The sequence below is a fragment of the Allosediminivita pacifica genome, from assembly GCF_003054175.1.
Classification (GTDB): domain Bacteria; phylum Pseudomonadota; class Alphaproteobacteria; order Rhodobacterales; family Rhodobacteraceae; genus Allosediminivita; species Allosediminivita pacifica.
Genome location: NZ_QBKN01000006.1, coordinates 1 through 188,462, shown reverse-complemented (window position 1 = coordinate 188,462; position 188,462 = coordinate 1). Strand labels below are relative to the sequence as shown.

Annotated in this window: 179 protein-coding genes, 3 tRNA genes and 1 other RNA gene; 101 read left to right on the top strand and 82 right to left on the bottom strand. The window is 67.5% G+C overall.

Annotated elements, in window-relative coordinates; genetic code table 11:
* The coding region (locus tag C8N44_RS06750; RefSeq protein ID WP_107975415.1) for a glycoside hydrolase family 3 protein at positions 1 to 1,593 on the top strand (1,593 nt) is incomplete at its 5' end.
* 38 nt (positions 1,594 to 1,631) lie between these two features.
* On the opposite strand, the gene C8N44_RS06745 is transcribed toward C8N44_RS06750, so the two are convergent.
* The 3 genes from C8N44_RS06745 to C8N44_RS06735 all read right to left on the bottom strand — a co-directional run bounded on the left by C8N44_RS06745 (position 1,632) and on the right by C8N44_RS06735 (position 5,701).
* Positions 1,632 to 3,605 (bottom strand): hypothetical protein, encoded by a 1,974-nt coding sequence (locus tag C8N44_RS06745; RefSeq protein ID WP_107975414.1) that lies wholly within the window; start codon positions 3,603 to 3,605, stop codon positions 1,632 to 1,634.
* A 319-nt stretch (positions 3,606 to 3,924) separates the two neighbouring features.
* Positions 3,925 to 4,000, bottom strand: a tRNA-Thr gene (locus tag C8N44_RS06740).
* Between the two features lie 48 nt (positions 4,001 to 4,048).
* A complete protein-coding gene (locus C8N44_RS06735; RefSeq protein WP_107975413.1) occupies positions 4,049 to 5,701 on the bottom strand; it encodes an ABC transporter permease in 1,653 nt (550 codons plus the stop codon).
* Positions 5,702 to 5,861: 160 nt separating this feature from the next.
* On the opposite strand from C8N44_RS06735, the gene C8N44_RS06730 reads away from it, so the two are divergent.
* Positions 5,862 to 6,596, top strand: a complete 735-nt coding sequence (locus C8N44_RS06730) for a YkgJ family cysteine cluster protein (protein WP_158274015.1) — start codon at positions 5,862 to 5,864, stop codon at positions 6,594 to 6,596.
* Here the strand turns inward: C8N44_RS06730 and C8N44_RS06725 are convergent.
* On the bottom strand, positions 6,593 to 7,561 hold the full coding sequence (locus tag C8N44_RS06725) for an aldose epimerase family protein (protein ID WP_107975412.1): 969 nt from the start codon (positions 7,559 to 7,561) through the stop codon (positions 6,593 to 6,595). The two genes, C8N44_RS06730 and C8N44_RS06725, sit on opposite strands and share 4 nt — an antisense overlap.
* 142 nt (positions 7,562 to 7,703) lie before the next feature.
* Here C8N44_RS06725 and C8N44_RS06720 point away from each other — a divergent pair, with 142 nt between their 5' ends.
* From C8N44_RS06720 to xylB, 3 genes are read left to right on the top strand one after another with little or no spacing between them, the layout of a single operon-like run.
* Entirely contained in the window at positions 7,704 to 8,762 is a 1,059-nt protein-coding gene (locus C8N44_RS06720) for a LacI family DNA-binding transcriptional regulator (RefSeq protein ID WP_107975411.1), read from the top strand.
* Positions 8,763 to 8,765: 3 nt separating this feature from the next.
* The gene (xylA, locus tag C8N44_RS06715; protein WP_107975410.1) at positions 8,766 to 10,061 is read left to right on the top strand and encodes a xylose isomerase; all 1,296 of its coding nucleotides are present in this window, start codon (positions 8,766 to 8,768) and stop codon (positions 10,059 to 10,061) included.
* A 52-nt stretch (positions 10,062 to 10,113) separates the two neighbouring features.
* Positions 10,114 to 11,553 (top strand): xylulokinase, encoded by a 1,440-nt coding sequence (xylB, locus tag C8N44_RS06710; RefSeq protein ID WP_107975409.1) that lies wholly within the window; start codon positions 10,114 to 10,116, stop codon positions 11,551 to 11,553.
* 7 nt (positions 11,554 to 11,560) lie between these two features.
* Here xylB and C8N44_RS06705 read toward each other — a convergent pair whose 3' ends face one another.
* A complete protein-coding gene (locus tag C8N44_RS06705; RefSeq protein ID WP_146178811.1) occupies positions 11,561 to 12,214 on the bottom strand; it encodes a TetR/AcrR family transcriptional regulator in 654 nt (217 codons plus the stop codon).
* Positions 12,215 to 12,365: 151 nt separating this feature from the next.
* Here C8N44_RS06705 and C8N44_RS06700 point away from each other — a divergent pair, with 151 nt between their 5' ends.
* From C8N44_RS06700 to C8N44_RS06635, 14 genes are all read left to right on the top strand, one after another.
* A complete protein-coding gene (locus tag C8N44_RS06700) occupies positions 12,366 to 13,544 on the top strand; it encodes an efflux RND transporter periplasmic adaptor subunit (protein ID WP_107975407.1) in 1,179 nt (392 codons plus the stop codon).
* A gap of 3 nt (positions 13,545 to 13,547) precedes the next feature.
* On the top strand, positions 13,548 to 16,688 hold the full coding sequence (locus tag C8N44_RS06695; RefSeq protein WP_107975406.1) for an efflux RND transporter permease subunit: 3,141 nt from the start codon (positions 13,548 to 13,550) through the stop codon (positions 16,686 to 16,688).
* A 138-nt stretch (positions 16,689 to 16,826) separates the two neighbouring features.
* Positions 16,827 to 17,411, top strand: coding sequence for an ANTAR domain-containing response regulator (locus C8N44_RS06690; protein ID WP_107975405.1), 585 nt, complete (start codon positions 16,827 to 16,829; stop codon positions 17,409 to 17,411).
* Positions 17,408 to 18,583, top strand: coding sequence for an ABC transporter substrate-binding protein (locus C8N44_RS06685; RefSeq protein ID WP_107975404.1), 1,176 nt, complete (start codon positions 17,408 to 17,410; stop codon positions 18,581 to 18,583). Before C8N44_RS06690 ends, C8N44_RS06685 begins: the two co-directional genes overlap by 4 nt.
* A gap of 269 nt (positions 18,584 to 18,852) precedes the next feature.
* Entirely contained in the window at positions 18,853 to 20,220 is a 1,368-nt protein-coding gene (locus C8N44_RS06680; RefSeq protein WP_107975403.1) for a CmpA/NrtA family ABC transporter substrate-binding protein, read from the top strand.
* A gap of 134 nt (positions 20,221 to 20,354) precedes the next feature.
* The gene (locus C8N44_RS06675; protein WP_107975402.1) at positions 20,355 to 21,437 is read left to right on the top strand and encodes an ABC transporter permease; all 1,083 of its coding nucleotides are present in this window, start codon (positions 20,355 to 20,357) and stop codon (positions 21,435 to 21,437) included.
* A 5-nt stretch (positions 21,438 to 21,442) separates the two neighbouring features.
* Complete coding sequence (locus tag C8N44_RS06670; RefSeq protein ID WP_188758642.1) at positions 21,443 to 23,128, top strand: ABC transporter ATP-binding protein; 1,686 nt, start codon at positions 21,443 to 21,445, stop codon at positions 23,126 to 23,128.
* Positions 23,125 to 24,072 carry a GAF domain-containing protein gene (locus tag C8N44_RS06665; RefSeq protein ID WP_244641010.1) on the top strand — a complete coding sequence of 316 codons (948 nt, stop codon included), beginning with the start codon at positions 23,125 to 23,127 and terminating at the stop codon, positions 24,070 to 24,072. Before C8N44_RS06670 ends, C8N44_RS06665 begins: the two co-directional genes overlap by 4 nt.
* A 15-nt stretch (positions 24,073 to 24,087) precedes the next feature.
* Entirely contained in the window at positions 24,088 to 26,526 is a 2,439-nt protein-coding gene (nirB, locus tag C8N44_RS06660; RefSeq protein WP_107975399.1) for a nitrite reductase large subunit NirB, read from the top strand.
* A complete protein-coding gene (nirD, locus tag C8N44_RS06655; RefSeq protein ID WP_107975398.1) occupies positions 26,523 to 26,855 on the top strand; it encodes a nitrite reductase small subunit NirD in 333 nt (110 codons plus the stop codon). The genes nirB and nirD overlap by 4 nt, the downstream gene beginning before the upstream one ends.
* Positions 26,856 to 26,874: 19 nt before the next feature.
* Positions 26,875 to 27,717, top strand: a complete 843-nt coding sequence (locus C8N44_RS06650) for a formate/nitrite transporter family protein (protein ID WP_107975397.1) — start codon at positions 26,875 to 26,877, stop codon at positions 27,715 to 27,717.
* Positions 27,718 to 27,777: 60 nt separating this feature from the next.
* Positions 27,778 to 28,242, top strand: coding sequence for a cyanase (gene cynS, locus C8N44_RS06645; protein ID WP_244641009.1), 465 nt, complete (start codon positions 27,778 to 27,780; stop codon positions 28,240 to 28,242).
* A 22-nt stretch (positions 28,243 to 28,264) separates the two neighbouring features.
* Positions 28,265 to 30,877, top strand: a complete 2,613-nt coding sequence (locus C8N44_RS06640) for a nitrate reductase (protein ID WP_107975396.1) — start codon at positions 28,265 to 28,267, stop codon at positions 30,875 to 30,877.
* The gene (locus tag C8N44_RS06635; RefSeq protein WP_107975395.1) at positions 30,874 to 31,839 is read left to right on the top strand and encodes a glycosyl transferase family protein; all 966 of its coding nucleotides are present in this window, start codon (positions 30,874 to 30,876) and stop codon (positions 31,837 to 31,839) included. Before C8N44_RS06640 ends, C8N44_RS06635 begins: the two co-directional genes overlap by 4 nt.
* Before the next feature lie 3 nt (positions 31,840 to 31,842).
* Here the strand turns inward: C8N44_RS06635 and C8N44_RS06630 are convergent, their stop codons facing one another.
* Positions 31,843 to 32,643, bottom strand: coding sequence for a glycosyl transferase (locus C8N44_RS06630; protein ID WP_107975394.1), 801 nt, complete (start codon positions 32,641 to 32,643; stop codon positions 31,843 to 31,845).
* A 124-nt stretch (positions 32,644 to 32,767) separates the two neighbouring features.
* On the opposite strand from C8N44_RS06630, the gene C8N44_RS06625 reads away from it, so the two are divergent.
* A complete protein-coding gene (locus tag C8N44_RS06625) occupies positions 32,768 to 33,901 on the top strand; it encodes a glycosyltransferase (protein WP_107975393.1) in 1,134 nt (377 codons plus the stop codon).
* Positions 33,902 to 33,905: 4 nt separating this feature from the next.
* Here C8N44_RS06625 and C8N44_RS06620 read toward each other — a convergent pair whose 3' ends face one another.
* The 6 genes from C8N44_RS06620 to C8N44_RS06595 form a co-directional block, all read right to left on the bottom strand.
* Positions 33,906 to 35,069 carry a M20 aminoacylase family protein gene (locus tag C8N44_RS06620; protein WP_107975392.1) on the bottom strand — a complete coding sequence of 388 codons (1,164 nt, stop codon included), beginning with the start codon at positions 35,067 to 35,069 and terminating at the stop codon, positions 33,906 to 33,908.
* A 70-nt stretch (positions 35,070 to 35,139) separates the two neighbouring features.
* A complete protein-coding gene (locus C8N44_RS06615; RefSeq protein ID WP_107975391.1) occupies positions 35,140 to 36,483 on the bottom strand; it encodes an NAD(P)/FAD-dependent oxidoreductase in 1,344 nt (447 codons plus the stop codon).
* 72 nt (positions 36,484 to 36,555) lie between these two features.
* Positions 36,556 to 37,722: an acetylornithine deacetylase gene (gene argE, locus C8N44_RS06610; protein WP_107975390.1), complete on the bottom strand. Its 1,167-nt coding sequence runs from the start codon at positions 37,720 to 37,722 to the stop codon at positions 36,556 to 36,558.
* Between the two features lie 63 nt (positions 37,723 to 37,785).
* Complete coding sequence (budC, locus tag C8N44_RS06605) at positions 37,786 to 38,547, bottom strand: meso-2,3-butanediol dehydrogenase (RefSeq protein ID WP_107975389.1); 762 nt, start codon at positions 38,545 to 38,547, stop codon at positions 37,786 to 37,788.
* Positions 38,548 to 38,606: 59 nt separating this feature from the next.
* The gene (locus tag C8N44_RS06600; RefSeq protein ID WP_107975388.1) at positions 38,607 to 39,527 is read right to left on the bottom strand and encodes an endonuclease/exonuclease/phosphatase family protein; all 921 of its coding nucleotides are present in this window, start codon (positions 39,525 to 39,527) and stop codon (positions 38,607 to 38,609) included.
* Positions 39,528 to 39,551: 24 nt separating this feature from the next.
* A complete protein-coding gene (locus C8N44_RS06595) occupies positions 39,552 to 41,372 on the bottom strand; it encodes an ABC transporter ATP-binding protein (protein WP_107975387.1) in 1,821 nt (606 codons plus the stop codon).
* A gap of 258 nt (positions 41,373 to 41,630) precedes the next feature.
* On the opposite strand from C8N44_RS06595, the gene C8N44_RS06590 reads away from it, so the two are divergent.
* The 5 genes from C8N44_RS06590 (at position 41,631) to C8N44_RS06570 (ending at position 47,215) form a co-directional block, all read left to right on the top strand.
* Complete coding sequence (locus C8N44_RS06590; protein WP_107975386.1) at positions 41,631 to 43,334, top strand: peptide ABC transporter substrate-binding protein; 1,704 nt, start codon at positions 41,631 to 41,633, stop codon at positions 43,332 to 43,334.
* 113 nt (positions 43,335 to 43,447) lie between these two features.
* Positions 43,448 to 44,485, top strand: a complete 1,038-nt coding sequence (locus C8N44_RS06585; protein ID WP_107975385.1) for an ABC transporter permease — start codon at positions 43,448 to 43,450, stop codon at positions 44,483 to 44,485.
* Entirely contained in the window at positions 44,478 to 45,458 is a 981-nt protein-coding gene (locus C8N44_RS06580) for an ABC transporter permease (protein ID WP_107975384.1), read from the top strand. The genes C8N44_RS06585 and C8N44_RS06580 overlap by 8 nt, the downstream gene beginning before the upstream one ends.
* Before the next feature lie 5 nt (positions 45,459 to 45,463).
* The gene (locus C8N44_RS06575; protein ID WP_107975383.1) at positions 45,464 to 45,982 is read left to right on the top strand and encodes a DUF1697 domain-containing protein; all 519 of its coding nucleotides are present in this window, start codon (positions 45,464 to 45,466) and stop codon (positions 45,980 to 45,982) included.
* Positions 45,983 to 46,174: 192 nt separating this feature from the next.
* Positions 46,175 to 47,215 carry a YeeE/YedE thiosulfate transporter family protein gene (locus C8N44_RS06570; protein WP_107975382.1) on the top strand — a complete coding sequence of 347 codons (1,041 nt, stop codon included), beginning with the start codon at positions 46,175 to 46,177 and terminating at the stop codon, positions 47,213 to 47,215.
* Between the two features lies 1 nt (position 47,216).
* On the opposite strand, the gene C8N44_RS06565 is transcribed toward C8N44_RS06570, so the two are convergent.
* Together C8N44_RS06565 and C8N44_RS06560 are read right to left on the bottom strand one after the other, a co-directional pair.
* The gene (locus C8N44_RS06565; RefSeq protein ID WP_107975381.1) at positions 47,217 to 48,515 is read right to left on the bottom strand and encodes a DUF3422 family protein; all 1,299 of its coding nucleotides are present in this window, start codon (positions 48,513 to 48,515) and stop codon (positions 47,217 to 47,219) included.
* A gap of 113 nt (positions 48,516 to 48,628) precedes the next feature.
* A complete protein-coding gene (locus C8N44_RS06560) occupies positions 48,629 to 49,030 on the bottom strand; it encodes a DUF6314 family protein (RefSeq protein ID WP_107975380.1) in 402 nt (133 codons plus the stop codon).
* An 84-nt stretch (positions 49,031 to 49,114) separates the two neighbouring features.
* Here C8N44_RS06560 and purB point away from each other — a divergent pair, with 84 nt between their 5' ends.
* The 4 genes from purB to C8N44_RS06545 all read left to right on the top strand — a co-directional run bounded on the left by purB (position 49,115) and on the right by C8N44_RS06545 (position 52,969).
* Positions 49,115 to 50,422, top strand: coding sequence for an adenylosuccinate lyase (purB, locus tag C8N44_RS06555; protein WP_107975379.1), 1,308 nt, complete (start codon positions 49,115 to 49,117; stop codon positions 50,420 to 50,422).
* Positions 50,423 to 50,557: 135 nt separating this feature from the next.
* Positions 50,558 to 50,716 (top strand): hypothetical protein, encoded by a 159-nt coding sequence (locus tag C8N44_RS23330; protein WP_158274014.1) that lies wholly within the window; start codon positions 50,558 to 50,560, stop codon positions 50,714 to 50,716.
* 181 nt (positions 50,717 to 50,897) lie between these two features.
* Entirely contained in the window at positions 50,898 to 51,956 is a 1,059-nt protein-coding gene (locus tag C8N44_RS06550; RefSeq protein WP_107975378.1) for a flagellar motor switch protein FliG, read from the top strand.
* A gap of 74 nt (positions 51,957 to 52,030) precedes the next feature.
* The gene (locus C8N44_RS06545; protein ID WP_244641008.1) at positions 52,031 to 52,969 is read left to right on the top strand and encodes a lysophospholipid acyltransferase family protein; all 939 of its coding nucleotides are present in this window, start codon (positions 52,031 to 52,033) and stop codon (positions 52,967 to 52,969) included.
* Here C8N44_RS06545 and C8N44_RS06540 read toward each other — a convergent pair.
* The gene (locus C8N44_RS06540; protein WP_107975377.1) at positions 52,921 to 53,634 is read right to left on the bottom strand and encodes a DUF1223 domain-containing protein; all 714 of its coding nucleotides are present in this window, start codon (positions 53,632 to 53,634) and stop codon (positions 52,921 to 52,923) included. The genes C8N44_RS06545 and C8N44_RS06540 overlap by 49 nt on opposite strands.
* Positions 53,635 to 53,844: 210 nt before the next feature.
* Here C8N44_RS06540 and acnA point away from each other — a divergent pair, with 210 nt between their 5' ends.
* On the top strand, positions 53,845 to 56,634 hold the full coding sequence (gene acnA, locus C8N44_RS06535; protein WP_107975376.1) for an aconitate hydratase AcnA: 2,790 nt from the start codon (positions 53,845 to 53,847) through the stop codon (positions 56,632 to 56,634).
* Between the two features lie 148 nt (positions 56,635 to 56,782).
* Positions 56,783 to 56,923, top strand: coding sequence for a hypothetical protein (locus C8N44_RS23325; RefSeq protein ID WP_158274013.1), 141 nt, complete (start codon positions 56,783 to 56,785; stop codon positions 56,921 to 56,923).
* Positions 56,924 to 57,084: 161 nt separating this feature from the next.
* On the opposite strand, the gene mraY is transcribed toward C8N44_RS23325, so the two are convergent.
* From mraY to mraZ, 7 genes are read right to left on the bottom strand one after another with little or no spacing between them, the layout of a single operon-like run.
* Complete coding sequence (gene mraY, locus C8N44_RS06530) at positions 57,085 to 58,167, bottom strand: phospho-N-acetylmuramoyl-pentapeptide-transferase (RefSeq protein ID WP_107975375.1); 1,083 nt, start codon at positions 58,165 to 58,167, stop codon at positions 57,085 to 57,087.
* Positions 58,168 to 58,174: 7 nt separating this feature from the next.
* The gene (locus C8N44_RS06525) at positions 58,175 to 59,608 is read right to left on the bottom strand and encodes a UDP-N-acetylmuramoyl-tripeptide--D-alanyl-D-alanine ligase (RefSeq protein ID WP_107975374.1); all 1,434 of its coding nucleotides are present in this window, start codon (positions 59,606 to 59,608) and stop codon (positions 58,175 to 58,177) included.
* Entirely contained in the window at positions 59,605 to 61,113 is a 1,509-nt protein-coding gene (locus C8N44_RS06520; RefSeq protein ID WP_107975373.1) for a UDP-N-acetylmuramoyl-L-alanyl-D-glutamate--2,6-diaminopimelate ligase, read from the bottom strand. Before C8N44_RS06520 ends, C8N44_RS06525 begins: the two co-directional genes overlap by 4 nt.
* Before the next feature lie 57 nt (positions 61,114 to 61,170).
* Positions 61,171 to 62,961 (bottom strand): peptidoglycan D,D-transpeptidase FtsI family protein, encoded by a 1,791-nt coding sequence (locus C8N44_RS06515; protein WP_107975372.1) that lies wholly within the window; start codon positions 62,959 to 62,961, stop codon positions 61,171 to 61,173.
* Entirely contained in the window at positions 62,958 to 63,305 is a 348-nt protein-coding gene (gene ftsL, locus C8N44_RS06510; protein ID WP_107975371.1) for a cell division protein FtsL, read from the bottom strand. Before ftsL ends, C8N44_RS06515 begins: the two co-directional genes overlap by 4 nt.
* Before the next feature lie 2 nt (positions 63,306 to 63,307).
* Positions 63,308 to 64,291 carry a 16S rRNA (cytosine(1402)-N(4))-methyltransferase RsmH gene (gene rsmH / locus C8N44_RS06505; protein ID WP_107975370.1) on the bottom strand — a complete coding sequence of 328 codons (984 nt, stop codon included), beginning with the start codon at positions 64,289 to 64,291 and terminating at the stop codon, positions 63,308 to 63,310.
* Positions 64,292 to 64,798, bottom strand: coding sequence for a division/cell wall cluster transcriptional repressor MraZ (gene mraZ, locus C8N44_RS06500; RefSeq protein WP_244641007.1), 507 nt, complete (start codon positions 64,796 to 64,798; stop codon positions 64,292 to 64,294).
* A 724-nt stretch (positions 64,799 to 65,522) separates the two neighbouring features.
* Here mraZ and C8N44_RS06495 point away from each other — a divergent pair.
* The 3 genes from C8N44_RS06495 to C8N44_RS06485 are packed head-to-tail and all read left to right on the top strand — an operon-like array spanning position 65,523 to position 68,072.
* A complete protein-coding gene (locus C8N44_RS06495) occupies positions 65,523 to 66,323 on the top strand; it encodes a TatD family hydrolase (protein WP_107975368.1) in 801 nt (266 codons plus the stop codon).
* Positions 66,320 to 67,120 (top strand): MBL fold metallo-hydrolase, encoded by an 801-nt coding sequence (locus C8N44_RS06490; RefSeq protein ID WP_107975422.1) that lies wholly within the window; start codon positions 66,320 to 66,322, stop codon positions 67,118 to 67,120. The genes C8N44_RS06495 and C8N44_RS06490 overlap by 4 nt, the downstream gene beginning before the upstream one ends.
* A 22-nt stretch (positions 67,121 to 67,142) precedes the next feature.
* Positions 67,143 to 68,072, top strand: a complete 930-nt coding sequence (locus tag C8N44_RS06485) for an AEC family transporter (protein ID WP_107975367.1) — start codon at positions 67,143 to 67,145, stop codon at positions 68,070 to 68,072.
* A gap of 16 nt (positions 68,073 to 68,088) precedes the next feature.
* On the opposite strand, the gene C8N44_RS06480 is transcribed toward C8N44_RS06485, so the two are convergent.
* On the bottom strand, positions 68,089 to 68,778 hold the full coding sequence (locus C8N44_RS06480; protein ID WP_107975366.1) for a thiamine diphosphokinase: 690 nt from the start codon (positions 68,776 to 68,778) through the stop codon (positions 68,089 to 68,091).
* A gap of 138 nt (positions 68,779 to 68,916) precedes the next feature.
* On the opposite strand from C8N44_RS06480, the gene C8N44_RS06475 reads away from it, so the two are divergent.
* On the top strand, positions 68,917 to 70,710 hold the full coding sequence (locus tag C8N44_RS06475) for a hypothetical protein (protein WP_107975365.1): 1,794 nt from the start codon (positions 68,917 to 68,919) through the stop codon (positions 70,708 to 70,710).
* A 52-nt stretch (positions 70,711 to 70,762) separates the two neighbouring features.
* On the opposite strand, the gene C8N44_RS06470 is transcribed toward C8N44_RS06475, so the two are convergent.
* Both C8N44_RS06470 and C8N44_RS06465 read right to left on the bottom strand, forming a co-directional pair.
* Positions 70,763 to 70,981 carry a DUF2842 domain-containing protein gene (locus C8N44_RS06470; RefSeq protein ID WP_107975364.1) on the bottom strand — a complete coding sequence of 73 codons (219 nt, stop codon included), beginning with the start codon at positions 70,979 to 70,981 and terminating at the stop codon, positions 70,763 to 70,765.
* A 7-nt stretch (positions 70,982 to 70,988) separates the two neighbouring features.
* A complete protein-coding gene (locus C8N44_RS06465) occupies positions 70,989 to 72,284 on the bottom strand; it encodes an adenylosuccinate synthase (protein ID WP_107975363.1) in 1,296 nt (431 codons plus the stop codon).
* Between the two features lie 226 nt (positions 72,285 to 72,510).
* Here C8N44_RS06465 and secG point away from each other — a divergent pair, with 226 nt between their 5' ends.
* From secG to C8N44_RS06410, 11 genes are all read left to right on the top strand, one after another.
* Positions 72,511 to 72,906 carry a preprotein translocase subunit SecG gene (gene secG / locus C8N44_RS06460; protein ID WP_107975362.1) on the top strand — a complete coding sequence of 132 codons (396 nt, stop codon included), beginning with the start codon at positions 72,511 to 72,513 and terminating at the stop codon, positions 72,904 to 72,906.
* A gap of 160 nt (positions 72,907 to 73,066) precedes the next feature.
* On the top strand, positions 73,067 to 74,710 hold the full coding sequence (locus tag C8N44_RS06455; protein ID WP_107975361.1) for a CTP synthase: 1,644 nt from the start codon (positions 73,067 to 73,069) through the stop codon (positions 74,708 to 74,710).
* Between the two features lie 49 nt (positions 74,711 to 74,759).
* Positions 74,760 to 75,068 carry a divalent-cation tolerance protein CutA gene (cutA, locus tag C8N44_RS06450; protein ID WP_107975360.1) on the top strand — a complete coding sequence of 103 codons (309 nt, stop codon included), beginning with the start codon at positions 74,760 to 74,762 and terminating at the stop codon, positions 75,066 to 75,068.
* Between the two features lie 37 nt (positions 75,069 to 75,105).
* Positions 75,106 to 75,888 carry a 23S rRNA (adenine(2030)-N(6))-methyltransferase RlmJ gene (locus tag C8N44_RS06445; protein WP_107975359.1) on the top strand — a complete coding sequence of 261 codons (783 nt, stop codon included), beginning with the start codon at positions 75,106 to 75,108 and terminating at the stop codon, positions 75,886 to 75,888.
* Between the two features lie 4 nt (positions 75,889 to 75,892).
* A complete protein-coding gene (locus C8N44_RS06440) occupies positions 75,893 to 76,315 on the top strand; it encodes a tellurite resistance TerB family protein (protein ID WP_107975358.1) in 423 nt (140 codons plus the stop codon).
* A gap of 31 nt (positions 76,316 to 76,346) precedes the next feature.
* The gene (locus C8N44_RS06435; protein WP_107975357.1) at positions 76,347 to 76,781 is read left to right on the top strand and encodes a tellurite resistance TerB family protein; all 435 of its coding nucleotides are present in this window, start codon (positions 76,347 to 76,349) and stop codon (positions 76,779 to 76,781) included.
* The gene (locus C8N44_RS06430; protein WP_107975356.1) at positions 76,778 to 77,515 is read left to right on the top strand and encodes a phosphate/phosphite/phosphonate ABC transporter substrate-binding protein; all 738 of its coding nucleotides are present in this window, start codon (positions 76,778 to 76,780) and stop codon (positions 77,513 to 77,515) included. The genes C8N44_RS06435 and C8N44_RS06430 overlap by 4 nt, the downstream gene beginning before the upstream one ends.
* An 81-nt stretch (positions 77,516 to 77,596) precedes the next feature.
* Entirely contained in the window at positions 77,597 to 78,373 is a 777-nt protein-coding gene (locus C8N44_RS06425; RefSeq protein ID WP_107975355.1) for an ABC transporter ATP-binding protein, read from the top strand.
* Between the two features lie 140 nt (positions 78,374 to 78,513).
* Positions 78,514 to 79,239, top strand: coding sequence for a transporter substrate-binding domain-containing protein (locus C8N44_RS06420; RefSeq protein ID WP_107975354.1), 726 nt, complete (start codon positions 78,514 to 78,516; stop codon positions 79,237 to 79,239).
* 73 nt (positions 79,240 to 79,312) lie between these two features.
* A complete protein-coding gene (locus C8N44_RS06415; RefSeq protein ID WP_107975353.1) occupies positions 79,313 to 80,194 on the top strand; it encodes an ABC transporter permease in 882 nt (293 codons plus the stop codon).
* Between the two features lie 100 nt (positions 80,195 to 80,294).
* Positions 80,295 to 81,101: an ABC transporter permease gene (locus C8N44_RS06410; RefSeq protein WP_107975352.1), complete on the top strand. Its 807-nt coding sequence runs from the start codon at positions 80,295 to 80,297 to the stop codon at positions 81,099 to 81,101.
* 4 nt (positions 81,102 to 81,105) lie between these two features.
* On the opposite strand, the gene C8N44_RS06405 is transcribed toward C8N44_RS06410, so the two are convergent.
* A complete protein-coding gene (locus C8N44_RS06405; RefSeq protein ID WP_107975351.1) occupies positions 81,106 to 82,368 on the bottom strand; it encodes a SulP family inorganic anion transporter in 1,263 nt (420 codons plus the stop codon).
* A gap of 125 nt (positions 82,369 to 82,493) precedes the next feature.
* Here C8N44_RS06405 and C8N44_RS06400 point away from each other — a divergent pair, with 125 nt between their 5' ends.
* The 5 genes from C8N44_RS06400 (at position 82,494) to C8N44_RS06380 (ending at position 88,719) form a co-directional block, all read left to right on the top strand.
* A complete protein-coding gene (locus tag C8N44_RS06400) occupies positions 82,494 to 83,840 on the top strand; it encodes a glutamine synthetase family protein (RefSeq protein ID WP_107975350.1) in 1,347 nt (448 codons plus the stop codon).
* A 76-nt stretch (positions 83,841 to 83,916) separates the two neighbouring features.
* Positions 83,917 to 84,603 (top strand): type 1 glutamine amidotransferase, encoded by a 687-nt coding sequence (locus C8N44_RS06395; RefSeq protein ID WP_107975349.1) that lies wholly within the window; start codon positions 83,917 to 83,919, stop codon positions 84,601 to 84,603.
* Entirely contained in the window at positions 84,600 to 85,961 is a 1,362-nt protein-coding gene (locus tag C8N44_RS06390; RefSeq protein ID WP_107975348.1) for a glutamine synthetase family protein, read from the top strand. The genes C8N44_RS06395 and C8N44_RS06390 overlap by 4 nt, the downstream gene beginning before the upstream one ends.
* A 149-nt stretch (positions 85,962 to 86,110) precedes the next feature.
* Positions 86,111 to 87,412 carry an NAD(P)/FAD-dependent oxidoreductase gene (locus tag C8N44_RS06385; RefSeq protein ID WP_107975347.1) on the top strand — a complete coding sequence of 434 codons (1,302 nt, stop codon included), beginning with the start codon at positions 86,111 to 86,113 and terminating at the stop codon, positions 87,410 to 87,412.
* 122 nt (positions 87,413 to 87,534) lie between these two features.
* Positions 87,535 to 88,719, top strand: coding sequence for a DegT/DnrJ/EryC1/StrS family aminotransferase (locus C8N44_RS06380; protein ID WP_107975346.1), 1,185 nt, complete (start codon positions 87,535 to 87,537; stop codon positions 88,717 to 88,719).
* A gap of 94 nt (positions 88,720 to 88,813) precedes the next feature.
* Here the strand turns inward: C8N44_RS06380 and phaR are convergent, their stop codons facing one another.
* The 8 genes from phaR to C8N44_RS06340 form a co-directional block, all read right to left on the bottom strand.
* A complete protein-coding gene (phaR, locus tag C8N44_RS06375) occupies positions 88,814 to 89,368 on the bottom strand; it encodes a polyhydroxyalkanoate synthesis repressor PhaR (RefSeq protein ID WP_107975345.1) in 555 nt (184 codons plus the stop codon).
* A gap of 98 nt (positions 89,369 to 89,466) precedes the next feature.
* A complete protein-coding gene (locus C8N44_RS06370; protein WP_107975344.1) occupies positions 89,467 to 89,760 on the bottom strand; it encodes a sll1863 family stress response protein in 294 nt (97 codons plus the stop codon).
* Between the two features lie 29 nt (positions 89,761 to 89,789).
* The gene (locus tag C8N44_RS06365) at positions 89,790 to 90,755 is read right to left on the bottom strand and encodes a Gfo/Idh/MocA family protein (protein WP_107975343.1); all 966 of its coding nucleotides are present in this window, start codon (positions 90,753 to 90,755) and stop codon (positions 89,790 to 89,792) included.
* Between the two features lie 109 nt (positions 90,756 to 90,864).
* Positions 90,865 to 91,530 (bottom strand): N-acetylmuramoyl-L-alanine amidase, encoded by a 666-nt coding sequence (locus C8N44_RS06360; RefSeq protein WP_280514073.1) that lies wholly within the window; start codon positions 91,528 to 91,530, stop codon positions 90,865 to 90,867.
* Between the two features lie 2 nt (positions 91,531 to 91,532).
* Positions 91,533 to 92,219, bottom strand: coding sequence for an excalibur calcium-binding domain-containing protein (locus C8N44_RS06355; protein ID WP_107975342.1), 687 nt, complete (start codon positions 92,217 to 92,219; stop codon positions 91,533 to 91,535).
* Positions 92,220 to 92,252: 33 nt separating this feature from the next.
* Positions 92,253 to 93,737: an Asp-tRNA(Asn)/Glu-tRNA(Gln) amidotransferase subunit GatA gene (gene gatA / locus C8N44_RS06350; RefSeq protein WP_107975341.1), complete on the bottom strand. Its 1,485-nt coding sequence runs from the start codon at positions 93,735 to 93,737 to the stop codon at positions 92,253 to 92,255.
* Positions 93,734 to 94,021 (bottom strand): Asp-tRNA(Asn)/Glu-tRNA(Gln) amidotransferase subunit GatC, encoded by a 288-nt coding sequence (gene gatC / locus C8N44_RS06345; RefSeq protein ID WP_107975340.1) that lies wholly within the window; start codon positions 94,019 to 94,021, stop codon positions 93,734 to 93,736. The genes gatA and gatC overlap by 4 nt, the downstream gene beginning before the upstream one ends.
* Positions 94,022 to 94,052: 31 nt before the next feature.
* Positions 94,053 to 94,703 (bottom strand): ceramidase domain-containing protein, encoded by a 651-nt coding sequence (locus C8N44_RS06340; RefSeq protein WP_107975339.1) that lies wholly within the window; start codon positions 94,701 to 94,703, stop codon positions 94,053 to 94,055.
* Positions 94,704 to 94,829: 126 nt separating this feature from the next.
* On the opposite strand from C8N44_RS06340, the gene C8N44_RS06335 reads away from it, so the two are divergent.
* Positions 94,830 to 95,522 carry a metal-dependent hydrolase gene (locus tag C8N44_RS06335; RefSeq protein WP_107975338.1) on the top strand — a complete coding sequence of 231 codons (693 nt, stop codon included), beginning with the start codon at positions 94,830 to 94,832 and terminating at the stop codon, positions 95,520 to 95,522.
* Positions 95,523 to 95,629: 107 nt separating this feature from the next.
* Positions 95,630 to 96,790, top strand: coding sequence for a beta propeller repeat protein (locus C8N44_RS06330; RefSeq protein ID WP_107975337.1), 1,161 nt, complete (start codon positions 95,630 to 95,632; stop codon positions 96,788 to 96,790).
* 136 nt (positions 96,791 to 96,926) lie between these two features.
* Here C8N44_RS06330 and C8N44_RS06325 read toward each other — a convergent pair whose 3' ends face one another.
* The 3 genes from C8N44_RS06325 to C8N44_RS23320 all read right to left on the bottom strand — a co-directional run bounded on the left by C8N44_RS06325 (position 96,927) and on the right by C8N44_RS23320 (position 98,455).
* Positions 96,927 to 97,304, bottom strand: coding sequence for a carboxymuconolactone decarboxylase family protein (locus C8N44_RS06325; protein ID WP_107975336.1), 378 nt, complete (start codon positions 97,302 to 97,304; stop codon positions 96,927 to 96,929).
* Positions 97,301 to 97,657 (bottom strand): MerR family transcriptional regulator, encoded by a 357-nt coding sequence (locus C8N44_RS06320; RefSeq protein ID WP_107975335.1) that lies wholly within the window; start codon positions 97,655 to 97,657, stop codon positions 97,301 to 97,303. Before C8N44_RS06320 ends, C8N44_RS06325 begins: the two co-directional genes overlap by 4 nt.
* Positions 97,658 to 97,759: 102 nt before the next feature.
* Positions 97,760 to 98,455 (bottom strand): SIMPL domain-containing protein, encoded by a 696-nt coding sequence (locus C8N44_RS23320; protein ID WP_158274012.1) that lies wholly within the window; start codon positions 98,453 to 98,455, stop codon positions 97,760 to 97,762.
* A gap of 238 nt (positions 98,456 to 98,693) precedes the next feature.
* On the opposite strand from C8N44_RS23320, the gene C8N44_RS06310 reads away from it, so the two are divergent.
* Complete coding sequence (locus tag C8N44_RS06310) at positions 98,694 to 101,246, top strand: hypothetical protein (RefSeq protein WP_158274011.1); 2,553 nt, start codon at positions 98,694 to 98,696, stop codon at positions 101,244 to 101,246.
* 189 nt (positions 101,247 to 101,435) lie between these two features.
* On the top strand, positions 101,436 to 102,431 hold the full coding sequence (locus tag C8N44_RS06305) for an AI-2E family transporter (protein WP_170121067.1): 996 nt from the start codon (positions 101,436 to 101,438) through the stop codon (positions 102,429 to 102,431).
* Between the two features lie 380 nt (positions 102,432 to 102,811).
* Here C8N44_RS06305 and C8N44_RS06300 read toward each other — a convergent pair whose 3' ends face one another.
* On the bottom strand, positions 102,812 to 105,190 hold the full coding sequence (locus C8N44_RS06300; protein WP_107975332.1) for an ATP-dependent helicase: 2,379 nt from the start codon (positions 105,188 to 105,190) through the stop codon (positions 102,812 to 102,814).
* Between the two features lie 178 nt (positions 105,191 to 105,368).
* Between C8N44_RS06300 and C8N44_RS06295 the strand changes: the two genes are divergently transcribed.
* From C8N44_RS06295 to C8N44_RS06275, 5 genes are all read left to right on the top strand, one after another.
* Positions 105,369 to 106,511 (top strand): alpha-hydroxy acid oxidase, encoded by a 1,143-nt coding sequence (locus C8N44_RS06295; RefSeq protein WP_107975331.1) that lies wholly within the window; start codon positions 105,369 to 105,371, stop codon positions 106,509 to 106,511.
* A 283-nt stretch (positions 106,512 to 106,794) separates the two neighbouring features.
* Positions 106,795 to 110,244: a pyruvate carboxylase gene (locus C8N44_RS06290; protein WP_107975330.1), complete on the top strand. Its 3,450-nt coding sequence runs from the start codon at positions 106,795 to 106,797 to the stop codon at positions 110,242 to 110,244.
* A 426-nt stretch (positions 110,245 to 110,670) separates the two neighbouring features.
* Positions 110,671 to 111,567, top strand: a complete 897-nt coding sequence (locus C8N44_RS06285; protein ID WP_158274010.1) for a helix-turn-helix transcriptional regulator — start codon at positions 110,671 to 110,673, stop codon at positions 111,565 to 111,567.
* A gap of 109 nt (positions 111,568 to 111,676) precedes the next feature.
* Positions 111,677 to 111,751 (top strand) — tRNA-Gly (locus C8N44_RS06280).
* A 23-nt stretch (positions 111,752 to 111,774) separates the two neighbouring features.
* Positions 111,775 to 111,849 (top strand) — tRNA-Gly (locus tag C8N44_RS06275).
* Between the two features lie 36 nt (positions 111,850 to 111,885).
* Here the strand turns inward: C8N44_RS06275 and C8N44_RS06270 are convergent.
* Entirely contained in the window at positions 111,886 to 112,791 is a 906-nt protein-coding gene (locus C8N44_RS06270; RefSeq protein WP_107975328.1) for a LysR substrate-binding domain-containing protein, read from the bottom strand.
* A 91-nt stretch (positions 112,792 to 112,882) separates the two neighbouring features.
* On the opposite strand from C8N44_RS06270, the gene C8N44_RS06265 reads away from it, so the two are divergent.
* The gene (locus C8N44_RS06265; RefSeq protein ID WP_107975327.1) at positions 112,883 to 113,068 is read left to right on the top strand and encodes a hypothetical protein; all 186 of its coding nucleotides are present in this window, start codon (positions 112,883 to 112,885) and stop codon (positions 113,066 to 113,068) included.
* A 7-nt stretch (positions 113,069 to 113,075) separates the two neighbouring features.
* On the opposite strand, the gene C8N44_RS06260 is transcribed toward C8N44_RS06265, so the two are convergent.
* Positions 113,076 to 113,408: a hypothetical protein gene (locus tag C8N44_RS06260; RefSeq protein WP_158274009.1), complete on the bottom strand. Its 333-nt coding sequence runs from the start codon at positions 113,406 to 113,408 to the stop codon at positions 113,076 to 113,078.
* Between the two features lie 8 nt (positions 113,409 to 113,416).
* A complete protein-coding gene (locus tag C8N44_RS06255) occupies positions 113,417 to 113,656 on the bottom strand; it encodes an Lrp/AsnC ligand binding domain-containing protein (protein WP_107975325.1) in 240 nt (79 codons plus the stop codon).
* A 126-nt stretch (positions 113,657 to 113,782) separates the two neighbouring features.
* Between C8N44_RS06255 and hisB the strand changes: the two genes are divergently transcribed.
* From hisB to C8N44_RS06240, 3 genes are all read left to right on the top strand, one after another.
* Positions 113,783 to 114,370: an imidazoleglycerol-phosphate dehydratase HisB gene (hisB, locus tag C8N44_RS06250; RefSeq protein ID WP_107975324.1), complete on the top strand. Its 588-nt coding sequence runs from the start codon at positions 113,783 to 113,785 to the stop codon at positions 114,368 to 114,370.
* A 77-nt stretch (positions 114,371 to 114,447) separates the two neighbouring features.
* The gene (gene hisH, locus C8N44_RS06245) at positions 114,448 to 115,083 is read left to right on the top strand and encodes an imidazole glycerol phosphate synthase subunit HisH (RefSeq protein ID WP_107975323.1); all 636 of its coding nucleotides are present in this window, start codon (positions 114,448 to 114,450) and stop codon (positions 115,081 to 115,083) included.
* Positions 115,080 to 115,433 carry a cupin domain-containing protein gene (locus C8N44_RS06240; protein ID WP_107975322.1) on the top strand — a complete coding sequence of 118 codons (354 nt, stop codon included), beginning with the start codon at positions 115,080 to 115,082 and terminating at the stop codon, positions 115,431 to 115,433. Before hisH ends, C8N44_RS06240 begins: the two co-directional genes overlap by 4 nt.
* Positions 115,434 to 115,448: 15 nt before the next feature.
* Here C8N44_RS06240 and C8N44_RS06235 read toward each other — a convergent pair whose 3' ends face one another.
* The 3 genes from C8N44_RS06235 to C8N44_RS06225 form a co-directional block, all read right to left on the bottom strand.
* Positions 115,449 to 116,285, bottom strand: a complete 837-nt coding sequence (locus C8N44_RS06235; RefSeq protein WP_107975321.1) for an alpha/beta fold hydrolase — start codon at positions 116,283 to 116,285, stop codon at positions 115,449 to 115,451.
* Positions 116,286 to 116,349: 64 nt separating this feature from the next.
* On the bottom strand, positions 116,350 to 116,742 hold the full coding sequence (locus C8N44_RS06230) for a DUF2147 domain-containing protein (protein WP_107975320.1): 393 nt from the start codon (positions 116,740 to 116,742) through the stop codon (positions 116,350 to 116,352).
* 107 nt (positions 116,743 to 116,849) lie between these two features.
* On the bottom strand, positions 116,850 to 117,236 hold the full coding sequence (locus C8N44_RS06225; RefSeq protein ID WP_107975319.1) for a DUF2147 domain-containing protein: 387 nt from the start codon (positions 117,234 to 117,236) through the stop codon (positions 116,850 to 116,852).
* Positions 117,237 to 117,390: 154 nt separating this feature from the next.
* Here C8N44_RS06225 and hisA point away from each other — a divergent pair, with 154 nt between their 5' ends.
* The 5 genes from hisA (at position 117,391) to C8N44_RS06200 (ending at position 120,964) form a co-directional block, all read left to right on the top strand.
* Positions 117,391 to 118,113 carry a 1-(5-phosphoribosyl)-5-[(5-phosphoribosylamino)methylideneamino]imidazole-4-carboxamide isomerase gene (hisA, locus tag C8N44_RS06220; protein WP_107975318.1) on the top strand — a complete coding sequence of 241 codons (723 nt, stop codon included), beginning with the start codon at positions 117,391 to 117,393 and terminating at the stop codon, positions 118,111 to 118,113.
* A 4-nt stretch (positions 118,114 to 118,117) separates the two neighbouring features.
* Positions 118,118 to 118,405 (top strand): hypothetical protein, encoded by a 288-nt coding sequence (locus C8N44_RS06215; RefSeq protein ID WP_107975317.1) that lies wholly within the window; start codon positions 118,118 to 118,120, stop codon positions 118,403 to 118,405.
* A 47-nt stretch (positions 118,406 to 118,452) separates the two neighbouring features.
* Positions 118,453 to 119,217: an imidazole glycerol phosphate synthase subunit HisF gene (gene hisF / locus C8N44_RS06210; protein ID WP_107975316.1), complete on the top strand. Its 765-nt coding sequence runs from the start codon at positions 118,453 to 118,455 to the stop codon at positions 119,215 to 119,217.
* Positions 119,214 to 119,525, top strand: coding sequence for a phosphoribosyl-ATP diphosphatase (locus C8N44_RS06205; RefSeq protein ID WP_107975315.1), 312 nt, complete (start codon positions 119,214 to 119,216; stop codon positions 119,523 to 119,525). Before hisF ends, C8N44_RS06205 begins: the two co-directional genes overlap by 4 nt.
* 77 nt (positions 119,526 to 119,602) lie before the next feature.
* Positions 119,603 to 120,964, top strand: a complete 1,362-nt coding sequence (locus C8N44_RS06200) for a GntP family permease (RefSeq protein ID WP_107975314.1) — start codon at positions 119,603 to 119,605, stop codon at positions 120,962 to 120,964.
* 4 nt (positions 120,965 to 120,968) lie between these two features.
* Here C8N44_RS06200 and C8N44_RS06195 read toward each other — a convergent pair whose 3' ends face one another.
* Together C8N44_RS06195 and C8N44_RS06190 are read right to left on the bottom strand one after the other, a co-directional pair.
* Positions 120,969 to 121,391, bottom strand: coding sequence for a CoA-binding protein (locus C8N44_RS06195; RefSeq protein WP_107975313.1), 423 nt, complete (start codon positions 121,389 to 121,391; stop codon positions 120,969 to 120,971).
* Between the two features lie 156 nt (positions 121,392 to 121,547).
* Positions 121,548 to 122,612, bottom strand: a complete 1,065-nt coding sequence (locus C8N44_RS06190) for a DUF2235 domain-containing protein (RefSeq protein WP_107975312.1) — start codon at positions 122,610 to 122,612, stop codon at positions 121,548 to 121,550.
* A gap of 234 nt (positions 122,613 to 122,846) precedes the next feature.
* On the opposite strand from C8N44_RS06190, the gene C8N44_RS06185 reads away from it, so the two are divergent.
* The gene (locus C8N44_RS06185; protein WP_107975311.1) at positions 122,847 to 123,065 is read left to right on the top strand and encodes a tautomerase family protein; all 219 of its coding nucleotides are present in this window, start codon (positions 122,847 to 122,849) and stop codon (positions 123,063 to 123,065) included.
* A gap of 78 nt (positions 123,066 to 123,143) precedes the next feature.
* On the opposite strand, the gene C8N44_RS06180 is transcribed toward C8N44_RS06185, so the two are convergent.
* Together C8N44_RS06180 and C8N44_RS06175 are read right to left on the bottom strand one after the other, a co-directional pair.
* Positions 123,144 to 125,444, bottom strand: coding sequence for a xanthine dehydrogenase family protein molybdopterin-binding subunit (locus C8N44_RS06180; RefSeq protein ID WP_107975310.1), 2,301 nt, complete (start codon positions 125,442 to 125,444; stop codon positions 123,144 to 123,146).
* 48 nt (positions 125,445 to 125,492) lie between these two features.
* Positions 125,493 to 126,626: a type III PLP-dependent enzyme gene (locus C8N44_RS06175; RefSeq protein WP_107975309.1), complete on the bottom strand. Its 1,134-nt coding sequence runs from the start codon at positions 126,624 to 126,626 to the stop codon at positions 125,493 to 125,495.
* 85 nt (positions 126,627 to 126,711) lie between these two features.
* Between C8N44_RS06175 and C8N44_RS06170 the strand changes: the two genes are divergently transcribed.
* Positions 126,712 to 127,170, top strand: a complete 459-nt coding sequence (locus C8N44_RS06170; protein ID WP_107975419.1) for an Lrp/AsnC family transcriptional regulator — start codon at positions 126,712 to 126,714, stop codon at positions 127,168 to 127,170.
* A 15-nt stretch (positions 127,171 to 127,185) separates the two neighbouring features.
* Here C8N44_RS06170 and C8N44_RS06165 read toward each other — a convergent pair whose 3' ends face one another.
* Positions 127,186 to 128,178 carry a Gfo/Idh/MocA family protein gene (locus C8N44_RS06165; RefSeq protein WP_107975308.1) on the bottom strand — a complete coding sequence of 331 codons (993 nt, stop codon included), beginning with the start codon at positions 128,176 to 128,178 and terminating at the stop codon, positions 127,186 to 127,188.
* Positions 128,179 to 128,520: 342 nt separating this feature from the next.
* On the opposite strand from C8N44_RS06165, the gene C8N44_RS06160 reads away from it, so the two are divergent.
* The 5 genes from C8N44_RS06160 to C8N44_RS06140 all read left to right on the top strand — a co-directional run bounded on the left by C8N44_RS06160 (position 128,521) and on the right by C8N44_RS06140 (position 133,379).
* Positions 128,521 to 129,501 carry a C4-dicarboxylate TRAP transporter substrate-binding protein gene (locus tag C8N44_RS06160; protein WP_107975307.1) on the top strand — a complete coding sequence of 327 codons (981 nt, stop codon included), beginning with the start codon at positions 128,521 to 128,523 and terminating at the stop codon, positions 129,499 to 129,501.
* A 60-nt stretch (positions 129,502 to 129,561) separates the two neighbouring features.
* Positions 129,562 to 130,095: a TRAP transporter small permease gene (locus C8N44_RS06155; protein ID WP_107975306.1), complete on the top strand. Its 534-nt coding sequence runs from the start codon at positions 129,562 to 129,564 to the stop codon at positions 130,093 to 130,095.
* On the top strand, positions 130,086 to 131,366 hold the full coding sequence (locus C8N44_RS06150; protein ID WP_107975305.1) for a TRAP transporter large permease: 1,281 nt from the start codon (positions 130,086 to 130,088) through the stop codon (positions 131,364 to 131,366). The genes C8N44_RS06155 and C8N44_RS06150 overlap by 10 nt, the downstream gene beginning before the upstream one ends.
* 13 nt (positions 131,367 to 131,379) lie before the next feature.
* Positions 131,380 to 132,585, top strand: coding sequence for a mannonate dehydratase (gene uxuA, locus C8N44_RS06145; RefSeq protein ID WP_107975304.1), 1,206 nt, complete (start codon positions 131,380 to 131,382; stop codon positions 132,583 to 132,585).
* 110 nt (positions 132,586 to 132,695) lie between these two features.
* A complete protein-coding gene (locus C8N44_RS06140; RefSeq protein WP_107975303.1) occupies positions 132,696 to 133,379 on the top strand; it encodes a GntR family transcriptional regulator in 684 nt (227 codons plus the stop codon).
* Positions 133,380 to 133,404: 25 nt separating this feature from the next.
* Here C8N44_RS06140 and C8N44_RS06135 read toward each other — a convergent pair whose 3' ends face one another.
* From C8N44_RS06135 to C8N44_RS06120, 4 genes are all read right to left on the bottom strand, one after another.
* The gene (locus C8N44_RS06135) at positions 133,405 to 133,767 is read right to left on the bottom strand and encodes a response regulator (RefSeq protein ID WP_107975302.1); all 363 of its coding nucleotides are present in this window, start codon (positions 133,765 to 133,767) and stop codon (positions 133,405 to 133,407) included.
* Positions 133,760 to 135,247 carry a sensor histidine kinase gene (locus C8N44_RS06130; RefSeq protein WP_107975301.1) on the bottom strand — a complete coding sequence of 496 codons (1,488 nt, stop codon included), beginning with the start codon at positions 135,245 to 135,247 and terminating at the stop codon, positions 133,760 to 133,762. Before C8N44_RS06130 ends, C8N44_RS06135 begins: the two co-directional genes overlap by 8 nt.
* Positions 135,248 to 135,529: 282 nt before the next feature.
* On the bottom strand, positions 135,530 to 136,132 hold the full coding sequence (locus tag C8N44_RS06125) for an inner membrane-spanning protein YciB (protein ID WP_107975300.1): 603 nt from the start codon (positions 136,130 to 136,132) through the stop codon (positions 135,530 to 135,532).
* Between the two features lie 44 nt (positions 136,133 to 136,176).
* Complete coding sequence (locus C8N44_RS06120) at positions 136,177 to 137,079, bottom strand: DMT family transporter (protein WP_107975299.1); 903 nt, start codon at positions 137,077 to 137,079, stop codon at positions 136,177 to 136,179.
* Positions 137,080 to 137,150: 71 nt separating this feature from the next.
* On the opposite strand from C8N44_RS06120, the gene C8N44_RS06115 reads away from it, so the two are divergent.
* Positions 137,151 to 137,633 carry an MgtC/SapB family protein gene (locus tag C8N44_RS06115; protein WP_107975298.1) on the top strand — a complete coding sequence of 161 codons (483 nt, stop codon included), beginning with the start codon at positions 137,151 to 137,153 and terminating at the stop codon, positions 137,631 to 137,633.
* A 5-nt stretch (positions 137,634 to 137,638) separates the two neighbouring features.
* Here the strand turns inward: C8N44_RS06115 and ftsY are convergent, their stop codons facing one another.
* Positions 137,639 to 138,916, bottom strand: coding sequence for a signal recognition particle-docking protein FtsY (gene ftsY / locus C8N44_RS06110; protein WP_107975297.1), 1,278 nt, complete (start codon positions 138,914 to 138,916; stop codon positions 137,639 to 137,641).
* Positions 138,917 to 139,144: 228 nt separating this feature from the next.
* Between ftsY and C8N44_RS06105 the strand changes: the two genes are divergently transcribed.
* A complete protein-coding gene (locus C8N44_RS06105; protein ID WP_107975296.1) occupies positions 139,145 to 139,546 on the top strand; it encodes a hypothetical protein in 402 nt (133 codons plus the stop codon).
* Positions 139,547 to 139,746: 200 nt separating this feature from the next.
* Here the strand turns inward: C8N44_RS06105 and xseA are convergent, their stop codons facing one another.
* Positions 139,747 to 141,297 (bottom strand): exodeoxyribonuclease VII large subunit, encoded by a 1,551-nt coding sequence (gene xseA / locus C8N44_RS06100; protein WP_107975295.1) that lies wholly within the window; start codon positions 141,295 to 141,297, stop codon positions 139,747 to 139,749.
* Between the two features lie 147 nt (positions 141,298 to 141,444).
* Here xseA and purD point away from each other — a divergent pair, with 147 nt between their 5' ends.
* Entirely contained in the window at positions 141,445 to 142,716 is a 1,272-nt protein-coding gene (gene purD / locus C8N44_RS06095) for a phosphoribosylamine--glycine ligase (RefSeq protein ID WP_107975294.1), read from the top strand.
* A 72-nt stretch (positions 142,717 to 142,788) separates the two neighbouring features.
* On the opposite strand, the gene C8N44_RS06090 is transcribed toward purD, so the two are convergent.
* The gene (locus C8N44_RS06090) at positions 142,789 to 143,352 is read right to left on the bottom strand and encodes a 5-formyltetrahydrofolate cyclo-ligase (RefSeq protein ID WP_107975293.1); all 564 of its coding nucleotides are present in this window, start codon (positions 143,350 to 143,352) and stop codon (positions 142,789 to 142,791) included.
* A complete protein-coding gene (gene mgtE, locus C8N44_RS06085) occupies positions 143,349 to 144,737 on the bottom strand; it encodes a magnesium transporter (protein ID WP_107975292.1) in 1,389 nt (462 codons plus the stop codon). Before mgtE ends, C8N44_RS06090 begins: the two co-directional genes overlap by 4 nt.
* 136 nt (positions 144,738 to 144,873) lie before the next feature.
* Here mgtE and guaD point away from each other — a divergent pair, with 136 nt between their 5' ends.
* A complete protein-coding gene (gene guaD / locus C8N44_RS06080; protein WP_107975291.1) occupies positions 144,874 to 146,190 on the top strand; it encodes a guanine deaminase in 1,317 nt (438 codons plus the stop codon).
* On the opposite strand, the gene C8N44_RS06075 is transcribed toward guaD, so the two are convergent.
* The 4 genes from C8N44_RS06075 to C8N44_RS06060 form a co-directional block, all read right to left on the bottom strand.
* Positions 146,154 to 146,561, bottom strand: a complete 408-nt coding sequence (locus C8N44_RS06075; protein ID WP_107975290.1) for a CAP domain-containing protein — start codon at positions 146,559 to 146,561, stop codon at positions 146,154 to 146,156. The genes guaD and C8N44_RS06075 overlap by 37 nt on opposite strands.
* Complete coding sequence (locus tag C8N44_RS06070; RefSeq protein WP_107975289.1) at positions 146,558 to 147,916, bottom strand: 8-oxoguanine deaminase; 1,359 nt, start codon at positions 147,914 to 147,916, stop codon at positions 146,558 to 146,560. Before C8N44_RS06070 ends, C8N44_RS06075 begins: the two co-directional genes overlap by 4 nt.
* 71 nt (positions 147,917 to 147,987) lie before the next feature.
* Positions 147,988 to 148,791: a histidinol-phosphatase gene (gene hisN / locus C8N44_RS06065; RefSeq protein ID WP_107975288.1), complete on the bottom strand. Its 804-nt coding sequence runs from the start codon at positions 148,789 to 148,791 to the stop codon at positions 147,988 to 147,990.
* A gap of 49 nt (positions 148,792 to 148,840) precedes the next feature.
* On the bottom strand, positions 148,841 to 149,224 hold the full coding sequence (locus C8N44_RS06060; RefSeq protein ID WP_107975287.1) for a helix-turn-helix domain-containing protein: 384 nt from the start codon (positions 149,222 to 149,224) through the stop codon (positions 148,841 to 148,843).
* Between the two features lie 291 nt (positions 149,225 to 149,515).
* On the opposite strand from C8N44_RS06060, the gene C8N44_RS06055 reads away from it, so the two are divergent.
* A complete protein-coding gene (locus C8N44_RS06055) occupies positions 149,516 to 150,481 on the top strand; it encodes an NADPH:quinone oxidoreductase family protein (RefSeq protein WP_107975286.1) in 966 nt (321 codons plus the stop codon).
* 3 nt (positions 150,482 to 150,484) lie between these two features.
* Here the strand turns inward: C8N44_RS06055 and C8N44_RS06050 are convergent, their stop codons facing one another.
* Entirely contained in the window at positions 150,485 to 151,363 is an 879-nt protein-coding gene (locus C8N44_RS06050) for a LysR family transcriptional regulator (protein WP_107975285.1), read from the bottom strand.
* A 125-nt stretch (positions 151,364 to 151,488) separates the two neighbouring features.
* On the opposite strand from C8N44_RS06050, the gene C8N44_RS06045 reads away from it, so the two are divergent.
* Positions 151,489 to 151,698: a DUF1127 domain-containing protein gene (locus C8N44_RS06045; RefSeq protein ID WP_107975284.1), complete on the top strand. Its 210-nt coding sequence runs from the start codon at positions 151,489 to 151,491 to the stop codon at positions 151,696 to 151,698.
* 119 nt (positions 151,699 to 151,817) lie between these two features.
* Positions 151,818 to 152,600, top strand: coding sequence for a Bax inhibitor-1/YccA family protein (locus C8N44_RS06040; protein WP_107975283.1), 783 nt, complete (start codon positions 151,818 to 151,820; stop codon positions 152,598 to 152,600).
* A 179-nt stretch (positions 152,601 to 152,779) separates the two neighbouring features.
* Here the strand turns inward: C8N44_RS06040 and C8N44_RS06035 are convergent, their stop codons facing one another.
* The 4 genes from C8N44_RS06035 to C8N44_RS06020 form a co-directional block, all read right to left on the bottom strand.
* Entirely contained in the window at positions 152,780 to 153,283 is a 504-nt protein-coding gene (locus C8N44_RS06035) for a GNAT family N-acetyltransferase (RefSeq protein ID WP_146178809.1), read from the bottom strand.
* 128 nt (positions 153,284 to 153,411) lie between these two features.
* Positions 153,412 to 153,579 (bottom strand): 50S ribosomal protein L33, encoded by a 168-nt coding sequence (gene rpmG / locus C8N44_RS06030; protein ID WP_005856346.1) that lies wholly within the window; start codon positions 153,577 to 153,579, stop codon positions 153,412 to 153,414.
* A gap of 131 nt (positions 153,580 to 153,710) precedes the next feature.
* Positions 153,711 to 154,085, bottom strand: an RNA gene (gene rnpB, locus C8N44_RS06025) — RNase P RNA component class A.
* A gap of 48 nt (positions 154,086 to 154,133) precedes the next feature.
* Positions 154,134 to 154,844 (bottom strand): alpha/beta fold hydrolase, encoded by a 711-nt coding sequence (locus C8N44_RS06020; RefSeq protein ID WP_107975281.1) that lies wholly within the window; start codon positions 154,842 to 154,844, stop codon positions 154,134 to 154,136.
* 232 nt (positions 154,845 to 155,076) lie between these two features.
* On the opposite strand from C8N44_RS06020, the gene C8N44_RS06015 reads away from it, so the two are divergent.
* Positions 155,077 to 156,258: an MFS transporter gene (locus tag C8N44_RS06015; protein ID WP_107975280.1), complete on the top strand. Its 1,182-nt coding sequence runs from the start codon at positions 155,077 to 155,079 to the stop codon at positions 156,256 to 156,258.
* Here the strand turns inward: C8N44_RS06015 and C8N44_RS06010 are convergent.
* The 5 genes from C8N44_RS06010 to C8N44_RS05990 all read right to left on the bottom strand — a co-directional run bounded on the left by C8N44_RS06010 (position 156,255) and on the right by C8N44_RS05990 (position 160,656).
* On the bottom strand, positions 156,255 to 157,220 hold the full coding sequence (locus tag C8N44_RS06010) for an alpha/beta hydrolase (protein ID WP_107975279.1): 966 nt from the start codon (positions 157,218 to 157,220) through the stop codon (positions 156,255 to 156,257). The genes C8N44_RS06015 and C8N44_RS06010 overlap by 4 nt on opposite strands.
* Complete coding sequence (locus C8N44_RS06005) at positions 157,217 to 157,807, bottom strand: histidine phosphatase family protein (RefSeq protein ID WP_107975278.1); 591 nt, start codon at positions 157,805 to 157,807, stop codon at positions 157,217 to 157,219. Before C8N44_RS06005 ends, C8N44_RS06010 begins: the two co-directional genes overlap by 4 nt.
* Complete coding sequence (locus C8N44_RS06000; RefSeq protein WP_107975277.1) at positions 157,804 to 158,541, bottom strand: alpha/beta hydrolase; 738 nt, start codon at positions 158,539 to 158,541, stop codon at positions 157,804 to 157,806. Before C8N44_RS06000 ends, C8N44_RS06005 begins: the two co-directional genes overlap by 4 nt.
* Before the next feature lie 125 nt (positions 158,542 to 158,666).
* Positions 158,667 to 159,335, bottom strand: coding sequence for a DNA-3-methyladenine glycosylase I (locus C8N44_RS05995; RefSeq protein WP_107975418.1), 669 nt, complete (start codon positions 159,333 to 159,335; stop codon positions 158,667 to 158,669).
* Between the two features lie 58 nt (positions 159,336 to 159,393).
* Positions 159,394 to 160,656, bottom strand: coding sequence for an MFS transporter (locus tag C8N44_RS05990; protein WP_107975276.1), 1,263 nt, complete (start codon positions 160,654 to 160,656; stop codon positions 159,394 to 159,396).
* Positions 160,657 to 160,818: 162 nt separating this feature from the next.
* On the opposite strand from C8N44_RS05990, the gene thrS reads away from it, so the two are divergent.
* The 5 genes from thrS (at position 160,819) to C8N44_RS05965 (ending at position 165,637) form a co-directional block, all read left to right on the top strand.
* Positions 160,819 to 162,765, top strand: coding sequence for a threonine--tRNA ligase (thrS, locus tag C8N44_RS05985; protein ID WP_107975275.1), 1,947 nt, complete (start codon positions 160,819 to 160,821; stop codon positions 162,763 to 162,765).
* Positions 162,766 to 163,017: 252 nt separating this feature from the next.
* Entirely contained in the window at positions 163,018 to 163,338 is a 321-nt protein-coding gene (locus tag C8N44_RS05980; protein WP_107975274.1) for a BufA1 family periplasmic bufferin-type metallophore, read from the top strand.
* A 57-nt stretch (positions 163,339 to 163,395) separates the two neighbouring features.
* Complete coding sequence (bufB, locus tag C8N44_RS05975) at positions 163,396 to 164,244, top strand: MNIO family bufferin maturase (protein ID WP_107975273.1); 849 nt, start codon at positions 163,396 to 163,398, stop codon at positions 164,242 to 164,244.
* Positions 164,241 to 165,074: an HvfC/BufC N-terminal domain-containing protein gene (locus tag C8N44_RS05970; RefSeq protein WP_245412989.1), complete on the top strand. Its 834-nt coding sequence runs from the start codon at positions 164,241 to 164,243 to the stop codon at positions 165,072 to 165,074. The genes bufB and C8N44_RS05970 overlap by 4 nt, the downstream gene beginning before the upstream one ends.
* Complete coding sequence (locus C8N44_RS05965) at positions 165,071 to 165,637, top strand: DoxX family protein (RefSeq protein WP_107975272.1); 567 nt, start codon at positions 165,071 to 165,073, stop codon at positions 165,635 to 165,637. Before C8N44_RS05970 ends, C8N44_RS05965 begins: the two co-directional genes overlap by 4 nt.
* Here the strand turns inward: C8N44_RS05965 and C8N44_RS05960 are convergent.
* Complete coding sequence (locus tag C8N44_RS05960) at positions 165,619 to 165,930, bottom strand: arsenate reductase family protein (RefSeq protein ID WP_107975271.1); 312 nt, start codon at positions 165,928 to 165,930, stop codon at positions 165,619 to 165,621. The genes C8N44_RS05965 and C8N44_RS05960 overlap by 19 nt on opposite strands.
* 208 nt (positions 165,931 to 166,138) lie before the next feature.
* Here C8N44_RS05960 and C8N44_RS05955 point away from each other — a divergent pair, with 208 nt between their 5' ends.
* Positions 166,139 to 166,345 (top strand): cold-shock protein, encoded by a 207-nt coding sequence (locus C8N44_RS05955; protein ID WP_107975270.1) that lies wholly within the window; start codon positions 166,139 to 166,141, stop codon positions 166,343 to 166,345.
* 52 nt (positions 166,346 to 166,397) lie between these two features.
* Here the strand turns inward: C8N44_RS05955 and C8N44_RS05950 are convergent, their stop codons facing one another.
* The gene (locus C8N44_RS05950) at positions 166,398 to 167,303 is read right to left on the bottom strand and encodes a LysR family transcriptional regulator (protein ID WP_107975269.1); all 906 of its coding nucleotides are present in this window, start codon (positions 167,301 to 167,303) and stop codon (positions 166,398 to 166,400) included.
* Between the two features lie 90 nt (positions 167,304 to 167,393).
* Between C8N44_RS05950 and metF the strand changes: the two genes are divergently transcribed.
* Positions 167,394 to 168,260, top strand: coding sequence for a methylenetetrahydrofolate reductase [NAD(P)H] (gene metF, locus C8N44_RS05945; protein WP_107975268.1), 867 nt, complete (start codon positions 167,394 to 167,396; stop codon positions 168,258 to 168,260).
* 88 nt (positions 168,261 to 168,348) lie between these two features.
* Complete coding sequence (locus C8N44_RS05940; protein ID WP_107975267.1) at positions 168,349 to 169,326, top strand: type I glyceraldehyde-3-phosphate dehydrogenase; 978 nt, start codon at positions 168,349 to 168,351, stop codon at positions 169,324 to 169,326.
* 62 nt (positions 169,327 to 169,388) lie between these two features.
* On the opposite strand, the gene C8N44_RS05935 is transcribed toward C8N44_RS05940, so the two are convergent.
* Both C8N44_RS05935 and C8N44_RS23790 read right to left on the bottom strand, forming a co-directional pair.
* The gene (locus C8N44_RS05935) at positions 169,389 to 170,051 is read right to left on the bottom strand and encodes an SDR family NAD(P)-dependent oxidoreductase (protein ID WP_244641004.1); all 663 of its coding nucleotides are present in this window, start codon (positions 170,049 to 170,051) and stop codon (positions 169,389 to 169,391) included.
* The gene (locus tag C8N44_RS23790; RefSeq protein WP_244641003.1) at positions 170,042 to 170,152 is read right to left on the bottom strand and encodes an SDR family NAD(P)-dependent oxidoreductase; all 111 of its coding nucleotides are present in this window, start codon (positions 170,150 to 170,152) and stop codon (positions 170,042 to 170,044) included. The genes C8N44_RS05935 and C8N44_RS23790 overlap by 10 nt, the downstream gene beginning before the upstream one ends.
* 198 nt (positions 170,153 to 170,350) lie before the next feature.
* Between C8N44_RS23790 and C8N44_RS05930 the strand changes: the two genes are divergently transcribed.
* Positions 170,351 to 171,793 (top strand): alkaline phosphatase D family protein, encoded by a 1,443-nt coding sequence (locus C8N44_RS05930; protein WP_107975266.1) that lies wholly within the window; start codon positions 170,351 to 170,353, stop codon positions 171,791 to 171,793.
* Between the two features lie 10 nt (positions 171,794 to 171,803).
* Here the strand turns inward: C8N44_RS05930 and ychF are convergent, their stop codons facing one another.
* The 4 genes from ychF to C8N44_RS05910 all read right to left on the bottom strand — a co-directional run bounded on the left by ychF (position 171,804) and on the right by C8N44_RS05910 (position 175,953).
* Positions 171,804 to 172,901 (bottom strand): redox-regulated ATPase YchF, encoded by a 1,098-nt coding sequence (gene ychF / locus C8N44_RS05925; protein WP_107975265.1) that lies wholly within the window; start codon positions 172,899 to 172,901, stop codon positions 171,804 to 171,806.
* A gap of 71 nt (positions 172,902 to 172,972) precedes the next feature.
* Positions 172,973 to 174,343 carry an MATE family efflux transporter gene (locus tag C8N44_RS05920; RefSeq protein WP_244641002.1) on the bottom strand — a complete coding sequence of 457 codons (1,371 nt, stop codon included), beginning with the start codon at positions 174,341 to 174,343 and terminating at the stop codon, positions 172,973 to 172,975.
* Positions 174,344 to 174,385: 42 nt separating this feature from the next.
* Positions 174,386 to 175,339, bottom strand: coding sequence for a nickel/cobalt transporter (locus tag C8N44_RS05915; RefSeq protein ID WP_107975264.1), 954 nt, complete (start codon positions 175,337 to 175,339; stop codon positions 174,386 to 174,388).
* Complete coding sequence (locus C8N44_RS05910) at positions 175,321 to 175,953, bottom strand: DUF1007 family protein (protein ID WP_107975263.1); 633 nt, start codon at positions 175,951 to 175,953, stop codon at positions 175,321 to 175,323. Before C8N44_RS05910 ends, C8N44_RS05915 begins: the two co-directional genes overlap by 19 nt.
* Before the next feature lie 110 nt (positions 175,954 to 176,063).
* Here C8N44_RS05910 and C8N44_RS05905 point away from each other — a divergent pair, with 110 nt between their 5' ends.
* The gene (locus C8N44_RS05905; RefSeq protein ID WP_107975262.1) at positions 176,064 to 176,714 is read left to right on the top strand and encodes a TIGR02453 family protein; all 651 of its coding nucleotides are present in this window, start codon (positions 176,064 to 176,066) and stop codon (positions 176,712 to 176,714) included.
* Here C8N44_RS05905 and C8N44_RS05900 read toward each other — a convergent pair.
* Positions 176,711 to 177,601, bottom strand: coding sequence for an NAD-dependent epimerase/dehydratase family protein (locus C8N44_RS05900; RefSeq protein ID WP_107975261.1), 891 nt, complete (start codon positions 177,599 to 177,601; stop codon positions 176,711 to 176,713). The two genes, C8N44_RS05905 and C8N44_RS05900, sit on opposite strands and share 4 nt — an antisense overlap.
* A gap of 143 nt (positions 177,602 to 177,744) precedes the next feature.
* Between C8N44_RS05900 and trpA the strand changes: the two genes are divergently transcribed.
* The 4 genes from trpA (at position 177,745) to C8N44_RS05880 (ending at position 182,021) form a co-directional block, all read left to right on the top strand.
* Positions 177,745 to 178,536 (top strand): tryptophan synthase subunit alpha, encoded by a 792-nt coding sequence (gene trpA, locus C8N44_RS05895; protein WP_107975260.1) that lies wholly within the window; start codon positions 177,745 to 177,747, stop codon positions 178,534 to 178,536.
* Positions 178,537 to 178,795: 259 nt separating this feature from the next.
* Entirely contained in the window at positions 178,796 to 179,410 is a 615-nt protein-coding gene (locus C8N44_RS05890) for an OmpW/AlkL family protein (RefSeq protein WP_107975259.1), read from the top strand.
* A gap of 1,275 nt (positions 179,411 to 180,685) precedes the next feature.
* Complete coding sequence (locus C8N44_RS05885; protein WP_107975258.1) at positions 180,686 to 181,342, top strand: DUF2971 domain-containing protein; 657 nt, start codon at positions 180,686 to 180,688, stop codon at positions 181,340 to 181,342.
* Positions 181,343 to 181,532: 190 nt separating this feature from the next.
* Positions 181,533 to 182,021: a DUF3291 domain-containing protein gene (locus C8N44_RS05880; RefSeq protein ID WP_107975257.1), complete on the top strand. Its 489-nt coding sequence runs from the start codon at positions 181,533 to 181,535 to the stop codon at positions 182,019 to 182,021.
* 140 nt (positions 182,022 to 182,161) lie between these two features.
* On the opposite strand, the gene C8N44_RS05875 is transcribed toward C8N44_RS05880, so the two are convergent.
* On the bottom strand, positions 182,162 to 183,328 hold the full coding sequence (locus tag C8N44_RS05875; RefSeq protein WP_107975256.1) for an alpha-hydroxy acid oxidase: 1,167 nt from the start codon (positions 183,326 to 183,328) through the stop codon (positions 182,162 to 182,164).
* A 225-nt stretch (positions 183,329 to 183,553) separates the two neighbouring features.
* Between C8N44_RS05875 and C8N44_RS05870 the strand changes: the two genes are divergently transcribed.
* The 3 genes from C8N44_RS05870 to C8N44_RS05860 all read left to right on the top strand — a co-directional run bounded on the left by C8N44_RS05870 (position 183,554) and on the right by C8N44_RS05860 (position 187,490).
* On the top strand, positions 183,554 to 184,321 hold the full coding sequence (locus tag C8N44_RS05870; RefSeq protein WP_107975255.1) for a ZIP family metal transporter: 768 nt from the start codon (positions 183,554 to 183,556) through the stop codon (positions 184,319 to 184,321).
* Positions 184,322 to 184,587: 266 nt separating this feature from the next.
* Positions 184,588 to 185,862, top strand: coding sequence for a DEAD/DEAH box helicase (locus C8N44_RS05865; protein ID WP_107975254.1), 1,275 nt, complete (start codon positions 184,588 to 184,590; stop codon positions 185,860 to 185,862).
* A gap of 440 nt (positions 185,863 to 186,302) precedes the next feature.
* Positions 186,303 to 187,490: an MFS transporter gene (locus C8N44_RS05860; protein ID WP_107975253.1), complete on the top strand. Its 1,188-nt coding sequence runs from the start codon at positions 186,303 to 186,305 to the stop codon at positions 187,488 to 187,490.
* 72 nt (positions 187,491 to 187,562) lie between these two features.
* Here C8N44_RS05860 and C8N44_RS05855 read toward each other — a convergent pair whose 3' ends face one another.
* Positions 187,563 to 188,141 carry a VPLPA-CTERM sorting domain-containing protein gene (locus C8N44_RS05855; protein ID WP_107975252.1) on the bottom strand — a complete coding sequence of 193 codons (579 nt, stop codon included), beginning with the start codon at positions 188,139 to 188,141 and terminating at the stop codon, positions 187,563 to 187,565.
* Positions 188,142 to 188,462 lie beyond the last annotated feature (321 nt).

The following is a 188,462-nucleotide window of genomic DNA, read 5'->3' as shown; positions in this document are numbered from 1 at the left end:
GTGAAGCGTACCTGGGAGGCGCTCGACGACGCAGAACGCGTAGGGCAGCTTTTCAACCTGCGCTCGGTCGGCTTCGACACCGAGGAGATCGCGCGCGTGCGCGGGCTGGCCCCGGGCGGCATCACCCGCTTCTTCGACGGCAGCGGCGCCGAGGAGGAGCGCGCCCGCATCGCCGAGCTGCAGCAGACGGCCAAGGTGCCGATGCTGGTGAGCGCGGACCTCGAGGGGTCGCGGATGAGCCTGCCTTTCGGCACGCAGGTGCCGAACCCGCTGGCGCTGGCGGCCATCGACGATGTGGCAGCGACCGAGGAGGTCGCGCGCATCATGGCCCGCGAGGCGCGCGCGGTGGGGGTGAACTGGTCCTTCACGCCGGTCCTCGACATCAACGCGGCCTGGCGCAGCTCCATCGTGGCGACGCGCAGCTACGGGTCGGACGTGGACAGGATCGCCCGCCACGCCTTGCCCCAGATCCGCGTATTCCAGGAGGAAGGCATCGCCGCCACGGCCAAGCACTGGCCCGGCGAGGGGCACGACGACCGCGACCAGCATCTTGTCACCACGATCAACCCGCTGACGCTGGAAGAGTGGGACGAGAGTCACGGCAGGCTCTACCGCGAGGCGATCGATGCGGGCGTGATGAGCGTGATGACCGCGCATATCGCCTTTCCCGACTACGCCCGCCGCATCGGCAAGGGCGAAGGCGCCGACGCCTTCCTGCCCGGTTCGGTGAGCGAGGCGCTGAACACCGACCTGCTGCGCGAGCGGCTGGGGTTCAACGGCATCGTGGTGTCGGACGCGAGCCGCATGGCGGGGCTTTCGGCGGTGCTGCCGCAGCACGAGAGCAAGGTTCAGATCATTGCCACGGGCGGCGACATGATCCTGTTCTCGCTCGACCCGGTGGGCGAGATGGAGGCCGTGCTGGCAGCCGTACGCGAGGGGCGCATCACGCCCGAGAGGTTCTTCGACGCGGTGACGCGGGTGCTGGGGCTGAAGGCCTGGCTGGGGCTGCACCGGGGCGATCCCCTGCCCGCCTTTCCCGATCCCGCGCCCAACAAGGCCCGGATGGAGGCGCTGCTGCGCCGCGCGCCGGTGCTGGAAAAGGACATCCACGGCGACCTGCCGCTCGACCCCGAAAAGCACCGCCGCGTGCTGATGTTCACCACCGACATCGCCGACCCGATGCTGAAGCGGCGGCACAAGCTGGCACTGCCGAACCTGCTGCGCGCCGAGGGGTTCGAGGTGACGGTGCACGAGCCCGGCGACAAGATCGAGGCCAAGGGATTCGACGTGGCGATCTACGCGCTGGCCGAGGAGACGCTGCTCACGCGGGGGCGGATCTTCCTCGACTGGGCGGCGATCGGCGGCGGGCTCGATGCCACGATGCGCAGGCTCTGGCACGAGATCCCGGTGGTCATGGTGTCCTTCGGCTTCCCCTACTACCTTTACGATGCGCCGCGGGTGCCCACCTACATCAACGCCTTCGCGACGATGGAGCCGATGCAGGAAGCCGTTGTCGACCTGCTGATGGGGCGCGCGACCTTCGAGGGCACGGCGCCGGTCGACGCCTTCGTGTCGCCCGACGCGCATTACTGAGCGTCCCGGCGGCCGGCCGCCGGGACTGTCACACGACTTCAGGTCGCGTCGGCGCCCGCCTTCCAGGGGTGCGCATTCGCCACCCCGGCGGGGCCGGTGATCGAGACGTGGGGCGTGCCGCCTGGCAGCGTCCCGTCGGGCGTCGCGCTCTTCCAGGCCTCGACAACATCGAAGGTTCCCACAAGCATGTTGCCCGCGTCCTCGCCCAGAAGCGCGAGGTTGCGGACCGACTGGAATCCGGTGCCCGGCCCGAAACTGGCCGAGAAGACCTGCGCCCCGTCGATCCAGGCGCGCAGGGTGCCTGCCGCATGATCGATACAGAGCACCAGATCGAAGGCCACGCCGTCCTGCACGGTCCCCGCGGGCGCGTACTGTGCCTGCACGAGATAGCTGCCGTCCGTGTTCCTCGCATAGAACCGCAGGGCGCCGTTGTTGGTCAGGACCTGCACCTGGAGCACCTGCCCCGTGATCTCGGCCAGGTCCACAGCGGTGCCGGAGGCGGCGAAGTCGACGCTGCCCTTCACGCGGATTGTCACCGCAGCGGGCGTGCCGAGCGCGACGGGGTCTATGAAGTAGGGCCCTGCGGTGCTGGTGGTGAAGGTCGGCGCGCCGGCGATGGTGCTGGCGAGGACCTCCTCCGCAGGCAGCGGTCGGACCGGGACGCCGCTGAGACCGTAAAGCCCGAGATCGACGATCGGGTAGTCGCGCCAGGCCGCGTTCTGCGCGTCGGCATCATGGGCGATCCACCCGGTGGCGCCGCCCTCGCCGAAGGTGAGGGTCGTGGCACTCGAGAAGCTGCCGGCCTTCGGGTAGAGGCGCACCCGCCCGTCGGGCTGGATCTCGGCCCGGGTGGCGGGGGCCCCGTCGATCTGGAAACCCAGCACGTCGGTCCAGTGGGGATAGCCATCGCCGAGCGGCGGGTCGCCGCGTTCCCGGCGCAGGGTCGTGATCGGCCCGGTCGAGGACCAGACGTCGACATGGGCGCCCGAGGGCTCCCACTCTGCCCCGTCGATCACCGGCAGCTGCCAGGCGGCGAGGCCCGCGCCGCGCAGGATGGCGTGGGCGATCTGCGTGACGCGCAGGTTGTAGCCCTCCTCGGTCCAGCCGGAAGGATGGGACTGGTCGCTCCACGTCCCGGTGCCGCCATCCTGACCGTTGGCGTAGCCCTGGATCTGGATCTGCGGGCCCGCGAAATAGCCGGCGAGCCCGGTGCCGGTCACGGCGGCGCGCCAGCTTTGGGTGCTGCGCTGCTTGTTGAGCAGTCCGGTGTTCGTCCCGCCCGCCGCGTTCAGCGTGGCCGAGGCGAGGTCTTCGAGCGGTACGAAGGCATGGGCCCCGCCCGGCGCGATCCAGAGCGGCATGTCGGTGCCGTAGAGGTCCCGCAGCGTGCGCGAGACCTGGATACCGTTGACGTCGAGCGGCGCCGCCTCGCTGTAGCTGAGAGGGCTGCCGTCGAGGGCCCGCCCCAGCAGGAAGGCGCACATGTTCTGGCCGTAGTTGTCCGCCCAGGTCCCCGGAGCGGCGAACCAGCTGTGCCAGCCGTAGCCCACGGGAACGCCGTCCGCGGTGGCCGCGGCGTGAAGCGCCCAGTCATCCTGCCAGCGCCGCTTGGTGCCCGAGGCGACAAATCCATCATCCATGATCTCCTGCGGGGCGGAGCCGCTGAGGGTCATCATGAGGATGTGGATGTCGCGCCCCGGCATGGCCTGCACGAAGGTGTTGGCCATGCGGATCATCGGCGGGGTCACGGCGTCGGTCGCCGCCGAGGTGGCGTCGAGCAGGACGCTGCGGACACCGGCCGCCCCCGGTTCGGCCGGATCGTGGCTGTGCGACCAGAAGGTCACGCGGCCCTCGGCCAGGAGCGGCTCCTTCGGGATGGTGTGGAAATACGAGGAAAGGATGCGGTCGTCCTCGGACTGCCCCCAGATCGCGACCTTGAAGGGCGCGGGACCCGGCACGCCCTGACCGGCGCCTGCCGCGCCGCTGCCGAGTGTAAGGCCGACGCCGATCATGTCCGTCCCCGCGTGTATGCCTGCATCATGGTTCTGATCCCCCTTCAGAGGTGCTGAGCTGTCATGCGCGCCGCCTGAGGCGCGTTGCCGGAAGCCGGGGAGGTGTGACGGGGAATGACGCTGCGCAGCCCGCGGCCACGCCCGAGGGCGGCGGCGCGCTATGGCATCCTTGGGTCCCCGTCGGCGCCTGCGGTCGGCCTCCGCACGGGGCTCATGCTCCGCGGCGGCTGCTTCGAGCCGGTTAAGCCACCGTGCGCAGCAGGGCTTGCGTCCCTGACTGGGGCAGATCGCAGGATGGTGGGATCAGATGTCTCTGAAATGGTGCCCCCACACGGACTCGAACCGCGGACCTACTGATTACAAATCAGTTGCTCTACCAGCTGAGCTATAGGGGCATCGGGGCGAAGCTTTAGGACAAGCCCGCCCCCGGGTGCAAGAAGAAATCACCGGTTCGCGCGGGCGAGCAACCCGACGGCAAGGAGGCTGACGCCGATCACCAGCACCGCCGCCGGGGCGGCGTCGCCGAGGTTCTCGAGGCTGGCCTGCTCGTGGACCCGCGTGGCGAGCGTCTCGTAGTTGAAGGGCCGCAGGAGCAGCGTGGCCGGCAGCTCCTTCACGCAGTCGACGAAGACGAGCAGCAGGGCGGAGGCGACCGAGGCGCGCATGAGCGGATAGTAGATCGCGCCCAGAACCTCGCCCTGGTTGCGCCCAAGCGAGCGCGCGGCGAGCGCGAGGTTGGGCGAGACGCGGCCCATGGCGGCATCGGCGGCCCCCTGCGCGATGGCGAAGAAGCGCACGCAGTAGGCGAGCACCAGGGCGAAGGCGGTGCCGGTCATCACCAGGCCCGGATCCCAGCCGGTGGCCGCCCAGATCGCGTCGGCGACGGTATTGTCGATGGCCGCGAGCGGGATAAGGATGCCCACGCCGAGCACCGCGCCCGGCGCGGCGTAGCCGATGGTCGTCACCGGGAGCAGCAGCCGCGGGAGGCGCCGTCCCGAAAGCCGCACGCCGTAGACCAGGAAGACCCCGGCGGCGACGGTCACGATGGCAGCGATGCTGCCCACGGTGAGCGTGTTGAGCCCCGCCTGCCAGAGCGCGCCGTCCGCCCAGACCTCGCTGTTGCGCAGCGCGTGCGACAGGATCACCGAGGCCGGCAGCACGAAGCCCAGCGCGAAGGGAAAGGCGCAGGCGGCAAAGGCCAGCCAGCGCAGGGGGCCCTGCATCTCCTTGCGGGGGACGGGGCGATGCCTGCGCGAGAGGTCGAAGAAGCGCATCTTTCGGCGCGAGCCCTTTTCCAGAAGGACGAGGAAGATCACGAGGAAGAGCACCACGGCCGCGATCTGCGCCGCGCCCCCTGCGTTGTTGCCGTCGAGCCAGGTGGAGAAGATCCCGGTAGTGAGCGTCTGGACGGCGAAATAGTCGACCGTGCCGAAATCGTTGACCGCCTCCATCATCACGATGGCGGTGCCCGCGGCGATGGCCGGGCGTGCCAGCGGCAGACCCACGCGCCAGAACCGCGCGAAGGCGCCCGAGCCGAGCGACTGGGCCACTTCCTCGGCCGAGCCGGACTGTTCGCGGAAGGCGGCACGGGCCAGCAGGTAGACGTAGGGATAGAGCGCGGCCGCGAGCACGATGATCGCCGCCCCCATGGAGCGGATCTCGGGGAACCAGTAATCGCGTGAGGTCTGCCAGCCGAAGAGATTGCGCAGGCCGGTCTGGACGGGCCCCGCGTATTCGAGGAAGTCGACCAGCGCGTAGGCGCCGACATAGGCAGGAATGGCCAGCGGCAGGAGCAGCAGCCATTCCAGCGCGCGCCGTGCGGGAAAGTCGTAGCGGCTGACCAGCCAGGCCGCGCCAGTGCCTGTGCAGGCCGCGATCAGCCCCACCCCGCCCATCAGCATGGCGGTATTGCGCAGGTAACGCGGGAGTGTCGTCGAGATGAGGTGCGGCCAGATGTTCTCGGACGGAAAGAGCGCGATCCAGAGGACCGACAGGATCGGCCCCAGCACCACGGCCGCGATCAACAGGGCGCCGACGGACCAGCGGCTTGGAAGGTAGCTGCGCATGGGGGCTCTGGCCTCTTCACCAAGGGACATGGCGCCGCGTCTCCGTCTTGCTGTTTTTCTTCCCGCCTCGGGCCTTATAGTGTGGAAAGGCACGGAGATTAAAGGCGAGCGCGATGCAGGTCAGCCCGAATATCGCAGGCAAATGCGGGGCCTCCGGTCCCGGGAGCCTCCGACCCTTGGAGGTATCGGATTGAGTGCAAAGGCACCCCGCAGCATTTCGGCGCTTTCGGCGCGGCTGAAGAGTGCGCGCCTCAAGGGCCCGACGACGCAAGCCACCGAACGGGCGCGCCGGATGCTGGGGGTCTACCTGGAAAGCGCCGAGGCGCACGGCGTGCCGTTCCGCGACCTTGTCGGGCAGCTTGCCTCGGGCACCGCGGCGCTGCGGATCGCGGGGGCGGAACTGGAACAGCAGGCCGCCGATCCCGCGGGGCCGATGGCCGAGGCCGATTGCAGCATGGGCTGCGCCTTCTGCTGCATCCTGTCGGACGACGGCGGCACGGTGACCGAGGCCGAGGCGCGGCAGGTCCATGCGGCCTTGGCGCCCGTGGCGGGCAGTCCCGACGGACGCGACTGGCATCCCCGCGCCTGCGCCGCCCTCGACCCCGAGACGCGTCTCTGCCGGATCTACGAGGCGCGGCCCCTGTTGTGCCGCACGTACCTGTCCCGCGATGTCGAGGCCTGCAAGGAGATCGCCGAGGGCACGCCCGCCGCCGGGGCCGGTGTGCTGGGGGCACAGGGCGTGATGCTGAGCGCGCAGGCACTGGCGCGGGCCATGCTCAAGGGCCTGACCAGCGTACCGAGCTACGCGCTTGCCGTGGTCACCGCCGGTGCAGCGGACGGCGAGGACATTGAGACCACGCTGGCCCGGGCGCGGCAGAAGCCGCGCGGGCTCGAGGACGAGCGGGCGCGGCTTTCGGGGTTCTAGCGGCTGAAGGCGTAGACGACCTCGTGGCGGTAGGTTTCTCCCGGCCAGAGGATGCAGTCAGGAAAGCCCGGCTGGTTCGGCGCGTCGGGCCATTCCTGCGTTTCCAGCGCAATGCCGGCATTCGGTACCCAGGCGCTGCCGTCAGGCGCCGTGGCACCGGGGATGCTTGATGCGTCGTAGACCTGAAGGCCGGGTGCGTTGGTGCGGACGGTGAGGGTCAGCCCGCCATCGGGCGCGCGCAGTTCGGCCACGTCGCGCAGCCCCTCGCCGCGGCGGTTCAGGCAGAAGTTGTGGTCGTAGCCATGGTGCCCGATGACACGCGACGCGCGGAAGTCGAAGGGCGTGCCCTCGACGGGCTCCTCGCCGGTCGGGATCAGGTCCTCGTCGACCGGCAGGTAGTCATCGGCGTAGATCCTGAACTGCGCATCGCGGACATCGCCCTCGTGGACGCGGAAGTAGCTGTGGTGGGCGAAGCTGCAGGGCGTCGCGCGGTCGGTCTTGGCCTCGGTCACGATGGAGAGCGCGCCATCCGAGAGGGCATAGCGGACGCTGACATCGAGCGTGCCGGGAAAGCCGCCCTGCCCGTCCGGCAGCGTCAGTGCGAAGGTGACCGCGTCGGCGCTGCGCTCCGCGATCTCCCAGAGCTGGGCATGGGTGCCGGTAGACCCGGAGTGCAACGTGTGGCGGCCGTCCTGGTTGGCTTCGGTCTCGAACGTCTCGCCCTCGATCTCGAAGGAGGCGCCGCCGATCCGGTTGGCAAAGCGCCCGACGGTGGCTCCGAAATAGGCCATGTCGCCGAGATAGGGTTCGATCCCTCCGGCACCGAGCACGAGTTGGAACGGCACACCGTCGACACGGAGATCGTGCAGGCGCGCCCCGTAGGGCAACAGGGTGGCGGTAAGCCCGTCCTTCGTGATCGTCACGGGTTCGACGGCACGCCCGTCGGGAAGTTTCTCGAGTTTCATGCGCCCCTCCTTCGGCTTCCCTCGGGATATAGCCTGCAGGTCGCGCGTCAAGCGAGGGGCGGTCCCGCGGCCCCTGTCGGGAGAAAATGATTGACGTCTATCATGATTCAACGTCTAGTGGCGCCGGGAGGATTTCACCGTCATGCGGGCACCGACGCTCACGGATGTGGCACGCCATGCAGGCGTCAGCTACGCGACCGCGGATCGCGTGGTGAATGCGCGTGGCGGCGTGGCCGAGAAATCGGCGGAACGGGTGCGTCGGGCGATCGCGGAGCTCGGCTACGTGCGCAACGTGGCGGCCGCGAACCTTTCGCAGGGCCGGACCTATCGTTTCGCCGCCATCGTGCCGAAAGGCCAGGATACCATCTTCTCCAAGATGCAGGGCCTGCTCGAACGGGAACGCGAGAAGCTGGCCCTCGACCGCGTCGAGTTGCTGATCGAACAGGTCGAGGCCTTCGATCCCCGACAGCTTGCCGACTGCCTTGCACGGCTGGACCGCGACGGAATCGACGCGGTGTCCCTGGTGGGGACAAACCATCCGGCCGTCATCGAGGCGATGACGCTGCTGCGGGCCCGCGGTGCGACCATCGTCACGCTGGTTTCGGACATGCCGGAAGAGGCGCGCGATGCCTATGTCGGCATAGATAACGCCGTCGCCGGCCGCACCGTCGCGCGGCTCATCGGCATGGCGCATGGCGGCCAGCCCGGGCGGGTGCTGCCGATCGTCGGGGCGATGACGGCGCGCGATCATGCGGAGCGGCTTGCGGGGCTGCGCGAGGTGCTGACCGAGACCTTTCCGGACATCCGGCTGCTTCACCAGATCGAGGGCCGCGACCGGCCGGAGCTGGTTGCTGCCCGCGTGGGCGCCGCGCTGGAAGCCGAAAAGGGGATCACGGCGATCTACAGCCTCGGCGCCGGCAATCCCGGTCTGATCGAGATCCTGCGCGAGAGGTCAGCCCCCGCCCCCCGGCCCGTGGTCGTCGTCCACGAGCTGCTCGAGCATTCGCGGGCTGCGCTCGAGGAGGGGCTAATCGACGTGGTGATCGACCAGCGCCCCGAGGACGAGATCCAACGCGCCCTCGAGATCATGCGGCGCGGCGCCGACAGGCTGCCGCCCGATCCCGTCGCGCCGCTGGGCGCGGCCATCTACGTCAAGGAAAACCTGCCGCCCGAAATGGGCGCAAAAACGGGAGACGACTGACCCATGTCGCAATTCTTCGGGGACATGACCCCGCTCACCTTCAATCCGGACGCTGACGGCCCCGCCTTCCGGCACTACAACCCCGAGGAAGTCGTGCTCGGCAAGAAGATGAAGGACCACCTGCGCTTTGCGGTGGCCTACTGGCACAGCTTCGCGTGGCCCGGTGGCGACCCGTTCGGCGGCCAGACCTTTGACCGGCCCTGGTTCGGCGAGACCATGGAGGGCGCGCGGCTCAAGGCCGAGGTGGCCTTCGAGATGTTCCAGATCCTGGGCGCGCCCTACTTCTGCTTCCACGACGCGGACATCCGGCCCGAGGGCGCGGATTTCGCCGAGAGCCGCCGCAACTTCGAGGAGATCATCGACATCTTCGGCGAGAAGATGTCGCAGACCGGCGTGGGGCTGCTCTGGGGGACGGCGAACCTGTTCTCGCACCGCCGCTTCATGTCGGGCGCGGCGACCAACCCCGATCCGGACGTCTTTGCCTGGTCGGCGGCAACGGTGAAGACTTGCCTCGACGCGACCCACAAGCTGGGGGGCGAGAACTACGTGCTCTGGGGTGGCCGCGAGGGCTACGAGACGCTGCTCAACACCGACATGGGCGCCGAGCTCGACCACATGGGGCGCTTCCTGAGCATGGTCGTCGACTACAAGCACAAGATCGGCTTCAAGGGCACGATCCTGATCGAGCCGAAGCCGCAGGAGCCGACCAAGCACCAGTACGACTACGACGTGGCGACGGTCTACAGCAACCTTCAGCGCTTCGGGCTGGAGAAGGAAGTGAAGCTGAACATCGAGCAGGGTCACGCGATCCTGGCCGGGCACAGCTTCGAGCACGAGCTGGCGCTGGCGCGCGAGCTGGGCGTGCTGGGCTCCATCGACATGAACCGCAACGACTACCAATCGGGCTGGGACACCGACCAGTTCCCGAACAACGTGCCCGAGGTGGCGCTGGCCTACTACGAGATCCTCAAGGCGGGCGGCTTCGAGACCGGCGGGACCAACTTCGATTCCAAGCTGCGCCGCCAGTCGCTCGACCCGTCGGACCTGATCGAGGCGCACGCGGGTGCGATGGATGTCTGCGCCCGGGGCCTCAAGGCCGCGGCCAAGATGCTCGAGGACGACGCGCTCGAGGCGGAACGCCGCGCGCGCTACGCTGGCTGGGAGACGCCCGAGGCGCAGGCCATGCTCGGCAGCGACCTGGAGAGCATCACTGAACGGGTGCTGGCCGAGGGCATCAATCCCGAGCCGCGCTCGGGCCGGCAGGAAAAACTCGAAAACATCGTCAATCGTTACGTGTAAGACCTGTGCCGGGCGGCTAACGTCGCCCGGCACGAGGTGAGGGAGGATTTCCATGTATATCGGGCTCGACATCGGCACGTCCGGCGTAAAGGCATTGCTCGTCGGCGAAGACTTTGCCCCCGTTGGACAGGCACACGCGGCGCTGACGGTCTCGCGACCACATCACGGCTGGTCCGAGCAGGATCCGGAAAGCTGGATCACCGCCTGCGAAGCGGCGATGGACGAACTGGCCAAGGCGCACCCCGACGCGATGGCGCGGCTTTCGGGCATCGGCCTTTCAGGCCAGATGCACGGCGCCACTCTGCTCGATGCCGACGACCGCCCGCTGCGGCCCGCGATCCTGTGGAACGACGGACGCAGCGGCACGGAATGCGCCGAGCTTGAAGAGATGGCCGATTTCCGGGGCATCGGCGGCAACATCGTCATGGCGGGCTTTACCGCCCCCAAGTTGCGCTGGGTCGAGAAACACGAACCCGAGATCTTCGCAAAGGTCGCCAAGGTCCTGCTGCCGAAGGATTTCGTGCGGCTCTGGCTGACCGGGGACTACGCATCGGACATGTCGGACGCGGCGGGCACGCTGTGGCTCGACGTGAAGGCCCGCAAGTGGTCACCGGAGCTTCTGGCCGCCACGAACCTGACCGAGGCGCAGATGCCGCGGCTGGTCGAGGGCTCGGAAAGCTCGGGCACACTGCGGCCAGCCCTGGCCGAACGCTGGGGTACACCCGAGGCCGCAGTTGCCGGCGGCGGCGGCGACAACGCGGCGACCGCCTGCGGCATGGGCATCACCGCGCCGGGGACCGGGTTCCTGTCGCTGGGCACCTCGGGCGTGCTGTTTGCCGCCACCGATCGCTTCGCGCCCAACACCGAAGAGGCCGTGCACGCCTTCTGCCACGCGGTGCCTGGGGTCTGGCACCAGATGGGGGTGATCCTTTCGGCAGTGGACAGCCTGACCTGGCTGGGCGAGATCACCGGCCGCAGCGGGCCCGAACTGACTGGACTGCTGCCCTCGAAGCTGGGCGGTCCCTCGGGCGCGCTGTTTCTGCCCTACCTTTCGGGCGAGCGGACCCCGCACAATGCGCCTGATGCCAGCGGCTCGCTGCTGAACCTGCGCCGCGACCAGGGGCTTCCTGATCTGGTGCATGCGGTGCTGGACGGGGTAGCCTTTGCCTTTGGCGACTGCGTGCGGGCGCTTGAGGCAGCAGGCACGAATATCGATGCGGCCTATGCGGTGGGCGGGGGGGCCCAGTCGCGGCAATGGCTGGAAATCATGGCGGCAGTCACCGGGCTGCGGCTTCTGATCCCTGCCGCGGGCGACTTCGGCGCGGCCTTCGGGGCGGCGCGTCTTGGGGCCATGGCAGCAGGTGCCGGAGACGCCGAAACCGTCCTGACGCCCCCGCCGGTGCAGAAAGAGATCGCACCGGATCCGGAGCTGCGGGACGCCTATCGTTCTGCCTACGAGCGGTTCCGCGCGGCCTATCCTCCAAAGGGCTGATGCTCGATTAGTGCGGGGCTTCTTCGACGGCCCCGATACCTTGCAGGAATACTGCGAGGCCGAAATCGAAGCGGCGGCGCAGTTCCGCCGCGCTCGGGAAGCTTTCGATCCCCACGAGAGGTTCGAGGATCGAGGGCCGCACCATCGTTTCGAGCAGGAGAGCGGCTTCGCGGGTATTCTCGATCTTGACCTCGCCGCGTTCCACGGCGCGGTCGAGTTCGGCCTGCACCAGTTCGCGGTTGGTTTCGAGGTGCTGCTGAATCCGGCCGTAGACACAATCCACCGGTTGCGGCGGTTTGACGATCACTTGGCGTAACAGGGCCAGCGGCAGGCCGCCGCGTTCGTCCTCGCTCGGGGCGAGAAGGCGGACCAAGCGGGTCCGGAGCGGGTACTCCTTCTCTCGATCGCTCAGCGGACGCACGAAATCCGCGCGGACCCATTGCATGTACTCGTGCACAAGCTGGTCGCGGTCGGAAAACAAGCCGTAAAGCGTCCGTTTGGACATCTTAGCCTCGGCGGCGATGGCCACCATGGTGATCCCGTCCAGGCCGTCGCGGGAATAGATCCCCTCCAGCGCGTGGAAGACGCGTTCGCGCCGCGCTTCGGGTGACATGACGCGAGGACGACCGCGAGGACGCTTGGGCTTCTCGACCTTGTTCACCGACTGCTCACCTTTCTGTTTTCCGGCCTCTGCAATGCAGCAACGGGCTTGCGTCTGCAGAAACCGGCATTTATGGAACCATAACGTTTCCTAAACAACCCCGCTCGCCTTCGCAAGCGCGAGCGCGGCCGCACCAGAGGAAAAACATCTGATGACCTTCGTTTTCCGTGCCGCGCTTGTCGCGGCACTTGCCTGCGCGGCCGGGCCGAATGCCCTGAGTGCACAAGAGTCCGCACCGCCTCCAACCGTGACCGTGGTCACTTTGCAGCCGCAGGATGTAACCCTGACGAGTACCCTGCCGGGCCGCGTGCACGCCTCGGCCGAAGCCGAGGTGCGCCCGCAGGTCAACGGTATCATCACCGAGCGGTTGTTCGAGGAAGGTGCCGAAGTGAGCACCGGCGATGTGCTCTACCGTATCGACCCCGACAGCTATGACGCTGCACTTGCCAGCGCCGAAGCCTCGGTCGCGCAGGCAGAGGCACAGCTGCGTGCCGCAGAGCGCGATTCCGAGCGGCTGCAGACGCTGAGCGAGCGCGGGGTTTCCTCGTCGGCGAACGCCGATGACGCCCTCGCCGCACGCGATGCCGCCGCAGCGGCACTCGAAGTGGCGCGCGCGTCGCGGCGTACCGCCGAGATCGAGCTTGCCCGGACCGAGATCACCGCACGCCTGAGCGGACGCATCGGCTTTTCCGACGTGGATGCGGGGGCGCTCGTGACGGCCAGCCAGTCCACCCCGCTTTCCGTGATCCGCACGCTCGACCCCGTGCATGTCGATGTGACCCAGTCCGCCGCCGACCTGCTGGCGTGGCGCCAGCGCGGCGGCTCCGAGAACGTGACCACCCCGAACGATCTCGAAGTGCGGCTCACGCTGGCGGACGGATCCTCCTACGATCACACCGGCCGGCTGAGCGCCGCCGAGCCCCATGTGGACGAGCAGACCGGCGTGGTGGTTCTTCGGATGACCTTCCCCAACCCCGAGCACCTTCTGCTTCCGGGCATGTACGTTCAGGTCGAGATGCCAACCGGCAACATCGGTAACGTTTTCCTTGCCCCACAGGAGGGCGTCACCCGCGACCGCCGCGGTAACCCGATGGCGCTCGTCGTCAACGGAGAAGGTGTGGTCGAGGAGCGTCAGCTGACGGTTCTTCAGGACATGAACGACGACTGGGTCGTGAGCGAAGGTCTCGAACCCGGCGATCAGCTGATCGTGGCAGGCATCCAGAAGGTCCAGCCGGGCGCCACGGTGAACGTCGAGGAGCGCGAACCGCAGGAGTCCGCTGAGGCCTCCGCTACAGACAGCGAAACCGACATCGCGTCGGCCGGAGAATAAACCATGGCGCGTTTCTTCATCGACCGACCGGTCTTCGCCTGGGTGATCTCGATCCTCATCATGGGGATCGGGGCGCTTTCGATCATATCGCTGCCGGTGGCGCAGTATCCCCAGATCGCCCCGCCCACCGTAACGGTGAACGCGAGCTACCCCGGCGCCTCGGCGCAGACCGTGGCCAACACGGTCACGCAGGTTCTCGAACAACAGATGACCGGGCTGGACGGCCTCCGATACTTCTCGTCGACCTCATCTTCGGCGGGCAGCGCGAGCATCACGCTGACCTTCGAGACCGGCACGGACCCCGACATCGCGCAGGTGCAGGTCCAGAACAAGGTAAGCCAGGCCACCGCCCTGCTGCCCGATTCCGTGCAGCGTCAGGGCGTGACCGTGCAGAAATCCTCTTCTGGCTTTCTCATGGTGGTCGCGCTCATCTCCGAAAACGGGGAAATGGACCAGGCCGACCTCGCCGATTACCTCGATACCAACCTGACCGACCAGATCAGCCGGATCGACGGCGTCGGCGACGTGCAGGTTTTCGGCTCGCCCTATGCGATGCGCATCTGGCTCGATCCCTCGAAGCTTTCGGCCTTCGGACTGAGCGCCGCCGATGTCGTCAACGCGGTCTCCGAGGAAAACTCCCAGATCTCGGCCGGCGCCTTCGGCCTGCGTCCCACCGAAGAAGGGCAGATGCTGAACGCCACGATCACGGCGCAATCCCTGCTGCAGACGCCAGAGGATTTCCGCCAGATCGTGCTGCGCGCCGAAACCGGTGGCGGCCTGGTGCTGCTGGGTGACGTCGCCGAGGTCGAGATCGGCGCCCAGAGCTACGCCTTCGAGTCGAGCTACAATGGACAGCCCTCGGCGGGCATGGCGATCAGCCTCGCCCCGGGTGCGAACGCGCTGAACACCGCAGAGGCCGTCCAGCACCAGATGGAGGAATTCGCGCGGGTCTTCCCCGAGGGGGTGGAATACGTGATCCCCTACGACACCTCGCCCTTTGTCGAAATCTCGATCGAGCAGGTCGTGCACACCCTGGTCGAGGCCATCGTGCTGGTGTTCCTCGTGATGTTCCTGTTCCTTCAGAACTTCCGGGCGACGCTGATTCCGACGCTGGCGGTGCCGGTGGTCTTGCTGGGCACCTTCGGGGTGCTGGCGGTCGCGGGCTTCACCATCAACATGCTGACGATGCTCGCCATGGTGCTGGCCATCGGCCTTCTGGTCGATGACGCCATCGTGGTGGTCGAGAACGTCGAACGCGTCATGGAAGAGGACGGGCTCGATCCCCGCGAGGCGACCCACAAGTCCATGGGCCAGATCACCGGTGCCCTGATCGGCATCGCGCTGGTGCTTTCGGCGGTGTTCGTCCCGATGGCCTTCTTCGGTGGCTCCACGGGTGTCATCTACCAGCAGTTCGCGATCACCATCGTCTCGGCCATGGCCCTGTCGGTGATCGTCGCCCTGACGCTGACACCCGCGCTTTGCGCCTCGCTTCTCAAGAAGCCCAAGCACGGCAAGAAGCGCGGTCCCTTCGGCTGGTTCAACTGGGGCTTCGACAAGACGCTTGGCGGCTACGCGGGTTTCGTCGGCTGGATCATCCGCCGTCCGTTCCGCACCGCGCTGGTCTACATCGGCATCGGCGTCGTCATGGTCATGCTCTTCCTGCGCACGCCCACGGGCTTCCTGCCGGACGAGGACCAGGGCATCCTGTTCACGATGATCCAGGCCCCGACCGGGGCAACGCTGGACCGGACGACCGACGTGATCAGCCAGATCGAGGACTACTACCTCGAGAACGAGAGCGAGGCGGTGGAGGCTGTCTTCGGCGTGGCGGGTTTCGGCTTCGGGGGCGCTGGCCAGAACATGGGTCTGGCCTTCATCCGACTTAAGGACTGGTCCGAGCGTGAAGATCCTTCGCTGAGCGCGCAGGCCGTAGCCGGCCGGGCCTATGGCGCCATGAGCCAGATCCGGGACGCGCAGGTCTTTCCGATCGTGCCCCCGGCGGTACCGGAGCTTGGCAACGTTTCGGGCTTCGACCTCTACCTGCAGGCCCAGGCGGGGCAGTCCCACGATGAACTCCTCGCGGCGCGAAACCAGCTTCTGGGCATGGCCTCGCAAAGCGACATGGTCACGGCTGTCCGTCCCTCGGGGCTCGAGGACGCGGCGCAGTACAACATCGACATCGACTGGCGCAAGGCCGGGGCGATGGGTGTTTCCGCGACCGACGTGAGCAACCTGCTCTCGATCGCCTGGGCAGGGTCCTACGTGAACGATTTCATCGACCGCGGGCAGATCAAGCGCGTCTACGTCCAGGGGCAGGCCGACTCCCGATCAACCCCTTCGGACATCGAGAAATGGCGCGTGCGCAACAACTCCGGCGGTCTGGTGCCCTTCTCCAACTTTGCCGAGGGAACCTGGGACCAGGGGGCGCAGGGCGTTTACCGCTACAACGGCGTCCCGGCGATGCAGCTTCAGGGTTCGCCTGCACCGGGCGTGACGACGGGTCAGGCAATGGCCGAGATGGAGGAACTCGCCTCGCAGCTGCCCGAAGGCTTCACGGTGGCTTGGACCGGCCTCTCGCTTGAGGAACGCCAGTCCGGCAACCAGGCACCGATGCTCTACGCACTTTCCCTTGCGGCCGTGTTCCTCTCGCTCGCCGCGCTCTACGAGAGCTGGACCATCCCCTTCGCCGTGATGCTCGCGATGCCCATCGGCGTCGTCGGTGCACTGGTGGGCGCTTGGCTCGGCGGCTACGAGAACGGGGTCTTCTTCCAAGTGGGCCTGCTCACCGTGATCGGTCTGACCGGCAAGAACGCGATCCTGATCGTGGAATTTGCCAGGGAACGGTTCGAAGGCGGCGAGTCGATACTGGTGGCAACCAAGGAAGCCGCACGGCAGCGTTTCCGGCCGATCATCATGACATCGATGGCCTTTTCGCTCGGGGTCCTGCCGCTTGTGCTCAGCACCGGGGCCGGCGCGGGCGGACGCAACGCGATCGGCGCGGGCGTGCTTGGCGGGACGCTTTCGGCCACGATCCTGGGCGTGCTCTTCGTGCCGCTCTTCTTCGTGATCGTCATGCGCCTGTTCGGTCAGGGCAAGCCGAAGGTCGCCCAGGAAGCCGAGACCGCGGCCACGCCGGCCGAGTAGCCTGCCCCTGCCGTCAACGGAAAGGCGCCCCTCGCGGGCGCCTTTTTTTTGGGCGACGGGCCTCGCGCCAACGCCATGCCGCATCGCCGCATCGCGGGCCGCTTTACATCTCACCGCGCTCTCGGCTGATGTTCTTGCATGTCCGAACGGCTGAAGATCATCGTCGTCGAACCGGATCGGGAGCGGGCGCTCCAGATCGTGGATTCGCTCAATCAGGCCGGTGACTTCCACATCAGGATCCTGTCCGAACCCACGTCGCTTGCCAGCAATGTGCGCGAGCAGGCTCCCGACGTGGTTCTGATCGACATATCGAACCCCTCGCGCGACCAGCTCGAAGAACTGGCACTTGCGTCGGGCCCGATGGACCGGCCCGTCGCCATGTTCGTAGACCGTTCGGACGAAGGGTTGTCTTCGGCGGCGATCGAGGCCGGGGTCTCGGCCTACGTGGTCGACGGGATGGAGCCGCGCCGCGTGAAGCCTGTGCTCGACGCAGCCGTAGCGCGCTTCCGCATGTTCCAGAGGATGCGGACCGAGCTGGCCGAGGCCAAGCGGGCGCTTGAAGAGCGCAAGGTCATCGACCGGGCCAAGGGCATGATCATGCGGCACCGGGGCCTGAGCGAGGACGACGCCTACGCCCTGCTGCGCAAGACCGCGATGGACCAGGGACGCCGGGTCGCAGACGTGGCCGAAGCTCTGGTGACGGCGGCGGGCCTGCTGGGATGAGGGCGACAACGCTTTCCGTGGGCTTCATCCCGCTTGTGGACGCCGCGCCGCTAATCGTGGCCGAAAGCATGGGGTTCGCCGCCGAGGAAGGGCTTGCACTGGACCTTCGTCGGGCCCCGTCGTGGTCGACCGTGCGCGACATGCTGAGCTTCGGTCAGGTGCAGGCCGCGCATCTGCTCTCGCCACTGCCCATCGCGCAGGCCCTGGGTTTGGGCGGCGCAGGGGTATCGCTGGACGCGGTTTCGGTGCTCTCGGTCAACGGCAATGTCATCGGCGTCAGCCGCGCCTTGGCCGAACGCCTTCATGCGCAGGGTCACGCATTCGGTTTTGACGACGCCGCCGCGGCAGGCCGCGCGCTTATCGCGGCGGCGGACCTGCCCCTGAGGATCGGCGTGCCCTTCCCCTTCTCGATGCATGCCGAGCTTGTCTACTACTGGCTGTCGGCGCTGGGGCTGCGGGCACCGCAGAACCTGAACGTAAGGACCATCCCGCCACCGATGATGACCGAGGCCCTGGCCGACGGCAGCATCGATGCCTTCTGCGTGGGCGAGCCATGGGGATCCAAGGCCGTCGACAGCGGACTTGCGGAACTGCTGTTGCCGGGATCGGCCATCTGGGCCTTCGCCCCCGAGAAGGTGCTGGCCTTGCGCACCGACTGGGCCGAAGCGGAACCCGAGCTGCGCGACAGGCTCATCCGGGCCGTCTGGCGCGCGGCGCGCTGGCTGGCCGATCCGGACTCGCGCATGGTCGCCGCGGAACTGCTCAGCCGCAGCGAACACCTCGGCCTCGGCAGCGAGCTGATCGAGCGGGCCCTGTCCGGCCGCATCGTGGTGTCTGCCAAGGGCGAGGAACGCCACGTGCCGCGGTTCCTCGAATTCCATGCGCACGGCGCGACTTTCCCCTGGCGCAGCCAGGCGGAATGGATCGGCGCGCAGCTCGCCGCGCGGACCGGGCTCGATCGCAGGCAGGCAGCGCTGGTGGCAAGCCAGCGGTTTCGCAGCGACTACTACCGCCACGCGCTCGAACACACGAGCGCGGACCTGCCCGCCGCTTCATCGCGGGTCGAGGGCTCGCTGACCGAGGACACCCCCGCCGGGTCGCGTTCCGGACGCCTGATTCTGGCGCGTGATGCTTTCTTCGATGGTCAGGTTTTCACCCCGGTAGCGCGATAGCGCCTATTTCCTCGGCAGGCACCGCTGCCTTTTGCTGCCCCGCGGCGAAAATCTGGGGTCGGGAAACAAAGTTTCTTGCCAGACCGTGGGCGCATGCCGGATATGTAGTTCATCGGACGGGCAACGGTGTCCTCCGAACAAGATATCTCCCAAGGACTGGGATTGCTGAGCAAAGCCGCTCGACCCGCTGCCACCATGGCAGTGTGCGTCAGCGGCTTTTTTGTTTTTCGGCCCCGTCCTGACGGGCCGTCTTCGACAGAGGACCTGATATGAAACACTTCCTCCTCGGCCTCGCGGCCTCGACCGCCCTCACTTCTCCTGCGCTCGCGCAGTTCCTCGAGCTGGAAAAGGACGAGCTGACCTTCGGCTTCATCAAGCTCACAGACATGGCGCCGCTCGCGGTGGCCTACGAACAGGGCTACTTCCTCGATGAGGGGCTTTTCGTGACGCTGGAGGCGCAGGCCAACTGGAAAGTGTTGCTCGACGGCGTCATCGACGGTCAGCTTGACGGGGCGCACATGCTGGCGGGCCAGCCGCTCGCCGCCACCATCGGCTACGGCACCGAGGCGCATATCATCACGCCCTTCTCGATGGACCTGAACGGCAACGGCATCACCGTGTCGAACGAGGTCTGGGCCGAGATGAAGCCCAACATCCCCGAGAACTCAGATGGCCTGCCGCAGCATCCGATCAGCGCCGAGGCCCTGGCGCCCGTGGTCGAGAATTACCGAAACAATGGCCAGCCCTTCAACATGGGCATGGTCTTCCCGGTCTCGACCCACAACTACGAGCTGCGCTACTGGCTGGCGGCTGGCGGTCTGCACCCGGGCTTCTACGGCGATGGCGACGCCACCGGCCAGATCAACGCCGATGTGTTTCTCTCCGTGACGCCCCCGCCGCAGATGCCCGCCACGCTCGAGGCCGGCACGATCCACGGCTACTGCGTGGGCGAGCCCTGGAACCAGCAGGCGGTCTTCAAGGGGATCGGCGTGCCGGTCATCACCGACTACGAGATCTGGAAGAACAACCCGGAGAAGGTCTTCGGAATCACCGCCGAGTTCGCCGAGGAAAACCCCAACACCACGCTCGCCCTGACCAAGGCGCTGATCCGCGCCGCCATGTGGCTGGACGAGAACGACAATGCCAACCGCGAAGAGGCGGTCGAGATCCTGTCGCGTTCCCAGTACGTCGGCGCCGACGAGGAGGTGATCGCCAACTCCATGACCGGCACCTTCGAGTATGAAAAGGGCGACGTCCGCGAGGTTCCCGACTTCAACGTCTTCTTCCGCTACAACGCGACCTATCCCTACTATTCGGACGCCGTGTGGTACCTGACGCAGATGCGCCGCTGGGGCCAGATCGCGGAGGCCAAGCCCGACAGCTGGTACGACGAGGTCGCCAAGTCCGTCTACAAGCCCGCCATCTACCTCGAGGCTGCCCGCCTGCTGGTGGAAGACGGGCTCGCCGACGAGGCCGACTTCCCTTGGGAAAGCGACGGCTACAAGGCTCCGACGCCCCCCGAGGATATTATCGACGGCGTCGTCTATGACGGCCGCACGCCCAACGCCTACCTCGAAAGCCTCGAGATCGGCCTGAAGGGCGAGCAGCGCATCGTCGGGAACGACGTCGAGGGCTGAGCCCCGCCACAATGACGGCCGGGGCGCGCCCTGCCCCGGCCACCGGACCTTCCGCAGCCCGCAGACCGGGCGCCCCGTCACGAGGACCCGGACGCCCCGGGTGTGGGGCCCGAGCCACGCAAGGAAACACAACGATGACCGCTGTCGATCCGAATTCCATCGAAACAGAAGACCGCGAGGCGCGCCGCGCCCGACGCTTCACCCGCATCAACAAGGCCGACGTCTGGTTCCGAGTGCTTGGCCTGAGCTGGGTGACACCCGTGCTCAAGGCCGCAGCGGGGGACAACCCACGCGGCCAGATGGGCGAGATCTGGCGCCTTCTGGGCGTGCCGCTTCTGGCCATCGCAGGGTTTCTCGCACTCTGGGCCGCACTTGCGCCGACGGTGCAGACCTCGCTGGGCGCGGTGCCCGGTCCGGGCGACGTCTGGCAAGAGGCCGTCGGCCTTCACGAGGACGCGGTGCGCACCGGCGAACGGCGCGCGCAGTTCCAGGAAATGGTGGATGTCCGCAACCAGCGCCTGATCGACGCCGGCCGCGCGGACGAGGTCAAGGACGTCGCCTTCACCGGCGCGCCGAGCTACTACCAGCAGATCTTCACCTCGATCGAGACCGTGTTCTTCGGCTTCCTGATCGCCACGGTTGTGGCGGTGCCGCTGGGGATCATGGCGGGGCTGTCCCCGACCGCGAACGCGGCGCTGAACCCGATCATCCAGATCTTCAAGCCGGTCTCGCCGCTGGCCTGGCTGCCCATCGTCACCATGATCGTCTCGGCGGTCTACGTCACGAACGACGGGCTCTTCGAGAAGAGCTTCCTCGTCTCTGCCATCACCGTGACGCTCTGTTCGCTCTGGCCGACGCTCATCAACACGGCGCTCGGTGTGGCCTCTATCGACAAGGACCTCGTGAACGTCTCGAAGGTGCTGAAGATGGGCACCTGGACCAAGATCACCAAGCTGGTGCTGCCCTCCGCCCTGCCGCTGATCTTCACCGGCCTGCGGCTCAGCCTCGGTGTCGGCTGGATGGTCCTGATCGCGGCCGAGATGCTGGCCCAGAACCCGGGCCTCGGCAAGTTCGTCTGGGACGAGTTCCAGAACGGGTCGTCCTCCTCCCTCGCGCGGATCATGGTGGCCGTCTTCACCATCGGCATCATCGGCTTCCTTCTCGACCGGCTGATGTACGCGATCCAGGCCGCCTTCACCTTCTCGAACAACCGGTGAGCGACATGAGCATTCTCAAGTTCGAAAACGTCTCTAAAAGCTTCGGCGAAGGCACGGCGCGCGAGGAGGTCCTGAAGGACATCGACCTCGAGGTCCGCGAGGGAGAGTTCCTTGTCCTGCTGGGCTTCTCGGGCACGGGCAAGACCACCCTCATCAACCTGATGGCCGGGCTGGAGCAGCCCACCAACGGCACCGTCACCTTCAAGGACAAGCCCGTCGAGGGCCCCGGCCCCGAGCGCGGCGTGATCTTCCAGAACTACTCGCTCATGCCCTGGCTGACGGTGACGGGCAACGTGCGGCTGGCCGTGGACACGGTCTTCATGAAGCTTTCTTCCAAAGAGAAGGCCGAGAAGGTCGCGCATTATGTCAAGATGGTGGGCCTCAGCCACGCCGCGACGCGCCGCCCGGCCGAGCTTTCGGGCGGGATGCGCCAGCGGGTGAACGTGGCAAGAGCGCTCGCGATGGACCCCGAGATGCTGCTGCTGGACGAGCCGCTTTCCGCGCTCGATGCGCTGACGCGGGCCAATCTTGCCGACGAGATCGAGCAGATCTGGCTTCGCGACAAGAAGACCTGCGTGCTGATCACCAACGACGTGGACGAGGCGCTAATCCTCGCCGACCGGATCATCGCGCTGAACCCCGACGGCACGCTGGGCGAGGAATTCGCCGTCACGATCCCCCGTCCCCGCGACCGGGGAGAGATGAACCACGACGAGGGCTTCAAGGCGCTGCGGGCGAAGGTGACCAACTACCTCATGGACGTGGGCATCGCCGCCAAGGTCGAGGAAACCCGCGGCCTGCCCGAGGTCACGCCGATTCACGGCCTGCCCGCCGCCCAGAAGAAGGCGACCGAGGGCATGGTCGAGAACCGCTTCCTCGACTTCTCGCAGCTGCACAAGGTTTACCCGACGCCCAAGGGGCCGCTGACCGTGGTCGAGGATTTCGATCTCAAGATGAACCGCGGCGAGTTCATCTCGCTGATCGGGCATTCCGGCTGCGGCAAGTCCACGGTGCTGACCATGGCTGCGGGGCTCAACGACATCTCGAAGGGTGCGATCAAGCTCGACGGTCGCGCCGTCGAAGGCGCCGATCCCGAACGCGCGGTGGTCTTCCAGTCGCCCTCGCTCTTCCCATGGCTGTCGGCCAAGGAAAACGTGGCGGTGGGCGTCGACCGGGTCTACCCGCGCGCCAGCCAGGCCGAACGACAGGAGGTGGTGGAATACTATCTCGAACGCGTGGGACTGGCCGACGCGATGGACCGCCCGGCGCATTCGCTGTCCAACGGCATGAAGCAGCGCGTGGGCATCGCGCGGGCCTTTGCCCTGTCACCAAAGCTGCTGCTTCTCGACGAACCCTTCGGCATGCTCGACAGCCTCACGCGCTGGGAGCTTCAGGAAGTGCTGATGGAGGTCTGGTCGCGCACCAAGGTGACCGCGATCTGCGTCACCCACGACGTGGACGAGGCGATCCTGCTGGCCGACCGCGTCGTCATGATGACCAACGGCCCGCAGGCCACCATCGGCAAGATCGTCAACGTCGACCTGCCGCGGCCACGCACCCGCAAGGCGCTGCTCGAGCACCCCGACTACTACCTATACCGCGAGCAAGTGCTGAATTTCCTCGAGGAATACGAGCACGGAGCCACCCCCGCGCCCAAGGCCGCGGCCAAATCCCGGCAGGAGGCCGCATGATGGATACCGCAGTGGACACCACCGCGACCCGGACCTTCATCGAGGTGTCCGAGGTCTGGGCCCCGCAGGACGGCGTGCTGCGCCTTGCCGGCGGCAACTACGGCCACCGGACCGAGTTCGAGGCGATCTCGGGCCGAGAGAGTTTTGGCAAGGGCGAAGGCCTGCCGGGCAAAGCCTGGGCAGAGGGCAAGCCGATTGTGCTTAAGGACTTCGACGGGTCCTACTTCAAGCGAACCGAGGCGGCGAAGGAAGCCGGGCTGAAGAGCGCCGTGGCGGTGCCCGTCTTCGACGGGGCCGATCTCAAGGCCGTGCTGGTCGTGCTTTGCTCCGACGGCGAGGGTCGCACCGGCGCCATCGAGGTCTGGGCCGAGCATGACGGGCTGATGATGCTCGACGACGGCTACTATGGCGCCGCGAAGCACTTCGAATGGGTGTCGCAGCACACGCATTTCCCCCGAGGCCAAGGCCTGCCGGGCGGGGTCTGGGCCTCGCAGACGCCTGTTCTCATGCGCGATCTGGGCTCGGGCTACCGCTTCATCCGCGCCGACAGCGCCGGACGTGCCGGGCTGACCACGGGCCTCGGCCTGCCGGTGCCGGGACCGGACGGAAAAGCCTGCGTGCTGACGCTTTTGTCCGCACGCGGCACGCCCATCGCCCGCCGCTTCGAGGTCTGGGACGCCCGCGCCGCCAAGGTCGGAAGCAAGGGCGGCGCCGAGCTGATCGACGGCATCTGCGAACGCGAGGGCCCGCTCTGGACCGACGACACCCAGCAGGAGCCACGCCGCACGAGCGCGTGGCAGGGCGTCATCGGCCGCGTGCTCGGCACCGGCGCGCCCGTCGCCGAGAAATGCGCCCCCGGCATCGGCCCCGGCTACGCCTCGGTCGTTGCCCTTCCCATTCACCGCGACGGTGCCATTGCACACATCGTCGCCTGGTATTGCTGAAAAGCGGAGGTTGCCATGAAACGCAAACTCGTCGTCATCGGATCCGGCATGGCCTCGGGCCGTGCGCTGGAGCATCTGCTCGAGGCCGATCCCGATGGCTGGGACGTCACGCTGTTCAACGCCGAACCGCGCGGGAACTACAACCGCATCATGCTGTCGCCCGTGCTGTCAGGCGAGAAGAGCTATGCCGAGATCGTCACGCATGACGACGACTGGTACGCCACCCGCGGCATCACCTGCCGCTTCGGCGAGAAGGTCGTGAGCATCGACCGGCAGGCCAAGACAGTCACGGGCGAGAACGGCACTGTCGAGTATGACAAGCTGATGTTCGCGACGGGGTCGTCGCCCTTCATCATCCCCTGCCCCGGCCACGATCTGCCGGGCGTCATCGCCTACCGCGACCTCGATGACACCAACGCCATGATCGAGGCCTCGGGAAAGCCCGGCGGACGCGCCGTGGTGATCGGCGGGGGTCTGCTGGGGCTGGAGGCGGCGGCGGGCCTTCGCCTGCGCGGCATGGAGGTGACCGTACTGCACCTTGCCGGGCACCTGATGGAACGCCAGCTCGACCCCGCGGCCGGATACCTTCTGCAGAAGGACCTCGAAAGCCGCGGTATCACCGTGCTGACGCAGGCCTCCACGAAGGAGATCACCGGCAAGGATGGCGCCGAGATGGTCAGGCTCGAGGACGGCACCGAACTGCCTGCCGACCTTGTCGTGATGGCCGTGGGCATCCGCCCGCAGGTGCAGCTTGCCAAGGATACGGGGCTTGCCGTCGGCAAGGGTATCCACGTCGACGACCAGATGATCACGTCGGACGAGGACATCCTCGCCGTCGGCGAATGCATCGAGCATCAGGGGGCCATCTTCGGCCTCGTGGCACCGCTCTACGATCAGGCAAAGGTGGCGGCAGCGACGCTGCTGGACGAAGAGGCCGCCTTCAAGCAGCGGCAACTTTCCACCAAGCTCAAGGTCACGGGTGTCGACCTCTTCAGCGCCGGCGACTTCGCCGAGGGCGAGGGCCGCGAGGACATCGTCTACCGCGACCCGGCGCGCGGCATCTACAAGCGGCTGGTGATCGAGGAGGAACGCCTGATCGGCGCGGTGATGTACGGCGACACGGCCGACGGAAACTGGTTCTTCGGCCTCATCAAGGATGGCACCGACATCTCGGAGATGCGCGAGACGCTGATCTTCGGCCCCGCCTATCAGGGCGGAGGCACCCAGGCGGACCCTTTGGCCGCCGTTGCAGCCTTGCCGGATGATGCAGAGATCTGCGGCTGCAACGGCGTCTGCAAGGGACAGATCGTCAAGGCCATCGAAGGTGGCGCAACATCCCTGGGCGACGTGAAGGCGCAGACCAAGGCCTCGGCCAGCTGCGGCACCTGCACCGGGCTCGTGGAACAGGTGCTGGCGGCGACGCTGGGCGACGACTTCAAGATGCCCGAGGCACAGCCGATTTGCGGCTGCACCGATCTTTCACACGAGGACGTGCGGCGGCTGATCAAGGCGCGCGAACTCAAATCGCAGCCCGCCGTCTGGCAGGAACTGGGCTGGACCACGCCCAACGGCTGCCACACCTGCCGACCGGCGGTGAACTTCTACCTGCTGGCCGACTGGCCGCTGGAGTACAAGGACGACCCGCAGAGCCGCTTCGTCAACGAACGCAACCACGCCAACATCCAGAAGGACGGCACCTATTCCGTCATGCCCCGCATGTGGGGCGGGATGACCGACGCCAACGAGCTGCGCGCCATCGCCGACGCCGCCGACAAGTACGGCGCCACGGTGAAGGTGACCGGCGGCCAGCGCATCGACCTGCTGGGCGTGAAGAAGGAAGACCTGCCGCTGATCTGGGGCGACCTCAACGCGGCGGGCATGGTCTCGGGCCACGCCTATACCAAGGGTCTGCGCACGGTGAAGACCTGCGTCGGCAAGGACTGGTGCCGCTTTGGCACGCAGGACAGCACGGGCCTTGGCATCAAGCTCGAAAAGCGGCTCTGGGGCTCGTGGACGCCGCACAAGGTCAAGCTCGGCGTGTCGGGCTGCCCGCGCAACTGCGCCGAGGCCACCTGCAAGGACGTGGGCATCGTCTGCGTCGACAGCGGCTACCAGATCGGTGTCGGCGGTGCAGCCGGCATGGACGTGAAGGAGGTCGAGCGCCTGGTCGACGTCCGGACCGAGGAAGAGGCCATCGAATGGGTCGTGGCCTTCGTCCAGCTCTACCGCGAACACGCCAAGTACCTCGACCGGCCCTACAAGTGGCTGGCCAAGGTCGGGCTCGACTGGGTGCAGGAGGTTCTGGCCGACGCCACCGAGCGCGCGGCGCTCATGGAGCGATTCGATCTTTCGCAGTCGGTCTACCAGAAGGACCCTTGGGCCGAACGTGCCACCCCCGAAACCCGCCGCCAGTACGAACCCATGGCGGACCTGACCCTGGAGGCCGCCGAATGAGCTGGACCGACATCGGATCGCTGGACGAAATCCCCGTGCGCGGCGCGCGCCGGGTCAAGACCCGCGCGGGATGCATCGCGCTCTTCCGCACGGATGAGGACGAGGTCTTCGCGACCTCGGCCACCTGCGCCCACCGGGGCGGCCCTCTCGACGAAGGGATCGTGCACGGGCGCAAGGTCACCTGCCCGCTGCACAACTGGGTCTACTCGCTGGAAAGCGGTGAAGCCCAGGGCGCCGACGAGGGCAGCATCGCCACCTATCCCGTCCGGATCGACGCCGGCCGGGTCCTTCTCGACCTCTCCTCCCTCGAGGCCCACGCGGCCGCCTAGACCAGAAAGGACGAAGCGCATGTCATATGTGACCCCAGAGGACTTCGCCACCAAGATGGTGGATGCCGGTGAGGCCAAGATGAAGATGTCCACCAAGGACACGCTGATCCGCGCCTACATGGCGGGGGCGATTCTTGCGCTCGCCGCGGCATTTGCCATCACCGTCACGGTGAACACCGGTCAGCCGCTTGTCGGCGCGCTACTTTTCCCGGTCGGCTTCTGCATTCTCTACCTGCTCGGGTTCGACCTTCTGACGGGCGTCTTCACGCTCTGCCCGCTGGCGCTCTGGGCGCGGCGGCCGGGTGTCGACACGAAATCGCTCATGCGCAACTGGGGCCTCGTCTTCGCCGGCAACTTCGCCGGCGCGATGACGACCGCCCTCTTCATGGCGATCATCCTGACCATGGGTTTCACCGAAGAGCCGAACGCAGTCGGACAGCAGATCGGCCATATCGGCGAGGGCCGTACGCTGGGCTATGCCGATGCCGGGGCCGGCGGGATGCTCACGCTCTTCATCCGCGCGGTGATGTGCAACTGGATGGTCTCGACCGGCGTGGTCGCGGCGATGATGTCGACCTCGGTCTCGGGCAAGATCATGGCCATGTGGATGCCGATCCTGATCTTCTTCTACCTCGGGTTCGAGCACTCCATCGTGAACATGTTCCTCTTCCCCTCGGGCATCATGCTGGGCGGGCAATTCACCTGGTCCGACTACTTCCTCTACAACGAGATCCCCACCGTGATCGGCAACGTCGTGGGCGGCCTGACCTTTGTCGGCGCCATGATCTACGGCACCCACTACAAGAAGGACCCCGAAGCCGATCCCGAGGCCGTGACCCCGGCGATGGAGCCTGCCGAGTGATCCTGCCCCGCGGCGCCCCTGCGGCGCTGCGGCCCACCTCAAGTCGAAGGGAAAGATACCATGGACCAGATGAGCAGCGCGACGATGACCCGAGACGACGTCACCGAGGCCATTTTGCGCGCCAAGCGCCAGAGCGGCATGACATGGGAAGCCATCGCCGAGTCGATCGGCATGTCCCCGGTCTGGACCCATGCCACCGCCACCGGCATGGGCGCGATGCCTCGGGAAAAGGCGACAGCGCTCTGCGAGGTGCTGGGCCTGCCCGACGAGGCCGTGTCCCTGCTCCAGGATTGCCCCTCCAAGGACTGGAGCCGCGACATTCCCACCGACCCCTGCATCTACCGCCTCTACGAGATCGCGGGCGTTTACGGGCCCTCCTTCAAGGCGCTCGTGCACGAGAAGTTCGGCGACGGGATCATGTCGGCGATCGACTTCGACATGGAAGTCACCCGCGTCGAGGATCCCAAGGGTGATCGCGTGAAGGTCGAGATGACCGGCAAGTTCCTGCCCTACAAGACCTGGTAAGCTCCAAAGAAAGAACCCGCCGATGACCGAGATCCGTTCCACCTGCCCTTACTGCGGTGTCGGCTGCGGTGTCCTGCTGAAGCGGGACACCGCCGGCGGGCTCGAGATCCGGGGGGATCCAGATCACCCCGCCAACCGCGGACGGCTCTGCTCCAAGGGCTCGGCCCTCGGCGAAACGCTGGGGCTGGAGGGCCGCCTGCTGTCCCCGCAGGTCAACGGGATCGAAAGCGGCTGGGACGAAACGTTGCAGCTTGTCGCGGACCGCTTCAAGCAGACGGTGGCCGATCACGGGCCCGACAGCGTCGCCTTCTACGTCTCGGGGCAGATGCTGACCGAGGACTACTACGTTGCCAACAAACTGATGAAGGGCTTCATCGGCTCGGCCAATATCGACACCAACTCGCGGCTCTGCATGGCCTCGACCGTGGCGGGGCATCGGCGTGCCTTCGGCACCGACACCGTGCCCGGCACCTACGATGACCTGGACGAAGCCGACCTTGTCGTGCTGGTGGGCTCCAACCTCGCCTGGTGCCATCCGGTGCTCTTCCAGCGCGTTCTCACGGCCCGCAAGGCACGCGGCACCAAGCTGGTGGTGATCGACCCGCGCCGCACGGCAAGCTGCGACGGGGCGGACCTGCACCTGCCGCTTGCCATCGGGTCGGACGTGGCGCTCTTCAATGTGCTCCTGACCGAGATCCGGCGCGCGGCCGCCGACAATCCCGATGCTCTGGCGCGCGTCGAGGGCAGCGCCGAGACCTTTGCAGCCGCCGCGGCAACCGATCCCTCGGTCACGGGCCTGGACGAGGCGCAGCTCCGTGCCTTCTGCAAGCTGTGGATCGGCCACGAGAAGGTCGTCACCATCTTCAGCCAGGGCGTGAACCAGTCGAGCGCCGGCACCGACAAGGTCAACGCGATCCTCAACTGCCACATCGCCACCGGCCGCATCGGCAAACCCGGAATGGGCCCCTTCAGCGTCACCGGCCAGCCCAACGCCATGGGCGGGCGCGAAGTGGGCGGGCTGGCCAACATGCTGGCCTGCCACATGGCGCTGGAAAACCCCGCGCATCGCTCGGCAGTCCGAACGTTCTGGAACGCTCCGCAGATTCCGGACCGGCCAGGTCTCAAGGCGGTCGACATGTTCCGAGCTGTCGACGAAGGCCGGATCAAGGCGCTCTGGATCATGCATTCCAACCCGGCCGTAACATTGCCCCAGGCCGACGCCGTGCGGGAGGCCATTGCCGCCTGCCCCTTCACCGTTGTCTCGGACATCACCGGCAATACCGACACCGCCCGGCTTGCGCATGTGCTGCTGCCCGCCTCAGCCTGGGGCGAGAAATCCGGCACAGTCACCAACTCCGACCGTACCATTTCGCGCCAGCGGGCGGCACTGCCCGCCCCCGGCAAGGCCCGCCCCGACTGGTGGCAAATGGCCGACGTCGGGCGTCGCATGGGATGGTCGGGCGAGTTCGACTACACCGGCCCGGCCGAGATCTTCCGCGAGCACGCGGCATTGTCGGGAATCGCCGGTGGCTTCGGGCTCGATTTCGACATCTCGGCGCTCGCGGCGATCTCCGACGCGGAGTACGACACACTTCGACCCACGCGCTGGCCGGTGGCTGCGAAGCGCGGCGGGCGCTTCTTCGCGGATGGGAAGTCGTTCCACGAGGACGGCAGGCTGCGCATGATCGCGTTGACCCCACGGGGACCTGCAGCGGCGCCCTCCGCGAGCTATCCCTTCCGGCTCAACACCGGCCGTATCCGAGACCAGTGGCACACGATGACCCGCACCGGACGGTCGCCGCGCCTCTCGGCGCATCTGGCCGAGCCATTCGCCGAAATACATCCAAGCGATGCCGCGCGGCTGGGCATCGCGGCCGATACGTTGGTGCGTCTGACCAGTCCGTCGGGCCGGGCGATCCTGCGCGCCCAGATCACCGATGCGGTCCAGCCGGAGACCGTTTTCGCCCCCATGCACTGGACCGGAGAGACCGCACCCAGCGGCCGGATCGACGCACTCGTGGCATCAGCGATCGACCCTGTGTCAGGCCAACCCGAAAGCAAGGCTGCGCTCTGCGACCTCCAGCCCTACGCCGCCGCCTGGTACGGATTTGCGGTCTCCTCGGCCCCCATGGCGCCCGACACCGCCTACTGGGCCCTTGCTCGAACGACCGGCGGATGGCGCGCCGAGTTGGCGGATGATGCTCTGCCCTCGAACTGGGAGGACTTCGCGCGCGCGCTCTTTGGCCTGCCAAAAGTGACGCTCCAGATGGTCCAGGATCCGGCACGGGGCGCCGCGCGCCTTGCCTTCCGGCAGGAAGGCCGACTGGTGGCCGCGCTCTTTGCCGGGCCCCGCCCGCTGGCGCTTGCCCGCGATCACCTCGTCACGCTTCCGGGGACGGAGGCGGAGCATGTCCTCGCCGGACAGGTGCCGGCGGACATGCCCGATCCGGGACCGACCCTTTGTTCCTGCTTCGGGATCGGCGTAAACTCGATCCTGCGGGCCATCGAAGACGAGGGCCTGATGAGCGTCGAGGAGGTCGGCAAGGCGCTGTCGGCAGGCACCAACTGCGGCTCCTGCCGGCCAGAGATTGCCGCCCTGCTCGAGCGTGCCACGCCGAAGGAGGCCGCCGAATGACACTTGCCCCCTATGTCCGCATCCTTGCGCGCGGTCAGGGTCGCGCCCGCGGCTACACCCAGGAAGAGGCCCGTGAGGCCATGACGCTCATGCTGCGCGAGGATGCCGATCCCGAGGCGATCGGGGCGATTCTGATGCTACTGCGCATGAAGGGCGAAACAGCCGCCGAGATCGCGGGTTTTGCCGAGGCCGCGCAGGCGAGCCTCGCGCCCTGGCCCGGCACCCGTCCCGCGCTCGACTGGCCGAGTTATGCCGCCGGGCGAAGCCGCGGCCTGCCCTGGTTCCTGTTGGCCGCACGGCTGGTGGCCTCGGCAGGCTACCCCGTGTTGCTGCACGGATGGAACAGCCACCAGGGGCCGTCCGCCTCGGTCCGGGCCGCCCTGCCCGCGCTTGGCATTCCGCAGGCGGGAAGCACGGCCACGGCGGGCGCGCTGCTGGAACGCGGCGGCGTCGCCTACCTGCCGCTGGAAAGCTTCTCGCCCCGGCTGTTCCACCTGCTGGGCTTGCGCGACAAACTTGGCCTGCGGTCCTGCGTGAACACGGTGCTGCGGATGCTGAACCCCGGGCAGGCGCGCGCCGCCGTGCAGGGCGTGTTCCACCCGCCCTACCGGACGTTGCAGGCCGATGCCGCCGAACTTCTCGGGCTGCGGGACCTGACGGTCCTCAAGGGCGGCGGGGGCGAGTTCGAGCACCACGCCGCCAAGGACATCGAGATCTTCGGACTGCGTAGCGGCAAGACATGGACCGGCAAGACCGGCCAGCAGGCGGAGGGGCATCAGCGCCTTGCCGAGGCCGCGCCCGACGATCCACAGGCGCTCGCAATGCTGTGGGAGGGCACGCTGCACGATCCCTTCGCCGAGGCCATCGTGCTGTCGACCGCCGACCTCGCGCTCGAGACGCTGGGGGCGCCGGAACGGGCGCGCGACCTCTGGGAGGCGCGCGGCGCGCTCAGCGCCGCCTGACGCTCAGGCCCAACCGGGGCCGAGATCGGCCTCGGCACGGTCGATCCAGTGCTCACGCAACCAGTCGCAGGGCTTCGAGTGACGGATCAAGGAGCCGCCGTAACCCTCTATTGCGTCTGACATTTTCGGGCGCCCATGGAAGCAGACGACCTTCGCCTCGGAGGGCAACTGAGGGACCGTGAGCCAGTTGCGCGGGAACGGGTTGCAGTCGTACTTGAAGGAGACCACCCATTCGCCCGGGATATAGGTGAAAGAGGCGTTCTCCATCGCCTTGTGCGAGGTGTAGCGCTGCTCGGAGCCGCGCGCCTTTTCCACTTCGTCGTAGGGGTTCGCTGCGAGATCTTCGTAGAGGAAACCGTGCTGCGCCGGGTCGAAGCGGAAGACCGAGCCATGCCCGGTGGGCCGGCCCTTGCGGGCCTCGGTCCAGTCGTGGCGCATGGCGATGGTGCCGGGGGCGAGGTCGTGGATCTCGTCCAGTGATCCGGTGATGACCACGTCGAGATCGAAGCCCAGCACCGGCCCGTCGAGGTCGGGCACGAGCCCCGGCCGGAAGAGCGAGACCTTGCGCATGGCGCCCTGCCGGTTGGCGACGGCCAGCGCCGCGGCCATCGGCTCGGCAAAGGGTTCGGTGGGCAGGTCGAGCACCTCGATATCCGGGTGCAGGCCCTCGGCGTGTTCGGTCATGCACATGAAGCGGACCGGCCGCGACATGTGGCGCCGCACGCCGGAATAGAGCCGGTTGACGTACTCGGGGCCGAAAAGCGTGCCCCACTTGATGCACATGATGTTCGCGGGCTTTGTCATGCCCCGGGCTTAGCAGGCGCGCCCGCGCCCCGCCAGCCCGCGCCTGCGCCGGCCTGCTTGCCGCGCCCCCGGATCGGCAGTAGCCGTGGGGCAGTTTCTACCCGCAGAACAAGGTCCGCCGCGCATGACCCAGCCCCGCACCGCCATCGTGACCAGCGCCTACCTGCGCCCGGGCGAGACCTTCGTGAACCACCACGTGGATCACCTGTTCGGCGGCAACACCGTGGTGGTCGCGATGAAACGGGGCAAGGCCTGGCCGGGGGACCAGCCGGTGCTGATCCTGGACGACACGCCCGCGGGCGCGGCGGGCCGGCTGCTGGCGCCGCTGCACCTGGCCCGGCATTCGGTCATCGGGACACCCGCCGGGCGGCAGGCGGCGGCCCTGCGCGATTTCCTGCGCGCCCAGCGCATCGAGGCGGTGCTGTGCGAGTTCGGCAATCGCGCCGCGCAAGTGGCCCCCGTTGCCAATGCTCTCGGGATCCCGGTCTTCACCTACTTTCGCGGCTTCGACGGGTCGAAGCTGCTGGAAGAGCGGTTTTATCCGCGCGCGTTCCGGCTGCTGATGCCGCGCCTGGCGGGGGTCTTTGCCGTGTCGCACTTCCTGCTGGAGAACCTTGCAAGCAAGGGGATCACCCATCCGAATGCCCACGTGATCCCGAGCGGCGCGGACACCACGCGGTTTACACCCGGCGTGAAGCAGCCGGGGTACGTGGTCGCCATAGGGCGCATGGTCGAGAAGAAACAGCCGCTGACCACGCTGCGCGCCTTCATCGCGGCGGCAAAGGCCAATCCCGACACCCGGTTCGAGATGATCGGCGGGGGCGAGCTGCTCGCGCGATGCCGGGAGGAGGTCGCCGTCGCAGGGCTGGCGGACCGGATCGCCCTGCCCGGCGCCCTGCCCCACGCGGATGTGGCAGACCGGCTGTCGCGCGCAACGATCTTTGCCCAGCATTCGGTGACCGGCGAAGACGGCAACACCGAGGGCCTGCCCAGCGTGATCCAGGAGGCGATGGCCTGCGGCTGCGCCGTCGTCTCGACCCGCCACGCGGGCATCCCCGAGGCGGTGCGCGAAGGCGACACCGGCCTGCTGGTGGATGAGCATGACGAGGCGGGCTACGCGGCGGCGCTTGATGCGCTTCTGGCGGACCCTGACCGCACCGCCGGGATGGGCGCGGCGGGCCGCGCCTTCGCCGTGGCCAACCTCGACAAGGCCACGCTCACCGCGCGCATCGAGGAGGTGATGCGCGCGGCGCTCTGAGGCCTCAGGCCGCGGGCATGCGGCGCTCCACGAGTTCCGCCCACCACGAGCAGCCCGCCGGGATGGCGTCGTCGTTGAAGTTGTAGTCGGGGTTGTGGACCATCGCCGTGTCGCCGTTGCCGACGAGGATGTAGGCCCCGGGCCGTTCCTCGAGCATGAAGGCGAAGTCCTCGCCCCCCATGATGAGCGGCGCATCGGCACAGTCGCCGGACACCGCCTTGGCGACCTCGGCCGCGAATTCGGTCTGCTCCTCGTGGTTCACCATGACCGGGTAGTTGCGCAGGTAGTCGATCTCGGCCTTGCCGCCGAAGGCGCCCGCGATGCCGGTGCAAAGCTCGGTGATGCGCTTTTCGGCAAGGTCGCGGTTCTCGTTGCTGAGCGTTCGCACGGTGCCGCGCAGGGTGACGTAAGCGGGGATCACGTTGAACGCGGTCGAGGAGGTCTCGAACGAGGTGATCGAGACGACGATCTGGCTGACGGGATCGGCGTTGCGGCTGGCGATGGTCTGAAGCGCGGTCACGATCTGGGCGGCGCAGACGGTGGGGTCGACGGTTTCATGCGGCTTGGCCGCGTGCCCGCCGAGACCCGAGATCTTGATTTCCATGACGTCGGTCGCGGCAAAGAACGACCCCGGCCGGATCGAGAAAGACCCCACCGGCAGGCCGGGCCAGTTGTGCATGCCGTAGACTTCCTGGATGCCGAAGCGCTCCATCATGCCGTCCTTGCACATCTCGCGGCCGCCGCCGCCGCCCTCTTCGGCAGGCTGGAAGATGACCGCCACGGTGCCGTCGAAATTGCGCGTCTCGGCCAGGTACTTGGCGCCGCCCAGGAGCATGGCGGTGTGACCGTCGTGGCCGCAGGCGTGCATCTTGCCCGGCGTGGTCGAGGCGTAGTCGAGGCCCGTCGCCTCGTTGATGGGCAGCGCGTCGATATCGGCGCGCAGGCCGATCACCTTGCCCGAAGTGTCGCTCTTGCCCTTGATGATGCCGACGACGCCGGTCTGGCCGATGCCTTCGACCACTTCGTCGCAGCCAAACTCGCGCAGCTTTTCAGCGACCAGCGCGCTGGTGCGCGGCGTGTCGAAGAGAACCTCCGGGTGGGCGTGGATGTCCCGACGCCATGCGGTGATCTCGTCATGCAGTTCGGCAAAGCGGTTCTTGAACGGCATTTTTCGTGCTCCTGAGGCAGATGTCTTGACGCGCGGAGCCTGCCACCCGGCCCCAGTGCGCGCAAGATCGTCAGAGGTTGGGACCCGGCGTCAGCTTCGAGCCGTCGGTGAAACGCCCGATCCGGAAGCGGCCCAACGCGTGGCCGGTGTCCTTGCCTGCGGCCAGATCGGCCGCGATGCGACCGAAAGCGGGCCCCGCGCCGAAACCATGGCCGCACATGCCCGTCACCACCGTGAGGCCGGGCAGTTTGGTCACCCCGTCAACCACCGGCACCACGTCCGGCAGCACGTCGATGATCCCCGCCCAGGACGCCTGCAAGGTGACTTGGCCGAGATCGGGGTAGATCTGCCCGAAGCGGGCGCTGATCTCGGCCACCTTGGACTTATTCGGCGCAGGATCCAGGATCCGCATCTGCTCGAAGGGGCTGGCCTCGTCGGCCTCCCACTTGCGGGGCGTGGTGAAGGCATCGGGCCACCCCTTGGGCGGCGGGCGGCGGATGTGCACGTCGAATTCACCAGACAGCGCCAGCGGCAGGTAGCGGCGCAGGTGGCGGAAGGCATCCGGTCCAACGAACAGCTCGGCATAGGCCGAGGGTGCAAGGTTGTAGCCGCCGTCCTCGCGCGGGCGCATGGCCATGCGGTCATCGACACCGGCGGTGGACAGCACCTGCGACAGGCGGTTCGTGGCCATGGCCGTGGAGCGCACGCCAAGCTGCGGGATGTCGATGCCGTGGCGGCGCAGGAAGAGGCTCGACCAGGCGCCGCCGGCCAGCACCACCTGGGGTGCGCGGATGCGGCCAGTCTCGGTCACGACGCCAGTGACCTTGCCGCCCTCGCGGTCGAGCGCCCGGACGGCACAGCGTTCGATGATCGTGGCGCCTTCGTCTCGGGCAAGGCGGGCGATCTCGGGGACGGCCACCCAGGGTTCGGCACGCATGTCGGTGGGTGTGTGCAGCGCCCCGATCCAGCCGTCGCGGGGATAGTTATGAAGGCGCAGCATCTCGGTGCGCGAGAGTATCCGCGAGGAGGCGCCGAGCGGCCGCGCGTCGCGCATCCAGCCCTCGAACCGGCCCATCTCCTCATTGGTGCGTGCGAGGTAACTGATCCCGCAGGTGCGCAGGCCCAGTCGCCCCTTGCAGGTCGCATCAAGCTCCTGCCAGAGGTCCTGCGCCTCGAGCGCGATAGGGATCTCGGCAAGGTCGCGGCCCTGAACGCGAATCCAGCCCCAGTTGCGGCTCGACTGTTCGGCGGCGATCCGGCCTTTTTCCAGTAACACCACGCGCAGGCCCTGCCGTGCGGCATATAGGGCGGTCGAGACACCCACCACCCCGCCACCGATGACGACCACATCTGTCTCTTGCGGAAGCGGGCCTGTGAACTCGGCCGGGCCGATGTCGCGGAAAGGAAATATCATTTCAGATCTCCCGGCGCCGCCCAAAAGGGCGCATTACTGTTTTTCTTGCAAAGTATTGGCAAGAAGCATCTTTCAGCCATCCGCGAGCTTCGCGACAAGGCGTTTCATGAAGGCCTCGCCCTCGGCGAATTGGGCCGTGGTGATGTATTCGTCGGGCTGGTGGGCGACGCCGATGTTGCCCGGCCCGCAGACCACCGCGTTGTAGCCCGCCGCCTGGAAATGGCTTGCCTCGCTGCCGTAGCTCACGAAGTTGTCGCTGTTGTCGCCGGTCAGCTGCCGGACCAGCGCCTCGGCCCCGTTGTTGTCGACCGGGGCGAAGGGCGGCAAGGCGAAAAGCTCGGTCACCTCGATCCAGGCCTCAGGGCGCACCTGCTGCATCTGCGCGGTAATCTCGTCGACCTTTCCCTGCAGAGCGGCGCGCCAGTGGTCGAGGCTTTCGCCGGGCACGACGCGGAAACCCAGCCCGAACTCGCAGTCCTTGGCGGTGATGTTGTGCGCGGTGCCGCCCTTGATCTGGCCCACGTGGACATTGGTGTAGGGCGGTTCGAAAAGCGCGGCCATGCCAGCGGTTTCGATCGCGGCCTGCGCGGCGTTCACGTCGTTGGTCCAGTCGATGAGCTTGGCGCCCCACATGATCGCGCTGACGCCGGTATGCAGGATCGAGCTGTGCACCTCGAAGCCATGCACATGGATCCACGAGGTCACGCCGCCCTTGTGGCCCGTGACCGCCTTCATCATCGTGGGCTCGCCCACGATCACGTCCGACGCTCTTGGAAGCCCCGACATGGCTTCGATCAGCGGTGCGGCGCCGGTGCAGCCAATCTCCTCGTCATAGGTCAGGGCAAGCTGCAGGGGGCGCGTGATACCCGCGTGATACGCCTCGACCAGCGCCCAGATGGCCAGCGCGTCAAAAGCCTTCATGTCGGTCGCGCCGCGCCCGAAGAGCTTTCCGTCGCGCTCGGTCAGAACCCATGGATCGCTCGACCAGTCCTGTCCCTCCGTGGGTACCACATCGGTATGGCCTGACAGGACCAGCCCGCCTTCGATCTGCGGACCTACGTGCGAGAAGAGGCCCGCCTTCTCCGGCTCGTCCGGCTTGATATGTTTCGTGGCCTCGATCCCGTGAGAGGCGAGGTAGTCCTGCACCCAGTCGATGAGCGGCATGTTGGTGTCATGGCTGACGGTCGGAAACGCGACAAGATGTTCGAGGATTTCGCGGGGCGTGAGGCGGGCGGGCATCGGGTTCCTTTCGGGTGCGTGCCCGCCCGTCTTAGCGTTCTCTGGGGTCAGACCGCCAGAGGGTCAGGCCAGCGGCGGCTGCCCGTTAGAGGCGGAAACGCCTCCATCCACCGGCAGGACCGCCCCGTTGATGAAACTTGCATCACCCGAGGCGAGGAACACGATGACCGCCGCGATCTCCTCGGGATTTCCGCCGCGCCCCATGGGAATACGCGATTTCATGGAGTCCAGAAATTCCGCGTCATCTTCCATCGGGGCGGTCATTCCCGTATGCGTAAACCCGGGCGCCACGGCATTCACGCGGATGCCGTGATCTCCGAAATCCAGAGCAGCGGCGCGCACCATGTTGCTGACCGCGCCCTTCGAGGCGTTGTAGGCGTAGCCCCCGAAATCGCCGCGCTCTCCGGAAACCGACGACGTGGCGACGACGCAGCCGCGCGACAACTTCAGTGCGGGCCACGCAGCCTTCATCGCGTTGAAGGTGCTGTCGACGTTGTTGTGGATCTGGTCGCGGAATTGGTCCGAGGTCACATCCGAGATCGTCCCCGTCGTGGCGTACCCTGCGTTTGGCACCACGACGTCCACGCCGCCGAAGACGTCCGTCGCCTTTTGCACGGCCTCTTCCATGACCGCCTTGCCCGATGTGTCGCCACAGATACTGCGCACCCGGCCCGGGGGCAGATCGTCGGCCACCCGGTCGAGATCGGTCTCGTCCATGTCGACGATCACGAGGTTCGCACCCTCCTCGGCAAAACGGCGGGCGGTTGCCGCACCGATGCCCGAGGCCGCGCCGGTGACGATCACTGTCTTGCTGTCGAAACGCATGGGATATCCTTCCTTCGCTCTTGCCGGACCAACGCCGAGCGGGAAGGAAGTCGTTCCGCCTAGTCCGCGGACATCAGCAGATCGGCGATCAAAGGGTGGTGATCCGATCCCCAGTCGCCCGCGAAACTGTCCTGCAGAACATGCGGCCCGCCTTCGATGGCGATGCCCTCGGTGACGGCAACGCGGTCGATCGCGGGCAGCATGTGCAGCCCGAGGTCCATGTGGAACGTCGCGCCGGGCACGCCCGGAAACCGCAACCCAACGTCCTGAAGGACACGCATCGGGCGGGTCGGTCCAAAGGTATTCAGGTCGCCCAGCAGGATGACCGGCGTTCCCGCCGAGATGACCGGCTCCAACCTCTCGGCGACGAGTTCTGCCGACAGGCGGCGGTTCGTGCCGCTCCGGGAATCGAAATGCACGTTCACGACGCGAAAGGGCGCGCCCCCGCCCAGCGGCGCGAACTCTGCCCAACTGGCAAAGGCAGGCCACGATCCGTTGAAGGTGGGAGAGTAGATGCGGTCCGGCGTATCAGAGAAGAAGAACCAGCCCTCATCCCGCAGTTCCAGCACATCGGGGCGGAAGAAGATCGGCTGGGTGCTGGGAAACTCGCGCCAGTCGCCCGTCGCCGCCAGTGCGTAATCCGGGTTCTCGCGCGAGAGGTAATCACGCGCGAGGTTCAGTGACCCATCGCTGCCACGGGTAAAGCTCTCCATTTCCTGGAAGGCGATAAGATCGGCCCCCGTGGCCTTGACCGCTGCATCGAGCGAGGTCTTGCGCGCCTCCCAGTCCGCCAGCGACCACGGCCCGTCTTCCTCGCCCGCACGGATGTAGTGTACATTGTAGCTTGCCACGCGAAGCGTATTGGCCGGCGGATCCGGGAGCTTGCCGAAATCCGTCAGCCAGACCTGGATGCCGGGGATGACAATGGCGATCACGGCGACCGTGCCCGCCAGCCCGACCACGAGCCGTCTCATGATCATGTCAGTCTACCCTGGCCTGATCGTTCAATAGCCGCTGTCCGTGGTCAGGACGAAGTGCCCCGGCGTGACCTCGTCATATTCCGAAGGGGCCGGCTCGTAGTCGACCGGATGGATCGGCGACGGGATCGGCTTGAAGTTGAGGTCCTTCTCGGACTTGCGGCGGCGCGGATCGGCGATGGGTACGGCCTTCATCAGCGCCTTGGTATAGGGGTGCTGCGGGTCCTCGAAGACGGCGGCGCGGGGGCCGAGTTCGACGATCCGGCCAAGGTACATGACGCCGACGTTGTGGCTCACGCGTTCCACCACGGCCATGTCATGGCTGATGAAGACGTAGGAGAGGCCCAGTTCGGCCTGAAGCTCCATCATCAGGTTGATCACCTGCGCCTGCACCGACACGTCGAGCGCGCTGACCGCCTCGTCCGCGACGATGAGCTTGGGGTTGAGCGCGAGCGCCCGCGCGATGGCAATCCGCTGGCGCTGGCCGCCCGACAGCTCGTGCGGGAATCGGCGCATGAAGCTGCGCGGCAGTTCGACCCGGTCGAACAGGCCGCCCACGCGGTCCATGATCTCGCTGCCCTTCGCGGTCCCGTAGTTTCGGATCGGCTCGGCCACCTGTTCGGCCAGCTGCATCTGCGGATTGAGGCTGGCGAAGGGGTCCTGGAAGATCATCTGCATGTCGCGCCGCGCGTCGCGCAGCGAGTTCGGCCCCAGCCCGGTGATGTTGGTCCCGTCGAGGTCCACATGCCCCGAGGTCGGCTCGACCAGACGCAGCAGAGAGCGGCCCGCCGAGGACTTGCCGCAGCCGGATTCGCCCACGAGGCTGAGCGTTTGGCCACGGTTAAGCTTGAACGAAACATCCTCGACAGCGTGCACGTTGGCGATGTGGCGCCGGAACAACCCGCCCCGCACCGGGAATCGCGTCGTCAGGTTGTCGACGGTCAGCAGCACCTTGTCCTGGCCGGGGATCGGCTCGATCTTCTGGTCGGTGCGCCCGAAAAGCTTCATCGGCTCAGGCAAGCTCTTGCCGCGCATTTCGCCCAGCTTGGGCACGGCGGCCAGCAGCGCCTGAGTGTAGGCGTGCTGCGGCGCCTCGAAGATCTGTTCGACCGGGCCTTCCTCGACCTTGTTGCCGCGGAACATCACGACCACGCGGTCGGCCATCTGCGCCACGACCGCCATGTCGTGGGTGATGAACATGACGGCTGTGCCCGTCTCGCGCTTGAGACGGTCCATCAGGGCGAGGATCTCGGCCTGGATGGTCACGTCGAGCGCGGTGGTTGGTTCGTCGGCGATCAGAAGCCGCGGCTTGCAGGCCAGCGCCATAGCGATCACCACACGCTGTCGCATCCCGCCTGAAAGCTCGTGCGGGTACTGGACGAGACGGCGCTCCGGTTCGGGGATGCGGACCTGCTTGAGAAGGTCCAGCGCCTCGGCCTCGGCGGCCTTGCGCGACAGACCATGGTGCACGCGCAGGCCTTCGGTCAGCTGGCGGCCGACGGTGAAGACCGGGTTCAGCGCGGTCATCGGCTCTTGGAAGATCATGCCGATCTCGTTGCCGCGGATCGTGCGCATCAGATCCTGGTCGGCCTTGGCCAGATCGACGTCCTCGCCGTCGCGGCGATCAAAAATGAGGCGCCCGTTGGCGATCTCGCCGCCACCGAACTCGATCAGGCGCATAAGCGCGAGCGAGCTGACCGACTTGCCCGACCCGGATTCCCCCACGACGCACACCGTTTCGCCCGGGTTGATGTCGAAACTCACGTCCTCGACGCCCGTGACAAGGCCATGTTTCGTTTGGAATTGGACCCGTAGTTGTTCGATACGGGCGATCGGGTGGTCGAGCATTCCGGGCACTCCTGGTGTCTGCCTGCAAACGCTACGGGCAGCGTTTCACTGCTGTCAAACCTTCGCGCTGATGACGCAAAGGCAAAGCTTGCATTTTGACAGGAAGCTGTTTCGATGACGCCAGAGCGGGGAATGGGCAATTTTTCGGCAGCTCGTCCAGGCACCTTCAGAGGGGTCGGGCAGGCAAGCCCGGAACGCCCCAAAACGCCCGCCACAATCAAATCGGGGCAAAGGTCCCGGTCCAACAAGGAGAGAAGTATGAAGCTGAAAACGCTTTTGCTCGGCGCTGTTGCAGCCGCGGCAGTCGCGCCTGCCGCCGCATTCGCGGAGCGCGGCTCGGACGGCGAGGTGCGCATCATCTACTGGCAGGCGCCGTCGATCATGAACCCCTTCCTCTCGGGGGGCACCAAGGACGTCGAGGCCGCTTCGCTGGTGATCGAGCCGCTGGCCCGCTACGACGAGAACGGCGAGCTGGTGCCCTGGCTGGTCGAAGAGATCCCGACCGTCGAGAACGGCGGCGTGAGCGAGGACCTGACCTCGATCACATGGAACATCACGCCGGGCCTGACATGGTCGGACGGCACGCCCTTCACCTCCGAGGACGTGAAGTTCACCTACGAGTACTGCTCGCACCCCGAAGGCGGCTGCGCGCAGCTGACGAAATTCAACGGCATCGAAAGCATCGACACGCCGGACGAGACCACGGTGACTGTCAACTATTCCAGCGCCACGCCGAACCCCTACGGTCCCTTCGTGGGTGGTGAGAGCCCGGTCATCCAGAAGGCTCAGTTCCAGGACTGCCTCGGCGCCGCCGCGTCGACCTGTACCGACCAGAACTTCTACCCGATCGGCACCGGCCCCTTCGTGGTCGACGAATTCAAGCCGAACGACGTGATCAGCCTGTCGGCCAACGAAAACTACCGCGATCCCGAGAAGCCGGCCTTTGCGACCGTGAACTTCAAGGGTGGCGGCGATGCTGCGGCCGCGGGCCGTGCCGTGATGGAAACGGGCGAGTTCGACTACGCCTGGAACCTTCAGCTCGCGCCCGACGTGATCGCCGACATGGAAGAAGGCGGCATGGGCACCCCGATCGCGGGCTTCGGTCCGCTGCTCGAGCGCATCATGCTCAACCACACCAACCCCGATCCGAACCTCGGCCCCGACGAGCGGTCGGTGATCCGTCCGCACCCCTTCCTGCAGGACCCGGCCGTCTACGAGGCCATGTCCCTGGCCATCGACCGTCCGCTTCTGGTCGAGATCGGCTACGGCCAGGCCGGCAAGGTCGGCTGCAACTGGGTGCCCGCCCCCGAGGCCTTCAACTCCGATACCTTCGACTGCTCCACGCAGGACATCGAAGGCGCCAATGCGATGCTTGACGAGGCCGGCATCGTCGACACCGACGGCGACGGCGTTCGCGAGAAGGACGGCGTTCCGCTTTCGATCCTCTACCAGAGCTCGACCAACGCCGTGCGTCAGGACTTCCAGGCGTTGATCAAGGACTGGTGGGAGCAGATCGGCATGGAAGTCGAACTGCGCAACGTCGACAGCTCGGTCTTCTTCGGCGGTGACCCGGGCAGCCCGGACACCTTCCAGAAGTTCTATGCCGACGTCGAGATGTACGCCAACACCTTCAACGGCACCGATCCGCAGCCCTACCTGGGTAACATGCTCTGCGACAAGGCCCCGCGCCCCGAGACGCAGTGGCAGGGCGAGAACATCTCGCGCTTCTGCATGGAAGAGTACGAGGAACTCTACCAGACGCTGACCGAAACCGCCGGCATGGAAGAGCGCGCCCGTATCGGCCGTGAGCTCAACGACATGGCGGTCGGCAACGGCGCGATGATCCCGCTCGTGCACCGCGGCCGCCTGTCCGCGAAGTCCAACACCCTGGGCGGCGTCGTCCTGAACGTGTGGGACAGCGAACTGTGGAACGCCGCCGACTGGTACCGCATGGAAGAGTAAAACCCGGGCAGGCGGGGCGATGACCCTGCTTTAGACCGGACCATAGACAGGGCGGGGTTGATCCCCCGCCCTGTTCTTCCTCACACTCACCAAATCTCTGACACGAGGCGCCGATGCTGACCTACGCGACGCGACGTCTGATCCTGTCTATTCCGACGCTACTGTTCATCAGTTTCGTCATCTTCATGCTGCTCCAGCTCGCCCCGGGCGATCCCATGGCGCAGGTCCCCCTCACCGTTCCGCCGGAAGTGAAACAGAAGATGCGCGAGGCGCTGGGGCTCGGAGAGCCGCCGCTCGTGCAGTACTGGAAATGGCTGGTCCAGGTCCTGTGGCTCGAGCCACAGGTGATGATCGACTGGCTGACCAACGACACCTTCCTGTTCGGCTGGCTGCCCGACACCAACCTCTACAACGGCGAACTCCGCGTGATCTCGTGGCAGACCCGCTCGCCGGTGATGGACATCATCCTTCAGCGGATTCCGCAGACGCTCATGGTGGTGGGCATCGCCTACATCGTCGCGATCCTGATCGCCCTGCCCATCGGCATCTACTCGGCCTACCGCCAGTATTCGGTGTTCGACCAGGCGGGTACCTTCGTGACGATGATCGGCTTCTCGATCCCGCCGTTCTTCACGGGCCCGCTGCTCATTGTGATCTTCTCGGTCCAGATGGGGTGGCTGCCCTCGATCTACGACACGACCCACGTCGTGAACGACTGGGAAAGCTTCAAGGTGCAGCTGCAGCAGATGATCATGCCGGTCATGGTGCTGGCGCTTCAGATCACCGCCCAGCTGTCGCGCTACATGCGCGCCTCGATGCTCGACAACCTCAACCAGGACTACGTGCGCACCGCGCGCGCCAAGGGCCTGTCGGAGAAGATCGTGGTTCTGGTGCACGTGCTGCGCAACTCGATGATCCCGGTTGTCACGGTCATCGCGCTGGGGCTTCCGGCGATCTTCGGCGGCGCGATCATCACCGAGAACGTGTTCAAGGTGAACGGCATCGGCCAGCTTCTCATCACGGCGCTCTTCGCGAACGACCTGCCCATGGTGATGACGCTGACCTTCATCTTTGCCGTGCTGATCGTGCTCTTCAATCTCATCGCAGACGTGCTCTACGGCCTGCTCGACCCGCGGATCCGCTATGACTGAACCCGCTCCCGCTTCCCCCGCCCCGATCGAGGCGCTCAAGGACGACGTTCCGCAGGCGCCGCCGCGCAGCCAGTGGCGCGACGTCTGGGACCAGTTCACCAAGCACAAGGGCGCGATGTTCGGCGGGGGATTCCTGCTGTTCATCACGCTCGCCGTGCTGATCGGCCCGTTCATCTGGACGGTCGATCCGCAGGACATCGACATCCGCAACAAGGACATGCGGCCGATCTACACGGCGATCTGGAACTCGGACGCCGACGTGAGCTGGGCCAAGCCGCTGGGCTCCGACCAGCTTGGCCGGGACAACCTTGCCCAGATGATCGCGGGCGGCCAGGCCTCCATGGCGGTCGGCTGGGCTGCCATGATCCTCAGCCTCGTGATCGGCGCGGGCATCGGCGTCATCGCCGGCTTCTTCAAGAAGCTCGACGGCCCGCTGATGCGCCTGACGGACCTGTTCCTGTCGCTGCCGATCCTGCCGCTGCTGCTGGTGGCGGTGACGCTGTTCCGGCAGCCGCTGCGGGCCAACTTCGGCCCAGAGGGCGGCATGTTCATCCTGATCGTGACGGTCATCGCCATCACATCGTGGATGCCCACGGCGCGGATCGTGCGGGGCGACGTGCTGGCCATCAAGGAACGCGAGTTCGTGCTGGCCGCGCGGTCCATCGGCACGCGGCCGGGCAAGATCATCCGGCGCCACCTGCTGCCCAACGTGCTGTCGCCCATCATGGTCTCGGCTGCGCTGGGTCTGGCCACGGCGATCATCACCGAGAGCTCGCTGTCCTTTCTCGGCGTGGGCTTCCCGTCGGACTTCCCGACATGGGGCAAGATGCTCGCCGACGCCGTGCAGCGGATGGAGCACTTCCCCGAGCGCGTGATGCTGCCGGGCATCGCGATCTCGCTCACGGTGCTGTCGGTGAACTACCTCGGCGACGGCCTGCGCGACGCACTCGACCCGCGCATCCGGGGTCGTTGAGGCCGGTGCCCGCCTACGCCGCCTTCCTGCGCGCGGTGAACGTGAGCGGGACCGGCAAGCTTGCCATGGAGGACCTGCGCCGCCTGATCCAAGAGATCGGCGGACGCAGGGCCGCCACCTACATCGCGAGCGGCAATGCCGTCTTCGAGCATGACGACGACACCCCGGGCGCGGTGAAAGCCGCGCTCGAGGCGCGTCTGGAGGCCTTCACCAGGCGTGCGGCGGGCGTGATGATCCGGACCACCGATGACCTCGATACCGTGCTCTCGGAGCTTCCGTGGCCCGAGGCCGATCCGAAGCAGCTGATGGTTCTTTTCCTCGACGGGCCTGTGCCCGAGGACCCGGAAGCAAATCAGATCACCGACGAAAGCATCGCCCCCGGTCCCGGCTGTCTCTACGTGCACTACCCCTCCGGCATGGGTCGCTCGAAGCTCGCCTATCCCGCCCAGAAGACCGGCACCGCGCGCAACCTCAACACGGTGCGGAAGGTTCATGGGATGCTCCGCGCACTCGGGAGTCCGTGAATAAGGACAGGGGCACGGCCCGAAGCGGCCACCGCGGAACAGGGACGCCACCCACCTAGCCTGCCACAGAACAGGGCAGCTGCCCTCGATGCGCCCAACGGAACGGCATTCGCCGCATGAAAGGGCAGCCACCCTTGATCCGGCAAAGCCCCCCGGTCTAAGGCAACAGCGCCGCCGAAAGGAGCGTCCGCCATGTATGAATCCCTGAACATCACCGCCCTCACCGCGCCACAGGCCGCGGTCGTGCTGGGGCTGCTCGTCGGTCTTGCCTTCGGCGCGCTGGCCGAGATCACGGGCTTCTGCTTTCGCCGTTCGCTGGTCGGCAGCGACCGCCGGCAGGCCATGGGCGTCTGGATGACGGCGCTCGCCGTGGCGATCCTCGGCACACAGGGGGCGGCGGCGATGGGCTGGATCACCTTCGCGGACCACCGTTTCTACACGCCCCAGATGCCGATGCTCGCCATCGCGCTTGGCGGGTTGATGTTCGGCGCGGGCATGGTGCTGACGCGCGGCTGCGTCTCGCGCCTGACGGTGTTGGGGGCGACGGGCAACACCCGCGGGCTGCTGGTGGTGGCCGTCTTCGCGATCACCGCGCACGCCACGCTGAAGGGCATCCTTGCCCCGGTGCGCACCACGCTGGGCAGCGTGACGGTGAACATGGGCGACACGCTGGGCTTTGGCGCCCTGCCCGGCGGGCCGCTGCTCTGGACGCTGGTGCTGGCCGCCGCGGCGCTGGTGATCGCGGCGACATCGCGCAACCGCCCCGTCATGCTGGTTCTTGCCGCGCTTCTGGGCCTGCTGGTGCCGCTGGCCTGGGTCGGGACGGGCTTCGTCCTCTACGACGACTTCGACCCGATCGCGATGGAGAGCCTGAGCTTCACCTCGGCCTGGGCAGACACGCTCTTCTGGACCATCGCCTCGACATCCATCCCCGCGGGCTTCGGCAGCGGGCTGATCGGCGGCGTGCTGGTGGGTGCGCTGATCGCGTCGCTGGCCGGGGGCCGCTTCCGCTGGCAGAGCTTCGAAAGCCCCGGCCAGACCGGCCGCTACATGGCAGGCGCGGGCCTCATGGGCATGGGCGGCGTGATGGCCGGCGGTTGCACCGTGGGCGCGGGCCTTGCCGGTGTGCCGACGCTGTCCTTCGCCGCGATCCTCGCGCTTGGCGCCATCGCCGTGGGCGCGCTGGTCTGCGACGCGCTGCTGGGCCGCGTGCCCGCGCTGCAATCGGCTTAGATCAGGGCTCGGGCGCGCCGCGCTCCACCTTCTCGCGGATGCGGGACATGGCGAACCAGACCGCCGCCACGACCGGCAGCGTCACGGCGGCGGTCAACAGCCCCTTGCTGACGCCCAGCGCCCCGGCGACCGGGTAGAGCAGGTAGCCCGCCAACGAGACCGCGTAGTAGCTGATCGCCACGACCGACAGCCCCTCAACCGTCTTCTGCAGCCGTAGCTGAAGGTCTGCGCGCCGGTTCATTCCCTCCAGCAGCTGCTGGTTCTGGGCCGAGCGTCCGACCTCGACCCGCGTGCGCAGCAGTTCGGCCGCGCGGCTGGCCCGCGCCGCCATGCCTTCGAGCCGGACCTCGGTCGACTTCACCGTGCGCATGGCCGGATCGAAGCGCCGCATCATGAACTCGCCGAAGGTCTGCCGCCCGTGGAAGCGCTCCTCGCGCAGGACCGAGATGCGCTGCCCGACGATGGCCTCGTAGGCCCCCGTCGCGCCCAGCCGAAAGGCGATACGCGTGCGCAGGTTCTCGAGCTCGGCCGAGGCGGCAAGAAGCTGGCGGAGTGTCTCTTCCTCCTCGCCGTTCTCGCCCGTCATCGCCTCCATCAGGCCCGACAGCTCGTCATCGATCTCGCCCATGCGGGCACCGATCTCCTTCACCCGGGTGAAGCCGAGCATGGACATGGTCTTGTAGGTCTCGATCTCGCAAAGCCGCTGGACGATGCGCCCGATACGCCGCTGACCTACGCCTGCATCGGGGAAGACGGCAAAGCGCATGTGCCCCGCCGGATCGAGGTGGAAGTCCCCCGCGACCACCGCGTCGTCGTCGATCACGCGGCTGACGGCGACGCTTTCGGGTACGAACCAGTCACCTACGGCATGCTGGATCTCGCCCTCCTCGGGGCGCGGCACGACCCGGATCAGCGCGCTTGTCAGGCAGGCGCCCGGCGCCTGCACCAGCCAGTCGTCGGGAAAGACGCCGAGGTCGCCCGGATCGAAGGGCCGCTCCCCCAGCCCGTCGAGGAAGACGGTGTAGGTCACGAACTCGGTATGCTGTTCCCACTTCAGCTCGTGCTTGCCGATCCGCCCCGAGTAATGCGTGGCCCCCGGCTGCGGATGCTGCGCGCCGTAACGGTCGAGCAGCGCCACGAGATGCGCAAGGTCGCGCGACCGGTCCCGCGCGGCGGCCTGCCGGGGTTGCTTGATGGCGAGGTAGACCGCCCGGCAGGGCGCGCGCAGCACTGGAAAGGGGCGGGCGTGCAGCTCGTTGGCAAGCTGGTATCGCAGGGGGTGATCCTCGATCGGCGGCATCGGCGGCTCCGGCTGTTTCGCGCGGAAGGTACCCTAGGGTCGCCACAAGTAAAGAGGAATATCACCGTTTTTCAAAGCGTTAGCGGAATGCAACGGTATACCGCCTCGGGGGATCAGTCCGTTCGCATGGGCGCGTAGTGGCTTGTCATGCGGTAGGCCTTGCGCGGCCCCGCCACGTGGCAGGTCACGCTCCAGCGCGGCCAGTCGCCGAAATCGTAAGTGAAATCATACTGATCCGGGTCGCACCAATGCCCCGCAGCACCGCCCTCGGGTGGGACCTGGTGAAAGAACCGCCCGTCGGCGAAGTGCACGGCAAGGTCCGTGGTCCACACCGTCCGCTTCTCGGACACGAAGCGGCCCTGCGGCAGGATCAGCTCACCGCGCTCGTCGCAGATGGCGCCCTGCCCTTCGCGCCGCCAGCGGGCAAGCCCCTCGAACCGGGCCCGCGTGCCGTCATCGTGGTGGATCTCGCGGTGCAGGTCCCAGTCGCCCAGGAAATCCTCGAGTGTCTTCATGCGCTTTCCCCCGGACCGCCGCTTGCCTGCCCGTGCGTCGCCTTCTATGACGCGCACGATCCCCAACACAACGGAAGGCAGCCCATGATCCCGCGTTATGCCCGCCCTGAAATGACCGCCATCTGGGCGCCGGAGACCAAGTTCCGCATCTGGTACGAGATCGAGGCCCACGCCTGCGACGCGCAGGCCGCGCTTGGCGTGATCCCCAAGGAGAACGCCGAGGCCGTCTGGAAGGCCAAGGACGTGGACTTCGACGTCGCCCGCATCGACGAGATCGAGGCCGTGACCAAGCACGACGTCATCGCCTTCCTCACCCACCTTGCCGAACACGTGGGCAGCGACGAGGCGCGCTTTGTCCACCAGGGCATGACCTCGTCCGACGTGCTCGACACCTGCTTCAACGTGCAGCTCGTGCGCGCGGCCGACCTGCTGCTCGCCGACATGGACAAGCTGCTAGCCGCACTGAAGAAGCGCGCGATGGAGCACAAGATGACGGTCCGCGTGGGCCGCAGCCACGGCATCCACGCCGAGCCCACCACCATGGGCCTGACCTTCGCCCGTTTTTACGCCGAGATGGACCGCAACAAGGCCCGCCTTCTGGCCGCGCGCGAGGAAGTGGCCACCGGCGCGATTTCCGGCGCCGTGGGCACCTTCGCCAACATCGACCCGCACGTGGAGGAACACGTCTGCGAGAAGCTGGGCCTCAAGCCCGAGCCGATCAGCACGCAGGTGATCCCGCGCGACCGCCACGCCATGTTCTTTGCCACGCTGGGCGTGATCGCCAGCAGCATGGAAAACGTCGCGATCGAGATCCGCCACATGCAGCGGACCGAGGTGCTGGAGGGGGCCGAGTTCTTCTCGATGGGGCAAAAGGGCTCATCGGCCATGCCACACAAGAAGAACCCGGTGCTGACCGAGAACCTGACCGGCCTTGCGCGACTTGTCCGCATGACCGTGATCCCCGCGATGGAGAACGTGGCCCTCTGGCACGAACGCGACATCTCGCATTCCTCGGTCGAGCGCGGCATCGGGCCCGACGCCACCGTGACGCTCGACTTCGCGCTGAACCGGCTGGCGGGCGTCGTCGACAAGATGATCATCTATCCCGACAACATGCTGGAGAACATGAACAAGTTTCCCGGCCTCGTCATGTCGCAGCGCGTCCTGCTGGCGCTGACGCAGGCGGGTGTCTCGCGTGAGGACGCCTATTCCATGGTCCAGCGCAACGCGCTCAAGGTCTGGGAAGAACGGCTCGACTTCCGCGAACTGCTGCTGGCCGACGAAGAGGTCGTGGCGGCCCTCGGCGTCGATGGCATCAACGAGAAGTTCGACATGGACTACCACACCAAGCACGTGGACACGATCTTCAAGCGCGTCTTCGGCGAAAGCTGACGGCCTCGGGCGGTGCGCAGGGGCGCGCCGCTCATGCAAACGTGAGGCGGAATGACGCCTGCCACGACAGCCATCATTTTGACGCAGGGTAAGGCCATGCTACTTTTCTCCTGCCCGCAACAGGAGGACTGGAAGATGACGTTCAAGACGGTACTTGCCGCGCTCGCCCTCGCCTTCGTTCCCGTGATCGGTTCGGCCGCGTGCTACGGCGCCCACGAGGAGCAGGTCTCCACCTGCGCCGACGGGATGACCTACGACACCGCACAGGGGGCCTGCGTGGTCATCGCAAGCTGACGGATCGGGGCGGCCGGAATAGCCGCCCTTTTCCTTTCCGAACCAGAACCTATGCCCGCGGGCTGCAGTCCGCGACATGCAGCGGACAAAGCGGGGCTTAACGGCTCGGCAACCTTGGGGCGCTAGTTCTGCAAGTCGGGCCGGAGACGAACCGGACCCGCGGCTGAACGGAGCCTCCCGCATGTCTCGACAGACCTCACTCGCCACCCTGCCCCGCCCCTTCGTGCCTGCTGGTCCTGCCGGCCTCTCGCGCAAGGCCAAGGCGGCGATCATCGTGCAGTTTATCCTGAACGAAGGTGCGGACGTGCCTCTCTCCGCCCTGCCCGACGACCTCCAGACCGAGTTGACCTGCCAGCTCGGATCGCTCCGCTACGTCGATCGCGAAACGCTCAATACCGTAGTCGAGGAATTCTCGGACGAGCTCGAGGCCGTGGGTCTCAGCTTTCCCGGCGGCATGGCCGGCGCTCTCGACGCGCTCGAGGGCAAGATCAACCCGCGCACTGCGCAGCGCCTCCGTCGCGAAGCCGGGGTCCGCCAGGTGGGCGACCCCTGGGACCGCATCAATGCGCTACCTGTCGAGAAACTCGAAGCGCTCATCCAGGGCGAAAGCATCGAAGTCGCCGCCGTGATGATGTCGCGGATCGACGTGAGCAAGGCCGCTCAGGTTCTCGGCCGCCTGCCTGCGGAACGCGCCCAGCGGATCACCTACGCTGTCTCGATGACGACCGGGGTCACGCCGGACGCGGTCGACCGCATCGGCATCAGCCTTGCCACCCAGATCGATTCCGAACCACCCAAGGCCTTCGACAAGAAGCCCAACGAACGCGTCGGCGCGATCCTCAACTACACAAACGCCGCCGTCCGCGACGAACTTCTCGACAGCCTCGAGAAGGAAGACGAGGAATTTGCCAACGCCGTGCGCAAGGCGATCTTCACCTTCGGCAATATCCCCGAGCGGGTGAATGCCATCGACGTGCCCAAGATCTCGCGCGACGTGCCGGTCGAAACGCTGGCCACCGCCGTCGCCGCCGCCAGCAACGACGAAGAGAACCGCACCGTCGACTTCCTGCTCGAGAACCTCTCCAAGCGCATGGCGGCGAGCATCCGCGAAGAAGCAGAGGGGCTCGGGGCGATCAAGCCGAAGATCGGAGAAAAGGCCATGAACGCGGTCGTAAGCGCGATTCGTGACCTCGTCGCCATCGGCGAGATCGAGCTTCTGGACCCCGACGAAGAGAAGTAACGCCCCGCCGCAACCCTTGCTGCCCCCTCACGCGGGCTCTAAGACATCGCCGAGTTCACTCAGGGTGGCATGTCTTGGCAGAACCGACGACGACCGAGGACCCGCAGGGCAACTGGCAGGAATGGGCCGTGGACCGCGCCTTCCGCGGCATGATCCGCACCGCGCTGGCCCTGCCGTGGGAGCGCCGTGTCGCGATGATGGGCTGGCTCATGCGCCGGCTCGTGGCTCCGCGCGCGGGCTGGCGGAACCGTGCGCTCGCCAACATGGCCTACATCTGGCCGGATATGCCGCTGTCAGAGCGTGAGGCGCTCGCAGACCGGGTGGCCGAGAACGTCGGCCGCACCATCGTCGAGAATTACGATGTTCCCGGCATGCTCCGCCGCATGGGTAACGAGCCGTTGCAGGGCGATGGCGTCGCCGCGCTGGAGCAGGCCCGCGCCGAGGGGCGCCCGGTGCTTTTCGTGACGGGCCACTTCGGCAACCACGAGGCGCCGCGCGCAGCACTGGTCGCCCGCGGCTACCAGATTGGCGGGCTCTACCGCCCCATGTCCAACCCCTATTTCAACGCCCACTACGCCGCCAACATGCACAATCTCTCGGGCCCTGTCTTCGAGCAGGGCCGCCGTGGCACAACGGGCCTCGTCCGCCATGTCCGGCAGGGTGGCATGGCGGCGCTGCTCTTCGACGTCTACGACAGCCACGGCACGCCCATCGACTTCCTCGGCAAACCCGCGCCCACGCTCACATCTGCGGCCGAAATCGCGAACCGTGGCGATGCGCTGATGATTCCCTATTTCGGCCGGCGCCGCGCCGACGGGCTGGGGCTTGATGCGGTGATCGAGGCGCCGATCCCGAAAGGCGATCCGGTGGAGATGATGCGCGAGGCCACCCGGCGGCTCGAAGCCCGCATTGCGGAGGATCCGGAGCAGTGGTTCTGGTTCCACCGCCGTTGGAAGCCGAAGCGTCAGCGGAGGCGCGCGGCCGCAAAGATGGGCCCGAACCCCTCGCCCTGAACCAGGACGGCGACCGGGCGGTCCGCCGCCGCCTCGGCGGTCAGCTCGATTTCGCTCTCGCCATCCCAGCCGCCGACGACCTTCCAGTCGCGCACGATGTGGCTGTACGAGATTTCCTTGCCCGCGTTCTCACCGCGTTCGATCGCGACGGTCTCGTTCGGAGTGTAGGTGACCAGATGGATGTCACAGCGCGGCAGGTCCTCGGTCAGCGAGCGCAGGCTGATGACCAGCATCGTCCCCTCGCGCCGCACCTGAAGGTCGACCTCTTCGGGCTGGTCCGCGTGCTTGCCGATGAGGTCGGCCAGATGCATCGGCTTGGTGCCCATCAATGCCGTCTCGCCGTCGACGATCATCTCGGGCGTGTAGACCGTCCGCCGATGCGCACGCCGTGCGTATCCCTTCTGGCGCTCGGAATAGGCGGCACTGGCAAAGCGATCCTTCCAGCCGAGATAGTCCCAGTAGTCCACGTGCAACGCAAGCGGAAGCACGTCGTCGCGGTCCACCAGTTCGCCCAGCAACTCGTCCGCTGGAGGACAGGCGGAACACCCCTGCGAGGTGAAGAGTTCCACCACAACGGGGTCATCACCCGCGATGGCCGCCCCGGGCAGCGTGGCACTGAACGCTGCAAAGCAGGCAACGGCGATCCGCGAGGGGGCGAAGGACATGAAACGGGCTCTCCATACTGATACCATTCGTGCTAGTGAAAGCGACGGCGACACGCCAATCAAGCTTTTGCGAAAAGAAGGTGTGCTGCAGGGGCTCGTTTGTATTCCATTGTATACTAAAATTGCCGCACCCCCTTGATCGGTGCCCCCCGTTACGGCAGATAACCTTCAACTCTCATCAGCCACCAGCCATTCCCGAGGGAGATCTTCATGCCCATTACGGTCGGTAACGACAGCGCCAAGACGCGCAAGACGCTTTCGGCGGGCGGACAGTCCGTCAGCTACTACTCGATCAAGGCGGCCGAAGAGGCGGGCCTTGGCGAATTCTCGAAACTGCCGGTTTCGTTGAAGGTCGTGCTCGAGAACATGCTCCGCTTCGAGGACGGCAAGACCGTCGAGGTGGACGACATCAAGGCCTTTTCCGACTGGGCCAAGAACAACGGCAAGGGTGACCGCGAGCTGGCCTACCGCCCGGCCCGCGTGCTGATGCAGGACTTCACCGGCGTTCCCGCCGTGGTCGACCTTGCCGCCATGCGTGACGGCATCAAGGCGCTCGGCGGCGATCCGCAGAAGATCAACCCGCTCAACCCCGTCGACCTCGTCATCGACCACTCGGTCATGATCGATGAATTCGGCAATCCGCGCGCATTCCAGATGAACGTGGACCGCGAGTACGAGCGCAACATCGAACGCTACACCTTCCTCAAGTGGGGCCAGAAGGCGTTCAACAACTTCCGCGTTGTGCCGCCGGGCACCGGCATCTGCCACCAGGTGAACCTCGAGTACCTCGCCCAGACCATCTGGACCGACGAGGACCAGAACGGTGAAACCGTAGCCTATCCCGACACGCTGGTTGGCACCGACAGCCACACAACCATGGTCAACGGCGCCTCCGTGCTCGGCTGGGGCGTCGGCGGCATCGAGGCCGAGGCCGCAATGCTCGGGCAGCCGATCTCCATGCTGATCCCCGAGGTCGTGGGCTTCAAGCTGACCGGCAAAATGGTCGAGGGCACCACCGCCACCGATCTCGTGCTCAAGGTCTGCGAGATGCTGCGCGAGAAGGGCGTGGTCGGCAAATTCGTCGAGTTCTACGGCGACGGTCTGGACAACGTCACGCTGGCCGACCGTGCCACCATCGGCAACATGAGCCCCGAATTCGGCGCCACCTGCGCCTTCTTCCCGATCGACGATGAGACCCTGCGCTACCTCGAGATGACGGGCCGCGAGAAAGACCGCATCGCGCTGGTCGAGGCCTACGCCAAGGAGCAGGGCCTGTGGCGCGAAAAAGGTGCCGAGCCGGTCTTCACCGACACGCTCGAACTCGACATGGGCACCATCGTTCCCGCCATCTCGGGCCCCAAGCGCCCGCAGGATTACGTCGCACTGACCGATGCCGCAGATACCTTTGCCGAATACGTCAAGGGTCAACGCAACGGTGACGATGCCGACGCCAAGCAGGAAGTGCGCTGGGAAGGCGAAGGCGGCGCGCCCGAGCCGGTCACCATTCCCGGCGACGAGGGCCACCACAAGCGCGGCTTCGTCAAGATGACCGACATCGACGGCGAAGAGAAAACCTTCCAGCTTCACGACGGTTCGGTCGTGATCGCCTCGATCACGTCCTGCACCAACACGTCGAACCCCTACGTGATGATCGGCGCCGGTCTCGTCGCCAAGAAGGCGCGCGAACTCGGCCTCGACCGCAAGCCCTGGGTCAAGACCTCGCTGGCCCCCGGCTCGCAGGTGGTTTCCGCCTACCTCGAGGCCGCCGGGCTGCAGGACGATCTCGACGCCATCGGCTTCAACCTCGTCGGCTACGGCTGCACGACCTGCATCGGCAACTCCGGCCCCCTCGCGCCCGAGATCAGCCAATGCATCGCCGACAACGACCTGATCGCCACCTCGGTGCTGTCGGGCAACCGCAACTTCGAGGGCCGGATCAGCCCCGACGTGCGCGCCAACTACCTCGCCTCGCCGCCGCTGGTCGTGGCCTATGCGCTGGCCGGAGACATGAACATCGACATCGCCAACGACCCGCTGGCCCATGACAAGGACGGTAACCCCGTCTACCTCAAGGACATCTGGCCGACCCAGGAAGAGATCACCAAGCTGGTCGAAGAGACCGTCACGCGTGAGAGCTTTCAGGAGAAATACGCCGACGTCTTCAAGGGCGACGAGAAGTGGCAGTCGGTTGAGACCACCGATGCCGAGACCTACGACTGGCCGGCAAGCTCCACCTACGTGCAGAACCCGCCCTACTTCCAGGGCATGTCCCAGGAACCCGGCGAGATCCACAACGTCGAGGGCGCCCGCGTGCTTGCCGTGCTCGGCGACATGATCACCACCGACCACATCTCGCCCGCCGGCTCGTTCAAGGAAAGCACTCCCGCGGGTCAGTACCTGATCGACCGTCAGGTGCCCCCGCGCGAGTTCAACTCCTACGGTTCGCGTCGTGGTAACCACGAGATCATGATGCGCGGCACCTTCGCCAACATCCGCATCAAGAACGAGATGCTGGACGGCGTCGAGGGCGGCTACACGCTGGATCCCGAGGGCAACCAGGCCTCCATCTTCGATGCGGCCATGGCCTACCAGGAGCAGGACACCCCGCTGGTGATCTTCGGCGGTGAACAGTATGGCGCCGGCTCTTCGCGCGACTGGGCAGCCAAGGGCACCGCTCTGCTGGGCGTCAAGGCGGTCATCGCCGAGAGCTTCGAGCGCATCCACCGCTCCAACCTCGTGGGCTTCGGCGTGATCCCCTTCGAGTTCACCAACGGCGACACCCGCAAGTCTCTGGGCCTGACCGGCAAGGAGTCAGTCTCGATCGAGGGTCTCGAGGACGTGACACCGGGCGCGACCGTGCCCTGTACCATCACGATGGAAGACGGCAGCGAGAAGACAATCGACCTCAAGTGCCGGATCGATACCGCGATCGAGGTGGAATACGTCAAGCACGGCGGCGTGCTGCACTACGTGCTGCGCAACCTCGCCAAGGCTGCCTGAGGCCTGAACGCAAGTTCGCTACGGAAAAGGCCCCGCGAGGGGCCTTTTTCATGCGCGCTCTTCTGCCGATGCGCTGAAGCACAGCTTTGAATTTACGCCACGCCTCCCATTTCTTGTGTCACAACAAGAAAAAAGACGAGGCAAGCAGATGAAGAAGACCACCATTTTCCAGATCGGGGCGCTGATCCTGATGATGCTCTACGGGGTCTACGCGACCACGGGCCCGGGCGGTGCGCAGCCGGCGGCGAGGCCGCAGATCTGCACCCCGGAAACACCCTGCGACAGCTGACCGAGGCGCGAGACTGACAGGCAGTGCTTGGCGCCCGCTCGCCGGACGCCAGGGCGGGACGCGTCACACCCGCCAAGCGCCCCCGAGACGCGCGCCAGCGCGGCGAGAGCTCTGCATGCGCCCCACCCGGGGCGCCACTCCGCCGGTTCAAATAGCCCGGCTCAGCGAACCTTGAGCGTGGCGAGGCCGATGATGGCCAGGATCAGGGCGATGATCCAGAAGCGGATCACGATGGTGGGTTCCGCCCAGCCCTTTTTCTCGTAGTGGTGGTGGATCGGCGCCATCAGGAAGACCCGCTTGCCGGTGCGCTTGAAGTAGAGCACCTGGATGATCACCGACAGCGCCTCGACCACGAAGAGCCCACCCACGATAGCGAGGACCAGTTCGTGCTTGGTGGCGACCGCGATGGCCCCGAGAGCCCCGCCAAGGGCCAGCGAGCCGGTATCGCCCATGAAGACCGCTGCGGGCGGCGCGTTGTACCACAGGAAGCCCAGCCCCCCGCCGACGATGCCGGCCGTGAAGATCAGGATCTCGCCCGTGCCGGGCACATAGTGCACGTCGAGGTACTCGGTGAAGTCGGTCCGCCCCACTGCATAGGCGATGATGCCCAGCGTTCCGGCGGCGATCATCACCGGCATGATCGCCAGCCCGTCCAGCCCGTCGGTCAGGTTCACGGCGTTGGCCGAGCCCACGATCACGATGATGCAGAAGGGCACGAAAAGGAACCCAAGGTTCAGCAGCGTGTCCTTGAACACCGGGAAGGCCAGCTGGTTGGTCAGCTCGGCCGGATGATAGAGCGCCGCCCAGGCCCCCGCGATACCCGCGATCAGGAACCCCAGCAGCAGCCGCGTGCGCCCCGAGACGCCCTTGGTGTTCTGCTTCGAGACCTTGGCATAGTCGTCGGCAAAGCCGATCGCCGCGTAGGAGGCGGTCACGAACAGCACCATCAGCACGAAGGCATTGTCGAGCCGCGCCCAGAGCAGCGTGGAGGTCATCACCGCCCCGATGATCAGCAGCCCGCCCATCGTGGGCGTGCCCGCCTTCACCGCGTGGCCCTCGGGCCCGTCGCTGCGGATCGGCTGCCCCTTGCCTTGCGTCTTGCGCAGCACGTTGATCAGCGGCAGCCCGAAGAGGAAGCCGAAGATCAGCGCCGTCAGGAAGGCCCCGCCTGCGCGAAACGTGATGTATCGGAAAAGGTTGAAGACGTCGCCGCCATCGCTGAGTTCCGTGAGCCAGTAAAGCATGGCACCCCTATTCTTCTTCGGCGGGCGCTTGGCCCATGTTCCGTATCGCGTCAACCACGCGCGCAAGCCCCATGGACTGCGATCCCTTGACCAGCACCACGTCGCCCGCGTCGAGATCCCGGCCCGTCCCGGCAGCAAGCTCGCGCGCATCCTCGGTCCAGCGGCCCCGCCGCGTTTCCGGCAGCGCAAGCCAGAGGTTGCGCATGAGCGGGCCGACGCAGTGGACCACGTCTATCTTCTTTGTGGACGACAGGCGGGCCACCGCGGCATGCCGCTCGGCCTCGGTCTCGCCCAGTTCCTTCATGTCGCCCAGGTAGGCGATCCGCCGTCCCCGGTTGACACGGCCCAGGCCGTCACGCGGTCGCGCGGCGGCGAGCACCTCGAGCGAAGCGCCCAGCGACGCCGGATTGGAATTGTAGGCGTCGTCGATCAGCTCGACCGTCAGGCGCGGATCGACCGGGTCGAGCTGGATGACCTCGCGCGCCCCGCGTCCGGCTCCGGCTTGCCACTGCCCCAGAGAGGTGATGGCCAGCGCCCGATCGCGGCGCAGCGCATGCACCACGGCCAGCACGCCGATCGCGTTCACGGCGAAGTGCCGGCCGGGCACCATGACCTTGTAGAGCAGCGGAAAGCGCCAGGCCCGGCCCCGCGCAACCGTGCAGTTGTCCTGCACCCGGATGTCGCTGACGCGGTGGTGATTGCCGGGCTTCTCGCCGAAGGAGATCACGCGCGCCGCATGCGCGCGCGCCTGCTCGCGCAGGATCGGGCTGACCTCGAGATCGCCGTTGTAGACCGCCACACCGCGCGGCCCGAGCCCTTCGAAGATCGCGGCCTTCTCGCGGGCGATGGCCTCTATGTTCTCGAACGCCGCAAGATGCGCTGGCGCCACGATGGTCACCATCGCCACGTCCGGAGCGGCCATGCGCGTCAGCGGCGCGATCTCGCCGGGATGGTTCATCCCGATCTCGATCACCGCAAAGTCGAAATCCTGCGGCATCCGCGCCAGCGTCAGCGGCACGCCCCAATGGTTGTTGTAGCTCTTCTCGGCCGCATGCGTGCGCCCCTGCGCGCACAGCACCGCGCGCAGCATCTCCTTGGTCGAGGTCTTGCCGACCGATCCGGTCACCGCCACAACCTTGCCGCGGAAGCGCGCGCGCGCGGCACGGCCCAGCGCCTCGAGCCCCGTCTGAACGTCGTCCACGACAAGCAGCGGCGCATCCTCGGGCAGGCCCTCGGGGATATGGCTGACCAGCGCCGCGGCGGCGCCGGCCTGGAGCGCCTGCGCCACGAAATCATGCCCGTCACGTGCGGCCTTCAGCGCCACGAAAAGATCGCCCGGCGCCAGGGTGCGTGTATCGATCGACACACCTGTGGCATTCCATGGCGCGGTCACCCGCCCGCCGGTCGCACGGGCGGCATCATCCGAGGACCAGAGCGTCATGGCGTCCGCCCGTCCAGTGCCGCCACGGCCACGCTGGCCTGTTCGGCATCGTCGAAGGGATAGATCGTGTCCCCCACGATCTGGCCGGTCTCGTGGCCCTTGCCGCAGATCAGAAGGGCATCCCCCGGCCCCAGCGCATCGACGCCGCGCAGGATCGCCTCGGCCCGGTCGGCCACCTCGATCACGCTGGCGCCGTCCACGGCACCCTGCATGACGGCGGCGCGGATATCGGCCGGCTCCTCCGAGCGCGGATTGTCGTCGGTGACAATCACCATGTCGGCGTGGGCGGCAGCTGCCTGGCCCATCAGCGGACGCTTGCCGCGGTCGCGGTCGCCGCCGGCGCCAATGATGGCCACAAGCCGTCCCATGACGTGGGGGCGCAGCGCCTTGCAGGCGGCGGCCACGGCATCGGGCGTGTGCGCGAAGTCGACGAAGACCGATCCGCCATTGCCGCGCCGCGCCGCAAGCTGCATCCGCCCGCGCACCGTGTTGAGCATCGGCAGCATGTCGAAGACGTCGTCCGGGTCGGCCCCCGCAGCAATCACCAGACCCGCCGCAACAAGCACGTTCTCGGCCTGGAAGCCGCCGATCAGGTTCAGCCGTTCCTGCCGGGGCCTGCCGTTCCAGATCAGGCGCATCTCTTGCCCGGTCGCGTCGAAGCGCTGCGCGGAAAGCTGCAGATCCGCGGCGTCGCGCCCAACGGTGATGACATCCTGCCCTCGTGCGCGGGCGATCGCGGCCATGTCGACTCCGCGCGGGTCGTCGATGTTGATGACCGCCACACCGTCCTCGGGCAGCACGCGGGCGAAAAGCCCCGCCTTCGCGTCAAAGTAGGCATCGAGCGTATCGTGGTAGTCGAGGTGATCCTGCGAGAAGTTGGTGAACCCCGCCGCGACAAGCTGCACACCATCGAGCCGCCGCTGGTCGAGCCCGTGCGAGGAGGCCTCCATCGCCACATGGTCGACACCCGCCTTGGCGGCCCCTGCAAGCGCCCGGTGCAACGTGATCGGATCCGGCGTGGTGTGATGCAGCGGCGAGTGCCAGTCGCCTTCGACCCCGGTGGTGCCGACATTGACCGCGCGCAGGCCCATCTCCTGCCAGATCTGGCGCGTGAAGCTCGCGACCGAGGTCTTGCCGTTGGTCCCCGTCACGGCGACGGCCACCTCCGGCTGCGGCCCGAACCAGAGCGCGGCGGTGAAGGCCAGCGCCTCGTGCGGGTTCTCGGCCACGACCACCGCGGCCTCCTTGCCCTCGAGCTCGTGCGCCGCGATGCGCACGCCCTCGGCGTCGGTGAGGATGGCGGTGGCCCCCTGCGCAAGCGCGGTGCCGATGAACTCGGCCCCGTGCACCCGCGTCCCGGGCAGTGCCGCGAACAGATGACCGGGCATGACGGCGCGGCTATCGATGGAAAGCCCCGTCACGCGTGCCTCGCGCCCGCCCCGCGCGGTCAGCCCCAGCTGCGCCAGGCTCTGCTCTGCTGTCGCCTTGTCCGGACCCTCCGCCATCGGGTGCTCCTGCCTTCGATTTTCAAGCCGCGCCCGCGCGGCGGCGGGCCTGTCAGATCACTGCGACGAGACGCGCAGCACGCGCTCTGCTTGCCCCTGTTCGACCTCGGGGCGCAAGCCCAGAAGCGGCGCGATCCTGCTGATCAGGGTCGAGGCCACCGGCACCGCGGTCCAACCCGCCGTGCGGCGCGGTTCGCTGCCCGAGGTCTCGACCGGCTCGTCGAGCGTCACGACGAGGGCATAACGCGGATTGTTCGTCGGGAAAACCGAGGCGAAGGTCGCGATCACCTTGTCCTCGTAGTAGCCGCCGCCGTTCTCCTTCGGCTTATCCGCGGTCCCGGTCTTGCCGCCGACCGAATAGCCCGGCACGTCACCCATCGAGGCGGTGCCCTCGGTCACGACCTTGCGCAGCATGTCGAGCGCATTGCGCGCGGTCCGCTCGGACATCACCCGCGCGCCCTGCTGCGGGGCGGACTGGCGCAGCAACGTGGGCCGCACGGCACGTCCGCCGTTGCCCAGCGCCGCATAGGCCGCAGCAAGGTGAAGCGGAGTGGTCGACAGGCCGTGGCCATAGGAAATCGTCACGGTGGACAGGTCGGTCCAGTCGCGCGGCAGCAGCGGCTGGCCGCCGCGCGCCTCGACCATCTCCAGCGGGACGGGATCGAACAGGCCCAGCGAGCGCAGGAACTGCTGCTGGCGTTCCTTGCCGATCTGCAGCGCGACGCGCCCCGTGCCCCGGTTCGAACTGTTGATGATCACCTCTTCGAGCGTGAGATCGCCGTAGTTCTTGTTGTGGAACTCGCCGATGCGATGCCCACCCACCACGAAGGGCGGATTGGCGTCGATCATGGTCTCGGGCGCCGCAAGCCCCAGTTCCATGGCCTGCGCGGCGGCGAAGATCTTGAAGGTCGAACCAAGCTCGTAGACCCCCTGCACCGCCCGGTTGAAGATCGGGCTGTCGGATTGCCGCCCGGTCACCGGCGGCCGAGGCCGGTCGTTGGGGTCGAAGTCCGGCAGCGAAACAATCGAGATGATCTCGCCCGTGTGCACGTCCATGAGGACGCTTGCCGCGCCCTTGGCGTTCAGCAGCTTCATGCCGCCTTCCATGACCTCTTCGGCGACGGCCTGAACCGACAGGTCGATCGACAGCTCAAGCGGCGCGCCGCCACGTGCGGGGTCGCGCAGCAATTCGTCGAGGTGCTTTTCGATACCGGCCGTACCCACCAGTTCGGCGGCATTCACGCCCTCGCGGCCGAAGCGCGCGCCACCAAGGACATGCGCGGCAAGCCTGCCATTGGGATAGAGCCGCATCTCGCGCGGCCCGAACAGCAGCCCCGGCTCGCCGATGTCGTGCACCTGCTGCATCTGCTCGGGGCTGATCTTGCGCTTCACCCAGAGAAACTTGCGTTTGCCGGTGAAGTCCTCGATGAGATCCGCCTCTTTCAGGTCGGGGAAGATCTGCGCCAGCTCGCGCGCCGCGCGCGTCGGATCGATCATCTGGTGCGGATGCGCATAAAGCGAATGCGTGCTCATGTTGGTCGCGAGCAACCGTCCCTGCCGGTCGACGATGTCGGACCGGCTCGCACGGATCGAGGCACCGCCGGCATAGGCCCGCGGCTCCGAGGCCTCGGAGGCCGCCAGAACGCCCATGCGCGCGCCCACGACAAGGAATCCGCAGAAGAACATCACCGCCATCACCAGAAGCCGGCTCTCGGCGCGCTGGCGCAGCCGGTCGCGCATCTCCTCGTGCCGCAGGCGCAGGTTCTCGCGTTCGATCGCGTCGGGGTTCTCGCCGCGTTCACGGGCTTCGAGGATGCGGGCAAGCGGACGAAGAGGGGTGCGGATCATGGGCGTGCTCCGGCGGTGCTGAAGGAAATCGGCTCGGACATGCTCAGGTTCAGTTCCGGCTGCGGATATGCGACCTGGTCGATGCGCCCGAACTGGCCGGACCGCAGCGGCGACAGACCCAGCTTGTCGTAGTTCAGATCCGCAAGATCGCGCAGTCGGTCGGGCCGGTTCAGGTAGGCCCATTCCGCCTTCAGCACCGCAAGCCGGTCGCGCGCGTCGGCAATTGCTGTTCGGGTGGCGCGCACGTCCTCGAGCGCCGCCTGCGTGGCATAGTTCTCGCGGTAGGCCCAGAAACCGGAGGCGATCACGGCGAGGGCGACCAGCACGAATAGGATCAAGCGCATCTCTATGGTCTCCTGCTACGGGTCAGTTCGGGCATGGACAGCGCCTCTGGCGTGACGTCCTGCGGCGGCAGATCGGTGCGCTGCGCCACGCGCAGCTTGGCCGAGCGGGCCCGGGGATTGACCTCGGTCTCGGCCTTCTCGGGCCCCACCGCCTTGCGGGTGAGCACGTGGAACGGTGTTTCGGCGGCGGGCGGCGCCTCGCTTGCGTAGCGGTTCACGTGGGTCTTGCGGTCGCCGTGCTCCTGGAAGAAGCGCTTCACCATGCGGTCCTCGACCGAGTGGAAGGTCACCACCGCCAGCTTGCCGCCGGGCCGCAGCGCGCGCTCCGCCGCCACCAGCCCCTTCCAGAGCGACTCGTATTCCGCGTTCACGGCGATCCGCAGCCCCTGGAAGCTTCGCGTGGCCGGGTGCGCCTGCCCGGGCTTCGACCGTGGCAGGCACCGCTCGATGATCCCGGCAAGCTGCCCGGTGCGTTCGATCGGCGCCTCGGCGCGGGCGCGCACGATGGCCTTGGCGATCCGGCGCGAGGCGCGCTCCTCGCCGAACAAGTAGAGGATATCCGCGAGCGTCGCCTCTTCGGCGCCGTTCACGATATCGGCGGCGCTCTCGCCGCCCTGCCCCATCCGCATGTCGAGCGGCCCGTCGCGCATGAACGAGAAACCGCGCTCGGCCTGGTCAAGCTGCATCGAGCTCACGCCCAGGTCGAGCACGACGCCGTCCACGCCGGTGGCATGGGCGTCCATGTTTGCGAAATTGTCCTCGACCAGCCAGACCCGGTCACCCCAGGACGCGGCCCAGTCCGAGGCCATGCGCAGGGCGGAGGGATCGCGGTCGATGCCGATGACACGCTCGGCCCCGGCCTCGAGCAGACCGCGGGCATAGCCCCCGGCCCCCAGCGTCCCGTCGACCCAGGTCCCCGTGACCGGCGCGACCTGCTCCAGCAGGGGCTGAAGCAGGACCGGGATATGCGGCGCCTGCCCCGCCATCTAGACCCCCGCACCATCCAGAAGCTGCATCGGGTCGAAGTCTTCGGGCATTTCCTCGAAGAACTCCTCGACCTCGGCGCGCTCTTCGGCCTCGTAGGTCGCGGGATTCCAGATCTGGAACTTGTCGAGGTTGGAGGCGAAGTAGGCCTCGCCGGTCACGCCGATCTTCTCGCGCAGCTTCGCGGTCAGCACGATGCGGCCGGTGTCGTCCAGCGTCACTTCCTGCGAATGGGTGGAGTAGATGCGCTCCATCATCTTGCGGTTCTTGGAGCCCGACGGCATCAGCGCGATGCGATCTTCGAGCTCGCCGTGCGCGGCGATGGTATAGCATTCGAGAAACTTGGCAGCGGGATTGCCATAGACCACGACAAGGCGTGGGTTCAGGCCTTCGGTGTAGTCGGGATCACCTTCCTGAAGCACACGGCGGAACGAGGCCGGTACCGAGACCCGCCCCTTCGTGTCCACCTTGTTGGTGAACTCGCCCTTGAACCTCAATCTGCGGCCCACTGTCCCAACAGCCCCTGTCCCTGCCCCAGTTGTTGAACGAAAAACGGCGGGTTGATCGGCTGCCATCGATCAACCCGCCGTCCGACCCGCGTCTGGCGGGTGTCTCCAACTGCGCGCGCCACCTGGGGGGATGAAACTTCGCGCTCGCAGCGGATCCTGTCACGATGAGAGCGGGTGCCTGTATGAAACCTGCTCTTTTATTCTTGCCTTGGGGGTTGGTCGTTGACCGGGGTCTTTTTGCGCCCCTTTCCCGTCTCTCATCGTGGTAAAAGGTATGTCATGGGAATGTGTGCCACTCAACCCCTTTTTTTGGGATCGCGTCCTCCGGATCACTATCAAAGGCTTCTCAACGCGCTCAGAAAGTCTGACAATTCCGGCACCTAATGGCACATGCAGATACTGACCTGAATTCAGGCACCATATGTAGCGCCATATGCCGCCAGTCACCCCGCCCCATGATTTCCCAAAAAAATTTCGGATCCGCCCGACCCGGGGCAACGCCACTTGCGAATCCCTTGCGAATCCTCCGTCTGGCCAAGGGAATCCCTGCCTCAGCCCAGTTCACTCACATTAGACGCGACGCCGGCCCATGATTTCCCATGGCCACCCCACGCCCGCCCAGCGGGCGTTCTCGGTCCATGTCGCGCAACCACGGCCCGCCGGGCGGCCCGGCGCCTTGACCCTGCCCGCGCCTTCCGGAATACCACGGCGCAAAGGAGGCACCATGCCAACCGTCATCACCGACAGCCACTGTCATCTCGATTTCCCCGACTTCGACGAGGAGCGCGCCGACGTGATCGCCCGCGCGCAGGAGGCCGGTGTGCATCGGATGGTCAGCATCTGCACCCGTCTGCGGCAGGCAGACCAGGTACGCGCCATCGCCGACAGCTATGCCCCCGTCTTCTGGGCCGCCGGGACCCACCCGATGAGCGCGGCAGAGGAACCCATGGTCTCGGTCGACGATCTCGTGGCGCTGACCGATCATCCGAAATTTGTCGGCATCGGCGAGACGGGCCTGGACTACCACTACACCGCCGAGAGCGCCGAGGTGCAGAAGGAAAGCCTCAAGGTGCACATCGCGGCGGCGCAGGAAACCGGCCTGCCCCTTATCATCCACGCGCGCGCCGCGGACGAGGACATGGCCCGCATCCTGACCGAAGGCTACAAGGCCAAGCCCTATAGCTGCGTGATGCACTGCTTCTCGTCCGGCGCCGACCTCGCGCGCGCCGCGCTCGACTGCGGGTTCTACCTCTCGATGTCGGGGATCTCGGCTTTCCCGAAGTCCAAGGAACTGCGCGCGATCTTTGCTGAGGCCCCGCTCGAGCGCATCCTGGTGGAAACCGACAGCCCCTACCTTGCCCCGCCGCCCTACCGCGGCAAGCGCAACGAGCCGGGCTATACCGTGCACACCGCCAAGGTCGGCGCCGAGGTCTTCGGCCTCTCCTACGAGGATTTCGCCGCCGCGACCGAGGCCAACTTCGACCGGCTCTTCTCGCGTGCCGCAGCATGGAGCGCCGCCGCATGAGCGGAGAACTGCGTTTCACCATCCTCGGCTGCGGAAGCTCCGGCGGCGTGCCGCGCCTCGGCGGGAACTGGGGCGACTGCGACCCGGAAGATCCGCGCAACTTCCGGCGCCGCTGCTCCCTGCTGGTCGAGCGGGAAACCGAAGACGGCACGACGGCCGTGCTGGTGGACACCTCGCCCGACATGCGCGCGCAGCTTCTGGACGCGCGCATTGGCCGGCTCGACGGCGTCGTCTGGACCCACTCGCATGCCGACCATGTGCACGGGCTCGACGACCTCCGGCAGATCGTCTTCAACACGCGCGAACGGCTGAACGTCTGGGCCGACGGCCCCACGCAGGACGCGCTCATCAACCGTTTCGGCTATGCCTTCACCCAGCCCGAGGGCTCGCCCTACCCGCCGATCCTGTCGATGCACACCATCGACGGCCCGGTGACGATCGAGGGTGCCGGCGGACCGCTGACCTTCACCCCCTTCGAGGTCGAGCACGGCGCCATCGACGCGCTTGGCTTCCGTATCGGCGACGTGGCCTACCTGCCCGACGTGGTCGAGATCCCCGACGCCGCCTGGCCGCATCTTCAGGGTCTCGAGTGCTGGATCCTCGACGCGCTGCGCCGCGATCCGCACCCGACGCACGCGCATCTCGCCAAGTCGCTCGAATGGATCGAGAAGGTGGCGCCCACCCGGGCGGTTCTCACCAACATGCACATCGATCTCGACTATGCCGCGGTGGAGGAGGAGACCCCCGCGCATGTCACTCCCGCCTACGACGGGATGGTGATCCGCTACCCGCTCTGACAACCGGCAGGGGACTCCTCACATGCAATCGCTGCTCGAAGTCATCCTGCCGGTCTTCCTGGTCATCGGCCTGGGCTACTTCGCCACCTGGCGCGGCATCGTCGACGACCGCGCCGTCGACGGCCTTATGCGCTACTCGCAGCAGATCGCAATCCCATGCCTGCTCTTCCATGCGATCTGGACGCTGGACCTCGGCGCGAACTTCAACCTGCCGCTCCTGACGAGCTACTACACGGGCGCCATCACCGGCTTTGTCCTCGGTCTGCTCGCCGCACGCTACCTCTTCAAGCGGGAATGGGAGGACGCGGTAGCCGTCGGCTTCTGCTGCCTCTTCGCGAACTCGCTGATGCTGGGCATCCCGATCACCGAACGCGCCTACGGCCCCGACGCGCTGCAATCGAACTACGCGATCATCGCCGTGCACTCGCCGATCTGCTACGGCATCGGCATCACCGCGATGGAAATCGTCCGCGCCCGCGGCGGCCCGATGCACACCTTGCCCGCCAAGGTGCTGGGCGCCATGTTCCGCAATTCGCTTGTGATCGGGATCATGCTCGGTGCCACGGCGAACGTCACCAGCCTGCAACTCCCCGAGACGGTCACCCACGCGCTCGACATGGTCATCCGCACCGCGATCCCGACCGCGCTCTTCGGGATGGGCGGGGTGCTCTACCGCTACCGCCCGCAGGGCGACGGACGCACCATCGCCTTCGTCTGCGTCGTGACGCTGATCCTCAACCCTGCGATCACCTGGACCGTCGGCAAGATGACCGGCATCTCGACCGAGGCCTTCCGCTCGGCCGTCCTGACTGCAGCCATGGCCCCTGGCATCAACACCTATGTCTTTGCCAACATGTACGGCCGCGCGCGCCGCGTCGCGGCCTCATCGGTACTGATCACCACGGGCCTGTCGGTGATCACGATCTGGCTCTGGCTGGCCGCGCTGCCCTGACCAGGGGATCGGGGGATCAGTCTGCCTCGTCACCGCCCCATCGCGGGGCCTGTGCCATCCCGCGCCGTAGCTCCGGCAGAGCCTTCTTCGGGAGAATCAGTACCATCACGGGCGCGTCGAATCCGAGCTCCACGGGCCCCGTGACCTCGTTCGAAGTCCCGATCGTGCCCGCCGGCGCGAAGTCGATCCCCTCGATCGGCCAGCGCAGCCCGGTGGACCGCCCTGCCACGTGCCCCAGCGGCCAAAGCGACAGCCGCATACCCACGGGCAGTTCGAGCACCAGTCGCGGCGGTGCCAGAACGACGGCATCCTCGCGGCCCACCAGGATACAACTCTGGCGTGATCGCGCCGCCAAAACTGTCAAGGCTGCCACAGTGTGGTCAACACGCGCCCCAAGAAAGCCGAAACCGAGGATCTCCGCGGCGGAAATGCGTCTCAGGCATTTCTCGAAGTCGGTACTGTCCTGTTCGTCGACCTCGTGGATGGTATCCGGGTCCAGTCGGCGCCTCAACTCAGGCGAGAGCGAGTCCATGTCCCCGATCACCGCGTCGGGCCGAAATCCAAGGCGCATCAGGCGTCCCGCGCCGCCATCCGCAGCCACCCGCGCCGAAGCGCTTTGACAGGCCGCACGCAGATCCGCGTCCAGAAAATCGCCCCCACCGACAAGGATCACCGTCCCCGTTTCCCGAACAATACTATTGATCATGATAGATTGGCGAAATGTTGCGGGGAGGGGTCACAATCGAGACATAGAATGATACCGTGACCTGCAATAAATCGCTCCTGTTTCAACGTGATGCCCGTGGTAGAAATTCATTCGCAGAACGAGGAAAGTGAACCGAACATGGTCAGTTCCACCAAGACGCTGACGGTATCCTACGGCACTTTTTCCTGCACCGCTGCAGGCTTCGAAGATCCACTCGCCGTCGTCAAGGAGGCGGCCGCGTTCTTCCACGGGTTGGTGCAGGAGGACAGCTTCTTCGGATCCGAGCCCGCCCGGCTCGATGGCGCACTCATCGAAAGCTTCCGACGCGCCGGCATCGACGCCGAACAGACGCAGGATGGCCTGACCCTGCGCCCCGCGGCAGAGGACGAAACCGTCCCCGACCCGGCCGCCGAACCGCCCGGGGACCCCGAAGCAGACCTCGCGGACATCTCCGCCCTCGATGGGCTTGCCAGCCACGAGGCGCCGCAGCCGGCGAGCGACGAAAACGAGCTTGCGCCACCGGCGGACGAACTCGCCGCCGAAGAGGACTGGCAGGACAGCATGCCCGTGGCGCCTGCCGAACCGGCTCCGCATACCGACAGCATCGATGCGCGCCTCGACAGGATTCGCGCCCTCGTTCGACAGCCGCGCATGCACGCAGGCCCACATCCCGCCGCCGCCGAGGAACAATCACCGGAGGCGCCTTCTCCGGTGAAACCGGCCGCGGAGGAGGAAGACGCTCCGTCGGCCTCGCACGACGGGCCTCGCGATGAGCCCGGGAGTGTCACCTTCACGGCCGCGCCCGAGGCCACGGCCACCGCCCCAGGAATTCGCACCCGCATCCTCAAGATCCAGCGCTCGGATTTCGAGGAGGCGCTCGCAACCGGTCGCTTCGACGCGTCGCCCGTGGAGCAAGAGCTCGAGGAGGAAGAGACCCTCGGCGAAGCCCACCAGCCCCCCGGCACGCTCACCCCCGAGGAAGAGGCCGAGCTCGCGCGTGAACTCGAGGCCGTGAAGGCCGAGCTTGCCGACGACTGGGACGACGAGGGCGACCGTGAGGTCAATCTCGGCGGCTCAGTCACGGCCCGCCCGCACGATCCCGAAGATCACGCCACGAACGACCTCGCTACCACAGGTGCCGACCGCCCCGAGGACCTGGCGGAGCGGCTCGTCCGCGAAAATGTGCGCAAGACCGTCAAGCTGTCGAACCGCGGGCGTGCCATGCTGACCGAAGGCTCCGTCGACGACGGCAACAACACCTCGCGTCTTCTGGACGAGACCAACCGCGAAATGGCGGAGCCCGAGGGCAACCGCCGCCGCAGCGCCATCGCGCACCTGCGCGCCGCCGTCGCGGCAACCCGGGCCGACCGTCTTCTCGGGCGCAAACCGGACGAAGCCAAGCAAGCCGAGCCCTATCGCGAGGACCTCGCCACCGTCGTACGCCCACGGCCTCATCCGCCCGCCCGCAACCCGCTCGAGCGGCCCGTGGTCTCCGCCGTCTGGCGCGCCGAGGGCGCCCCGCTGAAGCTCGTCGCCGAACAGCAGGTCGCGCCGCCGCGCACGGATTCTCCGCTGCGCCCGCGCAACGTCAGCCCTGCGGGGATCGACAGCCCCGTGGCCCCGGACACGCAGTCGGACACACCTGACACCGGATTCCCGGAATACGCCGAAAAGGTCGGCGCCCGCACGCTCTCCGAACGGCTCGAAGCGGCGGCGGCCTATATCTCTTTCGTGGAAGGCCGCGACCAGTTTTCCAGGCCCCAGCTCATGGCCACGCTGCGCCTCGCCGATACCGAGGACTCCAGCCGCGAGGACCGGCTGCGCAGCTTCGGCCAGCTGCTCCGCGAGGGGAAGATCGAAAAGACGCGCGGGGGCCGCTTCACCGCCTCCGACCGCATCGGCTTCAAGCCACCGCAGGCCGCCGCGGGCTGACGCCATCCATCGGCGCATGCAATAAAAAGGCGGCCCTGAAGGCCGCCTTTTCCTATTTCCCGTCGGGGTCGTCCTGCCCGACGCCCTTGAAGACGAACTTGAAGGGCAGCGCCCAGAGCACGCCGAGCACCACGTAGACCAGCAGTTCCACCAGTATCGGCGGCCGGTCCAGCCAGTTCACCACCGTAACCGCCGCCACGATGTAGAGCGGCAGCCCCACCAGCAGAATCACCAGCGACCAGCGTTTGCGTGCCTTGTAGCCCAGCGCCATGCCTGCCTCAGTCCGCGAAGGGATCGGTGACGAGGATCGTGTCCTCGCGTTCCGGCGAGGTCGACAGCAGCGCCACCGGGCAGCCGATCAGCTCCTCGACGCGGCGTACGTACTTGATGGCCGCACCAGGAAGATCCGCCCAACTGCGCGCGCCCTCGGTCGACTCGCTCCAGCCTTCCATTTCCTCGTAGATCGGCTTGCAGCGCGCCTGCTCCTCCGAGGCGGTCGGCAAGTAGTCGAGCCGCTTGCCGTCCAGCTCGTAGCCTACGCAGATCTTCAGCCGCTCGAACCCGTCCAGCACGTCGAGCTTGGTCAGCGAGATGCCGTTCACGCCCGAAGTCGCGCAGGTCTGGCGCACCAGCACCGCGTCGAACCAGCCGCAGCGGCGCTTGCGCCCCGTCACAGTGCCGAACTCATGGCCCCGTTCACCCAGCCGCTGGCCGTCGTCGTCATCCAGCTCCGTCGGGAAGGGCCCCTCGCCCACGCGGGTGGTGTAGGCCTTCACGATGCCCAGCACGAAGTCGACCGACCCGGGACCAATCCCGGTGCCCGTGGCCGCCTGTCCGGCGATCACGTTGGACGAGGTGACAAAGGGATAGGTGCCAAAGTCGATGTCCAGCAGCGCGCCCTGCGCGCCTTCGAACAGGATCCGGTGACCGGCGCGGCGCTTCTCGTTCAGCACCTTCCAGACGGGGCCCGCGTATTCCAGCACCTTGGGCGCGATCTCCCGCAGCGCGGCCAGCAGGCCCTCGCGGTCCACCGGCTCCATGCCCAGACCGCGACGCAGCGCGTCGTGATGCGTAAGCGCGCGGTCCACGCGCGATTCCAGCGTCGCGTCGTCGGCGAGATCGGCCACGCGCACCGCTCGGCGGCCCACCTTGTCCTCGTAGGCGGGGCCGATGCCGCGCCCGGTGGTGCCGATCTTGGTTCCCTTGCTGGCAGCATCCTCGCGCGCCCGGTCAAGCTCGCCGTGAATCGGCAGGATCAGCGGCGTGTTCTCGGCGATCATCAGCGTCTCGGGGCTGATGGTGACGCCCTGCTTACGGATCGTCTCGATCTCCTGCACCAGGTGCCAGGGGTCGAGCACCACGCCGTTACCGATAACTGACAGCTTGCCGCCCCGCACCACGCCCGAAGGCAGCGCGTTGAGCTTGAAGACCGCCCCGTCGACGACAAGCGTATGGCCGGCGTTATGGCCGCCCTGGAAGCGGCAGATCACATCCGCCCGGCTCGAGAGCCAGTCGACGATCTTGCCCTTGCCCTCGTCGCCCCATTGCGCGCCAACGACAACCACGTTTGCCATGCCTAAACCTTTCCGTCGGAAAACCCGCGCCGGTATAGCGGCGCGCGCTGCCGCGCGAAACCGCGAATTTGGTCCGCCCTGCAACCGATCCGCACCGGCGCGCGCACGCAAGCGCCGGCAATCCCTTTCCGGTCACGACTTCCTGCCCGCGAGACCAAGCGCCGGGTTGCGCGCGCCGCCCGCTTCCCATAGATACCCGCCAAACTTCAGCCACCCGCAGGCCCCCATGCAGAACGTCCTTCTCATCGTGCTTCTTCTCCTGGCGCTCGCGCTCATCGGCATCGTGCTGCTGCAACGGTCCGAAGGCGGCGGGCTCGGCATGGGCGGCGGTGGCGGCGCCATGTCCCAGCGCTCGGCGGCCAACGCGATGACCCGGCTGACCTGGATCCTGGGCGCGGCCTTCATGGTGACCTCGCTGGCACTGACCATCCTTGCCGCGGCGAACGTCGAAGGCGGTTCGGTTCTGGACCGGCTGAACGGCGCACCCGTGACCGAGGATATCGGCGAAGAAGGCGACGGCGGCTCCGGCCTCGATGCCGACAGTCTGCTGCCCCCGCCGTCGGCCACCGACAGCGGCGACCAGGGCTCCGACGACGCACCGCTCGTGCCGCGCGCGGACTGAACGCCACAACACATTGGCGAAATTTAACCGACCGCAACATCATCTTGCGGTCGTCTGGACAGAACTGGCCGAATCCACTATAGCTCAAATCCCGTGACGACGTCGCCGGGATGGGCGGCGGTTTGGCAAAAAACGCAGTCAAATCACGGGGTTGCGCGACATGGCACGATTCATCTTCATCACCGGCGGGGTCGTGTCCTCTCTCGGCAAGGGCCTGGCTTCGGCGGCGCTTGGCTCGCTCCTGCAGGCCCGCGGCTTCTCCGTCCGTCTGCGCAAGCTCGATCCCTACCTGAACGTCGACCCGGGCACGATGTCGCCCTTCGAGCATGGCGAGGTCTTCGTCACCGACGACGGCGCCGAAACCGACCTCGACCTCGGCCACTACGAACGCTTCACCGGCGTGCCCGCTCGCAAGACCGACAGCATCTCCTCGGGCCGCATCTACACCAACGTGCTCGAGAAGGAGCGCCGCGGCGACTACCTCGGCAAGACCATCCAGGTGGTTCCCCACGTCACCAACGAGATCAAGGAATTCCTGAAGATCGGCGAGGACGAGGTCGATTTCATGCTCTGCGAGATCGGCGGCACTGTCGGCGACATCGAGGGCCTGCCCTTCTTCGAGGCGATCCGCCAGTTCAGCCACGACAAGCCGCGCGGCGAGTCGATCTTCATGCACCTGACGCTGCTGCCCTACCTCGCGGCAAGCGGAGAGCTGAAGACCAAGCCGACCCAGCACTCGGTCAAGGAGCTGCAGTCCATCGGCATCGCGCCCGATATCCTGGTCTGCCGGTCCGAGCAGCCGATCCCCCAGAAGGAGCGCGAAAAGATCGCGCTCTTCTGCAACGTCCGACCCGATTCCGTCGTGCCGGCCTACGACCTCAAGTCGATCTACGAGGCGCCGCTGGCCTATCACCGCGAAGGGCTGGACCAGGCCGTTCTGGACGCCTTCGGCATCTCGCCGGCGCCGCGCCCGAACCTCGACAGCTGGTATGACGTGGCCGACCGGGTCGAGAACCCCGAGGGCGAGGTCAAGGTCGCCATCGTCGGCAAGTACGTCCAGCTGGAAGACGCCTACAAGTCGATCAAGGAGGCCCTCACTCACGGCGGCATGGCCAACCGGGTGAAGGTCATCGTCGAATGGGTCGACAGCGAGCTCTTCGAGCGCGAGGACCCCGCCCCGCATCTCGAGGGCTATGACGCCATCCTCGTGCCCGGCGGCTTCGGCGAGCGCGGCACCGAGGGCAAGATCAAGGCCGCCCAGTTCGCCCGCGAACACAAGGTCCCCTACCTTGGCATCTGCCTCGGCATGCAGATGGCCGTGATCGAGGCCGCCCGGAACCTCGCCGGCTTCTCCACCGCGGGGTCCGAGGAATTCGACCACGAGGCCGGCGAAAAGCGGTTCGAGCCGGTCGTCTACCACCTCAAGGAATGGGTGCAGGGCAACAAGAAGGTCAACCGCCGCCCCGACGACGCCAAGGGCGGCACCATGCGCCTCGGCGCCTATGACGCCGTGCTCTCCGAAGGCTCCCGCGTGGCCGGTATATACGGTACTACCAGCATCGACGAACGCCACCGCCACCGCTACGAGGTGGACGTGAAGTACCGCAAGCCGCTCGAGGAATGCGGGATGCTCTTCTCCGGCATGTCGCCCGACGGCAAGCTGCCCGAGATCGTCGAATGGCCCGACCACCCGTGGTTCGTGGGCGTCCAGTTTCACCCGGAACTCAAGTCCAAACCCTTCGCCCCCCACCCCCTCTTCCGCGACTTCGTGCGCGCCGCCAAGGAATCCAGCCGGCTCGTCTGAGGCCGCGGAACAGCTTGCGACGATAGCCCGGCGCCCCTAGGCTCCGGGCATGGCCCTCTCCGTCTTCACAACGCTCGCCGATGAAGAGACAGCCCGCCGCATCGCCCGCGGCGCGGTCGAGAAGAAGCTTGCCGCCTGCGTCCAGATGGACCGGATCGAGAGCTTCTACGAATGGGACGGTATCCAGCAGGACAGCGAGATCCGGCTGATGTTCAAGACCTCGGACGAGGGCTACCACCGGCTTGCCGACTACATCCTGTCCGAGCACCCCTACGACGAACCCGCGCTCTGGGCGACGCAGACGGTGCGCGGCTCGACAAGTTTCCTCGACTGGATCGACGCCAACAGCGCGGGGTGATATGCGCCTCGGGCGCAGCCCAAGCCAGCGAGACCAGATGCTTTCCTACCAGCACGCCTATCACGCCGGGAACCTGGCCGACCTGCACAAGCATGCGACGCTCGCCTGGGTGCTGGCCTACCTCACCCGCAAGGACAAGCCGCTCAGCTATATCGAGACCCACGCCGGGCGCGGGCTTTACGACCTGACCAGCGCCGAGGCGACCAAGACCGGCGAGGCGGCGGGTGGCATCGGCGCCCACGCGGACTGGTTCAAGCCCGACGATCCCTACCGGCAGGCGCTCGACGCGCTGCGGCAGGCCCACGGCCCCGACACCTACCCCGGATCGCCTGCCATCGCCGCGCACCTGCTGCGTCCCTCCGACAGCCTGCATCTGGCCGAGCTGCACCCGCAGGAGCACGAGGCCCTGCGCGCCGCCCTGCGCGGCCCCAACATCCGTCTCTACCGGCAGGACGGTCTGGAACTTGCGCAAAGTCTCACGCCGCCCGATCCTCGGCGGGGCCTGATGCTCATCGACCCCAGCTGGGAGATCAAGACCGACTACGCCGCGATCCCCGCCGCGATGCAGAAGCTGCACGCCAAGTGGAACGTCGGCGTCCAGATCCTCTGGTATCCGATCCTGCAGGACGGCCCGCACGTGCCCATGCTGCGCCAGCTTCAGGACGCGATCCCCGAAGGCCTGCGGCAAGAGGTCCGCTTTCCGCCCGTCCGCAAGGGCCACCGCATGATCGGCTCGGGGCTCTTCATCGTGAACCCGCCCTGGGGGCTGGAGGCACGGCTGAAAGACCTCACCGCCCGCTTCGCCCGCCTGAAAGGCTAGATCCATGCTCGAACGTCTCACCGCCCTCTTCCGTCACCACGAAGAGCCGCTGCCGCCGCTGGACGAGAACCTCGCCCTCGGCGTGCTGCTGGTGCGCGTCGCACAGGCCGACCACGTCTACCGCGTCGAGGAAATCGCGCGCATCGACGAGATCCTCGCCGCGGGCCTCGACCTGAACCCGGTCGAGGCCGCCCGCATGCGCGCTACCTGCGAAAAGCTGTCCAAGGCCCTGGCCGACGAAGAGGCGCTCGCGGCCCTGATCCGCGACAGCGTGCCCGAGGCAAAGCGCATCGCCGCGGCGCAGGCACTGCGCGATGTGGCCATGGCCGACGGCAGCACGGCCGAGGCGCAGGCCGACATCATCGAACACGTCGCGGATCGCCTTGGCGTTTCGGGCGTTGATCCCGACGGCGCGAAGCGCCCCTAGCCGTACCCGCCCGAGAGGTTATATCCGTCCCATGTTCGAGAACTTCCTGAACCGCCTGTTCCAGCCCGAGCCCGAGCAGCTTCCCGACGAGGACGCCCGCCTCGCGCTCACCGCGCTGCTCGTCCGCGTCGCCCGTTCCGACGGGGATTACGAGGCCGCCGAACAGTCGCGCATCGACCGCATCGCCGCCACGCGCTACGGGCTCTCGCCCTTCGAGGCCTCCAAGCTGCGCGGCGAGGCCGAAAGCCTCGAGGCCGAGGCCCCCGACACCGTGCGCTTCACCCGCGCCATCAAGGACGTGGTCCCCTACGAGGAGCGCATCGCCGTGATCGAGGCGCTCTGGCAGGTGGCGCTGGCCGACGGCGAACGCGACGAGGAAGAGGACGCGCTCCTGCGGCTCGTCGCCAGCCTTCTGGGCATCAACGACCGCGACTCGGCCCTCGCCCGGCAGCGCGTCGGCGGATGATCGTCTCGCTTCCGATGTACGACCGCGCCGAAACGGCGGCGGCGAACGATGCCCTGTGGCAGGGCGTGCGCGCCCGGCTCGGCTACGGACCCGAGGCGCTCCACCGCGACATCGGCCTCTGGGAGGCCTGGCTTGCCCCGGACCTGTTGCTCTCGCAGACCTGCAACCTGCCTTACCGGCTGCGCCTGCACGGCCACGTGCAGCTTGTCGGCAGCCCCGACTACGAACTGCCCGGCTGCCCGCCCGGTTATTACAATTCGGTGCTGGTCGCGCGTGCCGACGATGACCGCGCCCTGCCCCAACTCGCCAAGCGCAGCGTGATCAACCAGCCGCACAGCCAGTCGGGCTTCGGCGCCCTCTGGTATCACCTCGCCGACCACGGCATCACCCCCACGATCGTCGGTGAAAGCGGCGGCCACGTCCGCTCGGCCCCGATGGTGGCGGAGGGCGCCGGCGATCTGGCCTGCATCGACGCTCTGAGCTGGCGGCTCATCAAGCGCCACGATCCCGTCGCCGCGCAGCTGCGCGAGATCGACCGCACCGCGCCCACGCCCGCCACGCCCTACATCACCGGCGCCGGCACGGACCTCGACGCTTTGCGCGAGTCTCTTTCCGGCGCAATAGCTGGGCTCGCCCCCGAACACCGCGAGGCCCTGTCGCTCCAGGACCTCGCCGTTCTCGACGAAGCCGCCTACCTCAACCTGCCCAACCCACCGGCGCGCGACGCAGCGTGAGCCCGTGCCGGGGCGATTGCGCATTGCATCACCTGCTCCGAGCCGCCATCGTTCCCGCCGTTGCAACGAACGGATGGGACAGTGACGCAGGACGACCCGGTCATCGCGATAAAGGACCTTCACAAGGCCTACGGATCGCTCGAAGTGCTCAAGGGCGTGGACATCACCGCACGGCGCGGCGACGTGGTCTCGCTCATCGGATCCTCGGGATCGGGCAAGTCCACGCTCTTGCGCTGCTGCAACCTGCTCGAGGACAGCCAGCAGGGCGAGATCCGCTTCAAGGGCGAACCCGTGCACTGGAAAGGCAGCGGACATGACCGCCGTCCGGCGGACGCGAAACAGGTGCTGCGGATCCGCACGAACCTGTCGATGGTCTTCCAGCAGTTCAACCTGTGGGCCCATATGACAATCCTGCAGAACGTCATGGAGGCGCCGGTGACCGTCCTCGGCCGCGACCGCGCCCAGGTCGAGGAGGCGGCCCGCGGCTATCTCGACAAGGTGGGCATCGGCGACAAGTGCGACGCCTATCCCGCGCAGCTTTCCGGCGGCCAGCAGCAGCGCGCCGCCATCGCCCGCGGGCTCTGCATGGAGCCCGAGGCGCTGCTTTTCGACGAGCCCACCTCCGCGCTGGACCCCGAGCTGGAGCAGGAGGTGGTGCGCGTCATCAAGTCCCTCGCCGAGGAGGGTCGCACCATGCTCATCGTCACGCACGACATGAAGATGGCCGCCGACGTGAGCGACCACGTGGTCTTTCTCCACAAGGGACGGATCGAGGAAGAAGGCGCGCCGGACACGCTCTTCGGCAGCCCGCAGACCGACCGCCTGCGCGGCTTCCTCTCGGCCACCGCACACGCCTGACAGGCAGGCGCCGGTTTCGCGGGCGCCTGCGCAAACTACGGGCAGATTACCATACGGCCCCCCTTGCCAAGCGTTTCCGAAGGCATGAGGCTCTGGCCACCAATGGCGCCGGACAGCGGCGCAACGACAGGGAGAACCACATGAAAAAGATCCTTCTCGGCACCGCCGCTCTGGCGCTGACCGCAGGCGTCGCCATGGCGCAGGACACCGTCCGCATGGGCACCGAGGGCGCCTACCCTCCGTACAACTTCATCGACGACAACGGCGACGTGGCCGGCTTCGAGATCGTGCTGGGCAACGAGCTCTGCGCCCGCGCCGAACTGACCTGCGAATGGGTCACCAACGACTGGGATTCGATCATCCCCAACCTCGTGTCCTCGAACTACGACACGATCATGGCTGGCATGAGCATCACCGACGAGCGTGACGAGGTCATCGACTTCACGCAGGACTACTACCCGCCGACCGAAAGCGCCTATGTCGCCATGTCCGAGGAGGCCGACTTCGAAAGCGGCGTGGTCGCGGCGCAGGCCTCGACCATCCAGGCCGCCCACGTGGCCGAGGGCGACGCCGCCCTGATCGAGTTCGCGACGCCCGAGGAAACCGTCTCGGCCATGCGCAGCGGCGAGGCCGACGCGGTGTTCGCGGACTACGACTACCTCAAGCCCATCGTCGACGCCTCGGGTGGCGAGCTGATGTTCGTGGGCGACCCCGTTCCGCTCGGCGGCGGCATCGGCATGGGCCTGCGCGAGAGCGACACCGAGCTGAAGGAAAAGTTCGACGCCGCGATCACCTCCATGAAGGAAGACGGCTCGCTCAACGAACTGCTCGTGGAGTGGTTCGGCGAGGAAATCGGCCAGTACTGAGGCCACGCGGGGTGCGCTACCGGCGCGCCCCATCGCCTGACCGGGCGCCCCCGCGCCCGCCGGAGCCCGACCGATGTTCTCCTACTGCGCAGATCCCGAAACGCTGGACGGCCTGACATGGCTGTCGTGCTACCTGACCACGGGCAAGCACATGGCCTTCTACGGCGCCTTCGGCACCGTGCTTCTGCTGCTGGCGATCACCGCGCCCACGGCCTTGGCCTTCGGCTTCGGCGGGGCGAGCGCCGCGCGTTCGAGTCTTGCGCCGCTGCGCTGGGTCGGCAAGGCCTATATCTCGATCGTGCGCGGCGTGCCGGACATCGCCTTCTTCCTCTTCTTCGTGATCGCGCTCGACCAGGGGTTCGAGTGGCTGCGCCACCAGGCGCTCTGCCCCGGCTGGGACCAGCCGGTCCGCCAGGGCAACGATTTCGTCGTCTGCCAGGCCGCCAAGCTGCCGCTCTCCTCGGCGCCGCAGTGGATCCACGAGGTCTACGGCTTCTTCCTGGCGGTGCTGACCTTTGCCATCGTCTTCGGCGCCTTCGCGGCCAATGTCCTCTACGGAGCCATGCGGGCGGTGCCGCGCGCGCAGCTCGAGACCGCCGAGGCCTACGGCATGTCGCAGCGCCAGTGCTTCTGGCGCATCCTCGTGCCGCAGATGTGGGTCTATGCACTGCCGGGCCTTTCGAACCTCTGGATGGTGCTCATCAAGGCCACGCCGCTGCTGTTCCTGCTGGGGGTCGAGGACATCGTCTACTGGGCGCGCGAGCTTGGTGGCACCAAGACGCCGCAGTTCACCGATTACCCGCACGGCGACTGGCGCATGTGGTACTTCCTTGCCCTGCTGGTCTTCTACCTTGCCTTCACCCGGGTGTCCGAGCTGGTGCTGGAGCGGATCATGGCACGCCTGAACCACGGGCAGGCGACCTCGGGCGGCGACGCGCAGAGGACGACCGCATGAGCGGCGATCTGTCTTGCTGGCCGGGCCGGGGGCGCTGCCCCCGCCGCGCGGACGCGCGGCTCCCCCGAGGTATTTTCAGCGAGAAGAAAGGCGGGCGCGCGTGAGCTGCTGGGAGGTCATCGCCGATTACGGGCTGCGGTCGCTGGGCATCGGCGAGCGGCTGCTGCCGCGCGATGATTTCACGCTCTGCAAGCAGGTCGTGCTGATCGGCTCGGGCATGATCTGGAACATCTACTTCGGCGCGCTGGCGCTGGTCACGGGGTTCTTCCTCGCCACCGCCGTGGCGCTCGGCAAGGCGGCGCGGAACCCGGTGGCGCGCAAGCTCAGCACCTGGTTCATCTTCGTCTTCCGCGGCTCGCCGCTCTTCATCCAGTTCTTCTTCGCCTATTTCGCCTTCCTGTCGCTCAAGGGCGTGTCGCCGATCTTCGATCCCTTCACGGCGGCCTGGCTCGGGGCGCTGATCGTGCTATTCCTGAACACGGCCGCCTATTCGGGCGAGATCTTCTACGGCGCGTTGCAGGCGATCCCGCGCGGGGATCTCGAGGCGGCGGATGCCTACGGCTTCACCGGCTGGGCGCGGTTCCGGCGGATCACCTGGCCCACGCTGCTGCGGCTGGCCTGGCCCGCCTATACCAACGAGGCGATCTTCCTGTTTCATGCCACGACGCTGGTCTACTTCAGCGGCTTCCCGGCCTGGCGGCAGAAGGGCGACGCTCTTTACTACGCGAACTACTTTGCCGACAAGACCTTCAACCCCTTCGTGCCCTACCCGATCCTCGCGGGCTATTTCATCCTGCTGACGCTGGTCATCATCGGGATCTTCGGGCTGGTGAACCGCCGGCTGAACCGCCACCTGCCGCAGGCGGCGCGCGGGAAGATCCGCTTCCGGCCCAACCTGCTGCGCTGAGGCGTCAGTGCTCGGGCGGGGTCCAGTCCGCCTGCGGCAGCTTGCGGCGGCGCAGGCGCAGGGCCATGCCCAGCGCCACGCCCACCCCGATCGCCACCGTGAGGTCGGCTACCACGGTCAGTACCAGCGTGAGCCCCAGAAGCGCGAGGTCCGAGCGGCGGTCGCGCAGGTAGCCACGCCAGCGGCCCGGTTCGCTCATGTTCCAGGCGGTCAGGATCAGCAGCCCCGCCAGCGCGGGCATGGCCAGCAGGCCCGCGAGCGGCGCGGCCACCATCATCACCACGAGGATGGTCAGCGCGTGCACCAGCCCCGCCACCGGCGTCCGCCCGCCCGCGCGCACGTTGGTCGCGGTGCGCGCGATGGCCCCCGTGGCCGGGAGCCCGCCGAACACCGCCGAGCCGATGTTGGCCGCGCCCTGGGCGATGACCTCGGCGTTGGAGCGGTGGTTTCCCTCGATCATCCGGTCGGCCACCATGGCCGAGAGCAGGGATTCGATCCCCGCGAGGAAGGCGATGACCAGCGCCGAGGGCAGCAGTTCGACCACGTGCGCCAGCGTGATCTCGGGCAGCGCGGGCATGGGCAGGCGGTCGGGCAGCGCGCCGAAGCGGTCGCCGATGGTTTCCACCCCCATGCCGGGCAGCGCCGCCAGCGACGATCCCGCCGCCACAGCGACGATCAGGCCCGGGAAGCGCGGGAAGGCGCGGCGCAGCGCCACGATCAGCCCCATGGTGACCATGGCCACCGCAAGGCTCGGCCAGTGCAAGCTGCCCCGCGCTGCCCAGAGCGCGGGGATCTTCTCAAGGAAATCCGCTGGCACCTCGCCCATCTGCAGCCCCAGCGCGTCCTTGAGCTGGCTTGCCGCGATGATGACCGCGATGCCGATGGTGAAGCCGTTGATGACCGGCTCGGGCACGTAGCGCACGAGGCTGCCGGCGCGTGCCAGCCCCGCCGCAACCAGGATCAGCCCCGCCATCAGCGTCGCCAGCACCAGCCCGTCGTAACCGTGTTCGGCGATGACACCGTAGACCACGACGATGAAGGCACCCGTCGGCCCGCCGATCTGCACCCGGCTGCCGCCCAGCAGGGATATCAGGAAGCCGCCCACGATGGCCGTGACCAGCCCCACGCCCGGGTCCGCCCCCGAGGCGATGGCGATCGCCATGCTCAGCGGCAGCGCCACCATGGCCACGGTCACGCCCGCGGCACTGTCGCGGGCCAAGTCGCCTGCGCCGTAACCGCGCAGCGTCGTGAGGATCTTGGGTGTCATGTGACACGTTCTCTGCCTGCCACTTCGTCACTGCAAGAGGACAGCCTGACGCAAAGACCATTGATGCTGGACAACCCCGCCGGCCCCCCGTTATTCCTCTTTTGATCAAATTCCAGAGGTTTCCCATGCCCGCCCCCTCGTCCGATTGGCTTCGCGAACATCCCCAGGTGCGTACGATCCGCGCCGCCGCCTGCGACCTCAACGGCGTCGCGCGCGGCAAGCGCATGCCGGCCCGCTACGCTGAAAAGGTCGTGACCGACGGCACGCGCTTTCCCATCTCGGCGCTCAGCCTCGACATCTGGGGCGAGGACATCGACGACAGCCCGCTGGTCTTCGAGACCGGCGACCGCGACGGCGTGCTGCGTCCGACCGAGCGGGGCTTCGTGCCCATGCCCTGGCTCGAGGCCCCCAGCGCCCTGCTGCCGATCTGGATGTTCCGCGAGGACGGCCGCCCCTACGACGGCGATCCGCGCCACTGCCTGCGCCGCGTGGTCGAACGCTACAAGGCCAAGGGGCTGACCCCCGTGGTCGCGGTCGAGCTCGAGTTCTTCCTGATCGACGACAGCAGCCGCAACCTTCAGGTGCCGATCAGCCCGCGCTCGAACAAGCGCCGCAAAGCGGCCGAGATCCTGTCGATCCGCGCGCTCGACGCCTTCGATCAGTTCTTCACCGACCTCTACGAGGCCTGCGAGGCCATGGACATCCCGGCCGAAACCGCGATTTCCGAGGCCGGGCTCGGCCAGTTCGAGATCAACCTCGTGCACTGCGACGACGCGCTGCGCGCCGCCGACGACGCCTGGCTCTTCAAGATGCTGGTCAAGGGGCTCGCCCGCCGCCACGGCTTTGCCGCCTCCTTCATGGCGAAACCCTACGAGGATTACGCCGGCAGTGGCATGCACGCGCATTTCTCGGTGCTGGACGACGAGGGGCGCAACATCTTCGACGACGGCGGCCCCAAGGGCACCGACGCCCTGCGCCATGCCATCGCCGGCTGTCTCGAGGCCATGTCCGACAGCGCGCTGATCTTCGCGCCGCATCTCAACTCCTACGACCGGCTGGTGCCCGAGGCGCACGCGCCCTCGGGGCTCTGCTGGGCCTACGAGAACCGCACCGTGGCGATCCGCGTGCCCTCGGGGCCGCCGCCCGCACGCCGGATCGAACACCGGGTGTCGGGCGGGGACGTGAACCCCTACCTCGCGCTTTCCGCCATCCTCGGGGCGGCGCTGAACGGCATCGAGGACGGCGTCGAGCCGCCCGATCCGATCACCGGCAACGCCTACGCGCAGGACCTGCCGCGCATCCCCGACACCTGGGGCGCCGCGATCGAGGCCTTCGAAGCCAGCAAGGTCATGCCGCGCATCTTCCCCGAAGAGCTCATCCGCAACATGCTCCTCACGAAGCGGCAGGAGCTCCACTACATGGCCGAGCTCGAACCCCACGAGCAGGTGGAAATCTACCTCGACACGGTCTGAGACACGCCGGGCGCGCCGCCCGCTTGCGGCGCCCCGCCACCCCTTCTAGGGTCCAGACGGCAACAATCGGTGCTTCATGAAAATCGGCATTCTGCAAACCGGGAAGATGGCGCCTGAACTGGCGCCTCAGACCGGCGAGTATCCCGCCATGTTCGAGCGGCTGCTGGCCCCGCATGGCTTCGACTTCCAGACATGGGCCGTGGTCGACGGCGAATTTCCCGAGGGGCCCGAGGCGGCGGACGGCTGGCTCATCACCGGCTCCAAGCACGGCGCCTACGAGGATCACCCCTGGATCCCGCCGCTGGAACAGCTCATCCGCGACATCACCGCCTCGGGCAAGCCGCTGATCGGCGTGTGCTTCGGCCACCAGATCATCGCGCAGGCGCTGGGGGGCAAGGTGGAAAAATACGACGGCGGCTGGTCCGTCGGTCCGCAGCTCTACGACTTCGAGGGCACGCCCACGCGGCTTCAGGCCTGGCACCAGGACCAGGTGACCGAACTGCCCGAGGGCGCCGAGGTCACGGGCCGCAGCGACTTCTGCCGCTACGCCGCCCTGCACTACCCGGGCCGGGCCACCTACACGGTGCAGGCCCACCCCGAGTTCGACGATGCGATCACGCAGGGACTCATCACCTATCGCGGCAAGGGGGTCGTACCGGACGATCTGCTGGCCGGGGCGCAGGCGGAACTGGGCGGCAAGCTCGACCGCGAAAGGCTCTCGGCGCGCTTCGCGCATTTCTTCCGGACAGGAGAGCTTTCATGAGCGACGACTGGATCAAGGGCCTGCCCGAGGCCGCGCAGAGCTACCTCGAGAACCGCAGGCTCGACGAGGTGGAATGCATCATCTCGGACCTGCCGGGCATCGCCCGCGGCAAGGCCGTGCCCGCCTCGAAATTCGCCCGGATGAAGCACTTCCACCTGCCGGATTCGATCTTCTTCCAGACCATCACCGGCGACTGGTCGGACGCCGCCGACGAGGACGGTTTCATCGAGAAGGACATGATCCTTCGGCCCGACATGACCACCGCAAGCGCCGCACCCTGGACCGGCGACTGGACGCTGCAGGTGATCCACGACGCCTTCGACCGCCAGGGCGAACCGGTGCCCTTCTCGCCGCGCAACGTGCTCAAGCGGGTCTGCGCGCTCTACGAGGCGCAGGGCTGGAAACCGGTCGTTGCGCCCGAGATGGAATTCTACCTCATCGCCCGCAACCTCGACCCAGCTCGCGACATCGAGCCGATGGTGGGCCGCTCGGGGCGTCCGGCGGCAGCGCGGCAGAGCTACTCGATGACGGCGGTGGACGAATTCGGCCCCGTCATCGACGACATCTACGATTTCGCCGAGGCGCAGGGCTTCGAGATCGACGGCATCACGCAGGAAGGCGGCGCCGGCCAGCTCGAGATCAACCTGCGCCACGGCGATCCGGTGAAGCTTGCCGACGAGGTCTTCTACTTCAAGCGCCTGATCCGCGAGGCGGCGATGCGGCACGACTGCTACGCCACCTTCATGGCCAAACCCATCGCCGACGAGCCGGGCAGCGCCATGCACATCCACCACTCGGTGCTGGACAGGGCCACGGGGCAGAACCTGTTTTCCTCGCCCGACGGCAGCGAGAGCGCGGCCTTCTTCCACTTCATCGGCGGGCTGCAGACCCACCTGCCCTCGGCCATCGCGGTGCAGGCGCCCTACGTGAACTCCTACCGCCGCTACGTGCGCGACCACGCCGCGCCCATCAACCTCGAATGGGCGCAGGACAACCGCACCACCGGCATCCGCATCCCGATCTCCGAGCCCGAGGCGCGGCGGGTCGAGAACCGGCTGGCGGGCATGGACTGCAACCCCTACCTCGGCATCGCCGCCTCGCTCGCCTGCGGCTACCTCGGCCTCATGGAGGCGCGCAAACCCTCACCCGAGTTCCGCGGCGACGCCTATGCCGGCGAGGGCGACATCCCCCGCGTGCTGGGACAGGCACTGGATCTCTTCGACGAGGCCGAAGGCCTGCACGAGGTGCTGGGCGCCGATTTCGCGCGGGTCTACAGCATCGTGAAGCGTACCGAGTACGAGGAATTCCTGCAGGTCATCAGCCCCTGGGAACGAGAGCACCTGCTGACCAACGTCTGATCCCGATGTGCGCCTTGCGGCGCGCATTCCCTGCGCCGGGGCTGCGCCCCCGGAGCCCAGACTAGAGGGGCGCTGCCCCTCTTGGCCTTCGGCCAAGTCACCCCGAGGTATTTGGGGCGAGAAGAAACACGAAAAGAGGAGCGACGCAGGTGGACCTGCTGCACGCCAATGATCGCACGGGCGAATATCCCGACAGCTGGTATGCCGCCACGACCGAGGCCCTGCCGCCCTTTCCGGCGCTCGAGGGCGAGGCCAGCGCCGATGTCTGCGTGGTGGGCGGCGGCTACACCGGGCTTTCGGCCGCGCTGCACCTGGCCGAGGCGGGGCTTTCGGTGGTGCTGCTCGAGGCGCACCGCGTGGGCTTCGGCGCCTCGGGGCGCAACGGCGGGCAACTGGGGTCGGGCCAGCGGCGCGACCAGCAGGAGCTGGAGGCGATGGTGGGTCGCGACACGGCGCGCCGCTTCTGGGAGCTTGGGCAGGACGCCAAGCAGCTGGTGCGCGATCTCGTGGCGCGGCATGGCATCGACTGCCAACTGAAGGACGGCATCGCCTGGGCCGCGACCTCGGACAACTCGGCGCGGCATCTCGACGACTACGCCGCGCACATGGCCCGGCACTACGACTACCCGCTGGAGAGGTTCGACGCCGAGGGCATGCAGGCGCTCTGCCGCTCGCCCGACTACCGCGGCGGGGTGCTCGACATGGGGGCCGCGCATCTGCATCCGTTGAAGCTTGCCCTGGGACTGGCGCGCGCCGCGCGGGCCGCGGGCGTGCGGATCTTCGAGCGCGCGCTGGTCACCGGCTGGGACGAGGGCACGCCGGCGGTGGTCCGCACCGAAGCGGGCACCGCGCGCGCTGACCACGTGATCCTGGCCACCAACGGCTATCTCGGGCGCCTCGACGACCGCGTGGGCGCCCGCGTCATGCCGATCAACAACTTTGTCGTCGCCACCGAACCGCTGGGCGACCGTGCCGCCGAGGTGCTGACCCGCGACGTGGCGGTCTGCGACGACCGCTTCGTGGTCAACTACTTCCGCCTGTCGCATGACAAGCGGCTGATCTTCGGCGGCGGCGAAAGCTACGGCTACCGCTTTCCCGACGACATCCGCGCCAAGGTCCGCAAGCCGCTGCTGCAGACCTTCCCGCATCTGGCGGACGTCAAGCTCGACTACGCCTGGGGCGGCACGCTGGCCATCACCCGGCAGCGCCTACCGCATCTCGCCCGCGTGGCGCCCAACGTGCTGTCGGCCTCGGGCTATTCGGGGCATGGCGTCGGCAACGCGGTGCAGGCGGGCCGCCTGCTGGCCGAGGCCGTGCGCGGACGTTCGGAAGGGTTCGATACCTTCGCCGCCCTGCCCTCGCCCGCCTTTCCCGGCGGCGCCCGCCTGCGCAGCCCGCTGCTCACCCTCGCGATGAGCTGGTTCTCCCTGCGCGATCGCCTCGGCATCTGAGACATCAAAGACACGGGGCGACCGCGACAGCGGGGCGCAGCGCGCTTCCCGCCATTGTCGCTTGGCTGTCACAGGCGCTTGTTTTACGTTTCTGGAAACCTCGCTTCAGGATTCTGGAAACCATGCTTCCAAACATGCACGATGCCGAGCCCATCCCCGAGGACGCCCGCGCCGAGATCGACCGGCTGCTGCGCTCCGGCGATCTCTTCCGCTACACCGCGCCCGAGGATGCGCCGGTCTCCCTGCTCGAGGCGGAATTTGCGGAGCTTCTGGGCAGCAAGTACGCCCTGGCGGTCTCGAGCTGCTCGGCCGCGCTCTTCCTGTCGCTGAAGGCGCTGGATCTGCCCCGCGACGCGCGCGTGATGATCCCCGGCTTCACCTTCGCGGCGGTGCCTTCCTCGGTGGTGCATGCCGACTGCGTGCCGGTGCTGTGCGAGGTGGGCGACAACTACCGCATCGACATGGGCGATTTCGCCGCCAAGCTGCCGTCCTGCCAGGCGGTGATCATCAGTCACATGCGTGGGCACACCTCGGACATGGACGCCATCATGGCGCTCTGCAACGCCGCCGGCGTGCCGGTGATCGAGGACGCGGCCCACAGCCTCGGGACCACCTGGCACGGGCAGAACATCGGCACCATCGGGCGGATCGGCTGCTTCAGCTTCCAGTCCTACAAGATGATCAACGCCGGCGAAGGCGGCATCCTCGTCACCGACGACGCGGATCTGGTGGCCCGCGCGGTGATCCTCTCAGGCGCCTACGAGCACAACTGGAAGAAGCATCCCGTCCTGCAGGAGAGCTTTGCCAAGTGGCAGAACCGCCTGCCGCTCTACAACCTGCGCATGTCGAACCTCGCCGCCGCCGTCATCCGCCCGCAGCTGCCGCATCTGGCCCGGCGCGTGGCCGACGGGCGCCGCAACCATGACCTTGTCGCTGGGCTCATCACCCGCAGCCCCTGGATCGAGGTGCCGGCGAAACTGCCGCCCGAGGAGCGCGCGCCGGATTCGCTGCAGTTCAACCTCTCGGGCATGTCGGATGACGAGGTCGAGGGGTTTGCCGCCGCCGCCGGGGCCGCAGGCGTCAAGGTGCAGGTCTTCGGGCTGCATGCCGACAACGCGCGGGCCTTCTGGAACTGGCAGTTCCTGCCTGAACTGCCCGAGCTTCCCAAGACCCGCGCCATGCTCATGCGCGCCTGCGACACCCGCCTGCCCGCCCGCCTGACCGAGGAGGAGTGCCGCACCGTCGCAGAGATCCTCACACAGGCCGCCGAACAGGTCATGGGCCCGCTGCGCGCCTACGGCACCTAGGCGCACCGGGGGCGCGATCGGAAACGGCAAGGGCCGCGCCTTACCGGCGCGGCCCTTGCTCAATCCGAAACCGGGGCATCGCGCTCCCCGGGCTCTACTTGCCCATCTTGTTGAGCTTGGCCTGAAGCTCCGCGAGCTGGCGCTTGATCGCGTCGAGGTCTTCCTTGTCGTCGCCTTCGGCGCCCTCCTGCGTCGGCCCCGACCACTGGTTGCCCATCTGGCCGGTCATGGCCTTCAGAAAGGCCTCCTGCTGCGCCTGCACGGCCTCGAAGCCTGGGACCTTGGTCATCGGGTTCACGACGTTCATGCTCTCGACCCACTTGCTCTGGCTGTCGCGCAGCGCCTCGAAGCTGGCGGCCAGGAACTCGGGCACCATGCTGGTGGCCTGCGTCGTGTAGCTGCGCACGAGATCGGTCAGCACGCTGATCGGCAGGACGCTTTCGCCCTTGCTCTCGTGCTCGGCCACGATCTGAAGCAGGTACTGCCGGGTCAGGTCGTCGCCGGACTTGAGGTCGACGATCTTGACCTCGCGGCCATCGCGGATGAAGCCCGCGATATCCTCGAGCGTGACGTAGTCGCTGGTCTCGGTATTATAGAGCCGGCGGCTCGCGTAGCGCTTGATCAGAAGCGGCTTTTCGGTATCTGCCACGGGCTCCCCCTCCCCATAGGGTTCACATCTTTCAAAAAGCTTATGCGAGTGCAGAAGAAAAGAAAAGCCCGCGCTTTCACGCGGGCTTATGAGACGGTTTAAAAGCGGGCACGGGCCTTGGTGAAGGACTCTTCCATGTTGTCCCAAGCCTTCTGGACCCCGGCGCGGACGTCGGTCCACGCCTCGCCACTCTGGGCCTTCAGCTTCTCGACCTGGGCGTTGAGCTCGGCCTTGCGCTCTTCGAGCTCGGCCATCTCCTTCTTGCGCTCGGCCTCGGCCTGCTGGTCGGCCTGCTTTTCCTTGGCCTCGGCCTTCATCTTCTCGATCTCGGCCTGGACCTGCTCGAGGCGTGCTTCGGCCTTCTGTTGAAAGGCGCTCTTGTCGTCACTCATCGCGTGCTCCTTTTCGCGTCGCGATGCGGTCAGGGCGCGGCGGCGTAGACCTCGTCGATCATGGCCTGCGTCCCGCGCACGAATTCCAGCGTGCAGGGATAGGACGCCGGATCGGCCACGGACGCGTTGAACGCCTCGACCTGCCGCACGTATTGGTTCGTGCCGGGAAAACGCCAGCTCTGCGTGTGGCGTTCCTTCTGCAGGATCACTTCGGCCTGACCATAGGAGAGCGCGTTGAAGGGCACCGGCAGCCGGACGACCCCCTCGGTGCCGTGGAACACGACCTGCTGGAAGGGCGAGGCGCGCATCGAGACGTGGCCGGTGTACATGAACGAGGGGAATTTCGCCGTCACATGCGTGGTCGCGTCGATCCCGTGTTCCCAGTCGATCCGCGAACTGAGGATCTCCGAGGGCTCCTCCCCGGTCACGAAGCGCACGCCGCCGAAGGCATAGACCCCGATGTCGCGCAGCGCGCCGCCGCCGCGTTCGGGATCGTTGCGGATGTTGTCGAGGTCGGGATTGTTGAACGCGAAGCTGACGCTGGCATGCTTCAGCTCACCGAGTTCGCCCGCCTGCACGAGCTCGCGCGCCTTGTGCCATTGGGGATGGTGCACGATCATGTAGGCCTCGGCGATCAGCAGCCCGGTCTGATCGCGCAGCGCGATCAGCTCGTCGATCTCGCTTGCTGCCAGTGCGATCGGCTTTTCGCACAGCACATGCTTGCCGGCCTTTGCCGCCTTCTTCGCCCACTCGACGTGAAGATGGTTGGGCAGGGGTATGTAGACCGCGTCGATTCCGGGATCGGCGATCAGCGCGTCGTAGTCCTCGAAGACCCGCAGGCCCGGCGCCATGTCTGAAAAGGCTGCGGCCTTGTCCGCGCTGCGGGTCGCGAGCCCCGCGATCATGCCGCCGCGCGCCATGTGAATGGCCGGGCCCATCTGCTCGCGTGCAAACTTGGCTGCCCCGAGAATACCCCACCGGACCGGATCGCTCATGTCTTTCTCCCATTCTGTTCATGCCGTCTCGCGGCACCGTTTCCTTCTGCGGGCCGCGCGGCACCCTCACCGCCCGGTCGCAATCTGGTCAATCCCGACACCCCAAAGCTCAGATCCGGGGCCCCGGCCAGCGCGCGGCCAGATCGGCCATCAGCCCGCGGTCGGTATCGTCGAGCGGCCCCGAGGCCCAGGGCCGGAACCGCATCCGGAACGCCGCAAGCAGCGCCTCGCCCTGCTCCGCCTCTGCACGATAGCCGAAGCGCCGGGCAGCCGCCTCGAAGTCACCCGCCGCCGCCATCGCGGGCCAGATCGCCAGCCCGCGCCGCGCCAGCCGACGCCAGTCGAAACGCGGTCCCGGATCGATCTTGCGACCCAGCGCGCTGTCCGAATGCCCGATCACGCCGGCGGGCGGAATGCCCCAGCGCGACATGATACCGGCCAGCAGATCCTCCAGCACCGCCATCTGCGGCGCGGCGAAAGGCTGTCCTCCGCCGTTGGCCAGTTCTATCCCGATCGAGCGGGAATTCACGTCCGTTACCTCGCCCCAGGCGCCCGCCCCCGCGTGCCAGGCGCGTGCCTCTTCCTCGACGAGCTGCCAGCAGCGCCCGTTCTCGGCGATCAAGTAATGCGCCGACACGCCGGATGTCTCGGCACACAGCCAGTCGCGCGCGCCCTCGGCGCTGCGCATGGCGGTGTAATGGATCATGACGAGATCGGGCCGCGCGCCATCGCGCCGCGGCCCGAAATTCGGTGACGGATGCCAGTCGGTCGACAGGATCAGCTGCCGCTCACCGCGCGGTAGGGCGTGGGATCCCACTCGCAGGCATAACCGTCGCCGTCCGGGTCCATGCCCTGACGGTCGCGCTCGGGGCCGCCCTCGGCAAGGAAGGCCTCCTGCGCGAGATCGTCCGAGGTGAACTGCCCGCAGGAGCGCTCGTACTTGGTCTGCGCGCGGAACCGCGACCGGCTGTAGAGCTGGGTGCCCACCGGGTTCGAGGTCTGCAGCGCGTACTGCACGATGTTGGGCTCATTCGTGCCCGGCCGCGTCGGGAGCGAGGTCGGGGTGATGACCTGATACTGCGCGCGGTTGCGCTCGATCATCGCCGCGTCATCCTCGATGTCGCGTTCCTCGGAGACCGCCTCGAAGCTGTTCTCTTCCGAGATCCCGGCGGAGTTGCTCACCACCTGCGGAGGCGGGTTCCCCGGTGCGGCATTGACCGGCGGCACACCGGAATTGGCCGCCGCCGCTTCCTCGCGCGCGAGCGCGTCACGCGCCGCATCCACCGCCGCGCTGCCACTGCCGCCGAGGGTCGAGGACTGCACGTCAGAAGGTGCAGGCACCGACTGCGCGTTCGAGGAAAGCTGCGCATCGCGCCGCGCCGCGTAGTCGTCGTAGCTGCCGGGTCCGGTGGGCGCGCAATTGCTCAGCGCAAGCGCCGCAACCCCGAGAAGTAGATACCGCATCGTCTGCCGTGCCTCGTGTCTTATGGCGTCAAGCTACCACCATTTCGACGGCTTCGCCACAAAGCCCGCCGACTGTTCCAGTGCATAGGCGCAGTTCAGCAGGTCGCCTTCCTCCCAAGGACGGCCGATCAGCTGCAGCCCGAGCGGCAGGCCCTGCTTGTCCGTGCCTGCCGGAACGGAAATGCCCGGAAGGCCCGCAAGGTTCACCGTCACGGTGAAAACATCGTTCAGGTACATCTGGACCGGGTCCTCGACCTCCATGCCCAGCGGGAAGGCCGCCGAGGGCGTGGCGGGCGTCAGGATCGCGTCCACGCCCTGCGCGAAGACATCCTCGAAGTCCTTCTTGATCAGCGTCCGGACCTTGCGCGCGCGGTTGTAGTAGGCGTCGTAGAAGCCCGCCGACAGCACGTAGGTGCCGACCATCACGCGGCGCTTCACTTCATCGCCGAAGCCCTCTGCACGGGTCTTCTCGTACATCTCGGTGATGCCGTCGCCCTGCGAAAGCTTGGCGCGGTGGCCGTAGCGCACACCGTCGTAGCGCGCGAGGTTCGAAGACGCCTCCGCCGGCGCGATCACGTAGTAGGCGGGCAGCGCGTACTTGGTATGCGGCAGCGAGATGTCGACCACCTTCGCGCCCGCATCCTCGAGCATCTTGCGCCCCTCGGCCCAGAGCGCGTCGATCTCGTCGGACATGCCGTCCATGCGGTATTCGCGCGGAATGCCGATGGTCTTGCCCTTGATGTCGCCGGTCAGCATGGCCTCGAAGTTGGGCACGGCCAGGTCGGCGCTGGTGCTGTCCTTGGGGTCGTGCCCGCACATGGCCTCGAGCATGATGGCCGCGTCGCGCACGTCCTTGGTCATCGGGCCCGCCTGGTCGAGCGAGCTTGCGAAGGCCACGATGCCCCAGCGCGAACAGCGCCCGTAGGTGGGCTTGATGCCGGTGATGCCGGTGAAGGCCGCGGGCTGGCGGATCGACCCGCCGGTATCCGTGCCCGTGGCGCCAAGGCAGAGATCGGCGGACACCGCCGAGGCAGACCCACCCGAGGACCCGCCGGGCGTCAGCGCCTCGTCGTCGTTGCCGCGCCGCCAGGGGTTCACCGCGTTGCCGTAGCACGAGGTCTCGTTCGAGCTGCCCATGGCGAACTCGTCCATGTTGAGCTTGCCCAGCATGACCGCGCCCGCGCCGAAAAGCTGCGTGGTGACGGTGGATTCGTACTCGGGCTTGAAGCCGCCCAGGATGTTCGAGGCCGCCTGGCTCGGCACGCCCTTGATACAGAACAGGTCCTTGATGCCCAGCGGGATACCGCACATCGACGGCGCGTCGCCGTCCTTGATGCGGCTGTCGGCGACCTCGGCCTGACGCCGCGCGATCTCCGAGGTGTCATGCACGAAGGCATTGAGCTTGCCCGCGCCCTCGATGGCGCTCAGGCAGGCCTCGGTCAGCTCGGCGCTGGTCACGTCGCCCTTGCGGAGCGCGTCGCGCGCCTCGGCGATCTTCAGTTTCGTCAGTTCGCTCATTCGACCACCTTCGGCACCGCAAAGAAGCCCTCGCGCGCATCGGGCGCGTTCGACAGCACGGTCTTGGCCATGCCGCCCTCTGTGACGCCGTCCTCGCGGCGCTTCAGCCGCATCGGCGTCACGCTCGTCATGGGCTCCACACCCTCGACATCGACTTCCTGCAGCTGCTCGATGAAGCCGAGGATATTGTTGAATTCCTGCGCCAGCGCCGGCAGCTCGTCCTCTTCCACCCGGATCCGGGCGAGCTTGGCCACGCGGGCGGCGGTCTCGATGTCGATGGACATGGGAACCCCTTTCCTGCTTGTCCCCGCGCGTCTAGCGCGCGGCGCGCGCCCTCGCAAGCATGTGCCGCCGCCAGACCTCGATCATCCAGCCCAACATCACGGCATTCAGCACGTGCCACAGGAAATGCGTCCCCACCGGCAGCGCCCCGCAGAGCGGCGCGTCGAGCGTCCGCGCCACCAGCGACAGCACCAGCAGCCCCACGCCCATGGCGAGGCCGCGCGCCGTCTGAGGCGCCCTGTGGCGCAGCAGCACGGCATAGATCGCGATCAGCAGCGGCACCGGCGCATAGCCCGCCGACCCGCCAAGCCCCGGCACCAGCCCGAAGACCGGCGTCAGCGCCACGGCGTAGGGCACGAAGAGCACCGTCAGCCCCAGCGAGGCCCAGCGCCCCAGACCCCAGAAATCCCGCTTGGCCGCGAAGATGTAGATCAGGATAAAGACAAGGATCGGCAACACGTCGGCCAGCCCTGCCCAGGGCTGTGCGAAGGTATGGAACAGGAAGGACCCCACCCCGATCGCGAAAAGCACGATGCACAGCCACCGTCCGATGCCGCCCACGCGCGGCCACATGTAGAGCGCGGCAAAGACGAAGGCGAGGTTCGTCAGGGCGTTGACCGGCTCCGCCCAGAACGCGGGTCCCACCCGTTCGCAATACCCGTCAACCGCCGCCGTCCAGTCCATGGCGCCACACTACACGCTCTGTCGGAATTGCCAGCGCGTCGCATGGGCGCAGCGGACCTCCGGGTCTTTGCGGGTGCAGCAAAGATGCTAGCTTGGGTCCCAGAACCAGTTTGAGGGAGTTTCACAATGCAGATCATCTGGCTGGGCCATGGCGCATTCCGGATCGAGATCGAGGACCAGGTGCTGCTGATCGACCCGTGGCTGACCGGCAACCCGGTGCTGCCCGAGGATCAGCACGAGGCCGCGATCGCCGGCGCCACGCAGATGCTCATCACCCACGGCCACGGCGACCACACCGCCGACGCCGTCTCCATCTCGCAGAAGACCGGCGCGCCGGTCTCGGCCATCGTCGAACTCGCCGGCGTGCTGCACAAGCAGGGCGCCATCGAGGGACAGGGCTTCAACAAGGGCGGCACGCTGAAGTTCGGCAATGTCGAGGTCTCCATGGTGCCCGCTTCGCACTCCTCCTCCATGCCGGTCGACGACAAGCTCACCTACATGGGCATGGAGATCGGCTACATCATCCGCGGTGGCGGCCACACGATCTATTTCTCCGGCGACACCGCGATCATGGCCGACATGGAGTGGATCGGCGCCTACTACCGGCCCGACATCGGCATCCTCTCGGCCGGCGGTCACTTCACCATGGACATGGCGCAGGCCGCCTGGGCCTCGAAGCGCTACTTCGACTTCAAGACCGTGATCCCCTGCCATTACAAGACCTTCCCCCTGCTCGAACAGGACGCCCAGCGCCTGAAGGACGGCCTGCCGGGCGTCGACGTGATCGAGCCCGAGGTGATGAAACCCATCACCTTCTGATCCCCCCGGCCGGGCGCCCGCGCGCCCGGCCGCCGATCCCTCAATGGGCAGGCGACAGAGGCCTTTCGCCATGATAGGTTGATATCAACTCATATCGGGAGGCGCGGATGACCGATCAGATCACGGTGCTTGCAGGCACCACAAAGGGACTCTTCCTCCTGCGCGGCAACGAGGGTGGACCATGGCGGGTCGAGGGCCCCCATTGCGACGGCTGGCCCATCAACCACGCCATAGGCGACCCGGCGACAGGCACCCTCTGGGCCGGTGGCGGCGGGGAATGGCAGGGGGCTGGGGTCTTCCGCTCCGAAGACGACGGCGCCACCTGGCACAGGGCCAGCCTCTCCGACGGCCAGATGGCCGAATGGGCCCGCAACGATCCCGGTTTCGCCGCAATGATCGGCTTCGACGCCGAGGCCTCCCCTGCCCCGCACACCGGGCGCGTCGACGCGATCTGGTCGCTCTGCTTCGCCCACGGCACCCTCTGGGCCGGCGGCAAGCCCGGAGCGCTCTTCCGCAGCACCGACATGGGCACCACGTGGGAGCCAGTCGAAAGCCTCATGCAGATGGAGGGCCGCGAGGCCTGGAACCCCGGCGCCGCCGGGCTCACGCTGCACACCATCGTGCCCCACCCGACCGACCCCGGCCGCCTCTGGCTCGCCATCTCGGCGGCGGGCGTCTTCGCCACCGAGGACGGCGGGGAAAGCTGGGACCGTCGCAACCGGCTCTCGAACCTCGGCGCCGCCGGCTGCAGCGACCATCCCGCCGCCCCGCAGGGTGGCGAAACCGGCCACTGCGTGCACAACATGCGCCGCGCCCCGGGCGATACCGACCTTCTCTACCAGCAGAATCACCACGGCGTCTTCCGCTCCGCCGACGGCGGCCGCAGCTGGGAGGACATCACCAGCGGCCTGCCCTCCACCTTCGGCTTTCCCGTGGCCGTGCATCCGTCGAAACCCGACACGCTCTGGACCCTGCCGCTCAACGGCGACATGGCGGGCCGCTTCCCACCCGATGCCGCGGCCGCCGTCTGGCGCTCCCGCGACGGCGGCGACAGCTGGGCCCCCTGCCGCAAGGGCCTGCCGCAGACCGCCTGCTATTTCACCGTGCTGAGGCAGGCCATGGCCGTGGACACCGGCCCGGCGCCGGGCCTCTATTTCGGAACCAACACCGGATCGGTCTTCGCCAGTTTCGACGAGGGCGACAGCTGGACCGAGATCGCCGAACACCTGCCCACGGTGCTGGGTGTCGAAACCCTCCGCCGCACCTGACACGGACGCCACCGGGCGCAACACCAGTGGGAGGACCAGGGAGAGGGAAAGGCAATCCGCACCAAGCCGAGCCCCCGCACAGACCCCCGCCGATGTCGCCCCCTCTCCCCTCGGGGGAGAGGGCCGGGGTGAGGGGTCAGACGCCCCGCGCATCAAAGACCTCCTTCGCCGCGAAAAGCCCGTTCAGCGCCGCCGGAAACCCCGCATAGACCGCCATCTGCATCAGGATCTCGGTGATCTCCTCGCGGCTCAGCCCCACGTTCAGCCCTGCTTCCACATGCACCTTCAGCTGCGCGGGCGCCGTGCCCATGGCGCAAAGCGCGCCGATGGTGGCGATCTCGCGATCGCGCACCGCAAGGCCGGGCCGGGTGTAGATATCCCCGAACGGAAACTCGAGAAGCATCTCCGCGAAATCCGGGGCAATATCGGCCAGCGCCGCCACCACGCGTTCCCCGGCCTCGCCGTCGATCTCCGAAAGGGCCCGGCGCCCCCGCTCCAGCCGTGTGTCGCTCATCGGATCTCTCCCCTCTCGTAACCCTCGATCTTGGCGTCGAGCAGATCCAGCCCCGCCTGCAGCGCCAACAGCCTTTCGCGCACGCGCTCGCGGTGGGTGCGCAGCAGCGCCGCCCGTTCCGGCGCCGTCTCCGGGCCTTTTGCGCGCAGCCGGGCATAGACCAGGCGCTCGCGCACCGGCATGTCCGTGTCCCGCAGCTTCTCAAGGAAGGCGACCCAGCGCAGCGTGTCGTCGCCGTAATCGCGTCGCCCCGATCCGTCGCGCACCGGCAGCGGCATCAGGCCAATGCGTTCGTAATACCGGATCGTATCCGGGCTCAGCCCGCTCTGCGCGGCAAGATCCCCGATCTTCATGGGCGCTCCTTTCCCTCTGTCCCTCGCAGGCTACGAGTTGGAGCGCACTCCGGGTCAAGCCCGGAAAAAGGGCCGGCACCCGCGGCGCCGGCCCGGGCGGGATCACTCGATCCCGAAGACCACCGTCACGGCGGCGCTGACACTGCTTTCGCCGGCCTCGACCGGCATGGATTCCATGGCATCGGCCATGCGCATCATCGGCACCGGCCCGCCGCCGCCACCGCTCTCGCTGATCGACATCACCGGACCAAGCGTGACGCCCGCGGCCTCGGCATAAAGCTCGGCGCGCTCCACGGCGTCCTGCACCGCGTCACGGCGGGCTGCATCCTCGAGCGGCCCGGGCTCGGCAAAACCGAAGCTCAGGCCTTCCAGCCGGTTGGCGCCGCCGGAGACTACCTGCCCAAGCACCTCGCCCAGCGCGTCGAGATCCCGCACGCGGGCCCGCAGCATGTTCGAGGCCTCGAAGGCGATGACCTCACGCTCGTCGTAGGTGCCCGCGCGGTCGGCGTAGACGGGCCGCAGCGTCAGCCCCGTGGTCTGACGGTCCCGCTGCTCGATGCCGAGCGTGCCCAGCAGCTCGATCACCTCGCCGATCCGGGCATTCACCGCGTCTGCGGCGAGCTCCGCACCGGCATTGCGCTCGGTCACGCCAATGGTGATCGTCGCCATGTCCGGCGCCGCCACGGCCTGCCCCTCGCCGGTCACGGTGATGGTACGGGCGGGGGGTTCGCCCTGCGCCGCCACCGGGCCGGCAAGCCCGATCGTGGCGGCAACGAGAATCATCGGTAGAAGGCGCATTCGGTCGCTCCGTTCTGAAAACATGCCGCCACTCTCCGGCCCACCCGGGGAAGGCGCAAGGGAGGGCCCGTAAAATCCCCGTGTCACAAGCGGTTGCACGCCGACGCTCATTTTCATCCGGCCATGCCCCGGCCTCCGGGCAACACAACATTTTCTTTTTCGGGCAGAGAGTTGCCACCGGATTTTGACCCAATCGAAAGGACTCCCATAAGCTTCGCTGAATTGGTAAAAGCACCCCATGACTCCGAGTTTCGCGCTTTCCCTGTCTTCCGAGGGCGTCGCCCTCCTGCGCAGGCAGCCCTCCGGCTGGGCCCTGATCGACGAGGCCGGCTTCGGCGGCGCCGATCCCGATGCGGCCATCTCCGCCCTGCGCACCCGCGCCGAGGATCTCTCGGCCGAGGGCGGCAGGGTGCTGCTGGTCATTCCCGACGACCAGATCCGCTACCTCGATCTCGCCGATCCCGGCGGCGACGCCAACACCCGCGAGGCGGCGATCCGGACCGCCCTCGACGGCGCCACGCCCTACCCGCTCGATCAGCTTGTCTATGACTGGTCGGCCGCGCATGGCCGCATGTTCGCCGCCGCCGTCGCCCGCGAAACCCTGCAGGAGGCCGAGGCCTTCGCGGTCCAGCACGGTTTCGAACCCCTCGGCCACGTCGCCGCCCCCGGCAACGACGTCTTCGCCGGCAGCGTCGATTTCGGCCGCGCAAGCACCTGGACGGGCAAGGCCCCCGAACGCCTTCCCGCCGCCATCCGCGTGATCCCGGCGGACGAGGCCGCCCTGCGCCCCGAACCGCGTCCCCTGCCACCGGCCCCGCCCCCCGAGGCCGAGGCGCCATCGTCCGCATCCGTCGCCATCGTCGAACCGGAACCCGAGCCCACCCCGGCCGAGCCGGCAGCCCCCGACGCCCCCCGGGCCGAGCCGCCTGTGCTCAAGCTGAACCACGAATTCGGCACGCCGGCACCCGGCAAGACGGACGCAGCGCCCGCTCCGGAGCCCACCACTCCGCCGATCACAATCGCGGCCCCGACCTCCGCTGCCCAGCCCCCGTCGCAGCCGAAGGCGGCGAAAGCCGCTCCCTTCGCAAGCGAGCCCGGCGACCTGCCCCCCGATCCCAGGGTCTCGGCACAGAGCCTACGGCGCCGCTTCACCCCGGTGCCGCAACCCGATGCCGCGCTCCGCGACGCCCGCGTGACCGAGGGCCGCATCGGCGATGACGAACTCGCCCCCGACGCCTCCGGCAAGGGTCTCTCCTTCTCCTCCGGCCGCGCCGATACCGCCCCCGAGGACGATGTCCCCGAGGTTCCCACCGCCCTCGGCAAGCTGCGCACCCGCAAGCGCCGTGGCAGCGGCACGCCCGCAGCCGGACCGAAGCCCCGCAAGCAACCCGCCGCCCCCGCGGCGACACCTGCGGCAGCAGCCACCACCCCGGATCCGATCCCGGGGCCCGCTGCCCCCGTCGCACCGCCCCGGCCGACCCCCGCCACCGACAGTGCCACGGCCCTCTCCCGCGAGGAAGAGCTCGAGCGCATGACCCTCTTCGGCGCGCGCGGCCGCGAACACGACCGCCCCGCCGCGCGCCCCACCGGCCTGATCGCCGCTGGCATCGGTCTGCTTGCCCTCGCCGCCATCGCGGGCTGGGCCTCGGTGCGCTTCGACGACCGCATCGCCGCCCTCTTCGGCGGCGGCGACACCAGCGTCGCGGCACTGACGGCACCCGAGAGCGAGACGCCGCCCGAAACCGCCGCCGCGCCCGCACCCGCTGCCCCGGAACCGGAAGAACAGACCGAAACCGCCGCCCTGCCTGAAGCACCCGACGACGCCACCGCCCTCCAGCCGCTCGGTCCCGAGGAAGCCGCCGCCACCTACGCCGCCACCGGCATCTGGCAGCGTGGTCCCAACGGCCCGCTCGAACCCGCGCCGACGCTGCTTGGCGACGTCTACGTGGCCTCCATTGACCCCGAGGTGACCCAGCAGGACGCCGTCGCCCTTCCCGCCACCGACGATCTCGTGCAGGAGGCCGCCCTGCCCGACCCGGGCCTGACGCCACCGCCGGGCATGGTCTTCGACCTCGACGCACGCGGCCTCGTGCGCCCCAGCGCCGAGGGCACCCGCGCGCCCTCCGGCCACAGCGTCTTCACCGGACTGCCGCCCGCCGTGCCACCGGACCGGAACCCCGCCCCGCAGGAGGAAGAGACCACCAGCGAGGAGACACCCGGCGCCGTGCCGGAAGAGGCCCTGCCAGAGATCCGCCCCGAGGCCCGCCCCGACGATATCGTGGAATCGCGCGAACGCGCCCAACTCAGCGGTCTCAGCCGCGACGAGCTCGTCGACATCCGGCCCGTGCGCCGTCCGCCGACCGCCCAGGAAGAGGCCACCGCCGCCAACCCGTCCTCGCCCGCCACCGAACAGGCAGTCACCGCCTCGCTGGTGCCACTCGGCCGGCCCCGCGACATGGCCGCGATCGTCGAACAGGCGGATGCCACGATCACCCAGGCCGCCGCGGCGCCCGCGCCACAGCGGAGCGTCCAGCCGGACATTCCGAGCAACACCAACGTCGCGCGCGAGGCCACGGTCACCAACGCGCTCAACCTCCGCCAGACGAACCTCATCGGCGTCTACGGCACGCCCGAAAACCGCCGCGCGCTCGTCCGCCTGCCCAACGGCAACTACGAGAAGGTCAAGGTCGGCGACCGCATCGACGGCGGCCGCGTCGCCGCCATCGGCGAGGCGCAACTGCGTTACGTGAAGGGCGGCCGCAGCATCACCCTCGACATGCCGCGCGGCTGAGAGGCACCGCCTGCGCCCGACAATCCGGCAGAGGACCGCCCCGGATGGCCTGCGGGCGGCGGCCCCGCATGGCGGGGCTGTACCTCGCCTCCGTCCTGCGCTTAATTGCCCGCGACACGGCAATCCCCCTACCGCGAAGGTGCCAGGCTGACCCTCAAGAGCGCAACATACGGAACCGCCCTGACCGTCATGATCGGCTGGCTGCTCTGGGTGGGCAAGCCCGTCTTGCTGCCGCTCCTGGCGGCGATCATCTCGGTCTACGTGCTCTCCACCGCCGCGGCGAGCATCGACCGCGTGCCACTCCTGCGCCGCTTCCCCCCCTGGGCACGGCGCACGCTGATCCTGCTCGGCTTCGCCGTGGCGGTCGTCCTGCTCTTCGTGCTGGTCATCAACAACCTCGCCCAGATCGCCGCCGCCCTGCCGCGCTACGAATCGAACCTCGACCTGCTGCTCACCCGCACCGCGAGCCTCGTCGGCATCGACGACGAGCCCACATGGGAAAACCTCCGCAGCGCCACCTTCGACCAGTTCGACGCACGCTCGCTGATCGCGCCCGCCCTGCTGTCGCTGCGCGGCTTCGGCACCACGCTTTTCCTCGTGGTGCTCTACTCGGCCTTCTTCATGGCCGAGCGCGGCGTGCTCGCGCGCAAGGTCATCATCGCGGCGGGCGATCCGCAGCTCGGCGACCGTACGCTGTCGATCCTCGCGCATGTGAACGAAAGAATCGGCCAGTACCTCTTCGTCAAGACCACGGTCAACGTCATCCTCGGCGCGGTCTCCTACGCGATCATGCTGCTGCTGGGGATCGAGTTCGCGCTCTTCTGGGCCGTGCTCATCGCCTTCCTGAACTACATCCCCTACATCGGATCGCTGATCGGCGTGCTGCTCCCGGCGCTGCTCAGCCTCGCCCAGTTCGGCATGCTCTGGATGACCGGGATCGTGATCCTCGCTCTTTCCACCGCGCAGATCGTGGTGGGCGGCTACCTCGAGCCGCGGATGATGGGGCGCGCCTTCAACCTCAGCCCCTTCGCGGTGCTGATCTCGCTTGCCTTCTGGAGCGCGCTCTGGGGCCTGCCCGGCACGCTCCTCGCCGTGCCGATGACCGCAAGCCTCGTGCTCGTGCTGGCCGAGATCCGCGTCACCCGACCCTTCGCCGTAATGCTCTCCTCCAGCGGAAGCGTCTGACCCGCAGCCCCGCAACACCGGCCCGCCCCCCGCGTTGAAGCCCTCGGCCCAAACCGCCCCCTTCTTCTTGGCTCAAATATCTCGGGGGGAATGGCGCCGCAGGCGCCAATGGGGGCAGCGCCCCCGAAAGGTACCGCCCGCCACACCAGCGAGAGCCCGAACCCTGCCGCCCCCATCCACAACGGTCTCGCCCCAGCTTCTTCTCGCCCCAAATACCTCGGGGTGAATGGCGCCAAAGGCGCCAGAGGGGCAGCGCCCCTGGCTCCTCCGCCATCACGGACAAGATCCCGAAAATCGGGGACATTCCTAAGATCCGGTTAAACCGTCTCTGCAAGCCATTGAGTTCATTGAAGCGCCAGGATGTCCCGGCCCGGGACACCTCAAAAGGGCACGTCATCCTCGGCGTGCACGAACTTGGCCACGACCTTCTTGGTCCCCGCCTTCTCGAAGGCCACCTCCAGCTTGTCGCCCTCGATGCCGATGATTTCGCCGTAGCCGAACTTCTGGTGGAAGACCCGCTGCCCGGTCTCGAAGGACGACACGGCGTCGAGGTCGATCACCTGCGCCCGGCTCTCGCGCGGCTGGCTCACGGGTCGCTCCTGGCTGCGCGCCTGCATCCGCTTCCAGCCCGGCGAATTGTAGACGTCCGCCCGGCTCGCCCGGTCATGCAGCCCGCTCGCCTGCCCCGCCATGATCTGCGGCGAGGCGCTGGCCGACATGCCCGCGGCCCCGTAGCCGCCGCCGTACAGCCCCGGCGGCGTCAGCACCTCCACATGATCCTCGGGCAGCTCGTCGATGAAGCGCGAGGGCATCTGGCTCTGCCACTGGCCGAAAACCCGGCGATTGCCGGCGAAGCTGATCGTGCAGACCTCCTCGGCGCGGGTGATGCCCACGTAGGCCAGCCGCCGCTCCTCTTCGAGGCCCTTCACGCCGCTCTCGTCCATGCTCCGCTGCGAGGGGAACAGCCCGTCCTCCCAGCCCGGCAGGAAGACCACGGGAAACTCCAGCCCTTTGGCCGCGTGCAGCGTCATGATCGACACCTTCTCGCCGCCGTCGTCGCTCTCGTTGTCCATGACGAGGCTCACGTGCTCGAGGAAGCCCTGCAGGTTCTCGAAGCCCTCGAGCGCCTTCACCAGCTCCTTGAGGTTCTCCAGCCGGCCCGGCGCCTCGGGCGTCTTGTCGGCCTGCCACATGCCGGTATAGCCGCTCTCGTCTAGGATCACCTCGGCCAGCTCCATGTGGGTCATGTCCGGATCGCCGGTCATGCGGCCCCAGCGGACCAGCCCGTCCAGAAGCTCGCGCAGCGCGGCGCCGCCCTTGCCCTTGATGGCCCCGTCCTCGACGGCCCGGCGCGCGCCCTCGACCAGCGGCAGGCCGTTGTCCCGCGCGATGCGCTGGATCGTCTGCTGCGCCTTGTCGCCGAGCCCCCGCTTGGGCGTGTTCACGATCCGCTCGAAGGCGAGGTCGTCCTCGGGCGAAACCACCAGCCGAAAATAGGCCATGGCATCGCGGATCTCGAGCCGCTCGTAGAAGCGCGGCCCGCCGATCACCCGGTAGGGCAACCCGATCGTCAGGAAGCGGTCCTCGAAGGCCCGCATCTGGTGCGAGGCCCGCACGAGGATCGCCATGTCGTCGAGCCCGCGCGGCGCCATGCCCCGCGTGCCAGCCTGCATCGACTCGACCTCCTCCCCAATCCAGCGGGCCTCTTCCTCGCCATCCCAGTGGCCGATCAGGCGCACCTTCTCGCCGCTGTCGGCCTCGGTCCAGAGCTCCTTGCCCAGCCGCGAGCTGTTGCCCCGGATCACGTTCGACGCGGCGGCGAGGATATGCGGGGTCGAGCGGTAGTTCTGCTCCAGCCGCACCACATGTGCGCCGGGGAAATCCTTCTCAAACCGCAGGATGTTGCCCACCTCGGCGCCGCGCCATCCGTAGATCGACTGGTCGTCGTCGCCCACGCAACAGATGTTGCGATGCCCCTGCGCCAGCAGCCGCAGCCAGAGATACTGCGCGACGTTGGTATCCTGGTATTCGTCCACGAGGATATAGCGGAACCAGCGCTGGTATTGCTCCAGCACGTCCGGATGCGTCTGGAAGATCGTCACCATGTGCAGCAGCAGGTCGCCGAAATCGCAGGCGTTCAGCTCGCGCAGGCGCGCCTGGTACTGGGCGTAAAGCTGTGGACCCTTGTGGTTGTAGGCGCCCGCATCGGCGGCAGGCACCTTGTCGGGCGTCAGTGCGCGGTTCTTCCAGTCGTCGATGATCGAGGACAACTGCCGCGCGGGCCAGCGCTTCTCGTCGATGCCCGCGGCCTGGATCAGCTGCTTGAGCAAGCGGATCTGATCGTCGCGGTCGAGGATCGTGAAGTTCGACTTCAGCTCAACCAGCTCCGCGTGCCGCCGCAGCAGCTTCACGCAAATGGCGTGGAAGGTGCCGAGCCAAGGCATCCCCTCGACCGTCTGGCCCAGCGTGGCCGAGACCCGCGACTTCATCTCGCGCGCGGCCTTGTTGGTGAAGGTCACCGACAAGATCTCGTTCGGGCGCGCCCGCCCGGTGTTGAGCAGGTGCACGATCCGCGTCGTCAGCGCCTTGGTCTTGCCGGTGCCCGCGCCCGCCAGCATCAGCACCGGACCGTCGAGATGCTCGACCGCCTCGCGCTGCGCGGGGTTGAGGCTGTCCAGATAGGGGGCCGGCCGCGCGGCCATGGCGCGCGCGGATAGAGATGCCGCCTCGAAGGCGTCCATATCGTCGAAGCTGCTCATGCGCGGCAATGTAGCGTCGCCATGCCCCGAGATAAAGCAGCGTTTCCGATTTGTTCGCACATTCTCTTGGGGAAAACCGCCGCCGCCGCTAGGCCGCGACCGGCGATCTGCGCACGCCTCAACGGCCATACCGTCCAGGACGGTGGACAAGACGCCCTGCCCGGCGCCAGATACCGCCATGGACCTCAACGCACGCTATCCCGCCATTTCCGACCTGCGCCGCGCGGCCCGACGGCGCCTGCCGCGCTTCGTCTGGGAGTACCTCGACAGCGGCACGGGTGCAGAGTCTGCGCAGGCCCGCAACCGCGCCGCCCTCGACCGGGTGCTCTTCGAGCCGCCGGTGCTGCGCGGCGAGATCGCCGCCGACCTGTCCACCGACTTCCTCGGCCAGGCCCACGCCCTGCCGGTGGGCATCGCCCCGGTCGGCATGTCCGGCCTGATCCGCCCGGGCGCCGAAACCACCCTCGCCCGCACCGCCGCCACGGCGGGCATCCCCTATAGCCTCTCGACCGTCGCGACCGCAGCCCCCGAGGAGGTCGGTCCCCATCTCGGCCCCGCCGGTTGGTTCCAGCTGTATCCGCCGCGCGACCCCGAGATCCGCCGCGACATGCTCGCCCGCTCCCGGGACGCGGGCTTCACTGGCCTCGTTCTGACCGTCGACGTGCCTGTCGCCTCGCGCCGCGAGCGCATCCTGCGCTCCGGCCTCACCCAACCGCCGCGGCTCACGCCCCGCGTGGCCCTGCAATGCGCCATCCGGCCCACCTGGGCGCTTCAGAGGCTGCGGCACGGCATGCCGCACATGGCCACGCTCGATCCCTACAGCCGCGACATGGAAAGCCGCGATCCGACCGCGCACATCGGCTACCTGCTGCGCACGGCGCCCGACTGGGACTACCTGCACTGGCTGCGCGATCACTGGCAGGGGCACCTGATCGTCAAGGGCGTGCTGCGCGGCGGGGATGCAAGCCGGATCGAGGAAGCGGGTGTCGATGCCATATGGATTTCGAACCACGCAGGGCGTCAGTTCGACGGCGGCCCCGCCGCCATTGACGCGCTGCCGCGGGTAAGGGCCGCCACCGACCTGCCGTTGATCTTCGACAGCGGCATCGAAGGCGGGCTCGACATCCTCCGGGCCATGGCGCTCGGCGCGGATTTCACCATGCTGGGCCGCGCCTTTCACTACGCGCTGTCCGCGCTCGGCGAGGCAGGGCCGGCACATCTCGTGGAGATCCTCAAGCGGGACCTGATCGCAAACCTCGGGCAACTCGGTTTGGCCCGGCCAGGCGACGTGCGAGGGCTCGCGCTGTCGCTGGACGGATAAGGCAACGGGAATGCGCCGCCCCGGTGGGGCGGGACGACGCTCCCGGTGCCACCGGCGCAGAGCGCAGGGGCATCCGGTTACCCCAAGCGTTGGCCGATGACCAAGCCGGGCTAAGGTGGAAACGGCACTGCTCGGGACCTTGTTCCTCGCGGCCCAGTCAGCCGGGCGCGATCTGGCGCGCCAGTGGCACAGCTGTGATCCATTCCCCCACTTGCGACATTGTGGCCCCCAACGAAACGTCCTACAAATTTCTGCAAGTGCACAATACGAGGGAGGCTGGCACATGTCCGAGTTCAAGAAAATCCTCATCGCCAACCGGGGCGAGATCGCGATCCGGATCATGCGTGCCGCCAACGAGATGGGCAAACGCACCGTCGCCATCTACGCCGAGGAGGACAAGCTCGGCCTGCACCGTTTCAAGGCGGACGAGGCTTACCGCATCGGCGAGGGGCTCGGCCCCGTTCAGGCCTACCTCTCGATCCCCGAGATCATCCGTGTCGCCAAGATGTCGGGCGCCGACGCGATCCACCCCGGCTACGGCCTCCTCTCCGAGAACCCCGAGTTCGTGGACGCCTGCGCCGAGGCCGGGATCACCTTCATCGGCCCGCGCGCCGAAACCATGCGCGCGCTCGGCGACAAGGCGAGCGCCCGGCGCGTCGCGGTCGAGGCGGGCGTGCCCGTCATCCCCGCGACCGAGGTGCTGGGCGACGACTTCGACGCCATCACCAAGGAAGCCGAGGAAATCGGCTTTCCCCTCATGCTCAAGGCAAGCTGGGGCGGCGGCGGACGCGGCATGCGTCCGGTCAACGACGCCAAGGAGCTGAAGGAAAAGGTGCTCGAAGGGCGCCGCGAAGCCGAGGCCGCCTTCGGCAACGGCGAGGGCTACCTCGAGAAGATGATCACCCGTGCCCGCCACGTCGAGGTCCAGATCCTCGGCGACAAGATGGGCAACATCTACCACCTCTACGAACGCGACTGCTCGGTCCAGCGCCGCAACCAGAAGGTCGTCGAGCGCGCCCCGGCGCCATATCTGAGCGAGGCCCAGCGCGAAGAACTCTGCGAGCTTGGCCGCAAGATCTGCTCGCACGTGAACTACGAATGCGCCGGCACGGTCGAATTCCTGATGGATATGGAGACCGGCCAGTTCTACTTCATCGAGGTGAACCCGCGCGTGCAGGTCGAACACACGGTGACAGAAGAGGTCACCGGCATCGACATCGTGCAGGCTCAGATCATGATCGCCGAGGGCAAGTCGCTCTCCGAGGCGACGGGCCGTGCCAGCCAGTACGACGTGCGCCTGACCGGCCACGCGCTGCAGACCCGGATCACCACCGAAGATCCGATGAACAACTTCATCCCCGACTACGGCCGCATCACGGCCTACCGCTCGGCCACAGGCATGGGCATCCGGCTCGACGGGGGCACCGCCTATGCCGGCGGCGTCATCACCCGCTACTACGATTCGCTGCTGGTGAAGGTCACCGCCAAGGCGCCGACGCCCGAAAAGGCCATCGCCCGGATGGACCGCGCCCTGCGCGAATTTCGCATTCGCGGCGTCAGCACCAACATCGACTTCGTCATCAACCTGCTGCGGCACGAAACCTTCCGCACCAACCAGTATACGACGAAGTTCATCGACGAGACACCAGAGCTCTTCGACTTCAAGAAGCGCCGCGACCGCGCGACCAAGGTGCTGACCTACATCGCCGACATCACGGTGAACGAGCACCCCGAGGTGGCCGGGCGCGCCCGTCCCGCCGCCGACCTCAAGCCCCCGAAGGCACCCGAGGTCCCCTGGGACGAAACCCCGCCCGCAGGCACCCGCACGCTGCTCGACGAGAAGGGCCCGCAGGCCGTGGCCGACTGGCTGGCCGAGCAGAAGCACGTGCTCATCACCGACACCACCATGCGCGACGGCCACCAGTCGCTGCTGGCCACGCGGATGCGCTCGCTCGACATGATCAAGGTCGCGCCCGCCTATGCCAGCAAGCTCTCGGGGCTCTACAGCGTGGAATGCTGGGGCGGCGCCACCTTCGACGTGGCCTACCGCTTCCTTCAGGAATGCCCCTGGCAGCGCCTGCGCGACATCCGCGCGCGGATGCCCAACATCATGACGCAGATGCTTCTGCGCGGCTCGAATGGTGTCGGCTACACCAACTACCCCGACAACGTCGTGCAGGAATTCGTGCGCCAGGCAGCCGAAAGCGGCGTCGACGTCTTCCGAGTCTTCGACAGCCTCAACTGGGTCGAAAACATGCGCGTCGCCATGGACGCGGTGATCGACAGCGGCAAGATCTGCGAAGGCACCGTCTGCTACACGGGTGACATCCTTGACCCCGAACGCGCCAAGTATGACCTGAAGTACTACGTCTCCATGGGCAAGGAACTGCGGGACGCCGGTGCCCATGTTCTCGGGCTCAAGGACATGGCGGGCCTGCTGAAACCCAGCGCGGCCCACATGCTCATCAAGGCGCTCAAGGAAGAGGTGGGCCTGCCCGTCCACTTCCACACCCATGACACCAGCGGCGCGGCCATCGCCACCGTCATGGAATGCGTGCGCGCAGGCGTCGATGCGGTCGACGCGGCCATGGACGCGCTTTCGGGCAACACCAGCCAGCCGACCCTCGGCAGCATCGTCGAGTCGCTGCGCTTCACCGAGCGCGACACCGGCCTCGACATCGGCGCGATCCGCGAGATCTCCAACTACTGGGAGACCGTCCGCGGCCAGTACGCCGCCTTCGAAAGCGGCCAGCAGGCCCCTGCCTCCGAGGTGTATCTTCACGAGATGCCGGGCGGCCAGTTCACCAACCTAAAGGCGCAGGCGCGCTCCATGGGGCTCGAGGAACGCTGGCACGAGGTCGCCAAGACCTACCGAGACGTGAACATGATGTTCGGTGACATCGTAAAGGTCACGCCGTCTTCCAAGGTTGTCGGCGACATGGCGCTGATGATGGTCAGCCAGGGTCTCACCCGCGAAGATGTGGAAGACCCCAAGAAGGACGTGAGCTTCCCCGACAGCGTCATCGGCATGATGCGCGGCGATCTCGGCTTCCCGCCGGGCGGCTTTCCCGAAGGCATTACCAAGAAGGTGCTCAAGGGCGAGAAACCCCGCAAGGACCGCCCCGGCAAGCATCTCGAGCCCGTCGACCTCGACGCCGCCCATGCCGAGCTCAACGCCAAGTGGGAAGACGTGGAGATCGACCGCGAGGACCTGAACGGCTGGTTGATGTATCCCAAGGTCTTCACCGACTACGTGGAACGTCACCAGAGGTACGGCCCCGTGCGCAGCCTGCCGACGCGGACCTTCTTCTACGGGATGGAGCCCGAGGAGGAGATCACTGCCGAGATCGACCCCGGCAAGACGCTGGAAATCCGCCTCGTCACCGTGGGCGAAACGCAGGACGATGGCGAGGTCCGCGTCTTCTTCGAGCTGAACGGCCAGCCCCGCACGATCCGCGTGCCCGACCGCAAGTCCGGCGCGGCCAAGGGCGCCAAGCCCAAGGCCGAACCGGGCAACGCCGCCCACGTCGGCGCGCCCATGCCCGGCGTCGTCGCCTCGATCGCGGTTCAGCCGGGATCGAAGGTCAAGGAAGGCGACCTGCTGCTGACCATCGAGGCCATGAAGATGGAAACCGGCCTGCACGCCGAGCGCGACGCCACGGTCAAGGCGGTGCACGTTCAGCCCGGCGGCCAGATCGACGCCAAGGACCTGCTCATCGAGTTCGAAGAGTAACACGGCTCAGCCCCTGCCCGGCCTGCCGGGCGGGGGGATCCCTCCGATCCATCGGTCCAGTCTGCAATCATGTGTGTCCGCCCTGACGGGCGCGGGACGGTCCGCTGACACGCGGCAGCGTTTGCGCAGGCGCGCCGCTGACACAAAATTCGCGAGCCCCGCCGTTACTTGGCGTCAATACTGCCCGAATTCCGAACAAATCCTTTCATATCAAAATATTGAGCGTGCCCTGCCCCCGCCACCCTACAGGCCGCCACATCCCTGACACACTTCCGAACAGGGGTGTGACTTGCTGGGTGCGGGTCAAGATGCTTTACCAAACAAGGCACAAACGCTTGTGTCTGACCAAATTTTTCCAACGCCTCGGCCATGTCGGCCTGCCCTCAGCGGCACTCACCGCCAAGATCGAACAGACGTAGTTTTGTTATGAATCATCCAGATGGCCGCGCCATCCAAGAAAACGAATCCTTCATACCCGAGCGGCTTCTCCGCGGACTCGTGGAGTTGGAGGCAGCGAACTCGACCCGCGCGGTCTGGGATATCCTGGTGCAGACCGGGGCCGAGATGGCGCTTCCCTTCGTCGAATACACCTACGCCACTGATTTCCGCAATCCGGCCCGCCCCCAGTTCGTGCACACCACGATCGACTCCGTCTGGCTGACCTGGATCGACGAGTATCAGCACCTGCGCGACACGGCCACGTTCCGCAGCCACGGCTGCCATTATCTTACGCCGGTCACCGTCGGGGTTTCCTATTTCGATGAAATGGGAACGATCTCACCCGAACGCCGCCAGCATCTCATGATGGCTTCGCAGCTCGGCGTGGACGCGGCGGTCGCCTTCCCCCTGCGCATGGGGATCGACGGCCAGGCCGCCCTGATGACCTTCGGCGGAGCTCACTCAAAGCCCGACTTCGACGATCTGCTCATCCGGCATGGCTGGACGCTCCACGCCCTCTCGCATTCGGCCCACCTGCGCTACACCGAGCTGCTCAAGAAGGAGATGGTCACCAAGTACGGCCTAACCGAGAAGCAGCGCGAGTTGATCGGCCTCGTCGGGCTCGGCATGATGGACAAGCAGATCGCCCACACGCTCGGCATCTCGTTTTCCGCCGTCCGGCAGCGGCTGGCCACGGTGCAGCAGAAGACAGGCGCCCAGAATCGCGCGGATCTCGCGGCGCTGGCCATGCGGCTGGGGCTCGTTCCCGACCCGCTCCTGCGGGGTCAGACGTCGCAGGCCACGGTCTATCTCAGCACCCATGCCGGTGCGACCGAGAACACCGATCTCATCTGCCCCGAAAGCGACAGCACCGCGGCCGAATAGGCAGCGGACAGGCTGACGTGACGGCGTGCCGAAAAGCAAGAAAAAGGCGGAAATTTCCTCTTGCACGCCCGACGGGGGACCGTTAAATCCCCGCTACCCATTCAGGGACGCGGGCGTAGCTCAGGGGTAGAGCATTACCTTGCCAAGGTAAGGGTCGTGAGTTCGAATCTCATCGCCCGCTCCAGAATGGCCGACATCGATGGATATGCGGGCGTAGCTCAGGGGTAGAGCATTACCTTGCCAAGGTAAGGGTCGGGCGTTCGAATCGCCTCGCCCGCTCCATCGACCCGGTCTTTCCTCACAAATAATCAGCTGGCCTCAAGTACCCCGCCACTGGCGGATCGACACATCGATCTCCTCCTGGATCCAGTTGCGGAACTCCAGCAGCGCCGGCTTGCGCGCCGAGGCGCCGCGCGTCGCGAACCAGTAGGTCGACCCCGTCCGGATCCGCTCCGGGAAAGGCGAAGCCACCTGCCCGCGCTCGAGCGCGTCGCAGGCCAGAGTTTCCCAGGCCATGAAAACGCCCTGCCCCATCATCGCCGCGTCAAGACAGAGCGAGGCATCCTCGTAGGCGGGTCCTGCCGGCATCACGGGCGGCACCCGCCCCATGCCCTCCCACCAAGGCCCCCAGCCCTGAAGCCCCTCGTTCTCTCGGATCACGGGCAGGCGCAGCAGATCTTCCGGCACCTTCACCCCTCGCGCCAGCGCGGGCGACATCACCGGAAACACGCGCTGGTCCAGCAGCTTGACCGCATTCGCGGGCCGCGCGGCCGAGGCCGGCAGCACACGGATGCCCGCGTCATGTCCCGACCGGTCGAGGTCCACCAGCGGCACGCCGGGCACCAGCCGCACGCTGACACCGGGGTGACACTCGTTGAACCGCCCGATCCGCCAGATCAGCCAGCGGCTGGCAAAGATCGGCGCCACAGTGATCGTCAGAACCGACTCCGCCTCTTCGCGCAGGTCATCCAGGGCGCCCGAAAGCTCGGTGAAGGCCGAGGTCAGGCGCGGCGCGATCCGCGCGCAGGCGTCCGTCGGCGACAGCCCGGTCGAGGCGCGCAGGAACAGCGGCTGCCCCAGCGCCTTTTCGGCCTTACCCAGCCGCTGGCTCAGCGCGCCCGCCGTCACACCCAGCTCCTCCGCGGCCGCGGCCAGCGTGCCGGTCCGGGCCACCGCCTCTATGACACGCAGGGCCGACAGGGGGATCGCGTTCAGGTTTCGCATTTAGCTTTTCTAAAGCCCCGTCGTCGCGAAGTCGATTCCCGCGCGCGCCCAGCGCACCTATCTATCGTCCATGACATACATGATACCACAGATGACCCGATCACCCTTCCCCAGCCTCGGCTACATCCGCATCGGACTGCCCCGGCTCTTCCGGCGCCCGACGCGCCCCGAAACCCGGTGGCAGCGCGATCCGCTGTCCCATCCGCAGGTCGCGAAGATGTCCAAGCGAGAGCTGGCCGACCTGCCCTTCGACCCCGAAACCGTCCGTCCCGACTGAGGGCCGTTCACTCCACCGGGAACATACGCAGGCAGGCCATGCTCTGGCCACGGAACTCCGCAAGCGTCTCGATCGCGTTCCGCCGTGTCCCGACGACCCGCAGACCGGCCAGCTTGGTCCGGTCATCCCCCGAAACATAAAGCTGAAGGATCCGCGCGCTCACCATCAGCGAGGTCTCGAGATCCTCGATCGAGATCAGGTCGGCATTTTCCAGCATCGACGCGGTTTTCGAGAAGATCCAGGCGCATTTCAGCGCCTGCGCCTCGCGGCCGCTGTAGACCTGCTGCGCCGCCACGCCACCGGGCAGAGCCACCCAGAGCGCCAGTGCCAGCAGGCCCACCCGCACCCTCAAAACGCCTTGAAGGTCATGATCGTGAGCGACCGCTCGATCCCGGCGATGCTCAGCAACTCTTCGTTGATGTACTTGCCCACATCCGCGCCCTCGGGGATGTAGAGCTTCATCAGCAGGTCGTATTCGCCCGATGTCGAGTAAAGCTCGGAATGGATTTCACGCAGCGCGATTTCTTCGGCAACCTTGTAGGTTGTGCCCGGCTTGCAGCGGATCTGAACGAAGACGCAGGTTGTCATGGAAGGGCCTTTCACTGTCGCTCGCACGCTGACATAGCGCAGGGGGGCTGGCAATGGCCAGACGGCGCCCCTTGGCGCCCCCGATCCGGCCCCCTATAACCGCGCGAAAGACCGAAGGGGTGCCCCATGCGCAAGGCCGAGATCCACCGCAAGACAGCCGAGACCGAGATCCGCATCAGCATCGATCTCGATGGCTCGGGCCACTACGCCAACAGCACCGGCGTCGGCTTCTTCGACCACATGCTGGACCAGCTCGCGCGGCATTCGCTGATCGACATGGAGATCACCGCCAAGGGCGATCTGCACATCGACGATCACCACACGGTCGAGGACACGGGCATCGCGCTTGGCCAGGCGCTGGTGAAGGCGCTCGGCGACAAGCGCGGCATCCGCCGCTATGGCGCCTGCCTGCTGCCCATGGACGACGCGCTGGTGCGCGCCGCGCTGGACCTTTCCGCGCGGCCCTACCTGGTGTGGAACATGGAGCTGCCCAGCGCGAAGATCGGCACCTTCGACACCGAACTGGTGCGCGAATTCTTCCAGGCGCTGTCCAGCCACGGCGGGATCACCCTGCACGTCGACACGCTGCACGGGCTCAACAGCCACCACATCGTCGAGGCTGCCTTCAAGGCCGTCGCCCGCGCCCTGCGCGAAGCGGTCGAACCCGACCCGCGCAAGGCCGACGACATCCCATCCACCAAGGGCGCGCTCTGAGGGCAGCGCCCGGTACTTGATTTTCACTGCTTTTCGGGCGACCTCTGCGGCCCGACAAATCGCGGGAGAGACACCTCATGCTCACGGCCATCATCGACTACGAGAGCGGCAATCTGCACTCGGCGGAAAAGGCGTTCCAGAAGATGGCCGCCGAAACCACCGGCGCCGAGGTGAAGGTCACCACAGACCCCGACATCGTGGCCAAGGCCGATCACCTCGTCCTGCCCGGCGACGGCGCCTTCCCGGCCTGCGCCAAGGCGCTGCGCGACAGCGGCTGCTACGAGGCCATGCTGGAAGCCGTCGAGAAACGCGGCGTTCCCTTCCTCGGCATCTGCGTCGGCATGCAGCTCATGGCCCGCAAGGGGCATGAGTACGAGGCCACCGAAGGGCTCGGCTGGATCGACGGCGAGGTGATGTACATCACGCCGGGCGAGCCCGGCCTGAAGGTGCCGCACATGGGCTGGAACGATCTCGTCTTTGACAACCCGCACCCGGTGCTCGAGGGGATCGAACCGGGCGAGCACGCCTATTTCGTGCACTCCTATCAGATGCGGCTGGCGAACTTCGATCACCGCATCGCGCACGTCCAGTACGGCGGCGACGTCACCGCCATCGTGGCCAACGAAACCACCGTCGGCCTGCAGTTCCACCCCGAGAAAAGCGCCGGCCCCGGCCTGCGCATGATCGGCAACTTCCTGCGCTGGAAGCCATGAGCGACGCGATCGACCTGGCCGAGAAGCTGGCAAGCTTCTCCGAGCAGTGGGCGCCGCGCACGGTCGCAGAATTCAACGGCCACGACGTCATGGTCGCCCGCATCGAGGGCGAATACCACTGGCACGCGCATCCCGACACCGACGACTTCTTCCTTGTCCTCAAGGGAGAGATCGACATCGAACTTCGCGACCGCACCGTGCACCTGTCCGAAGGTCAGATGTTCGTCATCCCGCGGGACGTGGAGCACCGCCCCGTCGCCCGGGGCGAGGCGCATATCCTGCTGATCGAACCGACCGGAACGCCCAACACGGGCGATCCGGACACGGCAGCCCCCCGTCAGGTCATCTGACGGGGCACGACCTGCTCAGGTCGTCTTGATGAACTCCAGCAGGTCATCGAACAGCCTGTCCGCATGCGTCGCGGGAATCCCGTGCGGCGCGCCCTCGTATTCCTTGAGCGTCGCGCCCTCGACGTGCTTCACCACCTGGTGGGCCGTCGGCTCGATCGGCACGGTCGCATCCGCGGTGCCGTGGATCACCAGCGTGGGCTTGGTCATGAACTCCAGATCCCCGCGCAGGTCGGTCTTGCCGAAGGCGTCGACGCAATCGAGCGTCGCCTTGGGGCTCGCCATCATGGCCATCTGGAACGACCAGTCGAGCTGCCCCTGGCTCACACCGCCGCCCTCGGTGCCCTGCCCGTAGAAGTCCTTGAAGAAGTCCTGAAGGAACCCCTGACGGTCCTTGCGCAGGTTCTGCTTCATGCCCTCGAAGACATCCTCCGGCGCGCCGTCGGGGTTGTCGTCGGTCTTGAGCAGGAAGGGCGCGATGGAGGACACCAGCGCCACGCGCGCCACCTTGTGGCCGTTATGGCGGTTCATGAAGCGCAGGATCTCGCCGCCCGCCATGGAAAAGCCCACCAGCGTCACGTCCGACAGGCCCAGCGACTCGATCACCGCGGCAAGGTCATCCGACAGCATGTCGTAGTTGTAGCCCGACCAGGGCTGACCCGAGCGGCCAAAGCCGCGGCGGTCATAGGAAATGACGCGGTAGCCTTCCTCGGCCAGCCTGACGGCCTGGTATTCCCAGCTATCGGAGTTGAGCGGCCAGCCATGGATCAGGATGATCGTGGGACTGGTGCTCACCGCGTCGCCCCAGTCCTTTACGAAAAGGGGCGTGCCGTCCTGCGCAGTGATCATGGGCATAAATCGGGTCTCCCGGTGAAGTAGGTTCACCGGGCCAACGCGGCCGGACCTGCGCCGTTCCGGATTACTGCACCCGGGTCCAGACCTGCCCGTCGCAGACGGGCCCCTTGCAACCCGTGACCTTGAGTTTGTCGCCGCTGAGTTCGGCCTTGGCGGTCGCAGTCACGTCCATCAGCGGGACGTAGACCGTGCCATCCGCATAGGCCCCATCCCCCTGCGGTTTCAGGTCCCAGAACAGCCGCTTGCCCACATTCGGCGTTGTCACCTCCTCCCCTCGCGGGTTGAAGGCCTTCTCGATCGTGCCGCAAAGCGCTGCGCCGCATTCGCTGACGCGGATCAGGCTGGTCAGGTCCTTGCGGTCAGGCTCCGTCCGCCAGAGCCCGGTCGCGGGATCCGCCGCGATCGCGGCTGTCCCTGTGAAGATACCTAAGGCAACGAAGGCGGCGAGACGGGTCATGGGTCCTCCAAGCGGTGCATCAACCATATGTTCAGATATGGTAAAACAATGGTTGACGGGCCCGGTTCCGGACCCGCCACCGCCTCTGCGAAACCCTGCCGATCGGGTTACTTCAGCCGCGCCCAGGTCTGGGTCTTGCAGAAAAGTCCGCCGGCCACACAGCCGGACAGGTCAAGCCGGTTGCCGTTTAGCTCCATCTTGCCGAGGTAAATCTTGTCGTTCGACGGTCGCCAGACGCGGCCCTCATAGCTGCCGCCACCCTGCGGCGCCATGTTGATGACCAGCGTCTTGCCGATGTTCGGAGACCGATATTCGCCGCCATCGTTGAAGGTCCGCTCGATCACCCCGCAGATGTTCCCCCCGCCGCAGGGCGCCATCCGGACATAGGCGTAGGCGCCGTCGTCGGGCTGCGTCTTCCACATGCCCTCGACCGGATCCGCCGAGGCGGCGCCGGCCAGCAGCATGAGCGCAGCCGCCAGTTTCAGTGCTTTCATGGTCTCTCCTCCCTTGCCATGATGGGCAAAGCGTGTCGGAAAGCTGGCAGACCGATCAAGCGTGACGCATGGTAAGCTTGCATGTGCCGCTGCGTCCCCGTAAATGGCGCCAACGCCGGGGACCCCCGGTCAACACTTTGACGGGACGCGCAAAATGATCCTCTACCCCGCCATCGACCTCAAGGACGGTAAGGCCGTGCGCCTGCTGCGCGGCGACATGGAAAAGGCGACAGTCTTCAACGACGATCCGGCCGCCCAGGCGCTCGAATTCGTGGCCGCCGGCTGCGAATGGCTGCACCTTGTCGACCTCAACGGCGCCTTCGCCGGTCAGCCCGTGAACGGCGATGCCGTGGATCGCATCCTGAGCCAGACGCAGACCCCCGCCCAGCTCGGCGGCGGCATCCGCGACATGGCCACGATCGAGGCCTGGCTGAACAAGGGTCTCGCCCGCGTCATCCTCGGCACCGCCGCGGTCGAGGATCCCGACCTCGTGCGCGAGGCCGCGCGCAACTTCCCCGGACAGGTCGCCGTCGGCATCGACGCCAAGGGCGGCCGCGTCGCCACCCGCGGCTGGGCCGAGGTCACCGATATCGAGGCCACCGATCTTGCCCGCAAGTTCGAGGACGCCGGCGTCGCCGCGATCATCTACACCGACATCAACCGCGACGGCGCCATGGAAGGGCCAAACATCGCCGCCACCGCGGCGCTGGCCGAGGCCGTGACGATCCCCGTCATCGCCTCCGGCGGCGTCAGCAGCCTCAAGGACCTCATCGCCCTGCGCGACTGCGGCGCCAAGCTCAACGGCGCCATCTCGGGCCGCGCGCTCTACGACGGCAAGATCGACCTCGCGGACGCGCTCGCCGCGCTGCGCAAGTAGGCCCTTGCGCACCGCTGCCGTCATCCTTGTCGTGGTGATCCTGGCCTGCCTTGCGCCGCTGGGGGCGGTCATGGCCGCTTCCGCCATCGCCGAACAGGCCGGCTGCCGCCTGGACGAGGGCAGCGTGCATTCCTGCATGATCTCGGGCACCGACTGGGGCGACGCGCTCTACACCGCCTTCGTGTCGGGCTGGTTCATGCTCGTGACCCTGCCCGTGGCCGCGCTGGCGGCCCTCGTGCTCCTCGTGCTGGTGCTGATCGATGCCCTGCGCCGCTTCCGCGCGCGCTCCTGAGCGGTTTCCCACTTTTCCACCCCCGCCATTCGCGCTAGTCAAAGCCCATGCTGAAGACCCGTCTCATTCCCTGCCTCGATGTCGCCGATGGCCGTGTGGTCAAGGGCGTCAACTTCGTCGACCTCCGCGATGCCGGCGATCCGGTCGAAGCCGCCCGCGCCTACGATGCGGCCGGCGCCGACGAGATCTGCTTTCTCGACATCAACGCCTCCCACGAAAACCGCGACACCATGTACGACGTGGTCACGCGCACGGCCGAGCAGTGCTTCATACCGCTCACCGTTGGCGGCGGCGTGCGCAGTGTCGAGGACGTGCGCAAGCTCCTGCTGGCCGGCGCTGACAAGGTCAGCTTCATGTCCGCCGCCGTCTCGAACCCCGACGTGGTGTCCGAAAGCGCCGACCGGTTCGGCAGCCAGTGCACGGTCGTGGCAATCGACGCCAAGAAGGTCGCGGACGGCCGGTGGGAGATCTTCACCCACGGTGGCCGCAAGGAAACTGGCATCGACGCCGTCGACTTCGCCTTCCGCATCGCGGCCAAGGGCGCGGGCGAACTGCTTATCACGTCGATGGACCGCGACGGCACCAAGTCCGGCTTCGACAACGAACTGACGAGCCTCATCGCCGACGCGGTGAACGTGCCGGTGATCGCCTCGGGCGGCGTCGGCACGCTCGACCACCTCGTCGAGGGCGTGACCGAGGGCCATGCCTCTGCCGTGCTCGCCGCCTCGATCTTCCACTTCGGCACCTACTCCATCGCCGAAGCCAAGCAGTACATGATGGATCACGGCGTCCCCATGAGACCCGCGCCATGACGCTCGAAGAACTGGCCCGGGTGATCGACACCCGCGCCGCCGCCGACCCCGAGACAAGCTGGACCGCCAAGCTCCTCGCCAAGGGCCCCGAGAAATGCGCCGAGAAATTCGGCGAAGAGGCCGTCGAGGCGATCATCGAAGCCGCCAAGGGCGACCGTTACCGCCTCACCTCCGAGGCCGCCGACGTGCTCTTCCACCTGCTGGTGATGCTCCGTGCCCGCGACGTGCCGCTCGCGGACGTCATGGCCGAGCTCGACCGCCGGCAGGGCACCTCCGGCATCGCCGAGAAGGCCGCCCGCAAGGGCTGAGCACGACCGCGCGTCACCCTGTTGCCACGCGAGCGAAACGGCTTTTGCCCGCGCAGCAATGCTGGTTCACTCGCCCTATGGTTGCTTGGCTTGTCCTGATTCTACCGCTTGTCCTGCTCATCGCGCTCTCGGCGCGCGGGACTTCCGTCATGCTGCTCGCGCCCCTCATGGCGCTGGTGGCCGCCCTGCTCGCGACCCAGCCGTTGCTGGCGACGATGACGCAGGTCTTCATGCCCGCGCTCGGCGGCTTCGTGACCGAGTTCTTCCTGCTCTTCCTGCTGGGCGCGCTCTTCGGCAAGGTCATGGCCCACAGCGGCGCGGCGGAAGCCCTCGCTCAGGCGGTCGTCCGGCGCCTCGGGGCCGACCACGCCATCGCCACCACGGTGGTGGCCTGCGGGTTGCTCACCTACGGCGGCGTCTCGCTCTTCGTGGTCGCCTTCACGGTCTACCCGCTGGCACGCGCGCTCTTTGCACAGGCGGGCACACCCGACCGGCTGATCCCCGCGGCCATCGCGCTTGGCGCGTTCACCTTCACCATGACCGCCCTGCCCGGCACGCCCGCGATACAGAACGCGATCCCGATGCCCTACTTCGGCACCGACCTCTACGCCGCCCCGGGCCTCGGCATCATCGCCGCCGTCATCATGGCGGGCGGTGGCCTGATGATCCTCAACTTCATCGGCCGGCGCGAGGGCATCGAGGGCACCGGCGAGAACGATTCCACCGTCCGCGACGACGCACCGCCCGCCTGGCAGGCGCTCCTGCCCATCGTGCTGGTGCTGGCGCTGAACCTGCTGCTCAGCCGCGCGATCTTTCCGGCGATGGATTTCTCCTTTCTGCAGGAAGAGCAATGGGGCGGCGTCGATCCTGCGACCCTCACCGGCCTCTGGGCCGTGCTCACCAGCCTCGCCGGGGCGATCCTGCTGTCGCTCGCGCTCTTCCGCCGGCAGATTTCCGAGCCCATGGCCGCCCTCGGCCAAGGGGCGCAGGACAGCCTCATGCCGCTCATGAACACCGCGAGCCTCGTGGGCTTCGGCGCCGTCATGGCCGCCTTGCCTGCCTTCGACGTGATCCGCCGCGCGATCGAGGACATGCCCGGCGGCGCCGCCGAATCCCTCGCCGTGGCGGCAAGCGTGCTGGCCGGGATCACCGGCTCGGCCTCGGGTGGCATGTCCATCGCGCTCGACGCGCTCGGCGCCGACTACCTGCAGCGCGCGCAGGCCGAGGGGCTCGACCCCGCCCTGCTGCACCGCGTGACGGCGCTTGCCACCGGCGGGCTCGACGCCCTGCCGCACAACGGCGCGGTCATCACGCTGCTCACCATCGGCGGCCTCACGCACCGGCAGGCTTACGGCCCCGTCTTCCTCGTGGCCGTCGCAGTGCCCGTGCTGGCGCTTGTGGTGGTGCTGGGCCTCGCCCGCGTTTTCGGAACCTTCTGAGGGCTCAGACCCCGATCAGGCGCGGGTATTCCATCTTGGGGCAGCGATCCTGGACCACGTCCAGACCGCGCGCCTCGGCCTTGGCCACGGCCTCGGCGTTGGAAATTCCCAACTGCATCCAGACCGTGCGCAGGTTCGGCAGCGCCTCCAGCGCCTCATCCACAACGCCGGGGACCTCTTCGGAGCGGCGGAAGACATCGACCATGTCGACCTCCGCCGGACAGTCAGCCAGCGAGGCGCGCACCACCTGCCCGAACAGCTCTTCGCCCGCATGGCCGGGGTTGACCGGGATGACGGTATAGCCTTTTTCCACCAGGAATTGCCCGACGTAGTGGCTCGGCCGCTCCGGCTTCATCGACGCTCCGACGAGGGCGATCACCTTCGTCCGCTGCAGGATCTCTCTGATCGTGTTGTCTGTCTGGGTCATGACCCTCACTTAAACCAGTCACGAGAAAAGAAAATGCGCCCAAGGAAAACCTTGGGCGCCAGTCACGGAACGAGGGACAGTGAAGGGCTCGCGAGTGTTCCGTACCCGCGATCCTGATAGAGAACTTAGGCGAAAAAGTCACAGATGGAAGAGACGTCAAGAATTTGTGAACAAATGACTTGACTGTGCTTCTGGCGCATGCGTCGAGATACCGCCCAACACCGAGTCATGCAAGTGTACCGACGGGTCCGCGCCCACCACGCGTGGCGCCCGGAGCAGGAAAAACTTGGCCAACCCCTGCCATGTGCCCACTGAAGGTGCCTCGGGATCGCAGGGGAATCGCGCCCGCCATCCCGCCGGCAGTTCGACGCCGTTCTCTTCCAGTTTCTCCAGCATCCAGACCAGCGGGATGTTTGCCAGCGGGCGCGCCGCGGCAAAGCCGTTGATGTGCCCGCCCACGTCGCCATGCGTTCCGCGGAACCAGACCTGCTCCACCCGCCCGGGATGGCTCTGCGGCGTCTCCCAAAGCACCGGCGCAAAGGCCTGCCGCGTCTCGTCGAGCGCCAGCGCATGGTAGCCCTGCCGGATCGCCGCGCCGAGATCGTGATTGTGAAAGGCATGCGCCGGTTCGGTCAGCCGCCAGACCAGCGGCAAGCGCAGGCCCAGCGCCTTGACCGTGTCCCAGGCGCCCACCATCTCGATCACCGTCCGCTCGTGGCACCAGGCTCGCGAGAAGGCCCGCGCGGCCGCCCCGTCAGGATCGTACTGGTAAAGCCGATAGACCTGACGGATGTTGCGCTCCGTCGCATGCTCGGCCCGCAATAGCCCCACCCGGTCGATGATCCCGGCCAAGGACCGCACCGCATAGGCCCCCCGCGAATAGCCCAGCAGAAAGATCCTGTCCCCCGCACGATAGCGCGAGGCAAGGTAGCCGTAGGCCCGGCAGATCTGGCGGTTGATTCCCTTGCCCGTGATCACCCCGGCACTGTCCCACCAGTCGTCCCACTGCACACCCGCCTCGTAGTAGAGCGAGGCATGGCCGATCTCGTGCAGCAGCCGGTAGGTCAGCCCGGCATTGGTTTCCTCGCCCGGATCGAGCGAGGACATGGTGCCGTCAAGGACGATCACATGATCGATCGGCCCGCGCCGCCGGACAATGTTCGCCCGCCCCGGCGTGAACCGCCGTCGCACCCAACCAAACAGCCCCTGTCCCAGCCGCATTCGCCGTGGTCCCCGGAAACGTCCTGCCCGCAACGCCGCCCCGCGACGCGCTACATCTCAGATGGTAGTCCCGGGGAGATGCACAATCCATGAACGCACGTGTCGCAGGGACGCCTGTCCGCCTTCGTGAAGGATCTCTCCCGCCTGACCCTGACCAGCTGCAGGATGGATACGGGGGACAGGCCATTCGGTCCTTGCTAGGGTGTTGCACATGCTTGCGCCGGGGAGGAAGGAATGCCGCTGATCGATATCCATGTTCTTGAAGGCGTCTTCTCGTCAGAGGAAAAGGCGCGCCTCATCACCGAGACGGCCAAGGCCTTCGGAAGCGTCGCGGGAAAAGCGATGCAGGACAATGTCTCAGTGCGGGTCCACGAGGTCAAAAGCGGCGACTGGGGCGGCGCACAGGGGATCTGGACGACCGAGAAGGCGCTGCAATTGAAGGACCGGGGCTAGCGCGACCGCCCGCCCCCGTCCGCTATCCGAGCTCGGCCCAGCCCCGCCTGCCGGGCCAAGAGAAAGGCCAAAGGCCCTTTACTCTGCCGCGATGGCGCTGCTGCCGCCGAGCATTTCCCACATGCGCAGGGGCGTGAAGGGCATGTCGACCTGCTTCACCCCGCGCTCCCAGAGCGCATCCTGCACCGCGTTCGACACGGCGGCCAGCGCGCCAACGGTGCCGGCCTCGCCGCAGCCCTTCATCCCCATCGGGTTCTGAACCGAGGGCACCGGGATCGTATCGAAGTCGATCATCGGAATATCCCAGGCCCGCGGCAGGGCGTATTCCATGAAGGTCGTGGTCAGAAGCTGGCCCTCGTCATCGTAGACGCAGTGTTCGGTCAGCGCCTGGCCAATGCCCTGCGCGACGCCGCCGTGCACCTGACCTTCGGCCAGCATCGGGTTGATGAGGTTGCCGAAATCGTCGACCACCGTGTAGCGGACCACCTTGGTCTCGCCGGTTGCCTCGTCGATCTCGACCTCGGCCACATGCGCCCCGTTGGGATAGGACCGCCCATCAAGTTGCGCCGTGGCGCTCCAGCTCAGCAGGTCCTCGCGGCCGGCCTCGCGCGCCATCGCCGCGGCCTCGAGCATCGTCGGCGTCAGGTTCGACCCTTCTGCGCGGAAGCGGTCATCGTCGAAGCTCACCGCCTCGGGCGCAACGTCCATCTCGCCGGCCAGGAACTCGGAAAAGCCGCTGACCATGTTGCTCACCGCGGTCAGCGTCACGTTGGTCTGCACCGTGACCGAGCGCGAGCCGCCCGTGCCGCCGCCATTGGCGATCAGGTCGGAATCGCCCTGGATGACCTCGATCTTGTCCGCGGGGATGCCCGACTGGTCGGACAGGAACTTGGCATAGACCGTCTCGTGCCCCTGCCCGTTCGACTGGGTGCCGACGTAGATCTTCGCGCCGCCCTCTTCGGTGAACTCGACCTTCACGTCTTCCGAGGGCGAGCCGAGGATGCTCTCGATGTAGTAGCAGATCCCCATGCCCCGCAGCTTGCCCTGCGCGGCGCTTTCCGCCTTGCGCGCGGCGAAGCCCCCCTTGTCGGCGTTCTGCTCGGCACGCTCCAGCAGGCGCGCGAATTCGCCCACGTCGTAGCTCTCGCCCGAGGGCGTCTTGTAGGGGAACTGGTCCGGCGCGATGAAGTTCTTCCGCTTCAGCTCCCAGGGATCGACGCCAAGCTCGCGCGCGGCGCGGTCCATGATCCGCTCCAGCACGTAGATCGCCTCGGGCCGCCCGGCGCCGCGGTAGGCATCCACCGGCGCGGTGTTGGTATAGATGCCCTCGCATCGCAGCCACGCGGTCGGAATGTCGTAGACGCCCGTTAGCACCTTCGAGAAGAGCTCGCCCTGAATGAACTGCGCAAACTGCGAGTTGTAGGCCCCGAGGTTGCAGATGTTGTGCACCCGGTAGGCTGTGATCCGGTTATCGGCGTCAAAGGCCAGCTCGGCCATGGTCACGAGGTCGCGGCCCGCGTTGTCGGTCAGCATGGCCTCTGTCCGGTCCGACATCCAGCGCACCGGCTTGCCCAGCGCACGCGCCGCCTCCGGAACGGCATAGTATTCACTGTAGGGCGCGGCCTTCATGCCGAAGCCGCCACCCACGTCGGGGTTGGTCACCCGGACCTTCTCGGCCGGCAGGCCGAAGGCGTTGACCAGGTAATCCTTCATCCCCCAGACACCCTGCCCGTTGAAGGCCAGGTGCATCCGATCGCCGTCCCATTCGGCATAGCAGCCGCGCGGCTCCATGGAGTTCACCAGGATGCGGTTGTCGCCAACCTCGAGTCGCACGACGCTGTGCGCCTTTTCGATCGCCTCGGCGGTGGCCGCCTCGTCGCCGACGCCGAAATCGAAGGCCCGGTTCTCGGGCGCCTCGGGGTGGATCTGCTCGCCGCCCGGCAGACCTTCCATGTGGACGGGAAGATCCTCGATCTCGCACTCGATCAGCTCGGCGGCATCGCGCGCCTGCTGCAGCGTCTCGGCCACCACCATGGCGATGGGCTCGCCGACATAGCGCACGCGCTTCTCGGCCAGCACCGGCCGCTTCGGCGCGGCCCCCGTCGTGCCGTCGCGATTCGGCGCAAGCGCACCGGGCATCGCGGTATTGACCCCTGCGGCATCCAGATCGGCCGCCGTCATCACCATGTGCACGCCCGGCATCTCGCGCGCCTCGCTCACGTCGAGCGAGGTGATCTCGCCATGTGCCACTGGGGCGCGAAAGAAGATCGCGTGCAGCGATCCCTCGGGCGCGATGTCGTCAACGTAACGACCGTGCCCGGTCAGGAACCGCTGGTCCTCGACCCGTGCCACCGGCTGGCTCTTGCCGAACTTTTCCATGATGCGCCTCCCCTGCTGATCCGCCGGGGCAGCCTAACCTCTGGCGCGTCACTGTCCAGTGGGGCCGAGCGTCACCGTGCGCGCCATGCCATATCCGTTGAAACCGGTTGCAAGCGCGCCCGAATAGGCGCCCATCCCGGCAAACAGCAGATAATCCCCCTCGGCCAGATCCGCGGGCAGCGGCAGCGGCTCGGGCAGCACGTCGAGACTGTCGCAGGTCGGCCCGAAGGCGACGCGCCGCCTTACCGCGGCCTCGCGCTGAAGCCCCTCCGGGGACACCACGCTCACCCGGTCCGAGGCCGCGATGTCGCGCCATTCCGCCAGCGAGCCGTAAAGCCCGTCGTTCAGGAAAATGACCTCCTCCTCCACGGCCTTCACCTGAAGCGCCAGCGTCATGCATTCGGCCACCATGCCGCGCCCCGGCTCGCAGACCAGCGCCGGTGCATCGGCCCCGAACCGCGCGGCCACCTCCTCCGCGATGGCCGCGAAAACCCCCTCCAGGTCCGGCACAGCCGCGCCGCGCCGCGCCGCGAACCCGCCGCCGACGTTCAGCCGGTGCAGCGACACGCCTGCCGTCTGCGCCACCTCGGCCGCGGCCTGAATGTAGCGCCGCCACGGCATCGCGCTGTCGCACTGGGTGCCGGGGTGGAAGGTCAGCGAAGGGGTAAAGCCCATCTTGACCACCCGCCGCAGCAGATCCGCCGCGCGCTCGGGACCGGCCCCGAACTTCGCGCCGAAGTCATAGGCCGCGCCCGCGACCTCCAGCTTCAGGCGCACCGCCACCTCGCTGCCCTTTGGCAGCCCCGACAGCTTCTCCAGCTCCCCGTGACGGTCCACCGACCACGAGGTCACGCCCGCGTCGAGGCCTGCGGCGATCTCGGCCCGCGTCCGCACCGGGTTGTGGTAATGCAGCGCCGCCTCGGGCGCTCGGTCGCGCACCAGCGCCATCTCGTCGGGCGAGGCCACATCGAAACCCGTCACGCCCGCGGCCAGCAGGTTGTCGAGCACCCCCGGCGCCGGGTTGGCCTTGACCGCGTAGGTCACCATTCCCGGAAAGCCCTTCAGGAACCGCGCCGCCGTCGCCTGCAGGATGCCGGGCTCGAAGAACATCACCGGCCGCTCCGGCGTGTGCTCCGTCAGCCACGCCGCCGCGCTGGAATGGAATGCCTCGATCCTGCTCATACTGCCCTCCGGGTTTGATTTTCCCGGAATCATGGCAGAACTTTCCGTCGCATCGCGTGGTCCGATGCGGCAATCTGAGCGCAGCATGAATCGATCCGACGACGCAAACCCGCATATCGACGAAACCGACCGCCGCCTCGTGGCGCTGCTGGCCGAGGATGCGCGCGCGCCCGCCGCGACACTGGCCCGCCGGCTCGGGCTCGCACGCACCACCGTGCAGGCCCGCATCGAGCGCCTTCTGGCACGCGGCGTCATTTCCGGCTTCACCCTGCGTGCGGGGCCCCGGCTCTCCGCGCCGATCCGCGCCACCGCCATGGTCTCGGTCGAGCCGCGCAGCGGCCCCGGCGTGCTGGCTCGGCTCGAAAGCCTGCCGCAGGTCCGCTCGGTGCACACCACCTCTGGGCGCGTCGATTTCATCGTGGAACTGGCCGCCGACACGACCGAGGAGCTGGACGAAACCCTCGACCGCATCGGAGAGGCCAAGGGCGTGCGCAGCTCCGAAAGCCTGGTGCATCTCAGCACCAAGCTCGACCGCAGGGTCTGAGCAACCGGCGGGCTCTCAGCCCGCCGTGTCCGCCTCGTAACTCAGCCCGATCTCGGCGCGGATCCGGTCCATGGTCTCCATGATCTGCACGGTCTGCGCCGGCCTCATCCGCGGATCCGAGGTCCGTCCGCCAAGCACGGCCTCCTGCACCGCCAGCGCCTGGCACTCCATGCCGCGCCCCTCGGGCCGCGTGTCGAACTCTTCCAGCACCGCGCCGTCATGCGACACCACCCGCAGACGGCTGGGCGTATACCAGACCGCGTCGATCTCCACGATCGCCTTCTCACCGACGATCTGCGCGGTATTCGGCCCGGCAAAATCGCTGGCGCAGGACATCTGAGACAGCGCCCCGCCGCCATGCCGCATGACGATCTCGACCCCGGCATCGGCGCCCGTCTCCTTGAAGCGACCCACCGCGTGCACCTCCTCGGGCGCGCCCAGCACGTCCCAGGCAAAGGACACCGGGTAGATGCCCAGATCCAGCAGCGCGCCACCGCCCAGCGCCTTGTCGTTGAGCCGGTGCCCCGGATCATCGGGCAACGCCTGCGAATGGTCGGCGCGAAGGCTGCGGATCTGCCCCAGGGTCCCTTCGGCAATGATCTCGCGCAGACGCACCATGTGCGGCAGGAACCGCGTCCACATGGCCTCCATCAGGAACAGGCCCTTCGCCTCGGCCAATTCCGCCAGTTCGCGCGCCTGGCGGCCATTCATGGCCAGCGGTTTCTCGATCAGGACATGCTTGCCGGCTTCAAGCGCCAGCCGGGCCCCTTCGAGGTGAAAGGGATGCGGCGTCGCCACATAGACCACGTCCACATTCGGATCGCCGACCAGCGCCTCGTAGCTGCCGTGTGCCGCCGGGATGCCATGCGCCTCGGCAAAAGCCTGCGCCTTGCTGCCCGACCGCGATCCCGCCGCCGCCACGGGCAGGCCCGCCGTCATCAGATCGCTGACGAATTTGTCGGCGATCCCGCCGGTTGCCATGATGCCCCATCTGCACTGTCGGGTCATGTGTCCTCCACTGAAGTCTGCCCGCCCGACGATCGGAGGGGCCACGCGATCCAGCGACCGCCACGGACCATGCTAGGCCACGCCCCCGTGGGCGCAAGCAGAGGGTAGCCACGCCCCGAGGACTCGACCGCACGGAGCCGTCTTCGCGCGAAACGGGAGCCCGACCGAGACGAGACAAAACAGCCCGAAGATTCATTATTAACATTAATTTCGAGATATAAACACCTTATACGATTAAAAAATTATCTCACTAGAGAGCTTCTCTTATCCCCAATTGACAACTTGCATACTAGTCTGCAATCTTCTCTCAGAGCGCCGGAGGGGCGCCAAAGGGAGGACATCATGACAGAGATCAGAACCGCGGCTGCCGCGTCTCTTCTGGCTGTGCTGGGCCTGGCTCAGGCTGCACAGGCGCAGGAATTCCAGCTCAACGTGAACACCGCGCTGGCCCAGAGCGACCCGCTCTACAAAGGTCTCGAAAGCTTCGAGACCAACCTCGAGGAAAAGTCCGACGGACGGATCGAGGTCACGCTCTACCCCAACTCGCAGCTCGGCTCGAACGAGGACGTGCTGGAACAGGCCCGCGCCGGGGCGCCGGTGGCCATCGTCACCGACGGCGGGCGGCTTGCCGTTTTCACGCCCGAGTTCGCCATCCTCGGCGCGCCCTTCCTCGCCGACGGATACGAGGGCATCCGCAAGGTCGTGACCTCGGACCTCTTCGAGGAATGGGGCCAGGACCTGCACGACAGCGCGGGCCTTCAGGTGCTCAGCTTCAACTGGTGGCAGGGCCAGCGGAACCTTCTGACCAACGTCGAGGTCACCACGCCCGAGGATCTGGCCGGCGTGCGCATGCGTACCCCCGGCGCCCCGGTCTGGACCGAAACCATCCGCGCCATGGGCGCCACGCCCACGCCGCTGCCCTGGGGCGAGGTCTACTCGGCGATCCAGCAGAACGCCATCGACGCGGCCGAAGCCCAGCTTCCCGCCGTGGTTGGCGCCAAGCTCGAAGAGGTCATCGACACGGTTACCCTCACCGGCCACATCAACCTGATCACCGGGCTTGTGACCTCGGCCCAGTGGTTCGACAGCCTGCCCGAGGACCTGCAGACCCTCGTCCGCGACGAGGCGCTGGCCGCGGGCGAGATCGCCTCGCAGGGCACGCAGGACGTGCTGGAGCAGATCAAGTCCGACCTGCGCGAGGCCGGCGTCGCGGTGAACGAGATCGACAAGACGCCCTTCATCGAGGCGACGCAGCCGGTCTACGAGACGCTCGACCTCGCCGACCTGCACGCCGAGGTGCAGGCCATCCTCGACGCCGAATAAGGCGCCCCACCCGACCGAAGGGGCGCGCCGGTCGCGCGCCCCTTTCCGGAGGTATCCCGCATGCTCGACATCCTCGATCGCGCCGAGTTCTGGCTGGGTGCGGTACTGCTCGCCGTGATCACCGGCCTTGTCTTCGTCGCGGCGGTGATGCGTTTCACCGGTCACCCGCTGATCTGGTCGGTGGACATGGCACAGCTGCTGTTCATCTGGCTCTGCTTCGTCGGCGCCGCCCGCGCCATGCGCCGGCACGCGCACCTTGGCGTCGATCTCCTCGTCGCGCGCCTGCCGCGTCGCGGGCGGCTCGGCCTCGAACTGGCGCTTGCCGCGGTGGTGCTGGTCTTTCTTGGGATGCTCGCCTGGCAGGGCTGGAAGCTGACCCTGATGAACACGGCGCGGATCTTCGGCGATAGCGGGCTGCCCTACTGGCTGGTCACCGTCGCCGTGCCGGTGGGCTCGGTCCACCTCGGCATCTGCGTCATCGCCAACGCGCTCCGCGCCCTGCGCGACCCGGCGGGCGAACGGCTTGTCTTCGCACGCACCGACAACGGGCCCCCGGCCCCCGCCAAATCAGAGGCACAGACCGCATGGGACTGATTTCGCTCGTCTTCCTTGTCCTGCTGGTGACCGGGCTGCCCATCGCCTTCGCCATCGGCATCGCGGGCTTCACCTTCTTTGCCACCAACGGCGTCATGCCGATCCAGATCGGCGTGCAACGCGTCGCCTCGGTCTCGCAGAGCTTCCCGCTGCTGGCCGTGCCCTTCTTCGTGCTTGCCGGGCACCTTATGAACGAAAGCGGCATCACCGAACGGCTGTTCGCCTTCTCGCGCACCGCGGTCGCCTGGATGGCGGGGGGCCTTGCGCAGGTCTCCATCATCCTCTCGACCCTCATGGGCGGCGTCTCGGGCTCAGCCGTGGCCGATGCCGCCATGGAGAGCCGCGTGCTGGGTCCGCAGATGGAGCGCGAGGGCTATGCCCGCGGATTTTCCGCCGCCGTCATCGCGTTGTCGTCGCTCATCACCTCGACCATTCCGCCGTCCATCGGTCTGATCCTCTACGGCTTCGTGGGCGAGGTCTCGATCGGGCGGTTGTTCCTTGCCGGCATCGTGCCGGGCGTTCTCATGATGACCGTGCTGATGGTCACCGCCTGGCTGGTGGCGCGCAAGCGGGGCTACGTGAACCCCGAGGCCAAGAAACCCACCCGCGCCGCGCTGGCGAGGACAGCCTGGGACGCCAAGTGGGCACTGCTGTTCCCCGTGCTGCTGATCGTGTCGATCCGCGGCGGGCTTTTCACCCCTTCCGAGGTCGGCGCCTTTGCCGTGGTCTATGCCATCCTCGTGGGCCGGTTCGCCCACGGCGCCTTGTCCTTCGACGGCCTGCGCGAGGCCTTCTCGGCCTCGGTCTCGGACATCGGGATGATCATGCTCATCATCCTCATGTCCGGCATGATCGGCTTTGCCATCACCTTCCTGCGCGTGCCGCAGGACCTCTCGGCGCTTCTGATCGAGGGGCTTCAGAACCCTGTGCTGGTGGTGGGGGCGATCCTCCTGTTCCTCTTCGTGGCGGGGCTGTTCCTGGAAAGCACCATCTTGGTGCTCCTGCTCACCCCCATCTTCGTGCCGATCATCGAGAATGTCGGCTTCGACCCGGTCCACTTCGGCATCCTGATGATGACGCTGGTCACGCTGGGCTCCATGACCCCGCCGGTGGGGGTCTGCATGTACACGGTCTGCAGCCTCCTCGACTGCAAGGTCGAGGACTACGTGCGGGAAGCCCTGCCCTTCCTCGCCGCCGTGCTGGGGCTGGTGATCCTGCTGCTCGCCTTGCCCGAGCTGGTGCTCTTCATCCCGAACTGGGCCTTCGGCTGAAAGGTTTAAGACAATGAGACAGACCTGGCGCTGGTTCGGCCCGTCCGACAGAACCACCATCGACGAAATCCGCCAGTGCGGGGTCGAGGGCATCGTGACCGCCTTGCACCACGTCCCGCCCGGGCAGGTCTGGACGCCCGAGGAGATCGCCCTCCGCCAGGCCGAGGTCGCCACCCTGGCCTGCGGCAGCCCCTCGGGCCTTGCCTGGGAGGTGGTCGAGAGTCTCCCGGTGACCGAGGCGATCAAGCAGCGGCGCGGCCCATGCGCCGACCACATCGCCGCCTACCGCGAAAGCCTCCGCAACATCGCCGCCGCCGGCATCCGCACGGTGTGCTACAACTTCATGCCCGTGCTCGACTGGACCCGCACGCAGCTTGCCGCGCCCACACCCGAGGGCACGGCCTGCATGCGCTACGACCACATCGACTTTGCCCTGTTCGATGCTTTCGTGCTGGAACGCCCCGGCGCGCAGGACGGCTGGGACGACGCCACCGCCCGCGCGGTGGCAGAGCGCCGCGCCGAGACCGACGCCGAGCGGCTGGACGGCATCGGTCAGGCGGTCCTCTCGGGCCTTCCCGGCGAAGGAGCGGCCCCCGGCCCCGCGCAGATCCGCGAGCGGCTCGCGGAATACGACGGCCTCACCGCCGACGACCTGCGCGACAACCTCGCCGCCTTTCTGCAGGAAGTCGTACCACTGGCCGAAGAGCTGGGCCTCCGCCTCTGCTGCCATCCCGACGATCCGCCCTTCCCGCTGCTCGGCCTGCCGCGCATCATGTCAACCGAGGCGGACTACCGCTTCCTGACCGAGGCCGTCGACAGCCCCGCCAACGGCATCACGCTCTGCTCCGGCTCACTCGGCGCACGCGGCGACGCCGATGTGCCCGGCCTCATGCGGCGCCTCGGCCACCGCGTCTCCTTCCTGCACCTGCGCAACGTGCGGCGCGAAACACCCGCCCTCACCGGCAGCTTCCACGAATCCGACCACCTCGATGGCGACGTGGACATGGCCGATCTGGTCGCCGCCGTTCTGGAGGAAGAGACCCGCCGCCGCACCGAGGGCCGCGCGGACCACCAGATCCCCATGCGCCCGGACCACGGTCGCGAGATGCTCGAGGATCACGACCGTGGCGCCCAGGCGGGCTATCCGCTTGTGGGCCGCATGCGGGGCTTGGCCGAAATCCGCGGCCTTGCCCTCGGCCTCGCCCGCAGAGAGGCATGACCATGGCAACTTGCAGCGCCTCGACCCGCCGTGGATACTCCTTGGCACGTCACGGGATCGCAGCTAGACAGGGGAAACCCGCAAACTTGAATACTAGTAGCCCTGACCAGATGCCTCTCCAGCCCGGCCTCAACCTCTCCGAAGGTGCCCTCGGACCGCAGGTCTACAAGCACATGCGCGACCGCATCATTTCGGGCCAGATCACGCCGGGCACCCGCATCTCGGAAACCGAGATTGCCCGCCACTACGAGGTCTCCCGCCAGCCCGTCCGCGAAGCCTTCTTCCGGCTGGCCGACGCCGGCCTCGTGCAGGTCCTGCCCCAGCGCGGCACCCTCGTGCGGCGCATCTCGATCCGCGGCGTCACCGACGCCCGTTTCGTGCGCGAGGCCATCGAGGCCGACATCGCCCGCCTCGTAGCCGAGGACCCCGCCCCCGGCACCACCGAGCGCCTGGCCGATCTGATCGAGCAGCAGGCGGGCGTCGACGGCGACGCCGCCGCCTTCATCCGTCTGGACGAAGCCTTCCACCACACGCTCGCCCAGGCCGCCGACAAGACCTTTGCCTGGCGCATCGTGGAAGAGGTGAAGGGCCAGATGGACCGGGTGCGCTTTCTCTCGACGCGCTACCTGCCCACCGAACGGCTGGTGGACCAGCACCGCGCCGTACTCGCCGCCATCGAGGCGCGCGATCCCGACGCCGCCTCATCCGCCATGCGCCAGCACCTGCGCGGCGTGCTGAGCGACCTGCCCGAAATCGCCCGTCAGGTCCCCGAGTTCTTCGAACCCGAGGGCTGATCCCGCAGGACAGGGACGCAAGGCGTCACTTGGCCGTCAGCGCTTCGCGAAGCTGTTCGGGCTGGATCGGCTTGATCAGGATCCGGAAGGGATGGTCCTGGTGGATACGCTCGATGGTCGGCGGCTCGTTCGACCCCGTGATGAAGACCAGCTTCATGTCCGGCTTCACGTCATAAACCCACTGCGCCACATCGACACCGTCGCGTTTTCCGCCCAGCCGCACGTCCATGAGGACATATTGCGCATCCGAATTTTCGATAACGTCAAAGGCCTCTTCGACCGAATGGGCCATTCCGACCACGTTGGCGTCGAATTCCTCGCACATGGCGCGGAGATCCTCTGCAATCAGGACATCGTCCTCGACGATGACGATATTGACGTTATTCATAGCGGTCCATTTCGTTGATATCCGGGGGAATTCGCACTTCCACGACAAGGCCGCCGGAGTTTCTGACCTGCATGTCGGCCTTCAGCTGCGAGACCATGCTCCGAATGATCAGGCTCCCGGTCCCCTTGGTTTCGAAGACCTGCGCCGGATCACTTGTTCCGGCGCCGGTGTCGGACACGACAAGCATCAGGCAGTCGGGACGGTTTTCATAGCTGACGACAATCCTGCCGGGACCGTCGGCGAAAGCATGCTTGATCGCGTTCATGACCAGCTCGTTCACGAGCAGCCCCATCGAGATCGCGACCTCGATATGGGCGCGGCCATCGTCCGCTTCGACGATCAGCTCGATCCCGCGACGCTCGAGACTGTTGCTGACCGCGACGCCCTTGCAGAGCACCTCGAGGAATTCCTTCACCTCCACTTCCGATGGAGTCGGTGACGAGATCAGAAGCTGATGCACCGTGCCAAGGGCTGCCACCCTGTCCGACACGGCCCGAAACGACTCGGTCAGCTGCGGATCATCGAACTTCCGCGCCTCGATCCGCAGCATGGCATTGATCTGCTGCAGGTTGTTCTTGACCCGGTGGTAGAGCTCCTTGAGCAGAAGCGCCCGCTCGGCGCTCGTCTGTCTCAGGTCCTGCACAAGCTGGGCCCGGTCGCGATCGGCCTCGTTCATGAGGTGACCGTTTCTCAAAACCGCCCATGTGGCGATCGCCATCATCACGATGGCAAGCAGGCTGAGCCGGAAGTTCGCGTTGAAAAGCCCCACGTCCGTCAGTTGCAGCGCGACGAAACACAGGGCGACCGGCGCCAGCGCCACCAGCGGCAGAAGACGCCGCGCCCCCACACTGCCGGGCCCGCGGCCGACCAGGATGGCGACCCAGCTCCGACCCGGCGCAAGAAGCAGGAGCGCGGCGAACACGAAGACGAACAGGACCGCCGTGTGCAGCGCCATGGCGGTAAAGACGAAGACGTCGTAAAGCGCGCGGGTGTCGAAGGCATAGCCCACCAGCGCAACCAGCGCGGCCAGCAGACCCAGCGTCGCCGTCCACTGAAACGCTGGCGCCTCTCCGTCCTTCCGCGTCAGCGCAAACAGGCTGTAGGCGGCAAGCAGCACCGAACCCGAGGTGGCAAAGGCCATGCCGTCGTCTGCAGCCATTGAGGGGACGACCAGGTTGTCGAGTTGCACGCCGATTTGGAAGCTGGCCAGGATCAGGTTTACGGCGGCGATGCCTCCGGCAAACCCGGCGCACAGTCTCGGCCATGTCCGGTCCCGGCCGGTCGCGTGCGCGTAAATGCCGGCGGAAAGCAGCATGAAACAGAGGGTCGTGCTCGGCACCATGGCCGCGAAATCCGGACGGATCCGCGTGAAGGCGTCGACACCCGCCCCCCAGCCGACAATCAGCACGGCCGCGCTCAGACCCGCCACGATCAGCGAAAGCCACTTGGGCCAGACAGAATTTCCGGCGCTTAGTTCCAATAAATCCTGCTGCTCCCGCTTTGGCCGAATACCGGAATACGTTAAGTCATATCCCAGAACTACCTATACGGGAACCGCCTGTCTCGAAAGCGACGCGACGCCACGTTTTGCGGCCTTCGCGATATTGCGGGACCACGCTTCGGAAAACGCCTCAAATCCGTCTGAATTGGCCCGGGTAAAACCCGACCCCAAGCGGCCAAACCCTTAAAACCCGGTTAATGGCGAGAGATAAGCCTTTGATATTGCTCACTCGGGAAAATGTCCCGGCCCGGGACACCCTTATCAGCCCTTGTCTTCCTCCATCCCGTAGCGGCGGAACAACCCGCCTTGGGTGAGGAAAAAGACAAAGATCGCGGCGGTCAGCCCGAAGGTCTTGAACCAGACCCAGCTCTCGGTGCTCATGGTCCGCCAGATCACCTCGTTCAGCACCGCCAGCCCGAGGAAAAAGGCCATGACCCGCTTGGTCAGCAACATCCAGCCCTCCTCCTGCAGCGGCACCAGCTCCTCCATGACCAGCCTCAGGTAGCTCTCGCCCCGAAGCAGCCCCACGGCCAGCGCACCCCCGAAGATCAGGTAGATCAGCGTCGGCTTCATCTTGAAGAACCGCTCGTCATTCAGCCAGACAGACAGCCCGCCGAAGACCACGATCAGCACCGCCGTCACCACCTGCATCTTGCTCAGGTGCCCGGTCAGCTTCCACAGCAGGCCCATGCAGATCAGGAAGACCGGGATGAACCCGGCCGTAACCACGATGAAGCCCTCGTAGTCGGTCCCCCCGATGGTGAAGACGCGGTCCTTCAGCAGAAGATAGGCCACGAAGAACCCCAGGATGGGGCCGTATTCCAACAGCGGCTTGAGGTATTTGGGGCGCGTCTCGCCAGCCATGGTCTGTCCTTCTCTCCGGGAGATCCCGGTTTCAGATAGGCGGCTCAGCCGCCGAACTCAACGATCACCGCCCCGAGGGCAATCAGCGTCATCAGCGCGATCCGCCGCGGCCCCACGGTTTCCTTCAACACCAGCACCCCGATCAGCGCCGCGAAGACGGTGGATGTCTCGCGCAGCACCGCCGCCTCGCCCACCTTGTCGAGCCGCGTGGCCAGCATGATCGAGCCAAAGCTGAAGAACGCCACGATCCCGCCGACGAAGCCCCGCTTCAGCAGCGGTCCCAGCGCCGGAGGCTCGGCCATCTTGCGCCAGCGGAACGCCGCGATCACGGGCATCAGCCAGCCGTCGATGAAGAAGAACCACGCGAGGAAGGTGAAGGGGTTTGCCGTCGCCCGGATCCCGTAGGCGTCATAGGTGGTGTAGAGCGCCACGAAAAGCCCCGTCGCAACCCCGAAGGCCAGCGCCGCGGGCAGCGTATCGCGGTCCTTCACGAGGAAGATCAGGTTGTAGACCGCCAGCCCGAAGATCCCCGACAGCAGCACCGCCACGCCCAGCCACTGCAGCGGCGCGAAGACCTCGCCGAAGATCAGCCAGGCGCCGATCACCGCGAACAGCGGTCCCGTGCCACGCACCACCGGGTAGACCACAGTGTAGGCCCCCCGCGTGTAGGCCAGCGCCTGAAGGAACTTGTAGGCCGTGTGGATGACGAAGGCGCCCGCGAAGATCACCCACATGTGCGGCTCGGGCCAGGGCACCACGAACAGCGCCACCGGTGCCGCCATAAGTCCGTAGGCCCCGTCGATCGCGCCCCGCGACAGCCAAGGATCGTGCCGACCCTTCTGCAAGGCCCCGAAGACCGCGTGCAGGAAGGCCGCCATCAGCGCGAGGAACAGCGCGAGGTTGTGCCCCGCCGCCGTCCCCTCGAGGGACAGGAGCCAGTCGCTCATGCGTACCCCCGCACCATGGAACCTACGCGCCCACGGGCGTCTTTCGCCAGACAGGCTAGAGGAGAAGACAGATGCTCGAGCAGATCGCGGACGAACTCACCACCACCTTTTCCGCCGTCCCGGCCCCGGTTGCCTTCACCCGGCTCGCGGCGGCGGTGGTGCTCGCCGCGGCCGTCGGGATCGAACGCGAATACTCCGAGAAACCCGCAGGCCTGCGCACCCATATCCTCGTGTCGGTTGCCGCCTGCCTCTTCGTGATCCTCGGGCTCGAACTCGCCGCGATGGACTTCGGCGGCTCCTCCGAACAGCGCAACGACCCCCTTCGCATGATCGAGGCGGTGACCGCGGGCGTCGCCTTCCTCGCCGCGGGGCTGATCTTCACCTCCAACGGCAAGGTCAAGAACATCACCACCGGCGCCTCGCTCTGGCTGGTGGGCGCCGTGGGCCTCGGCTGCGGCGCGGGACAGATGCCGCTGGCCGCCATGGCCACCGGCATCGTGCTCTTCGTGCTGCTGCTCCTGCGCCAGGCCGAACGCCTGCTCGGCACGGACTGATCGGCTCAAGGGTCGAGCCCCGTCAGCGCCGCCGCGAACTCCTCGGGGTCGAAGGGGGCAAGATCGTCGATCTGCTCGCCTACCCCGATGGCGTGGATCGGCAGTCCGAAGCGGTCCGCCAGCGCCACCAGCACGCCGCCCTTGGCGGTCCCGTCCAGCTTGGTCATCACCAGCCCCGAAACATCGGCGAGCTTGCGGAAGGTCTCGACCTGGTTCAGCGCGTTCTGACCGGTGGTGGCATCCAGCACCAGCAGCGTGTTGTGCGGCGCGTCGGGGTCCTTCTTGCGGATCACCCGCACGATCTTGGCCAGTTCCTCCATGAGGTCGGCGCGGTTCTGCAACCGCCCGGCCGTGTCGATCATCAGCAGGTCCGCGCCCTCGGCCTGCGCCTTGGTCAGCGCCTCGAAGGCAAGGCTCGCCGGATCGCTGCCCTCGGGTGCGGTCATCACCGGCACGCCCGCGCGCTCGCCCCAGACCTGCAGCTGCTCCACGGCGGCGGCGCGGAAGGTATCGCCCGCGGCAACCACCACCGACTTGCCGGCCTCCCGGAACTGGCTTGCCAGCTTGCCGATGGTTGTGGTCTTGCCCGACCCGTTGACGCCCACCACCAGCACAACCTGCGGCTTCGAGGGGTAAAGCGGCAGCGGCCTGGCCACCGGCTCCATGATCCGCGCGATCTCCTGCGCCAGCAGCTCCTTGATCTCGCGCGCCGAAACCCGGCGCCCGTAGCGGCCCTCGGCGATGTTGGCACTCACCCGCAGCGCCGTCTCTACCCCCATGTCCGAGGCGATCAGCAGCTCCTCGAGCTCCTCCAGCATGTCGTCGTCGAGCACTCGGCGCGCCACCGGACCCTCGCCCGCCCCGCGTCCCATGAGACGCCCGAACAGACCCGGCCCACGGCTCTCGGGTGCCTCGGGCGGCGCACCTTCGGGCACGGAATCGCCGATCGGCGGCAGCCCCATGGGCGCCGGCCCCGGCATCTCCGAGGGGCGCTCGGGCTGAGGATCGACGGGTGGCGAGGTGTCGGGCCCCGGCTGCGGCGCGCCGGGCGTCGGCAGGTCCGGCTCGGCCGGCTGCGGCACCTTCACAGGCGCGTCGGGAGACGGCGGCGTCTCGCGCTCGGGCGCCTCGCGGGGCGGCGTGTCGGGCGCCGGGTCAGCCGGCGGCGGCACCTGCGGCGCATCGGATTCCCCCTCACCCTCCGAGACGAGCGCATCGAGCCCCTGGTCGAGCTTCGCCGAGGATTTGAAAAGCCGTGTCTTGAGCTTGCCGAAAAAGGACATGGGCAGATTTCCCCTTTTCCCTTTCACCTAACCCCTGCCCGTGCGGAAGGAAAGGCGGCGGCGAAGTCAGCCGCGAGCAAGAATCGCATGAAAAGACCTCAAAGAGCCTCCGGCCCGCCAGGGGGGCGCCGCCGGGCCAAGCCGGATGCAAGATCATCGCCGCCCGTCACCCGCCCCGCGACCGGGCGACCTCTTCCCCGCCCGACGCGCCTCTGGCAGACTGCCCCCATGACACGCCTCATCCCCGCGCTTCTCGCTGCAGCCCTCACCGCGACCGCCCTGCCCGCCGCCGAACCCATGTCGGCGGCCGAGTTCGAGAGCTACGTGACCGGCAAGACGCTCTACTTCGGCCAGAACGGCGAGGCCTACGGCGTCGAGAAATACTTCCCCGACCGCCGTGTCCGCTGGTCCTTCCTGGATGGCAACTGCAAGGAGGGCTTCTGGTACGAGGAGGCGGGCGAGATTTGCTTCGTCTACGAGGACAACCCCAGCCCGCAATGCTGGAGCTTCTTCCGCGAGGGCAGCAACCTGCGTGCCGTCTTCGAGAGTGACCCCCAAAACACTACGCTCTACGAGGCCAACCAGGACGACGAACCCATGATGTGCCTCGGCCCCGAGGTCGGCGTCTGAACCCCGACCGGATCTGAACCGGGCGCGCGCCAGCAGCTTCTTCTTGGCAAAAATACTCACGCGCCGCCGCCCGCCCCGCGCGGGACGTCCGCCCTGACGCGACACGCCCGCCAAGGGCGCCGCTGGCAAAGGCCGCAGGCCGGCGCCGGCTCACACAGCGCGCGCCGCAAGGCGCGCTCCGCCGGATCACGCGCCAAAAATCAGAACAGGCTGCCCTGATCCGGCCCCTGCTCCGGCTTGCGCGCCTTCGGTGCCCGTCCGCCACCCAGCTTCAGGCGGCCATCGCTGAACTCGATCTCGAGCCCCACCGCCTCCTGCGCCGCGGCCTTGGTGGTCACCACGCCGCCCTCGCCGCGCACCACAGCGTAGCCGCGCTCCAGCGTGCCCTTGTAGCTCAGCGTCTCCAGCATCCGCCCCTGCGCCTCGAGCCGCTGCCGCGCGGCCTGCGGCCCCGCCGACAGCACGGCCTCGAACCGCCGCGACAGCACCGACAGGCGCTCCTGTCCCGTGGCGATCTCGCGCGTTACGGCACGCGAGCTCAGCCGCGCCGCGCGCTGGTCCAGCGCCGCGCGCTTGCCCGCCACAAGCCGGCTCAGGGCAGGCCCCGTGCGTCCCGCCCGGTCCTTCAGACGTGCGCCCTCGACCGCGATGGCCCGGCGCAGCAGCGAGGGCCGCAGGCTGCCCGCCGCCTCCGAGAGCAGCGCGCGGCGGCGTTCCACCCCCCGCACAAGCGTCTGCGGCAGGCGCTCGCCCAGCACGTCCAGCCGCTGCCGTGGCCCGTCCAGCAACTCACCCGGACGCGGCATGGCTCGGGCCAAATCGCGCAACCGCTGGCCCCGCGTCTCGACCCGGAGGCCCATGGCGCGGCTCATCCGCGCCTGCGCCTCGTCCACGCGGCCCAGCAGCTCCAGCCGCACCGGCACCGCAAGCTCCGCCGCCGCCGTGGGCGTGGGCGCCCGCTGGTCCGACACGAAGTCGATCAGCGTGGTGTCCGTCTCGTGCCCCACCGCCGAGATCAGCGGGATCTCCGAAGCCGCGGCGGCCCGCGCCACGACCTCCTCGTTGAACCCCCAGAGATCCTCGACCGAGCCGCCGCCCCGCGCCACGATCAGCAGGTCGGGCCGCGGCAGCGCGCCCCCCGGCGTCAGCTGGTTGAAGCCCGCGATGGCACGGGCCACCTCGGGCGCGCAGGAGGCCCCCTGCACCGCCACCGGCCAGATCAGCACCTTGCGCGGAAACCGGTCCCGTAGCCGGTGCAGGATGTCGCGGATCACCGCCCCCGAGGGCGAGGTCACCACACCGATCACCTCCGGCAGGAAGGGCAGCGGCTTCTTGCGTTCGGGTGCGAACAGCCCCTCGGCCGCCAGCGCCGCCTTGCGCTTCTCCAGCATGGCCATGAGCGCGCCAAGCCCCGCGGGCCGGATGTCCTCGATCACGATCTGGTAGCGCGACTGGCCCGGGAATGTGGTCAGCCGTCCGGTCGCGACGACCTCCATGCCCTCTTCGGGCTGGGTCTGCTGGCGGGCGGCGACACCCTTCCACATGACCCCGGCCAGGACCGATCGGTCGTCCTTGAGATCCATGTAGACGTGCCCCGACCGGGGCCGCGACACGCGCCCCACCTCGCCGCGCACGCGGACATAGGCGAACTCGCCCTCGATCACCCGCTTCACCGCGCCCGAGATCTCGGAGACGCTCAGCTCGGGTGCGTTGTCCGGGGCGCCGCCGGGGCCTTCGTCGATCAGGTCCATGTCACCTCTCCTGCCTGCCCCGCGATCCTAGCGCCCGCCCGGCGCGGGGAAAACCGCATTCCCGCCCCGTGCGGCCCGCCGCGCGCGGGTTCGGCTTGCCCATGCCCCCGCGGCATCTTAGAGACCCGGGCCAAAGGAGGCCCGTCCATGAACATCCTCATCCTCGGCGCCGGCGGGCGCGAGCACGCGCTGGCCTGGGCCGCGCTTCAGAATCCCAAGTGCGACAAGCTGATCGTCGCGCCGGGCAATGCCGGCATCGCCCAGATCGCCGAATGCGCCAATCTCGACATCGAGGACGGCGGCGCCGTGGCCGAATTCGCCGGCGACAACGCCATCGACCTGATCATCGTCGGGCCCGAGGCCCCGCTCGCCGCGGGCGTCGCCGACCGGCTGCGCGACGCGGGCTTCTCGGTCTTCGGCCCCTCGGCCGCCGCCGCCCGGCTGGAAAGCTCCAAGGCCTTCACCAAGGAGATCTGCGCCGCCGTCGACGCGCCCACCGCCGGTTACGGCCACTTCACCGATGTCGAAAGCGCCAAGGCCCACATCCGCGCCATGGGCGCGCCCATCGTGGTCAAGGCCGACGGCCTCGCCGCAGGCAAGGGCGTGGTCGTCGCCGAAACCCATGCGCAGGCCGAGGCCGCCGTCGACGAGATGTTCGCCGGTGCCTTCGGCGGCGCGGGTGCCGAGGTGGTGATCGAGGAATTCATGAGCGGCGAGGAAGCGTCCTTCTTCGTGCTGGTCGACGGCGAGACAGTGCTGCCCATCGGCACCGCGCAGGACCACAAGCGCATCGGCGAGGGCGACACCGGCCCCAACACCGGCGGCATGGGCGCCTATTCCCCGGCACCCATCATGGACGAGGCCGTCACCGCCAAGGCGCTCGATCAGATCGTCCGCCCCACAATGGCCGAGATGGTCCGCCGCGGTACGCCCTATTCCGGCGTGCTCTACGTCGGGCTGATGATCGAGGACGGACAGCCCCGACTCGTGGAGTACAACGTCCGCTTCGGCGACCCTGAATGCCAGGTGCTGATGATGCGGCTGGGCGCGCAGGCGCTCGACCTGATCCACGCCTGCGCCGAGGGGCGGCTGGCGGAGGCGCAAGTGCACTGGTCCGAGGATGCCGCCATGACCGTGGTGCTGGCCGCGAAGGGCTATCCCGGCGCCTACGAGAAGGGCGAGGTGATCGGCGGGCTCGAGGCGCTGAGCGAGGACAGCAGCCACCAGATGTTCCACGCGGGCACGGCTACGCGCGACGGCAAGGTGGTCTCGGCCGGGGGGCGCGTGCTCAACGCCACCGCGCGGGGCGCCACGCTGTCAGAGGCCCGTGCGCGGGCCTACGCGCTGGCCGAGGCGGTGGACTGGCCCGGCGGTGTCTTCCGCCGCGATATCGGCTGGCGGGCGCTCGGCCCCGAGTGAGGCTGCGGGAGGGGCTCTGCCCCTCTTGGCCTGCGGCCAATTCACCCCGAGGTATTTCCGGCGAGAAGAAACTCAGGGGCGCGGCGTGATGACCTCGGTCTCGGTCACGATCAGGTCGAGCGGCTGGTCGGTGGATTCGCCAGGCAATTCCGCGGCTTCCTGCGCGGCGAAGGCGAAGCCGATGGCGAACGTGCCGCCGGCCGCGCGCAGCTTTTCCAGCGTGCGGTCGTAGAAGCCGCCGCCGTACCCGAGCCGCCCGCCGGCGCGCGTGAAGGCCACCAGCGGCACGATCAGGATCTCGGGAGTCAGGTCCTCGACAACGGCGGGCACGCGCGCGCCGAAAGGCCCGTCGACCAGCGGCATGTCCGGCTCCCACCGGGCGAAACGCAGGGGCAGGCCCTCGCCTTCGATCACCGGAATGCCTACAGGCCCGTGGGCCGCCGCCTCGGCCATGGCGGGGCGCGGGTCGATCTCGGTCCGGATTGGCATGTAGCCCGAAAGCGCCACGCCGCGGTAGCCGGCCAGCACCTCGCTCAGCCGCCCCGCCGCGCCCGGGGCCTGCTCCTCGAAGGCGGCGCGGCGGCGGGCAAGGGCCGCCTTTCGGGCGGCGGATTTCTCGGAGGCGAGGTCGCTCACAGCAGGACGGCGCCCGCAAGACCGAGGAAGGCGAAGAAGCCCACCACGTCCGTCACAGTGGTCACGAAGGTGCCCGAGGCCAGCGCCGGGTCCACGCCCAGCTTGTCGAGTGCCACAGGGATGGCGATCCCGGCGAGCCCCGCCACCACGAGGTTGATCACCATGGCCGCCGCGATCACGGCCCCGAGCTGCGGAGAGCCGAACCAGATGAGGCCGACCACCGCCATGATGGCGGCAAAGGCCACGCCATTCAGCGCCCCCACCAGCACCTCGCGCCGGATCACCCGGAAGAGGTTGGAGCCGGTCAGGTCGCGCGTCGCGATGGCGCGCACCGCCACCGTCAGCGATTGCGTGCCCGCGTTGCCACCCATGGAGGCCACGATCGGCATCAGCACCGCCAGCGCCACCACCGTCTGGATCGCCTCCTCGAAGAGCGAGATCACCAGCGAGGCCAGCACCGCCGTGCCGAGGTTCACCGCGAGCCACGGAAAGCGCCGCCGCGTGGTGTTGAGCACCGTGTCGGAGATCCGGCTTTCCTCGTCCACACCGGCGAGGCGCAGGATGTCCTCCTCGTTTTCCTCTTCCAGCACGGCCATGGCGTCGTCGATGGTTATGACACCCACCAGGCGCTCGTTCTCGTCCACAACCGGGGCCGAGATCAGGTGGTACTGGTTGAAGGCATAGGCCACGTCGCCCTCGTAGCGCGTCGCCGGGATGACCTCGAAGGTGTCGGACGTGATGTCGCTGAGCAGCACCTCTCGGCGCGAGGCCATGAGCTTGCCCAGCGCGACCTTGGCCACCGGCCGCAGCTTCGGGTCCACAAGCATGATGTGGTAGAACTGCTCGGGCAGGTCGTGGCGGTTGCGCAGGTAGTCGATCGCCTCGCCCACGTTCCAGTGCTCGGGGGCCATGACCACCTCGCGCTGCATCAGGCGGCCGGCGGAGTATTCCGGGTATGTCAGCGACTGTTCCACCGCCACCCGGTCGCTGTCCTCGAGCACCTCGAGGATCGCGGCCTTCTGTGGCTCGGCCAGGTCCTCGAGCAGGTCGACCACGTCGTCGCTGTCGAGCTCGCGCACCGCCTCGGCCAGAACCTGCGGGTTCAGCGTGCGCATGACCTCTTCGCGCAGCGTTTCGTCGAGTTCCGACAGGATCTCGCCGTCGAACTCGTCGCCGAGCAGCTTGACCAGCCGCATCCGGTCGAAGGCGTTGATCTGCTCGAGCATGTCGGCGATGTCGGCCGCGTGCAGCGGCTCCAGCAGTTCGAGCAACTGCTGGCGGTCCTCGATGTCGACGGCGTAGAGAATCCGCGCCACGGCACGCTGGTCCAGCGCGTAGGCGTCCTCGTCCTCGGCCTCGGGAACGATCTCGGTCTGATCGGACATGGGGCGCCTCCGTCGCTGGCGTGTCTGTGTCCGCGGCAATCTAGAGCAGCGTCGCGAGATGCAACAGGGCGCGCGCGCGATTTACCTTTTTCTGCGGTGCACTTACTCTGGCGCGGTTCTAGAACGAGGAGCGGCGATGAACGGGCTGCATCTGGGCCAGACCCTGACCTTCACGGGGGATCCCTGCCACGAGGGGCCGGGCGCCGCACGCCATGAGCGCCGCGGCGCGGTGCTGGTCGAGGACGGCAGGATCGCCGCCACGGGGGCCGCCGACGATCTGCGCGCCGCGCACCCGGATGCGCCGGTAACGGATCACGGCGACGGGCTGCTGATGGCGGGCTTCGTCGATGCCCACGCGCATTACCCGCAGACCGGCATCATCGCGAGCTGGGGCAAGCGGCTGATCGACTGGCTGAACGCCTATACCTTCCCCGAGGAAATGCGCTTCGACGATCCAGCCTATGCCGCCGACGTGGCAGGCCGCTATCTCGACCTGCTGCTGTCCAATGGCACCACCACGGTCTGTTCGTTTTGCACGATCCACCCCGCCTCGGTGGAGACCTTCTTCGAGGCCGCCGAGCTGCGCGGCATGCGCGTGGCGGGCGGCAGGACCTGCATGGACCGCGACACCGCCCCCGAGGGGCTGCGCGACACCGCGCAGGCCGCCTACGACCAAAGCCGCGACCTGCTGCAGCGCTGGCACCGGCGCGGGCGGGCCCGCTACGTCATCACGCCGCGCTTCTCGCCCACCTCGACGCCGGAACAGCTGAGCGCGCTCGGTGCGCTCTGGGCCGAGAACCCCGACTGCCTGATGCAGACCCACCTCAGCGAGCAGACGGACGAGATCGACTGGGTGAAATCGCTCTACCCGCAGGCGCGCGATTACCTCGACACCTACCAGGCCCACGGGCTTCTCGGCAGGAACGGGCTTTACGGCCACGCGATCCACCTGGAACCGCGCGAACGCGACCGCCTGCGCGAAACCGGCGCCGCGCTGGTCCACTGTCCCACCTCGAACACCTTCATCGGCTCGGGGCTTTTCGACATGCCGGGGCTGCTGGCCGAGGGAAACACCGTGGGCCTTGCCACCGACACCGGCGGCGGGTCGTCGTTTTCCATGCTGCGCAGCATGGCCGCGGCTTACGAGATCGGGCAGCTACGTGGCCGCGCGCTGCACCCGTCAGAGCTACTGTGGCTCGCCACCGAAGGATCGGCCCGCGCCATGCGAATGAATGACCGGATCGGCAACCTGGAGCCCGGGCGCGAGGCGGATTTCATCGTGCTTGACCTCGCCTCCACCCCCGCCATCGCGCAGCGGGCGGAGCGCGCCAGCGACATCTGGGAGGCGATCTTTCCGACCATCATGATGGGCGACGACCGCGCCATCGCGGCCACCTACTTGGCCGGCCACGCGGTTCAGCAGCCCGGACGCCCCAGCACCAGCACCCAGTAATCGCCCTGCGCACGGGCCAGCCCGTATTCGGTCACCTCGGCGAGCCGCATGTTCTCACGGTGCGGGGTCGAGTTGCGCCAGGAGGCAAAGACCTCGCCGGGGCTGCGCTGACCCAGCGCGATGTTCTCGGCCAGATTGCAGTAGCGGTAGCCCACGGCCCGCGCTCTTTCGGTCAGCCCGCGCCCGTCGGGTGAGACATGGTCGAAATAGCCCTTCTCCGCCATGTCACTGGCGTGGCGCGCGGCCATCTCCTCGAGCGCAGGCGCGCGTTCGAGCGGCGCCAGACCCTGCCCTTCGCGGTAGGTGTTCAACGGCTCCCAGGCCGCCGCCGGGGCGGCCACGAGGCACAGCGCCAGAACCAGCCCCCTCATCGCGCCCGCCGCCTTGGCGCGTTCTCGAGCAGCCGCGACACGATCCGCCCCTGCTCCTGAACAAGGCGCCCCAGATCCACGGTGACAAGGCTGCCGTCACGGACCACCTGCCGCCCCTCGACCAGCAGATGACGCACCCGGCGCGGGCCCGCCAGTGGTAGGGCCGCCGGGTCCCAGCTTCCGGCGCTCTCGAGCCCGTTCACGTCCCAGAGCGCGATGTCGGCGCGCTGGCCCACGTCGATCCGGCCCAGATCGTCGCGCCCCAGCACCTCGGCCCCGCCCCGCGTCGCGATCCACAGCGCCTCGCGCGCACTCATGGCATCGGCGCCATTCGCGACCCGCTGCATCAGCATGGCCTGCCGCGCCTCCTCGATCAGATTGCTGCCGTCGTTGCTGGCCGACCCGTCGACGCCCAGCCCCACGTTGACGCCCGCGTCCCGCATCGCCCGCACCGGCGCGATGCCGCTGCCGAGCCGGCAGTTCGAACAGGGACAATGCGCAACGCCGGTGCGGGTCGAGGCAAAGAGCCCGATCTCGCTCTCGTCAAGCTTCACGCAATGCGCGTGCCAGACATCGGGTCCTGTCCAGCCCAGATCCTCGGCGTATTCCCCCGGGCGGCAGCCGAATTTCTCCAGCGAGTAGGCCACGTCCTCCGCGTTCTCGGCCAGGTGGGTGTGCAGCATCACCCCCTTCTCGCGCGCCAGCAGCGCGGAATCGCGCATCAGCTCCCGGCTCACCGAAAACGGTGAACAGGGCGCCACGCCCACGCGGATCATGGCCCCTTCCGAGGGGTCGTGAAAGGCGTCGATGACCCGGATGCAGTCGTCGAGAATCAGGTCCTCGTCCTCGACCAGCGCATCCGGCGGCAGGCCCCCATCGCTCTCACCGATGCTCATGGCGCCGCGCGTCGGGTGGAACCGCATCCCGAGGTCCAGCGCCGCCGCGATGGTATCGTCCAACCGCGCCCCGTTTGGGTAGACATAGAGGTGGTCGGAACTCAGCGAACAGCCCGACAGCGCCAACTCCGCCAGCCCCGTCAGGGCCGAGATGTACATCTCCTCCGGCCCGTATTCGCCCCAGATCGGGTAGAGCCGCCGCAGCCAGCCGAACAGAAGCGCATCCTGCGCCCCCGGCACCGCCCGGGTGAGGGTCTGGAACAGGTGGTGATGCGTGTTGACCAGCCCCGGCGTCACCACGCAGCCCGAGGCGTCGATCACCTCGCCGGCGGTCCGCAGCCCCGGCCCGACCTCTTCGATGACACCGTCGCGGACAAGGATATCGGTCTCGCCAAGTTCCTCGCCGATCTCGTTCATCGTGACGATGCTGTAGGCGTTGCGGATCAGAATTTCGGTCATGGTTCCCTTCGCTCTGATCCCACAGGACTAGCAGAGCCCGTCTTAACTGAAACGAAAAAAGGCAGCGGCGGCTACTGAGCGTCCTGCAGCTGGGCAAGCGCGCGGGCGTGCAGGTCGGCGTTGGCCGCCGCGACGACGCGCCCGCCCATGTGTGCCGGCCCGCCGGTCCAGTCCGTGACGATCCCGCCCGCGGCCTCGATCACTGCCTGCGGCCCCTGGATATCGTAGGGGTGCAGCCCGGCCTCGACCACGATGTCGATCTGCCCGGCAGCAAGCAGCGCATAGGCGTAGCAATCCATGCCGTAGCGCGTCAGCTTGACCTCGGCCGCGACCCGGTCGAAGGCCGCGCGCTCCTCGGCACTGCCGACCTCGGGAAAGGTGGTGAAAAGGATCGCGTCGTCGAGCGTCGTGGTGCCGCGCGTTGCAAGCGTCCCGCCCCCGTGCGGCCCGGTCCACTCGGCGACACCAAGGCCGCCGGTGAACCGCTCGCGCGTATAGGGCTGGTCGATCACGCCGAGGACGGGCCCTTCGGTCCCGCCCACGGCGATCAGCACGCCCCAGGTGGGCGTGCCGGAGAGGAACCCGCGCGTCCCGTCGATGGGGTCGAGAACCCAGGTCAACCCGCTGGTGCCCTCTTCCCGGCCGTACTCCTCGCCCAGGATGGCATCGTCGGGGCGACGCTCGGCCAGGATCTCGCGCATGGCCCGTTCGGCCGCGCGATCCGCCTCCGTCACCGGGTCGAAGCCCTGCCCGGCCTTGTTGGCCGCGGTCAGGCCCCCGGAACGAAAATAAGGCAGAATAGCCACACCGGCCGCGTCCGCCAATGCGGCCGCGGTTCCGAGCAGCTCTGCCCGTTCTTTCTGCGAAATGTCCATGCCGTCTCCTGCGCTGCGCCTCTTGCGCTAACGCAGCGACGGCAAAGGCTCAAGCGACGTCCGACAGGACCCGCGCCAGTTCGAACAGGCGACGGCGCTGGTTTTCGGGGATCGCGTAGTAGGACCGCACGAGGTCGAGCGCTTCCTTGTCGCCGAGAATGTCTGCCGGAACCTTGTCCGACTTGCTCTCGGCAACATCCTGATGCTGCTCAGCCGCGTCCAGACCTTCGAAGAAGAAGCTCACCGGCACGTCGAGCGCGTCGGCGATGTCCCAGAGCCGGGAAGCACTGACGCGGTTAGCACCCGTCTCGTACTTCTGGATCTGTTGAAACTTGATACCGACCTTCTCGGCCAGTTGTTGTTGGGTCATACCCACGAGCCACCGGCGATGCCGGATTCTTTTGCCCACATGTACGTCAACCGGATGCGCCATGTCTTTTCTATCCACTTTGCGAACAATTCCCACACGCCCTGCGTCAACGACGACATACACATCCCCACATGTTTCGGCGTCATACAGAAGCTGGAACTCATTACCTCGCCTCTGCTGAAGAAATCAACCTTTTCGAATACCATTCGATGAGCTTAGTTAACGAGGCTCCCGAAAAGGTTGTAGATTTATGGGACTTAACAGCAGGTTGACGGAACGCGACCTTACGTCACTTTTGCGACGTTTGATCGTCCGGACGCGCCTTCCTGCCAGCGACGAAGAAGGAGAGAGCATATGAGAGCGTTCGTTTTGCATGACCATGGCCTCTCTCCAACCTTGACGGAACACCCGGCCCCCTCCCCCGGTTCCGGACAGATTCGCCTGCGGATCGTCGCCTGCGGGCTGAACTTTGCCGATCTCCTCATGATCCGCGGGACCTACCAGGACACCCCCGAGCCCCCCTTCATCCCCGGCATGGAAGTGGCCGGCACGGTGGATGCGCTCGGGCCGGAGGTGACCGGGTTTGCCGTCGGCGACCGCGTCGCCGTCTTCGGCGGGCGCGACGGGCTGGCGGAATACGGGTGTTTCGACGCCAGCCGAGCGGTGGGGATCCCCGACACCATGGACGACGTGACTGCCGCGGGCTTCCAGATCGCCTACGGCACCAGCCATCTCGCGCTCGACCACCGCGCGCGCCTGCAGCCGGGCGAAACGCTTCTGGTGCTCGGCGCGGCGGGCGGCGTCGGGCTCACTGCGGTCGAAATCGGCAAGCTGATGGGCGCCCGGGTCATCGCCTGCGCCGGCGGCGCCGACAAGCTCGAGGCCGCCCGACGCGCCGGTGCCGACCACCTGCTCGACGCGGAAACCGCCGATCTGCGCACAGAGGTCAAGTCGCTCGGCGGCGCCGATGTGGTCTACGATCCGGTCGGCGGAGCCCAGTTCGAGGCCGCCTTCCGCGCCTGCAACCCCGAGGGTCGCCTGATCACCATCGGCTTTGCCAGCGGCGACATCCCGCAGATCCGGGCCAACCACCTCATGGTCAAGAATCTCTCGGTGCTCGGCCTCTACTGGGGCGGGTTCCTGCAGTTCCGCCCCGACATCCTGACCGGGTCTCTCGCCACGCTCATGGACTGGCACGCCGAGGGCCGCCTGAAGCCGCAGATCAGCCACGTCCTGCCGCTCGACCGCGCCGAGGAGGGGCTCGAACTGCTTCGCACCCGCAGGTCCACCGGCAAGATCGTCATCACCCTGCCGGCCTGAGCTTTACTCCGCCGCGATCTCCCGCACCTGAGCCCCGCCCAGGCAGCAAAACTCGGACCGCAGGAACTCGACCAGCGGCTCGACGATCTGCGGCCGGGCCGATCCGGAATAAAGCGCGATCTTCTGCAACCCGAGGTCGGGCAGCGTGCCGGGCGGGATCATCTCGAAATGCGCGGGCGCATGACCCTCGAGCATCGGCGTGACCGCCAGGTCGGCCGAAACCGACACCTCGATCGTCCGGTCGCTCTCCGAATCCACCGCAAGCTCCCAGTCCATGCCCCCGGCGTCCATCAGCCCCGCCGCCACCGCCCGGAACCCGCAATGCCGGGAAAAGGCGATGCGCAGCGGCCGCGACTTCCAGGCCGTGCCGCCCTGCGCCCCGTACCAGCGCAGCGGCATCTCCAGCAGCGCCTCGGCCTCCGGGTCCGGCGCCGTTTCCGTCGTCAGGATCACGTCCACCTCGCCCCTCGCGAATTTCTCCTTCAGCCCCGAGGTATAGGAGCTCAGCAGTTGCAGCCGCACGCGCGGAAACTCGCAGCGCATGCGCTTCATGACACGCGGGATCACCGGATAGACGATGTCGTGCGGCACGCCCAGCACCACCTCGCCTTCCCAGTCCACCTGCGTGAGCCGGGCATAGGCCTCGTCATTCAGCTCGATCATGCGTCGCGCGTACTTCAGAAGCTGCTCGCCCTCGGGCGTCACGGTGATCCCGCGCCGCGAACGGTCCAGCAGCGACAGGCCCAGCATTTCCTCAAGCCGCTTGATCTGCATCGAGACCGCCGACTGCGTGAGGTTCAGGAAGCCCGCGGCGCGCGTGACGCCGCCCGCGTCGGCCACGGCCATGAAGGAGCGCAGTGTGGCAATGTCGAGGTTCCGCATCGTTCAATCCTCGTGATGGAGTGCGTCAAGAACATTCGTTTCCCTAATCAAGCACGACCCGCCACATTCATCAAGGAATAACGAACTGGAAGCATCAACCATCAATTTCTGTGAAGGACCTCATCATGATCCGTGCCCTCTTCCTACCCACGCTGCACCGCCCCCGGCCCGGCCTCTCCGCGCTCCTGCGCCGCTGGCACAGCCTCCACCGGCAGCGCACCGCGCTGTCCCAGCTCGACCCCCACCTGCTCGAGGACATCGGCGTCACCGAGGCCGAGGCCCGTCGCGAAGCCGCCCGGGCGCCCTGGGACGCGCCGGATCATTGGAAACTCTGAAATAACATTTCCTTGGGCGGGGCCGGATTTCCTTGAAACCCGGGCCCGCTCTGCCAATATCCAGAACACAAAATATGCCCGCTTTGCGGGCGACATCAGGGTTCATCTCGGAGGCTTCAATGGCTGACTACAACACGATCCGGGCGGCAGGCGTCTCCGGCGCACGCACCGCCCAGATTGACGAGGGTTTGCGCGCCCACATGAACAAGGTCTACGGCACCATGTCCGTGGGCACGTTCATCACCTTCCTTGCGGCATGGGCCATCTCCGGTCTTGCCACAACGACCGATCCGTCGGGCGCCGTTGCGCAGATCAGCGCGAACACCTACCTGACGCAGTTCGGTTCGGCGATCTACCTGTCGCCGCTCAAGTGGGTGATCATGTTCGCGCCGCTGATCTTCGTGTTTGCGTTCAGCGCCGGGATCAACCGCATGTCCGCTGCCACCGCGCAGCTGGTCTTCTACGTCTTCGCGACCGTGATGGGCCTGTCGCTCAGCTCGATCTTCCTGGTCTTCACCGGCTACTCGATCATCCAGGTCTTCCTGGTCACCTCGATCGCCTTCGCCGGCCTGTCCCTCTGGGGCTACATGACCAAGAAGGACATCTCCGGCTGGGGCTCCTTCCTCATCATGGGCGTGATCGGCCTGATCGTCGCCTCGATCATCAACATCTTCGTCGCGTCCGCCGCGATGCAGTTCGCGATCTCGATCCTCGGCGTCCTGATCTTCGCCGGCCTCACCGCCTATGACACGCAGAAGATCAAGAGCACCTACCTCGAGATGGCCGCGCACGGCGATAAGGAATGGCTGGGCAAGGCTGCCATCATGGGCGCGCTGAGCCTCTACCTCGACTTCATCAACATGTTCATGTTCCTGCTGCAGCTGCTCGGCAACCGCGAGTAATCTGCGCCGCAGGCGTCGACAGACAAGACGAAGGACCGGTCCGAAAGGACCGGCCCTTTTTTCATGGCACGCCAATTAGCGTCATGCACAGAGGCCCGACCAAGGTCGAACCTCGTGCCGACACGAAAAAGGCCGGCCCCTCCGGACCGGCCACCTCGCCTTGCATGATCGCGCCGCGGTCAGAGATCGGCGCCCATCAGAACCGCAGGAAAGCGGATGCCACCCGCCAGTTCCACCAGCGTCTCCGCCTCGGGCGAGAACCCGAACTTCTCGTAGAAGCCAACGGCGCTCTGCGCGGCCAGACCCTGAAGTTGCAGCATGCCCGCGGCGCGCGCCTCTTCCATCAGCCGCGTCATCACGGCCCGGCCGCCCCCGAGATGCACCATCGCCGGGTCGGTCGCGATGTGGCGCACGTGGGCCACATGCGGCACCGCCGCCATTCCGCCGGGCGGCTCCTCGGACCAGCCGCCGGCTGTCGTGATCCGGCCGTCGCTTTCGGCCAGGAAGAACCGTCCCGCCTCGACCAGTTCCGGCTCGGCATGCGCCATCACCGGCACCGCGGTGACAAGCACCGAGGGCGGATAGTCGTCCTTGAGAAGGGTCATGTAGCTGCGCTGGATCAGCGTATCGATCGCGTCGATGTCGTCGCTCGTGGCCGTTCGAAGTGTCGTCGTGTCCGTCATGTCGTCCAACGTAGGTCGTCTGGGCCCGGACGCAATGCACGGAAGACCATTCCGCGCCACATCAATGCAAAAGGCCGCGCCGGGATGCCCCGCGCGGCCACTCGATCAGCAGACCGGAAACTCCGGTCTTACTTGATCTTGCCTTCTTTGTATTCGACGTGCTTGCGCGCGACCGGGTCGAACTTCCGGATGGTCATCTTCTCGGTCATCGTGCGCGCGTTCTTCTTGGTCACGTAGAAATGACCCGTGCCCGCGGTCGAGTTCAGGCGGATCTTGATCGTCGTCGGCTTCGCCATTGTCGTCTCCTGCACCGGGGGCGCCGGAATGCGGCTCACCCGTAGAAATCTCGTGGAACCCGCCTTCTACAAGTCATCAATGCGATGTCAAGGCGGATTCGGGCCCCCTTGTCCCGATCACTGGCCCGAAAATGCGCGGAGGGCCTGTAAGCCGGATTCTGTACCCCTTGCGGGGCGACGACCATTCATCTGAGGCCGACGGTTGCCCGCCGGCTCCTGCTGCCAACCCGGATCTCTCGGGCCGAAGCTGCCCTGCGCCTTGCGGCGCGCGAGACCCCTATTCGGCATTGCTCCCGGTGGGGCTTGCCATGCGGACCCTGTTGCCAGGGCCCCGGTGGGCTCTTACTCCACCGTTTCACCCTCACCCCCGGCCAGGCCGGAGGCAGTCTGTTTTCTGTGGCGCTCTCCGTCAGGTTGCCCTGCCCGGGCGTTACCCGGCACCGGTACTTCGGTGAGTCCGGACTTTCCTCCGCGGCTTGCACCGCAGCGGCCGTCCGGCCCTCCGCGCCGGACGGGACATAGAGAGCGCGCCCGCCCCGGTCAATGCCGCAGGATCAGCGCGCCCCCGCCGGCGCTTCCAGCCAGTCGCGCAGCGCATCCGAGACCTCGTCCGGAGATTCGAGCATCGGGTAGTGCCCCGCACCCTCGATCACCTCGAGCCCCGCCCTCTCGATCAGGTCGGCCATCAGCCTGTGGCGTTCGACCGGACAGAGGGCATCATGCTCCCCGCAGAGCACCAGCGCGGGAACCGCGATCCGGCCCAGCGTGGTCTGGGGATCCCGCCGCCGCTGAAGCGCCCGCGACTGCCGAACGTAAACCTCGGGCCCGAGTCCCGCCGCCATCTCGGCCAGAAGCCCGATGATCTCTCCCCGGTGCGGCCGCGGCGCGAGGCCCGCCGCCGCGATCTGCTCGCGGATCACGTCGTTCAGCCGCCCGGACCGCACGCGGATGATCTGCGGATCGCGGTCGGCGGCCTCATGCGGCGTTTCGCCCAGCGGCGAGATCCCCATCAGCGCCACGCGGTTCACCCGGTCCGGGGCCCGGCGCAGGATCTCGATCGCGACAGCGGCCCCAAGCCCGTGCCCCACCAGCGCCGCGCGGCGCGGCAGCACGTCCAGCAGGGACGAGGCCATCTCCTCGATCCGCTCGCCGGTGATCGGCGGTGCGACCATCACCGGCCCCTCGCGCGACAGATCGGCGATTTGCGGCCCGAAAAGCCGCGCATCGCACATCAACCCTGGCAGAAAGACCACCGCGTCCCGCATCGTCCCAGTCACCCTCCAAACGACAGGGCCGCCGGCCTCCGCAATCAAGCGCCCGTCTGCCCCGCCACATCAATGCCATCATTCGGATGCGCCCTACCAGAGCCTTCGACGGAGGGGAAACCCGCCGCGGGCCGGAGCGGCGGAACCCCGCGCTCGCCCCGGTCGTGACAGTTGCGGCCCCCGCACAGCCGTGCGAGGCGGCAAGGGTCCTCAGTTACCGGTAACACCCGTCATGCGTTCCGCCTCCCTCCGCCCGCTCGTCCCCTTCCTGTTTCTTCAGTTCACGGGGACCGCCTGCGGCGCGATGATCATCCCCTTCATGGGCTTCTTCCTCGTCGAGGCTCTCGGCCAGCCGCCCTGGATGCTCAGCGTCTACTCCGCGATGATGGTAGGCACGACAGTCGCCACCAACCGTCTGCTCGCCCGCCGCATCGACGGCGGCGCGCAGGTCTTTCCCATGGTTGGCTTCTCCGCCGCCTGCTTCCTCACGGCGGCGACCGTGCTCTCGCTGATCCCGGCCCTCGCCACGGCGCTCACGATCGGTGCCTTCTGCTTCGGCTTCAGCGCCAGCGCGGCCTCGACCATGTTCAGCCTCGGAGGCAGCATGGCCGAACGCCACACCGTCCCGCGCGACCGTTTCAACGCCTACATGCGCGCCACGATGTCGACCGCCTGGATGGTCGGCCCGGCCGGCGCCTTCCTCGTGGCCGACGCCTTCGGCCCGCTCATGGTCTTCCGCCTCAGCGCGCTGGTGGCGCTGGTCTGGCTCGTGCTCTGGTGGCGCGTCCTGCCGCACGACGTGCGCGCCGATGCCCCCGGCCCCGTGCAGGGCGCAAGCCCCGTCGGCATGGCCTTCGACCTGCGCATGGCCGCGGCCTTCATCTTCTGCCTCGCCTGCGCCCACGCGCTCTGCCTTGCCGCGCTGCCGATCTTCTATGTGCGCGAGGTCGGCCTGCCCGGATACGCGCCCGGCCTCGCCTTCAGCGTAAAGACCTTCATCGAGGTCTTCGCCATATTCTCCACACCGGTGCTGATCTCACGCTTCGGGATCAAGCGGTCCCTGCTGGCCACCGCGCTGCTGGCCGTGGCCACGATCCAGGTCATGGCCGCGGTCGAGACCTTCCCGCAGATGGTCGCGGGCGCCGCGCTCGAGGGGCTCTATTTCGGCCTCTTCGCGGGACTCGGCATCAGTTACGTGCAGTCCTTCGCCACGGGCCGACCGGCAGCGGCCACCGCAACCTACTGGAACTGCATGATGATCAGCGGAATCCTCGCGGGTCCTGCCGCGGGCCTCATCGCCCAGTGGCAGGACTTCCAGGCGGTGCTCCACGTGGCCTCGGGCGTGGCCCTCACCGCGCCCTTCGTCATGGCGCTCGGCGTGGGCCTCTCCCGGCGGCGCCGGACCACGGCCTAGAGCCCCTCCGTCCACTCCGCGATCCGCTCCGCCAGAGTCTCTGTCGTCGACGGCGACAGGATATCGCCCGCGATCACATGGCGGTCAGGGTCGTCCCCCGGCCCCAGCGTGACCTCCACCACCTCTGCGGGCCCGCCCCAGGCCGCGGCCACCCGGCGGGTCTCGGCGTGATCCACGACGCTGTCGCGCGGATCGAAGGCAAAGAACGCCGGCACATCCACCGCGCCATGCGACAGTCCGCGCGCCGCCGCGACTACCTCGGCCATCGGCAGCACCGCCCGGCTGGGGTAAAGCTCGGTCCAGTAGCGCGCGTGCTCGGCGTTCTGCGGATCGAACCCCCGTTGATCTCCCATCACCAACGGCAGCCAGGCCGACACGAAGGGCGCCCGTAGAAGCGGCGCTGCCGGGTTCGCGATGCGAAAGTTGGGCGACAGCATCACCACGCCCGCCACGCCCTCGGCCATCGGCCGGTGCATCGCCAGCGCTGCCAGCGTACCGCCCGTCGAGGTCCCGACCAGAAGCACGCGGTCGCCCACGGCACGCCCCACCGCCAGCGCCTCGGCCATGTCATCCATCCAGGCCCCGGCGCTGCCCTCGGCCATCGCCGCCCCGCTGCGCCCGTGCCCGGCAAGCCGCGTGAAGACGAGGTTCGCGCTCAACCGCGCCGCCAGCCTGTCGGGCAGTGGTCGCGTCTCTTCCGAACTGGCCGAGAAACCGTGCACGTAGACCACGGCCCAGCCGGTGCGCACCTCCGGCGCCTCGGCCCAGAGCACCCGCTTCTCCACGCCCCGCACGATGTCCCCGAAGCGCGCCTCCTGCTGGTCGAGGTAGTCCGATACGCCCCCGGCGAGCCGCTCCTCATCGAAGTGTCCCGCGGCCAGTTCCGGTGACCGCAGCGTCCAGGCGACACCGGCGCCCGCGAGCACCAGCAGGACGATCATCGCCCCGAGCAAGAGTTTCATTCCGCCATCTCCGGCCAGTCCTCCAGCGCCGTCCAGTCCCGCAGCAAGGTCCAATCCGGCAGCGCCACCTCGATCACGTGCCCGCCGCCGCGCCCCTGCGGCTGGTCGTGGCTCCGGTCGATCCCGGAGCCCAGCAGATGCGCCCGAAACAGCGCGCCGACCCCGCCATGGGCCACCACGGCGACGTCCCCTCCTGGCACCTCCTCAGCGATCTGCCGCAACGCGCCGACCACGCGCCCCTGCGCATCGACCGCACGCTCCCAGCCGCGCACGCTCTCCTCGGGACGGGCAAAGAAGGCATCCGCCACGCGCTCGAATTCCTCGGGCGGCAGATACCCCGTGGCCGAGCGGTCGTTCTCGTGCAGGGCTTGCACCGCCTTCGGCACCAGCCCGCGACCGCGGCACAGGATCTCCGCCCCGTCGCGCGCCTTCCGCTCCTCGCTGCAAAAGACCGCAGCGACCGGCCCCAGCCGCGCCGCGAAGGCCTCGTGCCGGGCCCGGCCGCGGACCGAAAGCCCCCAGTCCGGAACCGGCGTGGCCGGGTCCATCTCCACGTCCCCGTGGGTGACGTAGAAGAGCCGCCTCACCCCAGCACTTCCAACAGCATGGTCTCGATCAGCGCCAGGCAGTGCGGGCTGGAAAACCGGTGATCGGCGCCGCGCACGAAGGTCAGCTGCACATTCTCGCCCTCGATGTGATCGAGCAGCTTCAGCGCGGTCTCGCGCGTCACCGCCTCGTCCTCGGTGCCCTGCATCAGCCGCACTTTCCACGGCATTGGCAACGGCGCCCGCAGCACAAGGTTCTCGCGCCCATCCTCGATCAGCTTGCGGGTGACGACATAGGGGTCCTCGAAGGCCGAGGGCCGCAAGAGCCGCCCCTCCTCCATCACCTTCTGCCGCTCGGCCAGCGAAAAGCCCGCCCAGAAACTGTCCTCGGTGAAATCCGGTGCGGCGGCGATGCCCACAAAGCCCGCAAGCTCCAGCCGCTGCGACAGCAGGCAGGCGATCCAGCCGCCCATGGAGGACCCCACGAGCACCACCGGCCCCGAGGTCACATGCCGGATCACCACCTCGGCGTCCGCGGCCCAGTCACCGATGCAGCCCTCCTCGAAGACGCCGCCCGACTGGCCGTGCCCCGAGTAGTCTAGCCGCAGGAAGGCGCGGCCCTGCGCCTGCGCCCAGGCCTCCAGGTGCACCGCCTTGGTGCCTTCCATGTCCGATCGGTAGCCCGACAGGAACACCACGCAGGGGCCCTGCCCCTCGGTATAGGCATAGGCCAGCGGGTTGCCCCGCGGCCCGTCGATCCGCGCAATCTCGGCCATCGGCCCTCCTTTCGTTGCGAGCCCCACCATAGGGCAGCATCGCGCGAGTCCAAGCAGTCCGTCGCCCCTGCGGGACGGCGGGCGGGGCGATGCGCGTCTCGCGCGCGAGCGGCGTCCCGCCGGCCTCAGCCCATGCTGCGGGCCAGCACCTTGCTGATCGCGGTCAGGCTCAGCCCCGATTCCCCCTGCCACATGTTGAACGCCGCCTGCACCATCGTGAGCGCGTGCTTCGACTTGGGCGGCCCCTCGATCACCCCTTCCTCGACCAGCCGCGCCACCACGTCCCGCGACAGCATGTAGCCGTCCTTGCCCATGGTGCGCATCACCATCGCGCCGGTATTGCCGCCCAGCCGCGCGCCCTCCTTGCGCATCCACTGCAAGAGATCCGCGAACTCCTCGCCCGGCCACTCGGCCACCCGCGCGCCGAAACTGCCATGCGCCTCGGACACCTCGCGGATGAAGACGGCATTGTCCCGGATCGCCGCGATCTTGGCCCCGCTGCGGATCACCCGGCTGTCCGCCAGCAGCCTGTCGAAGCGATCCTCGCTCATGCCCGCGACCTTGCCCGTATCGAACCCGTCAAAGGCCGCCTCGATCCCATCCCACTTGGTCTCGACCACATCCCAGCTCAGCCCCGCGCGAAAGATCCCCCGCGCCACCTCGGCCAGCCAGCGATCATCTGGCACGGTCGCGATCTCCTCCGCCGACTTCGGCTCGGCGATATCGGCAAGCACCGCCTCGCGCCCGCCGTGACGCGCGGCCGCCTCGTCCAGGATGTCCTCGAATCGTCGCATGATCCCACCCTCCGCAAATCGCGGCGGGATCATGCACAAAGGCCTGCCCCGAGGGAAGTCAGCGCTCCTCGCTCACCTCCACCTCGCGCAGCCGCAGCGCAAGAACCGCGCCCGCGGCACTCAGCACCGCGAAACCTGCCAGCGCCGCCATCGGCCCCGCCAGCGCCAGCGCGCCGCCGAAGGCACCGGTCACAAGCAGCAACACCCCGATCAGCGTGTTGGCCAGCGCCGTGTAGCTCGCCCTCGTCTCGGTCGGGGCCATGTCGACAAGATAGGTCGACCGCCCCTGCCGCACGCCGTGGTAGCTCATCATGAAACCGAACAGGATCGCCGGCGCGACCCAGCCCGCCTCGGTCCAGCCCAGCGCCTCTGCCACCACGGCAAGCCCGGCAAAGACCGCGCCGAAGACGCCCGAAAGCGACAGCACCGTGCGCGACGACCGGTCCGCCAACCGCCCCCAGACATAGGCGCTCACGAAGGAGGCCGCGGACGAGGCCAGCACCAGCGCGCCGAGCCCCTGCAGCGCCTCGGCCCCGCCGCCCAGCAGCACGAAATAGGGCGGCGCCAGCGCCGTCACCGTGAGCAACCCGCGCACGGTCACGAACAGCCGGAACTGCGGGTCCTCGCGCCAGGGGGTCAGGTCGATGCCCAACCGCGCCTGCGGCTCCGCCTCGGGCTCCTCCAGCGTGGAAAACACCAGCGCCGCGCCGATCCAGAGCACCGCCGCCAGCCCGATCGCCGCCAGCAGCGGCCCCTTGTCCTGCAAGAGCCCCGACATCAGCAACAGCGCAAAGACGACCACCGCGGCACTCGGCACCGAGGACGCCGTGCCCGTGACCGATCCGCGCCGCGTCTTGGCGACCGTCCGCCCGAGGATGTCCTTGAAGCTGACCGAGGCCGCCGACCGCGCCACCGCCAGCACTGCCAGCGCAAGGCAAAGCGCCACGCCCGCCACAGCCCCCGACAGCGTCAGCCCGGCCAGTACCATGGCGCCCGCCGCGATCCCCTGCCACAGCGCGCCCGCGGCCCAGACCCACTTGCGCCGCTTCATGGACATGACCACCGGCGCCAGCAGCATCTGCGGCAGCAGCGCCCCCGCCTCGCGGATCGGCACCAGAAGACCCGTCACCGCCGCCGGCGCGCCCAGCGCCCCCGAAAGCCAGCTCAGCACCAGCTTGGGATCGATCAGACCGTCCGCCACCTTGGTCATGCCCAGCGATGTCACATGCCTCAGCGCGTTGCGCGCCTCCGCCGGGCTAGCCTCGTCTCCGGTCTCGGTCAGTCCGGCATAGACGGCCTGCTCCGCGCTCTGCTCTGTCATCGTCCCGCTGGCTCCTCTGGCTGGCGTGGGAATTGTCACAGGGGGCGGCCGCACCGCCGCGGCGCAGCTTGACACCCCCGGACGACAGAAGCACATAGCGCAGACGACATAACCCGCAACCGGGCGTTCCGTGGGCGCCAAACCGACGAGGAGACAAGGCCGATGGCCCCGATTTCCCTGACTTTCCCCGATGGCAATGCACGCGACTACGAGGCCGGCGTCACGCCCGCCAAGGTCGCCGCCTCCATTTCCAAATCGCTCTCGAAAAAGGCCATCTCGGCCAGCGTCGACGGCGCCCACTGGGATCTCCAGTGGCCGATCGAGCATGATGCGCAGATCGCCATTCACACCATGCAGGACGACGCGCAGGCGCTCGAACTGATCCGACACGACTTCGCCCACGTCATGGCCCGCGCCGTGCAGGAGATCTGGCCCGACACCAAGGTCACCATCGGTCCCGTGACCGAAAAGGGCTGGTTCTACGACTTCGACCGGCAGGAGCCCTTCACCCCCGAAGACCTCGGTCAGATCGAGGCGAAGATGAAGCAGATCATCGCCGCGCGCGATCCCGTCCGCACCGAGATCTGGGACCGTGACCGCGCCATCGCGCACTACCAGGAGACGGGCGAGCCCTTCAAGGTCGAGCTCATCGACCGCATCCCCGAGGACGCGCCGATCCGCATGTACTGGCACGGCGACTGGCAGGACCTCTGCCGCGGTCCGCACCTCCAGCACACCGGCCAGCTTCCGGCCGACGCCTTCAAGCTCATGGGCGTCTCGGGCGCCTACTGGTTCGGCGACACCTCGCGCCCCATGCTCCAGCGCGTGCAGGGCGTGGCCTTCAAGAACCGCGAGGACCTCAAGGCGCACCTGAACTTCCTCGAGGAGGCCGCCAAGCGCGACCACCGCCGTCTCGGCCGCGAGATGGACCTCTTCCACATGCAGGAAGAAGCGCCGGGGCAGGTCTTCTGGCACCCCAACGGCTGGACCATCTACACCACGCTGCAGGACTACATGCGTCGCCAGCAGCAGGCCGGCGGCTACGTCGAGGTGAACACGCCGCAGGTCGTCGACCGCAAGCTCTGGGAGGCGTCGGGCCACTGGGAGAAATACCAGGACAACATGTTCATCGTCGAAGTGGACGAGGAACATGCCCGGGAAAAGGCCGTCAACGCGCTCAAGCCCATGAACTGCCCCTGCCACGTGCAGATCTTCAACCAGGGCCTGAAAAGCTACCGGGACCTTCCCCTGCGCATGGCCGAGTTCGGCTCGTGCAACCGCTACGAGCCCTCGGGCGCGCTGCACGGCATCATGCGCGTGCGCGGCTTCACGCAAGACGACGCCCACATCTTCTGCGAAGAGGACCAGATCGCGGAGGAAACCGAGAAGTTCATCGGATTCCTCTCCTCGATCTACCGCGACCTCGGCTTCCCGACCTTCCGCATCAAGTTCTCCGACCGCCCCGACGTGCGCGCCGGCTCGGACGAGATCTGGGACAAGGCCGAAAAGGCGCTGCTCGACGCCACGCGCAAGATCACCAACGACGTCGAGATGAACCCCGGTGAAGGCGCCTTCTACGGCCCCAAGCTCGAGTTCGTGCTGACCGACGCCATCGGCCGCGACTGGCAGTGCGGCACGCTGCAGGTGGATTTCGTCCTGCCCGAAAGGCTGGATTCGACCTATATCGGCCGCGACGGCGCCAAGCACCGCCCCGTCATGCTGCACCGCGCCACGCTGGGCAGCTTCGAGCGTTTCATCGGCATCCTGATCGAGGAACACTCGGGCAAGCTCCCCTTCTGGATCGCCCCGCGGCAGGTCGTGGTTGCTTCGATCACCTCCGACGCCGACGATTACGTGCACGAGGTCGTCTCGGAACTGCGCAAGGCCGGCATCCGCGCCGAGGCCGACATCCGCAACGAGAAGATCAACTACAAGGTCCGCGAGCATTCGGTCGGCAAGGTGCCGGTCATCCTGGCCATCGGACACCGCGAGGTCGAGGAGCGTACCGTGACCGTCCGCCGTCTCGGTGAGAAGCAGACGCAGGTCGCGCCCCTTGCCGAGATCGTGAGCACGCTTGCCGAAGAGGCCACGCCGCCGGACCACCTGTAACAATCCGGCCCCCGGATCGGTAACATTCTGACAGCGCCCCGCCCCCGGCGGGGCGTTTTCTTTTGCGCGAAACTCAGGTTTTCAGATACTTGAGAAGTCATCTGCGTTTCCGAATACCTGCGACAGGCTGACACACGTGTGAGCCACGCCCACGTGAGTGGCTCGGGACGCCGCGTCACCGCAGGCTTGGGGACATCCGGAGGCACCCGCCCCGGTCACCTCTAAAGTCCATGACACCGAAAGGGACGATCCATGTCCGCCAAGCCCTCCACGCCCTTCAAGACCGCCGCGATCCTCGGTGCCGTTGCCGCCGCGCTGGCCGGTCACGCCACCCCCGCCAGCGCCCAGGCGCAGGAGAAATGCTACGGCGTCAGCCTCGCCGGCGAGAACGACTGCGCCGCCGGTCCCGGCACAACATGCGCCGGCACCTCCACCGTCGACTACCAGGGCAACGCCTGGACGCTGGTCGACGAAGGCACCTGCATGGACATCGAGCTGCCGCAGATGGCCGACGGCTCCGACCGCATGGGCAGCCTCGAGGCGCTCGACCGCGACCTGCCCGAGCAGGGCTGACACCGACGCCGGGCGGCGCCTTTCGCGCCGCCCGGCCCCAAGCGAGGACCGCCCGCGATGTTCGATCACGCATCCCCCCTGCCATCCCTGCCCGGCGTCGGCTTCAAGTCGCGCCATTTCGCCGACCTCATGGACGACCCCGCCCCGGTCGGCTGGCTCGAGATCCACGCCGAGAACTACATGGGCGACGGCGGCCGCCCGCTGGCGCAGCTCCGCGCGCTGGCCGAACGCTTCCCGATCTCGGTGCACGGCGTGGGCCTGTCGATCGGGGGCCCCGAGCCGCTCGACCCCGACCACCTCGCCCGGCTGAAGCACCTCGTGGGCTGGCTGTCCCCGGCAAGTTTTTCCGAGCACCTCGCCTGGTCGACGCACGAAGGCGTTTTCCTCAACGACCTGCTGCCCCTGCCCTATACCGACGCCACGCTGGCGCGCGTCTGTGAACACGTGGAGCAGGTGCAGGAGGCCCTCGGCCGCCAGATGCTGCTCGAGAACCCCTCGAGCTACCTCGCCTTCGCCGAAAGCACCTGGGAGGAACCCGCCTTCCTCTCAGAAGTGGCCCGCCGCACCGGCTGCAGGCTGCTGCTCGACGTGAACAACGTCTTCGTCTCGGCGACCAACCTCGGCTACGCGCCGCAGGCCTACATCGACGCCTTCCCGCTCGACCGCGTCGGCGAGATCCACCTCGGCGGGCACGACGAGGATCACGACGATCACGGCGCCCCCCTGCTGATCGACAGCCACGGCCGCGAGGTCGCCGATCCGGTCTGGGCGCTTCTGGACCGGGTGCTCTACCGCGGCGGCGTCCGGCCGCTCTTGATCGAGTGGGATACCGACGTGCCCGACTGGCCCGTCCTGCGCGCCGAGGCCCTGCGCGCCGCAGGGGCGCTTGCCCGGGTGCCCGCATGAGTTCGGACGCGCGCCTGCCCCTGACGGAAGAAGGGGGCTCTGCCCCCACCGCCCTGCGGGCGGCTCCCCCGGAATATTTGGACCAAGAAGAAGCAGGGGGCCTGTCGCCCTCCGAGCGGGCCTTCCGCGCGCGGCTGGCGTCCGGGTCCGGCGTGCCGCCGGGTCTGACCGACGGCGCGGGGCGGCCCGCCGGGCGGCGTTTCGACGTCTACCGCAACAACGTGGCCGTGGGCCTGCGCGAGGCGCTGGAGAGCGGCTTCCCCGCGGTGGCGCGGTTGCTTGGACCCGCGAACTTCGACGGGCTCGCGCGGGCTTTCCTGCAGGAACATCACCCCGCCGCCCCCGTCATGCAGCGCTACGGCGCGGGCTTCCCGGAGTTCCTCGCCACGCGGCTGCCCCCCGGCCGCCTCGGCTACCTGCCCGACGTGGCGCGGCTGGAGCTGGCCCTGCGCCACGCCTACCACGCCGCCGACGCCACGCCGATTGGGCCCGAGACGCTGGCGGGGCTGCACGAGGATACCTGCCTGTCGCTCGTACCCGCCGCCGCGCTGTTGCGATCCGCCTGGCCGGTGTTTTCGGTCTACCGTTTCGCCATGCAGCCCGGCAGCCCCCGCCCCGCTGCGCGGGCTGAGGACGTGCTGATCACCCGCCCCGGCTTCGACCCGGACGCGCACCTGCTACCCCCCGGCGGCGCCGCCATGGTGGCAGCCTTCGCCGAAAGCGCCCCGCTCGGTGCCGCCATCGCCGCAGCCGACGCGGATGCCGCCGAAACCCTGACCCTGCTGCTGCGCGAGGGCGCGCTGGCCGCCCCCAAGGAGACACGCCGATGACGATCGCCCGCTACGCCCGCCTCGGGGAGCCGCTCGAAACCAGGACCGCGGGCCTCCTGCCGCTGCTCGCGCGCCTCGTCTTTGCGGGAACGCTGCTTGTCTACTTCTGGCGCGCGGCGGCAACCAAGCTCGGCGACGGGCCGCTGGGGATATTCCAGCCCTCGCTCGGCGCCTACGCGCAGATATTTCCCCGCGCCATGGAGGCCGCAGGTTACGATGTCTCGCAGCTCGGCCCCCTCCACTGGGCCGTCGTGGTCGCGGGCACGCTGGCCGAGTTCGTGTTGCCCACGCTCATCGTTCTGGGGCTTCTGACCCGGCTCGCCGCGCTTGCCATGATCGGCTTCGTCGTGGTGCAGAGCCTCACGGATCTCTACGGCCACGGCGGCATCGCCCACGAGGGCACCCTGGGGGCCTGGTTCGACGGCCTTCCGGACGGGCTGATCCTCGACCAGCGCGCCTTCTGGATGCTGGCAATGGTCACGCTGGTGCTGAAGGGCGGCGGCTGGCTGTCGCTCGACGCGCTGCTCTTCCGCCGCCCGGCTCCTCAGGTCAGCGCCGCCTGAACCGTCTTGTCCCAGCCCAGGTGCATCTCGTCGCCATCGACGATCAGCGGGCGCTTCATCAGCGCCGGATGCGCCGCGATCAGCGTCAGCGGATCGCCCGCCCGTTCGTCCTCCGACAGCCCCCTCCAGGTGGTCGAGCGCGTGTTCAGGATCTTGTCTCCGAATCGCTTCTGCGCGCGCTCCGGCAGCCCCTCGGGCAGGCCTGCCTCGCGGATGTCGACGAAATCGGCCTCCGGCAGCGCCTTGCGCGCCTTGCGGCAAGTGTCGCAGGTCTTCAACCCGTAGATGATCATGGCCTCTCGTCTCCTTCACGAACAAATAAGCGCCGAATCGCAGGCGCCCCATCGATGCAATCTTGTTTTTTGCAGCGCCATTGTTCCCAATGAAAGGCGTGACATTCGTGGCTTGGACCGGGCCTGCCCGCCCGCCCAGTGCTTTCGGAGGTGACAGGAGGATGCCCCGCGCGGGGTGAAGCGAGACTGGGAAAGGAGCACGGGGAACATGCCGAACGGCACCGTGAAATGGTTCAATACCACGAAGGGTTACGGGTTCATCGCGCCCGAGGAAGGCGGCAAGGACGTGTTCGTGCACATCTCGGCCGTCGAACGCTCGGGGATGACGGGGCTCGCCGACAACATGAAGGTGGCCTACGAGCTCAAGGAAGGCCGCGACGGCCGCATGATGGCCTCGGACCTGCGCGCCCTCTGAGCGGGCGCCGCGGGGGCGGATCGCCCCGCCCCCTCGTTCATCGACAGTTCCCTCACGCGGCCTGAAGGCGGCGGGCTTCCTCTCCCGCGAGCCGGATCAGGTCGCGCATGAAGGGCTTTTCCAGGTCCCCCGTGCGCGAGGCCGCGTAGAGCCGTCGCGTGAGCCCGGTTTCGGTCAGCGGGCGGGTGACGTAGTCGGAATTGTACTTCACCTCGCGCACCACCCAGTCGGGCAGTACCGCCACGCCCCGGTTCGAGGCCACCAGCAGCAGGATCACCGCCGTCAGTTCCACCTGCCGGATCGCCGCCGGTTCCACCTTTGCGGGTGTCAGAAGCTGGCTGAAGATGTCGAGCCGTGAGCGCTCTACCGGGTAGGTGATGAGCGTCTGCCCCCGGAAATCCGCTGCGTCGATCCAGGGCTTCTGCGCCAGCGGATGGGTCGAAGCCGCCACGAAGACGGGGCTGTATTCGAAGAGCGGCGTGAAGGTCACGCCCGGCAGGTCCTCGGGGTCCGACGAGATCACCACGTCGACTTCCTCCTTCATGAGCGCGGGCAGCGCGTCGAAGGCAAGGCCGGGCCGGATGTCCACGTCCACGTCACCCCAGCTTTTCCGGAAACTTTCCAGCACCGGGAACAGCCACTCGAAGCAGGCGTGGCATTCGATGGCGATGTGCATGCGCCCGGTCTGCCCGCTGCGCAGGCCCGAGAATTCCTCGGCCAGCGCCTCGACCTGCGGCAGCACCTGCTCGGCCAGCCGCAAAAGCCTCTGCCCCGCGGGCGACAGCTTCATGGGCTTCGATCGCCGCACGAAAAGCTCGACGCCCGCCTGGTCCTCCAGCCCCTTGATCTGGTGGCTCAGCGCCGATTGCGTGATGTTGAGGGCATCGGCCGCCTTGGCCAGCCCCCCGTGATCGTGGATCGCCTTGATGGTCCGCAGGTGGCGGAACTCGATATGCATGCTGCGCTCATATTGGTCTTGAGATTTATGAGTTTGTCTCACAATGCTGCGCATGCGACAAGAGGCGAGACACCAACAGGAGCCTGCCATATGCGCCGCCCCGAGATCTCGCTCGAATTCTTCCCGCCCAAGAACATCGAAGGCACCTTCCGCCTGTGGGACACGGTGCAGGTGCTTGCGCCGCTCAACCCGCGCTTCGTCTCGGTGACCTACGGGGCCGGCGGCACCACGCGGGACCTGACCCGCGACGTGGTGGCCACGCTGCACAAGCATTCGGGCCTGCGCACCGCCGCCCACCTCACCTGCGTCGAGGCCACCAAGGAAGAGACGCGCGAGATCGTGCGCGGCTTCGCCGATGCCGGCGTGAAGGATATCGTCGCCCTGCGTGGCGACCCGCCGAAGGGCGCGGACGGCTTCACGCCCCACCCCGAAGGCTACGCCAACAGCGTCGAGCTCATCGAATCGCTGGCCTCCGAGGGCGACTTCAACATCCGCGTCGGCGCCTACCCCGACGTCCATCCCGAGGCCGCCGATGGCGCCGCCGACATCGACTGGCTCAAGCGCAAGCTCGACGCCGGCGCGACCGAGGCGCTGACCCAGTTCTTCTTCGAGGCGGACACCTTCTTCCGCTTCCGCGACGCCTGCGTGAAGGCCGGCATCGACAAGCCCATCGTGCCCGGCATCCTGCCGATCGAGAACTGGAAGGGCGCCCGCCGCTTCGCCGAAAGCTGCGGCACCAAGATCCCGGCATGGGTGATCGACGCCTTCGAGAAGGCCGAACGCGACGGCCGCTCGGACCTGCTGGCCACCGCCATCTGCACCGAGTTGTGCTCGGAACTGATCGAGGGCGGCGTGGACAAGCTCCACTTCTACACCCTCAACCGCCCCGAGCTCACCCGCGACGTCTGCCATGCGCTTGGCGTCACCCCCGATGTGCGGCTCGAGAACGTCGCCTGACGCCGCTTGAAGCCCGCGCCGTTCCGGGCAAGGTTGCGCGCGAAACCGGGGCCCCGCCCCGGCGCCAGCTTGCGGAAAGGGGCGCGCCATGCGCATCGCCATCAACGGGTTCGGCCGCATCGGCCGGACCATCCTGCGCCAGGTCCTCACCGACCCACATGCGGATGACATCACGATCACCCGCATCAACGACATCGCCCCGCCGGAAACCTGCGCCTACCTGCTGAACTACGACAGCGTCTACGGGCCCCTGCCGCAGCGGGCCGAGGCCCGCGACGGCGCCCTGCACGTGTCCGGCCGCGTCATCCCCCTTACCCAGATCGCCGACCCGGGCGCCCTGAACCTCGGCGCCACCGATCTGCTCATGGAATGCACCGGCAAGGTAAAAACGCGCGACGACGCCCTGCGCACCCTCGACGCGGGCGCCACCCGCGTGCTGGTCTCCCGCCCCTGCGAGGGCGCCGACGTGACCTGCGTCATGGGCGCCAACGAAGACCAGATGGGCGCGGCGCGGATCGTCTCGAACGCGTCGTGCACCACCAACGCGCTGGCCCCGCTGCTGCGCGAGCTGGAGAGCCGCTTCGGCATCCTGACCGGCCACATGACCACGATCCACTGCTACACCGGCAGCCAGCCCATGGTCGACGCGCCGCGCGGCGACACGCTGGTGCGCTCGCGCGCCGGGGCGGTCTCGATGGTGCCCACCACCACCAGCGCCATGAAGCTCATCGACCGCGTCCTGCCCGACCTCGCCGGCCGCGTCACCGGCGCGGCCGTGCGGGTGCCCACGATCTCGGTTTCCGCCGTGGACCTCACCGTGCGCCTCAAGGCACCGCCCGCCGACATGGCGCAGGCCCTGCGCGAGATGGCGAACGACAGCGCCGTGATCGGCCTTACCGAGGACCCCACGGTCTCGACCGACCTGCGCGGCCGCCCCGAAAGCCTCGTCCTCGCCCCGCACGAAACCCGTGTCACCGGCGACCAGGCGCGCATCTTCGGCTGGTACGACAACGAATGGGGCTTCTCCGCCCGCATGCGCGACATGGCCCGTCGGATGACGAGCTGAGATCTGCCACACGCGCAACAGGTCCCCTCTCCCCTCGGGGGAGAGGGCTAGGGTGAGGGGGATCAGACCGACGTCGCGCCGCCGCCCCCGTCGATGCGGTAGTAGGCGCCGGTAATGAAGCTCGCCTTGTCGCTCGCCAGGAACAGCATCAGGTCCGCGATCTCGTCGGCCTCGGCATAGCGGCCCAGCGGCACCGAGCTCTCGAACTGCTTGCGCGCCTCTTCTTCGCGACCCTTCATGGCGTTGGCCTCGATCGACCGCATCATCTGCGTATCGACACCCGAGGGGCAGACCGCGTTCACCCGGATGTTGTCACCGGCCACTTCCAGCGCCACGGACTTGTTGATGCCAAGCACCGCGTGCTTCGAGGCGACGTAGGCGCTCATGCCGGGCGCGCCCAGAAGACCGCCGTTCGACGCGGTGTTGACGATGGCGCCGCTGCCCTGCTTCTGCATCTGCGCCACGACGTACTTCAGCCCGAGCGCCACGCCGATCACGTTGATGTCCAGCACCTTGGCATAGTTCTCGCGTGTCTGTTCGGTGATGGGCTTGAAGTCGCCGTTGATCCCGGCGTTGTTCACGAAGACATCGATCCGGCCAAAGGCCTCGACCGTCTGGTCGACATAGGCCTTCACGTCCTCTTCCTTCGAGACATCCGCCGCGACCAGAAGCGCCCCGTCGAGATCGGACGCCGCCTTTTCCAGCGCCTCGCGGCTCAGGTCCACCAGCGCAAGTTCGCGCCCTCTGCCGCGAACTTGCGCGCGGCGGCGATGCCGATGCCACCGGCGGCACCGGTGATCAGGACGACCTTGTTCTCGAAATCCATGAGATATCTCCGATAGTTACCGTGCCCTGTATACCGGGGCACACCAATCACGTATGCGGCGGGCCGCTGCGCGAAAACTGTGCAGATGCACAAGCCTCCCGCAGCTGGCGCACGCAACTCTATGCGACCATGCCAAAACCCGCCGATCCCCTCAGATCCCGAATTGCCCGCTCACCCGGCGCAGCTACTTCCCCGGTCATGACAGTCTCGCTTTCCCGCCCGGTCGGCCCGGTTCTGATCCTCGACGACATCACCGACGCGACCCTGCACCTCGCGGCGCTGTTCATCGCGCCCAAGGGCGACACCCCGCCCCCGGTCGAGACCGAGGCCGAGCCCACAGCCCCCGAACCGCTCGCCCACTATACCGATGTCACCGTCTGGCGCGCGCGCTTCACCCTGCCCGCCGACCGCGCGGCAAGCTACACATGGGACGGCACCACCTACGAGGTTGCCGCCGACCTCACCGGCGACCTGCGCCTCGCCTATGTCTCCTGCAACGGCGAGGAAATCGGCGACCTCGACCGCGAAGGCTCCGAGCGCAACGCCATGTGGGCCCGCCTGCGCGAGGAACACCGCCGCGCGCCCTTCTCGCTCCTGCTGCATGGTGGCGACCAGGTCTATGCCGACGAGGTCACCCGCGGCCACGCGCTCAGCGACGACTGGCCCGACGAGGTGCCCGATGACCCGAGCCCGCAGGAACTCGCCTCGCTCACCACGCACCTGCGCGAACGCTTCCTCGAACGCTACGCGACGCTCGATGCCTCGCCCGAATTCGCCTGGATCGCCGCGCGCGTGCCCTCGCTCATGCAGTGGGACGACCACGACATCTGCGACGGCTGGGGGTCCCTGCCCGGACGGCGCACGAATTCCGCCGTGGGCCAGACGCTCTTCGCCGCCGCGCGCGAGGCCTTCCTGACCTTCCAGCACGCCTGCGCCGACGGCGACCTGCCCGGACGCTTCGCCGATCCCACCGGCACCCACCTCGGCTGGCGCGTCGAGGCCCCCGGCCTGCCGATCATCGCCCCCGACCTGCGCGGCGAACGCAACAGGCGCGCCGTCATGGGCCCCGGCGGCTGGAAGATGATGGAACTCGAGGCCACCCGCCCCCGCGAAGGCCACGCGATGATCCTGTCGAGCGTGCCGCTCCTCGGCCCCCGCCTGTCGCTGCTCGAAGCCGTCATGGTCGCGATCCCCAAGATGCAGGAATACGAGGACGACCTGCGCGACCAGTGGCAAAGCCGCGCCCATCGCGGCGAATGGCGGCGGATGCTGCGGCTGGTGCGCGACATGGCCCGCAATGACGGCCAGGCCGTGACGGTCCTGTCGGGCGAGATCCACCTTGCCACCCGCGCGGTCATGGACCTCGGCAATGGCGATGTCCTGAACCAGCTCGTGGCTTCGGGCGTGGCGCACCGCGCGCCGCCAAAGGCCTGGGCGCGGTTCCTCGGCGCGCTGTCGTGGCTGGGCGAAGACCCGCTTCAGGGCCACCCCATCGCCATCCGCACCCTGCCCGGCCAGCCGCACCGCTACGTGGCCGAACGCAACTACCTGATCCTGTCACGCAAAGGCGCGGACTGGTCCGCCCGCTGGGATCTCGAGGAAAGCGGCATGACCGCGCCGCTGCCGCTTCAGCGGCAGTGACGCGGGTGCATCAGTTGTTGAAGAGGAAGTGCAGGACGTCGCCGTCCTTCACGGTATAGGACTTGCCCTCGGCGCGCATCCGGCCCGCGTCCTTGGCACCCTGCTCGCCGTTGTGGGCGATGAAGTCGTCGTAGGAAATCGTCTCGGCCCGGATAAAGCCCTTCTCGAAGTCACCGTGGATCACGCCCGCCGCCTGCGGCGCCTGCGTGCCGGTCTTGATCGTCCAGGCGCGCGCCTCCTTGGGGCCCACGGTGAAATAGGTCTCGAGGTGCAGCAGGTCGTAGCCCGCCTTGATAAGCCGGTCGAGCCCGGCCTCTTCCAGCCCCAGCTCCTCCAGGAACTCGGCGGCTTCCTCGGCGTCGAGCTGGCTGATCTCTTCCTCGATCTGGGCCGAGATCACGACGTGGCCGTTGCCCTGCTCCGCCGCCATGGCGGCGACCTTCTCGGACAGCGCGTTGCCGGTGGCGGCGTCCGCCTCGTTCACGTTGCAGACGTAGAGCACAGGCTTGGAGCTCAACAGTTGCAGCATCCGCCAGGCCTTCTGGTCATCCTCGGCCACCTCGACCATGCGCGCGGGCTTGCCCTCTTCCAGCACCGCCAGCGCATCCTTCATCAGGCGCTCCTGCTGGATCGCCTCCTTGTCGCCGCCCTTCACCTTGCGGACGATGTTCTGAAGCCGCTTCTCGAGGCTCTCCATGTCCGCGATGATAAGCTCGGTCTCGATGGTCTCGGCATCCGACACCGGGTCCACGCGGCCGTCGACGTGAGTCACGTCGTCATCCTCGAAGCAGCGCAGCACGTGGGCGATGGCATCGACCTCGCGGATGTTGGCCAGGAACTGGTTGCCCAGCCCCTCGCCCTTGGACGCACCCTTCACGAGACCCGCGATGTCCACGAAGGTCATGCGCGTCGGGATGATCTGCTTGGACTTCGCGATCCCCGCGAGCTTGTCCAGCCGCGTGTCGGGAACGGCCACCTCGCCCACGTTGGGCTCGATGGTGCAGAAGGGAAAGTTCGCGGCCTGCGCCGAGGCAGTCCGCGTCAGCGCGTTGAACAGCGTCGACTTGCCCACGTTGGGCAGCCCCACGATCCCCATCCGAAAGCCCATGTTCTCGCTCCTTGGCCAATGCTGGCGCCGCTTCTAGGGGCCCGCGCCGCAAGGCGCAAGCGGGCGCGGCCTCAGCCCGCCACAGCCCTCTGCTCCGGCAGCGCGTGCCGCCAGAACCGCCAGCCCAGCAGCACAGCCGCGACCCCAAGGCCCAGCACCAGTCCGAACCAGACCCCCGGCGCACCATAGCCCAGCGGAAACCCGAACAGCCAGGCCGCCGGCAGCCCCACGCCCCAGTAGGCCACCGCCGCCATGATCATCGGCACCCGCGTGTCCTGCAAGCCGCGCAGCACGCCCAGGTGGATCACCTGCATCGCGTCCACGAGCTGGAACAGCGCCGCAAAGGCCAGCAGCGCCGCACCCACCGACAGGATCGCCGCCCGGTCCGGATCGTCGGGCGCCACGAAGAGCCCCATGAGCACGTTCGGCACCGTCAGGAACACCACCGTCGCCAGAGCCACCACGCCCAGCGACAGCATCACCGTGACCGAGGCGCCGCGCTCCAGCCGCGGCGCGTCGCCCTTGGCCTGCGCGTTGGAGGCCCGCACCGTCGCCGCATTGGAAAGGCCAAGATGCACCATGAAGCTCGCCGTCGCGATCTGCAGCGCGATGCCATGCGCGGCCAGCGGCACCGTGCCCAGCCAGCCCACCATGACCGCCGTCGCCGCAAACAGCGCCACTTCGGCCAGCGTCGTCACCCCGATGGGCAGGCCCAGCCGGAACACGCTGCCGAACATCTCCCAGTCGGGCTTCCAGAAGCGCACGAACAGCTGGTGATCGGGCAGCTTGCGCAAGGCATAGGCCGCCACCAGCACCAGCATCGTCCCGTGCGACACGAGCGAGGCCAGCGCCGCCCCGGTGATCCCCAGTTCCGGAAAGCCCAGATGCCCGAAGATCAGCACGTAGTTGGCCAGCGCATTGGCCACCGCCGCCGCCACCGTCACCCAGAAGACCACCCGCGTGTGCTCGAGGCCCGCGAGGTAGTTCTTCAGCACCATGACACCCAGCGCCGGCAGCATGCCCCAGCCCGCCACCCGCAGGTAAAGCTGGGCATTGGCCGCGACTCCCGGCTCCTGCCCGATGGCGCGCAGGATCGGCGCCGACCACCACATCAGCGGCATCACGACGACGAAGAACAGGATCGACAGCCACAGGCCCATGCGCGTCGACCGGCGGATCATCACCTCGTCCCCGCGCGCGGCGAAATCGGCCACCATCGGCATGACCGCCCAGGCAAAGCCCGATCCGAACAGGAACAGCGTCATGAACAGCGACTGCGCCAGCACCAGCGCAGCAAGCTCCGGCACACCGTACCAGCCCATCATGACCGTGTCGGTCAGGCCGATGGCGAACTGCGCCACGTGCCCGCCGACAAGCGGCAGGCCGAGGCTCAGGATCGCGCGCGCATGCGCGCCCCGTGTCATGGTGTGCATCTGTGCCATGCGGCGGCTTTGGCACGGCCCCGCGCGCAGGGCAATCTTCGATCAGATGGCGCGCAGCAGAAACTCGCCGGCAATCACCGCAATGACACTCCCCGCCAGCATCTCGATGGCGGCAAGCGACCAGGCAGCCCCCGGACCCGCGGCGAGCCGCGTGAGCGCGCCCTGGCGCAGCGTGACCGCGGCCACTCCGACGACGACCGTCACCGTGGCCGTGCCCAGCCCCATGGCAAAGGCCCCGAGGATGCCGGCAAGATCCAGCCCCATGCGCCAGGTCAGGATCAGCAGGAACAGCGCGCCGGTGCAGGGGCGGATCGCCACCGCGCCGATCACCGCCAGAGCGTCACGCAGCGAATGCACGTTCTCGGCCTGCTCCAGGCTTGGCCCGTGCGCGTGTCCGCAGGTGGCGCAGACCGCGCCATGATCGTGACCGTGGTCATGATCGTGATGCCCGTGGGCGTGATCGCCATGGTCGTGATGGTGATGATCGTGCGCCCCGGCCCGCCGGGCCCGCCAAAGCGCGCGCAGGCCCCGCAGCGCCAGCCAGACCCCGATCAGCGCAATCGCCCCGTAAGAGGCCGGCGCCATCCAGCGCTCCGCCGCGCCCTCCATCTCGGTCCGGCCCCAGCCCAGCAGCCAGAGCGCCCCGTAGACCAGCAGCACCGCCGCCGCGGCCTGCGCAAGGCTCGAGGCCACCGCCAGCGCCGACAACCGCCAGAGCGTGACCTGCCGCGCCACACCGTAACCTCCGATCAGGATCTTGCCGTGTCCCGGCCCCGCCGCGTGGAAGAACCCGTAGCCAAAACAGACACCCAGCAGCGCCGCCAGCGCCCCCGGCTCGCCCGCGCGCAGCGCCCGCAGCCCCTGTGCCATCGCCGTCTGCGCCTCGCGCTGGCCGCTTGCCGCCCAGACGGCCAGCCGGTCGTCGCCGCCGAAACCCCAGAGCCAGACCGCGGCCGCGACGACCGCCAGCGCCGCGATCAGGAGCGCGGTTCGCACGCGAGTCGTACCTCCGCCGCGAAATGCACGCCAAGTTCGATGGTCTGGAACATGTCCTCCGAGGCGGTGTTCAGCGATTCTGCCAGCGCCTTGTCGGCCTCGCCCGGCGTCGCCGGCGTGATCTCGGAGCGGCAGGGCCCCTCCACGCTCACGTCGGTCAGCGTATAGGCCACGTAATAGGTCGGATCGTACTGCTCCAGCAGCATGTCCTGCGCCGGGACCTCCGGGATCGGACGATGATGAGAGGCCACGATCCGCCCGTCCTCGACCGCGATCGCCGTGGGGGTCGGGCGCGCAAGCTCGACCTTCTCGCCATCGCGGTGCACGTAGAGATCACCCTCGAATCCCGGTGGCCACTCCACCAGGTCGAAGCCGTGAAGTTGCTCCAGTTCCTCGTCGGTCAGCACCCCGTCCCCGTCGGGATCGAGCCCCATGTCCTCGAGGATCAGCAGGGTAAAGAAGTCGTCGTAGGTCCAGGTGACATCGACCCCGGTGACCTCGCCGCTGTCGTTCAGGATCAGGTGCAGGTCGCTGTCCACGAAGACATGCGGATGCGCCCCGGCCGGGGCGGCCGCCATCATCGCAAGAAAAAGGAAGCAGCAACGCTGAAACATGAGCTATCGCTTAGTGCAGTCCTTGGGGCACCGCAAGAAATGCGAACCGGCGCACACCGTGGCGTGTTATCCTGTGAGCGATTTCTCGCAGGGCGGCGCTGGAGGCGTCCATGGCGGAAGCCATCGACCTGACCCATTTTTATGACGACACCCGCGCCTTTCTCAGCGAACTGGCGACGAACAACGACCGCGACTGGTTCCAGGCCCACAAGGCCCGCTACGACAGCGATCTCAAGCGCCCGGCCGAAAAGCTGCTGGCCGATCTCGCGCCCCGCCTCGCCCGCCTTGGCGGCAGCAGGACGCGCGGCAAGCTCTTCCGCCCTCATCGCGACATGCGCTTTTCCGAGGACAAGCGCCCCTACAACACCCACCTGCACCTGCTCTGGACCCATCCCGACGGGCGCGGCTGGTTCTTCGGGCTCTCGCCGGATTACGCCACCGCCGGCGCCGGCGTGATGGAGTTCACCGCAGAGGTCCTCGCCGCATACCACCGTGCGGTCGCAGCCCCCGGCGGCAGCCGCCTTGCCAAGCTGCTCGAAGGCGCCGGCTGGCGCCTCGACGCCCCGGCACTGGCGCGGGTTCCGGCGCCCTACAGCGCCGAGCACCCGCGCGAGGCCCTGCTGCGCCGCAAGGGTCTCGTCGCCTGGCAGGACAATCTCGACGCAGCGCTCCGCAACGACCCGCGGGCCGCGCTGGAACGGGCCTTCACCGCCCTCGCGCCGCTGCAGCATTGGCTCGCCACGGTCCTCGCCGGCACCTAGCCCGACAGCACGTCGCGCCAGCTGTGCTGCGGCGCAAAGCCCAGCATCTCGCGCGCCTTGCGGTTGGAATAGAAGGTCTCTTGCGCGCCCATCTCGTGCTTGACCGGCACGCCCTGGTAGAACCGCTTGCGCACCTCGGCGTTGCTCGCCCCCACCGACAGGTCATCGTTCGACACGTTGAACACCTCGTAGCCCAGCCCGTCGGTCTTCAAAGCGCAGTCCACCATCAGGCCAAGATCGCGCACGTCGATATAGGCAAAAATATTGCGCCGCCGCAGCCCCGGGTCCTTCACGTAGGCCGGGAAATCGCGTTCGTATTCATGCGGTTCGATCACGTTGTTGATCCGCAGCCCGTAGATGTCTGCGCCCGTGCGCCGCTGGAAGCTGCGCCCCGTCACCTCGTTGGCGACCTTCGACATGGCATAGGCATCCTCGGGCACCGTCGGGTGCTCTTCGTCCACCGGCAAGTACTCGGGCTTGCGCTCGCCCTTGGCAAAGCAGATCCCGTAGGTCGTCTCGGACGAGGCGAAGATCACCTTGCGGATGCCCAGCTTCGTCGCCGCCTCGAGCACGTTGTAGGTCGACAGCGTGTTGATGCGGTAGGTCTCCGGATCCGGCACGATCCCCACCCGCGGGATCGCCGCGAAATGCACCACCGCATCGAACCCCGGAGCCGCGGGCCCGGTCTCGAACTCGTCCAGCCCGATGAACGACGTCATCGCGCTCCAGACCTGCCCCGGGTCGGTCAGGTCGGTGATCAGGTCGGTCACGCCTTCGGCCCCCAGCGGCTTCAGGTCGGCATTCAGAACATCGTGCCCTTGCGCCGCCAGCCAGGGCGCCACGTGCTGCCCGGCCTTGCCCGAACCGCCGGTAAAGAAAATGCGCATCTCCGTCTCCTCCATCTGTGCTGCCGCAGAGGCTGGCGCTCCACGCGCCGCCGTCAAGCCCGCATCTGCCCGCCCCGCGCAGCCATGCCATTGATTTTCCCCCGCCCATCCGGCAAGGGATCACCAATCAGCCGGAGGACCCAATGACCCGCATCGACACCAAATTCGAAAGCCTGCGCAGCCAGGGGCGCAAGGCCTTCGTCGCCTACATCATGGCGGGCGACCCAGACCTCGAAACCTCGCTTCAAGTGATGAAGGGGCTGCCCTCCGCCGGTGTCGACGTGATCGAGCTGGGCGTGCCCTTCACCGACCCCATGGCCGACGGCCCCACCATCCAGCTCGCCGGCCAGCGCGCGCTCGAAGGCGGCCAGACGCTGGAGAAGACGCTCCAGATGGTGCGCCGCTTCCGCGAGGAGGACGTCGACACGCCCATCGTGCTCATGGGCTACTACAACCCCATCTACAACCGCGGGGTCGAGACCTTCCTCAAGGACGCGACCGAGGCCGGCATCGACGGGCTCATCGTGGTGGACCTTCCCCCCGAAGAGGATGACGAGCTCTGCATCCCCGCCCACAAGGCCGGTCTGAACTTCATCCGCCTCGCCACGCCCACCACCGACGACAAGCGCCTGCCCAAGGTACTCGAGAACACCTCCGGTTTCGTCTACTACGTCTCGATCACCGGCATCACCGGCTCGGCCGCGGCCCAGTCCACCGACGTCGCCCCCGAGGTCACGCGCATCAAGTCCCAGACCGACCTGCCCGTCATCGTGGGCTTCGGCATCCGCACGCCGGATGCCGCGGCCGAGATCGCGGGCGTCGCCGACGGCTGCGTCGTGGGCTCCGCCATCGTGAGCGAGATCGCCGCCGGCAAGCCGGTCGCGCAGGTGCTGGACTTCGTGAAGGGCCTCGCCGAGGGCGCCCACCGAGTCTGAGGCAAGGGGCGGCGCAAGCCGCCCGCTTCGTTCCGCAGGCCGACGCCAATTGCACGGCAACACATCACCCGGGCCCGCGTCCGCAGCGCCCCCGCGCGCATCGCCGACCCATCTCCCCCTTGCGCCAAACGCATGGCGGCCATGCGTTTTATCCTTTGATTTCAAACGGAAAGCGCGCCCCCCTTTGGCCTGGATCAGTTTCCGGGCCGTCCCTCTGTGCCACCTTCCCGTCACAACGAAGAAGGAAGGGACCACTCCCATGAAGCTCGTAAACCTCAGCCTCGGCTCCCCTCTCCTGGTGGGCGCGCTTTCCACCGCTCTCGCTGGGCCTGCCATGGCGCAATCCCAGGGGGACTGGACCCTCGGCATCGGGGTCATCAAGGTCTCCCCGCAGGACGACAGCGGCACCCTCGCCGGCGCGGACGCCGAGGTCGACGACGACACGCAGCTGTCGCTGACCGGCGAATACTTCATCCGCGACAACCTCGGCATCGAGCTCCTGGCCGCGACGCCTTTCGAGCATGATATTTCCCTCGGCGGCTCCAAGATCGGCTCGACCAGGCACCTGCCGCCCACCGTGTCGCTGGTCTACCATGTCCCGACGCAGACCAAGATCACGCCATTCTTCGGCGCCGGCCTGAACTACACCACCTTCTTCGACGAAGAGACAGACCTTGGCGATCTGGAGTTGGAGGACAGCTTCGGCTTTGCCGCCACCGTCGGCGCGGATTGGGCGATCTCCGACCGCGACTCCCTGCGCCTGAACGTCCGTTACATGAACATCGAAACCGACGCGAAGCTGAACGGAGACTCCATCGGCACCGCCGAGATCAATCCGGTCGCGATCGGCGCCTCCTTCGTTCACCGTTTCTGAGCGCCGCTCGGGACGGGGCGGCATTGACCCCACAGAGTCCGTCCATTCCCACTGGTGCCGCCCCGGGGGCGGCACCATTTTTTGTGAAGCGCCGACAAAGTCACGCCCGCCTCGCCTCCCTGCCGCCGCTCCGGCGATCTGGTCGGGCGACCAACCAGCCTCTTTGGGAATCCTTCTCCCCCGATCCAAAGCGCAAAGCCGCGCATCGCAGCCGCGCGCGGTGGCGATCCTGCCCGCTGATCCGCGCGCTTTATCCCGGCAAACCCGAAAGACCTCGACACGACGCACCCAGCCTCAGCCAAATCGCCGCCGCGTGGGGGCGCGGTCATGCCGGAGGCATGCTTTCAGCATGACGATGCGCGGCGCGCCTCGTCTCCGCGCTTGGGCTGCACACTCGGAAGGCAGAGCGGCCAGCACTGAACCGCGGCCCGAACCAAAGCGTAAAGCCGCGCAGCGCAGCCGCGCGCGGTGGCGATCCTGCCCGCTGATCCGCGCGCTTTATCCCGGCAAACCCGAAAGACCTCGACACGACGCACCCAGCCTCAGCCAAATCGCCGCCGCGTGGGGGCGCGGTCATGCCGGAGGCATGCTTTCAGCATGACGATGCGCGGCGCGCCTCGTCTCCGCGCTTGGGCTGCACACTCGGAAGGTAGAGCGGCCAGCACTGAACCGCGGCCCGAACCAAAGCGTAAAGCCGCGCAGCGCAGCCGCGCGCGGTGGCGATCCCGACCGTCGATCCCCGCGCTCTATCCCGGCAACCCCGAAAGACCCCGACACGACGCGCCTAGCTTCACCAAATCACCGCCGCGTGGGAGCGCGGTCATGCCGGAGGCATGCTTCCAGCATGACAATGCGCGGCGAGCCTCGTCTCCGCGCTTGGGCTGCACACTCAAAAGGCAGAGCGGCCAGCACTGCACCGCCGCCCGATCCAAGGCGCGAAGCCGCGCATCGCAGCCGCGCGCGGTGGCGATCCAACCCGCTGATCCGCGCGCTTTATCTCAGCAACTCCGAAAGACCCCAACACGAAGCACCCAGCGTCCCCAAATCGCCGCCGCGTGGGGGCGCGGCTGCGATGCGCGGCGGGCCTGCGGCCCTTGATCCCGCGCAGGGGGCTTCGCACTCGGGCGTCGTTCCAGACTTCTTTGCGCTACCAGATGCGGCGGGCTGATCAACCGCCCGGATTACGGACGTAGTTACTCTTCGTCCGGGCGCCACCAATATCCGCAGCGAGCCGACTGTGTTGCCCTGCCCAGCAATCGGCATTAGACAGACCACATGCGCGTCTATAAATTCTATCCCGCCAAATGGGGGCTTGAAGCTTTGTCCAAGCGGCGCCTCAAAGTATCGCCGATTGACGAATTGAATGATCCATTTGAGTATCTTTCGCTTGATCTGGGTGAGAAGAGTGTACGAGCTTGGGCCAAAGAGTTTCGAAAAATTGTCACTGAGGACAATGGAATAATTTCTTTCTCAAGCAATTGGTCTCAGCCACTAATGTGGGCTCACTACGCGGATTCCCACAAAGGCGTCGCATTGGGCTTTGAGATCCCTGAGCGGCTTCTGTTTAAGATTGACTACGTAGAAAATCGGATCAAGCCCACGATGGATGTCGACCACTCCAGAGCATCCATGAAGATCTTAGTCCAAAAATTATTGCGGACAAAGCATAGTGAATGGTCTTACGAGAAAGAGTTTCGGCTGGTTCGCCCATTAAAGAATTGCATTCGTGAGGGCAATAACTTCTTCACGGATTTCAACGAGACAACCCCCCTAAAAGAGGTTATTCTTGGCGCAAGATATCAAACTTCACATGCCGAACAACTCTCATCTGAATTGAAATCCGAGGGCATCAGCTTTCAAACTGCTCGTGCGGAGTTCAAGGGATTTCGAATGACAACTCAGAAATCGGCTGGTCTCCAAAAACAGCTTTGAGCGTCTCGAACTACACCGAGCGCATTGCGAACATGGTGTTGTCCGTAGCATCAGCCAATGTGGACTCTAAGCTACCTTTTTCGGCATCCGCTACTAACTTCAGCTTTGCCGACAACGCTCAAGTCTGCAAAGCTTGAAACGCCGCCCCTCCCCAAACGCACCCGACACACCGCCCTGCCAAATCCCGCCCATGCCCCTCGCCCTCTACACCTTCGGCCAGTTCGCCAGGCCATCCGAGGACCCGGCCAACGACGGCTTCCATGCGCTGAACGATCCGGTCTTTGCGCGCGTCGATGCGGCGCCGGGGCTGATCGCGCGGTCGGGCTATCCGGACGAACCCGAGGGCCCCGAAAGCTGGGGGCCGCAGGTCTATCCCGGGTTCTGGCAGGACAATGGCGACGGTTGGGCCCCCTCGACGCTCTCGCTCTGGCGCGATGCGGCCTCGGCCCATGACTGGATCTACGGCGGCCTGCATGCCCGTGCCATGGCGCAGGGGCGCAAGTGGTTCGTGGAGCCCCGATGGCCACCCTACGTGCTCTGGAGGCACCGCCGCAAGGACCGCCCGACCTGGGCCGAGGGCGTCGCCCGGATCGAGGCGCTGCACGCCCACGGCCCCTCGCCCGAGGCCTTCACCTTCCGCGAAGCGCTCCGCGACCGGGGGCCGGTGTCCGAGCCCTAGACGGACCGCCCGCGCCCCTGTCCCTGCGGGACAATCTTGCGACGAGGTTAATTCGAATATTTAACTCATTGATTTATATAGAGGACAAAGACGTCCCGGCCCGGGACACCCCCGCGACGTCCCGGCGAGGACGTCCCGGATCACTCGGCCCAGTCGCCCGAAAAGCCCTTGGGCACCATCAGGATATCCCGGTCCACATCCTTGACGTCGGTCACCCCGCAGAGCCCCATGGTGGTCTCCATCTCCTTCTGGATGACCTCCAGCGCGCGGGTCACGCCCTTCTCTCCCATGGCGCCGAGGCCGTAGACGAAGGCCCGCCCGATCCAGGTGGACTTGGCCCCCATCGCCACCGCCCGCAGCACGTCCTGCCCCGACCGGATGCCGCTGTCGAGGTGGACCTCGATCTTGTCGCCCACCGCGTCGACCACCTTCTCCAGCGCCCGGATCGAGCTGATCGTCCCGTCGAGCTGCCGCCCGCCGTGGTTCGACACCACGATGGCATCGGCCCCCACATTGACCGCCTCGAGCGCGTCGCGCGGGTCCATGATCCCCTTGATGATGAGCTTGCCGTCCCACATCTTCCGGAACTGCCGGATGCGGTCCCAGTCGAGCGACTGGTCGAAGGCCTCGGCCGTCCAGGTGGTCAGCGACGAGGGATCGGTCACCCCCTTGGCGTGCCCGATCACGTTGCCGAAGGCCCGCCGCTTGGTCTGCAGCATGCCCAGGCCCCAGCCCACCTTGGTGGCGAGGTTGGCCACGCTCTTCGGCGTCAGCTTCGGCGGCGCCGACATGCCGTTCTTGATGTCCTTGTGGCGCTGCCCCATGATCTGCAGGTCCACCGTGACCACCGCCGCCGAACACCCCGCCGCCTTCGCCCGGTCGAAGAGCCGCTGCATGAAGTCGTCGTCGGTGAGCGTGTAGACCTGCATGTAGAAGGGCTTGCTCGTGTGCGCCGCCACGTCTTCGATAGAGCAGATCGACAGAGTCGAGAGGCAGAAGGGCACGCCGAACTTCTCCGCCGCCCGCGCCGCGTGGATCTCGCCGTCGGCATGCTGCATCCCCGTCAGCCCCACCGGCGCCAGCCCCACCGGCATCGCCACATTCTCGCCCAGCATCTGCGTCCGCGTGTTGCGCCCCGCCATGTCCCTGGCGACGCGCTGCCGGAAATAGAGCTTGTCGAAATCGCTGACATTCTCGCGAAACGTCTGCTCCGACCAGCTCCCGGACTCGCAGTAATCGTAGAACATCTTGGGCACCCGACGGCGATAGATGCGCTTGAGGTCTTCGATCTCGGTGATGACGGGCATGGCGTGTTCTCCACCTTGGGGCCGGCGTTTCGTCAGGATTGGTTAGGTTTTCTTACCGATGGGGTGCGGGACGCGCAATGTGCGGCTGCCGGACAAAGCGCCGCGTGGCGCGGTTTCCGGGTTGCAACCTTGTTCCAATGGCGATGGCATCCGGCGCAAAGGAGCTCTCATGGCCGCAAGATACGCACTCGATCGCAACAGTTTCGGCCCGCCGAGGACGTGGGCATGATTCTCTGGGGCCTTCTTGCCAGCCTCTGCGCCGGTATGATGACCGCGGTGGGCGCGCTTCCCGTGGCCTTCGGTCGGACGATCTCGCGATCGAACCGCGACACGCTTCTGGGCTTTGCAGCCGGCGTGATGATCTCGGCCTCGTTCTTCTCGCTCATCCTTCCCGGGGTCGCCCGCGGCGAAGAAATCTATGGCAGCACCACCGCGGCCGCACTGGTCGCGGGGCTCGGCATCGCGCTCGGCGCCTGGATGGTCGCGGCGCTCAATGCCCGCATCCCGCACGAACACTTCGTCTCGGGCCCCGAAGGCTCGGACCCCGGGGCCCTGCCGAAGATCTGGCTCTTCGTGATGGCGATCACGATCCACAACTTTCCCGAAGGCATGGCCGTCGGCGTCGGCTTCGGGGGCGGGGACGTGACCAACGGCATGTCGCTGGCCACCGGGATCGGCCTGCAGAACGCGCCCGAAGGGCTCGCCGTGGCTGTGGCGCTGCGCGGCCAGGGCTACGGCAGGCTGCGGTCGGTCTGGATCGCGACACTGACGGGACTGGTCGAGCCCATCGGCGGCGTCATCGGCGTCGCGGCGGTGCAGGTGTCGGCCTTCGCGCTACCACTGGGGCTCAGCTTTGCGGCGGGCGCCATGCTCTACATCATCAGTCACGAGATCATCCCGGAAACCCACCGTCACGGACACCAGGACAGGGCCACACGCGGGCTGATCTTCGGGCTCATCCTGATGATGCTTCTGGACGTGATCCTGGGCTGACGGCGGCGCAAGCTTGACAGGGCACCCGCCACGACGCATATGAGGCAGGACGCTGCGCCGCCGCGTGAGCAGGCAGGGCGAGAAGACGCCCACAGCGCACCCATCCCGGTTCCCCATCACGCAGGGTTCTGAAGCGACGGCCGGAAACGCGGGACACGCCCGTGTATCCCGAGGCCGCGCTGCACCCTCTCGCGCGTCGCGCCCTTTGGCGGGACCACGCGATCTGCCGCCGGCATGTGTGCCCTCGCGGCTGCAAAGGAAGCAACTTGTTCGATTTCGACATGCTCGGCCTCGCGCCGACCCTCAATACCGCCCTCCAGAAGGCGGGCTTCAACGAACCCACCCCGATCCAGAACGAAGCGATCCCGCTCGCGCTCGACGGGCACGACATTCTCGGGCTGGCACAGACCGGCACCGGCAAGACGCTGGCCTTCGGCCTGCCTCTCATCGACCATCTGCTGAGCCGGCAGGGCAAACCCGCGCCCAAGTCGGTTAAGGCACTGGTGCTCGCCCCGACCCGCGAACTGGTGAACCAGATCGCCGAGAGCCTGCGTGGCCTGATGGGTGACACCCACCTGCGCATCGGCACCGTCGTCGGCGGCCAGAGCATCAACCGCCAGATCAATTTCCTCAGCCGCGGCACCGATATCCTGGTGGCGACGCCCGGCCGCCTGATGGACCTTATGGACCGGGGCGCCGTGGATCTGAGCACCGTGCAGCACCTGGTGCTGGACGAGGCGGACCAGATGCTGGATCTCGGCTTCATCCACGCGCTGCGCAAGATTGCGCCGGCGCTCGGCACGCCGCGCCAGACCATGCTGTTCTCGGCCACCATGCCGAAGCAGATGGAAGAGCTGTCGCGTGCCTACCTGAACAACCCGAAGCGGGTGCAGGTCTCGCCTCCGGGCAAGGCGGCGGACAAGATCACCCAGTCGGTCCACTTCCTCGACAGGAACCGCAAGGGCGACAAGCTTCGCGAGATCCTCTCTGCGGATCGCGACGCGCTCACCCTGGTCTTTGGGCGGACCAAGCACGGCTGCGAGAAGCTCATGAAGAGCCTCGTGGCGGACGGCTACAACGCCGCCTCGATCCACGGCAACAAGAGCCAGGGTCAGCGCGACCGGGCGATCAAGGCCTTCCGCGACGGGACGACGACCATCCTCGTGGCCACGGACGTGGCGGCGCGGGGAATCGACATTCCGGGCGTGGCCTACGTGATCAACCACGACCTGCCCGAGACCCCGGACAACTATGTGCACCGGATCGGGCGGACGGCGCGGGCCGGGCGCGAGGGTGAGGCGATCTCGCTCTGCTCGCCCGAAGAGGTCGGCCTGCTCGGCCAGATCGAGAAGCTGATGAAGATCGATATCCCCGTCGCCTCGGGCAGCCGTCCGGCGGCTTCGGAGGCCGAAAAGCCGGGCCGCCGCGGTGGTGGCGGAGGCGGTCGTGGCCGCGGGCGCGGTCAGGGCCAAGGCAAGCCCCAGTCGGCAGGCAAACCGGGCGGCCAAGCGCGCCGCCGCCGGTCACGCCGGGCGGCCTGATCGCGATCCGGAGGCCTCCCGGGCCGGGACGTCCCGGGCATGTCCCGGCCCGGGCATGTCCCGGGCCGGGACACATCTTCAGCGTATATAAATCAATGGGTTACAGAGAAGAGTTAACCCTTTGGTAGGATTGTCCCGGGCGGGATGCGCAAAATGCGCGTCCCGCCCTTCGCGTTTCCTTCAGGATAGAGAGGCCGCTGCCAGAACTCCGAAGTGTTTACCGGGAGGTGGCGTGGCCGCGAGGAACCGCAATCAGCACAGTGCTCGTCAGACCTCAGCGCGTGGCGATGAACAGCCCGATTCATGAAGGCGGCTCATGGGCGACAGTGATCCGAACGCCATTCAGGACGGACGACCCGAGGGCTAGGTCGGATGGGAAAGGCTCGCGCGGAAGCGCCGAAAAGGCCGCCGCGCGACCACCCCATCCCAGGAGACCCCATATGCCCGGAGGAGCCCCCTCGCCTGCCCCTACACGGCGCTTTGCGTTGCTCGCCATCGGCCTTGGTGCGTTCGGCATCGGAACCACGGAGTTCGCCCCCATGGGGCTCCTCCCCGCGATCGCCGAGGGCGTCGACGTCTCGATCCCGGCCGCCGGGCAGCTGGTCACCGCCTACGCCGTGGGCGTCATGATCAGCGCTCCCTTCATGACGCTCTACCTTGCCCGCTTCGGACAGAAGCGCGCGCTGCTGATCGCCATGGCGATCTACATCATCGGCAACCTCGTCTCGACGGTCGCACCCGAATACTGGTCGCTCATGGCCGGACGCCTGATCACCAGCCTCTGCCAAGGCGCATTCTTCGGCTTCGGCGCCGTGGCGGCCACAAGCGTGGTGCCGCCCGAGAAACGCGCCAGCGCACTGGCGATCATGTTCATGGGGACAAGCATCGCCAATATCGGCGGGGTGCCCGCATCGTCCTGGATGGGCGAGACGATCGGATGGCGCGCGGCCTTTGCCGTTACCGTGGGCCTCGGGATCATCGCCTTCACCGCGCTGGCGTTTGCCCTCCCCGAGGGAGAGCCGGGCCGCCGCGCCGAGGTGCGCCGTGAACTGGCAACGCTGCTGCGGCCCCAGATGCTCGTGACGCTGGCCGCCACCGTACTTTTCGCGAGCGGGTTCTTCGCGGTCTACACCTATATCGCGCCCTTCCTCGAAGAGGTGGCCGGAGCCGGCCCCCGTTTCGTGACGCTGTTGCTCGTGCTGATCGGTGTCGGGCTGACACTGGGCAACTGGCTTGGCGGCAAGCTCGCCGACCGGTCCCTACGCCACGGTGCCATGCAGGCCATGGCTGCCCTGGCCGTGACCTCGCTGGCGCTGCCTCTGATGGTTGGGTCTATTCCAGGGACGATACTCGGCACGCTCGCGTGGTCGGCATCGGCCTTTGCCTGCGTGCCCGCCCTGCAGATGCGCGCGATGCGGGCCGCCGAGGATGCACCGAGCCTGGCCGCTTCGATGAACATCGCGGCCTTCAACCTAGGCAACGCCGTCGGCGCGGCCGTGGGAGGCGCGGTGATCGGGCTTGGGTTCGGCGTGGCAGCCGTGCCGCTGGCGGCAGCGCTTCTTGCACTGATCGGGCTGGGGGCGCTGAGAATGCAACGCCCGGTCGGCAGCTCCGTGACAGTCGGGTGATCCCGACCAGTTGCGACGAGGGTGCGCTCCACCCGGGAGCGCGCCCTTTTTTTTGCGGTCCGGTTCGGAAGATCAGGCGGCCTTGCGACGCACGCGGGTGACCACGCCGATGGCACCGAGCCCTGCAAGCATGAGCCCCAAGGCGCCCGGCAGCGGCACGGCGGAGACATTGGCATTGACGGTAAAGCTCGAGGGCGAGTTGGTGCTGTAGAAGCGGGCGAAACCGTAGACCGGCCCGTCGTAATCCTCGGGGACGAGGAAGGAATAGCTGTCTTCGGAGGCCCACTGGTTGGCGTAGAGTTCACGCCCTTCCATGTTCTCGGCGTCGAATTCGTCGTCCTGGATGGTCCAGTCCCATTCGGCCATGGTGAAAGGCGTCGCGGAAAGCCGGATCAGCATGTTCGATCCGCTGCCAGCGTTGGTCAGCGTGAAGTCGAGACTGCTTCCGCCCTGAAGACTGTCGAACCAGAAGTACTCGAAATCCTCCGACCCGTTGGAGCTGCCGATGATGGTGCTGTACCCGCTGAAATTCGTGGGCGAGTCGTAGGTATCGCCGAACTCGCCGAAATCGGCTTCGTTGAGGGTCGCGGCGCCGGCGGCCGCGGTCGAGAGGGCGAGTGCAGCGACGGCTGTGAGGATCTTACTGAACATATCGAAAACTCCGTGGCGCCTTGGCGTGCACGAACATTGTGTCACTCGAAGGGCGTGACGGTGACGTAAGGTCTGACAGTCTGCGCATACAGCGGAAGACAAAAAGACGTAACGTCAACCTCTCCAATTGTTGCCCCTGCGGCACCCGATCCCGGCGAGACGAGAAATTGTTGAGAGGAGTTTACGAAATTTGATCGCGAAAAGGACATTCAGCCGTGAGAGCAACCTAGGCCGTGTTGACAAAAGGGTTTCACGCCGACCGGAAGGCGTGATTCAAGCTGGTATCTGCGATGGAGACCAGCTTGGCACGAGACCTGATGT

Excerpts from the sequence above, each read along its gene's own strand:
- C8N44_RS06745 (WP_107975414.1), bottom strand. The coding sequence starts at position 3,605 with ATGATCGGCGTCGGCCTTACACTCGGCAGCGGCGCGGCAGGCGCCGGT.
- C8N44_RS06735 (WP_107975413.1), bottom strand. The coding sequence starts at position 5,701 with ATGTCCCTTGGTGAAGAGGCCAGAGCCCCCATGCGCAGCTACCTTCCA.
- C8N44_RS06725 (WP_107975412.1), bottom strand. The coding sequence starts at position 7,561 with ATGAAACTCGAGAAACTTCCCGACGGGCGTGCCGTCGAACCCGTGACG.
- C8N44_RS06720 (WP_107975411.1), top strand. The coding sequence starts at position 7,704 with ATGCGGGCACCGACGCTCACGGATGTGGCACGCCATGCAGGCGTCAGC.
- xylA (WP_107975410.1), top strand. The coding sequence starts at position 8,766 with ATGTCGCAATTCTTCGGGGACATGACCCCGCTCACCTTCAATCCGGAC.
- xylB (WP_107975409.1), top strand. The coding sequence starts at position 10,114 with ATGTATATCGGGCTCGACATCGGCACGTCCGGCGTAAAGGCATTGCTC.
- C8N44_RS06700 (WP_107975407.1), top strand. The coding sequence starts at position 12,366 with ATGACCTTCGTTTTCCGTGCCGCGCTTGTCGCGGCACTTGCCTGCGCG.
- C8N44_RS06695 (WP_107975406.1), top strand. The coding sequence starts at position 13,548 with ATGGCGCGTTTCTTCATCGACCGACCGGTCTTCGCCTGGGTGATCTCG.
- C8N44_RS06690 (WP_107975405.1), top strand. The coding sequence starts at position 16,827 with ATGTCCGAACGGCTGAAGATCATCGTCGTCGAACCGGATCGGGAGCGG.
- C8N44_RS06685 (WP_107975404.1), top strand. The coding sequence starts at position 17,408 with ATGAGGGCGACAACGCTTTCCGTGGGCTTCATCCCGCTTGTGGACGCC.
- C8N44_RS06680 (WP_107975403.1), top strand. The coding sequence starts at position 18,853 with ATGAAACACTTCCTCCTCGGCCTCGCGGCCTCGACCGCCCTCACTTCT.
- C8N44_RS06675 (WP_107975402.1), top strand. The coding sequence starts at position 20,355 with ATGACCGCTGTCGATCCGAATTCCATCGAAACAGAAGACCGCGAGGCG.
- C8N44_RS06670 (WP_188758642.1), top strand. The coding sequence starts at position 21,443 with ATGAGCATTCTCAAGTTCGAAAACGTCTCTAAAAGCTTCGGCGAAGGC.
- C8N44_RS06665 (WP_244641010.1), top strand. The coding sequence starts at position 23,125 with ATGATGGATACCGCAGTGGACACCACCGCGACCCGGACCTTCATCGAG.
- nirB (WP_107975399.1), top strand. The coding sequence starts at position 24,088 with ATGAAACGCAAACTCGTCGTCATCGGATCCGGCATGGCCTCGGGCCGT.
- nirD (WP_107975398.1), top strand. The coding sequence starts at position 26,523 with ATGAGCTGGACCGACATCGGATCGCTGGACGAAATCCCCGTGCGCGGC.
- C8N44_RS06650 (WP_107975397.1), top strand. The coding sequence starts at position 26,875 with ATGTCATATGTGACCCCAGAGGACTTCGCCACCAAGATGGTGGATGCC.
- cynS (WP_244641009.1), top strand. The coding sequence starts at position 27,778 with ATGGACCAGATGAGCAGCGCGACGATGACCCGAGACGACGTCACCGAG.
- C8N44_RS06640 (WP_107975396.1), top strand. The coding sequence starts at position 28,265 with ATGACCGAGATCCGTTCCACCTGCCCTTACTGCGGTGTCGGCTGCGGT.
- C8N44_RS06635 (WP_107975395.1), top strand. The coding sequence starts at position 30,874 with ATGACACTTGCCCCCTATGTCCGCATCCTTGCGCGCGGTCAGGGTCGC.
- C8N44_RS06630 (WP_107975394.1), bottom strand. The coding sequence starts at position 32,643 with ATGACAAAGCCCGCGAACATCATGTGCATCAAGTGGGGCACGCTTTTC.
- C8N44_RS06625 (WP_107975393.1), top strand. The coding sequence starts at position 32,768 with ATGACCCAGCCCCGCACCGCCATCGTGACCAGCGCCTACCTGCGCCCG.
- C8N44_RS06620 (WP_107975392.1), bottom strand. The coding sequence starts at position 35,069 with ATGCCGTTCAAGAACCGCTTTGCCGAACTGCATGACGAGATCACCGCA.
- C8N44_RS06615 (WP_107975391.1), bottom strand. The coding sequence starts at position 36,483 with ATGATATTTCCTTTCCGCGACATCGGCCCGGCCGAGTTCACAGGCCCG.
- argE (WP_107975390.1), bottom strand. The coding sequence starts at position 37,722 with ATGCCCGCCCGCCTCACGCCCCGCGAAATCCTCGAACATCTTGTCGCG.
- budC (WP_107975389.1), bottom strand. The coding sequence starts at position 38,547 with ATGCGTTTCGACAGCAAGACAGTGATCGTCACCGGCGCGGCCTCGGGC.
- C8N44_RS06600 (WP_107975388.1), bottom strand. The coding sequence starts at position 39,527 with ATGATCATGAGACGGCTCGTGGTCGGGCTGGCGGGCACGGTCGCCGTG.
- C8N44_RS06595 (WP_107975387.1), bottom strand. The coding sequence starts at position 41,372 with ATGCTCGACCACCCGATCGCCCGTATCGAACAACTACGGGTCCAATTC.
- C8N44_RS06590 (WP_107975386.1), top strand. The coding sequence starts at position 41,631 with ATGAAGCTGAAAACGCTTTTGCTCGGCGCTGTTGCAGCCGCGGCAGTC.
- C8N44_RS06585 (WP_107975385.1), top strand. The coding sequence starts at position 43,448 with ATGCTGACCTACGCGACGCGACGTCTGATCCTGTCTATTCCGACGCTA.
- C8N44_RS06580 (WP_107975384.1), top strand. The coding sequence starts at position 44,478 with ATGACTGAACCCGCTCCCGCTTCCCCCGCCCCGATCGAGGCGCTCAAG.
- C8N44_RS06570 (WP_107975382.1), top strand. The coding sequence starts at position 46,175 with ATGTATGAATCCCTGAACATCACCGCCCTCACCGCGCCACAGGCCGCG.
- C8N44_RS06565 (WP_107975381.1), bottom strand. The coding sequence starts at position 48,515 with ATGCCGCCGATCGAGGATCACCCCCTGCGATACCAGCTTGCCAACGAG.
- C8N44_RS06560 (WP_107975380.1), bottom strand. The coding sequence starts at position 49,030 with ATGAAGACACTCGAGGATTTCCTGGGCGACTGGGACCTGCACCGCGAG.
- purB (WP_107975379.1), top strand. The coding sequence starts at position 49,115 with ATGATCCCGCGTTATGCCCGCCCTGAAATGACCGCCATCTGGGCGCCG.
- C8N44_RS23330 (WP_158274014.1), top strand. The coding sequence starts at position 50,558 with ATGACGTTCAAGACGGTACTTGCCGCGCTCGCCCTCGCCTTCGTTCCC.
- C8N44_RS06550 (WP_107975378.1), top strand. The coding sequence starts at position 50,898 with ATGTCTCGACAGACCTCACTCGCCACCCTGCCCCGCCCCTTCGTGCCT.
- C8N44_RS06540 (WP_107975377.1), bottom strand. The coding sequence starts at position 53,634 with ATGTCCTTCGCCCCCTCGCGGATCGCCGTTGCCTGCTTTGCAGCGTTC.
- acnA (WP_107975376.1), top strand. The coding sequence starts at position 53,845 with ATGCCCATTACGGTCGGTAACGACAGCGCCAAGACGCGCAAGACGCTT.
- C8N44_RS23325 (WP_158274013.1), top strand. The coding sequence starts at position 56,783 with ATGAAGAAGACCACCATTTTCCAGATCGGGGCGCTGATCCTGATGATG.
- mraY (WP_107975375.1), bottom strand. The coding sequence starts at position 58,167 with ATGCTTTACTGGCTCACGGAACTCAGCGATGGCGGCGACGTCTTCAAC.
- C8N44_RS06525 (WP_107975374.1), bottom strand. The coding sequence starts at position 59,608 with ATGACGCTCTGGTCCTCGGATGATGCCGCCCGTGCGACCGGCGGGCGG.
- C8N44_RS06520 (WP_107975373.1), bottom strand. The coding sequence starts at position 61,113 with ATGGCGGAGGGTCCGGACAAGGCGACAGCAGAGCAGAGCCTGGCGCAG.
- C8N44_RS06515 (WP_107975372.1), bottom strand. The coding sequence starts at position 62,961 with ATGATCCGCACCCCTCTTCGTCCGCTTGCCCGCATCCTCGAAGCCCGT.
- ftsL (WP_107975371.1), bottom strand. The coding sequence starts at position 63,305 with ATGCGCTTGATCCTATTCGTGCTGGTCGCCCTCGCCGTGATCGCCTCC.
- rsmH (WP_107975370.1), bottom strand. The coding sequence starts at position 64,291 with ATGGCGGGGCAGGCGCCGCATATCCCGGTCCTGCTTCAGCCCCTGCTG.
- C8N44_RS06495 (WP_107975368.1), top strand. The coding sequence starts at position 65,523 with ATGCCAACCGTCATCACCGACAGCCACTGTCATCTCGATTTCCCCGAC.
- C8N44_RS06490 (WP_107975422.1), top strand. The coding sequence starts at position 66,320 with ATGAGCGGAGAACTGCGTTTCACCATCCTCGGCTGCGGAAGCTCCGGC.
- C8N44_RS06485 (WP_107975367.1), top strand. The coding sequence starts at position 67,143 with ATGCAATCGCTGCTCGAAGTCATCCTGCCGGTCTTCCTGGTCATCGGC.
- C8N44_RS06480 (WP_107975366.1), bottom strand. The coding sequence starts at position 68,778 with ATGATCAATAGTATTGTTCGGGAAACGGGGACGGTGATCCTTGTCGGT.
- C8N44_RS06475 (WP_107975365.1), top strand. The coding sequence starts at position 68,917 with ATGGTCAGTTCCACCAAGACGCTGACGGTATCCTACGGCACTTTTTCC.
- C8N44_RS06470 (WP_107975364.1), bottom strand. The coding sequence starts at position 70,981 with ATGGCGCTGGGCTACAAGGCACGCAAACGCTGGTCGCTGGTGATTCTG.
- C8N44_RS06465 (WP_107975363.1), bottom strand. The coding sequence starts at position 72,284 with ATGGCAAACGTGGTTGTCGTTGGCGCGCAATGGGGCGACGAGGGCAAG.
- secG (WP_107975362.1), top strand. The coding sequence starts at position 72,511 with ATGCAGAACGTCCTTCTCATCGTGCTTCTTCTCCTGGCGCTCGCGCTC.
- C8N44_RS06455 (WP_107975361.1), top strand. The coding sequence starts at position 73,067 with ATGGCACGATTCATCTTCATCACCGGCGGGGTCGTGTCCTCTCTCGGC.
- cutA (WP_107975360.1), top strand. The coding sequence starts at position 74,760 with ATGGCCCTCTCCGTCTTCACAACGCTCGCCGATGAAGAGACAGCCCGC.
- C8N44_RS06445 (WP_107975359.1), top strand. The coding sequence starts at position 75,106 with ATGCTTTCCTACCAGCACGCCTATCACGCCGGGAACCTGGCCGACCTG.
- C8N44_RS06440 (WP_107975358.1), top strand. The coding sequence starts at position 75,893 with ATGCTCGAACGTCTCACCGCCCTCTTCCGTCACCACGAAGAGCCGCTG.
- C8N44_RS06435 (WP_107975357.1), top strand. The coding sequence starts at position 76,347 with ATGTTCGAGAACTTCCTGAACCGCCTGTTCCAGCCCGAGCCCGAGCAG.
- C8N44_RS06430 (WP_107975356.1), top strand. The coding sequence starts at position 76,778 with ATGATCGTCTCGCTTCCGATGTACGACCGCGCCGAAACGGCGGCGGCG.
- C8N44_RS06420 (WP_107975354.1), top strand. The coding sequence starts at position 78,514 with ATGAAAAAGATCCTTCTCGGCACCGCCGCTCTGGCGCTGACCGCAGGC.
- C8N44_RS06415 (WP_107975353.1), top strand. The coding sequence starts at position 79,313 with ATGTTCTCCTACTGCGCAGATCCCGAAACGCTGGACGGCCTGACATGG.
- C8N44_RS06405 (WP_107975351.1), bottom strand. The coding sequence starts at position 82,368 with ATGACACCCAAGATCCTCACGACGCTGCGCGGTTACGGCGCAGGCGAC.
- C8N44_RS06400 (WP_107975350.1), top strand. The coding sequence starts at position 82,494 with ATGCCCGCCCCCTCGTCCGATTGGCTTCGCGAACATCCCCAGGTGCGT.
- C8N44_RS06395 (WP_107975349.1), top strand. The coding sequence starts at position 83,917 with ATGAAAATCGGCATTCTGCAAACCGGGAAGATGGCGCCTGAACTGGCG.
- C8N44_RS06390 (WP_107975348.1), top strand. The coding sequence starts at position 84,600 with ATGAGCGACGACTGGATCAAGGGCCTGCCCGAGGCCGCGCAGAGCTAC.
- C8N44_RS06380 (WP_107975346.1), top strand. The coding sequence starts at position 87,535 with ATGCTTCCAAACATGCACGATGCCGAGCCCATCCCCGAGGACGCCCGC.
- C8N44_RS06370 (WP_107975344.1), bottom strand. The coding sequence starts at position 89,760 with ATGAGTGACGACAAGAGCGCCTTTCAACAGAAGGCCGAAGCACGCCTC.
- C8N44_RS06365 (WP_107975343.1), bottom strand. The coding sequence starts at position 90,755 with ATGAGCGATCCGGTCCGGTGGGGTATTCTCGGGGCAGCCAAGTTTGCA.
- C8N44_RS06355 (WP_107975342.1), bottom strand. The coding sequence starts at position 92,219 with ATGCGGTATCTACTTCTCGGGGTTGCGGCGCTTGCGCTGAGCAATTGC.
- gatA (WP_107975341.1), bottom strand. The coding sequence starts at position 93,737 with ATGAGCGAACTGACGAAACTGAAGATCGCCGAGGCGCGCGACGCGCTC.
- gatC (WP_107975340.1), bottom strand. The coding sequence starts at position 94,021 with ATGTCCATCGACATCGAGACCGCCGCCCGCGTGGCCAAGCTCGCCCGG.
- C8N44_RS06340 (WP_107975339.1), bottom strand. The coding sequence starts at position 94,703 with ATGGACTGGACGGCGGCGGTTGACGGGTATTGCGAACGGGTGGGACCC.
- C8N44_RS06335 (WP_107975338.1), top strand. The coding sequence starts at position 94,830 with ATGCAGATCATCTGGCTGGGCCATGGCGCATTCCGGATCGAGATCGAG.
- C8N44_RS06330 (WP_107975337.1), top strand. The coding sequence starts at position 95,630 with ATGACCGATCAGATCACGGTGCTTGCAGGCACCACAAAGGGACTCTTC.
- C8N44_RS06325 (WP_107975336.1), bottom strand. The coding sequence starts at position 97,304 with ATGAGCGACACACGGCTGGAGCGGGGGCGCCGGGCCCTTTCGGAGATC.
- C8N44_RS06320 (WP_107975335.1), bottom strand. The coding sequence starts at position 97,657 with ATGAAGATCGGGGATCTTGCCGCGCAGAGCGGGCTGAGCCCGGATACG.
- C8N44_RS23320 (WP_158274012.1), bottom strand. The coding sequence starts at position 98,455 with ATGCGCCTTCTACCGATGATTCTCGTTGCCGCCACGATCGGGCTTGCC.
- C8N44_RS06310 (WP_158274011.1), top strand. The coding sequence starts at position 98,694 with ATGACTCCGAGTTTCGCGCTTTCCCTGTCTTCCGAGGGCGTCGCCCTC.
- C8N44_RS06305 (WP_170121067.1), top strand. The coding sequence starts at position 101,436 with ATGATCGGCTGGCTGCTCTGGGTGGGCAAGCCCGTCTTGCTGCCGCTC.
- C8N44_RS06300 (WP_107975332.1), bottom strand. The coding sequence starts at position 105,190 with ATGAGCAGCTTCGACGATATGGACGCCTTCGAGGCGGCATCTCTATCC.
- C8N44_RS06295 (WP_107975331.1), top strand. The coding sequence starts at position 105,369 with ATGGACCTCAACGCACGCTATCCCGCCATTTCCGACCTGCGCCGCGCG.
- C8N44_RS06290 (WP_107975330.1), top strand. The coding sequence starts at position 106,795 with ATGTCCGAGTTCAAGAAAATCCTCATCGCCAACCGGGGCGAGATCGCG.
- C8N44_RS06285 (WP_158274010.1), top strand. The coding sequence starts at position 110,671 with ATGAATCATCCAGATGGCCGCGCCATCCAAGAAAACGAATCCTTCATA.
- C8N44_RS06270 (WP_107975328.1), bottom strand. The coding sequence starts at position 112,791 with ATGCGAAACCTGAACGCGATCCCCCTGTCGGCCCTGCGTGTCATAGAG.
- C8N44_RS06265 (WP_107975327.1), top strand. The coding sequence starts at position 112,883 with ATGACCCGATCACCCTTCCCCAGCCTCGGCTACATCCGCATCGGACTG.
- C8N44_RS06255 (WP_107975325.1), bottom strand. The coding sequence starts at position 113,656 with ATGACAACCTGCGTCTTCGTTCAGATCCGCTGCAAGCCGGGCACAACC.
- hisB (WP_107975324.1), top strand. The coding sequence starts at position 113,783 with ATGCGCAAGGCCGAGATCCACCGCAAGACAGCCGAGACCGAGATCCGC.
- hisH (WP_107975323.1), top strand. The coding sequence starts at position 114,448 with ATGCTCACGGCCATCATCGACTACGAGAGCGGCAATCTGCACTCGGCG.
- C8N44_RS06240 (WP_107975322.1), top strand. The coding sequence starts at position 115,080 with ATGAGCGACGCGATCGACCTGGCCGAGAAGCTGGCAAGCTTCTCCGAG.
- C8N44_RS06235 (WP_107975321.1), bottom strand. The coding sequence starts at position 116,285 with ATGCCCATGATCACTGCGCAGGACGGCACGCCCCTTTTCGTAAAGGAC.
- C8N44_RS06230 (WP_107975320.1), bottom strand. The coding sequence starts at position 116,742 with ATGACCCGTCTCGCCGCCTTCGTTGCCTTAGGTATCTTCACAGGGACA.
- C8N44_RS06225 (WP_107975319.1), bottom strand. The coding sequence starts at position 117,236 with ATGAAAGCACTGAAACTGGCGGCTGCGCTCATGCTGCTGGCCGGCGCC.
- hisA (WP_107975318.1), top strand. The coding sequence starts at position 117,391 with ATGATCCTCTACCCCGCCATCGACCTCAAGGACGGTAAGGCCGTGCGC.
- hisF (WP_107975316.1), top strand. The coding sequence starts at position 118,453 with ATGCTGAAGACCCGTCTCATTCCCTGCCTCGATGTCGCCGATGGCCGT.
- C8N44_RS06205 (WP_107975315.1), top strand. The coding sequence starts at position 119,214 with ATGACGCTCGAAGAACTGGCCCGGGTGATCGACACCCGCGCCGCCGCC.
- C8N44_RS06200 (WP_107975314.1), top strand. The coding sequence starts at position 119,603 with ATGGTTGCTTGGCTTGTCCTGATTCTACCGCTTGTCCTGCTCATCGCG.
- C8N44_RS06195 (WP_107975313.1), bottom strand. The coding sequence starts at position 121,391 with ATGACCCAGACAGACAACACGATCAGAGAGATCCTGCAGCGGACGAAG.
- C8N44_RS06190 (WP_107975312.1), bottom strand. The coding sequence starts at position 122,612 with ATGCGGCTGGGACAGGGGCTGTTTGGTTGGGTGCGACGGCGGTTCACG.
- C8N44_RS06185 (WP_107975311.1), top strand. The coding sequence starts at position 122,847 with ATGCCGCTGATCGATATCCATGTTCTTGAAGGCGTCTTCTCGTCAGAG.
- C8N44_RS06180 (WP_107975310.1), bottom strand. The coding sequence starts at position 125,444 with ATGGAAAAGTTCGGCAAGAGCCAGCCGGTGGCACGGGTCGAGGACCAG.
- C8N44_RS06175 (WP_107975309.1), bottom strand. The coding sequence starts at position 126,626 with ATGAGCAGGATCGAGGCATTCCATTCCAGCGCGGCGGCGTGGCTGACG.
- C8N44_RS06170 (WP_107975419.1), top strand. The coding sequence starts at position 126,712 with ATGAATCGATCCGACGACGCAAACCCGCATATCGACGAAACCGACCGC.
- C8N44_RS06165 (WP_107975308.1), bottom strand. The coding sequence starts at position 128,178 with ATGACCCGACAGTGCAGATGGGGCATCATGGCAACCGGCGGGATCGCC.
- C8N44_RS06160 (WP_107975307.1), top strand. The coding sequence starts at position 128,521 with ATGACAGAGATCAGAACCGCGGCTGCCGCGTCTCTTCTGGCTGTGCTG.
- C8N44_RS06155 (WP_107975306.1), top strand. The coding sequence starts at position 129,562 with ATGCTCGACATCCTCGATCGCGCCGAGTTCTGGCTGGGTGCGGTACTG.
- C8N44_RS06150 (WP_107975305.1), top strand. The coding sequence starts at position 130,086 with ATGGGACTGATTTCGCTCGTCTTCCTTGTCCTGCTGGTGACCGGGCTG.
- uxuA (WP_107975304.1), top strand. The coding sequence starts at position 131,380 with ATGAGACAGACCTGGCGCTGGTTCGGCCCGTCCGACAGAACCACCATC.
- C8N44_RS06140 (WP_107975303.1), top strand. The coding sequence starts at position 132,696 with ATGCCTCTCCAGCCCGGCCTCAACCTCTCCGAAGGTGCCCTCGGACCG.
- C8N44_RS06135 (WP_107975302.1), bottom strand. The coding sequence starts at position 133,767 with ATGAATAACGTCAATATCGTCATCGTCGAGGACGATGTCCTGATTGCA.
- C8N44_RS06125 (WP_107975300.1), bottom strand. The coding sequence starts at position 136,132 with ATGGCTGGCGAGACGCGCCCCAAATACCTCAAGCCGCTGTTGGAATAC.
- C8N44_RS06120 (WP_107975299.1), bottom strand. The coding sequence starts at position 137,079 with ATGAGCGACTGGCTCCTGTCCCTCGAGGGGACGGCGGCGGGGCACAAC.
- C8N44_RS06115 (WP_107975298.1), top strand. The coding sequence starts at position 137,151 with ATGCTCGAGCAGATCGCGGACGAACTCACCACCACCTTTTCCGCCGTC.
- ftsY (WP_107975297.1), bottom strand. The coding sequence starts at position 138,916 with ATGTCCTTTTTCGGCAAGCTCAAGACACGGCTTTTCAAATCCTCGGCG.
- C8N44_RS06105 (WP_107975296.1), top strand. The coding sequence starts at position 139,145 with ATGACACGCCTCATCCCCGCGCTTCTCGCTGCAGCCCTCACCGCGACC.
- xseA (WP_107975295.1), bottom strand. The coding sequence starts at position 141,297 with ATGGACCTGATCGACGAAGGCCCCGGCGGCGCCCCGGACAACGCACCC.
- purD (WP_107975294.1), top strand. The coding sequence starts at position 141,445 with ATGAACATCCTCATCCTCGGCGCCGGCGGGCGCGAGCACGCGCTGGCC.
- mgtE (WP_107975292.1), bottom strand. The coding sequence starts at position 144,737 with ATGTCCGATCAGACCGAGATCGTTCCCGAGGCCGAGGACGAGGACGCC.
- guaD (WP_107975291.1), top strand. The coding sequence starts at position 144,874 with ATGAACGGGCTGCATCTGGGCCAGACCCTGACCTTCACGGGGGATCCC.
- C8N44_RS06075 (WP_107975290.1), bottom strand. The coding sequence starts at position 146,561 with ATGAGGGGGCTGGTTCTGGCGCTGTGCCTCGTGGCCGCCCCGGCGGCG.
- C8N44_RS06070 (WP_107975289.1), bottom strand. The coding sequence starts at position 147,916 with ATGACCGAAATTCTGATCCGCAACGCCTACAGCATCGTCACGATGAAC.
- hisN (WP_107975288.1), bottom strand. The coding sequence starts at position 148,791 with ATGGACATTTCGCAGAAAGAACGGGCAGAGCTGCTCGGAACCGCGGCC.
- C8N44_RS06060 (WP_107975287.1), bottom strand. The coding sequence starts at position 149,224 with ATGGCGCATCCGGTTGACGTACATGTGGGCAAAAGAATCCGGCATCGC.
- C8N44_RS06055 (WP_107975286.1), top strand. The coding sequence starts at position 149,516 with ATGAGAGCGTTCGTTTTGCATGACCATGGCCTCTCTCCAACCTTGACG.
- C8N44_RS06050 (WP_107975285.1), bottom strand. The coding sequence starts at position 151,363 with ATGCGGAACCTCGACATTGCCACACTGCGCTCCTTCATGGCCGTGGCC.
- C8N44_RS06045 (WP_107975284.1), top strand. The coding sequence starts at position 151,489 with ATGATCCGTGCCCTCTTCCTACCCACGCTGCACCGCCCCCGGCCCGGC.
- C8N44_RS06040 (WP_107975283.1), top strand. The coding sequence starts at position 151,818 with ATGGCTGACTACAACACGATCCGGGCGGCAGGCGTCTCCGGCGCACGC.
- C8N44_RS06035 (WP_146178809.1), bottom strand. The coding sequence starts at position 153,283 with ATGACGGACACGACGACACTTCGAACGGCCACGAGCGACGACATCGAC.
- rpmG (WP_005856346.1), bottom strand. The coding sequence starts at position 153,579 with ATGGCGAAGCCGACGACGATCAAGATCCGCCTGAACTCGACCGCGGGC.
- C8N44_RS06020 (WP_107975281.1), bottom strand. The coding sequence starts at position 154,844 with ATGCGGGACGCGGTGGTCTTTCTGCCAGGGTTGATGTGCGATGCGCGG.
- C8N44_RS06015 (WP_107975280.1), top strand. The coding sequence starts at position 155,077 with ATGCGTTCCGCCTCCCTCCGCCCGCTCGTCCCCTTCCTGTTTCTTCAG.
- C8N44_RS06010 (WP_107975279.1), bottom strand. The coding sequence starts at position 157,220 with ATGAAACTCTTGCTCGGGGCGATGATCGTCCTGCTGGTGCTCGCGGGC.
- C8N44_RS06000 (WP_107975277.1), bottom strand. The coding sequence starts at position 158,541 with ATGGCCGAGATTGCGCGGATCGACGGGCCGCGGGGCAACCCGCTGGCC.
- C8N44_RS05995 (WP_107975418.1), bottom strand. The coding sequence starts at position 159,335 with ATGCGACGATTCGAGGACATCCTGGACGAGGCGGCCGCGCGTCACGGC.
- C8N44_RS05990 (WP_107975276.1), bottom strand. The coding sequence starts at position 160,656 with ATGACAGAGCAGAGCGCGGAGCAGGCCGTCTATGCCGGACTGACCGAG.
- thrS (WP_107975275.1), top strand. The coding sequence starts at position 160,819 with ATGGCCCCGATTTCCCTGACTTTCCCCGATGGCAATGCACGCGACTAC.
- C8N44_RS05980 (WP_107975274.1), top strand. The coding sequence starts at position 163,018 with ATGTCCGCCAAGCCCTCCACGCCCTTCAAGACCGCCGCGATCCTCGGT.
- bufB (WP_107975273.1), top strand. The coding sequence starts at position 163,396 with ATGTTCGATCACGCATCCCCCCTGCCATCCCTGCCCGGCGTCGGCTTC.
- C8N44_RS05970 (WP_245412989.1), top strand. The coding sequence starts at position 164,241 with ATGAGTTCGGACGCGCGCCTGCCCCTGACGGAAGAAGGGGGCTCTGCC.
- C8N44_RS05965 (WP_107975272.1), top strand. The coding sequence starts at position 165,071 with ATGACGATCGCCCGCTACGCCCGCCTCGGGGAGCCGCTCGAAACCAGG.
- C8N44_RS05960 (WP_107975271.1), bottom strand. The coding sequence starts at position 165,930 with ATGATCATCTACGGGTTGAAGACCTGCGACACTTGCCGCAAGGCGCGC.
- C8N44_RS05955 (WP_107975270.1), top strand. The coding sequence starts at position 166,139 with ATGCCGAACGGCACCGTGAAATGGTTCAATACCACGAAGGGTTACGGG.
- C8N44_RS05950 (WP_107975269.1), bottom strand. The coding sequence starts at position 167,303 with ATGCATATCGAGTTCCGCCACCTGCGGACCATCAAGGCGATCCACGAT.
- metF (WP_107975268.1), top strand. The coding sequence starts at position 167,394 with ATGCGCCGCCCCGAGATCTCGCTCGAATTCTTCCCGCCCAAGAACATC.
- C8N44_RS05940 (WP_107975267.1), top strand. The coding sequence starts at position 168,349 with ATGCGCATCGCCATCAACGGGTTCGGCCGCATCGGCCGGACCATCCTG.
- C8N44_RS23790 (WP_244641003.1), bottom strand. The coding sequence starts at position 170,152 with ATGGATTTCGAGAACAAGGTCGTCCTGATCACCGGTGCCGCCGGTGGC.
- C8N44_RS05930 (WP_107975266.1), top strand. The coding sequence starts at position 170,351 with ATGACAGTCTCGCTTTCCCGCCCGGTCGGCCCGGTTCTGATCCTCGAC.
- ychF (WP_107975265.1), bottom strand. The coding sequence starts at position 172,901 with ATGGGCTTTCGGATGGGGATCGTGGGGCTGCCCAACGTGGGCAAGTCG.
- C8N44_RS05920 (WP_244641002.1), bottom strand. The coding sequence starts at position 174,343 with ATGGCACAGATGCACACCATGACACGGGGCGCGCATGCGCGCGCGATC.
- C8N44_RS05910 (WP_107975263.1), bottom strand. The coding sequence starts at position 175,953 with ATGTTTCAGCGTTGCTGCTTCCTTTTTCTTGCGATGATGGCGGCCGCC.
- C8N44_RS05905 (WP_107975262.1), top strand. The coding sequence starts at position 176,064 with ATGGCGGAAGCCATCGACCTGACCCATTTTTATGACGACACCCGCGCC.
- C8N44_RS05900 (WP_107975261.1), bottom strand. The coding sequence starts at position 177,601 with ATGCGCATTTTCTTTACCGGCGGTTCGGGCAAGGCCGGGCAGCACGTG.
- trpA (WP_107975260.1), top strand. The coding sequence starts at position 177,745 with ATGACCCGCATCGACACCAAATTCGAAAGCCTGCGCAGCCAGGGGCGC.
- C8N44_RS05890 (WP_107975259.1), top strand. The coding sequence starts at position 178,796 with ATGAAGCTCGTAAACCTCAGCCTCGGCTCCCCTCTCCTGGTGGGCGCG.
- C8N44_RS05885 (WP_107975258.1), top strand. The coding sequence starts at position 180,686 with ATGCGCGTCTATAAATTCTATCCCGCCAAATGGGGGCTTGAAGCTTTG.
- C8N44_RS05880 (WP_107975257.1), top strand. The coding sequence starts at position 181,533 with ATGCCCCTCGCCCTCTACACCTTCGGCCAGTTCGCCAGGCCATCCGAG.
- C8N44_RS05875 (WP_107975256.1), bottom strand. The coding sequence starts at position 183,328 with ATGCCCGTCATCACCGAGATCGAAGACCTCAAGCGCATCTATCGCCGT.
- C8N44_RS05870 (WP_107975255.1), top strand. The coding sequence starts at position 183,554 with ATGATTCTCTGGGGCCTTCTTGCCAGCCTCTGCGCCGGTATGATGACC.
- C8N44_RS05860 (WP_107975253.1), top strand. The coding sequence starts at position 186,303 with ATGCCCGGAGGAGCCCCCTCGCCTGCCCCTACACGGCGCTTTGCGTTG.
- C8N44_RS05855 (WP_107975252.1), bottom strand. The coding sequence starts at position 188,141 with ATGTTCAGTAAGATCCTCACAGCCGTCGCTGCACTCGCCCTCTCGACC.